216 protein-coding genes, 1 other RNA gene and 2 pseudogenes (2 of these 219 only partly in view) are annotated in these 222,709 nt (G+C 61.3%); 122 read left to right on the top strand and 97 right to left on the bottom strand.

Features of this window, described 5'->3' with window-relative positions; genetic code table 11:
• A protein-coding gene (gene exbD / locus BMZ46_RS16220) for a TonB system transport protein ExbD (protein WP_039765185.1) crosses the window boundary here: on the bottom strand, nt 1-218 show its 5' portion. The gene continues 211 nt to the left of window position 1, outside the view; the window shows 218 of its 429 coding nt (coding positions 1-218); the start codon lies at nt 216-218; the stop codon falls past the left edge of the window.
• 6 nt (nt 219-224) lie between these two features.
• Nucleotides 225-1,187 (bottom strand): tonB-system energizer ExbB, encoded by a 963-nt coding sequence (gene exbB, locus BMZ46_RS16215; RefSeq protein WP_074689976.1) that lies wholly within the window; start codon nt 1,185-1,187, stop codon nt 225-227.
• Between the two features lie 188 nt (nt 1,188-1,375).
• On the opposite strand from exbB, the gene BMZ46_RS16210 reads away from it, so the two are divergent.
• Nucleotides 1,376-2,233, top strand: coding sequence for an SDR family oxidoreductase (locus tag BMZ46_RS16210; RefSeq protein ID WP_039765190.1), 858 nt, complete (start codon nt 1,376-1,378; stop codon nt 2,231-2,233).
• Nucleotides 2,234-2,296: 63 nt separating this feature from the next.
• Here BMZ46_RS16210 and BMZ46_RS16205 read toward each other — a convergent pair whose 3' ends face one another.
• The 6 genes from BMZ46_RS16205 to BMZ46_RS16180 form a co-directional block, all read right to left on the bottom strand.
• Entirely contained in the window at nt 2,297-3,037 is a 741-nt protein-coding gene (locus BMZ46_RS16205; RefSeq protein ID WP_074689978.1) for a putative periplasmic lipoprotein, read from the bottom strand.
• 72 nt (nt 3,038-3,109) lie between these two features.
• The gene (locus BMZ46_RS16200) at nt 3,110-3,490 is read right to left on the bottom strand and encodes a RidA family protein (RefSeq protein ID WP_003229509.1); all 381 of its coding nucleotides are present in this window, start codon (nt 3,488-3,490) and stop codon (nt 3,110-3,112) included.
• A 24-nt stretch (nt 3,491-3,514) separates the two neighbouring features.
• Nucleotides 3,515-5,620, bottom strand: coding sequence for a bifunctional GTP diphosphokinase/guanosine-3',5'-bis pyrophosphate 3'-pyrophosphohydrolase (gene spoT, locus BMZ46_RS16195; protein ID WP_007954439.1), 2,106 nt, complete (start codon nt 5,618-5,620; stop codon nt 3,515-3,517).
• 57 nt (nt 5,621-5,677) lie between these two features.
• Entirely contained in the window at nt 5,678-5,941 is a 264-nt protein-coding gene (gene rpoZ, locus BMZ46_RS16190; protein ID WP_003229503.1) for a DNA-directed RNA polymerase subunit omega, read from the bottom strand.
• Between the two features lie 168 nt (nt 5,942-6,109).
• Nucleotides 6,110-6,730, bottom strand: coding sequence for a guanylate kinase (gmk, locus tag BMZ46_RS16185; RefSeq protein WP_003229498.1), 621 nt, complete (start codon nt 6,728-6,730; stop codon nt 6,110-6,112).
• Nucleotides 6,731-6,743: 13 nt separating this feature from the next.
• Entirely contained in the window at nt 6,744-7,607 is an 864-nt protein-coding gene (locus BMZ46_RS16180; protein WP_039765196.1) for a YicC/YloC family endoribonuclease, read from the bottom strand.
• Between the two features lie 267 nt (nt 7,608-7,874).
• Here BMZ46_RS16180 and rph point away from each other — a divergent pair, with 267 nt between their 5' ends.
• On the top strand, nt 7,875-8,597 hold the full coding sequence (gene rph, locus BMZ46_RS16175; protein WP_003229494.1) for a ribonuclease PH: 723 nt from the start codon (nt 7,875-7,877) through the stop codon (nt 8,595-8,597).
• A gap of 29 nt (nt 8,598-8,626) precedes the next feature.
• The gene (locus tag BMZ46_RS16170) at nt 8,627-8,995 is read left to right on the top strand and encodes a DUF4870 domain-containing protein (protein WP_039765199.1); all 369 of its coding nucleotides are present in this window, start codon (nt 8,627-8,629) and stop codon (nt 8,993-8,995) included.
• 63 nt (nt 8,996-9,058) lie between these two features.
• Here the strand turns inward: BMZ46_RS16170 and BMZ46_RS16165 are convergent, their stop codons facing one another.
• Nucleotides 9,059-9,838, bottom strand: coding sequence for an exodeoxyribonuclease III (locus BMZ46_RS16165; protein WP_007920349.1), 780 nt, complete (start codon nt 9,836-9,838; stop codon nt 9,059-9,061).
• An 82-nt stretch (nt 9,839-9,920) separates the two neighbouring features.
• Between BMZ46_RS16165 and pyrE the strand changes: the two genes are divergently transcribed.
• Complete coding sequence (pyrE, locus tag BMZ46_RS16160) at nt 9,921-10,565, top strand: orotate phosphoribosyltransferase (RefSeq protein WP_011336558.1); 645 nt, start codon at nt 9,921-9,923, stop codon at nt 10,563-10,565.
• 70 nt (nt 10,566-10,635) lie between these two features.
• Here the strand turns inward: pyrE and argB are convergent, their stop codons facing one another.
• From argB to coaBC, 4 genes and pseudogenes are all read right to left on the bottom strand, one after another.
• Nucleotides 10,636-11,541, bottom strand: coding sequence for an acetylglutamate kinase (gene argB / locus BMZ46_RS16155; RefSeq protein WP_007954443.1), 906 nt, complete (start codon nt 11,539-11,541; stop codon nt 10,636-10,638).
• 24 nt (nt 11,542-11,565) lie between these two features.
• Nucleotides 11,566-12,942, bottom strand: a pseudogene (locus BMZ46_RS16150) (phosphomannomutase/phosphoglucomutase); the annotation flags it as partial.
• Between the two features lie 256 nt (nt 12,943-13,198).
• On the bottom strand, nt 13,199-13,654 hold the full coding sequence (gene dut / locus BMZ46_RS16140; protein ID WP_007954445.1) for a dUTP diphosphatase: 456 nt from the start codon (nt 13,652-13,654) through the stop codon (nt 13,199-13,201).
• 5 nt (nt 13,655-13,659) lie between these two features.
• On the bottom strand, nt 13,660-14,868 hold the full coding sequence (gene coaBC / locus BMZ46_RS16135) for a bifunctional phosphopantothenoylcysteine decarboxylase/phosphopantothenate--cysteine ligase CoaBC (protein WP_039765205.1): 1,209 nt from the start codon (nt 14,866-14,868) through the stop codon (nt 13,660-13,662).
• Between the two features lie 134 nt (nt 14,869-15,002).
• Between coaBC and radC the strand changes: the two genes are divergently transcribed.
• A complete protein-coding gene (gene radC / locus BMZ46_RS16130) occupies nt 15,003-15,677 on the top strand; it encodes a RadC family protein (protein ID WP_039765208.1) in 675 nt (224 codons plus the stop codon).
• A 132-nt stretch (nt 15,678-15,809) separates the two neighbouring features.
• On the opposite strand, the gene BMZ46_RS16125 is transcribed toward radC, so the two are convergent.
• A complete protein-coding gene (locus BMZ46_RS16125) occupies nt 15,810-17,396 on the bottom strand; it encodes an ABC transporter substrate-binding protein (protein WP_074689980.1) in 1,587 nt (528 codons plus the stop codon).
• A gap of 446 nt (nt 17,397-17,842) precedes the next feature.
• Between BMZ46_RS16125 and rpmB the strand changes: the two genes are divergently transcribed.
• On the top strand, nt 17,843-18,076 hold the full coding sequence (gene rpmB / locus BMZ46_RS16120; protein ID WP_039765213.1) for a 50S ribosomal protein L28: 234 nt from the start codon (nt 17,843-17,845) through the stop codon (nt 18,074-18,076).
• Between the two features lie 11 nt (nt 18,077-18,087).
• On the top strand, nt 18,088-18,243 hold the full coding sequence (gene rpmG / locus BMZ46_RS16115) for a 50S ribosomal protein L33 (protein ID WP_003177274.1): 156 nt from the start codon (nt 18,088-18,090) through the stop codon (nt 18,241-18,243).
• Between the two features lie 84 nt (nt 18,244-18,327).
• Here rpmG and BMZ46_RS16110 read toward each other — a convergent pair whose 3' ends face one another.
• The 3 genes from BMZ46_RS16110 to BMZ46_RS16100 all read right to left on the bottom strand — a co-directional run bounded on the left by BMZ46_RS16110 (nt 18,328) and on the right by BMZ46_RS16100 (nt 19,331).
• Nucleotides 18,328-18,531, bottom strand: a complete 204-nt coding sequence (locus BMZ46_RS16110; RefSeq protein ID WP_039765218.1) for an I78 family peptidase inhibitor — start codon at nt 18,529-18,531, stop codon at nt 18,328-18,330.
• 152 nt (nt 18,532-18,683) lie between these two features.
• Nucleotides 18,684-18,884 (bottom strand): hypothetical protein, encoded by a 201-nt coding sequence (locus BMZ46_RS16105; protein WP_039765219.1) that lies wholly within the window; start codon nt 18,882-18,884, stop codon nt 18,684-18,686.
• Nucleotides 18,885-18,968: 84 nt separating this feature from the next.
• Nucleotides 18,969-19,331: a cupin domain-containing protein gene (locus tag BMZ46_RS16100; RefSeq protein ID WP_074689982.1), complete on the bottom strand. Its 363-nt coding sequence runs from the start codon at nt 19,329-19,331 to the stop codon at nt 18,969-18,971.
• 235 nt (nt 19,332-19,566) lie between these two features.
• Between BMZ46_RS16100 and BMZ46_RS16095 the strand changes: the two genes are divergently transcribed.
• Nucleotides 19,567-21,060 (top strand): aldehyde dehydrogenase, encoded by a 1,494-nt coding sequence (locus BMZ46_RS16095; protein WP_039765223.1) that lies wholly within the window; start codon nt 19,567-19,569, stop codon nt 21,058-21,060.
• Nucleotides 21,061-21,244: 184 nt separating this feature from the next.
• Complete coding sequence (locus BMZ46_RS16090) at nt 21,245-22,390, top strand: MFS transporter (protein ID WP_039765225.1); 1,146 nt, start codon at nt 21,245-21,247, stop codon at nt 22,388-22,390.
• 21 nt (nt 22,391-22,411) lie between these two features.
• Here the strand turns inward: BMZ46_RS16090 and BMZ46_RS16085 are convergent, their stop codons facing one another.
• Nucleotides 22,412-23,947: a phospholipase D family protein gene (locus BMZ46_RS16085; protein WP_092163873.1), complete on the bottom strand. Its 1,536-nt coding sequence runs from the start codon at nt 23,945-23,947 to the stop codon at nt 22,412-22,414.
• A 376-nt stretch (nt 23,948-24,323) separates the two neighbouring features.
• Here BMZ46_RS16085 and BMZ46_RS16080 point away from each other — a divergent pair, with 376 nt between their 5' ends.
• The 8 genes from BMZ46_RS16080 (at nt 24,324) to BMZ46_RS16045 (ending at nt 33,480) form a co-directional block, all read left to right on the top strand.
• Nucleotides 24,324-24,986, top strand: a complete 663-nt coding sequence (locus tag BMZ46_RS16080) for a DUF1120 domain-containing protein (protein ID WP_039765227.1) — start codon at nt 24,324-24,326, stop codon at nt 24,984-24,986.
• A gap of 160 nt (nt 24,987-25,146) precedes the next feature.
• Complete coding sequence (locus BMZ46_RS16075) at nt 25,147-25,854, top strand: fimbria/pilus chaperone family protein (protein WP_081353127.1); 708 nt, start codon at nt 25,147-25,149, stop codon at nt 25,852-25,854.
• Nucleotides 25,854-28,277: a fimbria/pilus outer membrane usher protein gene (locus BMZ46_RS16070; RefSeq protein WP_074689986.1), complete on the top strand. Its 2,424-nt coding sequence runs from the start codon at nt 25,854-25,856 to the stop codon at nt 28,275-28,277. Before BMZ46_RS16075 ends, BMZ46_RS16070 begins: the two co-directional genes overlap by 1 nt.
• Nucleotides 28,278-28,290: 13 nt before the next feature.
• The gene (locus BMZ46_RS16065) at nt 28,291-28,833 is read left to right on the top strand and encodes a DUF1120 domain-containing protein (RefSeq protein ID WP_039765231.1); all 543 of its coding nucleotides are present in this window, start codon (nt 28,291-28,293) and stop codon (nt 28,831-28,833) included.
• A 220-nt stretch (nt 28,834-29,053) separates the two neighbouring features.
• The gene (locus BMZ46_RS16060) at nt 29,054-29,704 is read left to right on the top strand and encodes a DUF1120 domain-containing protein (RefSeq protein ID WP_039765232.1); all 651 of its coding nucleotides are present in this window, start codon (nt 29,054-29,056) and stop codon (nt 29,702-29,704) included.
• A 101-nt stretch (nt 29,705-29,805) separates the two neighbouring features.
• The gene (locus BMZ46_RS16055; protein WP_074689988.1) at nt 29,806-30,516 is read left to right on the top strand and encodes a fimbria/pilus chaperone family protein; all 711 of its coding nucleotides are present in this window, start codon (nt 29,806-29,808) and stop codon (nt 30,514-30,516) included.
• Complete coding sequence (locus tag BMZ46_RS16050) at nt 30,516-32,939, top strand: fimbria/pilus outer membrane usher protein (protein ID WP_074689990.1); 2,424 nt, start codon at nt 30,516-30,518, stop codon at nt 32,937-32,939. Before BMZ46_RS16055 ends, BMZ46_RS16050 begins: the two co-directional genes overlap by 1 nt.
• A 13-nt stretch (nt 32,940-32,952) precedes the next feature.
• On the top strand, nt 32,953-33,480 hold the full coding sequence (locus BMZ46_RS16045; RefSeq protein WP_039765235.1) for a hypothetical protein: 528 nt from the start codon (nt 32,953-32,955) through the stop codon (nt 33,478-33,480).
• Here the strand turns inward: BMZ46_RS16045 and BMZ46_RS16040 are convergent.
• Nucleotides 33,477-34,898 carry an aminotransferase-like domain-containing protein gene (locus BMZ46_RS16040; protein ID WP_039765236.1) on the bottom strand — a complete coding sequence of 474 codons (1,422 nt, stop codon included), beginning with the start codon at nt 34,896-34,898 and terminating at the stop codon, nt 33,477-33,479. The genes BMZ46_RS16045 and BMZ46_RS16040 overlap by 4 nt on opposite strands.
• A gap of 179 nt (nt 34,899-35,077) precedes the next feature.
• Here BMZ46_RS16040 and BMZ46_RS16035 point away from each other — a divergent pair, with 179 nt between their 5' ends.
• Nucleotides 35,078-35,323, top strand: a complete 246-nt coding sequence (locus tag BMZ46_RS16035; protein WP_039765237.1) for a DUF1127 domain-containing protein — start codon at nt 35,078-35,080, stop codon at nt 35,321-35,323.
• A gap of 116 nt (nt 35,324-35,439) precedes the next feature.
• Here BMZ46_RS16035 and BMZ46_RS16030 read toward each other — a convergent pair whose 3' ends face one another.
• Nucleotides 35,440-36,750, bottom strand: coding sequence for an NAD(P)/FAD-dependent oxidoreductase (locus BMZ46_RS16030; RefSeq protein WP_074689992.1), 1,311 nt, complete (start codon nt 36,748-36,750; stop codon nt 35,440-35,442).
• Nucleotides 36,751-36,895: 145 nt separating this feature from the next.
• On the opposite strand from BMZ46_RS16030, the gene BMZ46_RS16025 reads away from it, so the two are divergent.
• Nucleotides 36,896-37,249 carry a YkgJ family cysteine cluster protein gene (locus tag BMZ46_RS16025; RefSeq protein WP_007954485.1) on the top strand — a complete coding sequence of 118 codons (354 nt, stop codon included), beginning with the start codon at nt 36,896-36,898 and terminating at the stop codon, nt 37,247-37,249.
• A gap of 114 nt (nt 37,250-37,363) precedes the next feature.
• On the opposite strand, the gene BMZ46_RS16020 is transcribed toward BMZ46_RS16025, so the two are convergent.
• The gene (locus BMZ46_RS16020; RefSeq protein ID WP_003177284.1) at nt 37,364-37,852 is read right to left on the bottom strand and encodes an Lrp/AsnC ligand binding domain-containing protein; all 489 of its coding nucleotides are present in this window, start codon (nt 37,850-37,852) and stop codon (nt 37,364-37,366) included.
• 154 nt (nt 37,853-38,006) lie between these two features.
• Here BMZ46_RS16020 and dadA point away from each other — a divergent pair, with 154 nt between their 5' ends.
• From dadA to BMZ46_RS15995, 5 genes are all read left to right on the top strand, one after another.
• Nucleotides 38,007-39,311 (top strand): D-amino acid dehydrogenase, encoded by a 1,305-nt coding sequence (gene dadA / locus BMZ46_RS16015; RefSeq protein ID WP_074689994.1) that lies wholly within the window; start codon nt 38,007-38,009, stop codon nt 39,309-39,311.
• Entirely contained in the window at nt 39,283-39,636 is a 354-nt protein-coding gene (locus BMZ46_RS16010; RefSeq protein WP_039765240.1) for a RidA family protein, read from the top strand. Before dadA ends, BMZ46_RS16010 begins: the two co-directional genes overlap by 29 nt.
• A 95-nt stretch (nt 39,637-39,731) precedes the next feature.
• Nucleotides 39,732-40,805: an alanine racemase gene (alr, locus tag BMZ46_RS16005; RefSeq protein ID WP_074689996.1), complete on the top strand. Its 1,074-nt coding sequence runs from the start codon at nt 39,732-39,734 to the stop codon at nt 40,803-40,805.
• Between the two features lie 88 nt (nt 40,806-40,893).
• A complete protein-coding gene (locus BMZ46_RS16000) occupies nt 40,894-41,442 on the top strand; it encodes a cupin domain-containing protein (RefSeq protein ID WP_003229444.1) in 549 nt (182 codons plus the stop codon).
• Nucleotides 41,443-41,623: 181 nt separating this feature from the next.
• Nucleotides 41,624-42,040 carry a c-type cytochrome gene (locus tag BMZ46_RS15995; protein ID WP_039765242.1) on the top strand — a complete coding sequence of 139 codons (417 nt, stop codon included), beginning with the start codon at nt 41,624-41,626 and terminating at the stop codon, nt 42,038-42,040.
• A 53-nt stretch (nt 42,041-42,093) separates the two neighbouring features.
• Here the strand turns inward: BMZ46_RS15995 and BMZ46_RS15990 are convergent, their stop codons facing one another.
• From BMZ46_RS15990 to BMZ46_RS29090, 4 genes are all read right to left on the bottom strand, one after another.
• Nucleotides 42,094-42,813, bottom strand: coding sequence for an AAA family ATPase (locus tag BMZ46_RS15990; RefSeq protein WP_074689999.1), 720 nt, complete (start codon nt 42,811-42,813; stop codon nt 42,094-42,096).
• On the bottom strand, nt 42,806-43,504 hold the full coding sequence (locus tag BMZ46_RS15985) for a hypothetical protein (RefSeq protein WP_074690001.1): 699 nt from the start codon (nt 43,502-43,504) through the stop codon (nt 42,806-42,808). The genes BMZ46_RS15990 and BMZ46_RS15985 overlap by 8 nt, the downstream gene beginning before the upstream one ends.
• A 189-nt stretch (nt 43,505-43,693) precedes the next feature.
• Nucleotides 43,694-44,572 (bottom strand): ABC transporter ATP-binding protein, encoded by an 879-nt coding sequence (locus BMZ46_RS29095; protein ID WP_134334174.1) that lies wholly within the window; start codon nt 44,570-44,572, stop codon nt 43,694-43,696.
• Entirely contained in the window at nt 44,569-44,808 is a 240-nt protein-coding gene (locus tag BMZ46_RS29090) for a hypothetical protein (RefSeq protein ID WP_134334173.1), read from the bottom strand. Before BMZ46_RS29090 ends, BMZ46_RS29095 begins: the two co-directional genes overlap by 4 nt.
• 573 nt (nt 44,809-45,381) lie before the next feature.
• Here BMZ46_RS29090 and BMZ46_RS15980 point away from each other — a divergent pair.
• The gene (locus BMZ46_RS15980) at nt 45,382-47,304 is read left to right on the top strand and encodes an acetyl-CoA hydrolase/transferase C-terminal domain-containing protein (RefSeq protein WP_074690003.1); all 1,923 of its coding nucleotides are present in this window, start codon (nt 45,382-45,384) and stop codon (nt 47,302-47,304) included.
• 126 nt (nt 47,305-47,430) lie between these two features.
• Here the strand turns inward: BMZ46_RS15980 and BMZ46_RS15975 are convergent, their stop codons facing one another.
• Nucleotides 47,431-48,003, bottom strand: coding sequence for a xanthine phosphoribosyltransferase (locus BMZ46_RS15975; protein WP_007920398.1), 573 nt, complete (start codon nt 48,001-48,003; stop codon nt 47,431-47,433).
• Between the two features lie 57 nt (nt 48,004-48,060).
• Nucleotides 48,061-50,070 carry a DNA helicase Rep gene (gene rep / locus BMZ46_RS15970; RefSeq protein WP_039765244.1) on the bottom strand — a complete coding sequence of 670 codons (2,010 nt, stop codon included), beginning with the start codon at nt 50,068-50,070 and terminating at the stop codon, nt 48,061-48,063.
• A gap of 264 nt (nt 50,071-50,334) precedes the next feature.
• On the opposite strand from rep, the gene BMZ46_RS15965 reads away from it, so the two are divergent.
• Nucleotides 50,335-52,005, top strand: a complete 1,671-nt coding sequence (locus tag BMZ46_RS15965; RefSeq protein WP_039765245.1) for a putative bifunctional diguanylate cyclase/phosphodiesterase — start codon at nt 50,335-50,337, stop codon at nt 52,003-52,005.
• 42 nt (nt 52,006-52,047) lie between these two features.
• Here the strand turns inward: BMZ46_RS15965 and BMZ46_RS15960 are convergent, their stop codons facing one another.
• Entirely contained in the window at nt 52,048-53,442 is a 1,395-nt protein-coding gene (locus BMZ46_RS15960) for a NorM family multidrug efflux MATE transporter (RefSeq protein WP_074690005.1), read from the bottom strand.
• A 158-nt stretch (nt 53,443-53,600) separates the two neighbouring features.
• On the opposite strand from BMZ46_RS15960, the gene BMZ46_RS15955 reads away from it, so the two are divergent.
• From BMZ46_RS15955 to BMZ46_RS29835, 3 genes and pseudogenes are all read left to right on the top strand, one after another.
• The gene (locus BMZ46_RS15955; protein ID WP_039765247.1) at nt 53,601-54,521 is read left to right on the top strand and encodes a LysR substrate-binding domain-containing protein; all 921 of its coding nucleotides are present in this window, start codon (nt 53,601-53,603) and stop codon (nt 54,519-54,521) included.
• A gap of 180 nt (nt 54,522-54,701) precedes the next feature.
• Nucleotides 54,702-55,823 (top strand): annotated as a pseudogene (locus tag BMZ46_RS29840) (Cache 3/Cache 2 fusion domain-containing protein); the annotation flags it as partial.
• Complete coding sequence (locus BMZ46_RS29835; protein WP_371855392.1) at nt 55,818-56,678, top strand: methyl-accepting chemotaxis protein; 861 nt, start codon at nt 55,818-55,820, stop codon at nt 56,676-56,678. The pseudogene BMZ46_RS29840 and the gene BMZ46_RS29835, both read left to right, overlap by 6 nt.
• 105 nt (nt 56,679-56,783) lie before the next feature.
• On the opposite strand, the gene BMZ46_RS15945 is transcribed toward BMZ46_RS29835, so the two are convergent.
• The 3 genes from BMZ46_RS15945 to BMZ46_RS15935 all read right to left on the bottom strand — a co-directional run bounded on the left by BMZ46_RS15945 (nt 56,784) and on the right by BMZ46_RS15935 (nt 60,258).
• Nucleotides 56,784-58,277: a YifB family Mg chelatase-like AAA ATPase gene (locus BMZ46_RS15945; protein ID WP_074690007.1), complete on the bottom strand. Its 1,494-nt coding sequence runs from the start codon at nt 58,275-58,277 to the stop codon at nt 56,784-56,786.
• An 806-nt stretch (nt 58,278-59,083) separates the two neighbouring features.
• Entirely contained in the window at nt 59,084-59,602 is a 519-nt protein-coding gene (locus tag BMZ46_RS15940; RefSeq protein ID WP_039765253.1) for a BRO-N domain-containing protein, read from the bottom strand.
• Nucleotides 59,603-59,997: 395 nt separating this feature from the next.
• On the bottom strand, nt 59,998-60,258 hold the full coding sequence (locus BMZ46_RS15935) for an accessory factor UbiK family protein (RefSeq protein ID WP_074690009.1): 261 nt from the start codon (nt 60,256-60,258) through the stop codon (nt 59,998-60,000).
• Nucleotides 60,259-60,656: 398 nt separating this feature from the next.
• Between BMZ46_RS15935 and glnK the strand changes: the two genes are divergently transcribed.
• The 4 genes from glnK to sutA all read left to right on the top strand — a co-directional run bounded on the left by glnK (nt 60,657) and on the right by sutA (nt 63,440).
• The gene (gene glnK, locus BMZ46_RS15930; RefSeq protein ID WP_002555808.1) at nt 60,657-60,995 is read left to right on the top strand and encodes a P-II family nitrogen regulator; all 339 of its coding nucleotides are present in this window, start codon (nt 60,657-60,659) and stop codon (nt 60,993-60,995) included.
• 37 nt (nt 60,996-61,032) lie between these two features.
• Complete coding sequence (locus tag BMZ46_RS15925) at nt 61,033-62,370, top strand: ammonium transporter (protein ID WP_007951904.1); 1,338 nt, start codon at nt 61,033-61,035, stop codon at nt 62,368-62,370.
• Between the two features lie 215 nt (nt 62,371-62,585).
• A complete protein-coding gene (locus BMZ46_RS15920; protein WP_039765261.1) occupies nt 62,586-63,011 on the top strand; it encodes a secondary thiamine-phosphate synthase enzyme YjbQ in 426 nt (141 codons plus the stop codon).
• A gap of 102 nt (nt 63,012-63,113) precedes the next feature.
• Nucleotides 63,114-63,440 carry a transcriptional regulator SutA gene (sutA, locus tag BMZ46_RS15915; RefSeq protein ID WP_039765264.1) on the top strand — a complete coding sequence of 109 codons (327 nt, stop codon included), beginning with the start codon at nt 63,114-63,116 and terminating at the stop codon, nt 63,438-63,440.
• Nucleotides 63,441-63,505: 65 nt separating this feature from the next.
• Here the strand turns inward: sutA and BMZ46_RS15910 are convergent, their stop codons facing one another.
• Genes BMZ46_RS15910 through BMZ46_RS15885 form a run of 6 tightly spaced genes read right to left on the bottom strand, consistent with a single transcriptional unit; the run spans nt 63,506 to nt 68,113 of the window.
• Nucleotides 63,506-64,210, bottom strand: a complete 705-nt coding sequence (locus BMZ46_RS15910) for an HAD family hydrolase (RefSeq protein WP_074690011.1) — start codon at nt 64,208-64,210, stop codon at nt 63,506-63,508.
• Entirely contained in the window at nt 64,207-65,106 is a 900-nt protein-coding gene (gene xerC / locus BMZ46_RS15905) for a tyrosine recombinase XerC (protein ID WP_074690013.1), read from the bottom strand. The genes BMZ46_RS15910 and xerC overlap by 4 nt, the downstream gene beginning before the upstream one ends.
• A gap of 2 nt (nt 65,107-65,108) precedes the next feature.
• The gene (locus tag BMZ46_RS15900) at nt 65,109-65,834 is read right to left on the bottom strand and encodes a DUF484 family protein (RefSeq protein WP_007951894.1); all 726 of its coding nucleotides are present in this window, start codon (nt 65,832-65,834) and stop codon (nt 65,109-65,111) included.
• Between the two features lie 13 nt (nt 65,835-65,847).
• The gene (dapF, locus tag BMZ46_RS15895; RefSeq protein ID WP_011336523.1) at nt 65,848-66,678 is read right to left on the bottom strand and encodes a diaminopimelate epimerase; all 831 of its coding nucleotides are present in this window, start codon (nt 66,676-66,678) and stop codon (nt 65,848-65,850) included.
• A gap of 4 nt (nt 66,679-66,682) precedes the next feature.
• Nucleotides 66,683-67,930 (bottom strand): diaminopimelate decarboxylase, encoded by a 1,248-nt coding sequence (gene lysA, locus BMZ46_RS15890; RefSeq protein ID WP_064600345.1) that lies wholly within the window; start codon nt 67,928-67,930, stop codon nt 66,683-66,685.
• A 9-nt stretch (nt 67,931-67,939) separates the two neighbouring features.
• Nucleotides 67,940-68,113 carry an LPS translocon maturation chaperone LptM gene (locus BMZ46_RS15885; protein ID WP_007951888.1) on the bottom strand — a complete coding sequence of 58 codons (174 nt, stop codon included), beginning with the start codon at nt 68,111-68,113 and terminating at the stop codon, nt 67,940-67,942.
• Between the two features lie 239 nt (nt 68,114-68,352).
• Between BMZ46_RS15885 and cyaY the strand changes: the two genes are divergently transcribed.
• The 3 genes from cyaY (at nt 68,353) to rnk (ending at nt 69,453) form a co-directional block, all read left to right on the top strand.
• Nucleotides 68,353-68,685: an iron donor protein CyaY gene (gene cyaY / locus BMZ46_RS15880; protein WP_007951887.1), complete on the top strand. Its 333-nt coding sequence runs from the start codon at nt 68,353-68,355 to the stop codon at nt 68,683-68,685.
• Nucleotides 68,686-68,689: 4 nt separating this feature from the next.
• Nucleotides 68,690-68,914 (top strand): DUF1289 domain-containing protein, encoded by a 225-nt coding sequence (locus BMZ46_RS15875; RefSeq protein WP_074690015.1) that lies wholly within the window; start codon nt 68,690-68,692, stop codon nt 68,912-68,914.
• A gap of 128 nt (nt 68,915-69,042) precedes the next feature.
• Complete coding sequence (gene rnk / locus BMZ46_RS15870) at nt 69,043-69,453, top strand: nucleoside diphosphate kinase regulator (RefSeq protein ID WP_007951886.1); 411 nt, start codon at nt 69,043-69,045, stop codon at nt 69,451-69,453.
• A gap of 6 nt (nt 69,454-69,459) precedes the next feature.
• Here the strand turns inward: rnk and BMZ46_RS15865 are convergent, their stop codons facing one another.
• The 3 genes from BMZ46_RS15865 to BMZ46_RS15855 form a co-directional block, all read right to left on the bottom strand.
• On the bottom strand, nt 69,460-72,303 hold the full coding sequence (locus tag BMZ46_RS15865; RefSeq protein ID WP_074690017.1) for a class I adenylate cyclase: 2,844 nt from the start codon (nt 72,301-72,303) through the stop codon (nt 69,460-69,462).
• A 194-nt stretch (nt 72,304-72,497) separates the two neighbouring features.
• Nucleotides 72,498-72,743: a TIGR02647 family protein gene (locus BMZ46_RS15860; protein ID WP_007951883.1), complete on the bottom strand. Its 246-nt coding sequence runs from the start codon at nt 72,741-72,743 to the stop codon at nt 72,498-72,500.
• A gap of 191 nt (nt 72,744-72,934) precedes the next feature.
• Entirely contained in the window at nt 72,935-73,219 is a 285-nt protein-coding gene (locus tag BMZ46_RS15855) for a hypothetical protein (RefSeq protein WP_007951881.1), read from the bottom strand.
• A 123-nt stretch (nt 73,220-73,342) separates the two neighbouring features.
• Here BMZ46_RS15855 and BMZ46_RS15850 point away from each other — a divergent pair, with 123 nt between their 5' ends.
• On the top strand, nt 73,343-74,002 hold the full coding sequence (locus BMZ46_RS15850; protein WP_074690019.1) for a glutathione S-transferase family protein: 660 nt from the start codon (nt 73,343-73,345) through the stop codon (nt 74,000-74,002).
• Between the two features lie 110 nt (nt 74,003-74,112).
• Here the strand turns inward: BMZ46_RS15850 and argH are convergent, their stop codons facing one another.
• A complete protein-coding gene (argH, locus tag BMZ46_RS15845; protein WP_011336517.1) occupies nt 74,113-75,507 on the bottom strand; it encodes an argininosuccinate lyase in 1,395 nt (464 codons plus the stop codon).
• A gap of 473 nt (nt 75,508-75,980) precedes the next feature.
• Between argH and BMZ46_RS15835 the strand changes: the two genes are divergently transcribed.
• From BMZ46_RS15835 to BMZ46_RS15805, 7 genes are all read left to right on the top strand, one after another.
• On the top strand, nt 75,981-76,727 hold the full coding sequence (locus BMZ46_RS15835) for a LytR/AlgR family response regulator transcription factor (protein ID WP_074690021.1): 747 nt from the start codon (nt 75,981-75,983) through the stop codon (nt 76,725-76,727).
• Nucleotides 76,728-76,865: 138 nt separating this feature from the next.
• Nucleotides 76,866-77,807 carry a hydroxymethylbilane synthase gene (gene hemC, locus BMZ46_RS15830; RefSeq protein ID WP_074690023.1) on the top strand — a complete coding sequence of 314 codons (942 nt, stop codon included), beginning with the start codon at nt 76,866-76,868 and terminating at the stop codon, nt 77,805-77,807.
• Nucleotides 77,804-78,571 carry a uroporphyrinogen-III synthase gene (locus tag BMZ46_RS15825; RefSeq protein ID WP_074690025.1) on the top strand — a complete coding sequence of 256 codons (768 nt, stop codon included), beginning with the start codon at nt 77,804-77,806 and terminating at the stop codon, nt 78,569-78,571. The genes hemC and BMZ46_RS15825 overlap by 4 nt, the downstream gene beginning before the upstream one ends.
• Nucleotides 78,572-78,587: 16 nt before the next feature.
• Complete coding sequence (locus tag BMZ46_RS15820; protein WP_074690027.1) at nt 78,588-79,730, top strand: uroporphyrinogen-III C-methyltransferase; 1,143 nt, start codon at nt 78,588-78,590, stop codon at nt 79,728-79,730.
• Entirely contained in the window at nt 79,727-80,965 is a 1,239-nt protein-coding gene (locus tag BMZ46_RS15815) for a heme biosynthesis protein HemY (RefSeq protein ID WP_074690029.1), read from the top strand. Before BMZ46_RS15820 ends, BMZ46_RS15815 begins: the two co-directional genes overlap by 4 nt.
• A gap of 221 nt (nt 80,966-81,186) precedes the next feature.
• Nucleotides 81,187-81,738, top strand: coding sequence for a disulfide bond formation protein B (locus tag BMZ46_RS15810; RefSeq protein ID WP_039765294.1), 552 nt, complete (start codon nt 81,187-81,189; stop codon nt 81,736-81,738).
• A 185-nt stretch (nt 81,739-81,923) separates the two neighbouring features.
• Nucleotides 81,924-82,382: an Rsd/AlgQ family anti-sigma factor gene (locus BMZ46_RS15805; protein ID WP_007951863.1), complete on the top strand. Its 459-nt coding sequence runs from the start codon at nt 81,924-81,926 to the stop codon at nt 82,380-82,382.
• Nucleotides 82,383-82,442: 60 nt separating this feature from the next.
• Here BMZ46_RS15805 and BMZ46_RS15800 read toward each other — a convergent pair whose 3' ends face one another.
• Complete coding sequence (locus BMZ46_RS15800) at nt 82,443-83,108, bottom strand: FKBP-type peptidyl-prolyl cis-trans isomerase (protein WP_039765295.1); 666 nt, start codon at nt 83,106-83,108, stop codon at nt 82,443-82,445.
• A gap of 192 nt (nt 83,109-83,300) precedes the next feature.
• On the opposite strand from BMZ46_RS15800, the gene BMZ46_RS15790 reads away from it, so the two are divergent.
• The gene (locus tag BMZ46_RS15790; RefSeq protein WP_074690033.1) at nt 83,301-84,497 is read left to right on the top strand and encodes an AlgP family protein; all 1,197 of its coding nucleotides are present in this window, start codon (nt 83,301-83,303) and stop codon (nt 84,495-84,497) included.
• Here BMZ46_RS15790 and BMZ46_RS15785 read toward each other — a convergent pair.
• Nucleotides 84,494-84,955, bottom strand: a complete 462-nt coding sequence (locus BMZ46_RS15785) for a TIGR02444 family protein (RefSeq protein WP_074690035.1) — start codon at nt 84,953-84,955, stop codon at nt 84,494-84,496. The two genes, BMZ46_RS15790 and BMZ46_RS15785, sit on opposite strands and share 4 nt — an antisense overlap.
• 50 nt (nt 84,956-85,005) lie before the next feature.
• On the opposite strand from BMZ46_RS15785, the gene BMZ46_RS15780 reads away from it, so the two are divergent.
• The 3 genes from BMZ46_RS15780 to BMZ46_RS15770 all read left to right on the top strand — a co-directional run bounded on the left by BMZ46_RS15780 (nt 85,006) and on the right by BMZ46_RS15770 (nt 88,245).
• The gene (locus BMZ46_RS15780; RefSeq protein WP_074690037.1) at nt 85,006-86,916 is read left to right on the top strand and encodes an ATP-binding cassette domain-containing protein; all 1,911 of its coding nucleotides are present in this window, start codon (nt 85,006-85,008) and stop codon (nt 86,914-86,916) included.
• Nucleotides 86,916-87,497, top strand: coding sequence for a mechanosensitive ion channel family protein (locus BMZ46_RS15775; RefSeq protein ID WP_011336505.1), 582 nt, complete (start codon nt 86,916-86,918; stop codon nt 87,495-87,497). The genes BMZ46_RS15780 and BMZ46_RS15775 overlap by 1 nt, the downstream gene beginning before the upstream one ends.
• Before the next feature lie 115 nt (nt 87,498-87,612).
• A complete protein-coding gene (locus BMZ46_RS15770) occupies nt 87,613-88,245 on the top strand; it encodes a LysE family transporter (RefSeq protein ID WP_064600316.1) in 633 nt (210 codons plus the stop codon).
• 60 nt (nt 88,246-88,305) lie between these two features.
• Here the strand turns inward: BMZ46_RS15770 and BMZ46_RS15765 are convergent, their stop codons facing one another.
• From BMZ46_RS15765 to BMZ46_RS15745, 5 genes are all read right to left on the bottom strand, one after another.
• Nucleotides 88,306-89,049: a penicillin-binding protein activator LpoB gene (locus tag BMZ46_RS15765; RefSeq protein ID WP_074690039.1), complete on the bottom strand. Its 744-nt coding sequence runs from the start codon at nt 89,047-89,049 to the stop codon at nt 88,306-88,308.
• A gap of 3 nt (nt 89,050-89,052) precedes the next feature.
• The gene (gene lpoB, locus BMZ46_RS15760) at nt 89,053-89,640 is read right to left on the bottom strand and encodes a penicillin-binding protein activator LpoB (protein WP_007951848.1); all 588 of its coding nucleotides are present in this window, start codon (nt 89,638-89,640) and stop codon (nt 89,053-89,055) included.
• Nucleotides 89,641-89,676: 36 nt separating this feature from the next.
• Entirely contained in the window at nt 89,677-90,051 is a 375-nt protein-coding gene (locus BMZ46_RS15755; RefSeq protein ID WP_011336502.1) for a YcfL family putative periplasmic lipoprotein, read from the bottom strand.
• 15 nt (nt 90,052-90,066) lie between these two features.
• A complete protein-coding gene (locus tag BMZ46_RS15750; protein ID WP_074690041.1) occupies nt 90,067-91,461 on the bottom strand; it encodes a COG3014 family protein in 1,395 nt (464 codons plus the stop codon).
• Between the two features lie 203 nt (nt 91,462-91,664).
• The gene (locus BMZ46_RS15745; protein WP_074690043.1) at nt 91,665-93,038 is read right to left on the bottom strand and encodes a COG3014 family protein; all 1,374 of its coding nucleotides are present in this window, start codon (nt 93,036-93,038) and stop codon (nt 91,665-91,667) included.
• 151 nt (nt 93,039-93,189) lie between these two features.
• Between BMZ46_RS15745 and BMZ46_RS15740 the strand changes: the two genes are divergently transcribed.
• Both BMZ46_RS15740 and BMZ46_RS15735 read left to right on the top strand, forming a co-directional pair.
• Nucleotides 93,190-95,085, top strand: coding sequence for an FTR1 family protein (locus tag BMZ46_RS15740; protein WP_074690045.1), 1,896 nt, complete (start codon nt 93,190-93,192; stop codon nt 95,083-95,085).
• Nucleotides 95,086-95,089: 4 nt separating this feature from the next.
• Nucleotides 95,090-95,545, top strand: a complete 456-nt coding sequence (locus BMZ46_RS15735; protein ID WP_039765442.1) for a YaiI/YqxD family protein — start codon at nt 95,090-95,092, stop codon at nt 95,543-95,545.
• Between the two features lie 154 nt (nt 95,546-95,699).
• On the opposite strand, the gene elbB is transcribed toward BMZ46_RS15735, so the two are convergent.
• Nucleotides 95,700-96,368, bottom strand: coding sequence for an isoprenoid biosynthesis glyoxalase ElbB (gene elbB / locus BMZ46_RS15730; protein ID WP_039765316.1), 669 nt, complete (start codon nt 96,366-96,368; stop codon nt 95,700-95,702).
• A 115-nt stretch (nt 96,369-96,483) separates the two neighbouring features.
• Between elbB and BMZ46_RS15725 the strand changes: the two genes are divergently transcribed.
• A complete protein-coding gene (locus tag BMZ46_RS15725) occupies nt 96,484-97,719 on the top strand; it encodes a sterol desaturase family protein (protein ID WP_074690047.1) in 1,236 nt (411 codons plus the stop codon).
• Here the strand turns inward: BMZ46_RS15725 and BMZ46_RS15720 are convergent.
• Nucleotides 97,700-98,356 carry a DedA family protein gene (locus BMZ46_RS15720; protein WP_039765319.1) on the bottom strand — a complete coding sequence of 219 codons (657 nt, stop codon included), beginning with the start codon at nt 98,354-98,356 and terminating at the stop codon, nt 97,700-97,702. The genes BMZ46_RS15725 and BMZ46_RS15720 overlap by 20 nt on opposite strands.
• A gap of 208 nt (nt 98,357-98,564) precedes the next feature.
• Between BMZ46_RS15720 and hemB the strand changes: the two genes are divergently transcribed.
• Both hemB and ppk1 read left to right on the top strand, forming a co-directional pair.
• Nucleotides 98,565-99,578 carry a porphobilinogen synthase gene (gene hemB / locus BMZ46_RS15715; RefSeq protein WP_007951836.1) on the top strand — a complete coding sequence of 338 codons (1,014 nt, stop codon included), beginning with the start codon at nt 98,565-98,567 and terminating at the stop codon, nt 99,576-99,578.
• 18 nt (nt 99,579-99,596) lie between these two features.
• Nucleotides 99,597-101,822 carry a polyphosphate kinase 1 gene (gene ppk1 / locus BMZ46_RS15710; protein WP_039765322.1) on the top strand — a complete coding sequence of 742 codons (2,226 nt, stop codon included), beginning with the start codon at nt 99,597-99,599 and terminating at the stop codon, nt 101,820-101,822.
• A gap of 66 nt (nt 101,823-101,888) precedes the next feature.
• Here ppk1 and ppx read toward each other — a convergent pair whose 3' ends face one another.
• From ppx to BMZ46_RS15685, 5 genes are all read right to left on the bottom strand, one after another.
• Complete coding sequence (gene ppx / locus BMZ46_RS15705) at nt 101,889-103,391, bottom strand: exopolyphosphatase (RefSeq protein WP_039765323.1); 1,503 nt, start codon at nt 103,389-103,391, stop codon at nt 101,889-101,891.
• A 262-nt stretch (nt 103,392-103,653) separates the two neighbouring features.
• Nucleotides 103,654-104,391, bottom strand: coding sequence for an amino acid ABC transporter ATP-binding protein (locus BMZ46_RS15700; protein ID WP_039765325.1), 738 nt, complete (start codon nt 104,389-104,391; stop codon nt 103,654-103,656).
• Nucleotides 104,378-105,028, bottom strand: coding sequence for an amino acid ABC transporter permease (locus BMZ46_RS15695; RefSeq protein ID WP_011336490.1), 651 nt, complete (start codon nt 105,026-105,028; stop codon nt 104,378-104,380). The genes BMZ46_RS15700 and BMZ46_RS15695 overlap by 14 nt, the downstream gene beginning before the upstream one ends.
• Complete coding sequence (locus tag BMZ46_RS15690) at nt 105,025-105,705, bottom strand: amino acid ABC transporter permease (protein ID WP_039765327.1); 681 nt, start codon at nt 105,703-105,705, stop codon at nt 105,025-105,027. Before BMZ46_RS15690 ends, BMZ46_RS15695 begins: the two co-directional genes overlap by 4 nt.
• 21 nt (nt 105,706-105,726) lie before the next feature.
• Nucleotides 105,727-106,512 carry a transporter substrate-binding domain-containing protein gene (locus BMZ46_RS15685; RefSeq protein WP_074690049.1) on the bottom strand — a complete coding sequence of 262 codons (786 nt, stop codon included), beginning with the start codon at nt 106,510-106,512 and terminating at the stop codon, nt 105,727-105,729.
• Nucleotides 106,513-106,768: 256 nt separating this feature from the next.
• Between BMZ46_RS15685 and BMZ46_RS15680 the strand changes: the two genes are divergently transcribed.
• The 7 genes from BMZ46_RS15680 to BMZ46_RS15650 all read left to right on the top strand — a co-directional run bounded on the left by BMZ46_RS15680 (nt 106,769) and on the right by BMZ46_RS15650 (nt 114,973).
• Nucleotides 106,769-107,476: a FadR/GntR family transcriptional regulator gene (locus BMZ46_RS15680; RefSeq protein WP_039765330.1), complete on the top strand. Its 708-nt coding sequence runs from the start codon at nt 106,769-106,771 to the stop codon at nt 107,474-107,476.
• A gap of 120 nt (nt 107,477-107,596) precedes the next feature.
• Complete coding sequence (gene trxA / locus BMZ46_RS15675) at nt 107,597-107,926, top strand: thioredoxin TrxA (protein WP_003206727.1); 330 nt, start codon at nt 107,597-107,599, stop codon at nt 107,924-107,926.
• Nucleotides 107,927-108,174: 248 nt separating this feature from the next.
• A complete protein-coding gene (gene rho, locus BMZ46_RS15670) occupies nt 108,175-109,434 on the top strand; it encodes a transcription termination factor Rho (protein WP_011336486.1) in 1,260 nt (419 codons plus the stop codon).
• A gap of 171 nt (nt 109,435-109,605) precedes the next feature.
• The gene (locus tag BMZ46_RS15665) at nt 109,606-111,603 is read left to right on the top strand and encodes an acyltransferase family protein (RefSeq protein WP_039765332.1); all 1,998 of its coding nucleotides are present in this window, start codon (nt 109,606-109,608) and stop codon (nt 111,601-111,603) included.
• A gap of 69 nt (nt 111,604-111,672) precedes the next feature.
• On the top strand, nt 111,673-113,139 hold the full coding sequence (gene ubiD / locus BMZ46_RS15660) for a 4-hydroxy-3-polyprenylbenzoate decarboxylase (RefSeq protein ID WP_074690051.1): 1,467 nt from the start codon (nt 111,673-111,675) through the stop codon (nt 113,137-113,139).
• A complete protein-coding gene (locus BMZ46_RS15655; protein ID WP_074690053.1) occupies nt 113,139-114,107 on the top strand; it encodes a CDP-6-deoxy-delta-3,4-glucoseen reductase in 969 nt (322 codons plus the stop codon). The genes ubiD and BMZ46_RS15655 overlap by 1 nt, the downstream gene beginning before the upstream one ends.
• A 197-nt stretch (nt 114,108-114,304) precedes the next feature.
• Nucleotides 114,305-114,973 carry a gamma-glutamylcyclotransferase gene (locus tag BMZ46_RS15650; RefSeq protein WP_074690055.1) on the top strand — a complete coding sequence of 223 codons (669 nt, stop codon included), beginning with the start codon at nt 114,305-114,307 and terminating at the stop codon, nt 114,971-114,973.
• Here BMZ46_RS15650 and glpT read toward each other — a convergent pair.
• Both glpT and BMZ46_RS15640 read right to left on the bottom strand, forming a co-directional pair.
• Nucleotides 114,949-116,298: a glycerol-3-phosphate transporter gene (glpT, locus tag BMZ46_RS15645; protein WP_007951819.1), complete on the bottom strand. Its 1,350-nt coding sequence runs from the start codon at nt 116,296-116,298 to the stop codon at nt 114,949-114,951. The genes BMZ46_RS15650 and glpT overlap by 25 nt on opposite strands.
• A gap of 338 nt (nt 116,299-116,636) precedes the next feature.
• Nucleotides 116,637-117,614: an NADPH:quinone oxidoreductase family protein gene (locus tag BMZ46_RS15640; protein WP_074690057.1), complete on the bottom strand. Its 978-nt coding sequence runs from the start codon at nt 117,612-117,614 to the stop codon at nt 116,637-116,639.
• Between the two features lie 150 nt (nt 117,615-117,764).
• Here BMZ46_RS15640 and BMZ46_RS15635 point away from each other — a divergent pair, with 150 nt between their 5' ends.
• A complete protein-coding gene (locus BMZ46_RS15635) occupies nt 117,765-118,172 on the top strand; it encodes a flagellar basal body-associated protein FliL (RefSeq protein ID WP_007951814.1) in 408 nt (135 codons plus the stop codon).
• Between the two features lie 156 nt (nt 118,173-118,328).
• Here BMZ46_RS15635 and BMZ46_RS15630 read toward each other — a convergent pair whose 3' ends face one another.
• A complete protein-coding gene (locus BMZ46_RS15630; RefSeq protein WP_039765343.1) occupies nt 118,329-118,781 on the bottom strand; it encodes an EVE domain-containing protein in 453 nt (150 codons plus the stop codon).
• Between the two features lie 197 nt (nt 118,782-118,978).
• Here BMZ46_RS15630 and BMZ46_RS29345 point away from each other — a divergent pair, with 197 nt between their 5' ends.
• Nucleotides 118,979-119,134, top strand: coding sequence for a hypothetical protein (locus BMZ46_RS29345; protein WP_007911192.1), 156 nt, complete (start codon nt 118,979-118,981; stop codon nt 119,132-119,134).
• Nucleotides 119,135-119,169: 35 nt separating this feature from the next.
• Here BMZ46_RS29345 and BMZ46_RS15620 read toward each other — a convergent pair whose 3' ends face one another.
• The 4 genes from BMZ46_RS15620 to BMZ46_RS15605 form a co-directional block, all read right to left on the bottom strand.
• The gene (locus BMZ46_RS15620) at nt 119,170-119,775 is read right to left on the bottom strand and encodes a 5-formyltetrahydrofolate cyclo-ligase (protein ID WP_074690059.1); all 606 of its coding nucleotides are present in this window, start codon (nt 119,773-119,775) and stop codon (nt 119,170-119,172) included.
• An 80-nt stretch (nt 119,776-119,855) separates the two neighbouring features.
• Nucleotides 119,856-120,034, bottom strand: a non-coding RNA gene (ssrS, locus tag BMZ46_RS15615) — 6S RNA.
• 30 nt (nt 120,035-120,064) lie between these two features.
• Nucleotides 120,065-120,382 (bottom strand): cell division protein ZapA, encoded by a 318-nt coding sequence (locus BMZ46_RS15610; RefSeq protein ID WP_039765346.1) that lies wholly within the window; start codon nt 120,380-120,382, stop codon nt 120,065-120,067.
• On the bottom strand, nt 120,379-120,588 hold the full coding sequence (locus BMZ46_RS15605) for a TIGR02449 family protein (RefSeq protein ID WP_007940359.1): 210 nt from the start codon (nt 120,586-120,588) through the stop codon (nt 120,379-120,381). Before BMZ46_RS15605 ends, BMZ46_RS15610 begins: the two co-directional genes overlap by 4 nt.
• A 125-nt stretch (nt 120,589-120,713) precedes the next feature.
• Here BMZ46_RS15605 and BMZ46_RS15600 point away from each other — a divergent pair, with 125 nt between their 5' ends.
• The 10 genes from BMZ46_RS15600 (at nt 120,714) to gcvP (ending at nt 133,097) form a co-directional block, all read left to right on the top strand.
• Nucleotides 120,714-121,274, top strand: coding sequence for a YecA/YgfB family protein (locus BMZ46_RS15600; protein WP_039765349.1), 561 nt, complete (start codon nt 120,714-120,716; stop codon nt 121,272-121,274).
• Nucleotides 121,275-121,301: 27 nt separating this feature from the next.
• Complete coding sequence (pepP, locus tag BMZ46_RS15595) at nt 121,302-122,636, top strand: Xaa-Pro aminopeptidase (protein ID WP_039765352.1); 1,335 nt, start codon at nt 121,302-121,304, stop codon at nt 122,634-122,636.
• Entirely contained in the window at nt 122,633-123,820 is a 1,188-nt protein-coding gene (gene ubiH, locus BMZ46_RS15590; RefSeq protein WP_011336470.1) for a 2-octaprenyl-6-methoxyphenyl hydroxylase, read from the top strand. Before pepP ends, ubiH begins: the two co-directional genes overlap by 4 nt.
• On the top strand, nt 123,813-124,298 hold the full coding sequence (locus BMZ46_RS15585; RefSeq protein ID WP_074690061.1) for a DUF4442 domain-containing protein: 486 nt from the start codon (nt 123,813-123,815) through the stop codon (nt 124,296-124,298). Before ubiH ends, BMZ46_RS15585 begins: the two co-directional genes overlap by 8 nt.
• Nucleotides 124,299-124,307: 9 nt before the next feature.
• The gene (locus BMZ46_RS15580; protein ID WP_166742337.1) at nt 124,308-125,525 is read left to right on the top strand and encodes a 2-octaprenyl-3-methyl-6-methoxy-1,4-benzoquinol hydroxylase; all 1,218 of its coding nucleotides are present in this window, start codon (nt 124,308-124,310) and stop codon (nt 125,523-125,525) included.
• A 107-nt stretch (nt 125,526-125,632) separates the two neighbouring features.
• Nucleotides 125,633-126,637, top strand: a complete 1,005-nt coding sequence (locus BMZ46_RS15575; RefSeq protein ID WP_074690065.1) for an extracellular solute-binding protein — start codon at nt 125,633-125,635, stop codon at nt 126,635-126,637.
• 163 nt (nt 126,638-126,800) lie between these two features.
• A complete protein-coding gene (locus BMZ46_RS15570; RefSeq protein WP_039765360.1) occupies nt 126,801-128,417 on the top strand; it encodes an ABC transporter permease in 1,617 nt (538 codons plus the stop codon).
• A gap of 157 nt (nt 128,418-128,574) precedes the next feature.
• Entirely contained in the window at nt 128,575-129,657 is a 1,083-nt protein-coding gene (gene gcvT, locus BMZ46_RS15565; protein ID WP_074690067.1) for a glycine cleavage system aminomethyltransferase GcvT, read from the top strand.
• 48 nt (nt 129,658-129,705) lie between these two features.
• A complete protein-coding gene (gene gcvH, locus BMZ46_RS15560; RefSeq protein WP_074690069.1) occupies nt 129,706-130,089 on the top strand; it encodes a glycine cleavage system protein GcvH in 384 nt (127 codons plus the stop codon).
• 134 nt (nt 130,090-130,223) lie between these two features.
• Nucleotides 130,224-133,097 (top strand): aminomethyl-transferring glycine dehydrogenase, encoded by a 2,874-nt coding sequence (gene gcvP, locus BMZ46_RS15555; protein WP_074690071.1) that lies wholly within the window; start codon nt 130,224-130,226, stop codon nt 133,095-133,097.
• A 52-nt stretch (nt 133,098-133,149) separates the two neighbouring features.
• Here gcvP and BMZ46_RS15550 read toward each other — a convergent pair whose 3' ends face one another.
• The 3 genes from BMZ46_RS15550 to BMZ46_RS15540 form a co-directional block, all read right to left on the bottom strand.
• Nucleotides 133,150-133,467 carry a DUF2388 domain-containing protein gene (locus BMZ46_RS15550; RefSeq protein ID WP_039765367.1) on the bottom strand — a complete coding sequence of 106 codons (318 nt, stop codon included), beginning with the start codon at nt 133,465-133,467 and terminating at the stop codon, nt 133,150-133,152.
• A 69-nt stretch (nt 133,468-133,536) separates the two neighbouring features.
• Nucleotides 133,537-135,321: a type IV pilus assembly ATPase TfpB gene (locus BMZ46_RS15545; protein WP_074690073.1), complete on the bottom strand. Its 1,785-nt coding sequence runs from the start codon at nt 135,319-135,321 to the stop codon at nt 133,537-133,539.
• 90 nt (nt 135,322-135,411) lie between these two features.
• Complete coding sequence (locus BMZ46_RS15540) at nt 135,412-135,750, bottom strand: hypothetical protein (protein WP_074690075.1); 339 nt, start codon at nt 135,748-135,750, stop codon at nt 135,412-135,414.
• Nucleotides 135,751-135,876: 126 nt separating this feature from the next.
• Between BMZ46_RS15540 and BMZ46_RS15535 the strand changes: the two genes are divergently transcribed.
• Complete coding sequence (locus BMZ46_RS15535; RefSeq protein WP_007951785.1) at nt 135,877-136,347, top strand: Lrp/AsnC family transcriptional regulator; 471 nt, start codon at nt 135,877-135,879, stop codon at nt 136,345-136,347.
• Nucleotides 136,348-136,492: 145 nt separating this feature from the next.
• Here BMZ46_RS15535 and BMZ46_RS15530 read toward each other — a convergent pair whose 3' ends face one another.
• A complete protein-coding gene (locus tag BMZ46_RS15530; RefSeq protein WP_007951783.1) occupies nt 136,493-137,863 on the bottom strand; it encodes a CYTH domain-containing protein in 1,371 nt (456 codons plus the stop codon).
• 156 nt (nt 137,864-138,019) lie between these two features.
• Between BMZ46_RS15530 and argE the strand changes: the two genes are divergently transcribed.
• Together argE and argA are read left to right on the top strand one after the other, a co-directional pair.
• Nucleotides 138,020-139,168 carry an acetylornithine deacetylase gene (gene argE / locus BMZ46_RS15525; RefSeq protein WP_039765375.1) on the top strand — a complete coding sequence of 383 codons (1,149 nt, stop codon included), beginning with the start codon at nt 138,020-138,022 and terminating at the stop codon, nt 139,166-139,168.
• Between the two features lie 135 nt (nt 139,169-139,303).
• Nucleotides 139,304-140,602 carry an amino-acid N-acetyltransferase gene (gene argA, locus BMZ46_RS15520; RefSeq protein ID WP_007951778.1) on the top strand — a complete coding sequence of 433 codons (1,299 nt, stop codon included), beginning with the start codon at nt 139,304-139,306 and terminating at the stop codon, nt 140,600-140,602.
• Nucleotides 140,603-140,684: 82 nt separating this feature from the next.
• On the opposite strand, the gene tauA is transcribed toward argA, so the two are convergent.
• Nucleotides 140,685-141,671 carry a taurine ABC transporter substrate-binding protein gene (tauA, locus tag BMZ46_RS15515; RefSeq protein WP_166742336.1) on the bottom strand — a complete coding sequence of 329 codons (987 nt, stop codon included), beginning with the start codon at nt 141,669-141,671 and terminating at the stop codon, nt 140,685-140,687.
• 368 nt (nt 141,672-142,039) lie between these two features.
• Between tauA and BMZ46_RS15510 the strand changes: the two genes are divergently transcribed.
• The 8 genes from BMZ46_RS15510 to BMZ46_RS15475 all read left to right on the top strand — a co-directional run bounded on the left by BMZ46_RS15510 (nt 142,040) and on the right by BMZ46_RS15475 (nt 149,423).
• Nucleotides 142,040-143,383: an OprD family porin gene (locus BMZ46_RS15510; RefSeq protein WP_039765378.1), complete on the top strand. Its 1,344-nt coding sequence runs from the start codon at nt 142,040-142,042 to the stop codon at nt 143,381-143,383.
• A 294-nt stretch (nt 143,384-143,677) separates the two neighbouring features.
• On the top strand, nt 143,678-144,316 hold the full coding sequence (locus tag BMZ46_RS15505) for a peroxiredoxin (protein ID WP_011336455.1): 639 nt from the start codon (nt 143,678-143,680) through the stop codon (nt 144,314-144,316).
• A gap of 352 nt (nt 144,317-144,668) precedes the next feature.
• Nucleotides 144,669-145,262, top strand: coding sequence for an NADPH-dependent FMN reductase (ssuE, locus tag BMZ46_RS15500; protein ID WP_011336454.1), 594 nt, complete (start codon nt 144,669-144,671; stop codon nt 145,260-145,262).
• Between the two features lie 89 nt (nt 145,263-145,351).
• Nucleotides 145,352-146,332 carry a sulfonate ABC transporter substrate-binding protein gene (locus BMZ46_RS15495; RefSeq protein ID WP_007953529.1) on the top strand — a complete coding sequence of 327 codons (981 nt, stop codon included), beginning with the start codon at nt 145,352-145,354 and terminating at the stop codon, nt 146,330-146,332.
• A gap of 25 nt (nt 146,333-146,357) precedes the next feature.
• The gene (ssuD, locus tag BMZ46_RS15490; RefSeq protein WP_011336452.1) at nt 146,358-147,506 is read left to right on the top strand and encodes an FMNH2-dependent alkanesulfonate monooxygenase; all 1,149 of its coding nucleotides are present in this window, start codon (nt 146,358-146,360) and stop codon (nt 147,504-147,506) included.
• Between the two features lie 9 nt (nt 147,507-147,515).
• Complete coding sequence (ssuC, locus tag BMZ46_RS15485; protein WP_011336451.1) at nt 147,516-148,298, top strand: aliphatic sulfonate ABC transporter permease SsuC; 783 nt, start codon at nt 147,516-147,518, stop codon at nt 148,296-148,298.
• Nucleotides 148,295-149,101 (top strand): aliphatic sulfonates ABC transporter ATP-binding protein, encoded by an 807-nt coding sequence (ssuB, locus tag BMZ46_RS15480; protein ID WP_039765381.1) that lies wholly within the window; start codon nt 148,295-148,297, stop codon nt 149,099-149,101. Before ssuC ends, ssuB begins: the two co-directional genes overlap by 4 nt.
• Before the next feature lie 106 nt (nt 149,102-149,207).
• A complete protein-coding gene (locus tag BMZ46_RS15475) occupies nt 149,208-149,423 on the top strand; it encodes a TOBE domain-containing protein (protein WP_007953520.1) in 216 nt (71 codons plus the stop codon).
• 180 nt (nt 149,424-149,603) lie between these two features.
• Here the strand turns inward: BMZ46_RS15475 and BMZ46_RS15470 are convergent, their stop codons facing one another.
• Nucleotides 149,604-150,236 (bottom strand): TetR/AcrR family transcriptional regulator, encoded by a 633-nt coding sequence (locus tag BMZ46_RS15470; protein WP_039765384.1) that lies wholly within the window; start codon nt 150,234-150,236, stop codon nt 149,604-149,606.
• 227 nt (nt 150,237-150,463) lie between these two features.
• Complete coding sequence (locus BMZ46_RS15465; protein ID WP_039765386.1) at nt 150,464-151,840, bottom strand: glutamine synthetase family protein; 1,377 nt, start codon at nt 151,838-151,840, stop codon at nt 150,464-150,466.
• Nucleotides 151,841-152,118: 278 nt separating this feature from the next.
• On the opposite strand from BMZ46_RS15465, the gene BMZ46_RS29085 reads away from it, so the two are divergent.
• The 8 genes from BMZ46_RS29085 to BMZ46_RS15430 all read left to right on the top strand — a co-directional run bounded on the left by BMZ46_RS29085 (nt 152,119) and on the right by BMZ46_RS15430 (nt 160,939).
• Nucleotides 152,119-152,475, top strand: a complete 357-nt coding sequence (locus tag BMZ46_RS29085; RefSeq protein ID WP_139184867.1) for a gamma-glutamyl-gamma-aminobutyrate hydrolase family protein — start codon at nt 152,119-152,121, stop codon at nt 152,473-152,475.
• A 94-nt stretch (nt 152,476-152,569) separates the two neighbouring features.
• Entirely contained in the window at nt 152,570-153,928 is a 1,359-nt protein-coding gene (locus tag BMZ46_RS15460; protein ID WP_007953514.1) for a glutamine synthetase family protein, read from the top strand.
• 56 nt (nt 153,929-153,984) lie between these two features.
• On the top strand, nt 153,985-155,349 hold the full coding sequence (locus BMZ46_RS15455) for an aspartate aminotransferase family protein (protein ID WP_074690079.1): 1,365 nt from the start codon (nt 153,985-153,987) through the stop codon (nt 155,347-155,349).
• A gap of 172 nt (nt 155,350-155,521) precedes the next feature.
• Nucleotides 155,522-156,634: a polyamine ABC transporter substrate-binding protein gene (locus tag BMZ46_RS15450; RefSeq protein WP_074690081.1), complete on the top strand. Its 1,113-nt coding sequence runs from the start codon at nt 155,522-155,524 to the stop codon at nt 156,632-156,634.
• 187 nt (nt 156,635-156,821) lie between these two features.
• Nucleotides 156,822-157,919: a polyamine ABC transporter substrate-binding protein gene (locus tag BMZ46_RS15445; protein ID WP_039765389.1), complete on the top strand. Its 1,098-nt coding sequence runs from the start codon at nt 156,822-156,824 to the stop codon at nt 157,917-157,919.
• A gap of 73 nt (nt 157,920-157,992) precedes the next feature.
• Entirely contained in the window at nt 157,993-159,135 is a 1,143-nt protein-coding gene (locus tag BMZ46_RS15440; RefSeq protein WP_007953506.1) for an ABC transporter ATP-binding protein, read from the top strand.
• Nucleotides 159,136-159,170: 35 nt separating this feature from the next.
• A complete protein-coding gene (locus BMZ46_RS15435) occupies nt 159,171-160,052 on the top strand; it encodes an ABC transporter permease subunit (RefSeq protein WP_170844921.1) in 882 nt (293 codons plus the stop codon).
• On the top strand, nt 160,049-160,939 hold the full coding sequence (locus BMZ46_RS15430) for an ABC transporter permease subunit (RefSeq protein ID WP_007953503.1): 891 nt from the start codon (nt 160,049-160,051) through the stop codon (nt 160,937-160,939). Before BMZ46_RS15435 ends, BMZ46_RS15430 begins: the two co-directional genes overlap by 4 nt.
• A gap of 58 nt (nt 160,940-160,997) precedes the next feature.
• Here the strand turns inward: BMZ46_RS15430 and BMZ46_RS15425 are convergent, their stop codons facing one another.
• On the bottom strand, nt 160,998-161,639 hold the full coding sequence (locus BMZ46_RS15425; RefSeq protein ID WP_074690083.1) for an HD domain-containing protein: 642 nt from the start codon (nt 161,637-161,639) through the stop codon (nt 160,998-161,000).
• Nucleotides 161,640-161,829: 190 nt separating this feature from the next.
• Here BMZ46_RS15425 and BMZ46_RS15420 point away from each other — a divergent pair, with 190 nt between their 5' ends.
• On the top strand, nt 161,830-162,795 hold the full coding sequence (locus BMZ46_RS15420) for a GlxA family transcriptional regulator (protein WP_074690220.1): 966 nt from the start codon (nt 161,830-161,832) through the stop codon (nt 162,793-162,795).
• Between the two features lie 14 nt (nt 162,796-162,809).
• Here the strand turns inward: BMZ46_RS15420 and BMZ46_RS15415 are convergent, their stop codons facing one another.
• Together BMZ46_RS15415 and BMZ46_RS15410 are read right to left on the bottom strand one after the other, a co-directional pair.
• A complete protein-coding gene (locus BMZ46_RS15415) occupies nt 162,810-165,221 on the bottom strand; it encodes a penicillin acylase family protein (RefSeq protein WP_074690085.1) in 2,412 nt (803 codons plus the stop codon).
• 103 nt (nt 165,222-165,324) lie between these two features.
• Nucleotides 165,325-165,903 (bottom strand): DUF6436 domain-containing protein, encoded by a 579-nt coding sequence (locus tag BMZ46_RS15410; RefSeq protein ID WP_074690087.1) that lies wholly within the window; start codon nt 165,901-165,903, stop codon nt 165,325-165,327.
• A gap of 97 nt (nt 165,904-166,000) precedes the next feature.
• Between BMZ46_RS15410 and BMZ46_RS15405 the strand changes: the two genes are divergently transcribed.
• Complete coding sequence (locus tag BMZ46_RS15405) at nt 166,001-166,951, top strand: phospholipase BipL (protein ID WP_074690089.1); 951 nt, start codon at nt 166,001-166,003, stop codon at nt 166,949-166,951.
• A 1-nt stretch (nt 166,952) separates the two neighbouring features.
• Here BMZ46_RS15405 and BMZ46_RS15400 read toward each other — a convergent pair whose 3' ends face one another.
• Complete coding sequence (locus BMZ46_RS15400) at nt 166,953-167,705, bottom strand: DUF2059 domain-containing protein (protein ID WP_039765403.1); 753 nt, start codon at nt 167,703-167,705, stop codon at nt 166,953-166,955.
• Nucleotides 167,706-167,813: 108 nt separating this feature from the next.
• Here BMZ46_RS15400 and BMZ46_RS15395 point away from each other — a divergent pair, with 108 nt between their 5' ends.
• Nucleotides 167,814-168,446, top strand: coding sequence for a 2OG-Fe(II) oxygenase (locus tag BMZ46_RS15395; protein WP_074690091.1), 633 nt, complete (start codon nt 167,814-167,816; stop codon nt 168,444-168,446).
• 1 nt (nt 168,447) lies between these two features.
• A complete protein-coding gene (locus BMZ46_RS15390; RefSeq protein ID WP_074690093.1) occupies nt 168,448-168,933 on the top strand; it encodes a 2-thiouracil desulfurase family protein in 486 nt (161 codons plus the stop codon).
• A gap of 11 nt (nt 168,934-168,944) precedes the next feature.
• Here the strand turns inward: BMZ46_RS15390 and BMZ46_RS15385 are convergent, their stop codons facing one another.
• On the bottom strand, nt 168,945-169,523 hold the full coding sequence (locus tag BMZ46_RS15385) for a transporter substrate-binding domain-containing protein (protein ID WP_074690095.1): 579 nt from the start codon (nt 169,521-169,523) through the stop codon (nt 168,945-168,947).
• 132 nt (nt 169,524-169,655) lie between these two features.
• Between BMZ46_RS15385 and BMZ46_RS15380 the strand changes: the two genes are divergently transcribed.
• Complete coding sequence (locus BMZ46_RS15380; RefSeq protein WP_007953489.1) at nt 169,656-170,081, top strand: DUF4399 domain-containing protein; 426 nt, start codon at nt 169,656-169,658, stop codon at nt 170,079-170,081.
• Between the two features lie 112 nt (nt 170,082-170,193).
• On the opposite strand, the gene serA is transcribed toward BMZ46_RS15380, so the two are convergent.
• Nucleotides 170,194-171,423 (bottom strand): phosphoglycerate dehydrogenase, encoded by a 1,230-nt coding sequence (gene serA, locus BMZ46_RS15375; protein ID WP_007953487.1) that lies wholly within the window; start codon nt 171,421-171,423, stop codon nt 170,194-170,196.
• 204 nt (nt 171,424-171,627) lie between these two features.
• Between serA and BMZ46_RS15370 the strand changes: the two genes are divergently transcribed.
• The 4 genes from BMZ46_RS15370 (at nt 171,628) to BMZ46_RS15355 (ending at nt 175,951) form a co-directional block, all read left to right on the top strand.
• Nucleotides 171,628-173,022, top strand: coding sequence for an FAD-binding oxidoreductase (locus tag BMZ46_RS15370; protein ID WP_039765411.1), 1,395 nt, complete (start codon nt 171,628-171,630; stop codon nt 173,020-173,022).
• 40 nt (nt 173,023-173,062) lie between these two features.
• A complete protein-coding gene (locus tag BMZ46_RS15365; protein WP_007953483.1) occupies nt 173,063-173,728 on the top strand; it encodes a fumarylacetoacetate hydrolase family protein in 666 nt (221 codons plus the stop codon).
• 264 nt (nt 173,729-173,992) lie between these two features.
• Nucleotides 173,993-174,916 (top strand): SdiA-regulated domain-containing protein, encoded by a 924-nt coding sequence (locus tag BMZ46_RS15360; RefSeq protein WP_074690097.1) that lies wholly within the window; start codon nt 173,993-173,995, stop codon nt 174,914-174,916.
• A gap of 117 nt (nt 174,917-175,033) precedes the next feature.
• Nucleotides 175,034-175,951: an SdiA-regulated domain-containing protein gene (locus BMZ46_RS15355; protein WP_074690099.1), complete on the top strand. Its 918-nt coding sequence runs from the start codon at nt 175,034-175,036 to the stop codon at nt 175,949-175,951.
• Nucleotides 175,952-176,096: 145 nt separating this feature from the next.
• Here BMZ46_RS15355 and rpiA read toward each other — a convergent pair whose 3' ends face one another.
• On the bottom strand, nt 176,097-176,771 hold the full coding sequence (gene rpiA, locus BMZ46_RS15350) for a ribose-5-phosphate isomerase RpiA (protein ID WP_007953476.1): 675 nt from the start codon (nt 176,769-176,771) through the stop codon (nt 176,097-176,099).
• Nucleotides 176,772-176,917: 146 nt separating this feature from the next.
• Here rpiA and ilvA point away from each other — a divergent pair, with 146 nt between their 5' ends.
• Together ilvA and BMZ46_RS15340 are read left to right on the top strand one after the other, a co-directional pair.
• Nucleotides 176,918-178,432, top strand: coding sequence for a threonine ammonia-lyase, biosynthetic (gene ilvA, locus BMZ46_RS15345; protein ID WP_011336426.1), 1,515 nt, complete (start codon nt 176,918-176,920; stop codon nt 178,430-178,432).
• Nucleotides 178,433-178,473: 41 nt separating this feature from the next.
• Nucleotides 178,474-178,887 (top strand): DUF2269 family protein, encoded by a 414-nt coding sequence (locus tag BMZ46_RS15340; RefSeq protein WP_039767881.1) that lies wholly within the window; start codon nt 178,474-178,476, stop codon nt 178,885-178,887.
• A 103-nt stretch (nt 178,888-178,990) separates the two neighbouring features.
• On the opposite strand, the gene BMZ46_RS15335 is transcribed toward BMZ46_RS15340, so the two are convergent.
• Entirely contained in the window at nt 178,991-179,647 is a 657-nt protein-coding gene (locus tag BMZ46_RS15335) for a histidinol-phosphatase (protein WP_039767882.1), read from the bottom strand.
• A gap of 143 nt (nt 179,648-179,790) precedes the next feature.
• Between BMZ46_RS15335 and BMZ46_RS15330 the strand changes: the two genes are divergently transcribed.
• Nucleotides 179,791-180,270 (top strand): RNA pyrophosphohydrolase, encoded by a 480-nt coding sequence (locus tag BMZ46_RS15330; RefSeq protein WP_003229203.1) that lies wholly within the window; start codon nt 179,791-179,793, stop codon nt 180,268-180,270.
• Nucleotides 180,271-180,292: 22 nt separating this feature from the next.
• Nucleotides 180,293-182,569, top strand: a complete 2,277-nt coding sequence (ptsP, locus tag BMZ46_RS15325; protein ID WP_074690101.1) for a phosphoenolpyruvate--protein phosphotransferase — start codon at nt 180,293-180,295, stop codon at nt 182,567-182,569.
• Between the two features lie 225 nt (nt 182,570-182,794).
• On the opposite strand, the gene BMZ46_RS15320 is transcribed toward ptsP, so the two are convergent.
• Nucleotides 182,795-183,541: an NRDE family protein gene (locus BMZ46_RS15320; RefSeq protein ID WP_074690105.1), complete on the bottom strand. Its 747-nt coding sequence runs from the start codon at nt 183,539-183,541 to the stop codon at nt 182,795-182,797.
• Between the two features lie 131 nt (nt 183,542-183,672).
• Between BMZ46_RS15320 and BMZ46_RS15315 the strand changes: the two genes are divergently transcribed.
• From BMZ46_RS15315 to BMZ46_RS15305, 3 genes are all read left to right on the top strand, one after another.
• Nucleotides 183,673-184,455 (top strand): sulfite exporter TauE/SafE family protein, encoded by a 783-nt coding sequence (locus tag BMZ46_RS15315; protein ID WP_074690107.1) that lies wholly within the window; start codon nt 183,673-183,675, stop codon nt 184,453-184,455.
• A 96-nt stretch (nt 184,456-184,551) separates the two neighbouring features.
• On the top strand, nt 184,552-185,367 hold the full coding sequence (gene lgt / locus BMZ46_RS15310; protein ID WP_039767887.1) for a prolipoprotein diacylglyceryl transferase: 816 nt from the start codon (nt 184,552-184,554) through the stop codon (nt 185,365-185,367).
• 50 nt (nt 185,368-185,417) lie between these two features.
• Nucleotides 185,418-186,389 carry a thymidylate synthase gene (locus tag BMZ46_RS15305; RefSeq protein WP_074690109.1) on the top strand — a complete coding sequence of 324 codons (972 nt, stop codon included), beginning with the start codon at nt 185,418-185,420 and terminating at the stop codon, nt 186,387-186,389.
• Nucleotides 186,390-186,508: 119 nt separating this feature from the next.
• Here BMZ46_RS15305 and cadR read toward each other — a convergent pair whose 3' ends face one another.
• Complete coding sequence (gene cadR, locus BMZ46_RS15300; RefSeq protein ID WP_007953454.1) at nt 186,509-186,958, bottom strand: Cd(II)/Pb(II)-responsive transcriptional regulator; 450 nt, start codon at nt 186,956-186,958, stop codon at nt 186,509-186,511.
• An 84-nt stretch (nt 186,959-187,042) separates the two neighbouring features.
• On the opposite strand from cadR, the gene BMZ46_RS15295 reads away from it, so the two are divergent.
• From BMZ46_RS15295 to BMZ46_RS15260, 8 genes are all read left to right on the top strand, one after another.
• Nucleotides 187,043-189,352, top strand: a complete 2,310-nt coding sequence (locus tag BMZ46_RS15295) for a heavy metal translocating P-type ATPase (protein ID WP_074690111.1) — start codon at nt 187,043-187,045, stop codon at nt 189,350-189,352.
• A 16-nt stretch (nt 189,353-189,368) separates the two neighbouring features.
• Nucleotides 189,369-190,232 (top strand): LysR family transcriptional regulator, encoded by an 864-nt coding sequence (locus BMZ46_RS15290; protein WP_039767890.1) that lies wholly within the window; start codon nt 189,369-189,371, stop codon nt 190,230-190,232.
• Between the two features lie 233 nt (nt 190,233-190,465).
• Nucleotides 190,466-191,542 (top strand): putative 2-aminoethylphosphonate ABC transporter ATP-binding protein, encoded by a 1,077-nt coding sequence (locus tag BMZ46_RS15285; RefSeq protein WP_074690113.1) that lies wholly within the window; start codon nt 190,466-190,468, stop codon nt 191,540-191,542.
• Nucleotides 191,542-193,266, top strand: a complete 1,725-nt coding sequence (locus tag BMZ46_RS15280; RefSeq protein WP_074690115.1) for a putative 2-aminoethylphosphonate ABC transporter permease subunit — start codon at nt 191,542-191,544, stop codon at nt 193,264-193,266. The genes BMZ46_RS15285 and BMZ46_RS15280 overlap by 1 nt, the downstream gene beginning before the upstream one ends.
• Nucleotides 193,267-193,313: 47 nt before the next feature.
• Nucleotides 193,314-194,339 carry a putative 2-aminoethylphosphonate ABC transporter substrate-binding protein gene (locus tag BMZ46_RS15275; RefSeq protein ID WP_074690117.1) on the top strand — a complete coding sequence of 342 codons (1,026 nt, stop codon included), beginning with the start codon at nt 193,314-193,316 and terminating at the stop codon, nt 194,337-194,339.
• 168 nt (nt 194,340-194,507) lie between these two features.
• Nucleotides 194,508-195,641 carry a TIGR03364 family FAD-dependent oxidoreductase gene (locus tag BMZ46_RS15270; protein ID WP_074690119.1) on the top strand — a complete coding sequence of 378 codons (1,134 nt, stop codon included), beginning with the start codon at nt 194,508-194,510 and terminating at the stop codon, nt 195,639-195,641.
• Entirely contained in the window at nt 195,641-196,207 is a 567-nt protein-coding gene (locus BMZ46_RS15265) for a phosphonate degradation HD-domain oxygenase (RefSeq protein WP_074690121.1), read from the top strand. The genes BMZ46_RS15270 and BMZ46_RS15265 overlap by 1 nt, the downstream gene beginning before the upstream one ends.
• Before the next feature lie 86 nt (nt 196,208-196,293).
• On the top strand, nt 196,294-196,719 hold the full coding sequence (locus BMZ46_RS15260) for a hypothetical protein (protein ID WP_039767899.1): 426 nt from the start codon (nt 196,294-196,296) through the stop codon (nt 196,717-196,719).
• On the opposite strand, the gene BMZ46_RS15255 is transcribed toward BMZ46_RS15260, so the two are convergent.
• Both BMZ46_RS15255 and BMZ46_RS15250 read right to left on the bottom strand, forming a co-directional pair.
• Nucleotides 196,716-198,101, bottom strand: coding sequence for a GTPase/DUF3482 domain-containing protein (locus tag BMZ46_RS15255; RefSeq protein WP_074690123.1), 1,386 nt, complete (start codon nt 198,099-198,101; stop codon nt 196,716-196,718). The genes BMZ46_RS15260 and BMZ46_RS15255 overlap by 4 nt on opposite strands.
• Entirely contained in the window at nt 198,094-199,467 is a 1,374-nt protein-coding gene (locus tag BMZ46_RS15250) for a DUF2868 domain-containing protein (protein ID WP_074690125.1), read from the bottom strand. Before BMZ46_RS15250 ends, BMZ46_RS15255 begins: the two co-directional genes overlap by 8 nt.
• Nucleotides 199,468-199,552: 85 nt before the next feature.
• Here BMZ46_RS15250 and BMZ46_RS15245 point away from each other — a divergent pair, with 85 nt between their 5' ends.
• Nucleotides 199,553-200,065 carry a dihydrofolate reductase gene (locus BMZ46_RS15245; RefSeq protein WP_081353123.1) on the top strand — a complete coding sequence of 171 codons (513 nt, stop codon included), beginning with the start codon at nt 199,553-199,555 and terminating at the stop codon, nt 200,063-200,065.
• 86 nt (nt 200,066-200,151) lie between these two features.
• On the opposite strand, the gene BMZ46_RS15240 is transcribed toward BMZ46_RS15245, so the two are convergent.
• Nucleotides 200,152-201,540 carry an L-cystine transporter gene (locus BMZ46_RS15240; RefSeq protein WP_039767903.1) on the bottom strand — a complete coding sequence of 463 codons (1,389 nt, stop codon included), beginning with the start codon at nt 201,538-201,540 and terminating at the stop codon, nt 200,152-200,154.
• A 241-nt stretch (nt 201,541-201,781) separates the two neighbouring features.
• Between BMZ46_RS15240 and BMZ46_RS15235 the strand changes: the two genes are divergently transcribed.
• The gene (locus BMZ46_RS15235; RefSeq protein ID WP_011336406.1) at nt 201,782-202,843 is read left to right on the top strand and encodes an HAD family hydrolase; all 1,062 of its coding nucleotides are present in this window, start codon (nt 201,782-201,784) and stop codon (nt 202,841-202,843) included.
• Nucleotides 202,844-203,050: 207 nt separating this feature from the next.
• Here the strand turns inward: BMZ46_RS15235 and ilvD are convergent, their stop codons facing one another.
• The 6 genes from ilvD to BMZ46_RS15205 form a co-directional block, all read right to left on the bottom strand.
• Nucleotides 203,051-204,892, bottom strand: coding sequence for a dihydroxy-acid dehydratase (gene ilvD, locus BMZ46_RS15230; RefSeq protein WP_011336405.1), 1,842 nt, complete (start codon nt 204,890-204,892; stop codon nt 203,051-203,053).
• A gap of 255 nt (nt 204,893-205,147) precedes the next feature.
• Nucleotides 205,148-206,365 (bottom strand): multidrug effflux MFS transporter, encoded by a 1,218-nt coding sequence (locus tag BMZ46_RS15225; protein ID WP_074690129.1) that lies wholly within the window; start codon nt 206,363-206,365, stop codon nt 205,148-205,150.
• On the bottom strand, nt 206,358-207,314 hold the full coding sequence (locus tag BMZ46_RS15220) for a diiron oxygenase (RefSeq protein WP_074690131.1): 957 nt from the start codon (nt 207,312-207,314) through the stop codon (nt 206,358-206,360). Before BMZ46_RS15220 ends, BMZ46_RS15225 begins: the two co-directional genes overlap by 8 nt.
• Nucleotides 207,311-208,384: a SagB family peptide dehydrogenase gene (locus BMZ46_RS15215; protein ID WP_039767906.1), complete on the bottom strand. Its 1,074-nt coding sequence runs from the start codon at nt 208,382-208,384 to the stop codon at nt 207,311-207,313. The genes BMZ46_RS15220 and BMZ46_RS15215 overlap by 4 nt, the downstream gene beginning before the upstream one ends.
• Before the next feature lie 445 nt (nt 208,385-208,829).
• On the bottom strand, nt 208,830-210,026 hold the full coding sequence (locus BMZ46_RS15210; RefSeq protein ID WP_074690133.1) for a class I SAM-dependent rRNA methyltransferase: 1,197 nt from the start codon (nt 210,024-210,026) through the stop codon (nt 208,830-208,832).
• Nucleotides 210,027-210,149: 123 nt separating this feature from the next.
• Nucleotides 210,150-210,689, bottom strand: coding sequence for a type 1 glutamine amidotransferase domain-containing protein (locus BMZ46_RS15205; RefSeq protein WP_074690135.1), 540 nt, complete (start codon nt 210,687-210,689; stop codon nt 210,150-210,152).
• 227 nt (nt 210,690-210,916) lie between these two features.
• On the opposite strand from BMZ46_RS15205, the gene BMZ46_RS15200 reads away from it, so the two are divergent.
• The 3 genes from BMZ46_RS15200 to BMZ46_RS15190 all read left to right on the top strand — a co-directional run bounded on the left by BMZ46_RS15200 (nt 210,917) and on the right by BMZ46_RS15190 (nt 212,964).
• Entirely contained in the window at nt 210,917-211,729 is an 813-nt protein-coding gene (locus BMZ46_RS15200; protein WP_163976907.1) for an HDOD domain-containing protein, read from the top strand.
• A 29-nt stretch (nt 211,730-211,758) separates the two neighbouring features.
• Entirely contained in the window at nt 211,759-212,571 is an 813-nt protein-coding gene (gene mutM, locus BMZ46_RS15195) for a bifunctional DNA-formamidopyrimidine glycosylase/DNA-(apurinic or apyrimidinic site) lyase (RefSeq protein ID WP_011336398.1), read from the top strand.
• A gap of 69 nt (nt 212,572-212,640) precedes the next feature.
• Nucleotides 212,641-212,964, top strand: coding sequence for a multidrug transporter (locus BMZ46_RS15190; RefSeq protein ID WP_074690137.1), 324 nt, complete (start codon nt 212,641-212,643; stop codon nt 212,962-212,964).
• Between the two features lie 38 nt (nt 212,965-213,002).
• On the opposite strand, the gene BMZ46_RS15185 is transcribed toward BMZ46_RS15190, so the two are convergent.
• The 5 genes from BMZ46_RS15185 to BMZ46_RS15165 form a co-directional block, all read right to left on the bottom strand.
• The gene (locus BMZ46_RS15185; protein ID WP_003195146.1) at nt 213,003-213,254 is read right to left on the bottom strand and encodes a YfhL family 4Fe-4S dicluster ferredoxin; all 252 of its coding nucleotides are present in this window, start codon (nt 213,252-213,254) and stop codon (nt 213,003-213,005) included.
• A 102-nt stretch (nt 213,255-213,356) separates the two neighbouring features.
• Nucleotides 213,357-213,836 (bottom strand): pantetheine-phosphate adenylyltransferase, encoded by a 480-nt coding sequence (gene coaD, locus BMZ46_RS15180; RefSeq protein WP_007953414.1) that lies wholly within the window; start codon nt 213,834-213,836, stop codon nt 213,357-213,359.
• 115 nt (nt 213,837-213,951) lie between these two features.
• Entirely contained in the window at nt 213,952-215,547 is a 1,596-nt protein-coding gene (locus BMZ46_RS15175) for a GMC family oxidoreductase (RefSeq protein ID WP_074690139.1), read from the bottom strand.
• Nucleotides 215,548-215,589: 42 nt separating this feature from the next.
• Nucleotides 215,590-216,135, bottom strand: coding sequence for a twin-arginine translocation pathway signal protein (locus BMZ46_RS15170; RefSeq protein WP_074690140.1), 546 nt, complete (start codon nt 216,133-216,135; stop codon nt 215,590-215,592).
• Between the two features lie 24 nt (nt 216,136-216,159).
• A complete protein-coding gene (locus BMZ46_RS15165) occupies nt 216,160-217,590 on the bottom strand; it encodes a coniferyl aldehyde dehydrogenase (protein WP_074690142.1) in 1,431 nt (476 codons plus the stop codon).
• A gap of 146 nt (nt 217,591-217,736) precedes the next feature.
• Here BMZ46_RS15165 and BMZ46_RS15160 point away from each other — a divergent pair, with 146 nt between their 5' ends.
• The gene (locus BMZ46_RS15160; protein ID WP_039767914.1) at nt 217,737-218,408 is read left to right on the top strand and encodes a TetR/AcrR family transcriptional regulator; all 672 of its coding nucleotides are present in this window, start codon (nt 217,737-217,739) and stop codon (nt 218,406-218,408) included.
• A 28-nt stretch (nt 218,409-218,436) separates the two neighbouring features.
• Nucleotides 218,437-219,291: a sulfurtransferase gene (locus BMZ46_RS15155; RefSeq protein WP_039767915.1), complete on the top strand. Its 855-nt coding sequence runs from the start codon at nt 218,437-218,439 to the stop codon at nt 219,289-219,291.
• A 4-nt stretch (nt 219,292-219,295) separates the two neighbouring features.
• On the opposite strand, the gene BMZ46_RS15150 is transcribed toward BMZ46_RS15155, so the two are convergent.
• From BMZ46_RS15150 to BMZ46_RS15135, 4 genes are all read right to left on the bottom strand, one after another.
• Nucleotides 219,296-220,126, bottom strand: a complete 831-nt coding sequence (locus BMZ46_RS15150) for an AraC family transcriptional regulator (protein ID WP_074690144.1) — start codon at nt 220,124-220,126, stop codon at nt 219,296-219,298.
• Between the two features lie 4 nt (nt 220,127-220,130).
• A complete protein-coding gene (locus BMZ46_RS15145; protein ID WP_039767917.1) occupies nt 220,131-221,147 on the bottom strand; it encodes a hydrolase in 1,017 nt (338 codons plus the stop codon).
• Between the two features lie 66 nt (nt 221,148-221,213).
• Nucleotides 221,214-222,707: a M16 family metallopeptidase gene (locus BMZ46_RS15140; protein WP_074690146.1), complete on the bottom strand. Its 1,494-nt coding sequence runs from the start codon at nt 222,705-222,707 to the stop codon at nt 221,214-221,216.
• Nucleotides 222,700-222,709, bottom strand: partial view of a M16 family metallopeptidase gene (locus BMZ46_RS15135; protein ID WP_039767918.1) — the final stretch only. 1,334 nt of this gene lie beyond the right edge of the window; the window shows 10 of its 1,344 coding nt (coding positions 1,335-1,344); its start codon lies off the right edge, out of view; it ends in the stop codon at nt 222,700-222,702. Before BMZ46_RS15135 ends, BMZ46_RS15140 begins: the two co-directional genes overlap by 8 nt.

Below are 222,709 nucleotides of genomic sequence, written 5' to 3'. Positions count from 1 at the left end.
TGGTCAGCCTTCACGCTGAGGAACACCGGTTTCTCAGGCCGCGGCGCCGGTTTGGCGGTCGAGGCAGGCAGGTCAACCTTGATGTCCACGGTGGCCAGCGGCGCGGCCACCATGAAGATGATCAACAGCACCAGCATCACGTCGATGAACGGCGTGACGTTGATTTCGTGGTTCTCGGCCAGATCGTCGTCTGCGCCTTCTTTCAAATGCAGGCCCATGGCCGATTACCCCACTTTCACCATGTGCGGTTGCGAGCTGTTGCGCTCAGGCTGGTGGTCGAGGTCGCGGCTGACCAGCAGCAGCACCTGAGCTGATGCATCGGACACCTGAGCCTTGTAACCGGCGATGGAGCGGGCAAAGACGTTGTAGATGACCACGGCAGGAATCGCGGCTACCAGACCCAGTGCGGTAGCCAGCAGCGCTTCAGCGATACCCGGTGCTACGACGGCAAGGTTGGTGGTCTGGGTTTTGGCGATGCCGATGAAGCTGTTCATGATGCCCCACACGGTACCGAACAGACCGACGAACGGTGCGGTGGAACCGATGGTGGCGAGGACGCCGGTGCCGCTGCTCATGTTGCGGCCACAGGCGGCAACCAGACGCTCGAGGCGGAAGCTGACGCGTTCCTTGATGCCTTCTTTCTCGCGGGCGTTGGTCGACAGGCGCATTTCTTCCAGTGCGTCGTGTACCAGCAGGTTGGCGAGGGTGCCTTCCTTCGCGGCGGTGGCGCTGGCCTCTTTGAGCGTGGCGGCTTTTTTCAGGGCGGCAATCTCGCCGCGCAGACGACGCTTGGCGCCCATCAGCTCGAAGCCCTTGGCGATCCAGATGGTCCAGGTGATGATCGAGGCGATGGCCAGACCGATCATCACGGCTTTAACGATCACGTCGGCGTTCTGGTACATGCCCCATGGCGACAGGTCGTGGGCCATGCCCAGGGTGTTGTCGGCTTCGAGGACTTCCGGCGCGTCGGCGGCGCTGGCGGCGCTGGCGTCTACGGCCTGCACCGGGTCGGTCGCGGCAGGTGCGGCGGCCGGAGCGCTCTGCTCGGTGGCGGCTGGCGCGGCCGGGGTTTGTGCGTCAGCGAAGGCGGCGGCTGGCGCCAGCATCAGGCTGAGCAGCAGGGCAGCCACGGCGCTCCAGGCGCGAGGTCGGTTGGTTGGCGAAGCGGAGTTTTGAATGCGTGTCATGCTGGCCGGACCTGAGATAGAAAAACGGTAATGCTCTTCCAGGCCTCGTGAGGCCGAGAACAAAAGTGGCGTGCATTATTGCAAGTAATTCTTGTTAACAGAAGTAATAGAGTTGCTTTTTTTCCTTCATTGCTAGCCGCTCGTCCTTTGCCGAGGCTAGTCTGTCGCTTTCCGATGGGAGATTTTTGATGTCCGCGCCTTCTGTTTTGATCGCCGGTTGTGGTGATGTCGGCAGTCGTCTGGCCACGCAATTGCTGGCTGCCGGCTTCCAGGTCTACGGCCTGCGCCGTGATATTTCACGTTTGCCGGACGGCGTTATCGGTGTCGCCGGTGACTTGTTCAATGAAGATTGCCCCGAGACCTGGCCGGTGGGCGCTATCGATTACCTGGTGTATAGCGCGGCGGCCACCGATCACGATGAGGTCGGTTATCGCGCGGCTTATGTGCAGGGTTTGCAGCATGTGCTGGGTTGGCTGAACGATTACGGTCAGGAGCCGGAGCGGCTGCTGTTCGTTTCCAGCAGCAGTGTTTATGGCCAGCAAAACGGCGAATGGGTTGATGAAAAATCCGAAACCGTCGCTGCGGGTTATTCCGGTCGGGTGATGCTGGAGGCCGAGCAGGTTGCGCTCAACAGCGGCATTCCTGCGAGCATCGTGCGCCTGACGGGTATTTATGGCCCTGGTCGTGAATGGCTGCTGACCCAGGTGCGTCGGGGTTATCGCGTGGCGGTCGATCCGCCGCTGTATGGCAATCGCATCCATGCCGATGACGCGGCGGGGTTGATGGCGTTTCTGCTGGAAGCGGCTCGCAGAGGCGGGGCGCTGGATGACATCTATATCGGCGTGGACGATGCGCCGGCGCCGCTGGCCGAGGTGGTAGCGTGGCTGCGTGAGTATCTGGGTGTCACCGAGTGGTCGGAAGACGAGAGCGTGCGTCGCACCGGCAGCAAGCGTTGCAGCAATGCCCGGGCGAAGGCGCTGGGATGGGTGCCGAAGTATCCGAGTTATCGCGAGGGGTATGCGGCGATTCTTGAGGGGCGCTGCTGATCTTCGGTCGTAAAAAAGGCGGAAGCAAATGCTTGCTCCCGCCTTTTTTGTCTCAAGCGCCGATCACTGCTTCTCGAGCAACCACTTGCGTTCACCCGGGGTGAACTGCGGTTGTTCGTCCGCCAGTGCCGTGTTCACGGCCTGCAGGATTTCCAGCTCTTTGCCCTTGCGAACAAAGATCCAGTTGTTGCCCTGGCCGTTCTGCTGCAACCACATGCTGTCGTTGCCGCTGCTCATCGATGCGCAATCGCCTGCGAGGCACAGCGCATAGCGGTCGGCACCCGGCAGGCCGGAGACTTGACCGTCCGCCTGGAACTGCACGGTGGCGCCTTCGCCCTGGCCGCTGGTGATCGTCCAGTTGCCGCCCAGATAAGCGGAATACAGCGCGCGTTCGAAGCTGGCGCCGATCGGTGCGCCGTCCGGCACCGGGATCTGTGCGCGGTCGAAGACTTGTTCCGGTTCATTTTCGTTGGCAGCTTGTTGCAGTTGGCCGCCGTCGCGTTTCAGCTCGCTGGCGGAGCTGCCATAGAAGTCGACTTTCCAGGCGCCGGACTGTTCGCCGAGCAAGCGACCTTCGACGTTTTCGAAACCGTTGGTGTAGCGGGCCTGACCGGCCTTGGTGTTGACGTCCCACTCCAGGTTCGGGCCGTAAGCCTGAAGCGCTTCGCGCAGGGGGCCGCCCTTGGCAGCGGCATCGATGGCGACCTGATTTATCCAGGTGCCGCTGATGTCACGGTCGGCAGGGTTGCTGGCGCAACCGCCGAGGAAAATGGCGAGCAGCGAGAGAGCAAGCGCTTTGCGCATGGTGGAATCCTTTCAAAACCTTTTCTTTACCGCAGAGCAGTCGGCGCGGCGTCTGAAGCCGCGCCGTGCGCATTACTCGATGACCAGAATGGCATCCATTTCAACCTGCGAACCCTTTGGCAGGGCTGCCACGCCGATGGCGGCACGCGCCGGGTACGGCTGGTCGAAGTACTTGCCCATGATCTCGTTGACCTTGGCGAAGTGGCTCAGGTCGGTGAGGAAGATGTTCAGCTTGACGATGTCCTTGAACGAACCGCCGGCGGCTTCGGCCACGGCTTTCAGGTTCTCGAACACCTGGACGGTCTGGGCTTCGAAGCCTTCGACCAGTTCCATGGTTTTTGGATCGAGGGGAATCTGACCCGACATGTAAACGGTGTTGCCAGCCTTGATCGCCTGGGAGTAAGTGCCGATGGCGGCCGGGGCCTTGTCGCTGGTGATAACAGTCTTGGTCATGTATGACTCCTTGTAATGATTGAGTTATGCACGCATGCGGGTGATGCGGATCACCCCGGTCAGGGCGCGCAGTTTCTTGATCACGCGGGCCAGGTGCACACGGTCGTGGACGCTGACCACCAACTGGACAACGCTGATGCGACCATCGCGTTCGTCCATGCTGATCTTCTCGATATTGCCGTCGGCTGCGTTGACGCTGCTGGCCAGCAGGGCGATCAGGCCGCGCTGGTGCTCCAGCTCGACGCGCAGTTCGACGTTGAATTCGCCGGTGACATCCTTGGCCCACGAGAGCTGGATGCATTTTTCCGGGTTGTGACGGATTTCGCTGATGTTGCGGCAGTTGTCCAGGTGCACGACCATGCCCTTGCCCGCCGACAGGTGACCGACAATCGGGTCGCCCGGGATCGGCGTACAGCATTTGGCATAGCTGAGAACCAGGCCTTCGGTGCCGCGAATCGCCAGCGGACCTTCCGGGCTTGGCAGTTGTTCGCCTTCGCCGAGCAGGCGGCGCGCCACGACGTAGGCCATGCGGTTGCCGAGGCCGATGTCTTCCAGCAAGTCTTCGATCAGTTCGAGGCGGTACTCGGTGAGCATCGCCTTCACACGCTCGGCCGGAATCTGTTCCAGCGCGCTGTCGAAGCCGTTGAGCACCTTGTTCAGCAGGCGTTCGCCGAGGCTGATGGATTCGGACCGGCGTTGCAGTTTCAGCGCGTGGCGGATATGGGTTCGCGCCTTGCCGGTGACCACGAAGTTGAGCCACGCCGGGTTCGGCCGTGCGCCGGGAGCGCTGACGATCTCGACCGTGGAGCCGCTTTGCAGCGGTTCGGACAGCGGCGCGAGACGACGGTTGATCCGGCAGGCGATGCAGCTGTTGCCGACGTCGGTGTGCACCGCGTAGGCGAAGTCCACAGCCGTGGAGCCTTTGGGCAGCTCCATGATCCGGCCTTTGGGCGTGAACACGTAGACCTCGTCCGGGAACAGGTCGATCTTCACACTCTCGATGAATTCCAGCGAGTTGCCGGCGCGTTGCTGCATTTCCAGCACGCCCTTGACCCACTGACGGGCGCGGGCGTGGGTGCCTTTCGGCTGCTCGTCACCGCTGGATTTGTACAGCCAATGGGCGGCGATGCCGTTGTTGGCCATCTCTTCCATTTCACGGGTGCGGATCTGGATTTCGATCGGGACGCCATGCATGCCGAACAGCGTAGTGTGCAGCGACTGATAGCCGTTGGCCTTGGGGATCGCGATGTAATCCTTGAAGCGCCCCGGCAACGGTTTGTACAAATTATGTACAGCACCCAGCACGCGGTAGCAGGTATCGACCTTGTCGACGATGATCCGGAACGCATAGACGTCCATGATCTCGTTGAAGGCCCGACGCTTGCCGCGCATTTTCTTGTAGATGCCGTAAAGGTGTTTCTGGCGACCGCTGACTTCACCCTGGATGCCGTCGATGGCGAGGCAGTGGCCGAGGGATTCTTCGATCTTGTTGACGATTTCCTTGCGGTTGCCCCGGGCGCGTTTGACGGCCTGGTAGATCCGCGCGGAACGCATCGGGTGCATCGCCTTGAAGCCGAGGTCTTCGAATTCGATGCGGATCGCGTGCATGCCCAATCGGTTGGCGATGGGTGCGTAGATCTCGAGGGTTTCCTTGGCGATACGCCGGCGTTTTTCGCCGGACAGCACTTCCAGCGTGCGCATGTTGTGCAGGCGGTCGGCGAGCTTGACCAGGATCACGCGAATATCGCGTGCCATGGCCATGGCCATTTTCTGGAAGTTTTCCGCCTGGGCTTCGGCCTTGGTCTCGAAGTTCATCTGGGTCAGTTTGCTGACCCCGTCGACCAGTTCGGCCACGGTTTCACCGAACTGCGCTTGCAGCGCTTCCTTGGCGATACCGGTGTCTTCGATCACGTCATGCAGCATCGCAGCCATCAGGCTCTGATGGTCCATGTGCATGTCGGCAAGAATATTTGCCACGGCAAGAGGATGCGTGACGTACGCCTCGCCGCTACGGCGGCGTTGGCCGTCGTGGGCTTGTTCGGCGTAGAAATACGCTCGGCGGACCAGGTTGACCTGGTCGTTGCCGAGGTAGGTCGATAAGCGATCGGCGAGGGCGTCTATGCTCGGCATGATGTCTCCTGCCGTAGGCTGTGATCCCGCGCCGTGCTACGTCGACCAGGCATAGGCTTAGACGGCCTCGTTGGACTCGTCCTCGAACGCAGCGAAGACAGGGTCTTCGTGGACGATTTCCTGCTCGGCGATGAACTCGTAGCTCATCAGGCCTTCAGCGATTTCACGCAGCGCAACTACGGTCGGTTTGTCGTTTTCCCACTGAACCAGGGGCTCTTTGCCGCCGGTGGCCAGTTGACGGGCACGCTTGGTAGAGAGCATGACCAGCTCAAAGCGGTTTTCCACGTGTTCTAGGCAGTCTTCAACGGTTACGCGGGCCATGGTATTCCTCGGAGCGAATGCAATATGCGCGCTGCCCGGTTGGGCGAGCGGACTCAACAGTTTAAAAAATCACCAGCGATTAGGGAAGCGCTGATTTTTTGACCAGACTCTTCAACGCGCTGCAAGTGCCAATGTAAAGCCCTTGCAGCGGTTTTGGGAAGTGCTGTTTCAGCCCAGCAATTCAGCCAGCAATTTGCCGAAACGCACTTGCTGGCGTTTCTGTTGCAACTGATTGGCGCGGAAAATCGCCTTCAGATCGTCCAGCGCATGGGCGAAATCGTCATTGATGATCAGGTAGTCGTACTCGACGTAATGGCTCATCTCGCTGACCGCTTCACGCATCCGGCCGTCGATGATCTCGTCGCTGTCCTGGCCACGGTTGGTCAGGCGCTGGTGCAGGGCCTGCAGCGATGGCGGCAGAATGAAGATCGAACGGGCCTGCGGCATCAGCTTGCGCACTTGCTCGGCGCCTTGCCAGTCGATTTCCAGAATCAGGTCGTGGCCTTCGTCCAGGGTCTGCTGCAGGCGGCTTTGCGAGGTGCCGTAGAAGTTGCCGAAAACTTCGGCGCGTTCCAGGAAGTCGCCGTGCTCACCCATCTTCACGAACTCTTCGCGGGTCACGAAGTGATAGTTCACGCCATCCACTTCGCCCGGGCGCATGGCGCGGGTGGTGTGGGAAATCGAAACGCGGATTTCCGGGTTGGCGTCGGTCAGGGCCTTGACCAGACTGCTCTTGCCCGCGCCCGAAGGGGCGGAAATGATGTACAGGGTGCCGGTGCTGTGGGTCATGTCGGGGGTAGCCTTACTCAATATTCTGCACTTGTTCGCGCATCTGCTCGATCAACACCTTGAGGTTGACCGCCGCCTGGGTGCTGCGCGGGTCGAAGGCCTTGGAGCCCAGTGTGTTGGCTTCGCGGTTGAGCTCCTGCATCAGGAAGTCCAGGCGCCGGCCGGCGGCACCGCCGGACTTGAGCACCCGGCGAACTTCGATGATGTGGGTGCTCAGGCGATCCAGTTCTTCGGCCACGTCGCTCTTTTGCGCGAGCATGACCATTTCCTGTTCCAGACGCTGCGGATCCATCTCGGCCTTCATGTCGGCGAAACGGTCGAGGACTTTCTGGCGCTGGGTGGCGAGCATCTGCGGAACCAGTTCGCGCAGGGTCACTACATCTTCTTCGATGGAGGTCAGGCGATCGTTGATCAGGCGTGCCAGCTCCGCGCCTTCGCGCTCGCGGCCGGCCTTGAGGTCTTTCAGGCCCTGATTGAACAGGGCCAGCGCCTCGGCGTTCAGCGCCTGCGGATCGGAGGCGTCGGCCACCAGTACGCCCGGCCAGGCCAACACTTCCAGCGGGTTCAGCGCCGCCGGGTTCTTGATCAGGTCAGCAACGGTTTCGGCAGCGGCGACCAGTTGCGCGGCGCGCTCGCGATCCACCTGCAGCGGCTTGCCGGTGCTTTCCTCGGTGAAACGCAGGGTGCATTCCAGTTTGCCGCGCGACAGGCCCTGGCGCAGGGCTTCGCGGACAGCGCCTTCGAGGTCGCGAAACGACTCCGGCAGGCGCAAGTGGGGTTCCAGGTAACGGCTGTTGACCGAGCGCAGTTCCCAGCTCAGGGTGCCCTGGACGCCGGCTTTTTCGACGCGGGCGAAGGCGGTCATGCTGTGCACCATGGGGTGACCTCGCGATACAGATCGGCGCGAATTGAAGCTCCGCAGCTCGATATCAATGAATTTAAGCCGACTGGCAGCAAAGGCGCAGGATTGTAGCGCAGTGCGGCAGATGCGCCCAAACACACGGTGTGACAAAGGGCTGCAGGCCGTCGGCAATGCGCGTTTCAGGGCCTTCGGTCGTCGGCCGGATTTTTTAACGAGTGCCCAGGCGCGGTGCGCGGCTCTATAATGCTCCGCAGTTTTCCGTCCCCAGTACAGGTATCTCCTATGAAACGTCCTAGTGGTCGCGCTGCCGATCAGCTCCGCTCGATCCGCATTACCCGCAACTACACCAAACACGCCGAGGGATCGGTACTGGTCGAATTCGGTGATACCAAAGTCATCTGCACCGTCAGCGTAGAAAACGGCGTGCCGCGTTTTCTCAAAGGCCAGGGCCAGGGTTGGCTGACCGCCGAATACGGCATGCTGCCGCGCGCCACCGGCGAGCGTAACCAGCGTGAAGCGAGCCGTGGCAAGCAGGGCGGTCGTACCCTGGAAATCCAGCGCCTGATCGGCCGTTCCCTGCGCGCCGCGCTGGACATGTCCAAGCTGGGCGACGTCACCCTGTACGTCGATTGCGACGTAATCCAGGCTGACGGCGGCACCCGTACCGCGTCGATCACCGGCGCCATGGTTGCGCTGGTCGATGCACTGAAAGTGATCAAGAAGCGTGGCGGCCTGAAAGGCGGCGACCCGCTCAAGCAAATGATCGGCGCCGTTTCCGTGGGCATGTACCAGGGCGAGCCGGTGCTGGATCTGGACTATCTTGAAGATTCCGCTGCCGAGACCGACCTCAACGTGGTGATGACCAGCACTGGTGGCTTCATCGAAGTGCAGGGCACCGCCGAAGGCGCGCCGTTCCAGCCTGAAGAGCTGAACGCGATGCTGGAGCTGGCCAAGAAAGGCATGAACGAGATCTTCGAACTGCAAAAGGCTGCACTGGCCGACTGAGCAGGTTCGTAACCCGCAAGGAGGACACGATGAGTGATGAGCAAGAGTTGCTGCCCAAGCCGAGCCAGGAGGTTCGCCAATGGGCCATGTTTTGTCACTTGTCCGCCTTGCTGGGGATCTGGATTCCGTTCGGCACGCTGATCGGGCCGCTGGTCCTGTGGCAGATGAAGCGCGAGACCGATCCGTTCATCGACGCCCAGGGCAAGGAAGCGTTGAATTTCCAGATCACCGTGGCGATTGCTTCGATGGTCTGCTTCGTTCTGATGCTGTTGCTTATCGGGTTCGTGCTGTTTGGCCTGCTGGCCATTGCGGCGCTGGTGCTGACGATTATCGGCGGAGTGAAAGCCAACGAAGGCTTCCCTTATCGTTATCCGTTCACCTGGCGGTTGATCAAATAACGAACGATCGCCCACAAAAAAACCGACGGTGAAGTCGGTTTTTTTGTGTCTGCGAAAGGCCGCTTAGATGGTCAGCGTCCAGTCGTAGTCGACGATCAGCGGCGCGTGCTGCGAGAACCGAGGCTGACGCGGCAGGCGTGCGCTGCGCACGAAGCGTCGCAGGCCCGGGGTCAGGATCTGGTAGTCGAAGCGCCAGCCCAGATTCAGCATCTCGGCCTGTTCGTTGTCCGGCCACCAGCTGTACTGGTCACCTTCGCGGCTGACTTCGCGCAGGGCATCTACGTAGCCCATGTTGCCGACAATCTCGTCCATCCAGGCGCGTTCCGGCGCCAGGAAGCCCGGTGATTGCTGGCTGTCGCGCCAGTTCTTGATGTCGAGCTTCTGCTGCGCGACGTACAGCGAGCCACAATAAATGTACTCGCGACGTTTGCGCCGCTGTTTGTCCAGGTACTTGCCGAAGTCGTCCATGAGCTTGAACTTCTGGTTCAAGTCCTCATCGCCGTTCATCCCCGAAGGAAGCAGCAAGGTGGCAATACTGACTTTGTCGAAATCTGCTTGCAGGTAGCGCCCGTAGCGGTCGGCCGTCTCGAATCCGAGACCGCTGATGACAGCCTTCGGTTGCAACCGCGAATACAAAGCCACGCCGCCTTGGGCAGGGACTTCAGCATCGCAGGCATAAAGGAAGTAGCCATCCAGTTGGAAGGCTGGGTCGTCCAGTTCAAAGGCGGAGGCACGGGTGTCCTGCAGGCAGATGACGTCGGCATTCTGTGCCTGCAGCCAACTGAGCAAACCGCGCTCGACTGCAGCCTGAATACCATTGACGTTCACACTGATGATCCGCATAAATGGCCCCAAAAATCGCGTGCGTGTATGATACACGGCGTCAAGCTAATTAGCTAAATCCGTGGTATTTGGGGTTTTTTTCATGCAAGCGTATCAGCGCGATTTCATTCGTTTTGCCATCGATCGCGGCGTTTTGCGCTTCGGTGAGTTCACCCTGAAGTCCGGGCGCACCAGTCCTTACTTCTTCAATGCCGGCCTGTTCAACTCGGGTTCCGCGCTCGCGCAGCTGGGACGTTTCTACGCCGCAGCCATCGCCGAGAGCGGCATTCCGTTCGACGTGCTGTTCGGCCCGGCCTACAAAGGCATCCCGCTGGCGGCAACTACTGCTGTGGCGCTGGCCGAGCACCACAACCGTGACCTGCCTTGGTGCTTCAACCGCAAGGAAGCCAAGGCCCACGGCGAAGGCGGCAGCCTGGTCGGCGCGCCGTTGACCGGCGACGTGCTGATCATCGACGACGTGATCACCGCCGGCACCGCGATCCGTGAAGTGATGCAGATCATCGCTTCCCAGGACGGCGCCAAGGCTGCCGGCGTGCTGATCGCCCTGAACCGTCAGGAGCGCGGCAACGGTGAGCTGTCGGCCATTCAGGAAGTCGAACGTGATTTCGGCATTCCGGTCATCAGCATCGTGTCGCTGAACCAAGTGCTGGAATTCCTGGCAGACGACCCGCAGCTCAAGCAGCACCTGCCGGCCGTTGAAGCCTATCGCGCCCAGTTCGGCGTCTGATCGCAGCTTCAGGCAAAATAAAGACCCCGCTCAGCCAGGCTGAGCGGGGTCTTTTTATTTGCGCGAGCGCTTATGGACGCTTGCGATTGCTGATCAGCGTACCCACACCGGTATCGGTGAAGATTTCCAGCAGGATCGCATTCGGAACGCGGCCGTCGATAATCAGCGAGCTGCCCACGCCGCCCTGAACCGCTTCCAGTGCACAGCGAATCTTCGGCAGCATGCCGCCGTAGATGGTGCCGTCGGCGATCAGGTCGTCGACCTGCTGGGTGCTCAGGCCGGTCAGTACGGTGCCCGACTTGTCCATCAGGCCGGCGATGTTGGTCAGCAGCATCAGCTTCTCGGCTTTCAGCGCTTCGGCAACCTTGCCAGCCACCAAGTCCGCGTTGATGTTGTACGACTCGCCGTTTTCACCCACACCGATCGGCGCGATCACCGGGATGAAGTTGCCTTTGACCAGCAGGTTCAGCAGTTCGGTGTTGATCCCGACCACTTCGCCCACATGGCCGATGTCGATGATTTCCGGTTGGGTCATCTCCGGGGTCTGGCGGGTGACGGTGAGCTTCTTCGCACGAATCAGCCCGGCGTCTTTACCGGTCAGGCCGATGGCGCTGCCGCCGTGACGGTTGATCAGGTTGACGATGCTTTTGTTGACCTGACCCCCGAGGACCATTTCCACCACATCCATGGTCGCGGCGTCGGTAACGCGCATGCCGTCGACGAAGTGGCTTTCGATCGACAGACGCTTGAGCAGATCACCGATCTGCGGGCCACCGCCGTGCACGACCACCGGGTTGATGCCCACGGCCTTCATCAGCACGATGTCGCGGGCGAAGCCGGTTTTCAGCTCCTCGCTTTCCATCGCGTTGCCGCCGTATTTGATCACCAGGGTCTTGCCGACGTATCGGCGGATGTAAGGCAGCGCTTCGGACAGGACCTTGGCAGTGTTGGCGGCGGCATCGCGTTCGAGGGTCATTCAGGGCTCCGGGTGAATCAGCAATCAGAACGGTAGTTGGAGATCAGGTGCAACGCGTTTCAGTTGGGCATGGAACACAGCCTTGATGCGCTGCAGTTCCGCCTCGTCATCGGCCTCGAAGCGCAGCACCAGCACCGGTGTGGTGTTGGACGCGCGCACCAGGCCCCAGCCTTTGGCGTAGTCGACCCGCACGCCGTCAATGGTGGTCAGGTCGGCGCCTGGGCCCCACTGGGCATCGTGCAGTGCATCAATGATGCTGAATTTGCTCTCTTCGGTCACATGGATATTGATTTCCGGCGTGGAAATATCGTTCGGGAAGGTCGCGAACAGCTCCTCGGCCGAAGATTTTTCCTTGCTGAGGATTTCCAGCAGCCGTGCGGCGCTGTAAATGCCGTCGTCGAAACCGAACCAGCGTTCCTTGAAGAAAATGTGCCCGCTCATCTCGCCGGCCAACAGTGCGCCGGACTGTTTCATTTTCTTTTTGATCAACGAGTGACCGGTCTTCCACATTAGCGGCCGACCGCCATATTCCTTGATCAGCGGGATCAGGCGACGGGTGCATTTGACGTCGAAGATGATTTCCGCGTCCGGGTTGCGCGCCACCACGTCACGGGCGAACAGCATCAGCAGGCGATCCGGGAACACGATGGTGCCGGTGTTGGTCACCACGCCGACGCGATCGCCGTCGCCGTCGAAGGCCAGGCCGATGTCGGCGTTGGTTTCCTTGACCTTGGCGATCAGGTCGACGAGGTTCTCAGGCTTGCCCGGGTCCGGGTGATGGTTCGGGAAGTTGCCGTCGACTTCGCAGAACAGCGGGATGACTTCGCAGTTCAGCGCTTCGATCAGTTGCGGGGCGATCACGCCGGCTGCGCCGTTGCCGCAGTCGACCACGACTTTCAGGCGGCGGGCCAGTTTGATGTCCTGGACGATTTCGGTGGTGTAGCGGTCGAGAATCTCGACCTGGGTCACGCTGCCCGTGCCGCTGCTCAGGTTGCCGGTCTTGATGCGCTCATGCAGGACCTGGATCTGTTCGTTGGCGAGGGTGTCGCCGGCGATCACGATCTTGAAGCCGTTGTAGTTCGACGGGTTGTGGCTGCCGGTGAGCATCACGCCGGATTTGCCGGCCAGCACGTTGGCGGCGTAGTACAGCGCAGGCGTCGGCACCAGGCCGACGTCGCTGACATGGCAGCCGCTTTCGGCGATGCCGCGGATCAGTTCGGCAACCAGTTCCGGGCCGGACAGACGGCCGTCACGACCGACGGACACGTTCGGTTCGCCCTGGGCCAGGCTTTGGGAGCCAATGGCGCGACCGATCCAGTAGGCGGTTTCGCCATTGAGGAATTCCGGCACGGTGCCGCGAATGTCATAGGCGCGGAAGATGCTGTCGGGAAGCTTCGGGGCGACTTGGGCGGGGGTGCTCATCTGCAAAAATGCTCCATCTCGAAAGTGGCTGGACACACCGACGACTATTCGACGGCAAGCTCAAACTGAAGGGTATGACGGCGGTTTTCACAGAGAGTTCGTGGTGTGAAAGGGCCATGACGCCACGTACGGCGTGGCTTTGACCTGTCAATGCCTTGATTTTCAGCGGTAAAGCTTTCAGATGAATCTGCCTATTTTTATGGCGAAGGAGCAGGCTCCCTCGCCATAAAACCAATCACTTGGTGCCGGAATGGCCGAAACCGCCAGCGCCGCGTTCGGTTTCGACGAACTCTTCAACCATTTCGAAGTGCGCCTGAACCACCGGCACCAGCACCAGCTGCGCCAGGCGCTCCCCAACCGGCATGGTGAATTCGGTCTGGCCACGGTTCCAGCAGGACACCATCAGCGGGCCCTGGTAGTCGGAGTCGATCAGGCCGACCAGATTGCCCAGCACGATGCCGTGCTTATGGCCCATGCCCGAGCGCGGCAGGATCAGCGCGGCGAGGTTCGGATCGCCGATGTAGACCGACAGACCGGTGGGGATCAGCACCGTTTCACCCGGCTTGATCACGATGTCCTCTTGCAGCATGGCGCGCAGGTCGAGGCCGGCGGAGCCCGGTGTGGCGTATTGCGGCAGCGGGAATTCGGTACCGATGCGTGGGTCGAGGATCTTGGCTTGCAAAGCGTGCATGTAAATTAAACCTGGTTCAGACGTTCGGCGATAAAAGTGACCAGTTGGCGAGCGATCTTGCTCTTGCTGGTCTGGGCGAAAAGCGTGGCGTGCAGCGCACGGTCGATGACGCTGCAGGCGTTTTCTTCGCTGTTGAAACCGATGCTCGGGTTGGCGACGTCGTTGGCGACGATCAGATCGAGATTCTTGTCCTTCAGCTTGCGCGCAGCGTAGTCGAGCAGGTGTTCGGTCTCGGCGGCGAAGCCGACACTGAACGGACGGTCGGGACGGGTCGCGATGGTGGCCAGGATGTCCGGGTTGCGCACCATTTGCAGGACGAAGCCGTCGCCGCTCGTAGGGTCTTTCTTCAATTTTTGCGGGGCGACGACTTCCGGACGGTAGTCCGCAACCGCCGCCGAGGCGATAAAGATGTCGCAAGGGATCGCGGCTTCACACGCGGCGAGCATGTCGCGGGCGCTGACCACGTCGATCCGGGTGACGCGATCCGGCGTCGGCAAATGCACCGGGCCGCTGATCAGGGTCACGCGGGCGCCGGCTTCCACCGCCGCTTCGGCCAGGGCGAAGCCCATTTTTCCGGAGCTGTGGTTGGTGATGTAGCGCACCGGGTCGATGTTTTCCTGGGTTGGGCCGGCGGTGATGACCACGTGCTTGCCGGTCAGCGCCTGACGCTGGAAGCAATCCGCCGCGAGTTGAGCCAGATCGGTGGCTTCCATCATGCGGCCCATGCCGACGTCGCCGCAGGCCTGGCTGCCGGAGGCCGGGCCGAAGGTCTTCAGGCCACGGCTTTCAAGGAGTTGCAGGTTGGCCTGGGTCGCCGGGTCGCGCCACATGGCCTGGTTCATGGCCGGGGCGACGGCCACGATGGCGTCGGTGGCCAGCACCAGGGTGGTCAGCAAATCGTTGGCAATGCCTTGGGCCAGACGGGCCAGCAAGTCGGCGGTGGCCGGGGCGATCAGCACCAGATCGGCCCATTTGGCCAGTTCGATGTGGCCCATCGCCGCTTCGGCGGCCGGGTCGAGCAAGTCCAGGTGAACCGGGTGGCCGGACAACGCCTGCATGGTCAGCGGGGTGATGAATTCGCTGCCGCCACGGGTCATGACCACGCGCACTTCGGCGCCCTGATCGATCAGGCGGCGCACAAGGTCGGCGCTCTTGTAGGCAGCAATGCCGCCGCCGACGCCCAGAACGATGCGTTTCCGATACAGCCGCTGCATAGGTCTGCCTTTCATTTCGTTGGTGACATACGTGGCGAACCCCCTCCCCAGGGTGAATTCGCCCGCAAAAAAGATGGGCTACGATATCACAGCGACCGCTACGGAACAGCGGCGCCCACAGACAAGGAAGGTGTATGAGTATTCGCGATTGGCCGGCGGCGGAAAGGCCGCGGGAGAAGCTGTTGGAGCAGGGCTCGGGAAGTCTTTCCGATGCCGAGTTGCTGGCGATTTTTCTGCGCACCGGGGTATCCGGCAAAAGTGCGGTGGATCTGGCGCGACACTTGTTGAATCAGTTCGGCAGCCTGCGAGCGTTACTGGAGGCTGATCTCGGGGCGTTCAGCGAGCAATTGGGACTGGGACCGGCGAAATTTGCTCAATTGCAGGCCGTGTTGGAGATGGGGCGGCGACACTTGGCCGAGCGCATGCGCCAGAAAACGGCGTTGGAAAACCCGCAGGTCGTGCGTGATTACCTCAAGGCCATGCTGCGCCACGAGCCGCACGAGGTGTTCGGTTGCCTGTTTCTGGATTCCAAACATCAGGTGCTGACCTTCGAGACGCTGTTTCGCGGCTCCATCGACAACACGGCCGTGCACCCCCGGGAAGTCGTGAAGCGTTCGCTGGCCAACAACGCGGCGGCGGTGATCCTGTGCCACAACCATCCGTCGGGGAACAGCGATCCGAGTCAGGCTGATCGATTATTGACCAAGCGTTTGCAGAAGGCTTTGGAGCTGATCGACGTGCGGGTGCTGGATCACTTCATCGTTGGCGATGGCGAGCCGTTGTCGATGGCTGAGTGCGGCTGGATGTAGCTCCGAAGGGAGAATGCAAAACCCTGTGGGAGCTGGCTTGCAAGCGATGACGGCGGCACATTCAGCACAATGTTGTCTGTCAGTCCGCTATCGCTGGCAAGCCAGCTCCCACAGGTTTTGTGTTGTGGCGGATTACTTCAGGGTGACCTTGGAGTAATCCTGCCGCCCAAACGGGCTCACCGAGTAACCCTGCACGTCCTTACGCGTCAGCGCATATGCCGTCGGATGAGCCAGCGGCAGCCACAGCGCCTGCTGCTGGATCTGCGCCTGCGCCTGCTCATACAGCTTGGTGCGTACGCCTTGTTCGCTGGTGGTCTTGCCGGCGCTGATCAGCTTGTCCAGGTCGGCATTGCAGTAGCGGGCGAAGTTGGTGCCGGATTTGACCGCCGCGCAGGAAAACTGCGGCGTGAGGAAGTTGTCCGGGTCACCGTTGTCACCGGCCCAGCCCATGAACAGCAAGTCATGTTCGCCAGCCTTGGCGCGACGGATCAGTTCGCCCCATTCGATCACGCGGATTTCCGCTTGAATGCCGATTTCTGCCAGATCCGATTGCAGGAGCTGCGCGCCGAGGCTCGGGTTCGGGTTGAGCAGGCTGCCGGACGGGCGCGTCCAGATGGTGGTCTGGAAACCGTCCTTCAATCCGGCCTTGGCCAGCAGGGCCTTGGCCTTGTTCACGTCGTGGGCGTAACCCGGCAGGTTCTTCGCGTAGCTCCAGGTGTTCGGCGGGTACGGGCCGTTGGCGGCTTCGGCGGTGTCCTCGAACACGGCTTTCAGGTAGTTGGCCTTGTCGAAGGCGAGGTTGATCGCCTGACGCACTTCCGCTTTGTCCAAGGGCGGATGCTGGCTGTTGATGCCTACGAAAGCAGTCATGAACGCGTCAGTCTTTTCGACTTTCAGCGTCGGCTCTTGCTTGGCAGCCTGTACGTCCAGTGGTTTTGGCGACAGGGCAATCTGGCACTCGTTGCGCCGCAGCTTTTGCAGCCGCACGTTGGCGTCCGGGGTGATGGCGAAGATCAGTGGGTCCACCGCAGGTTTGCCGCGGAAGTAATCCGGGTTGGCCTTGTAGCGGATCGAGGCGTCTTTCTGGAACCGGGTGAAGACGAACGGCCCGGTGCCGACCGGCTGGCTGTTGAGCTTGTCGGTGGCGCCGGCCTTCAACAGCTTGTCGGCGTATTCAGCAGAATAAATCGAGGCGAAGCCCATGCTCAGGGTCGCGAGGAACGTCGAGTCCGGATGATCGAGAGTGAAGCGCACGGTCAGCGGATCCAGTGCGTCGATCTTCTTGATCAGGCTCGGCAACTGCATCGACTGGGCGTGTGGGAAGCCGCTCTGGGCGACTTTGTGCCACGGGTTGGCCGGGTCGAGCATGCGGTCGAAACTGAATTTGACGTCTTCGGCAGTCAGCTCGCGGGTCGGCTTGAAGTAGTCGGTGGTGTGGAACTTCACCTGCGGGTGCAGCTTGAAGACGTAGGTCAGGCCGTCGGTGCTGACTTCCCAGCTGGCGGCCAGGCTCGGGACCACCTTGCCGCTGGCGGTGTCGAAGTCCACCAGGCGATTCATCAGCACGTCGGCCGATGCGTTGGTGGTGGTCAGCGAGTTGTACTGCACCACGTCGAAGCCCTCGGGGCTGGCCTCGGTGCAGACGCTCAGGGCGGCGGCCTGGGCCAGTGGACTCAGTAACAGCGGGGCGAAGAGCAGGGGGAGGGCAGCGAGGCGCATGGTCGGCTTCCTTTACAGATCGAAGGCCCATCTGCAAGTGCAGTCTGGAAAAGGCCTACCCTAGTGGTCGCGATTGCAAATGACTATCCCCTTTTTGCATTTTCGGAGCTGCGCGGCTGAGGATTTGTCGGAACAGACGGTAGGAAAAGTCTCGATTGCGGGCATGGCCGATTTTCTTCGACGAATGGTAAAAATTGCCGGCAGCCTTTGCCCAAGGCGCTTGCGGCCGGGAAAAGCGGCTTTTTAGCCATTCTTTGCGCACGGAAAGTTGTTGCTCCGTGGTCTTTCTGGTATAAAGCAGCGCTCTTTTCTAGGGGCCCGGTTCCTTCGCTTGTAGGTGTAGCCGGTAAGACCTCTAAAGAATCGCGGCGCCTGGCGCCACAATGACTAGAGATTAAGCGGCCAACCCATGCCGGGTTGGGCATGTGGTTTTAGAGGGCTGAGGCATGTCTAGAGTATGTCAAGTTACCGGTAAGGGTCCGGTGACTGGGAACAACATTTCCCACGCAAACAACAAAACCCGTCGTCGTTTCCTGCCGAACCTGCAGCATCACCGCTTCTGGGTTGAAGAAGAGAAACGTTTCGTGCGTCTGCGCGTATCTGCCAAAGGCATGCGTATCATCGACAAGCGTGGCATCACTGTCGTGCTGGCCGAACTCCGCAAAGCTGGCAAGATCTAAGGGAGCTAATCATGCGTGAATTGATTCGTTTGATTTCGAGCGCCGGTACTGGTCACTTCTACACTACCGACAAGAACAAGCGCACTACTCCGGACAAAATCGAGATCAAGAAATATGATCCGGTTGTTCGCAAGCACGTGATCTACAAGGAAGGCAAAATCAAGTAATTGATTTTTCCCGACTTACGAAAAAGGCCCGTATCTCACGATACGGGCCTTTTTTGTGCCTTCGAATATAGATTTGCCAGCCGTTTAGCCAAAGCTGAATGATTCGATATTGCCTGCCTTATTGACCCTGATGACTATACGCTCAGGATTCAACTCGCGACTCATCAGATCCCTGGGGCCAATCACTTGCATGCGGCCGGTCAACTCGGTGATGTAACGTTTGACGCTCACTACATAGCGGCTGCCTGCCAAATGTCGAATTTGTTGCAGGACCTGTTCATTGGTCATGTTCTTTAATCCTTTTGATTGAATGTCGAGTCCGTCCGGGCCATTCAGTACTCCGTCTGGGCAGGTGCCCGGTGCGGTATATATTTATGTGCAACAAGGCCCCCACATTGCTGTGCAGGCCTTGTTGCAGGGGGGGCTTCAACCTCTGATCATCATTTGAAGATTTCAAACCACACGATCTTGTCGTCACGAGTGACGATTTGCACGAGCTGATACTTCTTCATGGCATTGTCTACTAACCTTTGCTTTTCGACACGAAAGCCGGTCAGCTCGGCGATGTAGACTTCTACCGACTCCACGTACGGCGTGCCGATCAAGTGGTGAATTTTGTTGAAGATTTCAATGTGGATCACGCTGCATCTCCTTATGCATGATTGAGACGTCCTTATGGACGACCCGATTTTCAATCCCTCAACGCCTGGTCATGCACTACTTAGTTATTTTTTTGCTTCGAAGATCACATAGACCTTGCGACAAGCCTCCAGCACTTCCCAGGTGCCACGGAAACCGGCCGGAATCACGAAGCGGTCGCCGACACGCAGAGTCTTGGCGTTCCCATCGTTGTCACGCAATACCGAAACGCCCTGCAGGATTTCGCAGTATTCGTGCTCGGTGTAATTCACCGTCCACTGCCCGACCGCACCTTCCCACACGCCGACACCCATTTGCCCGCAAGGGCTGTCGTACTGATTGAACACCGCCTGCTCGGGATCGCCCTTGAGCACTTTGGCCGGGGCCGGGCGATAGCGTTCGGCTTCGGTTGTGGTCAGGCTGATGTCGACGACGTTCTGGATGTTCATTGTTGTTTTCTCCCGTGATGACGGCGCGGTGGCTTGAAAGGGCCAAAGTCTATGTTGATTAAATTGAACGCCGCAAGGCGCTATAACCGCCTTATGTCAAATATATTGAAACAACCCCGGCCGCTGGTTTAGGGTGGCGGATGCCTTGGGCCGAAAAGCAGGCTGGCCGGGCAGTATCCCCGAGAACGACCGCGACGATCGCGGCGCTCGTATTGAACAAGAGGAGGACACTCGAATGACCACCCTGACTCGTGCCGACTGGGAACAACGCGCCCGCGACCTGAAGATCGAAGGCCGCGCCTTCCTCAATGGCGAGTACACCGATGCCGTCTCCGGCGAGACCTTCGAGTGCATCAGCCCGGTCGATGGCCGTCTGCTGGGCAAGATTGCCAGCTGTGATGCCGAAGACGCCCACCGCGCCGTGGAAAACGCCCGCGCCACGTTCAACTCCGGCGTCTGGTCGCGCCTGGCGCCGACCAAACGCAAAGCCACCATGATCCGTTTCGCCGGCCTGCTCAAACAGCACGCCGAAGAACTGGCCCTGCTCGAAACCCTCGACATGGGCAAACCGATCAGCGATTCGCTGTACATCGACGTGCCGGGTGCCGCGCAAGCGCTGAGCTGGAGCGGTGAAGCGATCGACAAGATCTACGACGAAGTTGCCGCCACCCCGCACGATCAACTGGGTCTGGTAACCCGTGAGCCGGTTGGCGTGGTCGGGGCCATCGTGCCGTGGAACTTCCCGCTGATGATGGCCTGCTGGAAACTCGGGCCGGCGTTGTCGACCGGTAACTCAGTGATCCTCAAACCGTCGGAAAAATCCCCGCTGACCGCCATCCGCATCGCCGAACTGGCAGTCGAGGCCGGCATTCCGAAGGGCGTGCTGAACGTGCTGCCGGGTTACGGTCACACCGTCGGCAAGGCGCTCGCGCTGCATAACGACGTCGATACCCTGGTGTTCACCGGCTCCACCAAGATCGCCAAGCAGCTGATGATCTACTCCGGCGAATCGAACATGAAGCGCGTCTGGCTGGAAGCCGGCGGCAAGAGCCCGAACATCGTGTTTGCCGATGCGCCGGATCTGCAAGCCGCTGCCGAATCCGCCGCCAGCGCCATCGCCTTCAACCAGGGCGAAGTCTGCACCGCCGGTTCCCGTCTGCTGGTCGAGCGTTCGATCAAGGACAAATTCCTGCCGATGGTGATCGAGGCGCTGAAAACCTGGAAACCGGGTAATCCGCTGGATCCGGCCACCAACGTTGGTGCGCTGGTCGACACCCAGCAGATGAATACCGTGCTGTCCTACATCGAGTCGGGCCACACCGACGGCGCCAAACTGGTGGCCGGCGGCAAGCGCATTCTTCAGGAAACCGGTGGTACTTATGTCGAGCCGACGATTTTCGACGGCGTGAGCAACGCGATGAAGATTGCCCAGGAAGAGATCTTCGGCCCGGTGCTGTCGGTTATCGCCTTCGATACCGCCGAGGAAGCGATCAGCATCGCCAACGACACGCCTTACGGCCTGGCGGCGGCAGTCTGGACTCAGGACATTTCCAAGGCGCACCTGACCGCCAAGGCACTGCGGGCCGGCAGCGTGTGGGTCAATCAGTACGATGGCGGCGACATGACCGCACCGTTTGGCGGCTTCAAGCAGTCGGGCAACGGCCGCGACAAGTCGCTGCACGCGTTCGACAAATACACCGAGCTGAAGGCGACCTGGATCAAGCTGTAAATCGTTGACGGGAGCCTGAGTGAATCAGGCTCCCGAATCGAACGGAGATCCCTGTGGGAGCGAGCCTGCTCGCGATAGCGGTGTGACAGTCGACATCAATGTTGAATGTGACACCGCTATCGCGAGCAGGCTCGCTCCCACATTGGTTTTGTGTGAATAAAAATTATCCACAGGAGCGTGGACCATGCGTTGGGCGACGTATTTCGCCGTATTGGCGTCTGTCTTGAGTGTTGGCCTGGCCCTCGGTGTCAGCATGCCGCTGGTGTCGTTGCGCCTGGAGGGCTGGGGTTACGGCTCGTTCGCCATTGGCGTGATGGCGGCGATGCCGGCCATTGGCGTGTTGCTGGGGGCGAAGGTTTCCAGTCATCTGGCCGCGCGCTTCGGCACGGCTAACCTGATGCGCCTGTGCCTGTGGGCCGGGGCGCTGTCCATCGGCCTGCTGGCGCTGCTGCCGAGTTACCCGATCTGGCTGGTGTTGCGGCTGATGATCGGCGTGGCTCTGACCATCGTCTTCATCCTTGGCGAGAGCTGGATCAATCAGCTGGTGGTCGAGCAGTGGCGTGGACGACTGGTGGCGCTGTACGGCAGTAGTTACGCGTTGAGCCAACTGTCCGGTCCATTGCTGTTGGGCGCGCTGGGCACTGATCACGATTATGGTTTCTGGGTCGGTGTTGGCCTGTTGATCGTATCGCCATTTCTGCTGCTGGGCCGCAGCGGTGCGCCGAGCAGTGAAGCCAGCAGCGTGACCTTCGGCGATCTGTGGGGCTTCGCTCGCGAACTGCCGGCCATCGCCTGGGCGGTGTCTTTGTTCGCCGCATTCGAAGCGATGATCCTGACGCTGTTGCCGGTGTATTGCCTGCAACAGGGCTTCACCGCTGAAATCGCGCTGGCGATGGTCAGCACCGTGGTGGTGGGCGATGCGCTGTTGCAATTGCCGATCGGCGCATTGGCCGACTACCTGTCGCGACGGACCCTGTTCACCGCCTGCGCCGTGGTGCTGATGCTGTCGAGCCTGGCGATCCCGATGCTGCTCGACACCCTGCTGATCTGGCCGCTGTGGGTGCTGTTCGGCGCCAGTGCCGGTGGTCTGTTCACGCTTTCGCTGATTCTGATCGGCGAGCGTTACCGCGACGATGCGCTGGTGCGCGCCAATGCGCATGTCGCGCAGCTGTGGGGTGTCGGTTGTCTGATCGGGCCGTTGATGGCGGGCGCGGGCAGCCAGTGGATCAGTGGACATGCGTTGCCGTGGCTGATGGCGGCCGGCGCGTTCGGGCTGGTGATTCTGCTGTCGCGGCAAGGGGCGTTCGGCAAGGTGCCGGAGCCCGCTTGATGAGGCGGCTGGAGCGGGTTGCTACAGCATCCGCTCCAGTCCCACGGTGGTGCTGAACCACGCATTGAAGCGCCGCCACCAGTTGCCGGGCTCCTTGGTCAGCGTGTGCATCTGGCCATTGTCCTCGGTGACCCACACCACTTTTCCGTCCTGCAGTTTCGCTTCGTAGCTGAGCGCCGGCGCCATGCCCTGCAAGGCCAGTTCGCGCACGTGCGCCGCCAGTTCGGGGCTGTCTACCAGCACCCCGACTTCGGTGTTCCATAGCACCGAGCGCGGGTCGAAATTGAACGAGCCGATGAACGATTTTTTGCCGTCGAAGATCATCGCCTTGCTGTGCAGGCTCGAATCCGAGCCGCGATAGGACTTGCTGTAAAACAGGTGCGGGCCGCTGCCGTCGTTATCCCCAGGCTGGCGCCGCAGCTCAAACAGCTTCACGCCATGTTCCAGCAACGCCTTGCGATACGGCGCATAACCGCCGTGCACCGCCGGCACATCGGTGGCTTCCAGCGAGTTGGTCAGCAGGCTTACCGACACGCCCGCATCGGCGCGGCCGGTCAGGTAGACCAGCCCCGGTTGTCCCGGCACGAAATAGGCAGAAATCATCACCAGTTCTTTGCTGACACCGGTGAGCTCCGGCGCCAGTTGTGTGGTCAGCAGCAGCTGCGAATCGGGCTCGCCCTTGGCCAGCACCTTGCTCGGCGCATCCCACAACGCCTGATTCCAGGCCCAGATCAGCTCCCGGCGCCAGACGTCCATGCGCGGAGCGGTGCGGTAAGTCATCAACTGCTGATACAGCGCGTGATTCTGTTTGCGGGTCTCTTCCAGGGATTCTTCCAGGCGCGTGCGGGTGTTCTGCAGGTCTTTGGCCGTGGGTTTGCTGGAGAGGAATTCGTCGATCGGCTTGCTCAGGGCACTGTTCCAGTACTGGTCGAAACTGTGCCCGAGCTGTTCGGCGACCGGCCCGACACTGAGCATGTCGATGTCGGTGAAGTTCAGGTTGGGCTCGGCATCGAAGTATTCATCGCCCAGATTGCGCCCGCCGACGATGGCCACACTGTTGTCCGCCAGCCACAACTTGTTGTGCATGCGCCGATGTTGCAGCGACAGGTTGAACAGCCGCCCGGCCGCACGGGTCACGCCGGTGCTGCGCCCCAGGTGCAGCGGATTGAACAGACGGATCTGGATCTGTGGATGCGCCGCCAGTGTGGCGATGATGAGGTCGAGACCGTCGCTGGTGGTGTCGTCCAGCAGGATCCGCACCCGCACGCCACGGTCGGCAGCCTTCAACAATTCTTCCACCAGCATTCGGGTGCTGATGCCGTCATGGACGATGTAGTACTGCAAGTCGAGACTGCTTTGGGCGTTGCGGATCAGCTCGGCGCGGGCGGTAAAGGCTTCGGTACTGTTGGACAGCAGGCGAAAGCCGGACTGGCCCTTGTAGGGCGCCGCCTGGGCCTGGATCGAACGGCCGAATGCCGATCCGTTGGCTGGCAGGGTCTGGCTGGGTTCTCGTGGAACATCCAGTGAGGCGCACCCGGCGAGCAGCAGGACGAACATCAGTGCAAATGGCAGGGAATGTCTTGAGCTCAAGTCGGATCGTTCCGGGTGTGGGCGAGGTCAGGAGTATGGCACGGCGTACGCAGCGTGTTATCCGTTCGACGGTCAGTCAATCCGAGCCCTGGACCAGAGCGGCTTGTAGCTTATGACTGTCGGGCAAGCGAGAGTTCTTAAACGAATTGACGATTTTTCCGGCTCACATCAGCTACGCCTTGCAGCGATTTTTCCAGTGCTAATCGCGCCGTCGCCTTACATCACTGCCGGGAAACAATTGGAATAATGACAACGCTGATTTTGAGGCAGGAAGTTTCCTGTTTTACAGCAGAAGAAGCGCAGCTGGCTGTCATCTTTCGATTCTTATGGAGTGAGAATTTTCATGCGCAAGACCTTTCGTGCAATTGCTGTCGCAAGCGCCCTGTCACCGGCCTGGGTCATGGCCGACAGCGCGGATCTGACGATCACGGGCACCATTGTTCCGACCTCCTGTACACCGGCCTTCGCCGGCGGCAATACCGTTGATCTGGGAGACATTTCCGCCGGTTCGCTGAACCGGGATCGCCAGACCGAACTGCAGAACCGCAACATCACGCTGAGCGTCAGTTGCTCCGCAGCCGCCCCCATGGCGATCAAAGTGCATGACAATCAGTCTCATACGCAGCGGCCCGGGATTGTCATCGATGGCTACGACTGGGCCATGTACATTTACGGAATCGGTGAAGTGGCCGGGGCGAAGATCGGTGGCTACGGCCTGCGGTTCGGCACACCCACCGTCGACGGTCAGCCGTCGATGGTCATGTACAAGCAGGGCGACATGGCCAACTGGGACTCTCCCGAAACGGCAACGCTGGTCGGGAAAAACGCCGAAGGCGGCAACCTTCGGTACTCGTGGGGTGCTTCGCTGGCGGCAGGTCCGACGCCGGGCATTGTCCACACGTTCCCCATGACCCTGGTTCCCGTCATCGGCCCGTCGTCGAGCCTGCCGATCACCTCCGAGTTCGCACTCAACGGGTCGGCTACGTTCGAGTTGCTTTACCTCTGAGGGAATGCGGGTGGTTGTGCCGGGTTTGAGGCGCAACAGGGTTTTGCAGTGACTGCCGACAGGCTCGGCCTTTGTGTGGCCTGTCATTTCCTATCAACCTGATCGGCTGGCTCGTGGCCTGGCGGTGCTGCCGGCTGCGCGCTTGTCTGTGGACAACGACATGAACGGCTTCATGCGCAGCGCCATCATGAGTGTGCTGTTGGTGGTTTTATCGGAGCCCGGCCAGCTCCGGGCGGCGGGGATGGTTCCCGAAACGCCGGTATTGGTGCTCGACGAAGGACTGGGCGAGGCGGGGATCAATGTGTTCAACAGCGAGCCCCATCCGGCGCTGTTGCACACCTCTGTCGAGGACGTGCCGCAAGACACCGAACCCTTGCTTCTTCTGACGCCGCCGGTCGCCCGGGTCGAGCCCGGGGCCACACAGCGCGTGCGATTCATTTTGCGCAGCGCCGCACCGCTGAAGACCGAGCGTCTCAAGCGGGTGGTGTTCGAAGGCATCGCGCCGCAGGATGCGACGGGCAAGGCGCAGGTCAACCTGAGCGTGCGCCAGAACATCCCGGCGATCCTGCGTCCGGCGAAATTGCCGATCGACCGTGAGCCCTGGAAGCATTTGGTCTGGCTACGACAAGGCTCCGAGATAAAGGTCCGCAATCCCAGTCCGTATGTGGTGCGGCTGGGTCATTCGGTGATGTTGTTGCCTGGTGGCAAAGAGATGGATCTGGGGCGTACCTATGTGTTGCCTGGCGAGCAGCTGACCCTGAGCGGGACGGCTGAATCGAGCCGTTCACAGCTCCAGGTGCGACTGTTTCCAGTCACTACGTACGGTTTCGCCATTGCGCATTTCGACGCTCCGTTGGTGACGGATTGATGCAGCGATATTGTCTGGCCGGCGCGGCGCTGATGATCATTCTGAGTGCCGCTCCGATCGCCAGAAGCACCGAGCGTGTGTCCGTGCAGTTCAATCAGGATGTCCTGAAATCCCGCGGGCTGGACCCGCGTCTGGCCGAGTACTTCAGCCAGGCGCCGCGCTTTCGCGAGGGCGAGCAGGCGGTAGCCCTGTCGGTCAACGGCGTTCCCAAGGGGCGGTTGCAGGTCGTATTCGATGCCGAAGGCGAGTTGTGTTTCACGCCGTCACTGCTGGAAAGGGGCGGCATCAGAGCCACCACTCGAATCGAGTCGGCGGGTGGACCGGGATGTGTGCCGTTCGGTCAGTACGTTCCTGACGCGGTAGTGCAAACCGATCCCTCGCAGGGGCATGTCGCACTGCTGGTGCCCACCGATGCGCTGATGCCAGATCGCCCGGTTCGCCGCAGTTTCCTCAACGGGGGCGCGGCAGGCCTGTTCAACTACGACGCCTTGCTGCTTGGCAGTCGGTTCGCCGGCCAGTCCTCGCAGTTCCGCAATCTGAATACCGAGCTTGGGCTGAATGCTGCGGATTGGTCGTTTCGCAGTCGTCAGGTGTACAGCGATTTCGCCGGTCAGGATCGCCTCGAGCACCTGTATGCCTATGCCTCGCACACCTCGGAGCGCTATCGGGTCAACCTGCAATTGGGTCAGTTGAACATGGCTTCCCCGTTGTTTTCCGGCGAGGCCTTCAACGGCTTTCAGGTGCAGCCGGAACTGGCCCTGATGGCGCTGGACGATGACAGCTCCGGTGCGCGGGTAGAAGGGATTGCCTATTCCGCCGCCCGAATCGAAGTTACGCAGAACGGTGCGCTGATCTACACCACGGTGGTGCCCGGCGGCCCGTTCACCCTGGTCGGTTTGCCGTTGCTCAGTCAGAGCGTGGATCTGGAAGTGACGGTGCATGAAGAGGACGGGCAGCAGCGGCGCTTCATTGTGCCGGCGACGCAGTTGCGAGGCGCAATGACGGGGCGGGCGGCCGGTTATGGGCTGGCGGTCGGCCAAGTGCGACGCTATGCCGATGATGATCGTGATGCGCCGTCCTTCGCGGCTGCCAGCAAGGACTGGCGGCTGGGCCAGCGTGGGCAGGTCACGGCCGGTGCCATGCTCGGTACAGGTTATGAGTCGGTGGGCTGGGCGATGCAGGGCAGCGTCGGCAATCGACTGGTACTGGGGGGCCGGCAGTTGGTTTCCCGGGCGCAGGATCAGGCTGCATCCGGCACTCAGTTGCAATGGACGGCCAGCGGTCCTCTGAGTGAAAGGCTGTCGGCGAGTGTTGCGCTGACCCGGCAGACTCAGGGGTTTCGCACACTCTCGGATACCACCTGGGACTCGCACAATGATCAGCCGTTTCAGCGGATGCGCAATCAACTGACGGCGAATCTCAGCACCAGCAGCCCGCTGTTCGGTGGTTTTTCCGCCAGCTATTCGCGGTTCTCCCTGTTTGACGGGACGGCCACTTCAAGAGTCGCCCTGGCCTGGTCGCAGAGCATTCGGCGAGCCAGTGTGACATTGACGGTTGAGCGCGATGTCGCGGGGGATTCGAACGATGCTCGCGGTACGGCAGCCTATCTGAGTGTCAGTCTGCCGTTAGGTGTCCGGCAGACGTTGCGCAGCTATGTGCGCAACGACGACGCGGGCGGCACTCGCAGCGGCCTGCGATTCAATGAACAACTGAGCGACACCCTGGCTTACAGCATCGGCGCCGAGCGACCGGATGAAGGTGGCGCCGGATTCAACGGGCGGGTCAATCTGTTGCCCCGCTACAGTCAGATGGACATGGGCTATTCGCGCAGCGGAGCCGGTAACCAGAACTATGACATCGGTCTGCGCGGCGGTGCGTTACTGCATGGTGAAGGCGTGACCCTGTCGCCTTATCCGCTGCGCGAAACCTTCGCCTTGCTCAAGGCCGGCGACAGTGCGGGAGTCAAGCTCAACACCCCGCGCGGCCCGGTCTGGACCGATTATGCCGGGCACGCCGTGGCGGCGAGTCTGCCGGCGTACAGCAAGGGACGGGTCGAACTCGACACGGCCAGCCTGGGGCGCAATGTCGATGTGCACAACGCTTACCAGGAAGTCGAAGCCGGGCGTGGTGCGGTAGCGCACCTTGCATTCGAGATGGTCACTGCGCGGCGCCTGCTGTTACAGGCGCGCACCGCCGACAACGTGCTTCTGAGCAAGGGTGGAGCGGTTTTCGACGCGCAGGGACAGTACATCACTAACGTGCTGGAAGCCGGCACGATCTTTTTGCCCGATGTCCTGCCCGACACGATTTTGCATGTGGTGCTGCCCGATGGCAGTCGCTGCCGGTTGATCTACAGCATCGACGAACAACCCGACACGCAGTCGCTGTACGAAACGGCACAAGCCACCTGCCAAGCGGTTTAAGGAGTCAGTCACCATGCAGCATTTGAAAACCGGCATGATCGGTCTGGCATTGCTCAGTACCGCATTTATTGCCGATCAGGCACAGGCGCAGTCGGACTGTGCAGTCAGGCTGGGGCAGCCTTCCGTCGATTTTGGAGCGATGACGCGCGGTCAGTTGCTGCAACAGCCCATAGAGAATGACCAGTTGAGTTTCGGGCGCCGCCGGGTGCAGATCACCGTTCAGTGTGAGCGGACAGGACCGTTGCGACTCGACCTGGTCGCGCCAGCAGCGGACGCCGTCGACTATCGTTTTAGCGCCGGGGTGTTGAGGGTTCAAGTGGTGGCTGTCCGGGTGGATGGCAAGGCTGTGCAGTGGCTTGGTTTTGAACCGGGTGCGGCATCCGGTGCGGCTGTCTGGCCCGCCGGGCAAAGCCTGATTCCCGCGCGGGCGGGCGTTGCACTGGAAGGTCAGCGCATGGACGTCGAAGTGGAACTTGAAGGACGGGTAGGGTCAGCGCAGACCCGGGTTGCCGATCTGACCCGGTTCGGGATCGATCTGCGCTTTCAGGCGTACTGAATCTCGGACCCCGGAGACAGGGCGGTTCAAAGCATCCGACCACGGCAGCGTAGGATCCCGCCACCAAGCTCAAATTACCTATTAAACCAGTCGTGATTTCGCTGTTTAAGCGCTCCCGTTTCCTACAGATTTATCTCTCATAAGCCGCAATCATCAGCCCGCTTACTTACATACCAGGTTTGTAGGGAGTGGACAGTCATTTAATGGAAGATTACGGCTTATGAAAAAGACATCCCGTCTTGCGGTACTGGCTGCAGCGTTGCTGCCAGCATGGGCAATGGCAGAAAGCGTTGACCTGAATGTCATCGGTACCATTATTCCGACCTCCTGCATTCCGGCCTTTGCCGGTGGCGGCACGGTGGATCTGCGCAAGATTTCGGCGGCGACGTTGAATCCGACCACCCAGACCCTGTTGGCCGGTCGCGATGTGTCCCTGCACATCAATTGCGATGCACCGGCCCCCGTGGAAGTGTCGGTGCGTGACAACCGGGCCGGCACCAAGTTGCCCGGCATCAGTGATGGTGCCGGTCAGAGTGATCCGGCACTGTTTTTCGGGCTGGGCGAAATCAACGGTACGCCTATTGGTGGTTTCGCCTTGCGCCATGGCATTCCGGAGACCGACGGCAATGCCCAGACGCTGCTGACCCGAACACTGGCGGCCCCGGCATGGCGTGTGCCGACCAGCACACTGGTCAGCAATGCGCCGCAACTGTACTCGTGGGGCGACAATGCCGCGGCCGGTCCGGTTGCGGCTCGTCATCACGGTTTCCCGATGCACCTGCTGCCGATCATCGGCCCAAGCAACGCCCTGCCGATTGCCAACGAAATCCCGCTGGACGGCTCCGTGACGTTCGACATGTTCTACCTCTGATGACAGCGTCCCGGTGTCTCTCAGGCACCGGGACCGGCTGGCACACGCGAGCGCGGTCCGGCATTTGCCGGGCCGCATCCAGCATTCCACGGATTATCCCGATGCTCATTTCTTTCAAGTCTGCTCTCAAGACTGCAGCGCTGTGCCTGTTCGCATGGCTTTCAGTGCCGCTGGCCCACGCCGCCGGAATGGTTCCGCAGACGCCGGTGCTGTTGGTGGAGGAAGGTATGGGTGAAGCGGTAATGAATGTGCGCAATACCGATACGCGCCCCGCATTGCTGCACACCACCGTCGAGAATATCGAGGACAGCGACGATGTACTGCTGGTCTTTACCCCGCCCATCGCTCGTGTCGAACCGGACGGCATTCAGCAAGTGCGATTCATTCTGCAAAGTCAGCAACCGTTGAAGACTGAACGCCTGAAGCGGTTGATCTTCGAGGGGATCCAGCCGGCCAGTGACGCCGCCGGAGCGCGGGTCACTCTCGGTGTCCGTCAGAACCTGCCGGTGATTCTGCGCCCTGCCGGATTGCCGGTGGAGCGCGAGCCCTGGAAACGGCTGACCTGGTCAATAGATGCCGCTGGTGTGCAGGTCGTCAATCCGAGCCCCTATGTGGTTCGGCTGGCGAAAACCATTGTTCCTCTGCCGGGCACCCGCTCGGTTAACCTGCCGAAGACCTACATCTTGCCCGGCGAGCGACTGCACGTTGATTTCCCCTTGCACGCCTCGGCTCAGACGATGGCAGTGAGGATTTTTCCGGCCACCACCTACGGCTTTGCGGTCGACCATTACGACTCGCCGGTTACTCGCTGATGAAGGTCTGCGTTCGTTGGGGCGTGTTGCTGCTGGCGGTCAACGGCACGGTGCTGGCGGCCGAGTCACTGGAGTTCGACGCTCAAGTGTTGAGGGATCGCGGCATCGACCCTGCGCTGGCGGCGTACTTTCGGGAGGCGCCGCGCTTCGCCCAAGGCGAGCATGCCGTGGCGCTCGAGGTCAACGGACAGGCCAGAGGCCGTGTGCGGGTGTCGTTCAACGAGCGCGGAGAATTGTGCCTGCAACCCCAATGGCTGAACGCTGCCGGAGTACACCCGCCACCCTCGATGACCAAGTTGCGACCGCAGCAGTGCACGACGTTGGTGGAGGGATTTCCCGAAGCGGTCGCGCATCTGGATCCGGGACGCGAACGGATTGATCTGCTGGTACCGACCGACCGTCTGATGCTGCCGGAACGTACGCCCAACAACTTCGCTCATGGCGGAATGGCCGGCGTTTTCAACTACGACGCGTTGATGTTCGGCAGTCAGCATGAAGGCCAACACGACAGGTTTCAAAGCCTGGGCTCAGAGGTCGGCGTGAACGCCGGGGATTGGGTATTGCGCAGTCGGCAGTCTTACACGTCGACCTCCGGCAACTCGCGGTTCGAGCACCTGTATGCCTACGGTGCGCGAACCCTGGAAGACGCCGAAGTCAGCCTGCAGGTCGGGCAATTGAATCTCGCGTCGACCTTGTTTGCCGGTGAACCATTCAACGGTGTGCAGATCCTGCCGGAAGCGGCATTCACCCAGTTGCGAACGGCGCAGGACGGCGCGCGGGGGCAGGTGGAAGGTGTCGCGTATTCGCCGGCCCGCATCGAAGTCCGGCAGAACGGCGTGATGATCTACACCACCATGGTGCCGAGTGGACCGTTCACGCTGCGAGCGCTGCCGCTGCTGAGCAATCAGATTGATCTGGACGTGACTGTGCACGAGCAGGATGGGCAGGCGCGGCGCTTGCGGGTGCCGGCGGCCAGTCTCCACGAAGCACAATGGGCCGGGCCGAGCGGGTTCAACTTCGCGCTGGGCACGGTGCGACGGCTGGGCTCGGACGACCGACAGACGCCTTCTTTCACGGCGTTCAGCAAGGATTGGGATTGGGGGCAGGCCACCCGTCTCACCGCCGGTGTGCTCGCGGCAACCGACTACCTGTCGACAGGCTGGGGCCTGCAACGACAATGGGCCGGCGGCTACGCACTGGGCGTGAAGCAGGTGCTGTCCGATGACCGCTCCAGTGGCGCGGGAGGCAGCCAGACGCAGCTGACGCTTAGTGCGCCGCTGTCCGAGCACCTGTCGACGAGTCTGGTTGCGGTGCGCCAGAGTCGGAATTTTCGCACGCTGTCAGACACCGGCTGGAATCAGGCGCTTCACCGGGCAGAGTCTCCCGGTCGCGATCACCTGGTGTTTTCTGTCACCGGTTCGGTGGATCAATGGGGTGCATTCGGGGCGACCTGGTCGCGATATTCGACCCAGGGTGAACCGTCGCAGTCGCGTCTTGGCCTGTCCTGGTCGCGTACATTGCCTGAGCGCATCAGCCTTTCGTTGAACCTGGAGCGTGCTATCGGCGATACGGCGCCCGATCGCCTGGGCAATTCCGCTTACCTGACACTGGGAATGGCGCTGGGTGGCCAGCGAAGACTGCGCGGCTATTTGCGCCGTGATGATCGATCCGGCCTGCGTCGGGGCGTGGCCGTCAGCGATGTGCTGGGGGAAAACCTGGCCTACAGCGCCAACGCTGAATACCGCGATGAAGCGGCAGCGAGCTATGGTGTGCGCTTCAATGCCCTGCCGCGCTACACCAGCCTGGACGTTGGTGTCGGCCAGCGATCCGGCGCGACCGATTACGACGTGGGGCTGCGCGGTGGTGTGGTGCTGCATCGCGAGGGCGTAACCTTGTCGCCTTATCCCCTGCGCGACACTTTCGGCGTACTCAAGGCCGGTGATCGATCGGGCGTGAAACTGAACACGCCTCAAGGGCCGGTCTGGACCGATGGCTCGGGCCACGCAGTCGCGGCGAGCCTGCCGGCCTGGTCGACGGCACGGTTGGAAGTCGACCCGCTCAGCCTGTCGCGCAACGTTGAAGTGCTCGACGGGGTGAAGGAAGTGCAGCCCGCCCGTGGTTCGGTGCAGCATCTGGACTTTTCCCTCGTCACTGTCCGGCGATTGTTGCTGAATGCGATGACCGTCGACCGGCAATGGCTGACCAAGGGGTTGAGTGTTCACGATGAGCAGGGCCGCTACCTGACAACGGTCCAGGATGCCGGAACGATTTTTCTGCCCGACGCAAAAGCGGGTCAGCGCCTGCATGTGCAGCTCCCTGACAACACGCGGTGCGTGTTGCGTTTCCCGCTTCCCGAATCCCCTGAAGACAGCGCGCTCATCGAGCGGGTCGATGCCACCTGCGCGCCGGCCGAGCTGTCCTGAACGAGTGCATCTGATGAAATTTCTGCCGGTTTGGATCGTGTTGCCGTGTCTGGTATTTCAACAGGCGTTCAGCGCCGAGACGTGTCAGTCGAGTCTGTCGCCCGCGAGCGTGAACCTGGGTAGCGCAACGCGCGCCGACCTGCTGCAACGCACGGCGCTTGATGGCCGGGGCCCGGGCTTTGGTCTGCGCAGCGTGCACTTGCGGGTGCACTGTCCCGACGTGCGCTTGATGCGCTGGGCATTTGTCGCGCCCCCCGCCGATCCGCAACGTTTCCGTTGGGCGGCGGGCACGTTGCAACTGCGTATCGTGGCTGCTCGTGTCGACGGTGCGGCGGTGCACTGGCGCCTGGACAGCGGCCAACCGGTCGAAGGTGATTTCCTGCGACCGGGCATCCACGTTGTTCCATGGCGGGCGGACGCCGGTATCCAGGGCAGTCTGCTGGAAGTGGAGCTGGAGCTGGATGCGCGGGTCGATGACGCCTCAAGCCGCCCCGTCGATCCGGTGCGGTTTGAAGGTCAGGGCGCCTTTATGGTGGATTAATCGGCCTCGGCCAACAGCTTGATCGCCGCCGCGCCAACCTTGCGCACCGCTTCTTCGATCAGTGCTGTGGGTTTGGCCGCGTAGTTCATGCGCAGGCAATTGCGGTACTTGCCCGAGGCGGAAAAGATGCTGCCGACAGCAATCTGTACGCCCTGATCGTGCAGCGCACGATTCAGTTTCAGCGTATCGAAACCTTCCGGCAGTTCGACCCAGAGCATGAAGCTGCCCTGCGGGCGGCTGGCGCGGGTGCCGGCCGGGAAGTAGCGCGTCACCCAATCGATCATCACGTCGCGATTGCGCTGGTATTGCGTGCGCATCCGCCGCAAATGCGGTTCGAAGTGCCCGGCCTTGAGAAATTCGGCGATGGCGATCTGCGGTTGCGGTGCCGTGGAGCCAGTGCTGATGTATTTCATGTGCAGCACCCGCTCGAGATAGCGGCCGGGCGCGACCCAGCCAATGCGCAGCCCCGGCGCCAGGGTCTTGGAGAACGAACTGCACAGCAGCACGCGGCCGTCTTCGTCGAAGGATTTGATCGTGCGCGGACGCGGGTAGGTGTAGGCCAGTTCGCCATACACGTCGTCCTCGATGATCGCCACGTCGAAGCGCTGGGCCAGGTTGAGCAGGGCGCGTTTACGCGACTCCGGCATGATGTAGCCAAGCGGGTTGTTGCAGTTGGGCGTGAGCTGGATGACCTTGATCGGCCATTGTTCCAGCGCCAGTTCCAGCGCTTCGAGGCTGATGCCGGTGAGCGGATCGGTGGGGATTTCCAGGGCTTTCATGCCCAGCCCCTTGAGGGTCTGCATCGCGCCGTGAAAGCTTGGCGAGTCCACCGCAACGATGTCGCCGGGTTCGCAGATTGCGTGAATGCTGGTGGACAGCGCTTCGTGGCAACCGGTGGTGACCACCAGATCGCTGGCGCTCAACTGGCAGCCGGAATCGAGCATCAGCCGGGCAATCTGTTCACGCAATTCGAGAGTGCCGTGGATGTTGTCGTAATACAGACCGGGCATGTCCTGACGGCGGCTGATACGGGCCAGTCCGCGCAGCAGCGGTTTCATGGTCGGTGACGAGATGTCCGGCATGCCGCGACCGAGCTGCACAACGTCCTTGCGCGGTACCGCGCGAATCAGTTCCAGCACCTGATCCCACTGGGAAATTTCCACCGGTCGTTGCGCCGGGCGCCCGACCGCCGGCAGTTCCGGCAACTCGCGACCGACCGGCACGAAGTACCCGGACTTGGGTTTCGGCGTGGCCAGGCCGCTGTCTTCCAGCATCCGATAGGCCTGCTGCACCGTGCTCAGGCTGACCCCGTGTTCGACGCTCAAGGCGCGCACCGACGGCAGGCGATCACCAGGACGGTAGAAGCCTTGTTCGATGCGGGTGCCGAGCAGTTCGGCGAGATTCACATAGAGCGTCATGGCACTGCCTCGATGCAGATGATTCGTTAAACCAGTACAGATGCGGCGTAAATCGACAATTCAGTCGCAGAGACAGCAAATCTGTATGGAAATAATACAGATGTGTTGAATCTGTAATGATTTTGCTCGCCCGCGCATCATGGAATCTCTGGCTACCCAAGTAAACAGGAGCAACGAAAATGAACGGCTTGAGCGATGTGCGGCTGACGTTACACAGTCAGGAACTGGAGGCAGGGCAACAGGACAATGCGCGCAACGAGAGCATGTGCAACGCGCCGTCGGGCCTGAGTCGCTGGGACCTGTTCTGGCATCGTCTGCACACGCGCAAGGCGTTGTTGCGCTTGACACCGGAACAGCTCAAGGACATCGGGCTGACCCGCGAGCAGGCGCTGGAGGAAGGGTTGAAGCCGTTCTGGCGGATCTGAGATCTGTATCAGGATCGTTCCCACGCTCTGCGTGGGAACGCCGCCCCGGACGCTCCGCGTCCGCTGTGACGCAGAGCGTCACTGGATGCATTCCCACGCAGAGCGTGGGAACGATCTCAGACCAACTCTTTGAGCCGATGCCACAACATCCCCAACGCCAACAGCGGCGAACGCAGATGCTTGCCGCCGGGGAATGTGATGTGTGGCACTTTGGCGAACAGGTCGAAGCCACCGCTGTGCTGGCCGCTGATAGCCTCGGCCAGCAGCTTGCCCGCCAGGTGCGTGGCATTCACGCCGTGGCCGGAATAGGCCTGGGCGTAATACACGTTCGGCTGCTCCGCGAGCCGGCCAATCTGCGGCAGACGGTTGGCGCCGATACCGATCATCCCGCCCCACTGATAATCGATCTTCGCTGAGGCGAGCTGCGGAAACACTTCGAGCATCTTCGGCCGCATGTACGCGCCGATGTCCTTTGGATCACGCCCCGAATAATGGCAGGCGCCGCCGAACAGCAGACGACGATCTGCCGAGAGCCGGTAGTAATCCAGCGCCACCCGCTGGTCGCAGACCGCCATGTTCTGTGGCAGCAGGGCGTGGGCCTGTTCTTCGCTCAGCGGTTCGGTGGCGATGATGTAGCTGCCGGCCGGCAGTACCTTGCCGCTGAGTTGCGGATTCAGCCCATTGAGATAGGCGTTGCAGCCGAGCACCAGGGTTTTCGCCCGCACCGAACCTTGCGCTGTATGCACCCGGACTTCCGGGCCGTAGTCGATGCGAGTGACCGCCGATTGCTCGAACAGCTTCACCCCCAGTTGCTGCGCTGCTGCGGCTTCGCCGAGTGCCAGGTTCAGTGGGTGCAGATGCCCGGAACCCATGTCGATCAGGCCGCCGACGTAGCGTTTGGAGCCGACCACGGTGTGCATCTCGTTCGCTTGCAGCAGACGGGTTTCGTAGCGGTAACCGAGGCCGCGCAGTTCTTCGGCGTCTTCGGCAAAACCTTCAAGGTCGGAAGGTTTGTTGGCGAGGTCGCAGTAACCCCAGGTCAGGTCGCAGGGGATCTGAAATTTTTCGACGCGCTGGCGGACGATTTCCACCGCTTCCAGGCCCATGAGTTTCATCTGACGTACGCCGTCGGCGCCGATCACGTTGGCGAACTGATCGAGGCCGTGACCGACCCCGCGAATCAGTTGCCCACCGTTGCGACCGCTGGCGCCCCAACCGATCCGGTGCGCTTCCAGCAACACCACGCTCAAGCCCCGTTCAGCCAGTTCCAGCGCGGTGTTCAGCCCGGAAAAACCGCCGCCGACCACGCACACGTCCGCGATCAGTTCACCTTGCAGCACCGGATGATCGGGCTGCGGCAGGCTGCTGGCGGCGTAATAAGAGGCAACGTGGGGTTGGCTCGCGGTGGCGTGGGCGCGGGCATTCATGGGCGTCATCCTGAGCGGGTGTCGAGAAAATTTGACGGAGCATAAGCCGCAGGCCCGAGGCCGGGCAACATTGGTCGGCCCGTGGTGTCTGGATCACGGCTTTTGCGGCACAATTGCCGCCTATTTCGCTCCGGTTACCGCTGCAATGAGCTGCAACAGTCAGAAAATCCGCACCCTGCGTCAGCAGATTCCCACGTTCGAATGCGTGCCGGGCTGTCATGACTGTTGCGGGCCGGTGACCACCTCGCCCGAGGAAATGTCCCGCCTGCCGCGCAAGACCCGCGCCGAGCAGGACGCAGCGATGGAAGAGCTCAACTGTGTGCATTTGGGGCCGAATGGCTGCACGGTGTATGACGAGCGGCCGCTGATCTGCCGGTTGTTCGGCACCACCCAGACCTTGCCGTGCCCCAACGGCCGGCGACCGGTGGAACTGATTCACCCACGGGTCGAGAAGCAGGTGTTCGAGTACATGGCTGAAAACCGGCAAGTGCTGGTCTGACTCTGATCGTTCCCACGCTCTGCGTGGGAATGCAGCCCGGGACGCTCCGCGTCCCTTCCAAAGCCGAACGCGGAGCGTGGGAACGATCCAGTGGGCAGGTACTGGTCTGAGCGATCAGTCCGGAATCGGCAGGCTCAGGCTCTCTTTCACTTCTTCCATCACGATGTAGCTCTTGGATTCGCGCACATGCGGCAGCTTGAGCAGGATGTCGCCCAGCAGCTTGCGGTACGAGGCCATCTCGGAAATCCGCGCCTTCACCAGATAGTCGAAATCCCCTGATACCAGGTGGCACTCCAGCACGTGGGGCAATTTCAGCACCGCACGTCGGAACTCTTCGAAAGTATCGCCGGATTTGTAGTCGAGACTGATCTCGACGAAAACCAGCAGACTACCCTTCAAGTGCTGCGGATTCAGGCGGGCGTTGTAGCCCATGATGATCCCCTCGCGCTCCAGGCGACGCACCCGCTCGGTGCACGGCGTGGTGGAGAGCCCGACCTTCTCGCCTAGTTCGGTGAATGAAATCCGCCCGTCCGCCTGCAGGATCCGCAAGATGTTGCGGTCGATCTTGTCCAGCTCACGTTTGGTCTGAGTGTTGGTACGCATAGGGGATGCGCCTCCGTGAAAAGGGTTTTTGCCGAGAATTGTCGCCAAATATAGGCGCTTATACAGTGAAAAGCACTGGCAAATCTTTTTTACACTGCGCGCATCATTGCTCTAACAACAGACGTACGCGGCACGCCGCGATGAGGGATACAAAATGCGCGTTATGGTCTTGGGTAGCGGCGTCATCGGTACCGCCAGTGCTTACTATCTGGCCCGTGCCGGGTTTGAAGTGGTGGTGGTCGACCGGCAGCCCGCCGCGGCCATGGAGACCAGTTTCGCCAACGCCGGCCAGGTTTCGCCGGGCTACGCCTCGCCGTGGGCTGCGCCGGGCGTGCCGCTCAAGGCCATCAAATGGCTGCTGCAACGCCACGCGCCGCTGGCGATCAAGGCCACCGCCGACATCGACCAGTACCTGTGGATGGCGCAGATGCTGCGCAACTGCACCGCCAATCGTTACGCGGTGAACAAGGAGCGCATGGTGCGTCTGTCCGAGTACAGCCGCGACTGCCTCGACGAACTGCGCGCCGAAACCGGCATCGCCTATGAAGGCCGCAGCCTCGGTACGACCCAGTTGTTCCGCACCCAGGCACAACTGGATAACGCCGCCAAGGACATCGCCGTATTGAAAGAATCCGGCGTGCCGTTCGAAGTCCTCGACCGCGCCGGCATTGCCCGCGTCGAACCGGCGCTGGCGGGTGTCACCGACATCCTCGCCGGTGCCCTGCGCCTGCCGAACGACCAGACTGGCGACTGCCAGATCTTCACCACCCGCCTCGCCGAAATGGCCACCCAACTGGGTGTGGAATTCCGTTTCGGCCAGGATATCCAGCGCCTCGACTTCGCCGGTGACCGCATCAACGGCGTGTGGATCGACGGCAAGCTGGAAACCGCTGACCGCTACGTACTCGCCCTCGGCAGCTACTCGCCGCAACTGCTCAAGCCGCTGGGCATCAAGGCACCGGTTTATCCGTTGAAGGGCTACTCGCTGACTGTGCCGATCACCAACCCGGCGATGGCTCCGACTTCGACCATTCTCGACGAGACTTACAAGGTCGCGATCACCCGTTTCGACAACCGCATCCGCGTCGGCGGCATGGCGGAGATCGCCGGTTTTGACCTGTCGCTGAACCCGCGTCGGCGCGAGACCCTGGAGATGATCGTCAACGACCTTTATCCTCAGGGCGGCAATCTGGCCGAAGCGAGTTTCTGGACCGGCCTGCGCCCAACCACCCCGGATGGCACGCCGATCGTCGGCGCCACCCCGTTCAAGAACCTGTTCCTGAACACCGGTCACGGCACCCTCGGCTGGACCATGGCGTGCGGCTCCGGTCGCTTGCTGGCTGACCTGATGGCGAAGAAAAAGCCACAGATCAGCGCCGAAGGCCTCGATATTTCCCGTTATGGCAACACCACCCAGGAGTCCGCAAAGCATGGCAATCCAGCGCCAGCTCACCAATGAGCGCATGAGTCAGATCGTCAGCCACAACGGTACGGTGTATCTGTCCGGGCAGGTCGGCGATGACTTCAACGCCGGTGTCGAACAGCAGACCCGCGACGTCCTCGCCAACATCGAGCGCCTGCTCGATCTGGCCGGCACCGACAAACAGCATTTGCTGTCGGCGACGATCTACCTGAACGACATCGAGGCGCACTTTGCCGGCATGAATTCGGTGTGGGATCAGTGGCTGCCCAAGGGCGCCGCCCCGGCCCGTGCCACCGTTGAAGCGAAGATGGCCAAGCCGAGCATCCTGGTCGAGATCTCCATCGTCGCCGCGTTGCCGTAACCCGTTGTAAAGATCCCTCTCCCGGTGCTGTTGGCGGTTCACGCCGTCAGCCAGCGCCGGTTTTTATTCCCATGACCGCCAAGAAGTCTGCTGCCATGCGTCCTGCCCGTGCCCTGATCGACCTTCAAGCCCTGCGTCACAACTACCGTATCGCCCGTGAAGTCACCGGTGCCAAGGCACTGGCGGTGATCAAGGCCGATGCCTACGGCCATGGCGCGGTACGTTGCGCCCAGGCGCTGGAGGTTGAAGCGGACGGCTTCGCGGTGGCATGCATCGAAGAAGCCCTGGAACTGCGTGCCGCCGGGATTCGCGCGCCAGTGCTGCTGCTTGAAGGTTTTTTCGAGGCCGATGAGCTGGCGCTGATCGTCGAGCACGATTTCTGGTGCGTGGTGCATTCGCTGTGGCAGCTCGAAGCGATCGAGCAGGCGGCGTTGAGCAAGCCGATCACCGTGTGGCTGAAGCTCGATTCGGGCATGCATCGCGTGGGCCTGCATCCCAAGGATTACCCGGCGGCTTACCAGCGTCTGCTGGCCAGCGGCAAAGTAGCGAAAGTCGTGCTGATGAGCCATTTCGCCCGGGCCGATGAACTGCACGAGCAGAGCAGCGCCGATCAGGTCGCGGTGTTCGAAGCCGCGCGTCAGGGCCTGGCGGCCGAAGTCAGCCTGCGCAACTCGCCGGCGGTGCTGGGCTGGCCGCAGATTCACAGCGACTGGGTGCGCCCGGGCATCATGCTCTACGGCGCCACCCCGTTCGAAGAAGCCAACGCCGTGGCCGAGCGCCTGCAACCGGTGATGACGCTGGAGTCGAAAGTCATCAGCGTGCGTGAACTGCCGGCCGGCGAACCGGTGGGCTACGGTGCGAAATTCATCACCGACAAGCCGATGCGCATCGGCGTGGTCGCTATGGGTTATGCCGATGGTTATCCGCGTCAGGCGCCGACCGGCACCCCGGTGCTGGTGGCCGGCCAGCGCAGCCGCATTCTTGGGCGGGTGTCGATGGACATGCTGTGCATCGACCTGACTGACGTACCGCAGGCCGGCCTCGGTTCGACCGTCGAGCTGTGGGGCAAGAACATCCTCGCCAGCGATGTGGCGAAGTGGGCGGACACCATTCCGTACCAGATCTTCTGCAACCTGCGCCGGGTGCCAAGGCTCTATTCCGAGGGTTGAAGCGCTAGCGGGGCCCAAGTGTTGTAAATACTGAACGCTGTCGCCATGATAACGCTCAATATTTCTACAACATCAGGAGGCTCCAGCCTTGGACGTCGGTGAACGACTGCAATCGATCCGCAAGCTCAAAGGGCTTTCCCAGCGTGAACTCGCCAAGCGCGCGGGCGTCACCAACAGCACCATTTCGATGATCGAAAAGAACAGCGTCAGTCCTTCGATCAGTTCGCTGAGGAAGGTTCTGGGCGGGATTCCCATGTCCATGGTCGAGTTCTTTTCCGAAGAGATCCTGCAGGAAAAACCGACCCAGATCGTCTACAAGGCCAACGAGCTGATCGACATTTCCGACGGCGCCGTGACCATGAAGCTGGTCGGCCGCGCGCACCCTAGTCGGGCCATCGCGTTCCTCAATGAAATCTACCCGCCGGGCGCCGACACCGGCGAAGAAATGCTCACCCACGAAGGCGAGGAAACCGGGATTCTGGTGGAAGGGCGCCTGGAGCTGGTGGTAGGCCTTGAAACTTTTATCCTCGAAGCCGGCGACAGCTACTACTTTGAAAGTACCAAGCCGCATCGTTTCCGTAATCCGTTCGATGCACCGGCGCGACTAATCAGCGCAGCCACGCCGGCGAATTTTTAAACAAAGAGGCGCCAGGCCATACGGCGAAGGCACCCGAAACGTTTTTCCACAGCGCGATATAACCCCTTCGAATTTGGGGTTGTTTCAGTGAAGCGGGGTAACCGCTATACTTGCGCCCGCCTGCGAACCGTGGCCGCAGGCGTGAATAGCCACCATTGAGGGTGAACGCGTGAACCTAATTATGAAAATGCTGGCTGCACCAGCAACCGTATTGGCCCTCTGGGCTGTCAGCGCTCAAGCTGCGACGAATGACGACATTGCCAAACGCCTCGAGCCTGTCGGCCAGGTGTGTGTTCAGGGGCAAGAGTGCAAGGGGATGGAAGTCGCTGCTTCGGCAGGCGGCGGTGGCGGCGCCAAGACGCCGGACGAAGTGATTGCCAAACATTGCAACGCTTGCCACGGCTCCGGCCTGTTGGGCGCACCGAAAATCGGTGACACCGCGGCCTGGAAAGAGCGCGCCGACCACCAGGGCGGCCTCGACGGCATCCTGGCCAAGGCCATCACCGGCATCAACTCGATGCCGCCAAAAGGCACCTGCGCCGACTGCTCCGATGAAGAGCTCAAGGGCGCGATCCAGAAGATGTCCGGCCTGAAATAAGCCGCGCTTCTGACGAAAAAAACCGTCTTCGGACGGTTTTTTTGTCTGCAATATCACTGTGTGCTTTTCGCGATAAAGGCACCGGAAGAATTCAGCACGGCTTTGTACACCGCGTAAGCATCAGTATCTGCTGGGGCTATTGCTTCGGAGCGCCCTTCCGAAATCTGTCTCAGATCACATCCCGGGATCGACATAATGAGCGGTGAGTGAGTGGCAATGATGAACTGTGCACCCTTGCGCGATAGCTCCATTACTCGGTTGATGAACACCAATTGCCTCAATGGGGATAACGACGCTTCCGGTTCATCTAGAACGTACAGTCCCTGGGCTTTGAATCGGTTTCGAAACAGCGCCTCCATTGCTTCACCGTGCGACATGCAATGCATATCCTCGCCGCCGTAGTAGGCCTTTATTTCGGGATCAAAGCTCGCCTCTGCGTCAAGCTTGCGGATCGCAGTGTTCAAGTTATAGAAGGTTTCTGCTCTGTAGAAAAAAACGTCCTTCTCCTTTCGGTAGCCTTTTGAAAGCGTCAGGGCTTCGTGCATATTCGAGTGAGTGTTCTCGGTCGAGAAATTAAAGTTCTTCCCACCGCCTTCTGGATTGCATCCCAAACTGATGGCAAGTGCTTCAAGCAGGGTGGACTTTCCAGAACCATTTTCTCCGATAAATACGGTAATTCTGTTACTGAATGGAAGCGGAAAAAGGTCGCGTAAAAAATGAGCCGCCACTCTGTCTGGCTTTAGTCGTATCTGCTGGATGAATAAATCATTCATATTGGTGCTCCCCGAATATTCTACTGACGGATACCCTTACTCCAATCATCGTTATGCCAAGTCTTATTGAGCTCGTGCTAGCCATGGTAAAAATTCCGACGTAACCAAGGCAGGCAATAAGACGCTCGCCGAATAATTCAGGCGTAGCAGTGGCGCTGAAAATAACGACCGATACTGTCCCGGCCGAGATCGCCATTTCCGGCCAGAAGCATTGAATGGCGTTGGCTTTTTGATATTTGTAGCGTGCTCGTATTGTATTCTTCAGACGTTCATTACAGCTGGTGATAAGTGCTTGAGAATTTTGGTCATCAATTGTGGGGGAGCTGAAAGTGCTGATGAGTGATTCCTTATACAGGTCTTCATTGACCATTTCGGCTTTATACAGACTCTGGATTTTGGGTTTGGCATATATCAACTGCACGCAAGTCAACGCAGTGATGAGTATCAGAGGGATGAAAAAATAAGCGTTTTCACGAAGTAAGATATAGGCTGTGGCAAAAGTCAAAATACAAGATCCTGCCAGATGAGTTGAGTCATGAAGGACTGAAGCAATTTTCTCGGCATCTTCTTTGATCATCGTCACGCGAAAGCTTAACGGATAAGGCCTTTTATCATGCACAACGAAATTAATGAGTAAAAAGCGAGATTTTGCTTCCATAAGCGCTGCCATTGAGTTACCCAGAGTTTGCATTGCGAGCTTCGCTAAAAAAATAGTGGTGAGAACTAGGTACAGATTAGTGCTGAAAGCACCACTACTGAGAGCTGTAAGTCCCTTGGCAACGATCGATGGTATTAGCAATTGGCATACAGCTGCTAAAGTCAGGCACATTGTTGAAAATAAAAATAATATTAAATTTTTTTGCAAGCACATAAACATAATTTAATGCCCCTCATACTGCAATTTGTAGCTTAGAATCCGGTGGCGGCGATAAGCGGCCTCTCTGCTTGAATAGTATATGGATAGAAGCGAAGTTGTCGGGCTGAGCACACGTTCGAGGTAGATGGCTGAGGCAAAGATAGCGCCTGTTGTCAAAGTGCTTTCGCTTAATAAGTGAGCAGATATCAAGAATAAAAAAACTATCGCTACCAAATAGCATGTTCCTGAAATGGATTCGAAGGATGATGCTTTTAGGCTTGAACGAAAAGCGAGGCGTTCAATGTGTTTGATGCTCAGCTTGACTCTGTCGTTGTATGGTTCGGCATTGTATAAATGCGCACAGATTGCCCCTATTGTAACGGTGTTTTCTTTTACATATTCTTCAAAAAGGGTGGCGCTGTTTCTCCGGGTTATAAAATATGCAGATGAGGCATATATCAGGCCGCTAAGGGGGGCGAGCGCCAAAAGTGGATGATAGTGAGTCGTTATAATCAATGCGAAGATTATGATGCTGAAGTTGAGTGAGGTGTCAAAGAAAACCGAATGGTATAGATACAAAGAGCCGTCAACATCTCCGTCGATGAGTTCGATCTGCTCACCTGGGTTTCTTGTATGTATGGATGCTTTGCTTCCCAGGCGAGTTAAAATTGTTTTTTTCAGAATGTACCTTGTCTTGGCAGAAGTCTTTTGTAGATATATGTTGGCTGCTAGTTTCAAGGGTGGCGTCGCGATGATGAAAAGCGAAGCACCAGCGAGCACATATAAATATAAGCGATCGTGGGATAGATATAAATTAATTGAATTTCCGATTAAGTAAGGCGATGCGCTTGTTAGAGCTGAGACGCCCAGGCCGAAGCAGCAAAGTATTAGATTGCTTTTCATGGTTTGATAAATTCCATTTGGTGCGGACGAAATGGAAGCTCGTAGTTATGGTCAATCAAACCAATGGAACCGAGTAGTGAACCTGGCTGAGTTTCCAGGGCGCTTCCGGATGCTTTTGGAAGTTTATTTTCGATATGGTAAATATAGTAAGGCAGGTATGGCCATGCCGGGCAGTCTGTGGTCAGGCTTCGGTGGCGGTTCAAGGGCTCAGTTAAAAATTCAATCGGCGTTTTCAATATAAAAATCCTGAAGCAAGTGAAAGGGCGGCACGTATTGACCGCCCTTGGCTCATGACTACATGTAAGTCGGGTAGCAGCATCCTTGCCAACATTGTGAGCAGCAACTAGCGCATGGGCGCGAACCGCTGCTGGCTGCACTCAAGTTGCTGAATGCTTGAATTGCCAACGTTGATATAGGTTCGCTTGAATTTAGAATGCGTGTCCACGCACTACGGATTGCTAAAAAATCGATCTCCATAAATTGTTCGGATAAATTTATGTTGGTCTAAAGGCATTGATTGCTAACGAAGTGTTACGTTTTTAATGCTAGCTGGAACTCAGATAACTTCAATTCAGAAGTGTCCTGAAGTTCTGCGCGATTAAATTGGAATCAATGTGGGAAAGAGGCTGCAGGCTTGTGTGATGATTCTCTCGGTATCGTTAATGCATTGTTATTGTTGGATGTTTTTTGGATGTGCTTGCACCAACATCGCACTCTCCTATTTTTTTCGCACTAATTGCCTTCCCTCTGAAGTAAATCCCCGGCAAGCTCGGTCTACCCCTATTCACGGAACGGGCAGGAGGCTTCAGATGGTGCAGTTGTGTTCGATCGAACAGGCAGTGGACGACGTGCTGGCGCGGTTGCCGGCGCATATCCACATGGGCCTGCCGCTGGGGCTGGGCAAACCCAATCCTTTCGTCAACGCGCTGTACCGGCGGGTGGCCGGGTTGCCCGAACGGCAGCTGACGATCTACACCGCCTTGTGCCTCGGCCGTCCGGCCCTGGGCGACGGTTTGCAGAAGCGCTTCATCGAACCCTTCGTCGAGCGGGTGTTCGGCGATTATCCGGAACTGGAATTCCTCGCCGACCTGCACCGCGACAGCCTGCCGTCCAACATCCGCATCGAACAATTCTTCATGCAGCCCGGCAGCCTGCTCAACAGCGCGCCGGCCCAGCAGGATTACGTCAGCAGCAACTACAGTCACGCCGCCCGCGACATCAACGCCGCCGGGCTGAACCTGGTGGCGCAGTTGCTCGCCAGCAGTAGCGAACATCCCGATCGCCTGAGCCTGAGCTGCAACCCGGACATCACCCTCGACCTGTTCCCGATGATCGCCAAACGCCGGGCGGCGGGGGAGACCATTCTGCTGGTCGGCCAGGTGCACACCGAGCTGCCGTACATGCCGGGCGACGCCGAAGTCGACATCGATACCTTCGACCTGCTGATCGACGAGAAGGACAGCAGCACGCTGTTTTCCACACCGAACATGCCTGTCGGCTTTCAGGATCATTTCATCGGTTTGCACGCCAGTACCCTGGTACGCGATGGCGGCACCTTGCAGGTCGGTATCGGCTCGATGGGCGATGCGCTGACCGCCGCGTTGCTGGCGCGTCAGGCCGACAACGCCGGATACCAGGACTTGCTGGCCGATGTGAACCTCAGCCAATGGGCGCAGTTGATCGAACGCGAGGGCGGCATCGAACCCTTCGCCAAAGGCCTGTACGGTTGCAGCGAAATGTTCGTCAACGGCCTGCTGGTGCTGGCCGAAGCCGGGATCATCCGGCGCAAGGTCTACCCGGATGTGCAGACCCAGCAGCAGGCCAACGCCGGGACCCTCGACGAGGCGGCGCAAACCGATGGCATCTCGATCCACGGCGGTTTCTTCCTCGGGCCGCGCAGTTTCTATGAGCGCTTGCGTGAGTTACCGCTGAGCAAACGCCTTGAATTCAACATGACTCGCATCAGCTACATCAACGAACTGTACGGTCAGGAAGAACTCAAGCGTCTGCAACGCCTGGATGCGCGGTTCATCAACACTGTGTTCACCATGACCCTGTTGGGTGCCGGGGTGGCGGATCAACTGGAAGACGGGCGGGTGCTCAGCGGCGTCGGCGGCCAGTACAACTTCGTTGCCCAGGGCCATGCGCTGCACGATGCGCGTTCGATTCTGCTGCTGCGCAGTTGGCGCGAATCCGGCGGCGATGTCAGTTCGAACATTGTCTGGGAGTACGGCCACTGCACGATTCCGCGGCACCTGCGCGACATCGTGGTCACCGAGTACGGTATCGCCGATTTGCGCGGCAAGTCGGATGCGGTGGTGATCGAAGCGCTGTTGAACATCAGCGACTCGCGCTTCCAGCAGGGCCTGATCGAGCAGGCGCAGAAGGTCGGCAAGCTGCCGAAGGATTTCCGTCTCGATCCGCGCTTTACCGACAACACCCCGCAACGCTTGCAGGCGATTGCCGCACGGCATCCGAACCTGTTTCCGGAGTATCCGCTGGGCTGCGATTTCACGGAGGTCGAAAAGGATCTGTTGCGGGCGCTGAACTGGCTCAAGAGCAAATTCAAGCTGACGGAGATTCTGGAACTGGGCAAGGCCGCGCTGGATGCGCCAGAGGCTTCACTGTATCCGGAGCATCTGGCGCGCATGCAGCTCACTGATCCGGAAGGTCTGAAGGAAGACCTGTTTCAGCGGTTGCTCCTCACTGGCCTCAAAGCTACCGCGCAATAACTCCAACACCCGAAGCAACTGTGGGAGCCAGCCTGCTGGCGATTGCTATCCGCCAGTCCTGAAGATGTTGACTGACACGACGCCATCGCCAGCAGGCTGGCTCCCACAGAGGTAATGCAGTGTTGCTTACTCGATGAAGGTAACCACGCCATCCTTCAGCGATTTCACGCGAGCCAGCGACTCGACGCGATAACCCTGCGAATCCAGCTCCGCACGGCCACCCTGGAACGACTTCTCGATCACGATGCCCAGGCCCGCGACGGTGGCGCCGGCCTGTTTGATGATCGAGATCAGCGCCTGGGACGCCTTACCGTTGGCCAGGAAGTCGTCGATGATCAGCACACGGTCGCTGCTGGTCAGGTGACGCGGGGAGATGGCCACGGTGCTTTCGGTTTTCTTGGTGAACGAGTAAACGGTCGCCGACAGCAGGTTTTCAGTCAGGGTCAGGGACTGTTGCTTGCGGGCGAAGATCACCGGCACGCCGAGGTTCAGACCGGTCATGATCGCCGGGGCGATGCCCGAGGCTTCGATGGTGACGATCTTGGTGATGCCGGAATCCTTGAACAGCGAGGCGAATTCGTCGCCGATCAGCTTCATCAGGGCCGGGTCGATCTGGTGGTTCAGGAAGGCGTCGACCTTCAGGACCTGGTCGGAAAGCACAATGCCTTGTTCGCGGATTTTCTGGTGCAATGCTTCCATGAAGCTGTCCTCATTTGGCGCTTTGTGCGCCGAAGGTCTAGTAAAAAGTGGTCAATTCTAGCGCTTTAACATCGCGCGTATATCAGCCAGTGCGCTGTTGCCCCGCACGGCTTTGACTTCGGTCGGTGTGTCGTCGTTGCCTTCCCAGGCCAGGTCGTCCGGCGGCAGCTCATCAAGGAAGCGGCTTGGCGCGCAGTCGATGATCTCGCCGTACTGTTTGCGCTTGGCGGCGAAGGTAAACGCGAGGGTCTGGCGCGCGCGGGTAATGCCCACGTAGGCCAGGCGGCGTTCTTCTTCGATGGTGTCGGCTTCGATGCTGGAGCGGTGCGGGAGGATTTCCTCTTCCATGCCCATGATGAACACGTAGGGGAATTCCAGGCCCTTGGACGCATGCAGGGTCATCATCTGCACGCCTTCGGCGCCGTCTTCCTCTTCCTGCTGACGTTCCAGCATGTCACGCAGGACGAGTTTGCCGATGGCGTCCTCGACGGTCATTTCGCCGTCTTCGTCTTTTTCCAGGGTGTTCTTCAAGGCTTCGATCAGGAACCAGACGTTGCTCATCCGGTAGTCCGCAGCCTTGTCGCTGGAGCTGTTGGTGCGCAGCCAGTTCTCGTAGTCGATGTCCATGACCATGCTGCGCAGGGCGGAGATCGGGTCTTCGCCGGCGCACTGCTCGCGCACCTTGTCCATGAAACGCTTGAAGCGCGACAGACGGTCGGTGAAGCGGCTGTCCAGATGTTCGCCCAGACCGAGTTCGTCGGTGGCGGCGTACATCGAGATCTTGCGTTCGGTGGCGTAGTTGCCGAGCTTTTCCAAAGTCGTCGAGCCGATTTCCCGGCGCGGCACGTTGATCACCCGCAGGAAGGCGTTGTCGTCGTCCGGGTTCACGATCAGGCGGAAGTAGGCCATCAGGTCTTTCACTTCCTGACGACCGAAGAAACTGTTGCCGCCGCTCAGACGGTACGGCACCTGATGGTGCTGCAGTTTCAACTCGATCAGCTTGGCCTGGTAGTTGCCGCGATAGAGGATCGCGAAGTCGCTGTACGGGCGGTCGGTGCGCAAGTGCAGGCTGAGGATTTCCATGGCCACGCGCTCGGCTTCGGCGTCCTCGTTGCGGCAGCGGATCACGCGGATCTCGTCGCCGTGGCCCATCTCACTCCACAGCTGCTTTTCGAATTCGTGCGGGTTGTTCGAGATCAGCACGTTGGCGCAGCGCAGGATGCGGCTGGTGGAGCGGTAGTTCTGCTCCAGCATCACCACTTTCAGGGACGGATAGTCGTCCTTGAGCAGCATAAGGTTTTCCGGTCGCGCGCCGCGCCAGGCGTAGATCGACTGGTCGTCGTCGCCCACCACGGTGAACTGGTTGCGTTTGCCGATGAGCATTTTCACCAGCAGGTACTGGCTGGCGTTGGTGTCCTGGTATTCGTCGACCAGCAGGTAACGCACCTTGTTCTGCCATTTTTCGAGGATGTCGGCGTGCTCTTCGAAGAGTTTCACCGGCAGCAGGATCAGGTCGTCGAAGTCCACCGCGTTGAACGCCTTGAGCGTGCGCTGATAGTGGGTGTAGACGATGGCGGCGGTCTGTTCCTTGGGGTTGCGGGCGTTTTCCAGGGCCTGGGCCGGCAGGATCAGGTCGTTTTTCCAGGCGCCGATCATGTTCTTGATCTCGTCGACGCCGTCGTCGCCTGCATATTCCTTCTGCATGATGTCGGTCATCAGCGACTTGACGTCGGTTTCATCGAAGATCGAGAAACCGGGTTTGTAGCCCAGCCGTTCATGTTCCTTGCGGATGATGTTCAGGCCCAGGTTGTGGAAGGTGCAGACCGTCAGCCCGCGTCCTTCACCTGGACGCAGCAGGGTGCCGACACGTTCTTTCATCTCGCGCGCGGCCTTGTTGGTGAAGGTCATGGCGACGATGTACTGGGCGCGGATGCCGCAGTTCTGGATCAGGTGCGCAATCTTGCGCGTGATCACGCTGGTCTTGCCGGAGCCAGCACCGGCGAGCACCAATAGAGGGCCGCCGACGTAGTTCACGGCTTCTTGCTGCCGGGGATTGAGTCGGGACATACGAAAATTCGGGAGTCGTTGACGAAATGGGCCGGCATTTTAACAGGCTCAGCGATTTGTGCTGCTCTCTCCGACTTGTGACGCAGCACGCGATTCAAATTTGCCGGTTTTGTTACTTTCACGCAGGATGCGCGGTGATTTTGCGGCTAATGTTCTCATTCGTGACACAAAATAACGTTTTGATAACCGTTGTCGTTTGGTCATTGGTTGCCGCAACGGCATAATGCCCGCCGCCCACATCATTGCAGAGTCTAGGGAGTCAGCTTGACTACGCCTGTCGAACCCTTGCGTTTGCTGCTACTGGCCGAAGAGCCAGCGTGGACAGCGTTATTGCGCGAGTGTCTGGCGCCGTTGGGAAGTACGGCGGTGCTGATCAGCGCGCCGAGCTGGGAGTCGGTCAGCAGCCTGTTCGAAGACAACCGCCACGCGGTGTTGTTGACCGTTCCCGCGTTGCAGCCGGCGCCCGGCCGTTGCAGCCTGCCGACGGTGTTGCTGTTGGAACACGAGCCGGCGACCGCGCCCGACGGCGTCAGCGACTGGCTGGTGTTCGATGCCCTCGATCCCGGCATGCTCCGGCGTTGCCTGCGGCATGTGCGCGAACGCGGCGTGCTGGAAAACACCCTGCAACGCCTGGCCGAACAGGATCCGCTGACCGGCATCGCCAACCGCCAGGGCTTCCAGACCCTGCTGACGGCGCGCCTCGCCGAAAACGACGGTCGCGGCCTGGCCCTCGGGCACCTTGATCTCGACAACTTCCGTCACGCCAACGACGCCCTTGGCCACCAGGCCGGCGACCGCCTGATCCTGCAAGTCGTCGCACGGCTGAAAAGTCAGCTGGAAGTCGGCGATCAACTGGCGCGCCTCGGCAGCGATGAATTCGCCCTGCTGATCGACACCCGCCGCGCCCCGCAACGGGCGGAATGGATGGCCGAACGCATCACCGAAGCCCTGGCCGAACCTTACTGGGTCGACGGCGAAAGCCTGCTGATTGGCTCCAGCCTGGGCATCGCCCATGCCCGCGCCCAGGGTGGCGCCGATCCGCTGATGTGGCACGCGCATATCGCCATGCAGCAGGCCAAGAGCACTCAGGGCTGCACCTTTCACATCTTCAACGAGCGGATCAACCGCAACGCGCGGAGCATGGCCGACCTCGAAAGCGAACTGCGCCGGGCCTTGCGTCGTGACGAGCTGGAGCTGCATTACCAGCCGCGCCTGAACCTGCAGGACGGCCAGATCGTCGGCCTCGAAGCGCTGGTGCGCTGGCGCCACAGCGAACGCGGCCTGCTACCACCGAGCGAATTCGTGCCGCTGGCCGAGCAGAGCGGTCTGATCGTGCCGCTGGGTTACTGGGTGATTTCCCGGGCCCTGCGCGACATGCAGGCGTTGCGCGAGCGCGGACTGCCGGCGCTGCACATGGCGATCAACCTGTCGTTCCGCCAGTTTCAGGACAGCCAGTTGCTGCCGACGCTCAGCCGTCTGATCGCCGAGCGCGGCGTCGAGGCGCAGTGGCTGGAATTCGAACTCACCGAAACCGCCGTGATGCGCCGCAGCGATCTGGTCAAGCAGACCATGGACGCCCTCGGTCGCCTCGGCGTGCGATTTTCGCTGGATGATTTCGGCACCGGGTTCTCATCGTTCGTGCACCTCAACAGCCTGCCGATCACCTTGCTGAAGATCGACAAGAGCTTTGTCGGCGGCATGGAGCAGCGTGAAGAGAACCGCAAACTGGTGCACGCGATGATCAATCTCGCGCACAACCTGCACCTGGAAGTGGTGGCCGAAGGGGTGGAAACCCGGGAGCAACTGGATCTGTTGCGCGGGTTTGGCTGTGATCAGGTGCAGGGTTACCTGATCAGCAAGCCGTTACCGTTGGCGGAACTGGTTGAATATCTGGTGGTTGACGCCAGCCAGCCGCCGCTGGGTATCGTGGTTTAGCCTCAAATCCCTGTGGGAGCGAGCTTGCTTCCACAGGGAAACTCATTCCGGCTGAGCGATCTTGAAGCCTTGAGATTGCGGCTCGAGCCGAATCATCCGCTTCATCTTCCATTCGAACGCCAGCGTCAGGCTCACCGCCGCGCAGGCCAGCCCCAGCGCCAGACCCCACCAGACGCCGGTCGGCCCCCAGTGCAGATGGAACGCCATCAGCCACGCCGCCGGCGCACCGATCAGCCAGTAGCAAACGAGCCCGACCAGGAATGTGGTCTTGGCATCCTTGAGCCCGCGGATGCAGCCCATGGCAATCGTCTGCGTGCCGTCGAACAGCTCGAACCACGCCGCCACGGCCAGCAGGCTGACGGCCAGACGAATCACCTCGGCAAACGCCGGGTCGTTATGGTCGAGGAACAAACCGACCAACTGATTCGGCAGCAACCAGAACACCATCGCAAACCCCAGCATTACCACCGCACCAAAGACGATGCCGACCCGTCCCGACATCCGCGCATCGTTCAATTGCCCGGCGCCGTAATGCTGGCCGACGCGCATGGTGATCGCATACGACATCCCCGCCGGAACCATGAATGCCACCGAGACAATTTGCAGGGCGATCTGATGCGCCGCCAGTTGCGTGCTGCCCATGGTGCCCATGCACAGCGCCGCGAAGGCGAACAGCCCGACTTCCACCGCGTAGGTGCCGCCGATAGGCAGGCCCAGGCGCCAGAGTTCTTTCAAATACTGCCGATTTGGCCGCGACAGACCTTCGCGAAGCGGGTAGGCGTCATAGGCCGGATGCCGGCGAATGTGCCAGGCCAGCGCCAGTGCCATGCAGTTGGCAACGATCGCCGTGACCAGACCGATACCGGTCAGCCCGAGTTTCGGCAGGCCGAACAGGCCGGTGATCAGCGCGTAGTTGAGCAGGAAGTTGGCCACCGTACCGGCGAGGCTGATGACCATCACCGGCGTTGCCCGGCCGATGGCGCTGGTGAAGCCGCGCAAGGCCATGAAGCTCAGGTAGCCGGGCAGGGCGAACGGCAGGGCGATCAGAAATTGCCCGGCGGCGTTGACGTTGGTCTCGGTCTGGCCGAATAGCAAGAGCACCGGTTTCAGATTCCACAACAGCAGCCCGGCACCGAGCGCCATCAGCCACGCCAGCCACAATCCGGCCTGGGTCAGGCGGGCGGCGCCGATGATGTCGCCGGCGCCCTGACGAATCGCCACCAGAGTGCCGACCGCCGCGATCACGCCGATGCAGAAGATCGACACGAACGAATAGCTCGCCGCGCCCAGACCGCCACCGGCCAGCGCTTCGGGACTGAGGCGCGCCATCATCAGGGTGTCGGTCAGCACCATCAGCATGTGCGCCAACTGCGAGGCGATCAACGGCCCCGCCAGCCGCAGGATGGCCCAGAGTTCGGTACGCACAGGACGCTGCATGGCGTTCACATCCTTATAAAAGAGGGAGCAAGAGACTGTCGATTCTCAGGGTTTGGCGCAGGTTGCACAAAGGGATAAAAAGGATGGATGGCATGATTAAAACTCATCCTGCCGTGATTCTGCTAAGTTGGCGCAATCCCGCCATAGGAGCGCTGTGCATGTCCCGTCGTCTTCCACCCTTGTATGCCCTGCGCGCATTCGAAGCGGCGGCCCGCCACAGTTCGTTCACCCGGGCAGCCGAAGAGTTGTCGATCACTCAAAGTGCGGTGAGCCGGCACATCCGCACGCTCGAAGAGCATTTCGCCTGCCGCTTGTTTCACCGCAGCGGGCGCAACCTGCAACTGACCGAGTCTGCGCGCCTGCTGCTGCCGGGCATCCGTGATGGCTTTGCCGCGTTGGAGCGGGCCTGCAATACCTTGCGCGCCGAAGATGACATCCTGCGCATGAAAGCCCCGTCGACCCTGACCATGCGCTGGTTGCTGGCGCGGCTCAGTCGCTTCCGCCATTTGCAGCCGGGCAACGAGGTGCAACTGACCAGCGCGTGGATGGACGTAGACTCCGTGGACTTCAACAACGAGCCATTCGATTGCGCGGTGTTGCTCAGTGACGGGCATTTCCCGCCGGACTGGGAAGCCAGCCTGCTGTTTCCGGAGGAGCTGATTCCGGTTGGCGCGCCAAATCTGCTCAACGATCAGCCGTGGGACGTGGCGCGGCTGGCCAGCGCCGAGCTGCTGCACCCGACGCCGGATCGCCGGGACTGGCGCAGTTGGCTGGAACACATGGGACTGTCGGAACAGGTGTCGCTCAAGGGCGGGCAGGTGTTCGACACCCTGGAGCTGGGCATGATCGCGGCAGCCCGTGGCTATGGGGTGTCCATGGGCGATCTGCTGATGGTGGCCGAAGACGTTGCGCAAGGACGCTTGAGTCTGCCCTGGCCGACGGCGGTCGCCAGCGGACTGAATTATTACCTGGTGTGGCCAAAGACCCGTCCGGGAGGTGAACGTTTGCGCCGCCTCAGCGACTTCCTGCAAGGCGAAGTCCGCGCCATGACGCTGCCGGCGGTCACGCGCTTGAGCTGAATCGTTCGAGCCTGCACAATGCCGGCCTTTCGCCATAACCCTGCTGTTCGCTCAAGTATTCGGTTTTACCGCCGAATACGTGCATGTGGAACCGTCGTGCCGGTTACCACGATTCACCCCCATTAGAAAATTATCCGAGCTGCGATCAAGGAGGATCGGAAGTTCGGCCAGGAGCTGTCCATGTCTCAACCTCGCGCTCGGATCGCCTCGCAGCTGGGCCTCGCGCTCGCCGTGATACTGGCGATTGTCATCAGCGGCAGTACAGTCTTTGCTTTGCGTTCGCTGGATACCGCCAACCTCGCCACTCGTGAGGAGCACCTCGCCAGTGAAGCGCGTCTGCTCGCCGACCAATTGAGCACCTTCCACGGCACGCTGCGCGAAAGCACCCAGCGCCTGAGCGGGCTGTTCGAGAAGCGCTTCAGCGCCGGCCTGAGCATTCATCCGAGCGAACCGGTGACCGTGGCCGGCACCCAGACGCCGGGCCTGCACCTGGGCAGCGAAGTGTTGAACAACAACTTCAAGGAAGTCGACGAGTTCAAGCAGATGACGGCGGGCGTTGCCACGCTGTTCGTGCGCAGCGGCGAAGACTTCATTCGCGTCAGCACCTCCCTGAGCAAACAGGACGGCACCCGCGCCATCGGCACCGTGCTCGACCACGCGCACCCGGCCTATGCGAAGTTGATGGCAGGGCAGGGGTACGTTGGCCGCGCCTTGCTGTTCGATCGTTCCTACATGACTCAGTACACCCCGGTGCGTGACAGCAGCGGCAAGGTGATTGCCGTGTTGTTTGTCGGCTTCGATTACACCGACGCGCAGAACGCCCAGTTCGCCAATCTCAAGCGCTTCCGCATCGGCCAGACCGGTTCGCTGGCATTGCTGGACGAGAAAAACCAATGGCTGGTGGCCCCGGCGGGCGTGCAGGCGCTGGATCAAGCGATTCCGGTAATCAACGATCTGGCGAAAGCGCCGGGTAAAGGCCGGTTCTGGAGCGACAAGTCCGAAGACTTTTACAGCATCGCCGTGCCGTTCGAGGGTGGGCCGTGGTCGGTAGTGGCGAGCATGCCGAAGGCGGAGATTCGCGCGGTGACCTGGAGCGTCGGCACTCAGCTGGCCATCGGCAGTCTGCTGGCGATGCTGCTGGCGGTGGGCTCGGTGGTCTGGTTGCTGCGCAGCAAGCTGGCGCCTTTGGGGGATCTGGTGCGTCAGGCTGAAGCCCTGGGTGCCGGTGATCTGAGCGTGCGCCTGAGCGTGTCGAGCAACGACGAGATCGGTCAGCTGGCTCGCGCGTTCAACCAGATGAGTCAGGCACTGTCGACCATGGTCGAGCACATCCGCCGCGCTTCGGAAGAGGTCAACCGCCGGGCTCAAGCGCTGTCCGGTCTGTCTGGCGGCGCCTATGAAGGCATGGAGCAACAATCCGGCGAAATCACCAGCATGGCCGGCGCCGTTGAAGAGTTCTCCGCCACTTCGCTGAACATTGCCGACAACATGGGCAACACCCAGCGTCTTGCCCAGGAAAACGCCCAGCAGACCCAGATCGGTCGCACGTCGATGGAGGAAGCGTCTTCCTCGCTGGAGCAGATTGCCGGCGCACTGAACACCACCGCGACCGTGATCAACACGCTCGGTCAGCGTTCCCAGGAAATCGGCGGCATCGTCAGCGTGATCACCTCGATTGCCGAACAGACCAACCTGCTGGCACTCAACGCCGCCATCGAAGCGGCCCGTGCCGGCGAGCAGGGTCGCGGCTTTGCCGTGGTGGCCGACGAGGTGCGCAGTCTGGCTTCGCGTACCCGTCAGGCGACGGATGAAATTTCCAGCATGATTCACAGCATTCAGCAGGAAACCGGCAACGCCATCAGCAACATGGAGCAGGGCAATCTGCTGATGCAGGAAGGGCTGTCGCGCAACGCCAACGTCGCTTCGGCGCTGGCGCGCATTGACGAGCAAAGTCGCTCGGCGGGTGAGCAGTTTGCCGCGATCACCACCGCGACTCAGGAGCAGAGCAGCACCGCGACTTTGCTCAGCAGCAACTTGCAGAGCATCGCGATGGCCAACAGCGAGCAGCGCGAAGTGGTATCGAACCTGGCCATCACCGCCAAGGAACTGGAAGGCCTCGCAGCCGACCTGCGCCAGGAAGTCGACCGCTTCCGGTGAGGCGTCTCTGAAATAGCTATCGCGAGCAGGCTCGCTCCCACAGGTTTTTTGTTGGACCTGTGAGAGCGAGCCTGCTTGCGTTTGGGCCCGCCACGACCTCGACACTTACTGAGTCGCCGGCCGATACTGCAACGCTTCGGCCAGATGCTCGCGACTGATATCTGCGCACTTTTCGAGATCCGCCAGCGTCCGCGCGACCTTGAGCAGCCGGTGCGCCGAGCGCAGCGACAAGGTCAATCTTTCGCACGCGTTCTCCAGCCAGGTTTCATCGGCTGTGGATAACTTGCAGTGCTTCTTCAGCCCCGGCAAATCGAGAAACGCATTGGCGCAACCCTGGCGTTTTTGCTGACGCTCGCGGGCCTCAGCGACCCGCGTGGCCGCGCTGGCGCTGTCCTCTCCCGGTTTTACCGCAGGGTTCAGCGCTGTCGCCTCCCGCGCTACTGTCAGGTGCAAATCGATCCGGTCCAGCAACGGCCCCGACAGTTTGTTGCGATAGCGCTGCACCATGTCCGGCGTGCACGAGCATTTGCCGCTCGGTTCGCCGAGATATCCACAGGGGCAGGGATTCATCGCCGCCACCAATTGGAATCTCGCGGGAAACCGCACCCGTTCCTTGGCCCTTGCGATCACGATGCAGCCGGATTCCAGCGGTTCGCGCAGCACCTCCAGCACCTTGCGATCAAACTCGGGCAGCTCATCGAGAAACAGCACGCCGTGATGGGCGAGGGTGATTTCGCCGGGCTGAGGTTTTGAACTGCCACCGACCAATGCCGGCCCGGAAGCCGAGTGATGCGGTTGGCGGAACGGGCGTTGCGGCCAGTGAGTCAGCGGCGCGCCGCTGGCGACGGATTGAATCGCCGCCACTTCCAGCGCTTCACTCTCGGTCAGCGGTGGCAGCAGCCCTGGCAAACGACTGGCCAGCAATGTCTTGCCCGTCCCCGGTGGCCCGCTGAGCAGCAGGTTGTGGGCACCGGCGGCGGCAATCAGCAGCGCCCGTTTGGCCGCCAGTTGGCCCTGTACTTCATTCAGGTCGGGATAGGGTTTCGCTGCGTGGATCAGCCCATCCGAGACATAAGGCTCGACCGGTGTATGCCCGTTGAAATGCGCCACAGCCTCCAGCAGATGATCCACCGCAATCACCCTCAGCCCCGACGCCAGACACGCCTCTTCGGCATTCGCCCGCGGCACCACCAGCGTCCGCCCGGCCTTGCGCGCTGCCAGTGCCGCCGGCAACACCCCGCGCACCGCCCGCACGGCGCCGGACAACGCCAGTTCGCCAAGGCACTCCACATCATCCAGCGTCAACGTCGGCACCTGCACACTCGCCGACAGAATCCCCAGCGCAATCGCCAGATCGAACCGCCCGCCATCCTTGGGCAGATCCGCCGGTGCCAGATTCAGAGTGATCCGCCGCGCCGGAAACTGCAGCCCGGAATTGATGATCGCACTGCGCACCCGATCCTTGCTCTCTTTCACCGCCGCTTCGGGCAGGCCGACCATGGTCAGCGAGGGCAAACCGTTGGCCAGGTGAACTTCGACGGTGACGGCGGGAGCATCCACGCCTATCTGGGCGCGGCTGTGGACGATGGCGAGGGACATGGTCGTTCCTTGAGTTGAATCGGGGGGCCGCTTCCTGCGGGTTTTTGAAGGGTAGTTGAGCGGGGTTCTAGCGTTTGAGTAGAGGTTTACAAGACGTATCAGAAAGCGGTTGTGCGGGCCTATGCACTCACGCTGAAGCGTTGACTCTCGAGAAGTATTAAAGGATTCTCGCGCTCGAGGACTGCAATTGCGCATCTGTCGGGACTGGGCACCAGCAAGGCTCCCCCGCATTTTTGGCAGTAGAGAAGCTGGTTTCTCTGAAGTAGTGACGACGGGCCAGTCCGTTGGATTCTGAACCCAAGGCCATAAAGCCAGGAGCTAAGGAATCGCTGCGACTACTCCTCCAAATACAAAAAAGGCGTCCTGTCGGACGCCTTTTTCTTTTTCTGATTCAGTATCTTCTGCCTGCCAATAGACCACTTGGCTCAAGCTCAGGTCCGCACGTAACGGCGACTTCAATATACCTCCGTTGATTGGCTGACATATTTCCAGCCAGTCGGAGTGCTTCGAGGTGTAGTTCCACAACCTGAAGTAGCTTTGCCTTTCGCTTTTTTGGGCTCATACGCACCTCGTGCGATTGGATTTCTGATTTGGATGTTATTGACCGTCCAGAGAAATGACAACAGAAGATAGCCACCAGAGAGCGTGCAGCGAAATCAGACGCGGGGGACGTGTTTTGTAGGACGCTACTTCTGTGAGTGGAGGATTTTGGAGTAGCGGGTTGAAGATTTTTGAAACGAAAAGGTCACCTCAGTGACACACCTGAAATGACCATAAGTCGCGCTGCTGAATGGGTGATAAGGCATTCAGATCAACTGCCTGGCCTTTCTCCACCAAGAACTTATCAGTGAGTGTTTTAACTGTTCCCGTTCTACCACCATCAACGGCACATCCTGCAACCGAATCCACGGCTGGTTATTCCAGTGCAGCAAACTCAACGACATCTCGGGCCAATTCAGCAGGCTTAGCTGTGGGCGTTCGCTTGTTGTGGGGTGCTGGGCGTCGCGCAGGGTGGGGATGACCTGATGGGTGAGCCATTCGCGTAGCGCTCGGTATTCGGGGCAGTAGTGATAGACGAGGAGGGCGTAGATGCCGGATTCGCTAATCAGGAGGGTGTTTTCGATCTGGTTGTGGATCAGGGTTTTGCGGGTTTGGTATTGGTCGGGGTCGAGTTTTCGCAGCATGCGTTCGTTAAGGTAAATGTGCAGCAGGCGGCCCAGGTCGCGGGCAGAGAACCAGGGTTGGTTCTGGATGAGGAGGGCGTGAAGGTGGAGTTTGTGGCGGGTGAAAACCTGAGGAGTGAGATACGTATCTTCGTTATTCATTGAACAGCTCCTTTTGCTTTAGGGCTGCCCTCAATTGTCGCCAAACAATTGGGTGGCAGTCGTACGCGGGTTGGCGAACCGGAGCAAAAGGGACCCGGCAGACCCGAAGGTCTCCCACGCACAACCGCCATGACTCGATGTGGCGGTAAACATAACCGCCATCATGGTTGTCGTGCGCCTTAAGCTTTCCGGGTCGCCAAACCCAGTGCTGAACATTCAGCATTGGGTGAGCATAGGAATCAGGGCTTCACGACGCAATCGGACGGCGGGGTTGCAAGCTGTAGGATTCTGCCGAGATTCGGCAGCGAATCCTGAATGGCGGGAAGGTCGTTCCGACCTTCATTCGCGGGCAAGCCCGCTCCCACAAGGGGCCGCATTCACAAAGACACGAGGTGTTACTCAGCCGGCGGCGTCAGCTTCGCTTCCAGCTCAGCCACCTTCGCCTCAAGGCTCTCGAGCCGGGCGCGAGTACGCGCCAGCACCACCATCTGACTGTCAAACTCTTCGCGGCTCACCAGGTCCAGTTTGCTGAAGGCACTTTGCAGCAGCATCTTGAACTGGCTTTCGATTTCGGCTTTTGGCAACGGCGTGTCGCCGCTGAGCAGGCGGGAGGCGGTGCCGCTCAGGGCGTCGAGGAAGTCTTTGGGCGCGAGCATGGGATATGTCCTGGAAACAATGGCCGGCAGTGTATCACGCAGTGTCTATAGTCATTGGCGCAGGCACGGATGCACGCTTTTCGCGCAACGGGATGCACGGCCACGCACCGTTGTTGTGCGTATCCGGAGTGCCATTTGGGTGATGGCATCTGTGGCAGCGGCCAAGGGATTGAAATCAGTGGTTTTTGGCGAGATGGCAAGCTTTCTGCTTAGTCACCCTCGACCCATGCACTGATGCAGTCGCTGTGACGAATGCAGTGCGGCAGACGGAGCGGGGAGTTTCGTCTGGAGCGGTTAGCTGGCGTCGACAACGAAGCGTTACAAAGCCAGGCACTGCGCTTAGACTTGAGTCGGGTTTGTTTTCCTGGGGCAAGTCCACCAATTCGGGAGAGAGTTTCATGAAGCTAGTCACTGCCATCATCAAGCCGTTCAAGTTGGACGACGTGCGCGAGTCGCTGTCCGAAATCGGCGTGCAGGGCATTACCGTTACTGAAGTCAAAGGCTTCGGTCGGCAGAAGGGTCACACCGAGCTGTATCGCGGCGCGGAGTATGTGGTCGATTTTCTGCCCAAGGTGAAAATCGACGTTGCCATCGACGACAAGGATCTGGATCGGGTTATCGAGGCGATAACCAAGGCTGCCAACACCGGCAAGATCGGTGACGGCAAGATCTTCGTGGTCAATCTGGAACAGGCGATCCGCATCCGTACCGGCGAAACCGATACCGACGCGATCTAAACGCCGCCACAAACCCAACGCCCCAGGAGAAAACAATATGACTCTGCGTAAATTCGCAGGGCTAGGAGCCCTGTTGTCTATCGTAATGCCCGGCCTGGCCATGGCGGCAGACGAAGTGGCAGCCCCAGTCCTGAACTCCGGCGACACCGCCTGGATGCTGACCTCCACAGCCCTCGTGCTGTTCATGACCATTCCCGGCCTCGCGCTGTTCTACGGCGGCATGGTGCGGTCGAAAAACATTCTTTCCGTGATGATGCAGTGCTTCGCCATTACCGGTCTGATCAGCGTCCTGTGGGTCATTTATGGCTACAGCATCGCGTTCGACACCACCGGCATGGAGCAGGGCGTCGTCAACTTCAATTCGTTCGTGGGCGGTTTCGGCAAGGCGTTCCTGGCCGGCGTCACCCCAGCGAGCCTGACCGGCCCGGCGGCGCTGTTCCCCGAGGCGGTCTTCATCACCTTCCAGATGACCTTCGCGATCATCACTCCGGCGCTGATCGTCGGTGCGTTCGCCGAGCGGATGAAGTTCTCCGCGATGCTGATCTTCATGGGCATCTGGTTCACCCTTGTCTACGCACCGATCGCGCACATGGTCTGGTCCGGCAACGGCGGCCTGATGTGGGACTGGGGCGTGCTCGACTTCGCCGGCGGCACCGTGGTGCACATCAACGCCGGTGTGGCCGGTCTGATTGCCTGCCTGGTACTGGGTAAACGCAAAGGTTTCCCGACCACCCCGATGGCGCCACACAATCTGGGTTACACCCTGATGGGCGCGGCGATGCTGTGGGTCGGCTGGTTCGGCTTCAACGCCGGCTCCGCTGCGGCCGCCAACGGCACTGCCGGCATGGCGATGCTGGTGACCCAGATCGCGACCGCCGCTGCTGCATTGGGCTGGATGTTCGCCGAGTGGATCACTCACGGCAAACCAAGCGCACTGGGTATCGCATCCGGCGTCGTTGCAGGTCTGGTCGCGATCACTCCGGCCGCTGGCACCGTGGGCCCGATGGGCGCACTGGTGATCGGTCTGGCAGCAGGCGTGGTGTGCTTCTTCTGCGCCACCACCCTGAAACGCAAACTCGGTTATGACGACTCCCTGGACGCCTTCGGCGTGCACGGTATTGGCGGTATCCTCGGCGCGATCCTGACCGGTGTGTTCGCTGCACCGTCGCTGGGTGGCTTCGGCACCGTTACCGACATCGCCGCACAAGTCTGGATTCAGTGCAAAGGCGTCGGCTTCACCGTGATCTACACCGCGATCGTCACCTTCATCATCCTCAAGGTGCTGGATGCCGTGATGGGTCTGCGCGTAACCGAGGAAGAAGAATCGGTCGGCCTGGATCTGGCACAACACAACGAGCGCGGCTACAACCTGTAAGCACGCGCCGCAAAAAACTTGCCCGGCTTGCCGGGCATTTTTTTATCTGGAATTTGTCTTCCCTGATACAGCTGAAAGGATTTTTCGTACTGCTTTGGTCGTGTTTACGACGAGTGTTTTTCTGCGGCCAAAGTCTTACATCATTGAAGGAATATTAGGGCCTTTGTTTTTTTCCAGAGCGCGCTAGAATGCGCCCCGAACGTGCGGAGAACTGTATGTGGCAACAGACTCTGATAACCCTGCGGGCACGGCCCCGGGGCTTTCATCTGGTGACGGACGAGTTGCTCGCCGGTCTGCCTGAACTCAAGGCATGCCGGGTCGGTCTGTTGCATTTGTGGCTGCAGCATACCTCGGCGTCGTTGACCATCAACGAGAACGCCGATCCGGCGGTACGTCGCGACTTCGAACGATTTTTCAATCGTCTGATCCCACAAGGAACAGACGGCTATGAGCATAACGACGAAGGCCTGGACGACCTCCCGGCGCACTTCAAGGCCAGCGTGCTGGGCTGTCAGATCAGTTTGCCGGTAACGGCGGGTCGACTGGCACTGGGCACCTGGCAAGGCGTTTACCTGGGCGAGCACCGTGATCATGGCGGTGCCCGTAAAGTCCTCGCCACCTTGCACGGTGAAGGGGCATAAACCGTTGGTCACCAATGGTTACTGATTTTTTTCCGGCGACTTTCGACAGTCGCCAAAGCTGGTCTATAACTAATCTGCTTTTCGCAAGTCATGAGGTAGAACATGAGCGACGATGATCTGGAAAACGACGACCTCGAAGTAGGCGACGAAGACGAGGCCGAAGACGGTCTGGAAGCAGCAGCGGAAGACGCTGCTGAAGACGATGGCGGTGACGATACGCCGGTCCCGGCTGCCAAAGGCAAGGCCAAGGCGGCGGTGTCGGTCGACGAGTTGCCGAGCATCGAAGCCAAGAACAAGGAGCGCGATGCCCTGGCCAAGGCCATGGAAGAGTTCCTTGCGCGCGGCGGCAAGGTGCAGGAAGTGGAGGCCAACGTGGTCGCCGATCCGCCCAAGAAGCCGGACAACAAGTACGGCAGCCGCCCTATCTGAGGCGTGGCGCTTGCTTGCTGAAAAAGCCCGCCGTCGCTGCGGGCTTTTTCATGGGCGAAAGAAAATCAGCCGCGGCTGTTCCAGCGGGCGAGCACCGCGGGCAGATCGTTCAGGCTGCGAATCTCGGCATCCGGCTGGCGCTCCGCTTCCCAGACCTTGCCGGCGGGGTTGAACCAGATCGCTCGCAGACCGGCCTGCTGCGCCCCGGCGATGTCGTCCCCCGGGTGATCGCCGATATGCACGGCGGCTTCGGCGCTCACGCCACCGCGCTGCAACGCTTCATGGAACAGTCGCACATCCGGCTTGGCGATGCCGATGTCTTCGGCGCACAGCGCAAACTTGAAGTAGTCCGCCAGTCCGAGACGACGGACATCGGCGTTGCCATTGGTGACCACCCCGAGGGCGTAGTGTTTGGCGAGAGTTTCCAGAATCGGCTCGACTTCCGGGAACACCTCGATCTGATGCCGCGCATGCAGAAACACTTCAAAACTCTTGTCCGCCAGATCCGACGCTTCGCTGTGGGCGTATCCGGCTTCCTCCAGCGCATGGAACAGCACTCGCCGGCGCAGCGCGCTGATGCGGTGTTTCAGTCCCGGTTCATTGGCCAGTACCCGCTCACGGATCGACCACAGATGCTCCACCGGTACCGCGCCCAGATTCGGCGCATGCTCGCTCAGCCATTCGCGCAAAACCGCTTCGGCGCTGAAGATCACCGGGGCGGTGTCCCACAGGGTGTCGTCGAGGTCGAAGGTGATCAACTGGATGCTCATGAATCGTCGCCTTTCATGCGTTTGGCCCGTGGATGGGCGCTGTCGTAGACCGCCGCCAGGTGCTGGAAGTCCAGGTGGGTATAGATCTGGGTGGTCTTGATGTCCGAGTGGCCGAGCAATTCCTGCACCGCGCGCAGGTCTTGGGAGGACTCGAGCAAATGGCTGGCGAAGGAGTGCCGCAGCATGTGCGGGTGCAGGTTCTGCCCCAGTTCGCGCTCGCCGGCCAGTTTGACCCGCACCTGAATCGCGCGCGGGCCGAGGCGTCGGCCCTGCTGGCTGACGAATACCGCGTCGTCCGCCGGATTGGTCAGCGCCCGCAACGGCAGCCATTGCTCCAGTGCTTCCCGGGCTTTTTTGCCGACCGGCAACAGGCGCGTCTTGCTGCCCTTGCCGAGTACCTGAACCAGGCCGTCGGCCAGATCGAGCTGATCGAGATTGAGCCCGGTCAGCTCCGACAGGCGCAGGCCGGAAGAATAGAACAGCTCCAGAATCGCCTGATCGCGCCGCGCGAGAAAATCGTCCTCGACCGCACCTTCAAGCAGTTGCAGGGCGCGGTCCGTGTCGAGGGTTTTCGGCAGGCGGCGTTCGCCTTTGGGCGGTGCCAGGCCGGTGGCCGGATCGTGGTCGCAGAGGCCTTCGCGATTCAGATAGTGATAGAGCCCGCGCACCGCCGAGAGCAGGCGCGCCAGACTGCGCGAGGACTGGCCCTGGGCATGCAGGCGGGCGATCAGGCTGCGCAGACGCTGAATGTCCAGCGCCTGCCAACTGCCGATGTTCTGTTTGATGCACCAGCCGAGGACTTTGTCGAGGTCGCGGCGGTAGGCCGACAGCGTGTGTGGCGACACCTGCCGCTCACTGCGCAGGTGTTCGCAGTAAGCGTCCAGTTGTCGTTCCATGCTCAGCGTACCGAGCGCAGGGAGCTGTTGACCCGTGGCAGCACGCGACCCATGACTTCGGCGATGTAGCTGAGGAACAGCGTGCCGACCGAGCTCTTGTAGTGCTGCGGATCACGGCTGGCGATGGCCAGGATTCCGTGGATGCCCTGGTGGCTGACGGCGACCACGGCGGTGGAGCCGATCTGCTTGCGCTGTTCTTCGCCGAACAGGAAGTCCAGCTCGTGCTCACGCAGGCTGCCGCTGACGCTCTTGCCTTCGGTGAGCAACCCGCCGATGGCCGTCTGCGCGTCGGCGTGGGTCACCCAGCGGCCGACCGGGGCCGGGTTGTCGCCGAGCAGAATCAGGCTGACAAAGGGCACCTGAAAATCCTGGCGCAGGCTGTCTTCGACGCTGATCACCACATCTTCCAGAGTGGCAGCGTCCATCAGGGCGAGGATCAGGCGACGGGTCTTGTCGAACAGGCGATCGTTGTCCCGAGCGACGTCCATCAAATGCGAGAGGCGATGGCGCATCTCGATGTTGCGGTCGCGCAGGATGGCCATCTGGCGCTCGACCAGCGAAACGGTATCGCCGCGCTGATGGGGGATACGCAGGGACGGCAGCAGTTCTTCATGCTCGACGAAGAAGTCCGGATGAGCCTCCAGGTACGCGGCAACTGCTGCCGCCTCCAGGCTCTCGGACGCTGATTCACCGGACTGTCGGGCGGGTACCTGAGGCTTATCGGTCATGGCTTCTGCTCACTCAAAGACGCACTTGTCCTTCGTATACGCGCACTGCCGGGCCGGTCATCAACACCGGTTGGCCGGGGCCTGCCCACTCAATGGACAGGCGCCCGCCCGGCAGGTCGATCAACAGTGGCGAATCCATCCACCCCTGACTGATCGCCGCTACAGCAGCAGCGCAGGCACCGGTGCCGCAGGCCTGGGTTTCCCCGGCGCCGCGTTCCCAGACGCGCAGTTGTGCGCGATGGCGGTCGATGACCTGGAGAAAACCGACGTTGACCCGCGCCGGGAAGCGCGGGTGATGTTCGATTTTCGGCCCCAGTTCATGCACCGGTGCAGTGTTGATATCGCTGACTCGCAGCACCGCATGGGGGTTGCCCATGGACACCGCTGCCAGATCGACCGGCGTACCGTCGACATCCACCTGATAACTCAGGGCCTGCTCCGGCGCCTGGAACGGAATGTCCGCTGGCACCAGGCGCGGGGCGCCCATGTTCACGCCGATCTGGCCGTCGTTACGCACGTCCAGTTCGATGATGCCGCCCTTGGTCTCGACGCGGATCTGCCGTTTGGCGGTCAGACGCTTGTCGAGCACGAAGCGGGCGAAGCAGCGCGCACCATTACCGCACTGCTCCACTTCGGAACCGTCGGAGTTGAAGATCCGGTAACGGAAGTCCACATCCGGATTGCTCGGCGCTTCGACGATCAGCAACTGGTCGAAACCGATGCCGGTGTGCCGGTCGCCCCACATTTTTGCGTGCTTGGGCTGAATATGCGCGTGCTGGCTGACCAGGTCGAGGACCATGAAGTCGTTGCCCAGGCCGTGCATCTTGGTAAAACGCAGCAGCATGGGGTTACTCCGGCAGCAGGCTTTCGCCGGCAAACAGCTCGGCCACGGTTTCGCGGCGACGCACTTCAAAGGCCTGATCGCCATCCACCAGCACTTCGGCGGCACGGCCGCGGGTGTTGTAGTTGGAGCTCATCACGAAACCGTAGGCACCGGCCGAATGCACGGCCAGCAGATCGCCTTCTTCCAGCGCCAGTTCGCGTTCCTTGGCGAGGAAGTCGCCGGTTTCGCAGATCGGGCCGACCACGTCGTACTTGCGTGCGGCGGTGTCGCGCGGTTTGACCGCGGTCACGTCCATCCAGGCCTGGTACAGCGCCGGGCGGATCAGGTCGTTCATGGCCGCGTCGACGATGGCGAAGTCTTTGTGCTCGGTGTGCTTGAGGTACTCGACCTGAGTCAGCAGCACGCCGGCGTTGGCGACGATGAAGCGGCCCGGTTCGAACACCAGCGCCAGATCACGGCCAACCAGACGCTCGCGCACAGCCTTGATGTAATCGGCAGCCAATGGCGGCTCTTCGTCGCGATAACGCACACCCAGGCCGCCACCGAGATCGATGTGGCGCAGGTGGATGCCGCAATCGCCGAGGCGATCAACCAGATCCAGCAGGCGATCGAGGGCATCGAGGAACGGCGGCAGGGTGGTCAGTTGCGAACCGATGTGGCAGTCGACGCCGACCACTTCCAGGTTCGGCAGGTGCGCGGCACGCACGTACACGTCTTCGGCGTCGGCGATGGCGATGCCGAACTTGTTCTCTTTGAGACCGGTGGAGATGTACGGGTGGGTGCCGGCATCGACGTCCGGGTTCACGCGCAGCGAGATCGGCGCGCGAACGCCCAACTCGGCAGCGACCACTTGCAGGCGCTCGAGCTCGTCGGTGGATTCGACGTTGAAGCAATGCACGCCGACTTCCAGCGCACGGCGCATGTCGTCACGGGTCTTGCCGACGCCGGAGAACACGATCTTGTCCGGGCTGCCGCCGGCGGCCAGCACGCGTTCCAGCTCGCCACGGGAGACGATGTCGAAACCGGCGCCGATACGGGCCAGGACATTCAGGACGCCGAGGTTGGAGTTGGCCTTGACCGCGAAGCATACCAGGTGCGGCATGCCGGCCAGCGCATCGGCGTAGGCCAGGTACTGGGCCTCGATGTGGGCGCGGGAGTAGACGTAGGTCGGTGTGCCGAAGCGATCGGCGATGGCGGACAGCGCCACACCTTCCGCGAACAGCTCCCCGCCACGGTAGTTAAAAGCGTCCATGGCGATCCCTTAGTAAACGTCGTGCTTGTGTGCCTTGGAGACAGGCTGCTTTTGCGAAGACTGGGCTTGCTCGGCCGGGTCCTGATCTTCATCGGGCAGGTACAGCGGGCCTTTCTGACCGCAGGCCGAAACGAGACAGGCAACCGCGACGAGCGCAGCAAGGGAAGAGATCAGGCGCTTCATGGCGAAATCCTTGAAAATGCGTTAATTGCGCCGGAGTATACCGGCCACCCGGCAGCTTGCCTATGCGACGGAACTCCCGTCCGGCGGGGCTCGGGCTGCGGCGCGGAAACTTTTCCCGCGTGGCGGGTGGATATTTCGTCGCCGGGCAGGGCGCTTGGTCGTTATCCTTTGCAATCGGCTGGCAGCGTCCGTATCTTGCGGCGCTTGAGCCTGATCAGACATTTTTTGAGGTTGCCGCAATGAGTTTGTCCGAAGCCCGTTTCCACGATCTGGTCGATGAAACCCAGGAAAAACTGGAAGACATCTTCGACGACAGCGACCTGGACATCGACATGGAGAACTCGGCCGGTGTGCTGACCGTCAAGTTCGAGAACGGCACCCAGCTGATCTTCAGTCGTCAGGAACCGTTGCGGCAGCTGTGGCTGGCCGCGGTGTCCGGCGGTTTCCACTTCGACTACGACGAAGAAAGCGAACGCTGGATGTGCGACAAGAGCGAAGAACAGCTGGGCGAAATGCTCGAGCGCATCGTCAAGCAGCAGGCCGGCACCGAATTCGATTTCGAAGGCCTGTGATTTCGTGACTGACACCGCGCCCGCCCGTCCGCCGAAGCCGCTCTACAGCAACGTCAGCCCGGCCGTGCCTTCGCCGTGCACCGGCGTGTGCCGGCTGGATGAGCAGAAGGTCTGCCTCGGTTGCATGCGCCATGTCGAAGACATCCGCGAGTGGCGTTCGGCCGATGACGAGCGCCGTCGGGTGATTTGTGCGCAGGCCGCTCAGCGCCGGCAGCTCGCCGGCGCGTAGCTTGTATATTTTTTGAGCTGTGATAGTGTCCGGAAACGCCTCAACCCATCGAGGCCTGGTGAAAACCCCGTCTTTTTTGGCGGGGTTTTGCTTTTTTTGTGTGCAGAAGAAAGGAGTCTGCCCGGATCATGACCGCACCTTCCATCACCCTTACCCGTCTGGACGTGCAACGTCTGGAGCGCCTGATCGACAGCCTGGATGACACGCTGCCGGGCGTGATCGCGCTGCAAACCGAACTGGACCGCGCCGATACCCTGGTCGGTCACGATGAAGTGCCTGCCGATGTCGTGACGATGAATTCCCGTGTGCACTGCCGCGAAGAAAGCAGTGGCAAGGACTACCACCTGACCCTGGTCTATCCGAAGCACGCCAACGCCGACGAAGGCAAAGTCTCGATCCTGGCCCCGGTCGGCAGTGCGCTGCTGGGCCTGAAGGTTGGTCAGCACATCGACTGGCCAGCCCCGGGCGGCAAGACCCTGAAACTGACCTTGCTCGAAGTCGAATCGCAGCCGGCCAACGGCGGTGATTTCCCGGAGTAACCCGCCTCAGACCTGCTCGAGCGCCTCGTTCAGAGAGCGTTCCAGGTCGGCCTTGTAACGCAGATACAGATTGCTCGAACTCTGCCCGTCACCGATCACGCCCGACAGGTCCAGGTCGGTGATGTAGCAGCGGTAGCGCTCGGTTTCCCGGCGCTGCCCGACGATCTCCCGGGCGACCACGCTGAACAGCTGGTCGCCATGTTCCAGCTCGCTGAATTCCCGTTGATTGCAATACAGCGTGACCTGCACCTCGCCGGGCGCGGCTTTGCCGACGATCGCCTGCACGTCGTAGAACGGTTTGTTGACCGGCGTCTGCGGCGCCGGGCGCATTTCGACCCGTCGCGCGCGTCCCGGCCCTGATGGCAATAACTGGTAATACAAGATTTCAAGGCTGGCGGCATGGCCCGCATCCATCGGCAGCAGCGCTTCGCGGCGGAACTGGATCGACTGCAGGAACCGCTGCAATGGCACCAACAGGCTTTGCTCGTCGTGAAAGGGCAAGTGCTGTTGCCACAGCGCATTGAATTCGTCGAGTACGTACAGCTCGGCGGTTTGTTCGGTGATCCGGTAGAACACCTGAATGCATTCAGGCTGGCCCATCGGCAGGATCAGCGCCAGGTCGTGGTCTTCCAGCGCCATCGGGTCCAGGTGCAGCGGACTGTAGCGCGGCTGTTCCTCGCCCAGGTAATCGAGCAGCGCCGGCAGGGTGGCGAGGGCGACATGGCTGACCTGGCCCGGCACCAGTTCCAGCACGTGGTAATGCTGCTGCACCTGGATCAGGTAGCGGTGATTCAGGTCGCTGAGCAACAGGGTCTGCGCGGTGTCGACAATTTCTTCCACCCGGCGGGCGATGAATTGCGCGCGGTTATGACAGAAACAGCGCACTCGCAGCGAGGGTTGTTGCGCTCCGCGCGGCAGATTGTTGAGGTAATCGCGCAGGCAGTCCATCAGGGCATGCGGGCCGTCGAAGCGGTTGACCAGCACTTCGTTCCAGCTGTTAAGCGTGACCTGATCCAGGGTCAGCACCAGATTCTCGCGCACACCGGCATAGCTCAGGGAGTCCGTGCGCTCGGTGGTCATCAGGATGTTCAGGTCGCGGTGATGCTTGAGCGGATCGACCCCGACATTCACCAGCATCAACACTTCGGTCGGCACGGCGGCGCGCAGCAGCGGTTCTTCGGCAACGGTCGGCAAGGGCAGGGGGATGCTCTGTTGCAGGCTGCCGAGCAGGTTGAACAGCTCGAACTCGCTCATGTCGCTGGTGCCGGGGTGCAGGGCCAGTCGGGTGCTGCTGTCGATCACGCCGTTGCGGTGGCACCAGGTCAACAATTCCAGCAACTCGCGGCTGCGCTTGATCGGTGCGAAGTGTTCCCACTCCAGCGCTGTCAGGCTGCCGTTGTAAAGGCCCCACTGGGTCTGGCCCGGTTCCTTTTTGTTCGGCGATTGCACCAGGGTCAGGGTGTCTTCGGCCAGGTCCGGGGCGATGCCGGGATTGATGAACTCGACCTTGTCCGCCTTGCGCTCGAACGCCGCATACAGGCGCCGTCCGAGAACGTTGAGGTCGCGCTTGTTGATCAGGCTGACGGTCTGCTCTGCGCGGGCGAACTGGGTCAGGAATCGATAGCTGTAATTGAGTTCGTTGACCAGCGCCCGGCGTTCGGCGCTGACTTGGCGGACTTTCCACTGGCTGCGGCTGTCGAGCAGCGCCAGTTGCCGCTGATCCCAATGCCATTCGCTGGCCAGTCTTTCCAGCAGTGAGCGCTGCCAACTCTGGGTTCGGCTGTTGCCGGTGAGCTTGCGGTTGACCTTGAGGTACAGCGCACGGCGTACCAGCTCAAGCCGCTCCGGTTCGTTGCGCGCTGTGAGGTATTCCTCGATCCGGCGGTAGACCACCATGTACGGATCCAGCTCGTCGAGGTCCAGCCGATTGGCGAACACCGCTTGCTTGAAGCGCAGGCTCAGGCACTGCACATGCGGATGCTCGCTGGCGTAGACCTCGGTCAGCAGCAGCTTGAGCACCGATTTGTAAGGTGACTCGATGCCCTTGAACAGTTGCCACAGCCCGGCGCCGACGAATTCGCCCGGCGGAATGTGCGCCATCGGCCCCAGGTCGAGTGTTTCATCGTTGCGGATGAAACGCTTGGAAATCAGGGTGTGGGTGTACGCGTCGTAGGCTCGTTCTTCGTAGACCGGCACCAGCCACCAGATCGGCGTGCGCCCGGCGAGCCAGATCGCGGTGCGGTAGAACTCGTCCAGCAGCAGATAGTGCTGGGTGGTGCCGCAATCTTCGGAGCTGAGCTGAGTATCGCGTTCGCCTTTGACGAAACGCACCGGGTCGATCAGGAAAAAGTGCGCCTCGGCTCCCTGGCTGGCGGCCCAGGTTTCGAGCAACTGGCATTTCTTGCGCAGTTCGGCCAGCTCACTATCGCTCAGGTCGGGGGCGTGGCAGACCCACACGTCCATGTCGCTCTGGTCTGCCTGGGCCAGCGTGCCGAGGCTGCCCATCAGGAACAGACCGTGAATCGGCCGTGGCGGGTTGCTTCCGTGACGCGGCTTGTAGGAAAACGAGCGGGTCAGGCGCTGGGCTTCGGCGAGCGCCTCGGCGTCAGGCTCGTAATTTGACAGCCCGGTTGGCGTGCTGCCCGAGACATAACCCGGCAGCAGCGGATGATTAACGTGAAAAAACAGCGGCAGCAGCGTCAGCACACTTTGCTGGCGCGTCGACAGGCCTTCCCGCGCCCGGTTCAGGCGGCCTTCATTGAGTTTCAGAAAGCGTGCACGTAGCTGGCTGAGTACCTTGCGGTCGATGCCTTCGTCGAGGTCGGGGCGGATTTCATGGGTGCGGGTCATGTCGGCTCAAACCGGCGCGCAGGGCTCGGAGGCAAGGGGTCTCGGGTGTCCGGGAGTTTAGCGCCTGAGCGGCAGGAGTTTTAAGCTGAATTTGTTTTTTGACGTCAGATTTCTATCGCGCGGTGATGGACGACGTTCATGGCTGGCCCGCGGAAATCCCGTGACAGGGGTTTCCGTGGGCAAAGTCGGAAGGATCAGGCGGTTTGCTGCTCTTTGAGAATCGTCAGTACGGTTTGCACGTTTTGTGCGGCATCGCGACCGAGGCTGGTCAGGTAACCGCCATCAGGCTGGTCTGTCAGTTCTTTTTCGAACAGGCGTTGTGCGGCGGCAATGTGCTTCGGGGCAGCGGTCTGATGAATTTTCAGACCTTCCTGGGAACTGTCCAGGTTGAAGAGTGCAAGGACTTCCAGTTCGGCAACCAACTCAGGGGTAAGCGACATAAGGACTCCAGACTTTCTAGGAATTGGACGACAGCGCCCCTAAGGTGAACCTGCCGGCGCGGCCTGTCCAGTGCGCGTGTCAGGGTTTTTGTCCCGGGGTGGATTCCAGTGTAGTCAGGGGGCGGCAGAAGGCCGCGCAGATGGGTGACAAATTGTGTGGGAGCAGGCGGGCTCCCACAGGGCGGGGCCGTTTACTGCTTTTCCGGTGGCAGTTCCGGCAGTGCGCGCAGCGCGGTTTCGTACCACTCGGTATCGAACGCGCGGTCTTCGTCGAGCATCGCGTCGATTTCACAGGCCAGCACGTGGGCCATCAGATTCAGGATGTCATCACGCTCGTAACCGACCAGCGTCAGCTTGTTGAAGGTTGCCTTGGCCGCTGGCGGGTTGTCGCTTTCGATCTGGTTCTCGATCGCTTCGATCAGCGTCGATTCGGTGAACTCTTCTTCATCATTGTCGATGTCAGTCGGCTCGCTCATGGCAGGCTCCTCAAGGAAAGGCGCCAGTTTACCCGCATTCAGCGGCGTGATGCTGCTGGCGCGAATCCCTGGTGCGATCTATAAACAGGCACTGCCCACCCCGCACGGCCTGGAGGCTATGTGATGTTCAAGCTCTATGGATTCTCCGTCAGCAACTACTACAACATGGTCAAGCTGGCGCTGCTGGAAAAAGACCTGCCGTTCGAAGAGGTCACGTTCTACCCGACGCCAACGCCGGAGTCCCTGGCCATCAGCCCGCGCGGCAAGGTGCCGGTGCTGGGGACCGAAGGTGGCTACATCAATGAAACGATGGTGATGCTCGAATACCTTGAAAGCAGCCAGAAGGGTGTCCCGCTGTTGCCGACCGAGCCGTTTGCCCGCGCTCAGGTGCTGGCGGTGGCCAAGGAAATCGAGCTGTACATCGAGCTGCCGGCCCGTGCCTGCTATGGCGAGGCGTTTTTCGGTACGACGCTGCCGGAAGCGATCAAGGAGAAAACCAAGGCTGAATTGCTGCTGGGCTTTGCGGCGCTGGGCCGTCACGGCAAGTTCGCCCCGTATGTGGCGGGCGACAGCCTGAGCATTGCGGATTTGTACTTTCTCTACAGCGTCCCGCTCGCGGCAGCGGTGGGGCACAAACTGTTCGGTCTGGATTTGCTGGCGCAGATGCCGAAGGCCAAGGCGCTGCTGGAGCGGCTTGAGCAGAATCCGCACGTGCAGAAGATTGCGGCGGATAAAGATGCGGCGATGCCGGCGTTTTTGGCGATGATCGCTGCGAAGAAGTAGCAGTTTTAGCGTTTTTGAAAGAGCAATCGCCAGCAGGCTGGCTCCCACACTGAATTTGTATTCACAGATCCAGAATGTGGGAGCCAGCCTGCTGGCGATGCTTCTGGCTTTTAGCGGCTGGCGATCAGCGCCTGACCGCGAACCACGGCAGCCTTGACCTGCGCCGGCGCAGTGCCGCCGATGTGGTCACGGGCATTTACCGAGCCTTCGAGGGTCAGCACGGCAAACACGTCCTGCTCGATCTGGTCGCTGAACTGGCGCAGTTCTTCCAGGCTCATTTCCGCCAGATCCTTGCCGGTGTCGACGCCATACTTCACGGCGTGGCCGACGATTTCGTGGCAGTCACGGAACGGCAGGCCACGGCGAACCAGGTAGTCGGCCAGATCGGTAGCGGTGGAGAAACCGCGCAGCGCCGCTTCGCGCATGATCGCGTGCTTTGGCTTGATCGCCGGGATCATGTCGGCAAAGGCACGCAGCGAGTCGCGCAGGGTGTCGGCGGCGTCGAACAGCGGTTCCTTGTCTTCCTGGTTGTCCTTGTTGTAGGCCAGCGGCTGGCCTTTCATCAGGGTCAGCAGGCCCATCAGGGCGCCGAACACGCGGCCGGTCTTGCCACGTACCAGCTCCGGAACATCCGGGTTTTTCTTCTGCGGCATGATCGAGCTGCCGGTGCAGAAACGGTCCGGCAGATCGATGAACTGGAACTGCGCGCTGGTCCACAGCACCAGCTCTTCGGAGAAGCGCGACAGGTGCATCATCGCGATGCTCGCGGCCGAGCAGAATTCGATGGCGAAGTCACGGTCGGACACGTTGTCCAGCGAGTTGCCGCCGACGGCGTCGAAGCCCAGCAGTTGCGCGGTGTATTCGCGGTCGATCGGGTAAGTGGTGCCGGCCAGTGCGGCGCTGCCCAGCGGCATGCGGTTGGTGCGCTTGCGGCAGTCGACCAGACGCTCGTAGTCGCGGCTGAGCATTTCGAACCAGGCCAGCATGTGGTGCCCGAAGGTCACCGGCTGAGCGGTCTGCAGGTGGGTGAAGCCCGGCATGATGCTCGCGGCTTCACGCTCGGCCTGCTCCAGCAGGCCTTTTTGCAGGCGGGTGATTTCGCTCAGGATCAGGTCGATCTCGTCACGCAGCCACAGGCGTATGTCGGTGGCGACCTGGTCGTTACGGCTGCGGCCGGTGTGCAGCTTCTTGCCGGTGACGCCGATGCGGTCGGTCAGGCGTGCCTCGATGTTCATGTGCACGTCTTCGAGGTCGACGCGCCAGTCGAACTGGCCGGCCTCGATTTCGCCCTGGATGGTCTTCAGGCCATCGATGATGCTGTCGCGCTCGGCATCCGTCAGCACGCCGACCTTGGCCAGCATGGTGGCGTGGGCGATCGAGCCCATGATGTCGTGGCGATACAGGCGCTGGTCGAAAGTGACGGAGGCGGTGAAGCGGGCGACGAAGGCGTCGACGGGTTCACTGAAGCGGCCGCCCCAGGACTGATTGGTCTTGTCAGTGCTCATGAATTCGCTCGTATCGGCTTGAAGAAAGAAGGCGTGAAACGCTGGCGCGGATAATAACAGGGTTGCCAATCCTGTCGCTGACACTGGTCGATACGTTTTTTTCTCATTCGCTCCGCCATAGTTGTCGGCGTCCCCGGGGGATTTGCGCAAGGATATTTTCCGATTGAGCAATATCGGCCCGACGAGCGTCTACAGTAGGACATAGGGGTCGGGTGACCACGGATCGGGCAAAGATCCGGCCACCGACTATAAGAAGAGAGAGGGGTGGGTGTATTGGCCATTGGCATACCCTGCGTAAAACGCAGTCGGCGACGGGCGTCGGGCGGTACGTTGCGGGTGTCGGCAAATATTGCCGGCCGACGTACGGCACTTTTTGGCGCTCGCGCTAGTCTTAGCGTGGATCGCGGTGACGGACGTCACTCCACTTGTCTACGCTATCCTTGTGCGAGACTCACGCAGGAATCCAGCGCAATATGAATGTCCTGATCGTTGATGACGAACCACTGGCCCGCGAGCGACTCAGCCGAATGGTGAGCGAGCTCGAGGGCTACACAATCCTGGAGCCCAGCGCCACCAATGGCGAAGAGGCGTTGGCACTGATCGACAGCCACAAGCCGGATATCGTACTGCTCGATATCCGCATGCCGGGCCTCGATGGCCTGCAGGTGGCTGCCCGTCTGTGCGAACGCGAAACCTCGCCGGCCGTGGTGTTTTGCGCAGGTCCCGATGAATTTGCCGTGGAGGCCCTGCAGGCCAGCGCCGTGGGCTATGTGGTGAAACCCGTGCGAACCGAACATCTGCATGACGCCCTGAAACGGGCTGAACGTCCCAATCGGGCCCAACTCTCGGCCCTGACCCGTCCTGCCGCCGAAAGCGGTAACGGCCCGCGCAGCCACATCAGCGCCCGGACCCGCAAAGGCATCGAACTGATCCCGCTGGATCAGGTGGTGTACTTCATTGCCGACCACAAATACGTGACCTTGCGCCACGAAGCTGGCGAAGTCCTTCTGGATGAGCCGCTCAAGGCGCTGGAAGACGAATTTGGCGAGCGCTTCGTGCGGATCCACCGCAACGCACTGGTCGCCCGCGACCGTATCGAGCGACTGCAACGCACACCGCTGGGCCACTTCCAGTTGTTCCTCAAGGGCCTCAACGGTGACGCGCTGATTGTCAGCCGTCGACATGTGGCGGGCGTGCGCAAAATGATGCAGGGGCTTTAGTCCGCAGGCTTCGGGCGGTTCTTCGTTCATTTCACCAGGCATTGCAGGCCAGGGAGGCCACGCCGTATCTGATTCAGGTCAAAGTGGATTTGGCTGAGCTGTTATTATCCGCCGTATCTATTCAGTACGGATTGATCCATGTCCTCTCGCGAAATCCGCATCGCCACCCGCAAAAGTGCTCTGGCCCTCTGGCAGGCCGAATACGTCAAAGCCCGTCTTGAAGCATCCCACCCGGGCCTGCTGGTGACGCTGGTGCCCATGGTCAGTCGCGGCGACAAGCTGCTCGATTCGCCCCTGTCGAAAATCGGTGGCAAGGGCCTGTTCGTCAAGGAACTGGAAACCGCGCTGCTGGAAAACGAAGCCGACATCGCCGTGCATTCGATGAAAGACGTGCCGATGGATTTCCCCGAAGGCCTCGGTCTGTTCTGCATCTGCGAGCGCGAAGATCCCCGTGACGCGTTTGTCTCCAACACTTATTCCAGCCTCGATGCATTACCCGCCGGCAGCATCGTCGGCACTTCCAGCCTGCGGCGTCAGGCGCAGTTGCTGACACGCCGTCCGGATCTCGAGATCCGTTTCCTGCGTGGCAACGTCAACACCCGTCTGGCCAAGCTCGACGCCGGCGAGTATGACGCGATCATCCTCGCGGCAGCGGGCCTGATCCGCCTCGGTTTCGAAGATCGCATCACCTCGGCCATCAGCGTCGATGACAGCCTGCCGGCCGGTGGCCAGGGCGCCGTCGGTATCGAATGTCGCAGCGCCGACACCGAAATCCATGCCTTGCTCGCGCCCCTGCATCACGCCGACACCGCCGACCGTGTCACCGCCGAGCGTGCTCTCAACAAACATCTGAATGGCGGCTGCCAGGTGCCGATCGCTTGCTACGCCGTGCTCGAAGGCGATCAGTTGTGGCTGCGCGGTCTGGTGGGCGAACCGAGCGGCGGCAAGCTGCTCAGCGCACAGGCTCGTGCACCGCGTGCCGCAGCCGAGACGCTGGGTGTGCAGGTGGCCGAAGACCTGCTCAGCCAAGGCGCCGACGATATTCTCAAGGCGGTCTACGGCGAGGCAGGTCACGAGTGACCGCCTGGCGCCTGCTGCTGACGCGCCCGGTGGAGGACTGTTCGGCGCTCGCCGCCGTGCTGGCCGAACAAGGGTTTTTCAGCAGCTGTCTGCCGCTTTTGGAAATCGCGCCACTGCCGGTCTCTGACACAATGCGCCGCACGATCACGCAACTGCCGCGTTACAGCGCGGTGATCGTGGTCAGCAAACCGGCGGCGCGGATCGCGGTGGATCTGCTCGACGCTCTGGGTCTGGCGACGCCGACGATGCCGTGGTTCAGCGTAGGCGCGGCGACCGCAGCCATCCTTCGGGATCGGGGGCTGGATGTGAGCTTCCCGGACGCGGGTGACGACAGCGAGGCCTTGCTGCAATTGCCGCGTCTGCTTGAGGCGGTGGCCGTGCCCGGTTCGCAGGTATTGATCCTGCGCGGGGAGGGCGGACGCGAGCTGCTGGCCGAGCGCCTGCGCGCGCTTGGTGCTAGTGTCGAATACTTGGAGTTGTACCGTCGCGACCTGCCGGACTATCCGCCGCAGGAGCTGCCCCGCAGGATTGCAGCGGAACGCCTGAACGGGCTGGTGGTCAGCAGTGGACAGGGTTTCGAACACCTGCGCCAACTGGCGGGCGACAGCTGGCCTGCACTTGCGCGGCTGCCGTTGTTTGTTCCAAGCCCAAGGGTTGCCGAGCAGGCCAGTGCCGCCGGGGCCCGAACAGTTGTGGATTGTCGCGGCGCCAGTGCCGCGGCCTTGCTGACGGCGTTACGGGAGCATCCCGTGCCCGTTCTCTAATGCAAAGGATGGATACGTGAGCGAAACAGCCTTGCCTAAAGATGACGTTCAACCTGTGATCGATGCACCGGTTGATGCACCGCCACCGGCCGCGGAACCGCGCCGAGGCAACGGATTGGCCATTCTCGCGCTGCTGCTCGGCGCTGCCGGTGTTGCGGTGGGTGGCTGGGGTGTCTGGCAGGTGCGACACCTGCAGACCAGCACTCAGAATCAGTTGAGTCAGGTTCAGGCGTTGAACGATCAGGCCCAGACCCTGAAGCTCAACGAGCAACGACTGACCGAACGCCTCGGGCAATTGCCCGGCGCCGATGAACTTGCCGATCGCCAGCGTCTGGTGTCGCAACTTCAGGGCGATCAGCAACGCCTCAACCAGCGTCTGGAAACAGTCCTCGGCGCCAGCCGCAAGGACTGGCGTCTGGCCGAGGCCGAGCACTTGCTGCGTCTGGCCAGCCTGCGTCTTTCCGCCCTCCAGGACATCAGCAGCGCCCAGGCGCTGGTGCAGGGTGCCGACGAAATCCTGCGCGAACAGAATGATCCCGGCTCGTTCGCCGCCCGTGAGCAAGTGGCGAAAACCCTGGTGGCGCTGCGCAGCACCGAGCAGCCGGATCGTACCGGGTTGTTCCTGCGCCTGGGCGCTTTGCGTGATCAGGTCGTCGGCCTCACCGAGCTGGCGCCGGAATACAAGGATCGCGGTGATTCGCTGCTGGGCCTGACCTCCGATGGCGACGGCGCCAGTCGCTGGGCGCAGTGGTGGGATCAGATCTCGCGCTACATCCGCATCGATTTCAACGCTGACAAAAACGTCCGGCCGCTGCTCGCCGGCCAGAGCCTGAGTCAGGTGCGTCTGGCCCTGAGCCTTTCGCTCGAACAGGCGCAATGGGCCGCGCTCAACGGTCAGGCACCGGTGTACACCCAGGCCCTGGCCGAAGCGCGTGACGTGCTCACGGGCAACTTCAACCCGGACAACCCGCAGAGCAAAATCATGCTCGAGCAGGTCGCGGAATTGAGCAAGCAACCGGTTACCGTCAACACGCCGGATCTCGCTGGAACCTTAAGTGCGGTGCAGGCCTATCTGGAGCGCCGCCACGTCAACGCCGAAGACTCGGTGAAACCCTTCGCCAAACCGGCCGCCAGTACTGCGCAGGAGGCGACACCATGAAGCGCCTGTATGTGATCGTGTTTCTTGTGATCGCGGCAACGGCGGCGCTGGGCCTGGCGATTGCCGAGCATTCCGGTTACGTGCTGGTCGCCTACAAAAGCTTTCGTTATGAATCGAGCCTGTGGGCGACCCTGGCGGTGGTGGCGGTGCTGTGGCTGCTGGTCTGGGGCATCAAGGTGCTGGTCGAGCTGGTGCTGACCTCTGGCGGTGTGGTCAATCCATGGTCGCGACGTAACCGCAGCCGCCGCGTGCAGGTAGCAATCGAGCATGGTCAGCTCGACCTGGCCGAAGGCCGCTGGGCCAGCGCCCAGCGTCACCTGTACCGGGCCGCTGAAGCCGAGCGTCAACCGTTGCTGTATTACCTGGGGGCTGCTCGAGCCGCCAACGAACAAGGCAACTACGAGGAAAGCGATCGCCTGCTGGAGCGCGCCCTCGAGCGTCAGCCGCAGGCCGAGCTGGCGATCGCCCTCAGCCATGCGCAGTTGCAGACCGATCGTGGCGATACCGATGGGGCGCTAGTCACCTTGCAGGCGATGCACGAACGCCATCCGCACAATGTCCAGACCTTGCGCCAGTTGCAGCGCCTGCATCAGCAGCGCGGTGACTGGTCGTCCGTGATTCGGCTGTTGCCGGAGCTGCGCAAGGACAAAGTCCTGCCACCGTCCGAACTGACCGAACTCGAACGTCGCGCCTGGGGGGAAAACCTGTCCCTCGCGGCCCAGCGTGAAGAGGACGGCGCAGTCGGTTTACAGTCGCTCAACCGCGCATGGCAGCAACTGACTTCTGCCCAGCGCCAGGAGCCGGCGCTGGTGCTGGCCTACGCCGAGCAGCTGCGTCAGCTGGGCGCTCAGGTCGAAGCGGAAGAAGTGTTGCGTACGGCGCTCAAGCGCAAGTACGACAGTCATCTGGCGCGTCTCTACGGTCTGGTGCGCGGTAATGATCCGACACGTCAGTTGCAGACGGCTGAAGGCTGGCTCAAGGATCATCCGGGCGATGCCAGCCTGCTGCTGACGCTGGGACGCCTGTGCCTGCAAGCCAGTCTGTGGGGCAAGGCGCGGGACTACCTGGAAAGCAGTCTGCGAGTGCAGCGCAATCCGGAAGCGTGCGCCGAGTTGGCGCGGCTGCTGGCCCGGCTCGGTGACACCGAGCGCAGCAATCTGCTGTTCCAGGAAGGGCTCGGTATGCTGGATGAACGCCTGCTGGCTGCACCATTGCCGGTAGCCGTTCGAGCATGATCAGAAAGGGGGAGCGTTGCTCCTCCATTTCTTTCCCGGCGACTGAATTGTTACCGGTAAATCCCCTCCCGAGCAAAATCCTACAGTGGGCTACACCGAATCCTTCGGTGCCTGTCGGGATTTCCCTACACTTCTGATGAAGTGTCGCCAGTGACCTGCCTTGAAAGCCCGAGGCGCTTTCCTCTACCGTAACTGCCTGTCTTTATTGTTACGGATAAGCCATGTCGTTGGCCTGCTCACGCTCCCTGTTTTTTATGGCTTTCACTGCGGGGATTCTGGCCCTGGGAGCTTCTTATTACCTCGAATACGCGGTCGGTCTGGTGCCCTGCAGCCTATGTCTGGTCCAGCGTCTGTTCATGTGTGTGCTCACCATGTTTTGTGGTGTGGCGGCGGTCCATGGGCCGCAGCGTGTCGGTCTGTCGCTGTACTGGATGATGGCGTTGCTGACCAGTCTTGGCGGGATGACGGCGGCCTGGCGACAAGTGCTGTTGCAAAGTGATTCCCTGCAAAGGCTGGCGCATTGCGGGCCAGGGCCGGAGGAAATGTTCAGCAGCCTGCCGTGGTTATGCGCACTGATGCGTATGTTCAACGACACTGCCGATTGCACGGAGTTGTCCTGGACACTATTCGATTTGAGCATTCCGGAGTGGAGCCTGCTGTTCTTCGTGGGGATGTCGATCCTTGCCGCTTACCAGTTGCTGCGACAGGTCTGGATGGCTTTACAGCGACCACTTAGCGGCCAACCGTCGCACCCGGCGCTGGTCAGGGATTAAACACTTGTATGAACTTTCTCTCCTGCGTACCTTGAAGCCATAGGCGTGCGGGCATAATCTGGCCCGCACGTGTCATTGGAATTGTGTTGCTCGATGACGCTCTGCCTGGCCGCCTCTCAAAGCAATATTCACAAGAAGAGGCGCGGGTGTAGGGCAGCATGACCCACAAGGGAAGAGAGATCACCATGCTCGAAAGTTGTCAGAATGCTCAGGAACGTTGGGGTGGAGTTCATCTGCTGATCGACCGCTGGCTGCAGGAGCGTGAGGAATTGATCGCTGCCTATGACAAGCTGGGCGCCAAACCTCAGGCGCTGTCCGAGGATCGAAAGCCTTTGCAGGAATTCTGCGGTGTGCTGGTCGATTACGTCTCGGCCGGGCACTTCGAGATCTACGAACAGCTGACGGGCGAGGCCAAGGCCTTCAACGACAAACGCGGCCTGGAACTGGCCGAGACGATCTATCCGCGGATCGATGTCATCACCGAAAAACTGCTCGCGTTCAACGACCTTTGCGATGAAGGCAAATGCGTTGCGGAGAAATTCAAGGAGCTGGGCGGCCTGCTTCACGAGCGCTTCGAACTGGAAGACTGCCTGATCGAAGTGCTGCATACCGCACACAAGGAAGAGGATTCGGTTCAGGCCTGAACCGAACCTCGCAAGACACAGAAACGGTGCGCCCCAAACGCACCGTTTTTTATTGGGCGATCAACTGGTCGCGCCGCGCAATTCCACTTCGAACACCAGCGGTGTGAACGGCGCGATCAAGTCGCCTGCACCGTCGGCGCCATAAGCCTGATCCGATGGGATCACCAAACGCCACTTCGCGCCGACCGGCATGTTCTGCAGCGCGGTGCGCCAGCCGGCGATCACGCTGTCGAGATTGAACCACTGCGGCTGGCTGTTCTGATCGAACACGGTGCCGTCCGGCAGTCGGCCGATGTACAGCACCTGCACTTTTCCATCCGGGCCGGCCTTCGTGCCATTCCCCGGCGCAAGCTCGGTCAGCAGGATGCCGTCGGCCAGCTCCTTCACACCCGGTTTGGCTTTTTCGGCGGTGAGAAAACGTCGCTCGTTTTCCATCGCGGCTTCAGTCGAAGGCATCGCCGCCTGCTCGGCTGTCTGCGATTCGTGATCGGCGAGGATCTGCTCGATGCGTGCCTCGCTCAGTGCCAACGGCTTGCCTTGATAGGCCTGCTGCAGACCTTCGATCAACGCCTGGATCTGCAGCTGCGGCACTTCCTGACGCAGTCGTTCGCCGAGGCTGGCGCCGAGGCTGTAAGCCAGATCATGAGCATCATTCGCGGTGGTTTTTTCGTCGGCCTGAGCCACGGAAAAAATCATGCAGAGGGATAAAAAAAAGTAGCGCGACATGGGCACTCTCCATCCTGAATTGCGGTGGATTATGCCAGCGCGAACGTCTGCAACGGTGAACTGCTTTTGCCAATGCGCAGAAGTTTTTTGCAAGCCTGCAACCGAGTGCTTTCGATACTGTCAACATGCCCTAGCGGCGGTAGCAGCAGAGGTCTAGTATGAGCCGCACTCACGTCAGCCAGGAGGTAAACCATGTCGGCCACCAAGAAGCCTGTAAACACTCCGTTGCATTTACTCCAACAACTCTCGGGCAGCTTGCTCGAGCATCTGGAAAACGCTTGCTCCCAAGCCTTGGCTGATGCTGAAAAACTGCTCGCCAAACTGGAAAAGCAACGCGGCAAGGCGCAAGAAAAACTGCACAAGTCCCGCACCAAACTGCAGGACGCAGCAGCGGCCGGTAAAGCCAAGGCGCAGACCAAGGCCAAGGCTGCCGTGAAGGAGCTCGAAGACCTGCTCGATGCGCTGAAGGAACGTCAGTCCGACACCCGCAGCTACATTCTGCAACTCAAGCGCGATGCCCAGGAAAGCCTGAAACTGGCCCAGGGTGTCGGTCGTGTTCAAGAAGCCGTAGGCAAGGCGCTGTCCCTGCGTTCGGCCAAACCTGCAGCGGTACCTGCGAAAAAAGCAGCCGCCAAGCCTGCTGCAAAAGCACCGGCCAAAGCGCCTGCGAAAGCCCCTGCAAAAGCGCCAGTGAAAGCCGCTGCAAAACCAGCGGCGAAGAAACCCGCAGCCGCCAGCGCTGCCAAACCTGCGGCCAAAACCACAGCGGCCAAACCGGCTGCCGCCAAGTCAGCTGCTGCAAAACCAGCCGCCAAACCTGCGGCGAAAACCGCTGCTGCGAAAGCGGCTCCAGCGAGAACTGCCGCTGCGAAACCTGCTGCCAAAGCAGCCGCCAAGCCGGCAGCAAAACCAGCCGTTAAAGCCGCCGCTAAACCAGCTGCCAAAACAGCTGCTGCCAAGCCTGCGGCGAAAACCGCTGCCAAACCGGTTGCTGCCAAACCTGCTGCCAAAGCGGCGGCAAAACCAGCGGCCAAGCCTGCGGTAAAGGCTGCGGCCAAACCCGCTGCAAAACCAGCGGCCAAACCGGCTGCTGCAGCGAAGCCTGCAACGACCGCCGCCAAGCCAGCGACCGCTGCTAAACCGGCCGCCAAGCCAGCCGCGAAACCCGCTGCAAAACCAGCAGTGAAAAAACCTGCCGCTGCCAAGCCGGCTGCCGCGAAACCCGCTGCAGCAAAACCGACCGCTGCTCCTGCTGCCAAACCTGCCGCACCGGCAACTCCGGCTGCGACCGCTGCACCTGCCCCCGCCGCCACTACCTCGACCACCGCAACCACGCCATCGTCGGCGCCGGTGTCGAGCGTCGCCAGCAACCCGTCCAGCGCTTCCTAAGCGCCGGTCGCCGCGACGCGCAGCACTTGCAGCGCGTCGCGGTTCAGGTTGGCCGCAGGGCCGGCCAGCACTTCCAGCCAGTCACTCGATTCCTTTGAATGACGCTTCCAGCCTTGCGCGGCGCCTTCCAGTCGTGACAGCAGCGCACGCTCCGCCTCCAGCTCCAATCCCTTGATCTGCTCACGCATCCCCTTGAGCACCGGATCGGTGTCGGCCAGGGTTTTCCACTGTATGCGCAATGCGCGTAACGGCTGGACCACTTCCCGATCCCAGGGCTCTGTCATTTCCAGAAGCTGCCGGGCGCGTGCCTCGTCACAGGTCGCATCGCGTTGTTCCAGCCATAAACCGCACAGCATCAGGCACACGTTGGCCCCCGCCGATTGCAGGCGCAGGCAGGCATCCTCCACGCCGGGACGGGCGTAGACGGCAAGGGCAAAGCTCCACAGGTCAGAGGACATCGTGCTACTCGCGCCAGTTGCGGGGGAAGCTGGTAGACTCCGCCGCCATTATGATCCGACTTCAGAACCTGACTTTACAGCGTGGCCCGCAACGTCTGCTAGAAGACGCCGAGCTGACCCTGCACGCCGGCCACAAAGCCGGCCTCATCGGTGCCAACGGCGCCGGCAAATCCAGTCTGTTCGCCTTGCTCCGCGGTGAGTTGCACCCGGACTCGGGCGACTGCCTGCTGCCGGCCGACTGGCGTATCGCCCACATGCGCCAGGAGGTCGACACGCTCGAGCGTCTGGCGGTCGACTATGTACTCGACGGTGACCTGCGCCTGCGCGAAGTGCAGCGTGAGCTCGCAGCGGCCGAAGAGGCCCACGACGGCACTGCGCTGGCCCGCCTACATGCCGAGCTCGACAGCGCCGACGGCTACACCGCCGATGCGCGGGCGCGCAAGTTGCTCGCCGGTCTTGGTTTCACCAACGAGCAGATGGATCGTCAGGTAGGAGATTTCTCCGGTGGCTGGCGGATGCGTCTGAACCTTGCGCAGGCTTTGATGTGCCCATCGGACCTGTTGCTGCTCGACGAGCCGACCAACCACTTGGACCTCGACGCCATCATCTGGCTCGAAGAGTGGCTGAAAAGTTACCCCGGCACCTTGCTGCTGATTTCCCACGACCGGGATTTCCTCGATGAAGTGGTCGATCACGTGGCCCACGTCGATCAGCGCAAGCTGACGCTCTACCGTGGCGGCTACACCGCGTTCGAACGCGCCCGTGCCGAGCGTCTGGCCCAGCAGCAACAGGCCTACGAGAAGCAGCAGGCGCAGCGTGCGCACATGGAAAGCTACATCGCCCGGTTCAAGGCCCAGGCCACCAAGGCCCGTCAGGCCCAGAGCCGGATAAAGGCGCTGGAGCGCATGGAAGAGTTGTCGGCGGCCCACGTCGATTCGCCGTTCGATTTCGTTTTCCGCGAGTCGACCAAGATCTCCAGCCCGCTGATCGACCTGTCCGATGCGCGCCTGGGTTACGGCGAGAAAACCGTGCTGGAGAAGGTCAAGCTGCAACTGACCCCCGGCGCGCGGATCGGCTTGCTCGGCCCCAACGGCGCGGGCAAGTCGACCCTGATCAAGAACCTTGCCGGCGAACTCGAACCACTGGCCGGGCGCCTGACTCGCGGTGAGAACACTGTGGTTGGTTACTTCGCCCAGCATCAGCTCGACTCGCTGGATTCCAAGGCCAGCCCGTTGCTGCACTTGCAGCGTCTGGCGCCAACCGAACGCGAGCAGACCCTGCGCGATTTCCTTGGTGGTTTCGACTTCCGTGGCGCACGCATCGATGAGCCGGTGCTGAATTTCTCCGGTGGCGAAAAGGCCCGTCTGGCCCTGGCGTTGATCGCCTGGGAACGGCCGAACCTGTTGCTGCTCGACGAACCGACCAACCACCTCGATCTGGAAATGCGCCTGGCGCTGACCATGGCGTTGCAGGAATTCAGCGGCGCGGTGCTGGTGGTTTCCCACGATCGGCATTTGCTCAAGAGCACCACCGACAACTTCTTCCTGGTCGCGGACGGCAAGGTCGAGGAGTTCGATGGCGACCTCGAGGACTACGCCCGTTGGCTGGTGGAATACCGTCAGCGCAACGCCCCGGTCAGCAACACACCGGTCAACCCGGACAAGACCGACAAGAAGGCCCAGCGTCAGGCCGCCGCTGCGTTGCGTCAGCAACTGGCGCCGCACAAGCGCGAAGCCGACAAGCTCGAAGCCGAGCTCGGCAAGCTGCACGAGAAACTGGCGAAGGTCGATGCCAGCCTCGGCGACAGCGACCTCTACGAGCCGGCGCGCAAGAACGAACTGCGTGACCTGCTGGCCGAACAGGCCAAGCTGAAAGTCCGCGAAGGCGAGCTTGAAGAAGCGTGGATGGAAGCTCTGGAGACGCTGGAAAGCATGCAGGCGGAGCTGGAGGCGTTGTCTTGATGGAAGCTTTCAAACTTCCATTGCCGGCAATGTGGGTCGAGCCGATCTGGCTCGGCGTGCAGATTCTGCTGATCCTGCTGGCCGGCTACTTCGCCCAGCGCGTCGTCGCCCGATTCCTGACTCGCCTGGGCGAGAAGTATCCGTTCCCGCCGCAGTTGCTGATGCCGCTGCGCGGCGGTCTGCGCTGGCTGATCATGGGCAGTGCGCTGATCTTTGTGCTGGAGCGTCTCGGGGTGTCGGCCACGGTGCTCTGGACCGCGTTGTCGGGCTTCGTCGCGGTGGCGGCGGTGGCGTTCTTTGCCATGTGGAGCGTGCTGTCGAACCTGCTCTGCGCGATTCTGATCTTCACCGTCGGCCCGTTCCGTCTCGGCGACGTGGTCGAACTGGTGGACACCACCGACAAGCCCGGCGTCAAAGGCCGGGTGGTGGCGATCAATCTGCTCTACACCACGCTGATCGAAGCCGAAGAACTCGGCACCGGCAGCGCCATGGTGCAGGTGCCCAACAGCCTGTTCTTCCAGCGTTCGGTGCGCCGCTGGCGGGGCACTGATGTGTTCCCTTCCAGCGGTTTCGAAAAGTGATCGGACGCCGGCCACATTGGTCGGCGGTCGCAACATCCTGCAAAAAATCGGTAGTCATCCAGCCAAATCCGCATTAGCTTTGAGGATTGTCACGAGTCCGAAGTCGAGGTGTGCGATGGAGCTTCAAACATGGCTGGCGTTTTTTGCCGCCTGCTGGGTGATCAGTCTTTCTCCGGGTGCCGGCGCCATTGCGTCGATGTCCAGCGGTCTGCAATACGGTTTCTGGCGCGGTTACTGGAATGCCCTGGGCCTGCAGATCGGCCTGGCTGTGCAGATTGCCATCGTCGGCGCCGGTGTCGGCGCGATCCTCACCGCTTCCGCCACTGCGTTCCACGCGATCAAATGGTTCGGTGTCGCGTATCTGGTTTATCTCGCGATCAAGCAGTGGCGCGCACTGCCGATGGACATGAGTGACGACGCGGCGGTCCGGCCGATCGGCAAGCCGCTGGCGCTGGTGTTCCGTGGTTTTCTGGTGAACATCAGCAACCCCAAGGCCCTGGTGTTCATGCTCGCGGTGCTGCCGCAGTTCATCAATCCGCATGCGCCGCTGCTGATCCAGTACGTGGTGATCGGCGTGACCATGATCGCGGTCGACCTGATCGTCATGGCCGGCTACACCGGTCTGGCGTCGAAGGTGTTGCGCCTGTTGCGTACACCGACCCAGCAGCGACGCATGAACCGCACGTTTGCCGGGCTGTTCATTGGCGCTGCGGCGTTCATGGCGACGTTGCGCAAAGCGGCCGCATAAAGCGTGCAGCCACAAAAAAGGCGACCTGAGAAGGTCGCCTTTTTCGTTTCCGGCAGTCGGTCAGTGAAGAATCACTGGCGCCGTATCGCGCGGCAGATTGTTACGCGGCTGCGGTTCGCGCGGCTGCTCGTAACCGCCACCGCCGAGCTGCATGCTCAGTTGTCCGGCCACGTCTTCGCCCAGTGCCTTCGAGACGTCACGCACCACCCGTGGGCGGTTGAGCGAGATCTTGATGTCGCGGTGATTCACCAGTTTGGTGTCCTGTGCCTCACCCATCGCCGTGAAGGCTGAGGTGATTTCGTAGGTCTTGGTGTTGATCAGGCTGAAATCGGCCACCAGCGTCAGACCTAGCACGGCGGAATAGCTGTCGGTGTTCGCCAGCTCGTTTACGTCCTGAGTGAAGTCGATGTCCGACACGGTGCCGAACAGCACGTAGTCGGCACCCTTGAAGTTGCCGGCCTTGATCCGCTTGATCACGTCGTAGACGTCACCCTTGGACGACGCCGTGTACGGCGTGCCCTGCACCAGCTGGAACATGCCGGTACGCAGGATTTCACCCTTGATGTCGCCGGTGAACTTGCGCAGCTCGGTCTGTTCGATGTAGCTGGTGGTGGCTTCGAGTTCGTTGTAGCTCGAAGAACCGCTGGAACTGTAGTAGCCCTCGCGGTAATTGTTCTGGGCCGAAACGATGTGGATGTATTGCTCCACACGCTCCTGATACGCCAGATCCGTCACCGCGACTTTCGGGGCCGCCTGCACGTTGAACGCGCAAGCCAGGGCCATCATGCCAATCCATGTGCGCATCGATTAACGCTCCGTGGTTTTGCGGATCTCTTTTTCGTCCATCCACTCGGCCAGACCGCTTTCAACGTCGATCAGTTGCAGGCTGAATTTGTAGAAGACGTCCTTGTAGTCGCTGCTGCGCTTGACGATCGAGCTGATCGAACCTTCAAGACGGTATTTGGCGGCGATCATGTTGCCGGTCTTGGCCACGGTGCTTTTCTTGTACAGGCCGCTCTGGTTTTGCAGCTTGAGCTGGTCGACCTGGCTCTGCATCGCGGTGTTGTCGCTGGCGAAACGGGCGGTGCCGGACTTCATCAGCTGGGTCTTGATGCTGGTGGTGATTTCGCGGGTGTCGATGTATTCGCTGGTCTTGTTCTTCACGTCGTAGACCTGCACCACAGGGCGACCCTGCAGAATGCCGGACTGGGCCAGGGAACGGGTCATCGACTCGGCGATCATCTGCAGGTCGGTCGAACCGAACTCGTTGGTCACGGTTTCAACGGCCTTGGTGTCGCCGTAGCTGATGTTCTTGCTGCCCAGGGTCGGCGAAGTGTTGGCGCAACCGCTGGCCAGCAGGGCGAGGACGGCGATGAAGGAAAAGCGTGCAAACATGGGAGTGCTCTCTGAATCGGGAATAGGGTGTCGGGCTTAAGGCGTCTTGAGTTCCAGACGGAAGTCCACGGCTTTTGGCGTCGGGGCGATGCCCTGGATGAAGCTGGTCTGGGCGCCGTACATCATCTGGCTCTTCCAGACTTCTTCTTCGGCGATCGGGAAACCTTCCGGCCCGAGCCAGGCGAAGCGGTAGTAGAACGTCTTGTTGCTGTTGAGGGTGTTGCTCAACTGCACGTTGACGGTCATGAAGCCGTTTTCGCGGGCCACGCGCATCGCGCCGACCACGATGTGTTTCTGCGGGCCCATGGCCACGACCTTGCTCGCGGCACTGCCCGGCTCCGGTGGTGGCGGGGTGGCGCAGCCGCTCGCCAAAAGGGCGAGGGCGGCGACGGCGATGAGTTTGAAGCGCATGCAAAGACTCCGTTCTTAAGGTTGTTTGAGGCTGGCCACGGCGGTGGCGCCAGCGCTCGGGGTGACGTGGGCGGCGAGGCCGGCAGCGAACACCTGATTGCCGACGGCGCGCAGGGTGATCACCTGATAACGCTGATCGACGGTGACCTTGACCTGAGAGCCACCGACGGCGCTCGGCAGAGTGACCAGGTGCTCACCTTTCTTCAAGCGCAGACGTACAACCTGAGTCATGTCCGGCAGGGTACGCCACGTACGGGTATCGGCACCTTCGAGCACAGCTGAAGAAATACCTACGGCCAGACCCGCCAGCGGGTTGGTTTCGTTGATTTTCTTCTGCGCCACACCTTTGGTGATCGCGCGCACGGTGGTGCGCAGGATGATCCCCGGCATGTCATCGCGCAGGGCGCGGCGGGACATGGCGGTGGTACTGTTCAGCGCGGTCAGGTCGACCTGTTGGCCATCGACACCGATCTGCGCGAACGTCGCGGTGGAGGTGTCGGGCTTGATGATCGGGAACGACAGCGGAGTAATCACTACGTTGTTGTAGATTGGCAGCGGCAACGGCACGCGGATCGAATCGCGGGCCGGCGCCAGACCGCTTTGCACCACGATCAGGATGTCGCTGTCATCGCTTTTGACCGGTTTGTCGAGGTTGACCAACGCCTGCTCCAGCAGTGGCGTGTTCGGGCGCAGTTCGGCAGCCTTGCGATAGCCCGGCGCAGCGAGGTCTTTTTCGCCCAGAGCTTCATAGACGAAACCGGCCAGGTAATGGCTGAACGCACTCTGGTAGCTGTTTTTCAGGCCGACCACTTCCGGCGCGTCAAGGCTGGCGACCGGGTAACCCTGCAAGTCCTTGTACTCGGTCTTGATGCCTTCTTTCTCGGCTTCCTCTTCGCTCTTGAGGTATTCCTTGTCGCGCAGGTCGGCGATCACCGCTTCACGCTCGTGCGTCTTCTTGATCGCGGTGCGGGCGCCGTCGAAATCGTTGACCGCCAGCAGGTTCAGGGCCATCTGCGTAGTCAGCATGACTTTTTCGTAGTCGTAGCCTTCGTAGCGGCGCACCTTGTCGTTGACCAGGAAACTGCCGAACTGGGCCAGGTACTTGTCGGTGTCGAGCTTGACCGAATCTTCCCACTTGCCCACCACCTGGTCGGCGCTGGTCCAGGCATTCTGGCTGCCGGAAAGATCGCCCTTGGCACGCAGCAATTCACCCTTCTCGAAGTAATAGAGCAGGTCCTTGTCCGGGCCGGTGTTGTTTTTTTCCAGCAGGGTCAGGGCGGCCTCGACGTTGCCGGTGGCCAGTTGCTGGTTGGTCTGGGCCAGTTCGGAATCGTAGTTGCGAAACGCCGAACAGCCGGACAGCAGGGTGACAGCGCTGAGCGCGATCAGAGTGGGAGCGCGGAATGCCATGGGGTTACTTCTTCCATGAGTAGCGACAGCCTCGGGTGCGGGTCGGGCTGCTGGGACCGATCGACAGTGGCACTGGCCTCCTGCCAATTCCTCATAAAAAGAGGAGCTTTAATGCCTCAACGCGATAGCGCGGGCGCGGCATTATAAGCGGGCGATGCTGGCTATGTAATAGCTTTTTAATTGCACTGGTTAGCTGGGTGCCATTACTTATCCGGCAGTCTGGCATTGCCGATTACGTTGGCGATATCTCTCAAAACTCGCAGGTTGACCAACTGGTGATCGCGGTCGATGCGCAGGGTGACCGATGACGCTCCGGGTGCATTGGGCGCATTGAATTGATGATCGCCTTTCTTCAGCCGGATGCGTGCCACCAATGTCTTGTCGGGGAGCGTGCGCCAGGTTCGGGTATCGGCCTCCTCAAAGGGGTCGTGCTCGGTGACGACCAGCGAGGCCTTGGCCGGATTGCGTTCGTTTTCCTGGGCCTGGGAAATGGCGGCCATATTGGCGCGGAACATTGCCCGGGAAATGATCGCCGGCATGTCATCGCGCAGCGTACGAAACGCCATGTCGGTGACGCTGTTGATCACGGTCAGCGGGCGTTTGCGGCCATCCACCAGGATGTGGTCGAACGCTGGTGTGACGGTGTCCGGCACCAGGATGGGAAACGAGATCGGTGCGGTAATGACCAGACTTTCATTGAGCCGCACCGGGATCGGCACCGTTACCGAGCTGCGGGCCGGCGCCAGACCGCTCTGGACGACGATCAGAACATCGCTTTCATCATCCTTGGCCGGCGGCTGGTCGAGATTGCGCAACGCCTGTTCGAGGAAGGGGATATTCGGGCGCAACTCGATTGCCTGGCGATAACCCGGTGCGGCCAGATCCCGTTCACCCAGCGCTTCATAGGTGAACCCGGCCAGGTAATGGCTGAAAGCACTCTGGTAGCCGTTCTTCAGTTCGATAACCGCTGGCGCGTCCAGGGTGGTGACGGGATAGCCCTGCAGATCCTTGTATTGCACGACGATGCCCTGAGCTTTGGCCTGTTCCTCGAGTTCTTCATACTGGCGCTCCCGCCGGCGGGCGATCAGTGCTTCACGTTCGTGGGTCTTCTTGATGTCTGCCCGGGCGCCGTCGAAATCGCTTTCGCCCAATTGGTTGAGGGCCATCTGTGTGGTCAGCATGACTTTTTCGTAGTCATAGCCTTCGTAGCGGCTGAGCTTGTCGTTGACCAGCAGGGTGCCCATTTCATAGGCAAACCGGTTGAGCAGCTTCATGGGCGCGGAAGGTACGGCCTCTTCGCGTTGAAACACCATCCGGTCGGCGCTGCGCCAGGCTTTCTGGCTCTGGGGGCGTGCGTTGGCGAAGCTGAGGATCGAGCCCTTTTCGAAGTAATACAGCAGATCCTTTTCTTCCCAGGGGTTGTTCCATTCCAGCAGGTCCAGGGCACCCTGATAGTCGCCGAGCATCAGCCGGTCGTTGGTTTGCTGCATTTCCAGGTCGTAATTGCGGTAAGCCGCGCAGCCGCTCAGTTGCAGGATCGTGCTGATTAATACCGGGAGTAGCAGGCATTGGCGCATGGAGTGCAGCTCTTCCTGGAGCAGAGAGGCGAAAGGTGAAGGATTATAGGGGTGGGCAGTGGCCATGTGCCGGGTATTGGAGAGAAAGCTTGAGGGAATCGCGCTCGAAGTGAACAATATGTAACTTCGCATTTCCATTTGAGACTCATTCATGACTGCCGCGTCCCGATTTCTGGCCTGGCTGGTGTTCCCGCTGTGCGCCCTGAGCAGCTTCAATCTGCTGGCCGACACCGTGGAAGGCGCGCCGCAAGCGTTGCACCTGCTTGATTACATCAGCGCCGATTACCCGCCGACGGTAGCGGCAGGCAAGGTCATCGACGATGGCGAATACCGCGAGCAACTGGAATTCACCCAGGTGCTGCAAGGGCTGATCGCCGACCTGCCGGCCAAACCGGAGAAAGCGGCGCTGGAACAGGGCGTCAGCGCCTTGCACGCCGCGATCACGGCGAAACAGGACGGTGCGGACGTCGCCCGTCAGGCTCGGCAACTGGGGGCGAAACTGGCGGTGGCTTATGAAGTCAGCCAGGCCCCGATCATCACCCCCGACCCGACCCGCGGTGCGCCGCTCTACGCGCAGAACTGCTCGGTGTGCCATGGCGACACCGGTGCCGGCGACGGCCCGGCGGGTCTCGGCATGACGCCGGCGCCGGCCAATCTGCGCGACGCCGCGCGGATGGATCGCCTGAGCCTGTACGCGATCTACAGCACTCTCGGCCAGGGCGTCGAAGGCACTGACATGCCAGCCTTTGCCGATCAACTGGACGACCGTCAGCGCTGGGATCTGGCGACCTATATCGCGCAGTTCAGCGCCGATCCGGCCACGGCCAAATCCGACAAGACCTACAACATTGCTGATCTGGCCCGCCAGACCCCGGCCGAGGTGCAGGCTGCCGAGGGCGCTGAAGCCGCCGCGATCTTCCGTGCGCAACGGGCGCAGCCGCCGCAGGTCAAGCGCGGCCCGGCGCAGTTGCTCGACTACACCGCCGCGACCCTGGACAAGAGCCTGGCGGCGTACCGTGCCGGTGAACACGATCAGGCTTACGACCTGTCGGTGGCGGCGTATCTGGAAGGCTTCGAACTGGTCGAAAGCTCGCTGGACAACGTCGACGCCAACGTGCGCAAGGACACCGAAAAGTCCCTGATGGCCTATCGGCAATCGCTGCAGGACGGCTTGCCGGTGGAGCAGGCCGAACAGCGTCTCGATGCGGCCAAGGCCAAACTCAAGGAGTCTGCCGGCCTGTTGGGCAGCGATGGATTGAGCTGGTCGCTGAGCTACATCTCCGGTCTGCTGATTCTGCTGCGCGAAGGTCTGGAAGCGATTCTGGTGCTGGCGGCGATCCTCGCGTTCTTGCGCAACACCGGCCAGCAATCGGCGGTGCGCAGCGTCAACGTCGGCTGGGGTCTGGCATTGCTGGCCGGTCTCGGGACCTGGGCGCTGGCGGCGTACGTGATCGATGTCAGCGGCTCCCAGCGTGAACTGCTGGAAGGCGCCACGGCGCTGTTTGCCAGCGTCATGGTGTTGTGGCTCGGGGTGTGGATGCACGACCGTCGGCACGCGGCAGCCTGGCAGGACTACATCAAGCAGAGTCTGGTTGGCGGAGGCGGGCGTTTCGGTTTCGCGATCCTGGCGTTCTTCTCGGTATACCGCGAACTGTTCGAAGTGATCCTGTTCTACGAAACCCTGTGGCTGCAGGCCGGTCCCGCCGGGCATAACGCGGTACTTGCTGGTGGTGCGACGGCGCTGGTGCTGCTGTTCGGTCTGGCGTGGGTGATCCTGCGCGGTTCGGCGAAACTGCCGCTGGCGCTGTTCTTCAGCATCAACGCAGCGCTGCTCTGCGCGTTGTCGGTGGTGTTCGCCGGCCACGGCGTGAAGGCGTTGCAGGAAGCCGGGATCTTTGGCACCCGGCCGGTGGCGTTCTTCGATTTCGACTGGCTGGGCATTCATGCCGATGCCTATTCGCTGACGGCGCAGGCCGTGGCGATTGCGGCGATCATCGTGCTGTATGGCCGCAGTTGGTTGGCTGAAAAGCGCCGAGTGGCGGCTTGAGATGATGCGCGTATGGATCGATGCCGACGCCTGCCCGAAGATGGCCAAGGAGCTGGTGGTGAAGTTCGCCCTCAAGCGTCGCTTCGAAGTGGTGCTGGTGGCGGGGCAGCCGCAGAGCAAACCGGCGCTGGCGATCGTCAAGCTGATCGTGGTGCCGAGCGGCCCGGATGCGGCGGATGATTATCTGGTGGAGCATGCGGTGCCGGGTGAACTGGTGATCTGCAGCGACATTCCACTGGCCGACCGGCTGGTGAAGAAGGGCGTTGCAGCGCTGGACCCGCGCGGCAAGGAGTTCGACGCGCAGAACATGGGTGAGCGGCTGGCGACACGCAACCTGTTCACCGACCTGCGTGAGCAAGGCCAGGTCACTGGCGGCCCGGCGCCGTTCGGTGACCGCGAGAAGCAGGCGTTCGCCAATGCGCTGGACCGGATCCTCACCAGGCTCGCCCGCAAAACCTGAACATTGATCGTTCCCACGTCGAGGCGTCGAACCGTCTGCGTGGGAATGCCTCTCGGGACGCTCCGCGTCCCAGCCTCACCACCGATGCAAAGCAGACGCGGAGCGTCCAAGGCTGCATTCCCACGCGGAGCGTGGGAACGATCACGGTCTCCGGTCAGGCGTCGTTTTCGTGAGTCAGCTCTAGCACCCGATCCACCAGTTTGTTGATCCCTGAAGCCGCCTCGCTGATCGTCTGCGCCAGCATGTACGCCGGAGTGGTCACCAGTTTGCGCGCCTTGTCTTCAATGATGTCGGTCACCGCGCAGTCTTCGTGGTTGGCGCCCATCTTGTTCATGGCGGCGGCGGTGTTGGCGTCGTTGCCGATGGTGCAGGTCACGCCGGGGCCGTAGATTTTCGCGGCCAGCGCCGGCGAAATGCAGATCAGGCCCACCGGTTTGCCCGCTTCGGCAAAGGCTTCGGCCAGCGCCAGCACTTGCGGCTGCACGGTGCAGCCGGCGCCTTCGATGGCGAAGTTCGACAGGTTCTTCGCCGCACCGAAACCGCCTGGCACGATCAGCGCATCGAAGTCCTCGACATCGGCCTCACGCAGATCCTTGACGTTGCCCCGGGCGATGCGAGCCGATTCCACCAGTACGTTGCGCGACTCGGGCATTTCTTCACCGGTCAGGTGATTGATCACATGCAATTGCGCGATGTTCGGGGCGAAGCACTGCACCTGGGCGCCGCGCTGGTCGAGGCGCAACAGGGTAATGACGCTTTCGTAGATCTCGGCGCCGTCGTAAACGCCGCAACCGGACAGGATCACTGCAACTTTTTTGCTCATGGGTTTCTCTCCAGATTCATGGCGCTAAATGTCCTCTAATTTGTCGTTCGTTGCCATAGGATCAAGCCGCGGCTACACCTAGGATCTGAGCTACAGATTCCGACCAGGGCGCGTCATGAACTTCATCCTGTATGCGGTACCGTTTTTCTTCGTGTTGATTGCGGCGGAGCTCATCGCCGACCGCTGGCGCGGGGTGAGCAACTATCGCCTGGCCGATGCGGTGAACAGCATCAGCACCGGGGTGTTGTCGACCACCACCGGCCTGTTGACCAAGGGCGTGGGCCTGGTGACCTATGCGTTTGCCCTGGAGCATCTGGCGCTGGTCAGGTTGCCTGCGGACAGCGTCTGGGTCTGGGTGTTTGCCTTTGTCTTCTATGACTTCTGCTATTACTGGCTGCATCGCATGGGCCATGAACGGAACATTCTCTGGGCGGCGCATTCGGTGCATCACCAGAGCGAGGACTACAACCTTTCCACGGCCTTGCGCCAGACCAGCACCGGGTTCCTGCTGAGCTGGATCTTCTACCTGCCGATGGCCGTGCTCGGGGTGCCGCTGCTGGTGTTCGTCAGCGTTGCGGCGCTGAATCTGCTGTATCAGTTCTGGGTCCATACCCGGCACATTCCCAAGCTCGGCTGGTTCGAGTGGTGCTTCGTCACGCCGTCCAATCATCGGGCCCACCATGCACAGAACGCTCTCTACATGGATCGCAACTACGGCGGGGTGTTCATTATTTGGGACCGACTGTTCGGCTCGTTCCAGGAGGAGGACGACAACGAGCCGGTGATTTTCGGCGTGACCACACCGCTGGGGAGCTGGAATCCGTTGTGGGCCAACCTGCAGTTCTACGCCCAACTGTGGGACGACGCGCGCCGGGCCGAGCGTACGTGGGACAAGATCCGGATCTGGTTCATGCGCACCGGCTGGCGTCCGGCGGACGTTGCGGCGAAGTACCCGATGAACAAGCCGGACCTGAGTCAGTTCCGCAAATTCGAAGTGCCGCTGGACAGCCGTCAGCAGTGGTACGTGGGGTTGCAGTTCGGCGTGTATGTGGCGCTGGGCAGTTATCTGATGAATCTGGAACACAGTCTGCCCACCGGAGCATTGCTGCTCGGCTGGGGCGCGGTGGCGTTCGGTTTGTTCGTGTTGGGCGCGGCCCTGGAGAATCGCCCGTGGGCGGCGAAGCTTGAAGTGTTGCGGCTGGCATTGAACCTGCCGCTGGTGTGGCTGGCGCCGCTGGTCGGACTCTGGCCGGCCAGCCCGGGGATATGGGTCGGCCTACTCAGTTACAGCCTGCTCAGCGGCATCGGGCTGTATGGCTGTCGCCAGCGACTTACTCGGCTGGCGTCTTAGGATCGGCGGTGTTGGTCATTTCGGCTTTGTGCCGTTCGGCCTTGGCCAGCAGCTCGGCCTGTTCTTCCTCGTAAACCTTTTTCGCCAGCCGGGCATTCTTGAACCGGCGGCGCAGCCATAGGCCCAGGCCGAGCACCAGCAGCGCGCCCAGCACCCACAACTCATACTTCTTGATGCTGCCGAGCATGCCTTCGAGCACGGCGCCGAAATGGTAAGCAGCGGCGGCCAGGGCGGTGGCCCAGATCGCGGCGCCGATACCGTTGAGTAGCAGATAACGTCCCGGCGGATAGCCCGAGAGGCCGATTGCCACCGGCATCACCGTGCGCAGGCCGTACACGAAGCGAAAGCTCAAGACCCAGATGTCCGGGTGCTTGCGGATGTGTTCCAGCGCGCGGTCGCCCATCATCTGCCAGCGCGGCTTGCGCGCCAGCAGCTTGCGCCCGTGCTTGCGGCCCAGGAAGTACCACAGCTGATCGCCGGCATAGCTGCCGAAGAACGCCACGACCACCACCAGTTTGATGTCCATGTATTCACGGAACGCGAGGAAGCCCGCGAGCACCAGGATGGTTTCGCCTTCGAAAAACGTCCCGAGAAACAGGGCAAAGTAGCCGAAGTCATGCAGAAATTGTTGGAGCATTGTCTGGGTGCTGGCGAAATGAACGCGCAGCCTAACCCTTCGGACACATTCAGGAAAGTGTCGAAATGTGTCTCGACGTGAACATTTCCTACACGGACAATGGAAAGCGACTACCTGTCGCAGGGGTGCACATAACTGTCATACGACCGTCATAATGGCCATCTATAACTGTCACGCTCGCCCGTTTGCGCGGGCTCAGGAGTCTGCCGTGAGCTTTACCCCAGCCAACCGTCTGTTCCCTGCCACCCGCCTGCGTCGCAATCGCCGTGATGATTTTTCCCGGCGGCTGGTACGTGAGAATGTGCTGACGGTCGATGACCTGATCCTGCCGGTGTTCGTCCTCGACGGTGAAAACCGCCGCGAAGCCGTGGCCTCGATGCCGGGTGTCGAGCGCCTGACCATCGACCTGCTGCTTGAAGAAGCCGCCAAATGGGTCGAGCTGGGGATTCCGGCGCTGGCACTGTTTCCGGTTACCCCGCCCGAACTCAAATCCCTCGATGCCGCCGAAGCGTGGAATCCCGAAGGTATCGCCCAGCGCGCCACTCGCGCCCTGCGTGACCGATTCCCCGAGCTGGGCGTGATCACCGACGTCGCCCTCGACCCGTTCACCACTCACGGTCAGGACGGCATTCTCGATGAAGAAGGCTATGTGCAGAACGACATCACCGTCGATGCACTGGTCAAGCAAGCCTTGTCCCATGCTGCTGCGGGCGCCCAGGTGGTTGCCCCGTCGGACATGATGGACGGCCGCATCCAGGCCATCCGCGAAGCGCTGGAGCTGGCCGGTCACGTCAACGTGCGGATCATGGCCTACTCGGCCAAGTACGCCAGTGCCTATTACGGCCCGTTCCGCGATGCGGTGGGTTCGGCCGCGAACCTGGGCAAGGCGAACAAGGCCTCCTATCAGATGGACCCGGCCAACAGCGATGAAGCCCTGCACGAAGTGGGCGCGGACTTGTCTGAAGGCGCGGACATGGTCATGGTCAAACCCGGCATGCCGTACCTGGACATTTTGTTCCGGGTAAAAGATGCCTTCAAAGTGCCGACCTTCGTCTATCAGGTCAGCGGCGAATACGCCATGCACATGGCGGCGATCCAGAATGGCTGGTTGAGCGAAGGCGTGATCCTCGAATCCCTGACCGCCTTTAAACGTGCCGGCGCTGATGGCATCCTGACTTACTTTGCTGTCCGTGCCGCTCAATTGTTACGAGAGCAGAAATAGCCCTCCCAGGAACATTCGATGAATACCGAAGGACTCACTGAAGTTGCCGTAAAAGAAGCTCAACCCGTGGTCGAGCAGATTACCGAAACCCCGCCGGAACTGGAGCCTGCGCCACCCGCGCCGGCAACCGAGCCTGCCGCGGCGGTTCCGGCGATCGCGATTCCCGGCCTGGATGACAGCAGCCTGTACATCCACCGTGAATTGTCGCAACTGCAGTTCAACATCCGCGTGCTGGAACAGGCGCTGGACGAGTCCTACCCGTTGCTGGAGCGGCTGAAGTTCCTGCTGATCTTCTCCAGCAACCTCGACGAATTCTTCGAAATCCGCGTCGCCGGCCTCAAGAAGCAGATCACCTTCGCCCGTGAACAGGCCGGCGCCGACGGCCTGCAACCGCACCAGGCCCTGGCCCGGATCAGCGAGCTGGTGCACGGTCACGTAGATCGCCAGTACGCGATCCTCAACGACATCCTGCTCCCGGAGCTGGAAAAGCATCAGGTGCGTTTCATCCGTCGTCGCCACTGGACGACCAAGATCAAAACCTGGGTCCGCCGCTATTTCCGCGACGAGATCGCGCCGATCATCACTCCGATCGGCCTCGACCCGACGCACCCGTTCCCGTTGCTGGTGAACAAGAGCCTGAACTTCATCGTCGAGCTCGAAGGTATCGACGCCTTCGGTCGCGACTCCGGTCTGGCGATCATCCCGGCGCCGCGTCTGCTGCCGCGGATCATCAAGGTGCCGGAAGAAGTCGGCGGCCCTGGCGACAACTATGTGTTCCTGTCGTCGATGATCCACGCCCACGCCGATGACCTGTTCCAGGGCATGAAGGTTAAAGGCTGCTACCAGTTCCGTCTGACCCGGAACGCCGACCTTGCGCTCGACTCCGAAGACGTCGAAGACCTGGCCCGCGCTCTGCGTGGCGAGCTGTTCTCCCGTCGTTACGGTGACGCCGTGCGCCTGGAAGTCGCCGACACCTGCCCGAAACACCTGTCGGACTACCTGCTCAAGCAGTTCAACCTGAGCGAGACCGAGCTGTATCAGGTCAACGGCCCGGTGAACCTGACGCGTCTGTTCAGCATCACCGGTCTGGACAGCCATCCTGAGCTGCAATACACGCCGTTCACGCCGCAGATCCCGAAACTGCTGCAAAACAGCGAGAACATTTTCAGCGTGATCAGCAAGCAGGACATCCTGCTGCTGCACCCGTTCGAGTCGTTCACCCCGGTGGTCGACCTGTTGCGCCAGGCCGCCAAGGACCCGCACGTTCTGGCCGTGCGCCAGACCCTGTACCGCTCCGGCGCCAACTCGGAAATCGTCGATGCGCTGGTGGACGCCGCGCGTAACGGCAAGGAAGTGACGGCGGTCATCGAGCTGCGTGCGCGCTTCGACGAAGAATCCAACCTGCAACTGGCCAGCCGCCTGCAAGCGGCGGGCGCGGTGGTGATCTACGGCGTGGTCGGCTTCAAGACCCACGCCAAGATGATGCTGATCCTGCGCCGCGAGCAGGGAGAGATCGTGCGTTACGCGCACCTCGGCACCGGTAACTACCACGCCGGCAACGCCCGCCTGTACACCGACTACAGCCTGCTGACCTCCGACGATGCCTTGTGCGAAGACGTCGGCAAACTGTTCAGCCAGTTGATCGGCATGGGCAAGACGCTGCGCATGAAGAAGCTGCTGCATGCGCCGTTCACCCTGAAGAAGGGCATGCTCGACATGATCACCCGCGAGACGCAATTTGCGCTCGACGGCAAACCGGCGCACATCATCGCCAAGTTCAACTCGCTGACCGATCCGAAGATCATCCGCGCGTTGTACAAGGCCAGCCAGTCCGGCGTGCGCATCGATCTGGTGGTGCGCGGCATGTGCTGCCTGCGTCCGGGCATCGCCGGGGTTTCGCACAACATCCACGTGCGCTCGATCATCGGCCGCTTCCTTGAGCACACCCGGGTGTTCTACTTCCTCAACGGTGGCGAGGAGCAGATGTTCCTCTCCAGCGCCGACTGGATGGAGCGCAACCTCGACAAGCGCGTCGAGACCTGCTTCCCGGTGGAAGGCAAGAAGTTGCTGACCCGGGTCAAGAAAGAGCTGGAGCTGTACCTGACCGACAACACCCACAGCTGGAGCCTGCAATCGGACGGTCGCTACATCCGCAACACGCCGACCGGCAACCAGAACCCGCGCAGTGCGCAGGCGACTTTGCTGGAGCGGTTGGGCAGCCCGATTCTGCCGGTGAGCAGCTGACCGCAGGTTTCATAGCTATAAAAAAGGCGATCCATCCGGATCGCCTTTTTTGTGCCTGCCCGTTACTCAATGAACGGTCAGGACAATCCCGACCCGCGTCAGCCACTCGGCCTCAAGCCCGAAATCCGCCTGGGTCAGCTGGTTTTCATCCAGCCAGTTCTCCGGGAATTCCACGTCGAGGTGGTTGCCATTTGCATGCAGCGTCACTTGCGGCATCGCCTGGGTGCCACGGATGTGGTGGAACAGGATGGCGAAACGCAGCAGCACGCACAGGCGGATCAGCTTGTCGCCGTCGTCGCCGAACTCGGCGAACTTGTCCTTGGGGATGTTGCGGCGGTGGCCACGCACCAGCAGGGCGAGCATTTGCTGGTCTTCGCGGGAGAACCCGGCGAGGTCCGAGTGTTCGATCAGGTAGGCGCCGTGCTTGTGGTAGTGATAGTGCGCGATGTCGAGACCGACTTCGTGCACTTTCGCCGCCCAGCCCAACAGTTCGCGCCAGATGCCGTCGTCCAGCTCCCAATCCACGGCCACTTGATCGAAGGCGTGCAAGGCTTTGCGCTCGACCCGTGCGGCCTGTTCCTGATCGACGTGGTAGCGCTCCATCAGCGAGGTCAGGGTGCGTTCGCGCACGTCTTCGTGGTGATGGCGGCCGAGCAGGTCGTAGAGCACGCCTTCACGCAGCGCGCCTTCGCAGTGGTCCATGCGTTGCAGTTCGAGGGCGTCGAAGATCGCTTCGAGAATCGCCAGACCGGCCGGGAAGATCGCCCGACGATCCGGCTTGATGCCTTCGAAATCGATCTTGTCGACATCGCCGAGCTTGAACAGGCGGCGCTTGAGCCACGCCAGACCTTCGGCATTCACTTCGCCGGTGCCATGACCGCCGGCCTTCAGCGCCAGACCGATGGCGCGGATGGTGCCCGAGGAGCCAATGGCTTCATCCCAGGTCAGGCGATGCAGGGCGTGTTCGATGCTCATGATTTCCAGGCGCGCCGCCGTGTACGCCTGGGCGTAGCGGGCCGGGGTGATCTTGCCGTCCTTGAAGTAGCGTTGGGTGAAGCTCACGCAGCCCATTTGCAGGCTTTCGCGCAGCAGCGGTTCGAAACGCTGGCCGATGATGAATTCGGTACTGCCGCCGCCGATGTCGGCGACCAGACGTTTGCCCGGAGTGTCGGCGAGGGTGTGGGACACGCCGAGGTAGATCAGGCGGGCCTCTTCACGGCCGGAGATGACTTCCACCGGATGGCCGAGGATTTCTTCGGCGCGACGGATGAATTCGCCACGGTTGCGCGCCTCGCGCAGGGCGTTGGTGCCGACGATCCGCACGGCGCCCAGCGGCATGCCGTTGATCAGTTGGGCAAAGCGCTTGAGGCAGTCGAGCCCGCGCTGCATGGATTCTTCGTTGAGCTGACGCTCATCGTCGATGCCGGCGGCCAGCTGAACTTTTTCTCCGAGCCGTTCGAGAATACGGATTTCGCCGTTCTGGGCCTTGGCCACGACCATATGGAAGCTGTTGGAGCCCAGGTCGATCGCGGCGATCAGGGACAGATTCTTGGCTTGGGATTGCGGCATGGTCTGGGGGTCTCGGTCGATAACCCCGACATCGTGCCACGATCAAACGCTGCCGCCAACGCGCATGGTTCAAACCCTTGATCCTGCGCATAAAAGCCAGGGACCGTTGCGCACTCAACGATGCTGATCGTTCCCACGCTCTGCGTGGGAATGCCTCAACGGACGCTCTGCGTCCGCTTTTGGGACGCGGAGCGTCCCGGGCTGCATTCCCACGCGGACGGTTCGACGCCTCGACGTGGGAACGATCGGGTAGCAGGCTGTTTCAGGCAGTCGCTTCCACGGTGCCAATAAAGTTCGCCAGCTCCGGCGTCTGCGGATCGGCAAACAGCACTTTCGGATCCCCCATCTCGTGCACCTTGCCCTGATGCATGAACACCAGTTTGTCCCCGACCTCCCGGGCGAAGCGCATTTCGTGGGTGACCATGATCAGCGTCATGCCTTCCTTCGCGAGCTGGCGGACCACGCTGAGCACTTCGTTGACCAGCTCGGGGTCCAGCGCCGAGGTGATCTCGTCGCACAGCAGCACCTTCGGCGACATCGCCAGCGCCCGGGCAATCGCCACGCGTTGTTGCTGGCCGCCCGAGAGGCGTTCCGGGAACGCGTCGAACTTCTCGCCCAGGCCGACGCGCTCCAGCATCTGCCGCGCCAGTTCTTGTGCCTTGGCCTTGGGCACTTTCTGCACCACCTGCGGCGCGAGCATCACGTTCTCGCCGACGGTCAGGTGCGGAAACAGATTGAACTGCTGGAACACCATCCCGACTTTCTGCCGCAGGCTGCGCAGGTCGGCGCGGGCGGCGTCGAGGTATTCGCCGTCGACTTCGATCACGCCGTCGTTGATCGATTCCAGACCGTTGAGGGTGCGCAGCAGGGTGGACTTGCCCGAGCCGCTGCGGCCGATGATTGCCACCACCTGGCCTTCCTCGACGCTCAGGTCGATGCCTTTGAGCACGTGGTGATCGCCGTAATATTTATGCAGGGCAGAAATTCTAAGCAGAGGCATGCAGTCTCCTTTCCAGGTAGCGCGCACTGAGGGACAGGGGGTAGCAGAGCAGGAAGTAGCCCAGGGCGACGAGGCCGTAGACCATGAACGGTTCGAAGGTGGCGTTGGCGAGCATGCCGCCGGTCTTGGTCAGCTCGGTGAAGCCGATGATCGAGGTCACGGCGGTGCCCTTGACCACTTGCACCGAGAAACCCACGGTCGGCGCCACGGCAATTCGCAGCGCCTGCGGCAGGATCACGTAGCGCAATTGCTCCAGCGGATTCAGCGCCAGGCTCGACGAAGCTTCCCACTGACCGTGGGGAATCGCCTCGACGCAGCCGCGCCAGATCTCCGCCAGATAAGCACTGGTGAACAGCGTCAGGGCAATCGCCGCCGCCATCCACGGCGAAATTTCCACCCCGGCCAGGGCCACGCCGAAGAACACCAGAAACAGCTGCATCAACAGCGGTGTGCCTTGGAACAGTTCGATCCAGGTGCGGGCGATGCTGCTGGGCAGCGGGTTTTTCGAGATGCGCATGATCAGGATCAGCAACCCGACGATCCCGCCGCCGATGAATGCCACCAGCGACAGCGCCAGTGTCCACTGCAGGCCGGTCAGCAGATTGCGCAGGATGTCCCAGAACGTGAAGTCGCTCATTGGCTGCTCCTTGCGCTGCTTTTAGACAGATAACGCCGACCGAGCCAGTTCAACAGCTGACGGATCAGCAGCGCCATGCACAGATAGATGAGGGTGGTCAGGGCGTAGGTTTCAAAGGCGCGGAAGTTGCGCGACTGAATGAAGTTGGCGGCGAAGCTCAATTCTTCGGTGGCAATCTGCGAACACACCGCCGAACCGAGCATGACGATGATGATCTGGCTGCTCAGCGCCGGCCAGACCTTGCCCAGCGCCGGCAACAGCACCACGTGGCGGAACGCTTCGAAACGGCTCATCGCCAATGCCGCTGCGGCTTCCAGCTGCCCGCGCGGAATCGCCTGGATACCGGCGCGGATGATTTCGGTCGAGTACGCACCGAGGTTGATCACCATCGCCAGCACCGCCGCCTGCCACTCGGAAATCTGCACGCCGAGGGACGGCAGGCCGAAGAAGATGAAGAACAGCTGCACCAGAAACGGCGTGTTGCGGATCAACTCCACATATACGCCGAAGATCGCCGAGAACGGGCGGATGTTCCACGCCCGCACCAGCGCCCCGACGATGCCCACGCCAACCCCGAAGAGTGCGCCGATGGCCGTCAGCTCAAGGGTGAACAGCGCCCCGCGCAAGAGCAGGTCGGTGTTTTCCACCACCGGCAAAAAATCGAACTGATAGGCCATGAAAGTCTCCCGCGTCGCCGGTCAGAGGTCGGCCGGCAGCGGCTCTTTGAGCCAGGTCTGCGCGTTCTTTTCCAGCGCGCCGTCAGCCTTGGCGGTGGTCAGGATCTCGTTGACCTTGCCCAGCAGCGCCGGCTCGTTCTTGTTCACGCCGACGTAGACCGGCGAATCCTTGAGCTTCACTTTCAGCGCGGGGACGCGTTTGGGGTTCTTTTCACTGATCGCGACCATTACCACGTTGCCGCTGGCGATCAGGTCGACCTGACCTGCGAGGTAGGCGGCGATGGTCGAGTTGTTGTCTTCGAAGCGTTTGATGGTCACGCCTTCCGGGGCGACCTTGGTCAGCTCGATGTCTTCGATGGCACCACGGGTGACGCTGATGGTTTTGCCCTTGAGATCGTCGAGGGTGCTGACCGCTGCGTCCGGCGGGCCGAACACGGCGAGGTAGAACGGCGCATAGGCGCGGGAGAAATCGATGACCTTCTCGCGCTCGGGGTTCTTGCCGAGGCTGGAAATCACCAGGTCGACCTTGCCGGTGGTCAGGAACGGGATGCGGTTGGTGCTGTTGACCGGGGTCAGTTCGAGTTTGACCTTGAGCTGCTCGGCCAGCAGTTTCGCGGTGTCGATATCGAGGCCGCGCGGCTTCATGTCCGGGCCGACCGAACCGAACGGCGGGAAGTCCTGGGGCACGGCAACTTTCAAGGTGCCGCGTTTGACCACGTCATCCAGACCGTCGGCATGGGCGGGGGTCTGGCTCAGCATCAGACCGGCAAACAGGGCGGCGAGGAGGGCGCTGTAACGCTTCGTCATGGACAATCTCCGGATCGGCGGGAAGTGAATTCTGCGTTCGGACAGAGCACGGGCCGTGCCAAGACAGGGGTTCGGCGTCGCGAAGCCACGGGTTTGGCGGGTTTGTTCGGTCTTACTGGTCTGAACAGTCAGGTCGGATTTCGCACTGCGATAGCGCATCGACGCGCACCGTCGAACCCCGCTGGGGCACGACTTGCCTGATGCCTCGAATAGCTTTACAACTGGCCGCACCTTGGCTTGGTCCGTCTGGAAAACCATGAACTCGATCTCCCGCGCCGTACCCGAAGTGGCGCTGCAAGCGATCCGCAAACTGATTACCGAGCAGGGCTTCGGCCCCGGCGATGCGCTGCCCTCGCAACGGGATCTGGCGGTTCAGCTGGGCGTCAGCCGCGCCTCGTTGCGTGAGGCGTTGTCGTCCTTGAGTGCGCTGGGTGTGGTCAGCATTCAGCCGGGCAAAGGCGTGTTCGTGCAGGCGCCGGTCGAGTTGCCTCGTGGCGAGGGCGCACCGGCCTGGCCGTTCGCCGCCCAGGCTTCGCCGCTGGAAATCTTTCAGTTGCGCTATGCGCTGGAAGGGTTTGCGGCCGGTCTGGCGGCGGTGACGTTGAGCACGTTTGATCTGGACGAATTGGAAGACAACGTCGCCGCCATGCGCGAGCAACTGCGCGCCGGCGACTTCGAGGCCGCGGCGAAACTGGATTTCGAATTCCACCGGCGAATCCTGCTGGCCAGCGGCAATCAGGCGATGCTGAGCATCCTCACCGCCAGCGCCGACATCTTTCTGGAGAGCCAGAAACTACCGTTCATCCGCGCCGAACGGGCCATGGAAACCTGGCAGGAACACCGCAAGATCCTCCGCGCCCTGGCCCGCCGGGCCTCCGCTGCCGCGCAGAAGGCCATGCAGGAGCACGTGCGCAATGCGGCGCTGCGTACCGGAATCGCCTTCATCGCCCCCGCCGGCGCGTGACTTGAGCTATACCCAAACTCATCGAGTGCCATAGCAAGACTCAATCATCTGCGGCTTCCTGAACAAGGGAAGGGCGGCTATGATGGGCCACGTTTTTTTGCTTACAACCTGGAGAATTCCATGAGCAGCGATCTGATCAAACACGTTAGCGACGCTAGCTTCGAAGCCGACGTACTCAAGGCCGAAGGCGCTGTCCTGGTCGACTACTGGGCTGAATGGTGCGGCCCTTGCAAAATGATCGCTCCGGTTCTGGACGAGATTGCAGAGACTTACAAAGGCAAGCTGACCGTTGCCAAACTGAACATCGACGAAAACCAGGAAACCCCTGCCAAGCACGGCGTACGTGGTATTCCGACCCTGATGCTGTTCAAGAACGGCAACGTGGAAGCGACCAAGGTCGGCGCTCTGTCGAAGTCGCAACTGGCTGCTTTCCTCGACGCCAACATCTAAGCGTCGCGGTAAAGTTGTCCTCAAAAAGCCCCGCAAATTGCGGGGCTTTTTGCGTATTCAGGGCTAGACGCTCCGAAACTCAGGTGGTACATTCGGCCCCGCACTGGTTTCTCCACTGCCCCCTGCTAGCCGTCGCCGACGCACTTCCTTTCGAATAAGTACGCGATCCTGTCGCCTTCTCCGCGGCGCGGCCTCATTAAGCCAAAAGCTTAATTTCCCCCCTCCATAAATGATTACGTCATTCCTATATGAATCTGACTGAACTCAAGCAAAAGCCGATTACCGAACTGCTCGAATTGGCCGAACAGATGGGCATAGAAAATATGGCCCGTTCGCGCAAGCAGGACGTGATTTTCTCCCTGCTGAAAAAGCACGCTAAAAGCGGTGAGGAAATCTCCGGTGATGGCGTGCTGGAGATTCTCCAGGACGGCTTCGGCTTCCTGCGCTCCGCTGACGCTTCCTACCTCGCCGGCCCTGACGACATCTACGTCTCGCCGAGCCAGATCCGCCGTTTCAACTTGCGCACCGGTGACACCATCGTTGGCAAGATCCGCCCTCCGAAGGAAGGCGAGCGTTATTTCGCCCTGCTCAAGGTCGACACGATCAACTTCGATCGTCCTGAGAACGCGAAAAACAAGATTCTCTTCGAGAACCTGACCCCGCTGTTCCCGACCGTGCGCATGAAGATGGAAGCCGGCAACGGTTCCACCGAAGACCTGACCGGTCGTGTGATCGACCTGTGCGCCCCGATCGGCAAAGGCCAGCGTGGTCTGATCGTTGCACCGCCGAAAGCCGGTAAAACGATCATGCTGCAGAACATCGCAGCGAACATCGCCCGTAACAACCCTGAAGTTCACCTGATCGTGCTGTTGATCGACGAGCGTCCGGAAGAAGTGACCGAAATGCAGCGCACCGTGCGCGGCGAAGTGGTTGCCTCGACCTTCGACGAGCCGCCGACCCGTCACGTGCAAGTGGCTGAAATGGTGATCGAGAAGGCCAAGCGCCTGGTCGAACACAAGAAGGACGTGGTGATCCTGCTCGACTCCATCACCCGTCTGGCCCGTGCCTACAACACCGTGATCCCGAGCTCCGGCAAGGTGCTGACCGGTGGTGTCGATGCCCACGCCCTGGAGAAACCGAAGCGTTTCTTCGGCGCCGCGCGAAACATCGAAGAAGGCGGCTCGCTGACCATCATCGCCACCGCGCTGGTTGAAACCGGCTCGAAGATGGATGAAGTGATCTACGAAGAGTTCAAGGGCACCGGCAACATGGAACTGCCACTGGACCGTCGTATCGCCGAGAAGCGTGTGTTCCCGGCCATCAACATCAACAAGTCCGGTACCCGTCGTGAAGAGCTGCTGACTGCCGACGACGAACTGCAGCGTATGTGGATCCTGCGCAAACTGCTGCACCCGATGGACGAAGTCGCGGCCATCGAGTTCCTGGTCGACAAGCTGAAAACGACCAAGACCAACGACGAATTCTTCCTGTCGATGAAGCGCAAGTAACATCGTCGGTTGATTCAGAAAATGGCGTCCTTTCGAGGGCGCCATTTTTTTGCCTGTTTTTTGTCCGGCCGATAGGAGGTTTGCGATCTGGTAAGGTCAGTGACTGGGCAAAACAAGAAGCAGCGTTCGATGCTGTACAAAAAATAACCATCTGATTGGCATTAAAGATTTATGAGCACACTCGCTTATCGAAGGGATATCGACGGCTTGCGGGCAGTCGCGGTGATAGCCGTGGTGCTGTTCCATTTTGGAGTCCCTGGGTTTACCGGCGGTTTTGTCGGTGTGGACGTGTTTTTCGTGATCTCCGGTTACCTCATCACCTCGATCATCTGGAACCAGCGCCAGGCCGGCCGGTTCAGTTTCGTCGAGTTCTGGTCGCGGCGTGCGCGGCGGATCCTGCCGGCGCTGTTTGCGATGATCATCGCGGTGCTGGCGGTGGGCTGGTTCCTGATGGCGCCCAAGGACTACGAAGAACTCGGGCGCTCGGTGCGCTATCAGGTGCTGTTCGTCTCGAACATCCTGTTCATGCGCCAGGACGGCTACTTCGATGTCGCCTCGGATCTCAAACCGCTGCTGCACACTTGGTCACTGGCGGTAGAGGAGCAGTTCTACATTGTCTTTCCGCTATTGCTGACCCTGATGTCGAGCCGCTTGAAGCACTGGCGGCTGGCGCTGTTCGGCGTGCTGCTTGTTTCATTCGGGTTGAGCGTCTGGGCGGTCCACCACCATCCGGAAAAAGCCTTCTTCCTGCTGCCGATGCGCGCATGGGAGCTGCTGGCGGGGGCGATGCTGGCGATCGCACCGAAGCATGCCTGGCGCCTCAAGCCGATGGCCGCGCAACTGTTGAGCCTGCTCGGCATGGGCCTGATTCTGTTGGCGGTGTTCGGTTTCGACAAACGTACGCCGTTCCCCGGTGCGGCCGCATTGCTGCCGGTGCTTGGCGTGGTGCTGTTGATCCTGGCCAACGGTCATCGCCAGACCTGGGTAGGTCAATTCTTGAGCAGTCGGGTCATGGTAGGTCTGGGTCTGATTTCCTATTCCTGGTACTTGTGGCACTGGCCGGTGTTCGTGTTTTCCAGCTACGCCAGCGTCGACGAGCCGAGCGCCTTCGACAGCGCCGGGTTTATTCTGCTGACCCTGGTGCTGGGTTATCTGTCGTGGAAATTCGTCGAGACGCCGTTCCGCGAGCGGCGCTTGCTGGCCGGACGTCGGCAGATTCTGATCGCCGGTGCGTTCGGCGTGCTGATAATCGGACTGGCCGGGCAAACCCTGCGCTGGACCGACGGCCTGCCGTGGCGCCTGTCCGATCAGGCATTGCAATACGCCAAGGGGCGCGAGTGGCGGCCGGAGTTGATGGCATGTCTGGCGGACGACAAGACCCCGGATGACAAGTTGTTCTGTCATTACGGTCTGCAGAACCAGGCTTCGCGAGCGCTGGTCTGGGGCGACAGTCATGCCACGGCGTTGATTCCGGTCTTCGATGATGGTGCGCAAGCCCATGGCGTCAGTGTGATCCTCGCCAGTTCGCCGGGGTGCATACCGGTGGAAGGTCTGGAGCATGACGCCCGCTGCGCACGGTTCAACCAACGTGTGGTGCAGGCAATCAAACCGCAAACCGTCAGTGATGTGGTGCTGGTTGCGCGCTGGAGTCTGTATCTCTATGGCGATGCCAGAGGTGATCTGGGCCATGTCTTGAGAACGCCTGACGGGCACTACGACCGTGCCGTCGCCGAGCAGCGTCTGGCTGACGGTCTGCGCGCGCGAGTGGCGCAATTGCGTGCGGGCGGGCATCGGGTCTGGCTGGTGAAAGAGGCGCCGTTGCAGGCTTTCAGTCCGCCGTACCGTCTGACGCGACTGGCGATGCTGGATCGTCCGGTGGATGACGTCGGGCTGAATGTCGCCGAACACCAAAAGCGCCAGGCCTTCATCAGTCAGCTGTTCGCCGAGCTGGCGAAAGACCCGGCGGTACGCGTGGTCGATCCGGCGCCGAAGCTGTGCGATGAAAGCGGTCTGTGCCGTGCCGAGCTCGGTGGGTACTCACTGTACACCGATGACAATCACCTGTCGGAGGTCGGCGCGCGTTTCGTTGCGCCGATCCTTGAACCGCTGTTTGTCGACCTGCAGGCCAGGGCAAATCTGGGAAAAGGTCAGGCGAATGCAGCCAAGTAAGCAGTGACGGGCTGCCAGCGACCGGCATAGCAGGTAGGATGTACGCCTATTTTGAGGGTGCCATCGTCAATGAAATTCAAGGATCTTCGGGATTTCGTGCAGCAGCTTGAGCAGCGCGGAGAGTTGAAACGCATCCAGATTCCCGTTTCGCCGGTGCTGGAAATGACCGAGGTGTGCGACCGCACGCTGCGGGCCAAGGGCCCGGCGCTGCTGTTCGAGAACCCGACCGGCTACGACATCCCGGTGCTCGGCAACCTGTTCGGCACGCCCGAGCGGGTGGCAATGGGCATGGGCGCCGAGTCGGTCAGCGAGCTGCGCGAAATCGGCAAGCTGCTGGCGTTCCTCAAGGAACCGGAGCCGCCGAAGGGCTTGAAGGACGCGTGGTCGAAGCTGCCGATCTTCCGCAAGATCATCGCGATGGCACCGAAAGTCGTCAAAGACGCGCCGTGCCAGGAAGTGGTCATCGAAGGCGATGACGTCGATCTGGCGATGCTGCCGGTACAGACCTGCTGGCCGGGCGACGTGGCGCCGCTGATCACTTGGGGCCTGACGGTCACCAAAGGTCCGAACAAGGATCGCCAGAACCTTGGCATCTACCGTCAGCAAGTGATCGGCCGCAACAAGGTCATCATGCGCTGGCTCAGCCACCGTGGCGGTGCGCTGGATTTCCGTGAGTGGTGCGAGAAACATCCAGGCCAGCCGTTCCCGGTGTCCGTGGCCCTTGGCGCGGATCCTGCGACCATCCTTGGCGCGGTGACGCCGGTGCCGGACAGCCTCTCCGAATACGCCTTCGCCGGTCTGCTGCGCGACAGTCGCACGGAGCTGGTGAAGTGCCGTGGCAACGACCTGCAAGTGCCGGCCACTGCCGAAATCATCCTTGAAGGCGTGATCCATCCGGGCGAGATGGCCGACGAAGGCCCGTACGGCGACCACACCGGTTACTACAACGAAGTCGACAGCTTCCCGGTGTTCACCGTCGAGCGCATCACTCACCGTATCAAGCCGATTTACCACAGCACCTATACCGGCCGTCCGCCGGATGAGCCGGCGATTCTCGGCGTGGCGCTGAACGAAGTGTTCGTGCCGATCCTGCAGAAGCAGTTTCCGGAGATCACCGACTTCTACCTGCCGCCGGAAGGCTGCTCGTACCGCATGGCCGTGGTGACGATGAAGAAGTCGTATCCGGGCCACGCCAAGCGCGTGATGCTGGGTGTCTGGTCGTTTTTGCGACAGTTCATGTACACCAAGTTCGTTATCGTCACCGACGACGACATCAACGCGCGGGACTGGAACGACGTGATCTGGGCCATCACCACGCGCATGGACCCCAAGCGCGACACGGTGATGATCGACAACACGCCGATCGACTACCTCGACTTTGCCTCGCCGGTGTCGGGACTCGGCTCGAAGATGGGCCTGGACGCCACCCACAAGTGGCCGGGCGAAACCACTCGCGAGTGGGGCCGCGTCATCGTCAAGGATGATGCCGTCACTCAACGGATCGATGCCATCTGGAATCAGTTAGGAATAGATTGATGCGTGTAACCCTGCAGCCCTCCGGAGCGGTGCTCGAGATACAGCCCGGAGAGCGGATTCTCGATGGTGCGCGGCGCCTGGGCTACGACTGCCCGCAAAGCTGTCGCAACGGCAATTGTCACGTGTGCGCGGCGCTGCTGGTGGAAGGCCGGGTCGAACAGGCCGGCAAGGTGCACGACCACGGCGAGTTCTACACTTGCATAGCGGAGCCGCTGGAAGACTGCATCGTGCTGTGGGATGGCGTGCTCGCGCTGGGAGAACTGCCGGTGCGCAGCGTGTCGTGTCAGGTCATCGAATGCCGGGACGTCGGTGGCGATACCTTTCGTGTGCGTCTGCGGGCGCCGGCCGGCAAACCGCCGCGCTACCACGCTGGCCAGTATTTGATGATCGAGCGCGAGAACGGCGAGAAGTCGGCGTTCTCCATGGCCTCGGCGCCCCACGGCGGTCGCGATCTGGAAATCCATGTGCTGGCGCGCGAATCCAGTGCGCTGAGCCTGATCGATCAGCTCAGGCGCAACCCGATGGTGCGGGTCGAACTGCCGTTCGGCGACACCCATCTGGCGGAACTGCCGGACGGGCCGCTGGTGCTGATCGCCGCCGGCACCGGCATGGGTCAGATCCACAGCCTGATCGAACATTGCCGGGCTTCGGGCTTCAAACATCCGGTGCACTTGTATTGGGGCGTGCGTCGTCCGGAAGATTTCTACGAAATCGAACATTGGGACGAATGGCTGAAATTGCCCAATCTGTTCCTGCACAAAGTCGTCAGTGACCAGTGCGGCTGGGAGGGGCGCTGCGGGATGTTGCACGAAGCGGTGTCAGAGGATTTCCCTGATCTGAAACCGTTGCACGTCTATGCCAGCGGTTCGCCGGCCATGGTCTACGGCACGCTGGATGCGCTGGTGGAAGCGGGGATGGATGCCCATCAGATGCGTGCGGATGTGTTTGCTTACGCACCCCGCGCCTGAGTCCGTTATAACTCTTCATATAGCCGATCGGTATTTATGTAATTGCATAAATGCCGGTAGGTTATATATCGAACAGGCAATCAATTAAGAACTGTGCCATGGCACTCAAATTGCCTTAAAACATATGTGCCTTATTGTTACAGCGGTGCGTTCTATTAAGTAATTCTTCACCCGCGGGGAGCTGAACGCTATTCGCCATGAGCGCCATTGAAAACGCTTTTCTGAACCTGGCTTACCCTCCGCGGCTCGATCTTGGGCCGCAGCTGACGCACGAACAACTTCTCGCATCCATGCAATCGACCATGGCACGCCACAAGGGCGGGCCGGTTTGGCTGTTCGCCTACGGTTCGCTGATCTGGCGGCCGGAATGCACAGCCGTGGAGCGGGTGCGTGGGCGCGTGCATGGCTATCACCGTGGCTTGTACTTGTGGTCCCACGAGCATCGCGGCACGCCGGAAATGCCGGGTCTGGTCTTTGGTCTGGATCGTGGCGGCCCGTGCAGCGGCTTCGCCTACCGGTTGCCGGAAGACAATCTGGACAGCGCGCTGTATGCGTTGTGGAAACGCGAAATGCCGTTCCCGTCCTATCGGCCACACTGGCTCAACTGCCGACTCGAAGATGGCAGCCAGGTTCAGGCGTTGGGATTCGTATTGGAGCGACACCTGCCCAGCTATGCCGGCAACTTGCCGGATCATGTGCTGAGCCAGGTGTTCGAAAGCGCTTGCGGGCGGTACGGCACGACTCGCGATTATGTCGAGCAGACCGCTCACGCCCTGCGCAGCCACGCCATGCCAGACCGGAATCTGGAGGCGCGGCTCAAGCGCTGTAAGTCAAAGGCCGATCAGGCGACTGCTTCGCGGCTCTGACTGGCGACTTGCTTGTGCCACAGGGTCGGGGCCAGGAAGGCCATCGACAGCAGGCAAGCGCCCACCAGCAGCACGAAACCGCCATCCCAGCCGAAGTGGTCCACGGTGTAGCCCATCGCTGCACTGGCCGCGACCGAACCACCCAGATACCCGAACAGACCGGTGAAGCCCGCAGCGGTGCCGGCGGCTTTCTTCGGCGCCAGTTCCAGCGCCTGCAGACCGATCAGCATCACCGGGCCATAGATCAGGAAGCCGATGGAGAACAGCGCGATCATGTCGACGGTCGGGTTACCGGCCGGGTTCAGCCAGTACACCAGGGTCGCGACGGTCACCAATGCCATGAACACCATACCGGTCAGGCCACGGTTGCCACGGAAGATCTTGTCCGACATCCAGCCGCACAGCAGCGTGCCCGGAATCCCCGCCCACTCGTAGAAGAAATAGGCCCACGAGGTTTTATCCACGGTGAAACCCTTGGCTTCTTTCAGGTAGGTCGGCGCCCAGTCCAGCACGCCGTAGCGCAGCAGGTAGACGAAGACGTTGGCCATGGCGATGTACCAGAGCATTTTGTTGCGCAGCACGTATTTGACGAAGATTTCCTTGGCGCTGAATTCGTCTTCGTGGCTGGCGTCGTAGCCTTCCGGGTAGTCGTTCTTGTACTTCTCGATCGGCGGCAGGCCGACCGATTGCGGGGTGTCACGCATGGTCACGAAAGCGAACACCGCTACTGCCAGCGCCACGGCGGCCGGGACGTAGAACGCTGCGTGCCAGTCGTTGAACAGGCCCATGCCGATCAGGAACAGCGGGCCGATCAGACCGCCACCGACGTTATGCGCCACGTTCCACACCGACACCACGCCGCCACGTTCCTTCTGCGACCACCAGTGCACCATCGTGCGTCCGCTCGGCGGCCAGCCCATGCCCTGGGCCCAACCGTTGATGAACAGCAGGATGAACATCATGGTCACGCTGGAGGTTGCCCAAGGCGCGAAACCGAAAATGAACATGACCCCGGCCGATACCAGCAGGCCGAACGGCAGGAAGTAACGCGGGTTGGAGCGGTCGGACACCAGGCCCATGAGGAACTTGGACAGACCGTACGCGATGGCGATTGCCGACATCGCCAGACCCAGATCGCCACGGCTGTAGCCTTCGTCGATCAGGTACGGCATGGCCAGCGAGAAGTTCTTGCGCAGCAGGTAGTAACCCGCATAGCCAAAGAAGATGCCGGCGAAGATCTGCCAACGCAGGCGTCGGTAGGTGCTGTCGATTTTTTCTTCAGGCAATGGAGCCTGATGTGCGGCAGGACGAAAGAAAGCAAACATTCAAGAGCTCCAGATTTCTTGTTTTGACTGCGGATGCGAATGTTACAGTTTCGTTACCGAAAATAGCACCGCTTCCCATCGGCAAAACAGTGGAAATGTTGGATGTCGCACGTTCCTTTATGAACATGTCGCTCAGATATAAGTGCAGGGCGTTGTGGGAATGGTTACCTCCGCAGCTTCCTGCCGGGTTTCAGGATTTTGCAGGACGCAGGTTTGAGAAATGTCCTGCGAGCAATGCAGAAGGTGCTTTCTGTTTGAGGCTGCCGGCACATTTGCAGCCTGGAATGTTCTGAGGGGCGATCCGGAAGTGGGCATCAATTCCGGGTCGCCCGAGCAGGTCAGCGCACTTGCACCACAACCTTGCCTACAGCCTTGCGCTGCCCGAGATCATTGATCGCCTGCGCGGCATTGCACAGCGGATAGACCTGCGACACCAGCGGCTTCAGCTTGCCCTCGGCAAACCAGCCGAACAATTGCTGGAAATTCGCCGCGTTGTCCTGCGGCTGGCGCTGGGCGAAGGAGCCCCAGAACACGCCGAGTACCGCAGCGCCTTTGAGCAGGGCGAGGTTGACCGGCAGTTCGGGAATGCGGCCGCTGGCGAAACCGACCACCAGCAGGCGGCCGTTCCAGGCGATGGCGCGGACAGCCTGATCGAAAAGGTCGCCGCCGACCGGGTCGTAGATCACGTCGGCGCCCTGGCCGTCGGTCAGGCGCTTGATCTCGTCCTTGAGGCTGGTTTCGCTGTAGTTGATCAGTTCGTCTGCCCCGGCAGCCTTGGCCACCGCGAGTTTTTCCGCGCTGCTGGCGGCGGCGATCACCCGCGCGCCCATGGCTTTGCCGATTTCCACGGCGGCCAGGCCAACGCCGCCGGAGGCGCCGAGTACCAGCAGGGTTTCGCCTGGTTGCAGATTGCCGCGCTGCTTGAGGGCGTGCATCGACGTGCCGTAGGTCATGCTGAAGGCGGCGGCGGTGTTGAAATCCATCGATGGCGGGATCGGCAGCACGTTGTAGCCCGGCACTGCGACCTGCTCGGCGAAGCTGCCCCAGCCGGTCAGTGCCATGACCCGGTCACCGACTTTCAGGTGACTGACCTTTTCCCCCACCGCGCTGACCACGCCGGAGGCTTCGCCACCCGGCGAGAACGGGAAGGGCGGCTTGAACTGGTACTTGCCCTCGATGATCAGCGTGTCCGGGAAGTTGACCCCGGCGGCGTGCACGTCCAGCAGGATTTCGTTCTTCTTGGCGACAGGACTGGCGACGTCTTCCAGCACCAGCGATTCGGCAGGGCCGAAGGCTTTGCACAGCACGGCTTTCATCAGGGCTATTCCTTTGGGAGTGATGGCCGATAAGTGTAGGTGTGGCAGTCAACGGGTCAACGAGCATGCCCGGCCCTGATAGTCCGCCATAAGCTTGTGCTTGCGCGGCGGGTCGTTATGCTAGGCCGCAAACCGGATAAGGAGCGAATTGTGAAAGCGTGGATCATGTTGTTGCTGGCCCTGTCTCTGCCTGTGGCAGCGCTGGCCGAAGAAGCCAAAGAGGGCGAGGCGCCGAAGGTCAACTACATCACCCTGAGCCCGCCGTTCGTGGGCAACTACGGGCTGGATGGCACCCCGAAACTCAAGGTCTACAAGGCCGACGTGGCACTGCGGGTGACCGGCGAAGAGGCGACCAAACTGGTCAAGGCCAATGAACCGCTGATCCGCAATCAGCTGGTGGCGCTGTTCACTCAGCAGACCACCGATGCGATGGGCAGCATCGAGGGCAAGGAAAAACTGCGTCAGGAAGCCTTGAAACAGACCCAGCAAGTGATGAACGACGAGACCGGCAAGCCGGTGGTTGAAGACCTGTTGTTCAACAACCTGATCATTCAGTAACAACTTTGCTGTCCGGCCCGGCCCCTTCGCGAGCAAGTCGAATCGTCGCACCGCAGCTCCCATAGGTATTTCTGGTGGTCACAAATTATGTGTTCACTAAAAATCCCTGTGGGAGCTGGCTTGCCAGCGAAGGCATCTTGTCAGGCGAAGGATGATTCAGGGTTTGAGCGCCATCACCGCCGCCCACTGCTCGGCAGTCACCGGCATCACCGACAGCCGCGAACCCTTTTGCACCAGCGGCATCTCGGCCAGCGCGGTCTGCTGCTTCAGATAATCCAGCTTCAAGACCCGGTTGAATGTCTCTACGTGGGCGACATCGATCGCGCTCCAGGCGTTTTTCTCCGGCGTGGCTTTCGGATCGAAGTAATGGCTTTCCGGTTCCAGTGCGGTGGGATCCGGGTACGCGGCTTCGATTATTTTGCCGATTCCGGCAATCCCCGGCTCCGGGCAGCTGGAATGGTAGAAAAAGAATTCATCCCCGACCGCCATGGCCCGCAGGAAATTGCGCGCTTGATAGTTGCGAACCCCGTCCCAGCGCGCTTTGCCGAGCTTTTCCAGGCCCTTGATCGAGAGCTCGTCGGGCTCGGATTTCATCAGCCAGTAGGCCATGGTGTGTGCTCCTCAAGCGGTCATTGGGCAGGTTGTCCGGCAATTTTATGACAAACCGACGGTCGGTTGACGTCAGCATTTGCGCGACGGTTCACGTTGTCGCAAAATGCCGGCCTTTAAAGCTTGACGCTGCTGCACGGCCTACGAATGGAAACCGCTGCTGTCATCGTGATGATGTGCCTTGAGGGGGGCAATCGATGAAACGCAAACCGGATTTGCTGTGGACTTTGGTAATTTTGTTCGGTCTGGGCGTCGTGACCACCGGTTATGCGCAAAGTCTGTGGGCCAACAAGGCCGATGCACCGATTGAAGTGGCGCAACAAGTACAACAGTCGACAGCCTTCAAGCGCTGAAACTGCCTTTTCGACGCCGTTGATCCGCGCGGCGTCTATCCTGCGAAATACCACGCCTTGTCCGTCACCGTTCCCTGCAACGGTACATCCCAGCTCGCCTGCGCCAGCCGTTCGACTTTCTGACATTCATGGGCCAGTCCCAATAGCGTCGGCTTGCGCCAGTTCTGGCGTCGGGCCAGATAGGCCAGGCTGCGATCGTAGAATCCGCCGCCCATGCCCAGGCGCCCGCCGACATCGTCGAATCCCACCAGTGGCAACAACACCAGGTCCAGTGCCCAGACCTTGCGCTGACGGGCCAGATTGGCGCGCGGCTCAAGAATGCGGAAACGGTTGGGTTTGAGCTTTTCGCCGGGGCGGATCTGCTGAAAGACCATTTTGGTCCGTGGCCAGGCACTGAGCACCGGCAGGTAGGTTTTCTTGCCGCGACGCTGGGCAGCGCTGAGCACCAGGCGCGGGTCGATTTCACCGTCGGTGGGCAGGTACAGGGAAATGTGTTTCGCCCGGCGAAAGTGCGGGTTTTGTGCCAGTTGTTTATACAGGCCTTCGGCGGCCTGGCGTTGTTCGCTTCGCGTCAGCGAGCGGCGGGCCTTGCGCAACAGGCGGCGCAGTTGGGGGCGGGGCAGCAACGCGGGTTCGGTCATGGTTCGGCTTCGGCAGGGTGGGACGAAAACGTACGCATAAAAAATCCGATGCCGGCATGCACCGGCATCGGATTCGAATCAGGCTCCCCGGATGAGCCGCTGTCGACTTAGCCCTTGAACCCGAGAGTTCAAGGTGGAGGATGCAGTAGGCTTTAAGGCTTTCCGTCTGGCGGACATGCACACCAGCCCAACGTGCAACCCCCAGGGTAGTGCAAATCGGCTCAGGGACATCGTCAACTGGCAAGCACCCCAGGGAGTGCGGCGAGTATAACTCAAGCGGCCTGGCGAATCAGCCCTTGGTGACGTCCGGATCGGTCGCCAGCACCAGATCGACACGATCGAGCAAGTCACGCACCTGTTCACGGGTCGAACCGCTGGCCTGGATGTCCGGACGCTCTTCTTTGTGCAAGAGGTCGTGGGTGATGTTCAGCGCGGCCATCACGGCGATGCGGTCGGCGCCGATGACTTTGCCGCTGCTGCGGATCTCGCGCATCTTGCCGTCCAGGTAGCGGGCGGCGCTGATCAGATTGCTGCGCTCTTCCTGGGGGCAGATGATCGAATACTCTTTGTCGAGGATCTGCACGGTAACGCTATTGCTTGAACTCATGAGTCTTGCTCCAGGGCCTTGAGGCGCGAAATCATCGATTCGACCTTACGCCGGGCGATTTCGTTTTTTTCAATGAGGTGCGCGCGTTCCTCGCGCCAGGTCTTTTCCTGAGCAAGTAAGAGTGCATTTTGACTCTTTAGTTGCTCGACTCGGGTAATCAGCAGTTCGAGTCTGGCCATCAGCGCTTGCAGGTCGGTGTCTTCCATTGTGTCCACTGATTCGGTCTGATGGGTTTGGCTGGCGGACAGCCTTTAATGGTCTTGGCGAGTCTGTCGATGTAGGATACAAGGCCTTCATTCTAGACATAGCGCCGTCTGGCGCCTAGCTGCCCATGCCCATTCAGAATTCCCCGTACCAAGGCTTTGCCACCCTGCTGAACTCCAGCGGTCACTCCGTTTCGCCTGCCGAACTGCACGGCCTGTTGCTGGGCCGCAGTTGCGCTGGCGCCGGCTTCAATGCCGAAGAGTGGCTGATCGATGCCGCCGAACTGCTCGAAAGCGAGCCGCAGGACAACGTCCGCAACGCGCTGATCGGTCTGCAGGAAATGGTCAAGAGCGAACTCACCGGCGATGACGTCACCGTGGTTCTGCTGTTGCCGAACGATGACACGCCTCTGGCCGAGCGTGCCGCCGCGCTGGGCGAATGGTGCCAGGGCTTCCTCACCGGGTTCGGCCTGAACTGCCGCGACAGCAGCATGCTGAGCACCGAGGCCACGGAAGTGTTGCAGGATCTTGCAGCGATCTCCCAGGTGCAAGACGCACTGGAAGAATCCGAAGACGGCGAAAGCGACTATATGGAAGTCATGGAGTACCTGCGTGTCGCTCCGCTGCTGCTGTTCTCCGAAACCAAAAAGGCCGACGTGCCGCCAGCGGCCAAGCCGTCGCTGCACTGATCGCGTGCCAGGGAAAGCCATCTGCCCATGATCCATATCCCGAAAGCGGAATACGCCCGGCGCCGCAAGGCGCTGATGGCGCAGATGGAACCCAACAGCATCGCGATCCTGCCTGCCGCCGCGGTCGCCATTCGCAACCGCGACGTCGAGCACGTCTATCGTCAGGACAGCGACTTCCAGTACCTCAGCGGTTTCCCCGAGCCACAGGCGGTCATCGTCCTGATGCCCGGTCGCGAACACGGCGAGTACGTGCTGTTCTGCCGTGAACGCAACGCCGAACGCGAACTCTGGGACGGCCTGCGCGCCGGCCAGGAAGGCGCGATCCGCGATTTCGGCGCCGATGACGCTTTCCCCATCACCGACATCGACGACATCCTGCCGGGCCTGATCGAAGGCCGCGACCGGGTGTATTCGGCCATGGGCAGCAACCCGGAATTCGACCGCCACCTGATGGACTGGATCAACGTGATCCGCTCCAAGGCGCACCTCGGCGCCCAGCCGCCGAACGAATTCGTTGCCCTGGATCACCTGCTGCACGACATGCGCCTGTATAAATCGGCGGCAGAAGTGAAGGTGATGCGCGAGGCCGCGCGGATTTCCGCCCAGGCTCACATCCGGGCGATGCAGGCCAGCCGGGCCGGGCTGTACGAGTACAGCCTCGAAGCCGAACTGGATTACGAGTTCCGCAAGGGCGGGGCGAAGATGCCGGCCTACGGTTCGATCGTCGCTGCCGGGCGCAACAGCTGCATCCTGCATTACCAGCAGAATGACGCGCTGCTCAAGGACGGCGATCTGGTGCTGATCGACGCCGGTTGCGAGATCGACTGCTACGCCAGCGACATCACCCGCACCTGGCCGGTCAACGGTAAGTTTTCCGCCGAGCAGAAAGCGATCTACGAACTGGTGCTGGCTTCGCAGGAAGCGGCATTCGCCGAAATCGCTCCGAACAAACACTGGAACCAGGCGCACGAAGCCACGGTTCGGGTCATCACCACCGGGCTGGTGAAGCTGGGGCTGTTGCAGGGCGAAGTCGACGAGTTGATCGCCTCCGAGGCCTACAAGGCGTTTTACATGCACCGCGCCGGTCACTGGCTCGGGATGGATGTGCATGACGTTGGCGAATACAAGGTCGGCGGCGAATGGCGGGTGCTGGAAGTCGGCATGGCGCTGACGGTGGAGCCGGGCATCTACATCGCCCCGGACAATCAGAACGTAGCGAAGAAATGGCGCGGCATTGGCGTGCGCATCGAGGATGACGTGGTAGTGACCAAGAGCGGTTGTGAAATCCTGACCGGCGGCGTGCCGAAAACCGTCGCCGAGATCGAAGCCCTGATGGCGCAAGCACGGACCTGCGCGGCATGAGTCGGGTCAATCTGGCAATCATCGGTGGCGGTCTGGTCGGCGCCAGTCTGGCGTTGGCCTTGCAGGCCGGGGCCAAGGCCCGTGGCTGGAAGATCGTGCTGATCGAACCGTTCGCCCCCGGTGACACCTGGCAGCCAAGCTACGACGCGCGCTCCTCGGCGCTGTCTTTCGGTTCGCGGCAGATTTATCAGCGGCTGGGCGTGTGGCAGGAAATCTCCCGCCGCGCCGAGCCGATCAAACAGATTCACGTGTCCGACCGTGGTCGGTTCTCCACTGCTCGCCTGTCGGCGATGGAAGAGGGCGTTCCGGCGCTCGGCTATGTCGTTGAAAACGCCTGGCTCGGCCAGTGCCTGTGGCAGCACCTCGACAAAGACGTGATCAGTTGGCGCTGCCCGGCGGAAGTTTCCCGCATGGAGCCGCTGCCCGACGGCTATCGGCTGACCCTCAACGATGAAACCACGGTCGAATGCGATCTGGCGGTGCTCGCCGATGGCGGCCGTTCCGGTCTGCGCGAGCAACTGGGCATCAACGTGCGCAAGCGCCCGTACAACCAGAGCGCGCTGATCGCCAACATCACCCCGAGCGAAGCGCACAACGGCATGGCGTTCGAGCGCTTCACCGACGAAGGCCCGATGGCGCTGCTGCCGCTGCCGGAAAACCGCTGCGCGCTGGTCTGGACCCGTCTGGGCATGGACGCGCAACGTCTGGCCGACCTGAGCGAGCGTGATTTCCTCAGCGAGCTGCAAGGTGTGTTCGGCTACCGTCTCGGCACTCTGAAACAGGTTGGCGCGCGGCATCTGTATCCGCTGTCGCTGGTGGAGGCGGAAGAGCAGGTGCGTTCGCATCTGGCCGTTCTCGGCAACGCCGCCCACAGCCTGCACCCAATTGCCGGGCAGGGTTTCAACCTGTCCCTGCGCGATGCCGATGCGTTGGCCGCCGCGCTGCTGGCCAGCGACAAACCGCTGGGGGATTTCGCCACGTTGCAGGCCTATCGCGAGCGTCAGCGCCTCGATCAGGACCTCACCGTCGGTTTCTCCGATCAGGTCACGCGCCTGTTCGGCAGTACCCAGCCGCTGGTATCGCTGGGGCGCAACATCGGTCTGCTCGGCCTTGATCTGCTGCCGCCGGCCAAACGCTGGTTCGCCCGTCAGGCCATGGGACTGGGGACGCGGCCGGATGCGTGAGTGGCTGATCAAACAGTTTGGCAAGGCGCGGCTGATGCGCTGGATCATGACGTTTTACCCGCCGTACTTCGGCGCCGGTGTCCGGGTGCAGCACATCAGCGATGACTTTCGTGACATCCGGGTCTCGATGGGCCTGGGCTGGTACAACCGCAATTACGTTGGCACCCAGTTCGGCGGCAGTCTGTATTCGATGGTCGACCCGTTCTTCATGTTGATGCTCATGGAGAATCTCGGCTCGAAGTACATTGTCTGGGACAAGGCTGCCGACATTGATTTCATATCGCCGGGCAAAGGCCCGGTGTTCGCCCGGTTCAACATCGACGACACCCTGCTCGACGAGATCCGTCGGCAGACCGCCAGTGGCGAGAAATACCTGCCGCAGTTGCAGGTCGACATTCATGACGGCGCCGGCAACCTGGTGGCGCGGGTCGGTAAAACCCTTTACGTGCGGCTCAAGCCGCCAGCGAGACAGGCTTAAAGCATGGAAATGCGCGCGGATGTGCTGATTGTCGGAGCCGGAATGGTCGGCAGTGCCCTGGCGCTGGCGTTGCAGGGCAGCGGGCTGGAAGTCCTGTTGCTCGACGGCAGCCCGCTGAGCGTCAAACCCTTCGACGGCGATGCGCCGTTCGAGCCGCGGGTGAGCGCGCTGTCGGCGGCCAGCCAGCGGATCCTCGATCGCCTCGGCGTGTGGGACGGCATCGTCAACCGACGCAGCAGCCCTTACACCGACATGCACGTCTGGGACGGCAGCGGCACCGGCCAGATTCACTTCTCGGCCAGCAGCGTGCACGCCGATGTGCTCGGCCACATTGTCGAAAACCGCGTGGTCCAGGATGCCTTGCTCGACCGTCTGCACGATTGCGACCTGGGTCTGCTGGCCAACGCGCGGCTGGAGCAGATGCGCCGTTCCGGTGACGACTGGCTGCTGACCCTGGCCGACGGCCGCACTTTGCGCGCGCCGCTGGTGATCGCGGCGGACGGCGCCAATTCTGCCGTGCGCCGTCTGACCGGTGTCGCCACCCGCGAATGGGACTACTTGCACCACGCCATCGTCACCAGCGTGCGCAGCAGCAAGCCGCACCGTATGACCGCGTGGCAGCGTTTCACCGATCACGGGCCGCTGGCGTTTCTGCCGCTGGAGCGTGACGGTCAGCAGGACTGGTGCTCGATCGTCTGGTCGACCACGCCGAGCGAAGCCGAACGGCTGATGGCGCTGGATGAGGCGGATTTCTGCCGCGAGCTGGAGCGCGCGTTCGAAGGTTGCCTCGGCGAGGTCATCAGCGCCGACCCGCGCCTGTGTGTGCCGTTACGTCAACGCCACGCCAAACGCTACGTGGCCGAAGGCCTGGCGCTGATCGGCGATGCCGCGCACACCATTCACCCGTTGGCGGGGCAGGGCGTGAATCTCGGCTTCCTTGACGCCGCGGTGCTGGCTGAAGTGCTGCTGCAAGCGCACGAACGCGGCGAACGCCTGGCGGACGTGAAAGTCCTGAGCCGCTACGAACGCCGGCGCATGCCGCACAATCTGGCGCTGATGGCGGCGATGGAAGGCTTCGAGCGGTTGTTCCAGGCCGATCCGCTGCCTCTGCGCTGGTTGCGCAACACCGGACTGAAAATCGTTGAGCAGATGCCTGAGGCCAAGGCGTTGTTCGTGCGTGAAGCATTGGGTCTGACCGGCGACTTGCCGGCCTTGGCCAAGGCCTGACAAATGTTGTGCAACATCTGGTAACTCCTTGGGAAAGTGTTCGATTGAGCTGGTAAATGTGAGTCCTTATCATTTGGGCCACTTTTCCCGACCGAGAGACCGCTCCCATGTTGGCATCCAAGCGTGTTCTGACCGCACTGGCCCTGACCCTGATCGGCAGCACCGCCGCCCAGGCCGCCGACGAGGTGGTGGTCTACTCCTCGCGTATCGATGAGCTGATCAAGCCGGTGTTCGATGCCTACACCGCCAAGACCGGGGTGAAGATCAAGTTCATCACCGACAAGGAAGCGCCGCTGATGCAGCGGATCAAGGCCGAAGGCGAGAACGCCACCGCCGACCTGCTGCTGACCGTCGATGCCGGCAACCTCTGGCAGGCCGAGCAGATGGGCATTCTCCAGCCGTTCACCTCGAAAACCATCGACACCAACATTCCCCTGCAATTTCGCTCGTCCAGCCACGCCTGGACCGGCCTGAGCCTGCGCGCACGGACCATCGCCTACTCCACCGAACGGGTGAAACCGGGCGAACTGACCACCTACGAAGCACTGGCCGACAAGAACTGGGAAGGTCGCCTGTGCCTGCGCACGGCGAAGAAGGTCTACAACCAGTCGCTGACCGCCACCATGATCGAAGTCCACGGTGCCGAAAAGACCGAGAAGATCCTCAAGGGCTGGGTCAACAACCTGTCCACCGACGTGTTCTCCGACGACGTCGCGGTGCTGGAAGCGATCAACGCCGGCCAGTGCGACGTCGGCATCGTCAACACCTACTACTACGGTCGCCTGCACAAGCAGAAGCCGGAACTGCCGGTGAAACTGTTCTGGCCGAATCAGGCGGATCGTGGCGTGCACGTCAACCTGTCGGGCATCGGCCTGACCAAACATGCGCCGCACCCGGAAGCGGCCAAGGCTTTGGTCGAGTGGATGACCACGCCTGAGGCGCAGAAGATCTTTGCCGACGTGAACCAGGAGTTCCCGGCGAATCCGGCGGTGAAGCCTTCGGAAGAGGTCGCGGCATGGGGGGAGTTCGTGGCAGATACGCTGCCGGTTGAAGTGGCGGGCAAGCGTCAGGCTGAAGCGATCCGGATGATGGATCGGGCGGGTTGGAACTGAGTCATTCCTGACAGCACTGTTTGATCGTTCCCACGTCGAACCGTCTGCGTGGGAATGCAGCCCTCGGCGCTCTGCGTCGCATCATCGACAGCGTGACGCGGAGCGTCACAGAATGTGTGCCCACGCAGAGCGTGGGCACAATCATTTGAACGAGACTGTTTCCTTGGCCCACCCCGCCCAACGCCGCTGGTACCCCATCGTCTTCGCCATCGCCGCGTTGGTGCTGCTCCCCCTCAGCGTGCTCCTGCTCTCATGGCAAACCATCGATCACCAGATCTGGTCGCACCTCTGGGAAACCCAGATGCCACGCCTGCTGGGCAACACCCTGACACTGGTCTTCGGCGTAGGCATCGGCGTAACCCTGCTGGGCGTAAGCCTCGCCTGGCTCACCAGCCTTTGCGAATTCCCCGGCCGCCGCTGGCTCGACTGGGCGCTGATGCTGCCGTTCGCCATCCCGGCCTACGTGCTGGCATTCGTCTTCGTCGGACTGCTGGACTTCGCAGGCCCCGTGCAAACCCTGCTGCGCGAATGGTTCGGCAGCGGCCTGCGCCTGCCGCGAGTGCGCTCCACCGGTGGCGTGATTCTGGTGCTGGTGCTGGTGTTTTATCCCTACGTTTATCTATTGGCGCGCACCGCGTTCCTGGCGCAGGGCAAGGGCCTGATGGAAGCGGCGCGAGTGCTCGGTCAGTCACCGTGGCAAGCGTTCTGGCGCGTGGCATTGCCGATGGCGCGGCCGGCCATCGGTGCTGGTGTGGCGCTGGCGCTGATGGAAACGCTGGCGGATTTCGGCGCGGTGTCGGTGTTCAACTTCGACACCTTCACCACCGCGATCTACAAGACCTGGTACGGCTTTTTCAGTCTGCCCAGCGCTGCGCAACTGGCCAGCCTGTTGCTGCTGGTGGTGATGTTGGTGCTGTACGGTGAACGTCGCGCGCGCGGCGCCAATCGGGCGAGTAACGAGCGGCCACGGGTCAAGGCGCTGTATCACCTGCGCGGGCCCAAGGCCTGGGCGGCGACCGGCTGGTGCGGTCTGGTGTTCGCCTGTGCATTTGTCATTCCGGTGCTGCAACTGGTGGTGTGGTTCTGGCAGCGCGGGCGATTCGATCTGGATGAGCGCTACGCGGGGTTGATTCTCCACACGTTATATCTGGGCGGCATGGCGGCGCTGATCACGGTCAGCGTGGCGATGTTGCTGGCATTTGCCCGGCGTCTGGCGCCGACCCGGACGATCAATTCGGCGGTCGGTCTGGCCAATCTCGGTTATGCCTTGCCAGGCTCGGTGCTGGCGGTGTCGATCATGCTCGCGTTCAGTTATCTGGACCGGGAGCTGGTGATTCCGCTGTCCGGCTGGCTTGGCGGGGCGGGCAAACCGTTGCTGCTGGGCAGTCTGGCGGCGCTGCTGCTGGCGTATCTGGTGCGTTTCGTGGCGGTGGCCTATGGGCCGCTGGAAAGCAGTCTGGCGCGTATACGGCCCTCTTTGCCTGAAGCGGCACGTAGCCTGGGTGTCAGTGGGCCGCGACTGTTTTTCAAAGTGTATCTGCCGTTGCTGCTGCCCGGCACGCTCAGCGCCGCGCTGCTGGTGTTCGTCGACGTGCTCAAGGAAATGCCCGCCACCCTGCTGATGCGCCCGTTTGGCTGGGACACACTGGCGGTGCGGATCTTCGAAATGACCAGCGAAGGCGAATGGGCAAGGGCGTCGTTGCCGGCGCTGACCCTGGTATTGGTCGGTCTGTTGCCGGTCATCGGTTTGATCCGACGCTCGGCGCACAGAAACACTTAGTCGTCAGTCCTGAATCATGCGGCTACAATGCGCGGCATTCGGTGCGGTCCGTCTGACAGACCCTGTCGCTGAAATCGGCTGAAGGCCCTTTTTTACAGGGTTTTCCGAACCGTGCAGCAGCGCTCCGCACCTTCGCCACGCCCGGAAGGAGAAACCCATGGGACAGCGTACGCCTCTGTATGACCTGCATCTCGCCCTCGGCGCGAAGATGGTCGATTTTGGCGGTTGGGACATGCCCCTGCATTACGGCTCGCAGGTCGAGGAGCACCACGAGGTGCGTCGCGATTGCGGGGTGTTCGATGTTTCCCACATGACCGTGATCGATGTCACCGGCCCCCAGGCCAAGGCCTGGCTTCAGCATTTGCTGGCCAATGACGTCGAACGCCTGCACAGCCCCGGCCGTGCGTTGTACAGCACCATGCTCAACGAGCGCGGCGGCATCGTCGACGACATGATCGTTTACCGCCTCGAAGACGGTTATCGTCTGGTGGTCAACGCCTCCACTCGCGATCAGGATCTGGCCTGGATGCAGGCACAGTTGGGCAGCTTCGATGTGCAAATGCACGAACGCTACGAGCTGGCGATGCTTGCCATTCAAGGCCCCCATGCCCGGCACAAGATTGCCGAACTGGTGACCCAGTCCCGCGCCAACCTGATCCAGATGCTCAAGCCTTTCGAGGGCCACGTCGACGGCGACTGGTTCATTGCGCGCACCGGCTACACCGGTGAGGACGGTTTGGAAATTGCCCTGCCGGCCGATCAGGCCCCCGGATTTTTTAACGATCTGGTGGGCGCCGGTATTTCCCCCATTGGCCTCGGCGCTCGCGACACGCTGCGGGTCGAAGCCGGCATGAACCTTTACGGTCAGGACATCCACCAGGACGTTTCGCCACTGGCCTCGAACATGGCCTGGAGCATCGCCTGGGAGCCGGCCACGCGTCGGTTCATCGGTCGCGATGCGCTGGAAGCGGAAAAAACCGCCGGCGTGGAGCACAAACTGGTCGGTCTGGTGCTTGAGGAACGCGGGGTTTTGCGGGCTCATCAGGTGGTTCGTATCGCTGATGTTGGCGAAGGGGAGATCACCAGTGGTAGTTTCTCTCCTACGCTTAGCAAGTCGATTGCCCTGGCGCGTGTACCGATGGCGACTGCCGACCGCGCCGAAGTGGAAATCCGTGGCAAGTGGTATCCGGTACGCGTGGTCAAACCGACCTTCGTACGCCATGGCAAAACCTTGATCTAACCTTTTCCGGCGGGCACGACCGCTGACAATTTCTTGAGGACACCGAGCATGAGCAACATCCCAGCTGAACTGCGTTTTGCCGAAAGTCATGAATGGGCGCGCCTTGAAGCCGACGGCACTGTCACTGTGGGCATCAGCGATCACGCCCAGGAAGCGTTGGGTGATGTGGTGTTCGTTGAACTGACCGAAGTGGGTAAGGTTTTCGCCGCCGAAGACCAGGCCGGTGTCGTTGAGTCGGTGAAAGCCGCTTCCGATATCTACGCTCCGATCAGCGGTGAAGTGATTGCCGTCAACGAAGAGCTGAGCGGCTCGCCGGAGCTGTTGAACTCTGATCCTTACGGTGCCTGGATCTTCAAGCTCAAGCCAAGCGACAAGGCCGAGCTGGACAAGCTGCTCGACGCTGCCGCCTACAAGGCTGCCATCGGCGAATAAGCTGCAGGCGAGACTCCAAAGCCCCGACCCGTCGGGGCTTTTTTCTGCCCGGGACTTTTGCCGTCGGGGTGGCTGCTATGCTGGTTTGACCGTGTTGCATTGACGCCGAGCCGCCAGCCAAGAGAGAGCCCGTCATGTCCCAGTTGCCATCCCTGAGCCAGTTACGCGATCCCCATGCCTTTCTGCGCCGCCACCTCGGCCCCGATGCCGCCGAGCAACAGGCGATGCTCGACAGCCTCGGCCTCGGCAGCCGGGTCGAACTGATCGAACAGACCGTGCCGCCGGGCATTCGCCTCAACCGCGAGCTGGACCTGCCGCCGGCGCTGGACGAGCAGGCAGCGCTGGCCAAACTGCGTGGTTATGCCGAACAGAACCAGGTCTGGACCAGCCTGATCGGCATGGGCTACCACGGCACCCTGACGCCGACCGTCATCCTGCGCAACGTGCTGGAAAATCCCGGTTGGTACACGGCTTACACGCCTTACCAACCGGAAATCGCTCAGGGCCGGCTCGAAGCGTTGCTCAACTTTCAGCAACTGACCATTGACCTCACCGGCCTTGAACTGGCCAACGCTTCGCTGCTCGATGAAGCCACCGCCGCCGCGGAAGCCATGGCCCTGGCCAAGCGCGTGGCGAAGTCGAAGAGCAATCTGTTCTTCGTCGACGAAAACTGTCATCCACAAACCATTTCCGTGGTGCAGACCCGCGCCGAAGGCTTCGGCTTCGAGCTGATCGTCGACGCTGTGGATAACTTGAAGCAGCACCAGGTATTCGGCGCACTGCTGCAGTATCCCGACACCCACGGCGAGATCCGTGACCTGCGACCCTTGATCGATCACCTGCACGCGCAGCAGGCGCTGGCCTGCGTGGCGGCCGATCTGCTCAGTCTGTTGCTGCTGACCCCGCCGGGCGAACTGGGTGCCGACGTGGTGTTCGGCTCATCCCAGCGCTTCGGCGTGCCGATGGGTTACGGCGGCCCGCACGCGGCGTTTTTCGCCAGCCGCGAGGAATACAAACGGGCGATTCCCGGGCGGATCATCGGCGTGTCGAAAGATGCTCGCGGCAACGTCGCGCTGCGCATGGCCCTGCAAACCCGCGAGCAGCATATTCGTCGGGAGAAGGCCAATTCGAACATCTGCACTGCCCAGGTCCTGTTGGCCAACATCGCCAGTTTCTATGCGGTCTATCACGGCCCGGAAGGACTGAAACGAATCGCCCAGCGCGTGCACCGGCTGACCTGCATTCTCGCCGCCGGGCTCGAACGCCATGGCATCCAGCGCCTCAACCAACACTTCTTCGACACGCTGACGCTGGACGTGGGCGGGGCGCAAACCGCGATCATCGAAAGCGCTCGGGCCGCGCAGATCAACCTGCGCATCCTCGGTCGTGGTCGACTGGGTCTGAGCCTTGACGAGACCTGTGATGAAAGCACCGTGGCCAGACTGTTCGATGTGCTGCTGGGCGCCGATCACGGGTTGAACGTCGCTGATCTCGACGCTGAAACGCTGACCTCCGGCATTCCCGACGCGCTGCAACGCAGCACGCCGTACCTGCGTCATCCGGTGTTCAACGCCCACCACAGCGAAACCGAGATGCTGCGCTACCTCAAGCAACTGGAGAACAAGGATCTGGCGCTTAACCAGTCGATGATTCCGCTGGGCTCCTGCACCATGAAACTCAACGCCACCAGCGAAATGATCCCGATCACCTGGCCGCAATTCGCCAACCTGCACCCGTTCGTGCCCCGGGAGCAGGCAGTCGGGTACACGCTGATGATCGAGGAACTGGAGCGCTGGCTGTGTGCGATCACCGGGTTCGATGCAATCTGCATGCAGCCCAACTCCGGCGCTCAGGGCGAGTACGCCGGGTTGCTGGCGATCCGCAAATACCACGAGAGCCGCCAGCAGGGCGGGCGCGACATCTGCCTGATTCCTTCTTCGGCCCACGGCACCAACCCGGCCTCGGCGCAGATGGCCGGGATGCGCGTGGTGATCGTCGAGTGCGATGAGGCGGGCAACGTCGATCTGGAGGATTTGAAAGCCAAGGCGTCCGAAGCCGGAGCCAAGCTGTCGTGCCTGATGGCGACCTATCCGTCGACCCACGGCGTGTACGAGGAAGGCATCAGCGAAATCTGCGAAGTTATCCACCAGCACGGCGGCCAGGTGTACATGGACGGCGCCAACCTCAATGCCCAGGTCGGGTTGGCGCGGCCGGCGGACATCGGCGCCGACGTGTCACACATGAACCTGCACAAGACCTTCTGCATACCCCACGGCGGAGGCGGGCCGGGCATGGGGCCGATTGGTGTGCGTGCGCATTTGGCGCCGTTCGTTGCCAACCATCCGGTGATCCCGATCGACGGGCCGCAACCGCAGAACGGAGCGGTCAGTGCCGCGCCGTGGGGCAGTGCGAGCATTCTGCCGATCAGCTGGATGTACATCGCGATGATGGGGCCGCAACTGGCGGATGCCAGTGAGGTGGCGATACTCGCGGCGAATTACCTGGCGCAGCATCTGTCCGGTGCTTTCCCCGTTCTGTATACCGGTCGCAACGAGCGAGTCGCCCACGAATGCATTCTGGATCTGCGGCCGCTGAAAGCGCAGACCGGCATCAGCGAAGAAGACGTCGCCAAACGCCTGATGGATTACGGCTTTCATGCACCGACCATGTCGTTCCCGGTGCCGGGCACCTTGATGGTCGAGCCGACCGAAAGCGAGTCCAAGGCCGAACTGGATCGCTTCATCGGTGCGATGCTGAGCATCCGTGCAGAAATCACCGAGGTGCAGAACGGCAACTGGCCGGCCGAGGACAACCCGCTCAAACGGGCGCCGCATACCCTGGCCGATATCACCGGCGTGTGGGAGCGGCCGTACAGCATCGAGCAGGGCATCACGCCGGATGCACACACCAAGGCGCACAAATATTGGCCGGCGGTGAACCGGATGGATAACGTCTACGGCGACCGCAACCTGTTCTGCGCTTGCGTGCCGGTGGACGATTACCGCTGATCAGCGGGCAAAAAAATGCCGCTCATGTCGAGCGGCATTTTTTTTGAGCCTCTTATTCCGACGCCACGGCATTCTTTGCCAGGATCGCGTTCGCCAGTTCCATATCGGTGGCCTGCAGGCCCGGGTTGTCGGCGCGGACTTTCTGCATCGCCGCTTCCAGGTACGGGCCACGGATACCGCCGTCGCTGGCGACGAAGCTGCCCGCGTCGTCCTGGGCGGCAACGATCAGTTTGTGATCCTTGAAGGTCAGGTAGGTCGAGCCGGTGGTGGCACCGGACGAAATGACGTTACGCCAAAAGCTGTCGGCCATCGCTGAACCAACAGGGAGGGACAGCAAGGCGAGGGTGGCGACAGCAAGTTTGAAACGCATGTTGGGTGACTCCACTGGTGTTGAATAACGGGTTGGATCGCGACTTCCACGATCCGGTTCCGTGAGAGGCTATTTCTGCTCGCTCTGTGGTGTCACCCGCAATACTTCTTCAAGAGTTGTCAGCCCCGCCGCGACTTTCTGCGCGCCGGACAATCGCAGGCTGCGCATGCCTTCCTTGAACGCCTGCCGACGGATCGCGGTGAGATCGGTGTCGGGGCTGATCAAGGCCTTGAGGCTGTCGCTCAGTTGCATGATTTCGTAGACCCCGGCGCGCCCGTGATAACCGGTGTCGCGACACTCCAGGCAACCGATGGCCCGTTGCGCATTGCCCGGCAGCGGCGCCTGCCACGGCCGGGTCAGGGTTTGCCAGTCTTCTTCATCAAGAGTCAGCGGCGCCTTGCAGTGCGGGCACAGGGTTCGCACCAGTCGTTGCGCCATCACACCGAGCACGGTGGCCTTGATCAGGTAATGCGGCACGCCGAGTTCCAGCAGACGGCTGATGGCGCTCGGCGCGTCGTTGGTGTGCAGGGTCGAGAGCACCAGGTGCCCGGTCAGCGCCGCCTGGATCGCCATTTCAGCGGTTTCCAGGTCGCGGATCTCGCCGATCATGATGATGTCCGGGTCTTGTCGCATCAGCGCGCGCACACCGGCGGCGAAGGTCAGGTCGATGTTGTGCTGGACCTGCATCTGGTTGAAGGCCGGCTCGACCATCTCGATCGGGTCTTCGATGGTGCAGAGGTTGACCTCCGGGGTCGCCAGTTTTTTCAGCGTGGTGTACAGCGTGGTGGTCTTTCCGGAACCGGTCGGGCCGGTGACCAGGATGATGCCGTTGGGCTGGCGGGTCATGTCCTGCCAGCGCCGCAGGTCGTCGGCGGAAAAGCCAAGTTGATCGAAATCCTTGAGCAGCACCTCCGGGTCGAAGATTCGCATGACCATTTTTTCGCCGAACGCGGTGGGCAGGGTCGACAGCCGCAACTCGACTTCACCGCCGTCCGGAGTCTTGGTCTTGACCCGGCCGTCCTGGGGTTTGCGTTTCTCGGCGACGTTCATCCGGCCAAGGCTTTTCAGGCGGCTGACGATGGCCATCGTCACCTGCGGCGGGAATTGATAGACGTTGTGCAGCACGCCGTCGATGCGAAAACGCACCGTGCCTTGTTCGCGCCGGGGTTCGATGTGGATATCGCTGGCCCGTTGCTGGAAGGCGTACTGGAACAGCCAGTCGACGATGTTGACGATGTGCGCGTCGTTGGCGTCCGGCTCCTGATCGCTGGCGCCGAGGTTGAGCAGTTGCTCGAAGTTGCCGAGGTTGCCGCTCTGCGCATCGGCATTGCTGGCGCCGCTGACCGATTTGGCGAGGCGGAAGAACTCGACGCTGAAACGCTGGATGTCCGCCGGGTTGGCCACCACCCGTTTGATCGGCAGTTTCAGGACGTGAGTCAGATCCGCCTCCCAGCCGCTGACATAGGGCTGGGCGCTGGCCACAGTGACCGCATCGCGGTCGACCGACACCGCGAGGATCTTGTGGCGCTGCGCAAAAGCATAGGACATCAGCGGCGTGATGGCGGCGACGTTGATCTTCAGCGGATCGATTCGCAGGTACGGCTGGCCGGCCTGCTGCGCCAGCCACAGGGTCAGGCTTTCCAGGTCGAGGTGTTTGCCCGGACGGCTGAGATCGTCCAGTTGCTGGCTGGCGATGAATTCCAGCGGGTGCTTCTGGCCGTGGGCGGCATGCCGGCGCCGGGCATTCAGCGCCTGCTCGGCCGAGTCCTGGCTGATGAAACCCTGGGCGACCAGTTCACGCAGTACCTCATTGAGATCCAGCCAGCGGTCCTGAGTGGCGAGTTGAACGGACATGCGGGCTCCTTTTGAACGACAGTGCGCAAAGGATAGTCGTGGCCCCGCCGACCGTTGGGCCACTACCCGACGAAGACGTTTCGGTTCTTGTCAGCCGGCCGCCTGCGCCGGTGCATCCCACGCCGCGTCGGGATTTTGCAGGTTCACCGAGCAGACGCTGATCAGGTTACGAAGTTTTTCCGCGATCACCTGGGCGCGGTGCCAGCTCAGGCCACCCATGACGATGTCGATCGACAGCAAGTCGTCCAGCCGCTGGACATTGAGCTGTTCCGGGGTGAGGCACTGCAAGGCGAACAGGTTCAGCACCCGCACCAGCAAATCCGGCTCGGCCTCGGCCAGGATCTGGTACTGCGCAAGGCAATGGGCGTTGCTGGCGTTCCACACATCGGCACGGGGCGCAGGGGTGTTGACGGCTTCGAGGTGTGGCATGACAGGTCTCCGGAATCAGTGGAGGAATTTTTACATTCGATGCCGGGCATTTCTTATCTAAGATGAGCCGATTACGTTATTGATCGGGTAGATCAATTCGGGTTTGGCTGAATTTGAGGATTATTTATGCACAGCGAGCTGGACAGCTACGACCGGCGCATTCTCGCCCTGCTGCAAGAGGACGCTTCCTTGTCCAGCGCACAGATCGCCGAACAGGTGGGCCTGTCGCAATCGCCGTGCTGGCGGCGGATTCAGCGGATGAAGGAGGAGGGGATCATTCGCGGCCAGGTGACCTTGCTCGATCGCAAGAAAATCGGCCTGAACACGCAGATTTTCGCCGAGATCAAACTCAACGCCCACGGCCGTTCGAACTTCACTGAGTTCACCGAGGCGATTCGCGGCTTTCCCGAAGTGCTGGAGTGTTACGTGCTGATGGGGGCGGTGGATTTTCTGTTGCGGATTGTCGCGGCGGACATCGAGGCGTATGAGCGGTTCTTTTTCGAGAAGCTGTCACTGGTGCCGGGGATTCAGGAAGTGAACTCGATCGTGGCGTTGTCGGAGATCAAGTCGACGACGAGTTTGCCGGTACTGCGTTGATTGCGCGGTGATGATCGTTCCCACGCTCCCGCGTGGGAATGCCTCAATGGACGCTCTGCGTCCGCTTTGGGACGCGGAGCGTCCCGAGCTGCATTCCCACGCAGACGGTTCGACGCCTCGACGTGGGAACGATCTTTCGCCGGAATTACATGCGCAGCAGCATTTTCCAGGCACGGTTCTGGTAAACCGCAATCGCCTGATGCTTGCGTGCATCGAGCAGTTCGTCGGTGATGGTCGGTTCGTTGGCCAGTTGCGCCAGTTTGTTCAGCTCGCCGTACAGACGATCCATTTCCGGGATTTCCAGCACGTTGCGCGCGTGGTGCAGCCAGACCTGGATGCGTTCGATGCGCGGCAATTGCTCGGCCAGATCTTCCGGCTGTTGCTGGTAACGCTGCAATTGCAGCGAAGTGGCTTCTTCGCCCAGCAGGCGCGGCAGCCAGCTTTGCAACTGCGCGGCACCCTGACGATTGCCACGGGTGTTGCGGTCAGCAGTCCAGGTACGGGCCAGCAACCAGCGCGAAGCGTTCAGCGAGAACAGGCCCCAGCGCGGGTCTTCCAGTTCTTCGAGGAACTGCTCCGGCGCGGCCTTGCGCACGTCTTCGTCTTCGATGCCGACCTGCACCAGCGGACGCCAGTCTTCCAGCAGGGCATCGAGGGCAACGCGCAAGTCGTGGGTCGACGGACGCGGTGCGGCCTGGCCGAGGCTGCTGAGCAGGGCGCGCATTTCCGCGAGGTTCTCGACCCAGTCCTGCAGCAGGCGCCAGTGGCCGTTGAAGCGATACTGTTCGGCCAGACGCTGGCTGCTGCCGAGCAAGTGCCAGGCCAGGGCGGCGAAGGCGTCGTCCAGCGGGGTTTCAGCGGTAATGGCCGGCGCCGGCAGGCTCAGCGAATAGCTGTTGGCGTCGTACAGGCGATAGCCGCGCTCGGCCTTGCTGATGTCGCACGGCATCAGGGCCAGGGTTTCGGCCAGTTCGGCGGCCAGTTCCAGCAGCGCGGCAGGCTCGCCTTCGCGCAGCTCCAGTTCCAGCTCGCAGATTTCTTCTTTCTGTTTGCCGACTACCACGTGGCCCAGGTCCAGCGCGGCTTCGATGACCACTTTGGTCTTGCCACGGCCCCAGGCGATTTCGGCACGCTCGCGGACGAAATCGGTGGTGAAGATCGGCTTCAGGGTTTTCTTGTCCAGCTCGGCGAGGGACTCGGGCCAGCATTCACCGTCGAGTTTTTTCACGTCGAGCTTGGCTTTGGGCAGGTTCCAGTCGTACTCGTTACGCTCGGACAGGCCGGCGACGCTCTGGCCACGGGTCTTGAGGGTCTGAATCACCTCTTCACCGTCCTTGCGCAGGCGCAGGGCAACCTTGGCCCGGGCCAGGTCACGCTCAGGCGTGTCGAAGTACTGATTCATCAACTCACGGCGTTCCCAGCCACTTTTGTTGCGTTTTTTCAGGAGAGGGTGCTCGCGCAGGGCGGCGAGGGTTTCGCGGCTGACGCGGAGTTTGATTTCGGTTTCTTTCTGCATGGCCGGAAAATCCAGGATCGGGAGCGCAGCCGGGGGAATGTGTGGCTGCCAAGGCCGTGCAGTGTACAGGACTGAACCTTCCTACGCTTTGCGGCGGTTTATTCTCGGCGCCGGATGGTTCTATGATGAACCTCAATTCGGGAGTTGGAGTCAGCGATGCTTTTGCCGTCCATGCAAGACCAGTTCGCTGCACTGATCGCCGCGCCGTCGGTCAGTTGCACCCAGCCGGGCCTCGACCAGTCCAACCGGGCGGTGATCGATCTGCTCGCGGGCTGGCTCGGCGACCTGGGTTTCAGCTGCGACATCCAGCAGGTCAACCCCGGCAAATTCAATCTGCTCGCCAGTTTCGGCAGCGGCCCCGGCGGGCTGGTGCTGGCCGGACACAGCGACACGGTGCCGTACGACGATGCGCTGTGGAAAACCGACCCGCTGAAACTCACCGAAGTCGACGGCCGCTGGGTCGGCCTCGGCAGTTGCGACATGAAGGGCTTCTTCGCCCTGATCATCGAAGCCGTGCAACCGCTGCTCGATCAATCGTTCAAGCAGCCGCTGCTGATCCTCGCCACCTGCGATGAAGAAAGTTCGATGTCCGGTGCCCGGGCGCTGGCCGAAGCGGGGCGACCGCTGGGCCGGGCGGCAGTGATCGGCGAGCCGACCGGGCTCAAGCCGATCCGCATGCACAAGGGCATCATGATGGAGCGCATCGATATCCTCGGGCAGAGCGGCCATTCGTCGGATCCGCGCCTGGGGCACAGTGCACTCGAAGCGATGCACGATGCCATCGGCGAACTGCGCGGCCTGCGCCTGTTGTGGCAGCGCGAATTCAACAACCCGCAGTTCAGTGTGCCGCAGCCGACCATGAATTTCGGCTGCATACACGGCGGCGACAACCCGAACCGCATCTGCGGCCAGTGTTCGCTGGAATTCGATCTGCGGCCGTTGCCGGGGATGGACCCGAACGTCTTGCGCAGCGAGATCCTGCGCAAACTCAACCCGGTCGCCGAGCGGCATAAAGTGAAGATCGATTACGCGCCGCTGTTTCCCGAAGTGCCGCCGTTCGAGCAGGCCGAAGACGCGGAACTGGTGCGAATTGCCGAAAAACTCACCGGCCACAAGGCCGAAGCGGTAGCGTTCGGCACCGAAGCGCCTTATCTTCAGCGCCTTGGCTGCGAAACCATCGTGCTCGGCCCCGGCGACATCGGCTGTGCGCACCAACCGGGCGAGTACCTCGAAATGTCACGTTTGCAGCCTACCGTGCATCTATTGCGGCAGTTGATCGAACATTACTGTCTCAAAGCTGTATAAATTGCCCAAACACCCACCCGTATTCATGAGGAGAGCGCGCGTGTCGCCAAGCCTGTTCCGACGATAACCATCAGCCCGCTGTGCGTTTTCCGTTCTGCCCTTTTTCCGGCTGCTATTTATTACAGGCCCAGGTTCATGCCCGAATACGTCAATTGGCTTCGCCACGCGTCTCCTTATATCAATGCTCACCGCGATTGCACCTTCGTTGTCATGCTTCCGGGCGACGGCGTGGAGCATCCGAATTTCGGCAACATCGTCCATGACATCGTATTGCTGCACAGCCTCGGCGTGCGGCTGGTGCTGGTTCACGGTTCCCGCCCGCAGATCGAAACCCGCCTTGCCGCACGCGGCCTGACCCCGCATTACCACCACGGCATGCGCATCACCGATGCCGCGACGCTGGAGTGCGTGATCGACGCGGTCGGCCAGTTGCGTATCGCCATCGAAGCGCGGCTGTCGATGGACATGGCCTCATCGCCGATGCAGGGCTCGCGCCTGCGGGTGGCCAGCGGCAACCTCGTGACGGCGCGGCCGATCGGCGTGCTGGAAGGTGTCGACTATCACCACACCGGCGAAGTGCGTCGGGTCGACCGCAAAGGCATCAACCGTCTGCTCGACGAGCGCTCCATCGTGTTGCTGTCGCCGCTGGGTTATTCGCCGACCGGTGAAATCTTCAACCTGGCCTGCGAAGACGTGGCGACCCGCGCTGCCATCGATCTGGGCGCAGACAAGCTGCTGCTGTTCGGTGCCGACCTCGGTCTGATCGACGAAAACGGCAAACTGGTGCGCGAGCTACGTCCGCAGCAAGTGCCGGCGCATTTGCAGCGTCTGGGCAGCAACTATCAGGCGGAACTGCTGGATGCCGCCGCCGAAGCCTGTCGTGGCGGCGTGGCGCGCAGCCATATCGTCAGTTATGCCGAGGACGGCGCGCTGCTGACCGAACTGTTCACCCGTGACGGTGGCGGTACGCTGGTGGCCCAGGAGCAATTCGAACTGGTACGCGAGGCGGCGATTGAAGACGTCGGCGGCTTGCTCGATCTGATCAGCCCGCTGGAAGAGCAGGGGATTCTGGTGCGTCGCTCGCGCGAAGTGCTGGAGCGCGAGATCGAGCAGTTCAGCGTGGTCGAGCGTGAAGGGATGATCATCGCCTGTGCGGCGCTGTATCAGATTGCCGATTCGGATGCCGGCGAGCTGGCGTGCCTGGCGGTGAATCCTGAGTATCGCCATGGCGGTCGCGGCGACGAACTGCTCGAGCGCATCGAGACCCGTGCCCGGGCGCAAGGCCTGAAAACCCTGTTCGTTCTCACCACCCGCACCGCCCACTGGTTCCGCGAGCGTGGCTTCGAACCAAGCAGCGTCGAACGTCTGCCGGCGGCTCGGGCTTCTCTTTATAACTATCAGCGCAATTCGAAGATCTTCGAGAAGTCTCTGTGATGTGACGCCCTCATCGCGAGCAGGCTCGCTCCCACAAAGGTTCACCGAGCCTGTGGGGGAGCGAGCCTGCTCGCGATAGCGTTTATTCGGCTACAAACTTCGCACTGACATACGGCGAGTAGTCAGGCAAAACGCTTTCGACCTTGCCCTGTTCCTTCAAAAACTTCGCCGTCTCAGCAATCGCTTTCGCCGTACCGCCGTCCAGCAGCGCCGTGGTCTGTTGCGCCTTGGCGTCCGGGAACGCCGAGCCCGCGAGCAATTCCGGAACGTCGGCAGGATTGGCACCGGTCAGTTTGGCGATTTTCTGTACAGGCACCGAGTCGGCCGTCCAGCTGTCTTTATGGGCCGCGTAATCAGCGAACGAGTCCAGGGTCACCTTGGCGAACCTGGCCACGACTTCAGGATGCTTCTCGGCAAAGTCCTTGCGCGCTACCCAGACTTCGAAGGTCGGCGCGCCCCATTGGCCGACCTGCGCGGCATCGGTCAGGGTCTTGCCGGTTTTGCGGATTTCACCCAGCGCCGGCGACCAGACAAAGGCGCCGTCGATGTCGCCACGTTTCCAGGCGGCCGCGATTTCTGCGGGTTGCAGGTTCACCACTTTGACTTTCGAAGTGTCCAGGCCCCAGTGCTTGAGCGCGCCGAGCAGGCTGTAGTGGGAGGTGGAAACGAACGGGGTGGCGATGGTCTTGCCGATCAGGTCTTCGGGCTTGTTGATACCGCTGCCGTTGCGCACCACCAGCGCTTCGGCGGCATTGATCTGCGCCGAGACGATAAAGGCCACGATCGGCAGATTGCGCGAAGCGGCGGCCGCCAGCGGGCTCGAGCCGAGGTTGCCGATCTGCACATCGCCGGAGGCGATTGCTGTCACAACTTCCGGGCCGCTGTTGAACCGGCGCCAGTCGATTTTCTCGCCGATGGCCTTCTCGTACACGCCGTCGGCCTGGGGGACTTTGCTTGGGTCGATACCGGTCTGGTAGCCCACGGTGAGGTTGGCGGCCTGGGCTGAAAAAGAAATCAGCGCCGACACACAAACTGTAACAAATTGACTAGATAGTGCGCGTTTGGCCATCATGGCGTCGCCTTTTTGATAGGGATTGACGAATCGGGGTTGCGTCAAAGCTAATCGATCTAAAAAAAGGCTAACAAATACCATTTAGTAATGAGTTTAGTCGCCGATACGCTGTATCCCGGTGCAGATGGCAATTGGCTGGCCATATAGCCGAATGGTATGAAAAAGAATGAATAAATTCTTTTTGGGTTTATCAGGAAGTCTTTACCCTGCAGGGACCAAATCACTGCGATTAGACCTTGGTCGTAGACATACAAGGTTACGATTGACTTGTCAGTCACGGTCTGGCGCTAATCGCGCATCTTAGGATCCAGGGGCATCAGACCCCGGACCAGGAACACAAGAATTAGAAACGAGAGGAGCGAAACATGAACAAGTCCACCTTGGCCCTGGCCGTGGCCGTAGGGGTTTTGGCGCAGCAGGCAGGCGCCGCCGGTTTCATCGAAGACAGCAAGGCCACTCTGGGTCTGCGTAACTTCTACATCAACACTGACAACCGCGATGGCGCTGGTGCCAACAAGAACGAAGAGTGGGGCCAAGGCTTCGATCTGCGTTTCATCTCCGGCTACACCCAAGGCACCGTAGGCTTCGGTATTGATGCCATCGGCCTGCTGGGCGTGCGTCTGGATTCGGGCGGCGGCACCAACGGCAACAGCGGCACCGCTTACGGCGGCACTGTGTTCCCGAGCGAGTCCAACGGCAAAGCAGTGGACAACTTCTCCAGCCTGGGTCTGACTGCCAAAGCCAAGATCTCCCAGACCGAACTGAAGCTGGGCACCCTGCAGCCGAAAAACCCGGTGATCGTGACCAACGACGGTCGTCTGCTGCCACAAACCTGGCAGGGCGGTCAGATCACTTCCGGCGAAATCAAGGACCTGACCCTTGTCGGTGGTCAGATCGAAGCCGTGAAAGGCCGTAACTCCAGCAACAACGAAAACTTGTCCATCGGCGGTGCAAACACCCGTGGCACTGGCTTCCGTGACAGCAACAAATTCATCTATGCCGGTGGCGACTACAAGATCACCAAAGACCTGACTGCCCAGTACTACTACGGCAACCTGGAAGACTTCTATAAGCAGCACTTCCTGGGTCTGGTACACAACTGGGCCATCGGCCCGGGTGTCTTGAAGTCTGACTTCCGTTACTTCAACAGCTCCGACGACGGCAAGAACGGCACTGATCCGGCCTACTACAGCAGCGGCAACTACACCGGTTTCCGTTCCGGTCGTGGCGAAGTCGACAACAACCTGTACAGCGGCCTGTTCCTGTACACCGTTGAAGGTCACACCTTCGGTGGCGGTTACCAGGTTTCCAACGGCAGCTCCGACTTCCCTTGGCTGAACCAGGGCGACGGTTCGTCGAACTACACCATCACCGACATGCAGATCCAGAAGTTCGGTCGTGCCGGCGAGAAAACCTGGCAGGCTCGCTACTCGTATGACTTCGCTAAAGTCGGCGTACCTGGCCTGACCGCTGGTGTGGTTTACCTGAAAGGCGATTCGATCGACACCGTTGGCACCAACGGCCGCGAAAACGCTTCGAACCGTTCCGAGTGGGAACGCGACTTCACCATCGGTTACGTCGTACCGGAAGGTCCGTTCAAGAACGTCGGCCTGATGTGGAAAAACGCTGTATGGCGCACCGACCTGCCGAACACCCGTTCGCAGGACGAAAACCGCCTGATCGTCAGCTACTCGATCCCGCTGCTGTAATAGCGCGGTCCTGCACTGATGTAAAAAAGCCCCGTCCGGCATCGCGCCGGACGGGGCTTTTGCGTTTTCGGGTCCGGCTCACCCCCGTAAGCCTTTCCCGATGTTCCCCTCTTTACAGCAACTCAAGGCCTTCTCGAACCTTGAGCGCGATGTTCGTCGCGATGCTGCGGGGCGTCCAGTGAACAGATGTTTAATATTCAATAAAGATATAGATATCTAGTTATTTATTCTTTTTCAGAAGAACGAATCACGAGCTACAGTTGAGGTCTCCAACCACTCATCAGGAGCCGCACCATGAGCCTCAGACTTGGCGATATCGCCCCCGATTTCGAACAGGATTCCAGCGCCGGCAAGATTCGTTTCCACGAATGGCTGGGCGATAGCTGGGGCGTGCTGTTTTCCCACCCGGCAGACTTCACCCCGGTGTGCACCACCGAGCTGGGCTTCACCGCCAAACTCAAGGACGAGTTCACCAAACGCGGCGTGAAGGCCATTGCACTGTCGGTCGACCCGGTGGATTCGCACCACAAGTGGATCGAGGACATCAACGAAACCCAGAATACCATCGTCAACTTCCCGATCCTGGCCGATGCCGATCGCAAGGTGTCCGATCTGTACGATCTGATCCACCCGAACGCCAACGACACCCTGACCGTGCGTTCGCTGTTCGTGATCGATCCGAACAAGAAGATCCGCCTGACCATCACTTATCCGGCCAGCACCGGGCGCAACTTCCACGAGATCCTGCGGGTGATCGACTCGCTGCAGCTCACCGACAACTACAAGGTGGCCACCCCGGCCAACTGGCAGGACGGTGAAGAAGTGGTGATCGTGCCGTCGCTCAAGGACGAAGACGAAATCAAGCAACGCTTTCCGAAAGGCTACCGCGCGGTGAAACCGTACCTGCGCCTCACCCCACAGCCGAACAAATAACCTACCTCGGATCGTTCCCACGCTCTGCGTGGGAATGAATATATGGACGCTCCGCGTCCACTGTGACGCAGAGCGTCACGGGCGGCATTCCCACGCGGACGGTTCGACGCCTCGACGTGGGAACGATCATCATCAGTGCCGGAGAACGATCAATACGAACCACGATGCAGGGTTTCAGGCCGCTTTGACGGCCTGTTTTTTTTGCCGCAAGAAAGGGAAATGTATATCTCCATAAAGAATAACCAAATGAATAAATATGATTTATGGATATATGAATCAGCTGGTAAGGTCACTCACATCGAAGCGAGATCGCAACCCGCGAATCGCCTGTAACGCGCAAGGAATTTTCTGAATGCTGGTCGTCTCACTCGGTGGCAGTCCCAGTCAACGTTCCCGCTCCGGGGTGTTGCTGGAACGCTCGCAACGCTGGTTGCAGCAGCAAGGGGTGGAAGTGGTGAGTTATCAGGTGCGGGACTTCCCGGCCGAAGATCTGCTCCACGCCCGCTTCGACAGCCCGAAGGTGCTCGACTTGCTGCAACAGATTGAAAACGCCGATGGCCTGCTGATCGCTACGCCGGTGTATAAGGCGTCGTTTTCCGGTGCCCTGAAGACCGTGCTGGATCTGCTGCCCGAGCGTGCGCTGAACCACAAGATTGTTCTGCCGATGGCTACCGGCGGCAGCATCGCTCACATGCTGGTGGTCGATTACGCCCTCAAGCCTGTGCTGTCGGCCTTGAAGGCCCAGGAAATGCTGCAAGGGATTTTTGCCGAGGACAGCCAGATCGCTTACGGCGAAGGCAGTGCCCAGGCGCAGTTGGCTCCGGCGCTGGAGCAGCGGTTGCATGAAGCGCTGGACCAGTTTGTCAGCGCCATGGCCCGCCGGCCGAAGCCGCTGGAGCCGGGGCTGCTGAACGAACGTTTGTTGAGTGCTCGCTGGAGCATTTGAGCCACACCGAAACTTGAAGTACTCACCTTACTCAGCCGCCAACGGCCAAGCAGGTGCAGCCACAACCCAACAGCAAAAAGGAGAGCGCTATGCGCACTGTATTTTTGCGTCGTGGTCTGGTCGCTCTGTTTGCTGCGGCTGTGTCCTTCGGCGCCATCACTCAAGCTCAAGCCGAGACGCTACGAATCGGTTATCAGAAATACGGCACGCTGGTGCTGCTCAAAGCCAAGGGCACCCTGGAAAAACGTCTCGCCGCCCAAGGCGTCGACGTGCAATGGACTGAATTTCCCGGCGGCCCGCAACTGCTGGAAGGCCTGAACGTCGGCTCGATCGACTTCGGCGTCACCGGCGAAACCCCGCCGGTCTTTGCCCAGGCGGCCGGTGCCGATCTGCTCTACGTCGCCTACGAGCCACCAGCGCCGAACAGCGAAGCGATCCTCGTGCCGAAAGATTCGCCGATCAAATCGGTGGCGGATCTCAAGGGCAAGAAAGTCGCCCTGAACAAAGGCTCCAACGTCCACTACCTGCTGGTGCGTGCGCTGGAAGATGCCGGCCTCAAGTACACCGACATTCAAACCGTATTCCTGCCGCCGGCGGATGCCCGCGCCGCGTTCGAACGTGGCAGCGTCGACGCCTGGGTCATCTGGGACCCGTACCAGGCCGCCGCCGAGAAGCAACTGCAAGCGCACACCCTGCGTGACGGTAAAGGCATCGTCGACAACCACCAGTTCTACCTGGCGACCAAACCCTACGCACAGAAAAATCCCGAGGTGATCAAGACCCTCGTGGAAGAAGTGCGCGCCGTCGGTGAGTGGTCCAAGGCCAACCCGGAAGACGTGACCCAACAGGTGTCGCCGCTGCTCGGCCTGCCGGCAGACATCACCCTGACCTCGGTGAAGCGCCAGGGCTACGGCGCGCTGTTCCTGACCCCGGAAGTGGTCGCCGCGCAACAGAAAATCGCCGACACCTTCTACCAGCTCAAGCTGATTCCCAAGCCGTTGAGCATCAAGGACGTGATCTGGACCCCACCGGCCGCTGTGGCCCAAAGCTCGGTCACCCAAGCCCAGTAAATCGAATCCCCAAGGAGACCACTCCATGAGCCTCAACATCTTCTGGTTCCTGCCAACCCACGGCGACGGCCATTACCTTGGCACCGCCGAAGGCGCCCGCGCCGTCGATCACGGCTATCTGCAACAGGTCGCGCAAGCGGCGGATCGCCTGGGCTTCGGCGGCGTGCTGATTCCCACCGGCCGCTCCTGCGAGGACTCGTGGCTGGTGGCGGCATCGCTGATCCCGGTGACCCAGCGTCTGAAATTCCTTGTCGCCCTGCGCCCCGGGATCATTTCCCCGACGGTGGCGGCGCGTCAGGCGGCAACGCTGGATCGGTTGTCCGGCGGTCGTGCGCTGTTCAACCTGGTGACCGGTGGCGATCCGGAAGAGTTGGCCGGCGACGGTCTGTTCCTCGATCACGAAGCGCGCTATCAGGCCTCGGTGGAATTCACCCGGATCTGGCGTCGGGTGCTGGAAGGCGAAACCGTGGATTACGACGGCGAGCACATCAGCGTGAAGGGCGCCAAATTGCTCTATCCGCCGATCCAGCAACCGCGTCCGCCGCTGTATTTCGGTGGCTCGTCGGAAGCCGCGCAGGATCTGGCCGCCGAACAAGTGGAAATGGTCCTGACCTGGGGCGAGCCGCCCGCAGCCGTGGCCGAGAAGATTGAACAGGTGCGCGCCAAGGCCGCCAAGCTCGGCCGCACCGTGCGCTTCGGCATTCGTCTGCATGTGATCGTGCGGGAAACCAATGCCGAGGCCTGGCAAGCGGCAGATCGCCTGATCTCGCACCTGGACGACGACACCATCAAACGTGCCCAGGCTTCGCTGGCGCGGTTCGATTCGGTCGGCCAGCAACGCATGGCTGCGCTGCACGGTGGCAGTCGCGACAACCTCGAAGTCAGCCCGAACCTGTGGGCCGGCGTCGGTCTGGTGCGCGGCGGTGCCGGGACGGCGTTGGTCGGCGACGGCCCGACCGTGGCGGCGCGCGTTAAGGAATACGCGGATCTGGGCATCGATACTTTCATCTTCTCCGGTTATCCACACCTCGAAGAATCGTATCGGGTGGCCGAACTGCTGTTCCCGCACCTCGACGTCGAGCGCCCGGAATTGCCGAAAAGCGCCGGTTACGTCAGCCCGTTCGGGGAGATGGTGGCCAACGACATTCTTCCCAAAGCCGCGTCCCAGAGCTGAGGCGCCGCCATGAAGAAATTTATCCACAGCCTCGCGCCCTGGGCGTTGCCGGTGTTGTTGCTGGCGGTGTGGCAGTTGTCGGTGTCGGCCGGTTGGCTGTCGACGCGGATTCTGCCGGCGCCGGTGGCGGTGATCGAAGCCGGCGTGAGCCTGGTACGCAGCGGCGAAATCTGGACGCACCTGGCAATCAGCGGCTGGCGCGCCGCGCTGGGCTTCACTATCGGTGGCAGCATCGGCCTGGTGCTGGGGTTCATCACCGGCCTGTCGAAGTGGGGTGAACGCCTGCTCGACAGCTCGGTGCAGATGATCCGCAACGTGCCGCACCTGGCGCTGATTCCGCTGGTGATCCTGTGGTTCGGCATCGACGAGTCGGCGAAGATTTTCCTGGTGGCATTGGGCACCTTGTTCCCGATCTACCTCAACACCTATCACGGCATCCGCAACGTCGATCCGGCGCTGGTGGAAATGGCGCGCAGTTATGGCCTGTCCGGTTTCAGCCTGTTCTGGCAGGTGATTCTGCCGGGCGCGCTGCCTTCGATTCTGGTCGGCGTGCGCTTCGCCCTGGGCTTCATGTGGCTGACGCTGATCGTGGCGGAAACCATCTCCGCGAGCTCCGGCATCGGTTACCTGGCGATGAACGCCCGCGAGTTCCTGCAGACCGACGTGGTGGTGCTGGCGATTCTGCTGTACGCGGTGCTCGGCAAACTGGCCGACCTCGCGGCCCGTGGACTTGAACGTGTGTGGCTGCGCTGGCATCCGGCGTATCAAGTGGCGAAAGGAGGTGCGGCATGACCGCTCAACAACCTCCACGCCTGCTGCGCGGGATTCCGCTGGCGGTGCGCAACCTGCAAAAGACTTTCGGCTCGCGGCAGGTACTGCGTGACATCGATCTGCACATTCCGGCAGGGCAGTTTGTCGCCGTGGTCGGGCGCAGCGGATGCGGCAAGAGCACATTTCTGCGCTTGCTCGCCGGCCTCGATCAACCCACTGGCGGCGATCTGCTCGCCGGTGCCGCACCGCTCAGCGATGCGCGGGATGACACCCGGTTGATGTTCCAGGAAGCGCGGCTGCTGCCGTGGAAAAAGATCATCGACAACGTCGGTCTCGGTCTCAAGGGCGACTGGCGTCCGCAAGCCTTGCAGGCGCTGGATGCAGTAGGCCTCGCCGATCGCGCCAATGAATGGCCGGCGGCATTGTCCGGTGGGCAGAAGCAGCGCGTGGCGCTGGCCCGGGCGCTGATCCATCAACCGCGTCTGTTGCTGCTCGACGAGCCGCTGGGCGCACTGGATGCGCTGACCCGGATCGAGATGCAGCAACTGATCGAGCGTCTCTGGCAACAGCACGGGTTCACCGTGTTGCTGGTGACCCACGACGTCAGCGAAGCGGTGGCGATTGCCGACCGGGTGATTCTGATCGAGGACGGCGAAGTCGGCCTCGACCTGCAAGTGGAGCTGCCGCGTCCTCGGGTGCGTGGCTCCCATCGCCTGGCCGCGCTGGAAACCGAAGTGCTCAACCGAGTGTTGTCCCTGCCCGGCGAGCCGCCGGCGCCGGAACCCGTTTCACCCTTGCCTACGCAACTGCGTTGGGCGCAATGAAGCAGCTGCGAGCAGCAAGCTACAAGCTGCAAGTAGAAGCTCAGTGCTTTTGCTTGCAGCTTGAAGCTCGCAACTTGCGGCTTATTTCGACCTCAGGAGAAATATCATGACTATCAAAGCCATCAACGTACGCAACCAGTTCAAAGGCGCGATCAAGGAGATCGTTCTCGGCGACGTGCTGTCGGAAATCGACGTGCAGACCGCTTCCGGCATCGTCACGTCGGTGATCACCACCCGTTCGGTCAAGGAGCTGGAACTGGAGGTCGGCAGCGAAGTGATCGCCTTCGTGAAATCCACCGAGGTGTCCATCGCCAAGTTGTAAGGGCGTGGGACAAAAACAACCCCGAAGGGTGTGAGCCCTTCGGGGTTTTTTATTGGCTTGAGATTGACCGTGCTGATCGTTCCCATGCTCTGCGTGGGAATGCCTCTGGGGACGCTCCGCGTCCAGTGACGCGGAGCGTCACGGGCTGCATTCCCACGCAGAGCGTGGCAACGATCATCGCTAGAGAATCCGTTTGGGCAGATAGGGCGGAAGATACAGCCCGATGTAGGCATCAAACACCCGCATGCCTTCCTCGGCCATGCGCGGGGTGATCTGCCCGTGCTGCTGCACCGAGCGGGCGTAGACGCGGTCGCCCAGTTCCATGGCCAGTGCGAACACATCGACGTCATCCGGCAGTCGCGGCAGTTCGAAGTGATGATCGAACAGCTTGTGCATCAGGTCGCCGAGTTCGAGGTCGTGCTGGCGGTCGGCCTGGGTGACTTCGGTGAGGCCGTGCTGCGCGAGGATCAGTTGGCGGGCGGCGGCATCCTCGCCATAGATCTCCAGCATCCGCTCTTCGACCAGCCGCGACAGGTCGCGCCAGTCGCGCAGGGCATCGTGATCGATCGGTGCTTGCAGGCAGGCACGGAAGGCCGCGTGCACATCCGCCGTCAGCGCTTCGAGCAGCGCCGGAACACTGGCGAAGAAGTGGTAGACCGAGGAGGGCGGAATCTGCGCGCGCTCGGCCACGCTGTAGATCGACAGGCTCGCCACGCCCTCGGCGGCCAGCAGCGTGCGCGCGGCGTCGAGTATCGAATCGATCCGCGCCTGACTGCGGGCACGAGGTTTGCGAACGGGGGCGGGACGCGTCATGAAAGTCTCCTGCGGGGCAGCGGGCATTGTACGAGCCGGCTCTTGCGTTGTCTTGTCGGCCGCCATCGCTGGCAAGCCAGCTCCCACAGGTATCTGTGTCGAACACAAGATTTGAGTACACAACAGAACCCTGTGGGAGCTGGCTTGCCAGCGATCCGCCGCAGGCGGCCATAAAAAAACGCTGCGGGCTGATGAAGCCGGCAGCGCTTTTTATTCCTGCAATCCGCTTAAACGGTATGCAGGTACCAGTTGTACTCGAGGTCGGAGATGGAGTGTTCGAACTCCTCCAGCTCGCTCTCTTTACAGGCGACGAAGATATCGATGTATTTCGGATCGATGTACTTGGCCATCACCTCGCTGTCGTCCAGCTCGCGCAGGGCATCGCGCAAGTTGTTCGGCAGGCTCTGCTCGTTCTGCTCGTAGCTGTTGCCTTCGGTGGGAGGCGGCGGCTCGATCTTGTTGGTCAGGCCGTGATGCACGCCCGCCAGCACCGAAGCCATCAGCAGGTACGGGTTGGCGTCGGCGCCGGCCACGCGGTGTTCCAGACGGACCGCATCGGCGGAGCCGGTCGGTACGCGCAGGGCCACGGTGCGGTTGTCCAGGCCCCAGCTCGGCGAGTTCGGCACGTAGAACTGTGCGCCGAAACGACGGTAGGAGTTGACGTTCGGGCAGAGGAAAGCCATCTGCGCGGGCAGGGTCTCGAGCACACCGCCGATCGCGTGACGCAGCGCGGCGTTCTGCTCGGGATCCTCGCTGGCAAAAATGTTTTTGCCTTCTTTGTCGAGAACCGAAATGTGGACGTGCAGACCGTTGCCTGCCTGGCCCGGGTACGGCTTGGCCATGAAAGTGGTGTCCATTTCATGGTCGTAGGCGATGTTCTTGATCAGACGCTTGAGCAGGACCGCGTAGTCGCATGCCTTGATCGGGTCGGCGACGTGGTGCAGGTTCACTTCGAACTGCGCCGGGGCACTTTCCTTGACGATGGCGTCGGCCGGAATGCCTTGCTCTTTGGCGCCTTCCAGAATGTCCTGGAGGCAGTCGACGTATTCGTCGAGGTCGTCGATCAGGTAGACCTGGGTCGAATGCGGGCGTTTGCCTGAGATCGGCGAGCGTGGTGGCTGAGGGCGGCCGTTCACGTTTTCCTGGTCGATCAGGTAGAACTCGAGTTCGAAGGCGGCGCAGATGGTCAGGCCGAGCTCGTCAAACTTTGCAACAACTTGACGGAGCACTTCGCGCGGGTCGGCGAAGAAAGGGTCACCTTCGAGTTCGTGCATGGTCATCAGCAGTTGCGCGGTCGGGCGCTTCTGCCATGGCTCGTTGCACAGGGTATCGGGGATTGGATAGCAGATACGGTCGGCGTCGCCGATGTCCAGGCCCAGGCCGGTGCTTTCCACCGTCGAACCATTGATATCCAGAGCAAATAGAGAGGCCGGCAGGTTGATGCCTTTCTCGTAAACCTTGTGGAGGCTGGTGCGTTCGATGCGCTTGCCGCGCACCACACCATTCATATCCGCAATCAGAAGGTCAACGTACAGAACCTCAGGATGTTCCTTAAGGAACGCGTTCGCTTCGTTAAGCTGAACGGCACGCGGGGGTACCGACATGATGCAACACCTTTGTTGTTAAAAATATCAATCATTGATCTTTTATGGTTTCAGTCAACCCGAACGGCCTGCCGAAGTCAAGCGAGGCCTTTTGTGCCCTGAAAAAGCGCCGCGATGGCGTTTATGGGGCACTTTGGGGCATTTTTTTATCCGTGTAGGACGCGCCACCCGCAGGCTTGAGCAGGCCGTGTTGTATTTTTTACGGGGGTGTTGTGTAAAAAAATGAACAAGGCTAAGCTCCGATCAAACCCATAACAGCAATAATACCGGGGTGCTTCATGTCTCGCCTGCCGTTAATCGGCGTCACCGACTGCTCTTTGCAGTCCGGTCTGCATGCTTATCACATCAGTGGCGACACGTCCGTCCGCAGCGCGGCCAGCAAGGCCTGCAACGTGCCAGCGATCTCCCAGCCCGTGGCAGATCGAGCGGCAGCGTCCGATATTCTGGACGTGTGCGAAGGCATCCTCTTTAGCGGTTCTCCTTTCAATATAGATCTCTTTCCCTCTCCCGGCCCGCACCGCGCCCGTCGTCGTGCCCGTGATTCTGCACGCCCGGGATGTGCACAGGAAATGCAACGCCAGCGTAAAGGGCAGGTAAGCTCCTCCTTCATTGTCTATGCGCGGTGCCGGGCGTAAGCCGGCACTGCGCGCAAGCAAGGCCCTTTAACGCGACGCCTGGTGCGTCAAACATTGCCTGACATCTGTCAGGAGACTCAGCCCAGAGGCATTTATGAGTAACAACCTCGACCAGCTCACCGATTGGTTGAAAGACCACAAGATCACAGAAGTCGAATGCATGATCGGCGACTTGACCGGTATCACCCGGGGCAAGATCTCGCCGACCAACAAGTTCATCGCCGAAAAAGGCATGCGCCTGCCAGAGAGCGTTCTGTTGCAGACCGTGACCGGCGACTACGTCGAAGACGACATCTATTACGAACTGCTCGACCCGGCCGACATCGACATGATCTGCCGTCCCGACCAGAACGCCGTGTACCTGGTGCCATGGGCCATCGAGCCGACCGCCCAGGTGATCCACGACACCTACGACAAGCAAGGCAACCCGATCGAGCTGTCGCCGCGCAACGTCCTCAAGAAAGTCCTGAAACTCTATGCCGACAAGGGCTGGCAGCCGATCGTGGCGCCGGAAATGGAGTTCTACCTGACCAAGCGCAGCGACGACCCCGACTATCCGTTGCAGCCGCCGGTCGGCCGCTCCGGGCGCCCGGAGATCGGGCGTCAGTCGTTCTCCATCGAAGCGGCGAACGAATTCGATCCGCTGTTCGAAGACGTCTACGACTGGTGCGAATTGCAGGAGCTGGACCTCGACACGCTGATCCACGAGGACGGCACGGCGCAGATGGAAATCAACTTCCGTCACGGCGATGCCCTGTCGCTGGCCGACCAGATCCTGGTGTTCAAACGCACCATGCGTGAGGCCGCGCTCAAGCACAACGTGGCCGCGACCTTCATGGCCAAGCCGATGACCGGTGAGCCGGGCAGTGCGATGCACCTGCACCAGAGCATCATCGACATCGAGACCGGCAAGAACGTGTTCTCGAATGAAGACGGGACCATGAGCCAGCTGTTCCTGCACCACATCGGTGGCCTGCAGAAACTGATCCCGGAATTGCTGCCGCTGTTCGCCCCGAACGTCAACTCGTTCCGCCGCTTCCTGCCGGACACCTCGGCGCCGGTGAACGTGGAGTGGGGCGAAGAAAACCGCACCGTGGGCCTGCGCGTCCCGGATGCCGGCCCGCAGAACCGCCGGGTGGAAAACCGCCTGCCGGGCGCCGACGCCAACCCGTACCTGGCGATTGCCGCGAGCCTGCTCTGCGGCTACATCGGCATGGTCGAAGGCATCAACCCGAGCGCGCCGGTCGTGGGCCGTGGTTACGAGCGCCGCAACCTGCGCCTGCCGCTGACCATCGAAGACGCCCTGGAACGCATGGAAAACAGCGCGACCATCGAGAAGTACCTGGGCAAGACCTTTATCACCGGCTACGTCGCGGTCAAGCGGGCCGAGCATGAAAACTTCAAGCGCGTGATCAGTTCCTGGGAGCGTGAGTACCTGCTCTTCGCCGTCTGATACGCCGGGCGCGGTGGCCAGCCGCCGCGCCTTCACCGATAACAAGGAGAATTGGCATGACCAGCAACAACCCGCAAACCCGTGAGTGGCAAACCCTCAGCAGCGATCACCACCTGGCCCCGTTCAGCGACTTCAAGCAGCTGAAAGAAAAGGGTCCACGGATCATCACCAACGCCAAGGGCGTGTACCTGTGGGACAGCGAGGGCAACAAGATCCTCGATGGCATGGCGGGTCTGTGGTGTGTGGCGATCGGTTATGGACGCGATGAGCTGGCCGATGCGGCCGCCAAGCAAATGCGCGAGCTGCCTTATTACAACCTGTTCTTCCAGACCGCCCACCCGCCGGCGCTGGAACTGGCCAAGGCCATCGCCGACGTGGCGCCGGAAGGCATGAATCACGTGTTCTTCACCGGCTCCGGCTCCGAAGGCAACGACACCATGCTGCGCATGGTTCGCCACTACTGGGCGATCAAGGGCCAGCCGAACAAGAAAGTCATCATCAGCCGCAAGAACGGCTACCACGGTTCCACCGTGGCCGGCGCAAGCCTGGGCGGCATGACTTACATGCACGAACAGGGCGACCTGCCGATTCCGGGCATCGTCCACATCGCCCAGCCGTACTGGTTCGCCGAAGGCGGCGACATGACCCCGGAAGAGTTCGGGATCTGGGCGGCCAATCAGTTGGAAGAAAAGATTCTGGAAGTCGGCGTGGACAACGTCGGTGCCTTTATTGCCGAGCCGATCCAGGGCGCCGGCGGTGTGATCATTCCGCCAGACACCTACTGGCCGCGCATCAAGGAAATCCTCGCCAAGTACGACATCCTGTTCGTGGCCGATGAAGTGATCTGCGGTTTCGGCCGTACCGGCCAATGGTTCGGCAGCGATTTCTACGACCTCAAGCCACACATGATGACCATCGCCAAAGGCCTGACGTCCGGCTACATCCCGATGGGTGGCCTGATCGTGCGTGACGAAGTGGTGGCGGTGCTCAACGAGGGTGGCGATTTCAACCACGGCTTCACCTACTCCGGGCACCCGGTGGCGGCGGCGGTGGGTCTGGAAAACATCCGGATTCTGCGCGAAGAGAAAATCATCGAACGCGCCCATGAAGAAACGGCACCGTATTTGCAGAAACGTCTGCGCGAACTGAACGATCACCCGTTGGTGGGTGAAGTGCGCGGAGTCGGTCTGCTGGGGGCCATCGAGCTGGTGCAGGACAAGGCCACTCGCAAGCGTTACGAAGGCAAGGGTGTGGGCATGATCTGCCGCCAGTTCTGCTTCGACAACGGGCTGATCATGCGTGCCGTGGGCGACACCATGATCATCGCGCCGCCGCTGGTGATCAGCAAGGCGGAGATCGACGAGCTGGTGACAAAGGCACGCAAGTGCCTGGACCTGACCCTGAGTGCGTTGCAGGGCTAAGTGCTAGGCTCTGAGCGATGGAGCTGTTGCGCTGTCGCTCGGAGCTGTCAGAAGGGCTGGTCTTTTCTTGAAAGACTGCCTCGGATCTTGCCAGACTAGCCGCGGTTCCAGTTGTCCGGGTTCGGCCGCTGAACAAAGTGGTTCAAAAAAGAAAAATTTGGAGCATTAACGCATGAAGGCATTAGGCAAAAAGCTCGCTGGCAAGACTCTGCTCGCCATGTCCCTGATGGGCGTGATGGCGGGTGCGGTCCAGGCGGACGACAAGGTGTTGCACGTTTACAACTGGTCCGACTACATCGCGCCGGACACGGTTGCCAATTTCGAAAAAGAGACGGGCATCAAGGTCGTCTATGACGTTTTCGACAGCAACGAAACCCTGGAAGCCAAGCTGCTGGCCGGCAAGTCCGGTTACGACATCGTGGTGCCTTCCAACAACTTCCTGGCCAAGCAGATCAAGGCCGGCGTTTATCAGGAACTGGACAAGTCCAAGCTGACGAACTGGAAGAACCTCGACGAAGACTTGCTCAAGGCCGTTGGCGACGCCAGCGACCCGGGCAACAAGCATGCGTTCCCGTACATGTGGGGTTCGATCGGCATCGGCTACAACCCGGCCAAGGTCAAGGCCGCGCTGGGCATCGACAAGATCGATTCCTGGGACGTGGTGTTCAAGCCTGAAAACATCGAGAAGCTGAAAAGCTGCGGCGTGAGCTTCCTCGACGCGCCGACCGAAATGATTCCGGCGGCTCTGCACTATCTGGGCAAACCGACCAACAGCAAGGACAAGGCTGACCTGAAAGCCGCCGAAGACCTGTTCCTCAAGATTCGTCCTTCGGTGGCTTACTTCCACTCCTCGAAGTACATCTCGGACCTGGCCAACGGCAACATCTGTGTAGCGGTCGGCTACTCGGGTGACCTGGAGCAATCCAAGACCCGCGCCAAGGAAGCCGGTGACAAGGTCAAACTGGCCTACACCATTCCAAAAGAAGGTGCCGGTACTTTCTACGACATGGTCGCCATTCCAAAGGATGCCGAAAACGTCGAAGCCGCCTACAAGTTCATGAACTACCTGCTCGAGCCGAAAGTGATGGCCGAAATCACCAACGCCGTGCGTTTCCCGAACGGCAACAAGGCGGCCACCGCCCTGGTGGACAAGGAAATCACCAGCGATCCGAGCATCTACCCTTCGGCTGAAGTGAAGAAGCAGCTCTATGCGATCAGCGATCTGGACGCGGCCACCCTGCGCCTGATCACTCGCAGCTGGACCAAGATCAAATCCGGTAAATAAGCCGGTTTGAAGCGGCCACCGTTGGCCGTCGCCTTCAACCGGGCGGTCAGCGGTGCAATTAAATGACGGAAAGTTTTGCTGGAACGGTTTTTCGAAGGTAAGTTGCGCGCCGGTTTTGTTGCCGGGCAACCGTGACTGTCATGCAGCACGGGGCAACTTGGGCCCAACTAAATCAGAGGACCTCCACTTGCCTGTTTTTTCTTCTTTGCGCAATGCCCTGCTGGCCGCTGCCGGCCTGACGTTCGCTGTCGGTGCCCACGCCGCCGGTACTGTGCATATTTATAACTGGTCGGATTACATCGGCGAGACCACCCTGGCCGATTTCCAGAAAGAAACCGGGATCAAACCGGTCTACGACGTGTTCGACTCCAACGAAACCCTGGAAGGCAAACTGCTCGCCGGGCGTACCGGTTACGACGTGGTCGTGCCGTCGAACCACTTCCTCGGCAAGCAGATCAAGGCGGGCGCTTTCCAGAAGCTCGACAAGGCGCAGCTGCCGAACTATTCCAACCTTGATCCGGTGCTGCTCAAGCGTCTGGAGCAGAACGATCCGGGCAACCTGTACGCCGTGCCGTACCTGTGGGGCACCAACGGCATCGGCTACAACGTCGACAAAGTGAAAGCCGTGCTCGGCGTCGACAAGATCGACTCCTGGAGCGTGCTGTTCGAGCCGGAGAACATCAAGAAGCTGCAGAGCTGCGGCGTGGCGTTCCTCGATTCGGCCGATGAAATGATGCCGACCGTGCTCAACTACATGGGCCTGAACGCCAACAGCACCAATCCCAAGGATTACGAGAAGGCCACGGCCAAGTTGCTGGCGGTGCGTCCTTACGTGACCTACTTCCATTCTTCGAAATACATCGGTGATCTGGCCAACGGCGACATCTGCGTGGCCATCGGTTTCTCCGGCGACATCTTCCAGGCCAAGAATCGCGCCGAAGAAGCCAAGAAGGGCGTGAACATCGCCTACTCGATCCCGAAAGAGGGCGGCGCGCTGTGGTTCGACATGCTGGCGATTCCGAAGGATTCGGCCAACGTCAAGGAAGCCCACGCCTTCATCAACTATTTGCTGAAACCTGAGGTGATCGCTCAGGTCAGTGATTACGTCGGTTACGCCAACCCCAACCCGGGTTCGGACAAGCTGATGGAGCAGTCCATCCGCACCGATGAGTCGGTTTATCCACCGCAGGCGGTGCTCGACAAGACCTACGTGTCGATCGAGCTGCCACCGAACATTCAGCGTTTGATGACCCGCAGCTGGACCAAGGTCAAGTCGGGTAAATAGCGTCAACGTACCAACTATCCTGGGTTCGTCTTGCGTGGGCGGACTGCACTCTTTTTTTCTGGGAGTTTCGTAAATGGCAGTTGCCTCCGGCGCCTATAAGAAAGCCCTCGAGGGCGACCAGACACCGAAACAGGTGCTGGTCAAAATCGACCGGGTCACGAAGAAGTTCGACGAGACGGTTGCCGTGGACGATGTGTCCCTGGAAATCAAGAAGGGCGAAATCTTTGCCCTGCTCGGCGGTTCGGGATCGGGCAAATCCACTCTGCTGCGGATGCTGGCAGGGTTCGAACGGCCCACGGAGGGGCGCATTTTCCTCGACGGCGTCGACATCACCGACATGCCGCCGTACGAGCGACCGATCAACATGATGTTCCAGTCCTACGCCCTGTTCCCGCACATGACCGTGGCGCAGAACATCGCCTTCGGCCTGCAACAGGACAAGATTCCCAAGGCCGAGATCGACGCCCGCGTGGCCGAGATGCTCAAGCTGGTGCAGATGAGCCAGTACGCCAAGCGCAAGCCGCACCAGTTGTCCGGCGGCCAGCGTCAGCGTGTGGCACTCGCGCGTTCGCTGGCCAAGCGGCCGAAACTGCTGCTGCTCGACGAGCCGATGGGCGCACTGGACAAAAAATTGCGTTCGCAGATGCAGCTGGAGCTGGTGGAGATCATCGAGCGCGTCGGCGTGACCTGCGTGATGGTGACCCACGACCAGGAAGAGGCCATGACCATGGCCGAGCGTATCGCGATCATGCACCTGGGCTGGATCGCCCAGATCGGCAGCCCGATCGACATCTACGAAACCCCGACCAGCCGTCTGGTCTGCGAATTCATCGGTAACGTGAACATCTTCGAAGGCGAAGTGATCGACGACGCCGAAGGCCACGCGACCATCACCTGCAAGGACCTCGACCGGCAGATCTACGTCGGCCACGGCATCAGCACCTCGGTGCAGGACAAGTCCGTCACCTACGCGATCCGTCCGGAGAAACTGCTGGTCACCGCCGACCAGCCGACCTGCGAATACAACTGGTCGAGCGGCAAGGTGCATGACATCGCCTACCTCGGCGGCCACTCGGTGTTCTACGTCGAATTGCCGAGCGGCAAGCTGGTGCAGTCGTTCGTGGCCAACGCCGAGCGCCGTGGCGCACGTCCGACCTGGGGCGATCAGGTCTACGTGTGGTGGGAAGACGACAGCGGCGTGGTACTTCGCTCATGAACATGCGCAAATTCAAACGCCGGCTCAATCGAATAATTCCCGGTGGCCGCCAACTGGTCATCGGGGTCCCGTTCATCTGGCTGTTCCTGTTCTTCATGCTGCCGTTCTTCATCGTCCTGAAGATCAGCTTCGCCGAAGCGGATGTGGCCATCCCGCCGTACACCGAGATCTACACCTACGCCGAGCAGAAGCTGCAACTGCTGCTGAATCTGGGCAACTACGCGATGCTCGGCGACGACGAGCTGTACATCGCCGCCTACCTCGGCTCGCTGAAGATGGCGTTTTTCAGCACGCTGCTGTGCCTGTTGATCGGTTACCCGATGGCCTACGCCATCGCCAGCGCCCGCAAAGAGCTACAAACGGTGCTGGTGCTGCTGATCATGATGCCGACCTGGACCGCGATCCTGATCCGCGTCTATGCGTGGATGGGCATCCTCAGCAACAACGGCCTGCTCAACGGTTTCCTGATGAGCATGGGCCTGATCGATGAGCCGCTGCAGATCCTCAACACCAACCTCGCGGTGTACATCGGCGTCGTCTACTCGTACCTGCCGTTCATGATCCTGCCGCTGTACGCCAACCTGGTGAAGCACGACACCAGCCTGCTGGAGGCCGCTTCCGACCTCGGTTCGAGCACCTTCAACAGCTTCTGGAAAATCACCGTGCCGCTGTCCAAGAACGGCATCATCGCCGGCTGCATGCTGGTGTTCATCCCGGTGGTGGGCGAGTTCGTGATCCCGGAACTGCTCGGCGGTCCGGAAACCCTGATGATCGGTAAAGTGCTCTGGCAAGAGTTCTTCAACAACCGTGACTGGCCGGTGGCGTCCGCCCTGGCGGTGGTGATGCTGGCGATCCTGATCGTGCCGATCATCCTGTTCAACCGCAGTCAGGCCAAGGAAATGGAGGGTAAAGAATGAAGCGCTTCCGTTTCTCCAGCCTGATGCTGGTGCTCGGCCTGTTGTTCATCTACCTGCCGATGCTGATCCTGGTGATCTACTCGTTCAACGCCTCGAAACTGGTGACGGTGTGGGGCGGCTGGTCGGTGAAGTGGTACGTCGGCCTGCTCGACAACTCGCAGCTGATGGGCTCGGTGGTGCGCTCGCTGGAAATCGCCTGCTACACCGCGATTGCCGCCGTGGCGCTGGGTACGCTGGCAGCCTTCGTGCTGACCCGCATCACCCGCTTCAAGGGCCGCACGCTGTTCGGCGGCCTGGTCACCGCGCCGCTGGTCATGCCTGAGGTGATTACCGGTCTGTCGCTGTTGCTGCTGTTCGTGGCGATGGCGCAGATGATCGGCTGGCCGCAGGAGCGTGGCATCGTCACCATCTGGATCGCCCACACCACGTTCTGTGCGGCGTATGTGGCGGTGGTGGTGTCGGCGCGTCTGCGTGAGCTGGACCTGTCGATCGAAGAAGCGGCGATGGACCTCGGTGCGCGTCCGTGGAAGGTGTTCTTCCTGATCACCATCCCGATGATCGCGCCGTCGCTGGCGGCGGGCGGCATGATGTCGTTCGCCCTGTCGCTGGATGACCTGGTATTGGCGAGCTTCGTCTCCGGCCCGGGTTCAACGACCCTGCCGATGGAAGTGTTCTCGGCGGTGCGTCTGGGCGTGAAGCCTGAGATCAACGCCGTGGCCAGCCTGATTCTGCTGGCGGTGTCGCTGGTGACCTTCCTGGTCTGGTTCTTCAGCCGCCGTGCCGAAGAAGCCCGCAAGAAAGCGATTCAGCAGGCCATCGAAGAGGGCGCTGCGGATTCGTGGAAGCAACCGGACGTGCGCCGGGCGCCGACGCCGGAAGCGGCTTAAGTCTGCGGATACAAAAAACCTCGCGACCGGAAATGGTCGCGAGGTTTTTTTATGCCGGTCAGGAAACCCAGGGCGACTGGCGAATCACCTCGACGAAGTTCATCGGCTTGAACCCCGGCACCTGATCCTTCAGCACATCGGTCTTCACATTGCCGAACGTGGTCTGCGGACGATGACGCAAGCCGTCGGCGAACGCGCAGATGATGCATTCCTTGAAGCCCTCGCCCCGTGGGTGCGCATGCACCACCGCCTCACGCTGCACCGTGGTGAACGCCGCGTAGTCCATGCCCAGCACGTCCATCTCGACGCCTGCGGTCACCAGCGCCACGGTCGGGCGCAGATGCTTCGGCACCCCCGGCGTGGTGTGCAGGGCGATCGACAGCCACACCTGCTCGATGTCGTCGTCGCTCAGCCCATACGGTTTTAGAAACGCTGCGGCTGCGTTGGCACCATCGACCTCGAAGCGCTCGTCGTCGCTGCGGTGGCCTTCGACCAGACCCAGGTCGTGGAACATCGCGCCGACGTACAGCAGCTCCGGATCGTAGGCCAGTTGCTGGCGTTCTCCACTCAAGGCACCGAACAGAAACACCCGGCGCGAGTGGTGGTAAAGCAGGTCGGATTCGATGTCGCGGATGTATTCGGTGGTGGCCCGGGCGAGGGCGCTGTCGGGGATCCGGATACCGGCAATGGTCGTGGTCATGTTGAGCTTCCTCGTCGAAAACGCCGTCACGGCGCTGATGGAGAAAGTCTGTTCCCGGGGGCCAGACCGGACAATCGATCCATGGCTGCGATCCTTGCCATTGCACCTGCAAATCGTGCCAGCTCGCTTCTGCGGCGAGGATTGGCTAGGGTTGGCGCTGATCCGCCATTCCCCGGGAGCTGACATCGTCATGAACAGAACCGTCGCCATCGTGGTATTTCCCGGCGTGCAGGCGCTGGATGTAAGCGGGCCGATGGACGTGTTTGCCGAGGCCAACCGCTTCCTGGCGCCGGAGGATCATTACCGGCTCGACGTGATCGGCGTCGAGCGCGGGCCGATGGCGTGTTCCAACGGGCTGACCCTGAGTGCGCATCGGCATTTCAGCGAAGCGTCGCAGGTCTACGATTTGCTGCTGGTGGCGGGCGGACCGCAGTTGCCGTTTCTGGATTTCGGCGAGGCATTCGATGCCTGGTTGCGTGAGGCCTGTGGTCGGGCGCGGCGTTTTGGCTCGATCTGCAACGGCGCGTTCATGCTCGCCCGTGCCGGGTTGCTGGATGGGCGCACGGTCACCACCCACTGGAACGACGCCGAGGCACTGGCGCAGTTGTGCCCGTCGAGCCGGGTTGAGGCCGATCGGTTGTACGTCGAGGACGGCCAGCTCTACACCTCGGCGGGGGTGACGGCGGGGATCGATCTGTCGCTGTACCTGCTGGCGCGTGATCACGGGGCCGAGGTGGCGCTGAGTGTGGCCAAGCGGCTGGTGGTGTTCACCCAGCGCTCGGGCGGGCAGTCGCAGTTCAGTCCGTTCCTTACGCCCCACGCCGAACCGACGTCGGCGGTGGCGATGGTGCAGCTGTATGTGCTGGCCAATCTCACCGGCGACCTGACCATCGCTGATCTGGCGAATGCCGCGAACATGAGTGCGCGGAATTTCTCTCGGGTGTTTGCCAGGGAGGCGAAAGTCACCCCGGCGGAATTCGTCGAACGGGCGCGGGTGGATGCGGCGCGGGTGATGCTCGAAAGCACCAGGGCGCCGCTGAAGACGGTGGCGTATCAGTGCGGGTTTCGTGATGCGCAACATATGCGCAGCGTGTTCAGCCGGCGGTTGGGGGTGACGGCGCAGCAGTTTCGGCTGAATTTTGCGGCGATGGTTTGAGCCGAGGGCGGCTTTTATGGCTCAGCCCGCTTTGGCAGCAGCTTCAGCGTACTCCGCGTATTCGCCGTCACCTCTTCCTCACTGAAATGCGCCTGCACATACATCCCGTCCACATACGCCTCTGCCTGATCGTCATAGTGACTGTCGAACGGCACGCCGCTCTGGCCCACCGGGTTGATGGTCAGGCTGTGAGCCGGGTCGGCGAAGTCCACCAGCCGGCGGGTCGACGGGCCGTAGGTCACCGGCCACGGTGCCGGACCGATTTTCGCCGAGAGGTTGTTCGGTACTTCATGGGAGCCCGGTGCGGCGAACGGGCCGACGTTGAAAATGCGATCCAGCGGCTTCTGCTGACCCAGCGGATGACCATGGGTCAGCGTATGCGCCTTGCCCCATTGCCAGCCGGAAGCATCGTCGCCGAGGGTCGATTTCAGGTGCGCCATGCTCGCCTGCCACGCGGCGCGTACGGTGTCGACGCGGGTCTCCTTGTTCGGCGTGCTGCGGTTGTCCCACCACGGTGAATCGGCATTCGCCGCGAGCCGGGGCAGGGCTGCATCGATCACTCGGGTCGACAGCAGGGTTTCGAAGAAATCATTGCCCAGCTCATCGCGCATCGCCGCGTCGGCGAGGTCGTAGAGGAACTGGTTGAACACCGTCGCACTGACCGAATCCAGCGGGTAGTCGCCTTGCCATTGGGCCAATTGTTCGATCAGCTTCTGCTCGGCGGGATTGCCCGCCACTTCACGCAGCACCGGCAGCAACGGTGCCAGCAGACGCGGGCCGTAACCGGTGGTGGTGCTCAGTTGCAGCTTCTGGTTGGCCTCGTTGTCCCACTTCACGTTCTTGTCGGCGAGCTGGCGGTTGAGCTGCTGGCCACGGTCGGCGAGATTGTAGTAACCGGGAATCTCCATGCCGGTCGGTGACACCGGCTGGAAGTTGGCCGAGACGATATAGCCCCGCGCCGGGTTCTCTTCCTGCGGGTTGGCGCTGAACGGGAAGTAGCCGTCCTTGTCCGCCTGATTGCCGCTGCCGTCGAGAATGAAGCCAGGCTTCACCCCGGTCGGACGCTTGGGCAGCAGCGCCGAGGCCCACCAGGCGATATCGCCCTTGGCGTTGGCGTAGACGATGTTCAGCCCCGGCGCCTGCACCTTGGTCGCTGCGGCGCGAGCCTTGGCCAGGGTGTCGGCGCGGTTGAGCTGGTAGAAACCTTCAAGGATCGGATTCGGTGTTTCGAGGAACGCCCACCACATCGCAATCGGGGTTTTCCCGGCGGCGCTGCCGAGGGCATCGTTGACGATCGGCCCGTGGGGCGACTGGCGCAGGGTGATGGTCACCGGCGTCTGGCCTTTCACCGCGATCTGCTGCTCGGTCTTGACCATGTCGGTCCATTGGCCGCGATACCAGACCTGATCCGGGTTGTCCGGATTGACCTTCTCGGCGATCAGATCCAGGTCATCGTTCTGGAACATGGTCAGGCTCCAGCCGAAATCCAGGTTGTGGCCGAGAAAGGCAAACGGCACCAGCGCCTGATGATGACCGTAGAGTTCGAAGCCCGGCGCCGACAGCTGCGCCTCGTACCACACCGACGGCACCGAAAAGCGAATGTGCGGATCGCCGGCCAGCAAGGGCTTGGCGCTCTTGCTGCGACTGCCGGCGATCACCCAGGCGTTGCTGCCTTCGAACTGCGGCAGGCCGTTGTCGATCAGTGCCTGTTCGCTGACGCGGGCGAGGGTGTTCAGGTCTTTCCAGTCTTCGGCGGCGAGGGCCGGTGCGGTGCCGGCGTGGCCCTTGGCGAGCACGCCCTTGGGCTGCCAGTCGAGATCGAAGACGTTGAGATAATCGGCGCCCAGTTGATCGCGCACGTAGGTCAGCAGCGGTTCGGTGCGAAACGCGGCGGCAAAGCTGTAGGCCATGTAGCCGGCGACGCTGATGCTGTCTTCGGCGGTGAATGGCCGCTTGGGGATGCCCAGCACGTCGAACTCGATCGGCGCGGCGTGCGAGTCCTGATATTGATTGATGCCGTCCAGATAGGCTTGCAGGGCCTTCCACGCCGGTGACTGCTTGTCGAGGCCGGCCACGTAACTGGCGGCGCGTTCGCGGATGCGCAGGCTGCGGAACAGCTTGTCGGTGTCGAGCAGTTTCGGCCCGAGCACTTCGGCCAGCTCGCCTCGGGCGAGACGGCGCATGGCTTCCATCTGAAACAGGCGATCCTGGGCGTGCACATAACCGAGGGCGCGGTAGAGGTCGGTTTCGTTTTCGGCACGGATGTGCGGCACACCGCGCTCGTCGTAACGCACGGTCACCGAGCCTTGCAGGTTGCGCAGCTCCACCTGGCCCTGACGCGTTGGTTGCTTGCTGTAGACATACCAGCCGCCGGCGGCGAGCAGGACAACGATGAGCAAGGCAAGAACGGTGAAGACGCGTTTCATGGTGACTCCTTGTGCATTCGGGGTTGCCGCCCGTGCGGGCTGCAAACAATTAGCACACGCCTCGTGTGCTGCGCATCGCCGTCCTTGAAATGTCCGGAATGCCTTACTTCGTCTCCGCCGGCCACGGACAGTAGCAACCGACCGCCAACGTATGAGTCGCATTGACCGGGCGATCATCACTCAACGCTTGCAGGATCGGTTCGATAAAACTGTTGCTGGAGTTGCACGTCAGGCCTTCGCTGTACGGGCCGAAGTACGCCAGTCTGCCGCTGCGGTCCCAGATCGCCACGGCCGGGCTCGCGGGAATCTGTTCGGAGCCGGGCAGCACCGCGATGGTTTTGAGATTGCTGAGGGTGGCGGGCAACTGGCCGTGGCTGCCGGCCTTCTGCACTGCGAAGAATTCCACGCCCTTGGGGCTGAACTGTTCGACCATCTCGGTCAGGTGTTGTTGATTGCCGACGTTGCACGGGCAGGCCGGGTCCCAGAAGTGCACCAGACGGATGTTGCCGGGGCCGGCGAGGTCGGCGGGCAGGCGCAGCGGATCGCCGGAAAACACCGCCGTGTGTTCGCTGAAGGCCCGCAGGTAGCGGCCCTGAAACCAGTCGTACGCGGCCCACAGCACGCCGGCACACACGATGGCGAGCAGGCTGGCAAACAGTGCGGTGCGGTAGGGCGAGCGCATGGATTTGAGTCCTCAGAGGCGCGCTAGCTTGCCATGCTTGCCGCGACAGATGAATATCGCAGGCCGATAAAGTCCGTTTACCGTTCTGGAATTGCCCATGTCTGTTGCTTTCGATCCCGATCATCTGCGTGCGAGCCTCAAGCCTCTGGCCGAGTGGCAGCCGTTGTCCGAGGAGGCGAAGGCGTATCAGCGGTTCTACAAGACCGACTTTCCGGAACGTGATGTCTGGCGCGGCATGGGCCGGTTCGACATCGATGGCTATCAACTGGTCAGTCATTGCTGGTGGCCGGCGGAAACGGCCAAGGCCACGCTGTTTCTGGTGCACGGTTTTTATGACCACACCGGCCTGTACCGGCATGTGATCGAGTGGGCGCTGGATCAGGGGTTTGCGGTGATTGCCTGCGATCTGCCGGGGCATGGTCTGTCCAGCGGCGAGCGGGCGAGCATCCGCGACTTCTCCGAGTATCAGGATGCGTTGCAAGGTCTGTTCGCCGAGGCGCATTCGATTGCGCTGCCGCAGCCGTGGCACTTGTGCGGGCAAAGCACCGGAGGGGCGATCATTGTCGATCACGTGCTCAATCATGGTGAAAACAGCCCGGCGCAGGGGCAGTTGATTCTGCTGGCGCCGTTGGTGCGCCCGCGTGCCTGGGGCTGGTCGCAGTTCAGTTATTACCTGCTCAGGCCTTTTGTCAGGGGTATCGCCCGGCGTTTCAGCGAGAACTCCAATGACCCGGATTTCCTGCCGTTTCTGCAGGCCGATCCATTGCAGCCAAAACGCTTGCCGACCGCATGGGTCGGGGCGTTGTCACGCTGGATCAACCGCGTTGAATACGCGAAGAAAAGTCCGCGCCGGCCGCTGATTGTTCAAGGCCAGGCGGACATGACCGTGGACTGGCAGCACAACCTGCAGGTGTTGAAGTGGAAGTTCGACCGGCCACAGATTCTGTTGCTGGCCGAGGCGCGGCATCACCTGGCCAACGAGACGGCAGAAATGCGCGAGGAGTATTTCGAGTTTCTGAGCAAGCGGATCAAGGGCCGCAACCCCTAGATCACTGACTGAGGTTCGAGGTGCTCTGGCCTACGGCCAGCCCGGCGCGGATCGCGGCCAGCGCGGCCTGGTAGTAGGCCTTGCCTTCGGTGGATTCGGCAAAGGTCGCGAACTCTTCCAGTTCTTCATCCGACAGGTCGCGATAGACGTACAGCAGGGTGTTGTTCAGGTCGGCACCGATCTGATCCATCAGGCGCTGGCGTTGACCGTTCAACATGCCCTGGGCCTGACCGCCGCCGAGCAGGCCGGGGATCATCGAACTCAGGCTGTCCGCCGCCACGCCGGCAATCGCCAGGCTGACTTCGGCGCCGGCTTCACGGGCGGGAAGGGCCTGGGCGAGGTGGCCGATGATCAGCAGGCGGCTGTCGCTGGCCGGCATCTTCGGCAGGCCCTTGGCGTTTTTTGCCAGTTGATCGCGGCGGGTCGCCAGCAGTTCGGCGGCGACGATCTTCTTGCCCAACGGAGACTGAAAGAACGACAGGGCCGGTTTCGGATCAGCGAGGTTCTTGCGCAGTTGCGCTTCGGCGCGTTGATCCACGGCCTGGGGGGCGAAGCGCTGGTTGCTGTTGTTCACCAGCGCCTGAAACACCGCCGGCGGCAGGCTGTTCTGGTAACGCTGCTGCGCGGCACTCAGGGCGTCGTTGAAATGCGCGCGTTGTTCTGGCCAGCCGGCGACCTTGTACAACTGGTCGTGGCCGTCCGCCCAGGCGGGCAAAACGCAGAACATCAACAGTGAAAAAAGCAAACGGCGCATAAGGACTCCTGTCGGCAGCCGACTATTCTCCGTGCGGTGCCAGTACTTGTCGAGAATTCGTATCCAGCCGCCGCGTGGCTCTGTCGGATTTCTTGCCGCAGGCATACTATGCGCGCCATGCAAATATCCTCTGATCACCCGCTGCTGTTACGTATCGTCGACGACCTGGCCGAGCACGGCTGGTCGCAGCAGAACATTTTCCTGCCTGCGGATTTGACCCGCGCACTGGCGGCCGAGTGCCGCAAACGTGACGCCGAAGGTGAACTGGCGCCGGCGGGGGTCGGACGTGGCCCGTTTTCGGAGATCCGCGAGGGGATTCGTGGCGACCATATCCAATGGATCGATCCTGGTCAGGCCGAAGCCAGCGACCGTTACCTGAACCTGATGGACAGCTTGCGCGAGGCGCTCAACCGGGGGCTGTTCCTGGGGCTGGAAGACTTCGAGTGCCACTTCGCCCTGTACCCGCCGGGTGCTTTCTATCGCAAGCATGTCGACCGTTTCCGCGACGATGACCGGCGCATGGTCTCGGCGGTGATCTACCTCAATGACGGCTGGTTGCCGGAGGATGGCGGGCAACTGCGCATGTACCTGGAGCATGATCGCGTTCATGACGTGCAGCCTACGGGCGGTTGTCTGGTGGTGTTCCTCTCCGGCGAAGTCCCTCATGAAGTGTTGCCGGCCAATCGCGAGCGGCTGTCGCTGACAGGCTGGTTCCGCCGCCGTGGCAACGAGCCGTTCTGAGATGCACAGGATTCTGGTCAGTCGCTGCCTGCTGGGCCATCGCGTGCGTTACGACGGTGGAGCCAGCGGGCCGTTCGATCTGCTGGAGCAGTGGATCAGCGAAGGCCGGGTAGTGCCGTTGTGTCCGGAAGTCGCCGGTGGTTTGCCGACGCCACGGGCGGCAGCGGAGATTCCGGGCGGGCAGGGCCGCGAAGTGCTGGACGGGCTTGCCTCGGTGATCACCACCGACGGCGAAGACGTCAGTGCGCAGTTTCTCGACGGTGCGCGGCAGGCGCTGGCGCTGGTGCAACAGCACGGGATTCGGGTGGCGGTGCTCAAGGCCAACAGTCCTTCGTGCGGGAATCTGTTGACCTATGACGGCACGTTCAGTGGGGTGAAGGTGAGTGGCGAGGGGGTTACCGCCGCGTTGCTGAAGCGCCATGGGGTGCAGGTCTTCAGCGAACTCGAACTGCCGCAAGCCGCACAGGCCCTCAGCTTGCTCGACTAGTCACGTTCACTTCAGTTTTCCGTAGCCTGCACACTCAACCACTTCTGCCTCAATGCCTCCAACCGCCCATCCGCCCTGATCCGCTGCAAGGCATTCTCCAGACTCGCGTGAAACGCCGGGTTACCCTTCTGAAACGGAATCGCCAGATCTACCGGCGGCCCAACCTTCGGCTTTTCCTCAGTCAACGTCTGCACCAGCACCATCGGCCGAGGTTGCTCGTCCTTTTTCGCCAGCAACTGCGCATTGACCTGCGTGTAAGGTTCGCTGACGTCGAAACGATCCTTGAGTTCCGGGGTCAGTGCTATGTGGTTGAGCGCGATGTCGTACTTGCCGCTTTCAACACCCTGGAGCAGGTCGGCCTCGTCGGTGACGATGAAGTCGGCCCGCACATCCAGTTCGTTGGCCAGCAATTGCCCAAGCTCGACCTCGAACCCCGTGAGCGTGTCGCCGTCCTTGAAATTGAAGGGCGGTGTATTAGCCTCAAGGGCTATGCGCAACTCGCCACGGTCGTAGACGTCATCAATCAGTTCGGCGTGAGCCAGAGGGCTCAGAAGGGGAAGCAGGCAGATCAGGCCAGGCAGAAAACGCATGGTCACTCCTTTGAAATCGATATCGGCCTGTTTTCCAGGCTCGCTTTGCTATGGTTGTCGAGTGCCTTCGACAACGAATGGTCATGAAGTTGTCATGACCGTGCGGATTTTACGGAAAAACTGGAGAAGAAAATGAAAAGCTTTATGTCACGTGCAGCGTTGGCCGGTGTGCTGATGGGTGTTTCGGTACTGGCCAGTGCGGCCACACCGGCACCGAAGGGCGCCGAAGTGTTCATCGTTTCTCCCGAGGACGGAGCCACGGTTCCGCAGACCTTCACGGTCAAGTTCGGTGTAAAGGACATCGCGCTGGCACCGGCCGGTGACGTCACCAAGAACACCGGTCATCACCACCTGCTGATCGATGCCAAGGAAATCGTTCCGGCCGGCTCCGTCGTGCCGACCGACGCCAACCACATGCACTTCGGCAAGGCGCAGACCCAGGCCGACATCAAACTCGCGCCGGGCAAGCACACCCTGCAGCTGGAGCTGGGTGACAGCGGCCACATGGCGTTCGATCCGCCGATCGTGTCGAAGAAGATCACCGTCAACGTCGAATAAAAAAGGGAGCCCTTCGGGGCTCCCTTTTTTATCAGTGGCGAGTTGCGAGCTTCAAGCTTCAAGCAAAAGCGCTGTTCACTTGCCGCTTGAAGCTTGCTGCTCGCAGCTGCTCTTAAAACAGCACGCGGCTACGGATGGTGCCGTTGACGTGTTGCAGCTTCTCTTGCGCCAGCTCCGAGTACTCGGCGTCGACGTCGATCACCACGTAGCCGACCTTCTCGTTGGTCTGCAGGAACTGACCGGAGATGTTGATGCCGTTTTCGGCGAAGACCTTGTTGATCTCGCTCATCACACCCGGAATGTTCTCGTGGATGTGCAGCAGGCGGTGCTTGCCAGGGTGAGCCGGCAGGGCCACTTCCGGGAAGTTCACCGACGATACCGAAGTACCGTTGTCGCTGTACTTGACCAGTTTCTCTGCCACTTCCAGACCGATGTTGGCCTGCGCTTCAGCGGTGGAACCGCCGATGTGCGGGGTCAGGATCACGTTGTCCAGGCCACGCAGCGGGCTTTCGAACTCTTCGTCGTTGGAACGCGGCTCGACCGGGAACACGTCGATGGCGGCGCCGATCAGGTGCTTGTCCTTGATCGCGGCGGCCAGGTGATCCAGCTCGACCACGGTGCCGCGTGCAGCGTTGATCAGGATGCCGCCCTTCTTGATGGCGCGGATTTCCTTCTCGCCGATCATCCACTGGGTCGCAGCGGTTTCCGGAACGTGCAGGGTGACGATGTCGGACATGCCCAGCAGCTCGTGCAGGTTGCCGACCTGGGTCGCGTTGCCCAGTGGCAGCTTGGTCACGGTGTCGTAGAAGAACACCTGCATGCCCAGACCTTCAGCCAGGACCGACAGCTGAGTACCGATCGAGCCGTAGCCGACGATGCCCAGTTTCTTGCCACGGATCTCGAAGGAGTTGGCTGCGGACTTGATCCAGCCGCCACGGTGGCAGGACGCGTTTTTCTCAGGGATGCCGCGCAGCAGCAGGATCGCTTCGGCCAGCACCAGCTCGGCCACGGAGCGGGTGTTTGAGTACGGCGCGTTGAACACGGCGATGCCGCGCTCGCGGGCCGCTTCCAGGTCAACCTGGTTGGTGCCGATGCAGAAACAGCCGACCGCGACCAGTTTCTTCGCGTGATCGAAGATCTCTTCGGTCAGCTGGGTGCGCGAACGAATGCCGATGAAGTGAGCGTCAGCGATCTTTTCCTTGAGCTGGGCTTCCGGCAGGGAGCCTGTCAGGTATTCGATGCTGGTGTAGCCCGCCGCCTTGAGGACGTCGACAGCCGATTGGTGGACGCCTTCGAGAAGAAGGAACTTGATCTTGCTCTTATCGAGAGAAGTCTTGCTCATCTGCGTAAACCTGTATCCCGGAGAAAAATGGCAGGAAATGGTCAACAGACATTGACCTGGACGACAAGAAAGCCGTCACCGCAGAACCGGCCTTGGGCACTGGCCTGCGGGGTCGGTATGCTAGCATAGCCACCCCGCTAAACACTCATTCCTGCGACGTGAAGCGTTCTCAGGATGACCATGAATTGTTCGAGAGTTCCGTCGATGACCAATCCTGCCCTGATTGATGAACTGAAGACCCTGGTCGAGCCTGGCAAAGTCCTGACCGATGCCGACTCCTTGAACGCTTACGGCAAGGACTGGACCAAACACTTCGCCCCGGCGCCCAGCGCCATCGTGTTTCCCAAGACCATCGAGCAGGTGCAGGCCGTCGTCCGCTGGGCCAACGAACACAAAGTGGCGCTGGTGCCGTCGGGCGGGCGCACCGGGCTTTCCGCCGCAGCCGTGGCCGCCAATGGCGAAGTGGTCGTGTCGTTCGACTACATGAATCAGATTCTCGACATCAACCTGACCGACCGCACCGCCGTCTGTCAGCCGGGCGTGGTCACCGAGCAATTGCAGAACGCCGCCGAAGAACATGACTTGTACTACCCGGTGGACTTCGCATCGGCAGGTTCCAGCCAGATTGGCGGCAACATCGGCACCAATGCCGGCGGAATCAAGGTCATTCGCTACGGCATGACCCGCAATTGGGTGGCGGGCATGAAGGTCGTGACCGGCAAGGGCGACGTGCTGGAACTGAACAAGGATCTGATCAAGAACGCCACCGGTTATGACCTGCGGCAGCTGTTCATCGGCGCTGAAGGCACTCTGGGTTTTGTGGTCGAGGCCACCATGCGCCTGGATCGCGCGCCGAAAAACCTGACCGCGATGGTCCTCGGCACCGCTGATTTCGATTCGATCATGCCGGTGCTGCACGCCTTCCAGGGCCGGCTCGACCTGACCGCGTTCGAATTCTTCTCTGACAAGGCGCTGGCCAAGGTCATGGGCCGTGGCGATGTCCCGGCGCCATTCGAAACCGACTGCCCGTTCTATGCTTTGCTGGAATTCGAGGCGACCACCGAAGAAGTGGCCAACACCGCCCTGGAAACCTTCGAGCATTGCGTGGAGCAGGGCTGGGTGCTGGACGGCGTGATGAGCCAGAGCGAAACCCAGTTGCAGAACCTGTGGAAGCTGCGCGAGTACATCTCCGAAACCATCTCCCACTGGACTCCGTACAAGAACGACATCTCGGTCACCGTCTCGAAAGTCCCGGCATTCCTGCAGGAAATCGACGCGATCGTCGGTGAACACTATCCGGACTTCGAAATCGTCTGGTTCGGCCACATCGGCGATGGCAACCTGCACCTGAACATCCTCAAGCCGGACAACCTGAGCAAGGACGAGTTTTTCGCCAAGTGCGCCACCGTCAACAAATGGGTGTTCGAAACCGTCGAGAAGTACAACGGTTCGATTTCCGCCGAACACGGGGTGGGCATGACCAAGCGCGACTACTTGACCTACAGCCGCTCACCGGTGGAAATCGAATACATGAAAGCGGTCAAGGCGGTGTTCGACCCGAACGGCATCATGAATCCGGGCAAGATTTTCGCGGTTTGATTGGCAATCCCTGATGAATCAATAAAGGCAGGAGTCGGTAATGAGCTATCAGCACCAGTATGTCGACGGTACGCGGATTCATTTTCCGCTGGGGAAAGTGGTGTGCATCGGCCGTAACTACGCCGAACACGCCAAGGAACTGGACAACCCGGTGCCTACCGAGCCGTTGCTGTTCATCAAACCGGGCAGTTGCGTGGTGCCGCTGGAAGGCGGTTTCAGCATTCCGACCGAGCGTGGCTCGGTGCATTACGAGGCGGAAATCGCCGTGTTGATCGGCAAACCGCTGTCGACCAAACCGAGCCGTGAAGAAGTGCTGGACGCGATCTCCGGTTTCGCCCCGGCGCTGGACCTGACCCTGCGCGACAAGCAGGCCGAGCTCAAATCCAAGGGGCTGCCGTGGGAAATCGCCAAGTCGTTCGACGGCGCGGCGGTGATTGCGCCGTTCGTGGTGGGCAGCACCTTTGCCGACCTGACCGACATCGGCATTCGCCTGACCATCAACGGCGAAGTGCGCCAGGACGGCAACAGCAGCGCGATGCTCAACCCGATCGTGCCGATGATCCAGCACATGGCCGGCTGCTTCTCGCTGCAGGCCGGTGACGTGATCCTGACCGGCACGCCGGTGGGCGTCGGCCCGCTGAATGTCGGTGATGAGATCGTGCTGGAGCTGCCGGGCGCCAGTCGTTTCACCAGCAGCGTTCGCTGACTGCAACTCTGAAATACCTTTGTGGGAGCCAGCCTGCTGGCGATGACGGACTGTCAGTTGATGTTTCATTCGACTGATACACCGCCATCGCCAGCAGGCTGGCTCCCACGTTTGTTTTTGTGTTGTAGCCCGCAAACACATAAGGCATTCCGGCCATTTACCGTTTTTTTCACATTCTGTCCGGATAATTCCGGCCATTCTGGCGTCTGAGCCGGCCTCTTTGTGCTATTACCCGTAGCCTGAATTTTCGGAACGCGTCCTTTGATGTCATCTCAAACTCAGCTCAAACCCGCCCGCCGTTCACGCTTCGCCCTGCGCTGGTATTCCTGGCTGTTGCTGGCAGCCGCCGCTGCGTACGGGCTGGCGTTTGCCATGCATTGGGATGATCGGGGTGTGCTGTGGCTGCTGGAGCGCTTCGAAAGTACGGCCGAGAAGCAGGAAAGCGTCTGGCTCCCGGACTACCGGGTGGTCATCGACGCCAAGCTGTTGCCGGGCATGGAAAAGGACGAAGCTTCGGACCTTTCCTATAACCCGCAGACCAAAACCCTGTTTTCGGTGATGGGCAAGAATCCGTTCCTGGTCGAGCTGACCCTGCAGGGCGACGTGTTGCGCAAGATGCCCCTGGTGGGCTGGAGCAATCCGGAAGGCCTTACGGTGATGGAAAACGGCTTGATGGCGATTGTCGATGAGCGCGAGCACTTGCTCTCCATCGTCAAGGTCGATGCCGAGACTCGTGAACTGAAGCGTGACGATTTCCCTAAATACGACCTCGGCCCGTCAAAGGACCAGAACAAGGCCTTCGAAGCCATCACCTGGGACGCCCGTAACCAGCAACTGCTACTGGGCGAAGAGCGTCCACCCGCGCTGTTCACCTGGAAAAGCGACGGCAGCCAGACGCTCAAGGGCGACAAGCAGAAACTCGACAGCGACGAACTCGATATTCGTAACCTGTCGGCCCTGGCGATCGATCCGCGCACCGGTCACACCCTCGTTCTGTCCGCTGATTCGCACCTGTTGCTGGAGCTGGACGAGAAGGGCGAACAGGTCAGCTTCATGACCCTGCTCGGCGGTTTCAACGGTTTGAAGAAAACCATTCCCCGCGCCGAAGGCGTAACCATGGACGACTCGGGCACGCTGTACATGGTCAGCGAGCCGAACCTGTTCTACCGCTTCGAAAAGCAGAAGTAATCTCTCCTACAGCAATTGCAGATCTGTGCAGTTGTGGCCTGAGGCAAGTGGCCATTAAGCTTCAGTTCAGACAGGCGTGATATTTCATCCGCCTGTTTTGACTCCGAGCCTGCCTGAATGCGTCGACTTGCCCGTCCCAAGCCTCTGTTCATAATCCTGTCGATGATTGCCCTGGTCGCATTGATTGCGATCGGCCAATACATGCGCCTGTTCGAGCGTGCCTGGTTCAACCTGCATACGCTCTGGCAGCCGATGAGCAGCCAGTCCATCGGGCTGGATCAATATCGGGCAGAGATTGAAGCGAAAGTCATTGATGGGCTGAACGACGACGTCTCGGCGCTGACCTACGACCCGGTGCGCAAAAGCCTGTTCACCGTGACCAACAAGAATGCCGAACTGATCGAGCTGTCGCTGGATGGCACGATCCTGCGCCGTGTCGCCTTGATCGGCTTCGGCGATCCGGAGGCGGTGGAGTTCATCAGCGCCGACACCTATGTGATTACCGACGAGCGCCAGCAGCGCCTGATCAAGATCCATCTGGAGCATGACACCACGTTCCTTGATGCGGCGGACGCCGAGCAAATGACCCTCGGTGTGCACATGAGCGGCAACAAGGGCTTTGAAGGCCTGGCGTACGATTCGGTGGGCAAGCGCCTGTTCGTGGCCAAGGAGCGGGACCCGATGCTGATCTATGAAGTGCACGGTTTCCCGCACTTCAATCCGGAAAAATCCTACGCAGTACACGTGATCAACAATCCCAAGCGCGATGCCGGGATGTTCGTGCGCGATCTGTCGAGCCTGCAATACGACGAGCGCAGCGGTCATTTACTGGCGCTGTCCGACGAGTCGCGGCTGATTCTGGAGCTGGATGTGGACGGGCGCCCGTTGAGCACCATGTCGTTGAGCGGTGGCCGGCAGGGTCTGAAGAAAACCGTGCCGCAGGCGGAAGGTATCGCGATGGATGACGATGGGGCGTTGTATCTGGTGAGCGAGCCGAATCTGTTTTATGTCTTCAGGAAGCCTGTGCAGAATTAACCAACACCACAAAACACTGTGGGAGCGAGCTTGCTCGGGATGAGGGAGGGTCAGTCGCCAAACATGTCGACTGACACACCGCTATCGCTAGCAAGCTAGCTCCCACAGGTTTTTCATCTGCCCACAAATATGTGGGCAGCCTGGTTTATTCAGCTTTGAGGGTCTTCACGCCTTCGCTGGTACCCAGCAACAACAGATCCGCCGGACGCGCCGCGAACAGGCCGTTGGTGACCACGCCGACGATCGCATTGATCTGCGCTTCCAGCTCCACCGGATTGGTGATCTGCAGATTGTGCACGTCGAGGATGATGTTGCCGTTGTCGGTCAGCACGCCTTCGCGATAGACCGGGTCGCCGCCCAGTTTCACCAGTTGGCGGGCGACGTGGCTGCGGGCCATCGGGATCACTTCCACCGGCAGCGGGAACGCGCCGAGCACCGGCACCAGTTTGCTGGCGTCGGCGATACAGATGAAGGTCTGGGCCACGGCCGCGACGATCTTCTCGCGGGTCAGGGCTGCGCCGCCGCCCTTGATCAGGTTCAGGTGTTCGTCGCTTTCATCGGCGCCGTCGACGTAGAACTCCAGGTTGCTCACGGTGTTCAGCTCGTACACCGGAATCCCGTGGCCCTTGAGGCGCGCGGCAGTGGCTTCGGAGCTTGCGACCGCGCCATCGAACGCGCCCTTGTGCTGGGCCAGGGCGTCGATGAAGCAGTTGGCGGTGGAGCCGGTGCCGACGCCGACGATGCTCTTGTCGTCGAGTTTCGGAAGGATGAAGTCGACGGCAGCCTGGGCCACGGCCTGTTTGAGTTGATCCTGGGTCATGCGGGCTCCGGAAGCGGGCAAGGTAAGAACGGAAAGGCCGGCATTATAGCCTCAAGCCGGGCTAAAACCTCTGGATTCGTGTGGTCGTGCGCCCAAAAGCCGGGTTAGACTCGCTGGTCCCGCCCAATCGCCAGTGATGCTTTCCGATGCTCGAACAGTACGTCAAAAAGATCCTCACCTCGCGCGTTTATGACGTTGCCGTAGAAACCCCGCTGCAGAACGCCCGCCAGCTCTCCGAGCGGCTGGGCAACGACATCTGGCTCAAGCGTGAAGACTTGCAGCCAGTGTTTTCGTTCAAGATTCGCGGCGCCTACAACAAGCTGACCCAGTTGAGCGACGAAGAGCGCGCTCGCGGCGTGGTCACCGCGTCGGCGGGCAACCATGCACAGGGCCTGGCCCTGGCGGCGAAAGTGTTGGGCGTGAAAGCGACCATCGTGATGCCCAAGACCACCCCGGAGATCAAGGTCGAAGGCGTGCGCTCGCGCGGTGGCAAAGTGGTGCTGCACGGCGATTCCTTTCCGGAAGCGCTGGCTTACTCGCTGAAACTGGTCGATGAAAAAGGCTACGTCTACATCCACCCGTACGATGATCCGCACACCATTGCCGGGCAGGGCACCGTGGCGATGGAGATTCTGCGCCAGCACCCGCAGCCGCTGGATGCGATCTTCGTTCCGGTGGGCGGCGGCGGTCTGATCGCCGGCATCGCGGCCTACGTGAAATACCTGCGCCCGGACATCAAGGTCATCGGCGTCGAGCCCGACGACTCCAACTGTTTGCAAGCGGCGATGGCGGCAGGCGAACGCGTGGTGCTGCCGACCGTAGGCATCTTCGCCGACGGCGTGGCGGTGGCGCAGATCGGCCAGCACACCTTCGACATCTGCAAGGATTACGTCGACGAAGTGATCACCGTCAGCACCGACGAAATCTGCGCGGCGATCAAGGACATCTACGACGACACCCGTTCGATCACCGAACCGGCCGGCGCCCTGGGCGTGGCCGGGATCAAGAAGTATGTCGAGCAGCGCGGCGTCAGCGGCCAGACCTTCGTGGCCATCGACTCCGGGGCCAACGTCAACTTCGACCGCTTGCGCCACGTCGCCGAGCGCGCCGAACTGGGTGAAGGCCGCGAAGCGATTATCGCCGTGACCATCCCGGAGAAGGCCGGCAGCTTCAAGGCGTTCTGCGAGGCCATCGGCAAGCGCCAGATCACCGAATTCAACTACCGCTATAACAATGGCAGCGAAGCGCACATCTTCGTCGGCGTACAGACTCACCCGGACAACGACCCGCGCAGTGCACTGCTGGCGAGCCTGACCGAGCAGGGTTTCCCGGTGCTCGACCTGACCGACAACGAACTGGCCAAACTGCACATCCGTCACATGGTCGGCGGGCGCGCCGCGCACGTGGTCGATGAAGTGGTGCTGCGCTTCGAGTTCCCGGAGCGTCCGGGCGCGCTGTTTAACTTCCTCAACAAGCTCGGCGGTCGCTGGAACATCTCGATGTTCCACTACCGCAACCACGGAGCAGCAGACGGACGAGTAGTGGCGGGCCTGCAAGTGCCCCACGACGAACGTCATCTGGTTCCCGCAGCCCTTGAGGAAATCGGCTACCCGTACTGGGACGAAAGCGACAACCCGGCCTATCAGCTGTTTCTTGGCTGAACGGCTACGCTGATGGGTATGGCCTAAGGAAAGAGAAATACATGGAAACCCTGACCACCCTGAAAGTCCTTCACGTCGCGGCGACCGTGGTAATCCTGGCGAGCGGGCTGGGGCTCGCCGCTGCTTCCTGGCGTAATCGCAGCGAAGGGCCGGCCAGCACGATGCAGCGACCCTGGCTGTTCGTCTGGTGTCTGATGCTGATCGGCGTGCTCAGCATGCCTTTCACCGGCTGGTGGCTGGTGCACCTGGTTGGCTGGCCACTGGGGCAGTTCTGGATTCTGGGGTCCAGCGTGATCTATGCCGTGGCCACCTTTAGTGCGGTCTGGCTGCTTGTTCGGCTTAATCGGCTGTGGACAAGCGGGGTCGGCAACCGGAAATTCAATCTGGCGCTGGCGATTGTCAGCGGCGTCGGATTTCTGGCCATTGCGGCGTTGATGGGGGCCAAGCCGGTTTAAGGCTTGGGACCGTGTCGATCCGTTCGCGAGCAGGCTCGCTCCCACATTGATCTGAGGCGTTCACACATCCCCTGTGGGAGCTGCGGTTGCCTGCGACGCGATATCAGCCGCGCAGGCTGATGACGGGCCAACCGCGCTTCTCGGCTTCGGCCAGCAGGTTCGGGTCAGGGTCGACCGCCACCGGATTCGTCACCTGCTCCAGCAGCGGCAGGTCATTCATCGAGTCGCTGTAGAAGTAGCTGCCTTCCAGCGAATATCCGGTTTCCTCCAGCCAGCGGTTCAGGCGCGTCACCTTGCCTTCGCGGAAGCACGGCACGTCGGTGCTGCGTCCGGTGTAGCGACCGTCCTGCATCTCGCACTCGGTGGCGATCAGGGTTTCGACGCCCAGGCGCACCGCAATCGGCGCGGTGACGAAGCGGTTGGTGGCGGTGATGATCACCAGTTTGTCGCCGGCATCGCGGTGCTTTTTCAGCAGATCGAGCGCCTTGGGCAGGACGATCGGCTCGATGCAGTCGCGCATGTAATCGCTGTGCCACTGCTCAAGCACGGCCATCTCGGTGCGGCCGAGGATTTCCAGGCAGAAGTTCAGGTATGCGGCGTTATCCAGTTTGCCGGCCAGGTAATCCTGATAGAACTCGTCGTTGCGCGCCTTGTAGGCGATCGGGTCGAGGAAGCCGCGTTCGCACAGATAATCGCCCCAAGCGTGATCGCTGTCGCCGCCCAGAAGGGTGTTGTCCAAATCGAATAAAGCCAGGCGCATTGCAGTTACCCGCTGAAAAGTCAGTAAAAAGGCCACAAGAATACGGTCTTTTCACAAGAGTGCACATAAGCTCGGAACCTTCGTTGCCGCCTTCACAACCTTTGTGGAACAATGCGGCGACATGCGTTTGCGAGGTTGTTGCCGTGATCGACCCCGATGGTTTCCGCCCTAATGTCGGGATCATTCTGACGAATGACGCCGGCCAGGTGCTATGGGCTCGCCGTATCAATCAGGATGCCTGGCAGTTTCCGCAAGGGGGAATCAACCCCGAGGAGACGCCCGAAGACGCCTTGTACCGCGAGCTGAACGAAGAAGTTGGCCTGGAACGCGAAGATGTTGAAATACTGGCCTGCACTCGGGGCTGGTTGCGCTATCGTTTGCCGCAACGTCTGGTGCGAACCCACAGCCAACCGCTGTGCATCGGCCAGAAACAGAAATGGTTTCTCCTGCGCCTGATCTCCAACGAGCAGCGGGTGCGGATGGATTTGACCGGTAAACCGGAGTTCGATGGCTGGCGCTGGGTCAGTTATTGGTATCCGTTGGGCCAGGTGGTGACATTCAAGCGCGAAGTGTATCGCCGCGCTCTCAAAGAGCTTGCCCCGCGCCTTTTAGCGCGCGACTGACGACGGAGTTCGACCCCGAGCCATGCTCAATACGCTGCGCAAGATCGTCCAGGAAGTTAACTCCGCCAAGGATCTCAAGGCGGCGTTGGGGATTATTGTGTTGCGCGTCAAAGAGGCCATGGGCAGCCAGGTCTGCTCGGTCTACCTGCTTGATCCAGAGACCAACCGCTTCGTGCTGATGGCCACCGAGGGCTTGAACAAGCGCTCGATCGGCAAGGTCAGCATGGCACCCAACGAAGGTCTGGTCGGCCTGGTCGGCACGCGTGAAGAACCCCTGAACCTCGAAAACGCCGCGGATCACCCGCGCTACCGCTACTTCGCCGAGACCGGCGAGGAGCGCTACGCCTCGTTTCTCGGGGCGCCGATCATTCACCACCGCCGCGTCGTCGGCGTGTTGGTCATCCAGCAGAAAGAACGCCGCCAGTTCGATGAGGGTGAAGAAGCCTTCCTCGTGACCATGAGCGCGCAGCTCGCGGGCGTAATCGCCCACGCCGAGGCCACCGGCTCGATCCGTGGTCTGGGCCGTCAGGGCAAGGGCATCCAGGAAGCCAAGTTCGTCGGCGTCCCGGGTTCGCCGGGCGCAGCGGTCGGTACCGCGGTGGTCATGCTGCCACCGGCGGATCTGGACGTGGTGCCGGACAAGACCATCACCGACATCGACGCGGAACTGGCGCTGTTCAAGACCGCCATCGAAGGCGTGCGCGCCGACATGCGTGCGTTGTCGGCCAAACTGGCGACCCAGCTGCGCCCGGAAGAGCGTGCGCTGTTCGACGTCTACCTGATGATGCTCGACGATGCCTCGCTGGGCAGCGAAATCACCAACGTGATCAAGACCGGCCAGTGGGCCCAGGGCGCGTTGCGTCAGGTCGTGACCGATCACGTCAACCGTTTCGATCTGATGGACGACGAGTACCTGCGTGAGCGGGCATCGGACGTCAAGGACCTCGGCCGCCGGCTGCTCGCCTATTTGCAGGAGGAGCGTCAGCAGAATCTGGTCTACCCGGAAAAAACCATTCTGGTCAGCGAAGAACTGACGCCGGCGATGCTCGGCGAGGTGCCGGAAGGCACGCTGGTCGGTCTGGTGTCGGTACTCGGTTCGGGCAACTCCCACGTCGCGATCCTGGCCCGGGCCATGGGCATCCCGACAGTAATGGGTCTGGTCGATCTGCCGTACGCCAAGGTCGACGGCATCGAAATGATCGTCGACGGCACACGGGGCGAGGTTTACACCAACCCCAGCGAAGTGCTGCGCAAACAGTTCACCGAGGTGGTGGAGGAAGAGAAGCAACTGGCGCTGGGGCTCGATACCCTGCGCGACCTGCCGTGTGTGACCCTGGACGGCCACCGCATGCCACTGTGGGTCAACACCGGCCTGCTGGCGGACGTGGCGCGAGCGCAGAAGCGCGGCGCCGAAGGTGTCGGTCTTTACCGCACCGAAGTGCCGTTCATGATCAACCAGCGCTTCCCGAGCGAGAAGGAACAACTGGCGATTTACCGCGAGCAGCTCGCTGCATTCCACCCGCAACCGGTGACCATGCGCAGCCTGGACATCGGCGGTGACAAGTCGCTGTCGTACTTCCCGATCAAGGAAGACAACCCGTTCCTCGGCTGGCGCGGGATCCGCGTCACCCTCGACCACCCGGAAATCTTCCTGGTGCAGACCCGCGCGATGCTCAAGGCCAGCGAAGGCCTGAACAACCTGCGGATCCTGCTGCCGATGATCTCCGGCATCCACGAGCTCGAAGAGGCACTGCACCTGATCCACCGGGCCTGGGGCGAAGTGCGCGACGAAGGCACCGACGTGCCGATGCCGCCGGTGGGCGTGATGATCGAAATTCCTGCGGCGGTTTACCAGACCAAAGAGCTGGCGCGGATGGTGGACTTCCTGTCGGTCGGCTCCAACGACCTGACCCAGTACCTGCTGGCGGTGGACCGCAACAACCCGCGGGTGGCCGATCTCTACGACTACCTGCACCCGGCGGTGCTGCAAGCCCTGCAAACCGTGGTGCGCGACGCCCATGCCGAAGGCAAGCCGGTGAGCATCTGCGGCGAGATGGCCGGTGACCCGGCGGCCGCGGTGCTGTTGATGGCGATGGGTTTCGACAGCCTGTCGATGAACGCCACCAACCTGCCGAAGGTGAAGTGGATGCTGCGTCAGATCAACCTGAGCAAGGCCAAGGACCTGCTGGCGGAACTGATGACCATCGACAACCCGCAGGTCATCCACAGCTCGCTGCAACTGGCGCTGAAGAATCTTGGGTTGGCGAAGATGGTCAATCCGGCGGCGGTCAAGGTCTGAAGTCAAAAGCCTGAGATCAAAAGCTTACCCTCACCCTAACCCTCTCCCGGAGGGAGAGGGGACTGATTGGGGGTTGCTGCAGAGATCCGTCGACCTGGAGTTGCTGTAGTGAATCCATAATCGACACAGGTTTTTCAGGTCGATGTCTAGCTCAAGACACCTCGGTCGGCCCCCTCTCCCTCCGGGAGAGGGCTGGGTGGGCGGCGTTCCGATGAGGGCTTGCTTTTAAAGGTAAATCTCAACTTCCCCCAAGTGCCCGCCATACGGCCCGAAACTCCGCTCCACCATCCGCCGCGTCCCATCCGCCTGCACAATCAACGCCGTACTCGCCCGAGTCCCGTAACTCTGGCTGGCAATAAACACACTCGACAACAACGACTCGGTCGCCAGGCCCACGCCGGTGTCCGGCAGATCAGCAAACGGCGCCGTTTGCGTATCCCCCAACAACGCCAACAATCGCTCGGGCTGCGGATCATCCAGCACCGCACTCAATGCCGCCTTGGCCTTGAGCAGTTTCGGCCACGGCGTATCCAGCCCGGCGTTGGACAGGCCATAGACGCCGGGCTGCAACATCACCGGTTCCGAAGACCGCGCATTGAAGTGCCACAGCTCGTTGGCATTGCCCAGCAGCAGGTTGAAGCCGGCATAGTCCGGCGAACGGGCGACAACGTCGGACAAATAGTCATCGATCGACAGGTTTCCGGTCAGAAACCCTGCCACCAGCTCGCCCCGAGAGCGTCGGGCCGGCGGCTGATGCGGATCACGAATATTGGTCAGCGCCGCAAAACGACCGTTGGCGCCCAGACCGAGCCAGGTTCCCCCAGCCTCAAGATCGCGACCGGCGTGAACGTGCGGCGACTCGGGCCACTGCGCCAGCGGCAGGCTGGGCCGCGCGTAGAACTCGTCACGGTTGGCCGCGACGATCAGCGGCTGGGCATGCCCCGGCCGCCAGGCGAAAACGATCAGGCACATAAGGTGGTCCTTGTGTGTTTTTGGCCCACTCTACGCAGACATCGTCCGTGCATCCATCGCCAGTGGAGCCGAAGGGTATCCATCCGTTACCATGCCGCTCCGGTTTTGGGGACGCGCCTTGGGAGGCAGTCATGGAATTTCTGCTCTATCTGGCGCTGGGCGCCTGTGCGGGCGTACTGGCCGGGCTGTTCGGGGTGGGCGGCGGGATCATCATCGTCCCGGTGCTGGTGTTCAGTTTCACCTTGCAGGGCTTCGATCCGTCGATCCTGACCCATCTGGCGGTCGGCACGTCCCTGGCGACGATCATCTTCACTTCGGTCAACGCCGTGCGCGAACACCATCGACGCGGCGCCGTGCGCTGGCCGATTTTCCGCTGGATGACCGTGGGCATTCTGCTCGGCGCCGGTTTCGGTGCATTGACCGCCGAAGCGATCTCCGGCCCGAACCTGCAAAAGATCATCGGTGTGTTCGCCCTGGTGATTGCGGCGCAGTTGGCGCTGGACGTCAAACCCAAGGCCAGCCGAACGGTGCCGGGTAAACTCGGTCTGACCGTGGCCGGCAGTGTGATCGGCTGGGCGTCGGCGATTTTCGGGATTGGCGGCGGTTCGCTGACCGTGCCGTTCCTGACATGGCGCAGCGTGCCGATGCAGCAGGCGGTGGCGACCTCGTCGGCCTGTGGCCTGCCGATTGCTGTGGCCAGTGCAATAAGTTTCATGATTCTGGGCTGGCATGATCCGTTGCTGCCGGCCCATAGTCTCGGTTTTGTGTATTTGCCGGCGCTGTTTGGCATTGCCCTGACCAGCATGGTGTTCGCCCGTCTCGGCGCGCGGCTGGCGCACAGGTTGTCGCCGAAGTTGCTGAAACGGCTGTTCGCGGCTTTGCTGTTTTGCGTGGGCCTGAGCTTTCTGTTCTGAGCCGTGTGTTTTGGCAGGTCGCAATCCTGGCTTAATCCTGAGGTGACAGCGTCGCCCGGGAATTTTTGAAGATTTGAACGCTAACGAGGAGTCGCAATGCTGCCTTACCCGCAGATCGATCCGGTGGCTTTGGCCATCGGTCCGCTGAAAATCCACTGGTACGGCCTGATGTACCTGGTCGGCATCGGCGGCGCGTGGCTGCTGGCATCGCGCCGGCTCAACCGTTTCGACCCGACCTGGACCAAGGAAAAGCTGTCCGACCTGGTGTTCTGGCTGTCGATGGGGGTGATTGTCGGCGGGCGTCTTGGTTATGTGCTGTTCTATGACTTGAGCGCTTACCTGGCCAACCCGACACTGATTTTCGAAGTGTGGAAGGGCGGCATGTCGTTCCACGGCGGTTTCATCGGCGTGATGCTGGCCGCGTTGTGGTTCGGCAAGCGTAACGGCAAGTCGTTCTTCCAGCTGATGGACTTCGTCGCGCCGATGGTGCCGATCGGCCTGGGCGCCGGGCGTATCGGCAACTTCATCAACGCCGAGCTGTGGGGCAAGGCCACCGACGTGCCGTGGGCCATGGTGTTCCCGCCGTTCAGCGACCCGGCGCAACTGCCGCGTCACCCGTCGCAGTTGTATCAGTTCGCACTGGAAGGCGTGGCGCTGTTCCTGATCCTCTGGCTGTTCTCGCGCAAGCCACGGCCGACCATGGCGGTCTCGGGCATGTTCGCGCTGTTTTATGGCATCTTCCGTTTCATCGTCGAATTCGTCCGCGTGCCGGACGCGCAACTGGGCTATCTGGCCTGGAACTGGCTGACCATGGGTCAGGTACTCTGCGTACCGATGATCATCGGCGGGCTGTTCCTGATCTGGCTGGCCTACCACCGCGCCCCGGCGGCGCCGGTTGCACCGACAGCTTAAATATTCGAACCCCGGCGATGTCTGCCGGGGCTCAAGGACACAGGTAACTCATGAAGCAATATCTCGATCTGGTGTCGCACGTCATCAACAACGGCACCAAACAGGCCAACCGTACCGGCGTGAACACCATCAGCTTTCCGGGCGCCATGCTGCGCTTCGATCTGCAGGAAGGTTTCCCGGCGATCACCACCCGCAAGATGGCCTTCAAATCGGCCATCGGCGAGATGTGCGGCTTTCTGCGTGGCGTGAACAACGCCGCCGAATTCCGTGCGCTGGGCTGCAAGGTCTGGGATCAGAACGCCAACGAAAACGCTCAGTGGCTGGCCAATCCGTTCCGTCAGGGCGAAGACGACCTCGGCGAAATCTACGGCGTGCAATGGCGCAAATGGCCGGCGTACAAGCAGATCCCGCTGAGCAACACCGCCGCCATCGAACAAACCCTGAGCAACGGCTACAAGCAGATTGCCCAGGGCGAAGAAGACGGCCAGGCCTACGTGGTGCTGTACAAGGCCATCGATCAGGTGCGCCAGTGCGTCGACACGATCATCAAGGATCCGGGCAGCCGGCGCATCCTGTTCCACGGCTGGAACTGCGCCCAGCTCGATGAAATGGCCCTGCCGCCGTGCCATCTGCTGTACCAGTTCCACCCGAATGTCGAGACCAAGGAAATCTCCCTGACCCTCTACATCCGCTCCAACGACCTGGGCCTGGGCACGCCGTTCAACCTCACCGAAGGCGCCGCGCTGCTGAGCCTGATCGGTCGCCTGACCGGCTACACGCCGCGCTGGTTCACCTATTTCATCGGTGACGCCCACGTCTACGAAAACCACCTCGACATGCTCAACGAACAGCTCAAGCGCGAGCCGTTCGCCATGCCGAAACTGAAGATTTCGGACCGCGTGCCGGAGTTTGCCAAGACGGGTTTGTATCAGCCGGAGTGGCTGGAGCTGGTTGAGCCGAGTGATTTTTCGCTGGAAGGCTACGAGCACCATGCGCCGATGACCGCGCCGATGGCGGTCTAGTCGGCAGGATCGTTCCCACGCTCTGCGTGGGAATGAATCCCGTGACGCTCCGCGTCACTTTGGACGCGGAGCGTCCATGGCGGCATTCCCACGCGGAGCATGGGAACGAGCGTCAATCGTTAGTGGCCGTGACTGCGGCCCACATGCGAATGCTCAACCTCCGCCGCCACAACCCCGCCACTCACTTCCAGCCGCTGCAGGATCCCGCACTGATCCGCCTCCGGCCCTTCGCCACAACGCTGGCGCAGGTCGAGCAGTTGCGTCTGCAACGCCAGTAGCCCGTCGATCCGCGCCTTGACGTGCTGGATGTGTTCGTCGATCAGCGCATTCACGCTTTCGCACTGATCCTGCGGGCTGTCGCGCAGGGCGAGCAGGCTGCGGATTTCTTCGAGGGTCATGTCGAGTGTGCGGCAGTTGCGGATGAAGGTCAGGCGCTCGGCATGCGCCTGGGTGTAGACGCGGTAGTTGCCGTCGCTGCGGGCCGGTTCCGGCAGCAGGTTTTCACGCTCGTAGTAGCGGATGGTTTCCACGGCGCAATCGGTCTGTTTCGCCAGTTCTCCGATCTTCATGACGGCAATCTCCAAAAGGGTGCTTGACCCTATAGTGGCTACAGGGTCTTTACTTGGCAACAGGCACCTTCATGGACGCGACCAATGAGCGATTCCCTGCACACCCACAAGCCCGGCGACGGGCACGATCACAGTCACAAACTGCAGCCTGTGCATAAACATGCCCACGGCGGCGATTCCTGCTGTGGGTCGAAAACCGTTACGCCTGCGCCGGTTCATTCGAGTGAAGACTCGTGCTGTTCGTCGAAAGTCGCCGCACCTTCGCTTGTTCAACTGAGCGAGGCAAAAAGCGCCGACGCCCGGCTGAGCAACTTCCGCATCGAGGCGATGGACTGCCCGACGGAGCAGACGCTGATCCAGAACAAGCTTGGCAAACTGGCCGGGATCCAGCAGCTGGAATTCAACCTGATCAACCGCGTGCTCGGCGTGACTCACAATCTGGCGGACACCGCGCCGATCATCGACGCGATCAAATCCCTCGGCATGCAGGCCGAGCCGCTGGAGGCGGGCGTCGAAGCGCCAACGCCGGCGCCGGTGAAAAAACACTGGTGGCCGCTGGCGCTTTCCGGCGTCGGTGCGCTGGCTGCTGAAGTTATCCACTTCACCAGCGCCGCGCCGACCTGGGTGGTGGCGATCATCGCGTTGATCTCGATCCTCAGCGGCGGCCTGACCACCTACAAGAAGGGCTGGATCGCCCTGAAGAACCGCAACCTCAACATCAATGCGCTGATGAGCATCGCCGTGACCGGCGCCGTGTTGATTGGCCAGTGGCCGGAAGCGGCGATGGTGATGTTCCTGTTCACCGTGGCCGAGCTGATCGAAGCGCGCTCGCTGGATCGCGCGCGCAACGCCATCAGCGGCCTGATGCAGATGACTCCGGAGCAGGCGACGGTGTTGCGGGCTGACGGCAACTGGGTCGAACTGGACGTCAAAAGTATCGATCTCGGCGCCCGCGTGCGGGTCAAGCCCGGTGAGCGTATCGCGCTGGACGGTGAAGTCGTCAGCGGCAGTTCGACCATTGATCAGGCGCCGATCACCGGTGAAAGCCTGCCGGTGGAAAAAACCGTTGGCGACAAGGTGTTCGCCGGCACCATCAACCAGGCCGGTTCGCTGGAATATGCGGTGACCGCTGCGGCGAACAATTCCACCCTGGCGCGAATCATCCACGCCGTGGAACAGGCGCAAGGTGCACGGGCGCCGACTCAGCGCTTCGTCGATCAGTTCTCGAAAATCTACACCCCGGTGGTCTTCGTCCTGGCCCTGGCCGTGGCGATCATCCCGCCGCTGTTCATGGGCGCCGCGTGGTTCGACTGGATCTACCGCGCGCTGGTGCTGCTGGTCGTCGCGTGCCCGTGCGCATTGGTGATTTCCACCCCGGTGACCATCGTCAGTGGCCTCGCCGCAGCGGCGCGCAAAGGTATTCTGGTCAAGGGCGGCGTGTACCTGGAGGGCGGTTTCAAGCTCGACTATCTGGCCCTCGACAAGACCGGCACCCTCACCCACGGCAAACCGGTGCAGACCGATTACCTGTCCCTCGACCCGACCGCCGACGCCACGGCCCCGGCGATTGCCGCCGCGCTGGCCGGGCGTTCCGATCATCCGGTGTCGCTGGCCATCGCCAACGCGGCTGTGGATAAAGGTTTCGCGGCTCTGGTTGTGGACAACTTCGAAGCGCTGGCCGGCCGTGGGGTAAAAGGCGAGGTCAACGGTCAGGTCTACCATTTGGGCAACCACCGTCTGGTCGAAGAGCTGGGCCTGTGCTCGCCGCAACTGGAAGAAAAACTGTTCGCGCTGGAGAAACAGGGCAAGTCCGTGGTGCTGCTGCTCGACCGCTCCGGCCCGCTGGCGCTGTTCGCCGTGGCCGATACCGTCAAGGAAACCAGCCGCGAGGCGATCCGCCAATTGCACGAACTGGGCGTGAAAACCCTGATGCTCACCGGCGACAACGTCCACACCGCCCAGGCGATTGCGGCGCAGGTCGGGATCGATCAGGCCAAGGGCGACTTGCTGCCCACCGATAAACTGCAAGCCATCGAAGACCTGTATGCGCAGGGCCGTCGGGTCGGCATGGTCGGCGACGGCATCAACGATGCGCCGGCACTGGCTCGCGCCGAAATCGGTTTTGCGATGGCGGCGGCAGGCACCGACACGGCGATCGAAACCGCCGATGTCGCCCTGATGGACGACGATCTGCGCAAGATACCGGCGTTCATCAGCCTGTCGCGCCATACCGCCGCTATCCTCAAACAGAACATCGCGCTGGCGCTGGTGATCAAGGCGATCTTTCTTGGGGTAACCTTCGCCGGGCTCGCCACCATGTGGATGGCGGTGTTTGCCGACATGGGCGTGAGCCTGCTGGTGGTGTTCAACGGTTTGCGCCTGCTGCGCAAATAGAGGAAGAGGGACGGTTGTGCTGAGTGCCGAGCTGAAGGCTTTTTACATGGTGGCCCGCTTGGGCAGCATCACGCTGGCGGCGAAAAAGCTCGGCCTCAGCCAACCGACCGTGACCACCCAGATCCGCAATCTGGAAAGCCAGTATTCGGTTGAGCTGTTCTACCGTGGCGGCCGGCGTCTGAGCGTCAGCGACGAAGGCGCGCGGCTGTTGCCGATGGTCAAGGCGCTGTTGCAGCAAGAAGCCGATATCGAATTCTTCCTGCGCAACAGCGGCCAGGTCCAGGGCACGCTGCGCATCGCCGCCACCGCGCCGTATTACATCCTCGATCTGGTGAAGACCTTCCGCGAGCGCCTGCCGCAGGTGGAAGTCTCGGTGGAAATCGGCAACTCGCAGCAGGTGCTCGAAGCGCTGGAGGATTACCGGGTGGATGTCGCGGCGTCGTCGCAACTGCTCGACGATGCGCGGCTGATCCGCCGGGTGCTCGGCAGCGATCCGCTGGTGCTGGCGGTGCATCGCAATCATCCGCTGGCGGCGCACGACCATGTGGCGCTGAGCGCGCTGGCCGGGCATACCTTGCTGATGCGTGAATCCGGCTCGACCACTCGGCGGCTCACCGAAGAATTGCTCGCCAGTGCAGGCGTCAGTTTCGGCCCGTTGCTGGAGATCGGCAGCCGCGAGTCGATCCGCGAAGCGGTGCTGCGCAACATCGGCATCAGCATCATCGCCCGCCAGGAAGTGCCGCACGATCCGCAGTTGCGGGTGCTGACCCTCGAAAATGCGCCGCAGATTCCCGAATACCTCTACTGCCTCAAGGAACGCAAGAACGCTCGCTTGCCGGCCGCGTTTCTCGGCCTGGCGCAGGAAATGTCCCCGGCTTGATCGTAATGATCGTTTCCACGCTCTGCGTGGGAATGCCTCATTGGACGCTCTGCGTCCGCTCTTGGGACGCGGAGCGTCCCGGGCTGCATTCCCACGCAGAGCGTGGGAACGATCCGCGATCCGCGGTGAACCAAAATCCCTGAATACCACTATCGGTCGATTTTGCCTTGTTGCCATATGACCGACGCATTACAACTCTAGGATTCGTCTCATCTGCTTGATGAGGCCTGTCCATGAACCCTGCAATCGCAACTGCCCTGACCAACCCCGGCGCACCGATGAAAGTGCGCGGCGTGCAGAAGCGCTTCGGCGCTTTCACGGCGCTGGATAACGTCTCCCTCGATGTCGCGGCCGGTGAGCTGGTGTGCCTGCTCGGCCCGTCGGGCTGTGGCAAAACCACTTTGTTGCGTTGCATCGCCGGTCTGGAGAAACAAGACAGCGGCGAGTTGTACCTCGGCGAGCGCGACGTTTCCCACCTCGCGCCCCAGGCTCGGGATTACGGCATCCTGTTCCAGTCCTACGCGTTGTTCCCCAATCTGACCGTCGAAGCGAACATTGCCTACGGCCTCGCCGGCAGCGGTCGCGATGAAGTGCGCCGTCGCGTCGGTCAGATGCTGGAACTGGTCGGCCTCAGCGGCAGTGAGAAAAAGTACCCGGGCCAGTTGTCCGGTGGCCAGCAGCAACGGGTGGCACTGGCCCGCGCCCTGGCTCCCGCGCCGTCGTTGCTGTTGCTCGACGAACCGATGTCGGCCCTCGACGCCCGGGTCCGCGAGCATCTGTGCACCGAGCTGCGCCAACTGCAACGCAACCTCGGCATCACCACCCTGATGGTCACCCACAATCAGGACGAAGCCATGCTGATGGCCGATCGCATCGCCGTGATGAACAACGGCAAGGTCGAGCAGTACGCCACCCCGCAGGAAATCTACAACCGCCCGGCCACACCGTTCGTGGCCGAGTTCGTCGGCCAGGGCAACTGGCTGCCGTTCCAGCGCAGCAGCGACAGCCACGCCAAGGTCGGCGGGATGAACCTGCGCCTGGCCGACGGCAGCGTCCATAGTCCGTCGGGCCGGTTGTTCTGCCGTCCGGAAGCGATCAACGTCAATCCGTTGGTGCACGAAGAAAACCTGTTCCCGGCCAAGGTTCGCGAGATCACCTTCCTCGGCAACCGCTGCCGCATGAGCTTCGAACTCGATCAATTGCCCGGTCATGCCTTGCTCGCCGAACTGGCACCGGAAGCCATGCCACGCCTCGGCGCCCAGCAGATCATGGTCGCCTTGCCGCCACGCAGCCTGCAGGTGTTTGCCTGATGAACAGCAACCTCGCACTGCCGCTACCGCAAAAGCAGGCGCGGCAGGTGTCCGGGGCCGAGGTCGGCGACCGGATCTTCGTCCTCGGCGGCAAACTCCTGCTGTTGGTGCTGCTCGGTGTGGCGGTGCTGTTGCCATTGCTGGCGATCTTCTGGCGCGGCTTCAGCAGCGAAGCCGGGCAGGGCGGTGGCTGGCTCGCTGCGAAGGAACTGGTGACCAGCGACAATTTCCACTGGCTGCTCGGCAACAGCCTGAAAGTTTCCCTCAGCGTCGCGGCGATCGTCGTACCGCTGGCCTACCTGTTTGCCTACGCCTTGCAGCGCACGATGATTCCGGCAAAAGGCATCTGGCGCGGGGTTTCGCTGCTGCCGCTGATGGCACCTTCGATGTTGCCGGGGATCGCGCTGGTCTATCTGTTCGGCAATCAGGGCATGTTGCGCGGGCTGCTGTCGGACAACATCTACGGTTTCTGGGGGATTGTTCTGGGCGAGGTGATCTACACCTTCCCACACGCCTTGATGATTTTGCTGTCAGCCCTGTCGCTGGCGGATGCGCGATTGTTCGACGCTGCGTCGAGCATGGGCGCCAGTCCGGCGAAAGCCTTCCGCAGCATCACCTGGCCCGCGACCCGCCAGGCTGTGTTCGCCGCGTTCTGTCTGGTGTTCACCCTGACCATCACCGATTTCGGTGTGCCGGTGGTGGTCGGTGGCGACTATCAAGTGCTGGCGCTGGAAGCCTACAAAGCGGTGGTCGGCCAGCAGCAATTCGGGCGCGGTGCGCTGATCGGCATGGTTCTGTTGCTGCCGGCACTGTTCAGCTTCGGCGTCGATGCCTGGCTGCGTCGGCGTCACGGTGATTCCATGAGCGGCCGCGCCCAGGTGTTCAAACCGGCACCGTCGAAGAAGCGCGATGCCTTTTATCTCAGCGTGGTCCTGCTGATCAGCGCCGCGTTGCTGCTGGTATCCGGCATGGCGGTGTTCTCGTCGCTGGTGAAGTTCTGGCCGTACAACCTGTCGCTGTCGCTCAACCACTATCAGTTCAACGAGACCGCTGGCGGTGGCTGGCTGGCCTACGGCAACAGTTTGAAGATGGCGCTGGGCACGGCGTTGATCGGCAGCATGCTGATCTTCACCGGCGCCTATCTGATGGAAAAGACCCGCAGCCAGCGCGGGCTGAATCTGACACTGCGCATGCTCAGTTTCGTACCGATGGCGGTGCCGGGGCTGGTGCTCGGTCTGGGTTACGTCTTCTTCTTCAACCTGACCGGCAACCCGCTGCACGTGTTGTACGGAACCATGACCCTGCTGATCGTCTGCACCATTGCTCACTATTTGACCACTGCGCAGATGACCGCCACCACCGCGCTGCGTCAGCTCGACGCCGAATTCGAAGCCGCCGCGCTGTCGCTCAAGGCGCCGCTGTACCGGCATTACCTGCGGGTCACCGTGCCGATCTGCCTGCCGGCGCTGCTGGACATCGTGCGCTACCTGTTCGTCTCGGCCATGACCACCGTGTCCGCCGCGATCTTCCTCTACAGCCCCGACACCATCCTCGCGGCGGTAGCGGTATTGAACATGGATGACGCCGGCAACGTCGGCGGCGCGGCGGCGATGTCGACCCTGATTCTGTTCACCTCGGCGGGCGTGTCCTTGCTGCTGGCGTGGGCTTCGCGCGGCTTGCTGCGCCGTTCCCAGGCCTGGCGGCAAACGGCGCCCGGTCACTGATCTACGACTTATCCCTATCGCCTCAACTCACCTACAGGAAAACGATCATGTTCAAGCCTATGGCCCTGGCCGCTGCTGTGCTCGCTGCTTTCAGCCTGAATGCCTTCGCGGCAAAAACCGAGTTGACGGTGTACACCGCCCTCGAAGCCGAGCAGTTGAAGTCCTACAAAGAGGCCTTCGAAAAGGCCAACCCGGACGTCGAGATCAAGTGGGTGCGCGATTCCACCGGGATCATCACCGCCAAACTGCTGGCCGAAAAGGATCGCCCGCAGGCTGACGCAGTGTGGGGCCTGGCGGCGTCGAGTCTGGCGATCCTCGATCAGCAAGGCATGCTGCAAAGCTATGCACCGAAGGATCTGGGCAAGATCGGCGCGAACTACCGCGACGCCGCCAACCCGCCAGCCTGGGTCGGCATGGACGTCTGGGCCGCAACCATTTGCTTCAACACCGTCGAGGCCGAGAAACAGGGCCTGACCAAACCGGTGAGCTGGCAGGACCTGACCAAGCCTGAGTACAAGGGCAAGATCGTGATGCCGAACCCGGCTTCGTCCGGCACCGGTTTCCTCGACGTCAGCGCCTGGCTGCAAACCTTCGGCGAGAAACAGGGCTGGGCCTACATGGACGGTCTGCACCAGAACATCGGCCAGTACGTTCACTCCGGTTCCAAGCCTTGCAAACTGGCGGCGGCGGGCGAATTTCCGATCGGCATTTCCTTCGAATACCCGGCCGTTCAGCTCAAGCGCCAGGGCGCGCCGTTGGACATCATCCTGCCAAAGGAAGGCCTGGGCTGGGAGATCGAAGCAACTGCAGTGATCAAAGGCACGCCGCACGAAGAGGCCGCGAAGAAATTGGCCGACTTTTCCGCCAGCGCCCCGGCGATGGACCTGTACAAGGAAAACTTCGCCGTCCTCGCCCAGCCGGGCATCGCCAAGCCACAGACGGAGCTGCCGGCCGACTACGAGCAGCGCCTGATCAAGAACGACTTCGCCTGGGCCTCGAAGAACCGCGACGAGATCCTGACCGAATGGCGCAAGCGCTATGACGGCAAGTCCGAGAAAGTCGCTGCCAAGTAAATCTTCTTACCCGATCGTTCCCTGACGGAGCATTGATCGTTCCCCACGCTCCGCGTGGGAATGCAGCCAAGGACGCTCCGCGTCCTCTGTGACGCAGAGCGTCACGGTATTCATTCCCACGCGGAGCGTGGGAACGATCAGCGTGGGAACGATCATTGAGGTAGCTGCATGACACAACACAAAGACTTGCTGATCGTCGGCGCCGGCATCCTGGGCCTGTCCCACGCCTATGCCGCCGCCCGGCGCGGTCTCAAGGTCACGGTTTTCGAGCGTACCGCCACGCCACTCGGCGCTTCGGTGCGCAACTTCGGCCAGGCGCTGGTCACCGGTCAGCCACCGGGTCCGATGCTCGAACTGGCCAAAGCCAGCCGCGACATCTGGGGCCAGTGGGCGCAGCTCGCCGGCCTGCAACTCAAGCGCAACGGCTCGTACCTTTTCGCCCGCACCGAAGCCGAAGAGCTTCTGCTCGAAGCCTTCTGCGCCGGGCGCGCCGTCGAGCACGACTACCGCGTCGAGCTGCTGCGCGGTGCCGCGTTGCGCGATTTGTACGGCGGTCAGTTCAGCCATCACCGCGCCGCGCTGCACGGGATGGACGATCAGCAGCTGTATTCCCGGGAAGCGATTCCGGCGCTGATCGAATACCTGCGTCGCGAACTCAACGTCGAATTTCACTTCTCCACGCTGGTGCGCGACGTCGAGCCTGGGCGCCTGCAAAGTACTTCCGGCACATTCACCGCCAAGCAGGTCATCGTCTGTTCCGGTCACGATTATCAGACCCTGCTGGCCGAGCCGATTGCTGCCCTCGACCCGCAAATCTGCCGCCTGCAAATGCTCCGCGCCCGACCGCAGATCGACCTGAACTTGCAACACGCCTTGCTCACCGGCCTCAGCTGCGTGCATTACGGCGCTTTCGCTGACCTGCCGGAAGCATCGGCAGTTCAGGCGCAAATCCTGCGCGAACAACCGCACTTGCAGGCAAACGGCATTCATCTGCTGATCAGCCCGACGCCGTATGGCGAACTGATCATTGGCGATTCTCACCATTACGGCAGCGATCCATCGCCGTTCAACGCCGAGCAGGTCGATGACTGGATGCTCGAACTGGCCGAGCACACCCTCGGTTGCAAGGTGCAAGTGGTCGAGCGCTGGCAGGGTGTCTATGGTGCCCGGGGGCCGGGGCCGTTTTCATTCCTGCGTCCGGCGCCGGGGCTGAGTGTTGCGCTGATGCACAGCGGCGTCGGCATGAGCGTCGGCCCGGCCATGGCCGAGCGCAATGTGGCACAGCTTTTTGGAGAGAACTGATGTTGAGTCAGGAGCAAGTCATCGCCCGGGTATTCGGCCTCTATGAGCGCTTCGGCGCCAGCGACTATATCGGCGAACCAGTGTCGCAGATCGAGCACATGTCCCAGGCGGCGCAACTGGCCATCGCTGAAGGCTTCGACGACGAAGTGGTGCTCGCTGCGTTCTTCCACGACATCGGTCATTTGTGTGCCGTAGGCGCAGAGAACATGGGCGGTTACGGCGTGGTCAGCCACGAACACCTCGGCGCGGATTACTTGCGTGAGGCCGGCTTCAGCGAACGCATGGCGCGGCTGGTGGAATATCACGTCCAGGCCAAGCGCTATCTGACGCTCAGGGAGTCGGGTTATTACGAGCGCTTGAGCGAAGCCAGCCGCCGCACCCTGGACTATCAGGGCGGTGTGATGACCGAGGCTGAAGCCGATGCGTTCGAGCAGGATCCGTTGTGCGCCGTCAGTCTGCGGATGCGCCAGTGGGATGAGTTGGCGAAGGAAATGGCCGTGCCGGTGATGGATCTTGCGGAGCTGAAGCACAAGGCCTTCACCGTGCTGTCCGGCGAGACGCGCTGAACCTTCTTACGCCAAACCGGGAAACGGTGCATGGCAGGTATTGCCCCTTCGGCCCAGACTGGTCTTTTTGCCGAAGGAGCGCACGGATGCGTTTTTTGAAAGTGATTGCCCGGGATCGATCCGGCAGCGGCGCAGGGGACACTGTCCAGTTGCGCTTTCATGACAGCGAACAGGATTGGCGCGAAGCCTCTGCCCGTGAAGTCGCGCAACTGCGCAGCTTCACCCGAACCTATCTGAAATGTGCCTGGTTCAACGCGGCCGATGAGGACACGCGGCATCTGCGGATCTTCGCTCTGAACCCCGGCCGCGATGGAACGCCGGAATCAGTGAGGCTGCACTTTCATAAGGGCGAAACCATCGCTTACAAGGCCGCCGTCCACGACCTGGATAACGATGGCGGTTTCGAGGTTGTCCTGTGTTCGGACGTCGACAACGACGGGCGCGCCAATCGCACCGATCGCAGCCGGGTGACGGCGCTGGTCAAACCGTTCCTCAAGCTCGGCTGGTTCTAGAGTTCGAGGACTTTGCTCACCAGTTCATCGATCTGTTCCTGACGCTGGGCCTGATTCAGTTTCGGATGCGGGTTGAGCGACGACCATTGCGGGTGGGCCCGGGCGATGTTCAGCGCCTCCGGCAACTTGCCCTCGCGCCAGGTCTTGTCTTGCGGCGTTGCTACCTGAATGCTGTCCAGCGCCGCATGGCCTCGGGCGTTCAGCGCTTGCAGCAGTTGCCGTTGACGCAGGGCCAGCAGGCGCAACACGTTGTCGTCGACCGTCAGCTCCCGCTGCCCTTTGATCTTGCCCAGCAGGCGGTTGCCATAGCTGCGGGCGGTTTGCAGGGCGCCGCCGGCAATGGCCCCGGCCAGAGCGGCGGCGCCGAGGGTGATGCCGCCGACCAGCAAGTCCACACCCGCACCGGCGGCTGCACCCGCGGCAATCCCGCCGCCGACTCGCACGCCAAGCTGCTTAAGGGTTTCCGGGTTGAACAGGTCATCGCCCCAACGCCCGTCGAGCAGCGGCAGATCACTGGCGGCGGCGTCCTGCGGGCGGAAAGCGTAGAGCTTGAGCAGCGCTTCGACGCAGCGTTGTTCGCGTTGGCGCACGGCTTTGCGCAGTTCGCTGATGGCCTGTTGTTCCTGTTCAGCGTTGCTCGCCACACTGCGTCGGCACGCGGCGCAGTCGATCAACAGTTCGGCGATCAAGCGCGCGGCGCTTTGCTCGCGGGCGAGGCGCTGGGCCTGTTGATCGGCGATCAGCCGTTCCAGTTGTGGGCGGGCGTTTTCCAGCAACAGTGCGAGGCTTTCATAAAGCCGCCGCTCGCCATCTTCCGGCGGGGCGACGCTGTCGAAACGCACCAGCGCGTGCAGTCCCAGACGCGCCAGTGCTTCGCGCCAGTCCGGCTCGCGGTGGTTGGCGCTGCTGACGAAATTCAGCACCGGCAGCAACGGTTTGCCGCAACTGGCCAGCACTTCCAGTTCGTCGCGGTACTTGGCCAGCACCGGTTCGCGGGCGTCGATCACGTACAGGCCGGCATCGGAATCGAGCAGTTGCCGCAGCACCTTGGCTTCCTGCTCAAAACGCTGGCGCGCTTCGCTCCCATCGAGAAACCGCGCCAGCCGTGCCGGGCCGTCGAGGCGTTCGCCGGGACGTTCCAGACGCTCGAGAAAATCCAGCAGGGCGATGGCATCTTCCAGACCGGGTGTGTCGTAGAGGTCGAGCAACGGCTCGCCATCCACCGACAACCGCGCGCCTTCGACATGCCGCGTGGTGCTCGGGCGATGGGAGACTTCGCCGAAGCCGACGTCGCGGGTCAGTGTGCGCAACAGCGAAGTCTTGCCGACGTTGGTGTGGCCGACCACCGCCAGTTTCAGCGGCGCTTTCCAGGCATCAGTCATGTCCGTGCTCCAGCCAGTTCAACGGGGCGCAATCGGCGAACGGCAGTTCCAGCTGATGCAATGCCACGTGCCAGTCACCGAGGCGTTCGGCGTCCAGCGCTTGTCCTTGCGGCGCTTGCAACAGCCAGACACGGGTTGCGGCGGCGTTGCGCGCCAGCTCGGCAATCAGCGCCAGGCTGCCGCGATCCGGCGAACGCCGTGGGTCGCAGGCAATCGCGAGGCGCGCCGGCGGGAAGCGGCTGAGCTGTTCGAGCAGTTTGTTGCGCGATTCACGGCTGTCGAGGATGCCGGCGTTGCTGACGTTTTTCGGCAGCGTCGGCGGCCATGAGTGTTGGTCATCGAGTTCGATTGCCACCAGCAGCGCGCCGTCGCTGGCGTGTTCGCCCACGGTGCTTTCGACGCGGTGCAATTGCGCAGGCTCCGGGTCGGTGATGCCGAGGCGTTCGCTGGTCGGCATCAGGCGTTCGCGCAGTTGGGCGTAGCCGGGCAGGTTCAGGTCCAGGCGCAACGCAGCCTTGCCGCTGTTCCAGCGCCAGAAGCAAAAAAGCGCCAACAGCAGGCGCGGCAGCACGCCGTACACCACCAGCACGCCGACCAGCCAGGTCGCCCAGGCCTGACGGGCGCTTTCGATGTTCAGCGCGGTGTCGCCGCTGGCGCGGATCATTTCGACTGTGGGCACGTTAAAGCCCAGCAGCGCCGGCAATGCGCCGAGGGCCTGGGTCATGTTGATGAACGTGTCGGCACTGAGAATCGTGGTTTCCCAGACGAAGCCGTAGCGCCGGGTCGCCATCAGCGTCAGCAGCAAAAACAGCGCGCTGACCATCGCCAGCAACCACAGGCCATTGACCAGCGTACCGAGTGCCCAGCGATTGAGCTTCTTGCGTTGCAGCATCAGCAGCAGAGCCGGCGCCAGTTGCGCCGCCTTGGCGTCGCGGGCGAGTTTTTCACTGAGCCACAGCCACAAGCGGCCGAGGGTGGCGCCATGTTCGCCAGCGAAGATCAGCCCCAGCGCCCAGCTCAACAGCAGAATCAGGTTCAGCCCGAGCAGACTGCCCAGGGCCCAGAACACATTGACCGGCGTCTGGCCCAGTGCGGCGAAGGCCAGCCCTGCGCCGCTCAGTACCGCGAAGATCGCCAGCAGCACCAGCGCCAGACGCGCGCCTTGCAGCCAGTGCTTGAGCGCGGCGGTCAGGCCGTCGCGCTCGGCCAGCCACAGGGCGCGGCGCTGAATGCGTCCCGGCAGATCGCCGCCGGCCGCGCGGGCCAGGCGATTGGCTTCCAGATCGTCCAGCGGGCCTGCGTGTTCTTCGCGCAGGCGCACGGTTTCGGTGAGCCAGAGGTTTTGCAGTGAAGTCAGTTCAGTCACGCGGCATCCCGTTGCTTGATTGAGCCGTGAGCATAACCGCTGTGGCGCTTATCGGGGTAAGGGCGGCTCTGGTATCCTCGCCGGCATGACTAAATCACTCCCCCTCAGCCTGATCGCAGCCCTCGGTGAAAACCGTGTGATCGGCGTCGACAACAGCATGCCCTGGCACCTGCCGGGGGACTTCAAATACTTCAAGGCCACGACGCTCGGCAAGCCGATCATCATGGGCCGCAAGACCTGGGACTCGCTGGGTCGTCCGTTGCCGGGGCGTTTGAATATCGTGGTCAGCCGCCAGACCGGTCTGGTGCTGGAAGGCGCGGAAGTCTATCCGTCGCTGGAAGCGGCCGTGGTTCGCGCCGAAGCGTGGGCGAAAGAGCAGGGCGTCGACGAATTGATGCTGATTGGCGGGGCGCAATTGTATGCGCAGGGGCTGGCGCAGGCGGATCGTCTGTATCTGACTCGCGTGGCACTGAGCCCGGAAGGGGATGCGTGGTTTCCGGAGTTCGATCTGAACCAGTGGACGCTGGTGTCGAACGTGCCGAATCCGGCTGAAGGCGATAAACCGGCTTACAATTTCGAAGTCTGGGAAAGAAGATAGCTACAAGCTTCGAGCTGCAAGCCGCAAGTAAAAGCTGGAATGCTCTTCTTGCAGCTTGCAGCTTGCAGCTTGCAGCTTGCAGCTTGCTAGCTCGCTAGCTCCGCATGCTCATCGGCATCCAGCAGTGCCTTGTCGGTCTGCTGCATCACCTGGCTGGTAATCGCGCCAGCGGTGATCGAACCGCTCACGTTCAGGGCCGTACGACCCATGTCGATCAGCGGCTCGACCGAAATCAGCAACGCCACCAGCGAAACCGGCAAGCCCATGGCCGGCAGCACGATCAGCGCGGCGAAGGTCGCACCGCCACCCACGCCCGCCACACCGGCCGAACTCAAGGTCACGATCGCCACCAGCGTCGCGATCCACAGCGGATCCAGGGGGTTGATGCCGACGGTTGGCGCAACCATCACCGCCAACATTGCCGGGTACAGACCGGCGCAGCCGTTCTGGCCGATGGTCGCACCGAACGATGCGGCGAAGCTTGCCACCGATTGCGGAATGCCCAGACGACGGGTCTGCGCTTCGATGCTCAGCGGGATGCTCGCCGCACTGGAGCGGCTGGTGAACGCGAAGGTCAGCACCGGCCAGATCTTGCGGAAGAAACGCAGCGGATTGATCCCGGCGGCCGATACCAGCAAGCCATGCACCACGAACATCAGGCCCAGGCCGAGGTACGACACCACCACGAAACTGCCGAGCTTGATGATGTCCTGCAGGTTGGAACCGGCCACCACTTTGGTCATCAACGCCAGCACGCCGTAAGGGGTCAGCTTCATCACCAGACGCACCAGACGCATCACCCAGGCTTGCAGGGTGTCGATGGCGTTGATCACTTTCTGACCTTTCTCGACGTCATCCTTGAGCAGTTGCAGCGCGGCAACCCCCAGGAACGCGGCGAAGATCACCACGCTGATGATCGAGGTCGGTTTGGCCCGCGCCAGGTCGGCGAACGGGTTCTGCGGGATGAACGACAACAGCAGTTGCGGCACATTCAGGTCGGCGACCTTGCCGGCGTAGTCGGTCTGAATGGTTTGCAGACGGGCCATTTCCTGAGTGCCGGCGACCAGGCCTTCGGCGGTCAGGCCGAACAGGTTGGTCAGGCCGATGCCGATCACCGCCGCAATCGCGGTGGTGAACAGCAGCGTGCCGATGGTCAGGAAGCTGATCTTGCCCAGCGAAGAAGCGTTGTGCAGACGGGCCACGGCGCTGAGGATCGAGGCGAATACCAGCGGGATCACGATCATTTGCAGCAGTTGCACGTAACCGTTGCCGACCAGATCGAACCAGCCGATCGAGGCTTTCAGTACCGGGTTGCCGGCACCGTAAATCGTGTGCAGCGCGACACCGAATGCCACGCCCAGCACCAGCGCGAGCAGGACTTTTTTCGCCAGGCTCCACGAAGTGTGGCGGGTTTGCGCCAGGCCGAAGAGCAGGGCGAGGAACACCAGCAGGTTGAGAATCAGGGGCAGATTCATGAGGACTCCAGAAAAGACTGTGCCAACAGCCTTCCGGGGCTGCTGCGAACCGGCAAGCCTAACAGTTTGATTTGCAATGATTTAATACCGAAATCAGAGGTCGTCCGTCGTTTTTGGAATAAGCGGGTGTCGCTCTCGGGGATGCAGCTGGCGCGAAACGGACGTGGACGGTCGCTGACAGACGAGGACTGTCACACATATTTGTTAGCGTCGATTTCTTTGACCCAGGGAGAAAGCGCCAATGAAGTTCACACCGAAATTTCTGGCTGTCGCACTGACTGTGGGGATGGGCCTGGCCACTCAGGCATTCGCCACCGACCTGAAACACTGGCCGGCGGATCAGGCCAAGGCATTGGACGCGATGATCGCTGCCAACGCCAACAAGGGTAACTACGCGGTGTTCGACATGGACAACACCAGTTACCGCTACGACCTCGAAGAGTCGTTGCTGCCGTTCATGGAAAACAAGGGCCTGATCACCCGCGACAAGCTCGACCCTTCCCTGAAACTGATGCCGTTCAAGGACACCGCCGACCACAAGGAAAGCCTGTTCAGCTATTACTACCGCCTCTGCGAAGTCGACGACATGGTCTGCTATCCATGGGTGGCTCAGGTGTTTTCCGGCTTCACCCTCAAGGAACTCAAGGGCTACGTCGATGAGCTGATGGCCTCGGGCAAACCGGTGCCGGCGACCTATTACGAAGGTGACGTGGTCAAGAATCTGGATGTGAATCCGCCGAAGATCTTCACTGGCCAGAAAGAGCTGTACAACAAGCTGATGGAGAACGGCATCGAGGTCTACGTGATGACCGCCGCCTCCGAAGAACTGGTGCGGATGGTCGCGGCCGATCCGAAGTATGGCTACAACGTCAAACCGCAGAATGTGATCGGCGTGACCACGTTGCTGAAGAACCGCGAGACCGGCGAGCTGACCACCGCGCGCAAGCAGATCACCGCCGGCAAATATGACGAGAAAGCCAACCTCGGCCTCGAACTGACCCCTTATCTGTGGACCCCGGCGACCTGGATGGCCGGCAAGCACGCGGCGATCCTGACCTACATCGACGAGTGGAAAAAACCGGTACTGGTGGGTGGCGACACGCCGACCAGCGACGGCTACATGCTGTTCCACGATGTGGACGTGGCCAAGGGCGGCATTCACCTGTGGGTCAACCGCAAGGACAAATACATGACCCAGATCCAGGGCATGATGGCCAAGCACGCGGCGGCCCAGGCGAAAGAAGGTTTGCCGGTGACGGCGGACAAGAACTGGGTGATCGTCAAACCTGAAGAAATCCAGTAATTGCTACGGTGATCGCTCTCGAGCAGAGCGCGATGATCGTTCCCACGCTCCGCGTGGGAATGCAGCCCGTGACGCTCCGCGTCACTGGACGCAGAGCGTCCCTTGAGGCATTCCCACGCGGGAGCGTGGGAACGATCAAACGATCAAACTGAAGGCAAAAAAATGCCCCGCACTTGGCGGGGCATTTTTGTTTCTGCGATTTGACGCTTACAGCCCGTCGAGCATCGCCTTGTTGCGCACCGCACCCTTGTCGGCGCTGGTCGCCAGCAGGGCGTAGGCCTTGAGGGCGGTGGTCACTTTGCGTGGACGCTGTTCGACCGGTTTCCAGCCCTTCTTGTCCTGCTCGACCCGGCGGGCAGCCAGTTCTTCGTCGCTGATCAACAGGTTGATCGAGCGGTTCGGAATGTCGATCAGCACCTTGTCGCCGTCCTGTACCAGACCGATCGCGCCGCCGGCCGCAGCTTCTGGCGAAGCGTGGCCGATGGACAGACCGGAAGTGCCGCCGGAGAAACGGCCGTCGGTCAGCAGGGCGCAGGCTTTGCCCAGGCCTTTGGATTTCAGGTACGAGGTCGGGTAGAGCATTTCCTGCATGCCCGGGCCGCCTTTCGGGCCTTCGTAGCGAATGATGACGATGTCGCCTTCCTTCACTTCGTCGGCGAGGATGCCACGTACCGCGCTGTCCTGGCTTTCGAAGATCTTCGCGTTGCCTTCAAAGACGTGAATCGACTCGTCGACGCCGGCGGTTTTCACCACGCAGCCGTCCAGGGCGATATTGCCGTACAGCACGGCCAGGCCACCTTCTTTCGAATAGGCGTGTTCGAAGCTGCGGATGCAGCCGTTTTCACGGTCGTCGTCCAGGGTTTCCCAGCGGGTTGACTGGCTGAACGCGGTTTGCGTCGGAATGCCCGCCGGGCCTGCCTTGAAGAAATGGTGCACGGCTTCATCGTCGGTCTGGGTGATGTCCCACTTGGCGATGGCTTCTTCCATGCTGCGGCTGTGCACGGTCGGCAGGTCGGTGTGCAGCAGGCCGCCACGGGCCAGCGAACCGAGGATGCTGAAGATGCCGCCGGCGCGGTGAACGTCTTCCATGTGGTACTTCTGGATGTTCGGCGCAACTTTGCACAGTTGCGGCACCTTGCGCGACAGACGATCGATGTCACGCAGGTCGAAGTCGATCTCGGCTTCCTGGGCAGCGGCCAGCAAATGCAGGATGGTGTTGGTCGAACCGCCCATGGCGATGTCGAGCATCATCGCGTTCTCGAACGCCTTGAAGTTGGCGATGTTGCGCGGCAGTACCGACTCGTCGTTCTCGCCGTAGTAGCGTTTGCACAGCTCGACGATGGTGCGGCCGGCCTGCAGGAACAGCTGTTCGCGGTCGCTGTGGGTGGCCAGGGTCGAACCGTTGCCCGGCAGTGCGAGGCCCAGGGCTTCGGTCAGGCAGTTCATCGAGTTGGCGGTGAACATGCCGGAGCACGAACCGCAGGTCGGGCAGGCGCTGCGCTCGTACTCGGCAACCTTCTCGTCAGAAGCGCTGGAGTCGGCGGCAATGACCATGGCGTCGACGAGGTCGAGACCGTGGCTGGCCAGTTTGGTCTTGCCGGCTTCCATCGGGCCGCCGGAGACGAAGATCACAGGGATGTTCAGGCGCAGAGCGGCCATCAGCATGCCCGGGGTGATCTTGTCGCAGTTCGAGATGCAGACGATGGCGTCGGCGCAGTGGGCGTTGACCATGTACTCGACGGAGTCGGCGATGATCTCGCGGCTCGGCAGCGAATAGAGCATGCCGTCGTGGCCCATGGCGATGCCGTCGTCCACGGCGATGGTGTTGAATTCTTTGGCAACGCCGCCAGCGCGTTCGATCTCGCGGGCAACCAGTTGGCCCAGGTCCTTCAGGTGCACATGGCCCGGTACGAACTGGGTGAAGGAGTTGGCAATGGCGATGATCGGCTTCTTGAAGTCGTCATCTTTCATCCCGGTGGCGCGCCACAGTGCGCGGGCGCCGGCCATGTTGCGGCCGTGGGTGGATGTTTTCGAGCGGTAATCTGGCATGGAGCACTCCGGGCGGCTAATCAGGTATCAAAGGGGAGTGAGCTTCTATTGACGTCTGGAACACTCAGAAATGGCCGTGTGTCCTGATGTTGCCGATGACGTTGCGGGATCGCCGCTGGTCTCAGCCTGAGCTCATAAACCCGCCGGGGATGAATGGCGATGAATCTCGCGATTCTACACCGCTGGCGTCAGGAGGGAATGGCGCAAAGCGTTGTTCCAGTGCTGACGAAGCGTGCGGGATGACGACCGGCAGGATTAATCGCTGTCCGGTTGCCCCACCAGATCGTTGCGCCGACTGATCCGCGCGTTCAACGCCAGTGCCACCCCGCTGAGTATCACGAAGCTGTAGCCCAGCGTGGATTGCAGATTGGTGGGGCTCAGGCTGATCAAGGCACTGATCAAGCCTCCGCAGATGAAAATGATCGTGCTGCCGGCCGAGGCCGAGGTGCCGGCGTTTTCCGGAAACAGACTCATGGCTCGGGACGTGGCCGCCGGCCGGGCAATGGTGGTGCCGGCGGTACAGATCAGCATCGGGATCAGCACGGTCGCCGGAGCCAGTGCAAAGCTTGACGACAGGTACACCAGGGTCACGCCGGCGAACAGGATCAGACTCAAGCCGACGACCATCTGCTGGCCGCTGTTGATGCGCCTGCTCAGCACGCTGGCGAGGATACCCCCGGTGACGTAAGCCGCACCGTAGATCAGCAGGATCAACGAAAATTCGTAAGCGGACAGTTGCAGCCGATCCATGAAGATCAGCGGCGAGATCACGATGAATGAAAAGTGGCAGGCGAACGCAAATGCCGAAATCAGCCAGTAGCCGACGAAGTCGAAATCTCCCAGAACCTGTCGATAGGCCGTGAGGAAGTTCGTCCGGGTGCCACTGGCGATCGGTCGGGTGTTCTCCAGAAACAGCCAGGCCTTGAGCAGTACTGCGGCTGATAATGCGATGAACACCCAGAAACTGCCGCGCCAGCCCAATGTCGCCTGAAGAAAGGTGCCAGCCAGCGGCGATATCGAGATGAAGATTCCGCCGGCGGTCACCATCAGGATCCGCAGGCGATCACGTTGCTCGCCTTCAAACAGGTCCTGCACCAGCGCCTGTGACAGCACGAAGCAACCGCACCCCAGCGCCTGCACCACCCGAAAAATCAGAAACAGCGAATAGTCCGAGGTCATCACGCACCCGAGGGCGCCGAATATGGAAACGCTCATGCCGGCGAGCAGCAGCCCCTTGCGGCCGATCACATCCGACAGCGGCCCGATCAGCAACTGGGCGAAGGCAATCCCGACCGCAAACAGGCTGATCGACAGGGCGATGTCCGCCGGGGTGCGGCGAAAGTGTTCGGCCAGGGCCGGAAACGAGGGCAGCAGGACATCCAGTGGAAAGACGCCGAGCAACACCATTGCCAGCAAAAGACTGACAGCCCCGCGCCGCTGTCGTCGGGTCACCACAGATTGTCCGTCATCCATCGATCAGTCCTGCCCTGGCAAATAGTGTCTGGTTTTGAGGTTCGGCGAAAAATCCGGCTTTTTTCAATGCATTCAATGTAGCGAGGCTGCCGGCGCGAGCCCGCTGCCGACTGGCCTGGGTCGTTGTCATCGTGCCGAGAATGTCCATCACCGTCGTGTTTGCAATGCCCGCGCCACCGAGGCTTTCCTGCAGCCAGTGCTCATCCACTTCGAAGAAGATTTGCAGAATGTCGAGCAAGGTCGTCGCGGCAAACGTTCGCTGTCGCGGATTCAAGTGCAGCCAGAGGTAGTGGAACACTTCGGTGAAATAGCGGCTGTGGCGCGCTTCATCGGTGAGGTGATCGCGCAACATGTCGTTGACGCCGGACACCAGACTGTCGCGGCAGACATCCAGCAGTTCACGGGCAATGATGGTTTCCGAGACGAAACCCAGAAGAAAGCACGCCAGTGGCCGTTGCTCCTGACTGGTGCGAGCTATCAGCAGGTTCATCCGGGTGATCCGTCTGGGCATCACCGGGCGCCCGGTGATGGCGTAGAGGCTGGCGATCTGCTCGGCCACCTGACTGGAAAACAGGGCGTGGTAGCCCTCGTCGGTGTAGAGCTGGAGCGCGGCGGTTTTCATCGGCGCCGGCACCGCGACGGGCAGCTCGCCGTGGACGATGGTTTCGACGGCGCGATTGACGATCCGGTGTTCGAGCAGCGTGGTGTAGTCGAGAAAATGCACCAGATGTCGAGCCGTAAGTCGATGCAGCATCGAACGGCCCGCCGCTTCGATGGCTGGATGGGCCAGATACGGCAGGAACGCCGGCGGAAACCAGTGCCGGGTCTCCAGTTGTTCCTGCACGTTGTCCGGCAAGCGGTAATCGTGAGGACTGGTGCGAACCGAGGCGCGGCTGTTCCAGTCGCTCAGGGTGAACTGAAAGACCGGCTCCGGGGCGAGGGCGTTCATGGCTGTGCCTCACGCAACAGGTCGCGCATTTCCTCACACATCGCCTGGCCGTCGCTTTCCCCGCAACCGACAAAGAACAAGGGTTGTTCCGCACTGTTCTCGAGCTTCAGCAACGCTTCGACCTGCTCATCGGAAAACGCGCCTGTGAGCCAGGTGTTCATGCCGAGCGCTGTCGCCACCAGTTGAAACGTCTGCGAAAGGTGCCCGGCTTCGACGAACGCCATTCGATAGGCGCGCGAATGCGGGTATTTCCACCAGAGCCGGTCGAAGCGGGCGGTGATGAACAGGCCCAATGGCAGGTTGTTGATGAAGTGCTGGCCCCCCAGCAGATTGCCAAATTCGCTGTCGGGCAAGGGACTGATAAAGCTCAAGGCGTGTTCGGCAGGGTGGTAGGCATACGCGCCAGGCGCCAAAGCGTCGACGTTCTGCACCAGCACGAACCCGGCGCAGGCATTGAGGCCGCCTCCGGAAGGGCTGCTGCGTCGTGCGCTCAGTCCATCGGCAATGCTGTCGTCGCGGTCGGCTTCGCGTTCTCGCAGGTAACCGAGTGACAGGTAAAGCAATGTGCCGACATCGTCCAGCGAAACGGCGGCACCGGTGAAGGAGCGGCAGGTTTTTCGCCGGGTCAGTGAGTTCAACAGGCTGTCGTCATTCAGTGCCAGCGGTTCGGGCAGTGCGATAAGTGCGTTCGGACCGGTATCCACAGGGGCATCGGCCGGCGGTGGAATGGTAAGCACTGTGTTGCAGTGTTCCAGGTACTGCCGAGACCATTCCTGAATATTTCGGGGAGTGTGTTCGCAGGGGATATCCCGGGTCCCGATATGGTAGATCCTGGACAGTTCATCCCAGCCCCAGACAGGCGCTGAGATTTTTGAAGAAGTCAGTATTCCGGCATTTAATAGCTGTGTGTCTATTATGTTGCTGTTGTCATATAGGTCAGGGTTGTGGACAAGTTGTGCCAGTCGAGAAGCGTACTCAAGATCAAGTTCGTGTTGAGTATGGTCTTTGTAATTCCAGACTATCTGGCCGGGCGTTTGTGGCAGTATGAATAAATAAGGATTTATATGCATGTTGGATCGCGCTGCTCTGGACAGGTAAATTCTCAGAGGCGCTGGGTAGCCGGCTATACCCAGCGCCAACCTTACTTAACGAGCTTTAGGTGCGACCAGAAAAGCCAGGTTTGCGAGGGTGCGGGATTCCAGAGTAATTGCTTTCATGATTGAACTCCTTGTTCATTTTGCTTCGTGGTTAGTTGGTGCCACCTTCGTGGTGACGACTTAATAATAGTTTGTAATGGATTAATCGCAAGCAAATATTAAGTAGGAATAATCCAGTAATTCTGTCGGAGTGATCTTTGGCTGGGAGTGAGTGTGTAAGTTAAATTTCAGTAAATAAAGTATTGGCAGAAATATCCTGCACGTCGGCAGGACGATAAATGTAGGAACGGAAAGTTAAAGACAAAAAGAAGGGGAGCCTCTGGGCTCCCCTTTCGATAGCGTCAACGCCTTGCGTCTGTCAGCTGTTCGGCAGCAGGCGGCAGGTGATGCTCTTGATGTAGCGGGTTTCCGGGATGGCCGGGTGTACCGGGTGATCCGGGCCCTGACCGCCACGCTCCAGCAGCTGAATGTTGCGGTCCAGGTGACGGGCGCTGGTCAGCAGGATGTTCTGCAGGTCGTCTTCCGGCAGGTGCATCGAGCACGAAGCGCTGAACAGGATGCCGTCCTTGTTGAGCAGGCGCATGGCTTGCTCGTTCAGGCGGCGGTAGGCGCCTTCACCGTTTTTCAGGTCTTTCTTGCGCTTGATGAACGCAGGCGGGTCGGCAACGATCACATCGAAGCGCTCTTCGCTGGCCTTGAGTTCTTTCAGGGCTTCGAAGACGTCGCCTTCGATGCAGGTCATTTTGTCTGCAAAACCGTTCAGCGCAGCATTGCGCTCAACACCATCGAGGGCGAAGCCCGAGGCGTCGACGCAGAACACTTCGCTGGCGCCGAACGCGGCCGCCTGCACACCCCAGCCACCGATGTAGCTGTACAGGTCCAGCACGCGTTTGCCTTTGGCGTAAGGGGCCAGGCGCGCGCGGTTCATGCGGTGATCGTAGAACCAGCCGGTTTTCTGACCTTGAACCACTGGCGCTTCGAATTTCACGCCGTTCTCTTCCAGAGCCACCCACTCCGGCACCACGCCGAACACGGTTTCGGTGTAACGCTCGAGGCCTTCGGCATCGCGGGCGGCGGAGTCGTTCTTGAACAGGATGCCGCTTGGCTTGAGCACTTGGGTCAGCGCCGCAATCACGTCATCTTTATGGGCTTCCATGGTCGCGGAGGCGAGTTGCACCACGAGGATGTCGCCGAAACGGTCGACCACCAGACCCGGCAGCAGATCGGAATCGCCGTAGACCAGACGATAGAACGGCTTGTCGAACAGGCGCTCGCGCAGCGACAGGGCCACGTTCAGGCGATGCACCAGCAGCGACTTGTCCAGCGCCAGCTTGATGTCGCGCGACAGCAGGCGCGCGCAGATCAGGTTGTTCGGGCTCATGGCAACGATGCCCAGCGGCTTGCCGCCGGCGGCTTCGAGAATCGCCTGGTCGCCGGCCTTGAAGCCGTGCAACGGGGTCGCGGCCACGTCGATTTCGTTGCTGTAGATCCACAGGTGACCGGCGCGCAGGCGACGGTCGGCGTTGGCTTTGAGGCGCAAGCTAGGCAGGGACATGACGTCGCTCCGGAAAAAAGAGCGGGAGTATACCGTGTTGCGCCTTATGCCGGGTCTGGCGTGCGATGAAACGCGGCAGACCTCGCCACGAGCAGGCCCGCCCCGCGTCTGTGGGCCTGAGCCCTATGCCGACAGCGCGTCGATCAGTGCGCCGCTGAACGCCGGAATATCGTCCGGTTGGCGGCTGCTGATCAGGTTGCCGTCCTTGACCACCTCCTGATCGACCCAGTTTGCCCCCGCGTTGACCAGATCGTCCTTGACCGTCTTGTAGCTGGTCATGGTCTTGCCATTGACCAGTCCTGCCGAAATCAACAGCCAGCTGCCATGGCAGATCACCGCGATCGGCTTGCCGGCGGAGGTGCCGGTCTTGACCAGGTGCTGGGCGTCCTGGTCGATGCGGATGGTGTCAGAATTCTGCACACCGCCAGGGAGTACCACGGCGTCGTATTGATCGATGCTAGCGCCCTGGAAGGTCTGGTCGACCTTGAAGTCGTCCGCCGGTTTGTCATGGTTCCAGCCTTTGACCTTGCCGGCTTCGGCAGAAAGGATGTCGACCTGCGCGCCAGCCTGCTCCAGTGCCTGTTTCGGGCCGGTCAGCTCGACCTGCTCGAATCCATCGGTTACCAGAAAAGCGACGCGCTTGCCGCTGAGAGAAGTGGCCATCGATAAGCTCCTGAGTCTGTTGAAATGACTGCCCGAGGCAGACAGTGATCTGTTCCGGGCGCTACAGATTCCGAAGGCTTGTGAAGAATGAAAGTTCCAGGGAATTGCCCACTGGTGTGTTGTCGGTAGGTTTTTAGGGGTTAGAATCGCCGCCTGTCCCAGAGTGTGTACTTATGTCCCAAGAGCTGACCACCGAACAGATTCAACAGTCCCTGCAGGGCATCAGTGTGCCCGCGCAGCCGCAGATCATGGTGGATCTGCAAATGGAGCAGTACATGCCCGACCCGGACCTTGAGACGATCGCCAAGCTGATCTCCCAGGATCCCGGCCTGTCCGGCTCGCTGCTGAAAATCGTCAATTCGCCGTATTACGGCCTGAGCAACAAGATCACTTCGATCAAGCGCGCGGTGAACCTGCTGGGCAGCCGTTCGATCATCAATTTGATCAACGCGATGTCGATCAAGGGCGAGATGAACGACGACACCATCGTCACCCTCAACCGTTTCTGGGACACCGCCCAGGACGTGGCCATGACCTGCCTGACCCTGGCCAAACGCGTCGGCACCGAGGCGAGCGACGAGGCTTATGCCTTGGGCCTGTTCCATGACTGCGGCGTGCCGCTGATGCTTCAGCGTTTCCCGGACTACATGACGACGCTCGAAACGGCTTACGCCAACGCGGGTGCCGAGCGCCGGGTCGTGGACACCGAGAACGACGTCTACAACACCAATCACTCGGTGGTCGGTTATTACACCGCCAAGTCCTGGCGCTTGCCGGAGCATGTCAGCGCGGCCATCGCCAACCACCACAATGCCCTGGCGATCTTCAGCGACGAGACTTCGCGTAACAGTCAGATGAAAAACCTGCTGGCGATCCTGAAAATGGCCGAGCACATCTGCGCGTCGTACCGGGTGCTGGGCAACCAGACCGAAGACTTCGAATGGCAGGCTGTCGGCCCGCTGGTGCTCGAATACATCGGCCTCTCGGATTACGACTTCGAAACGTTGAAGCAGACCATCCGCGAACTTGGCGCGCACTGATTTAAAAAGACCCTTGATTCGAGACACTCATGCCTGAATTGCCGGAAGTCGAAACCACCCGCCGCGGTATTGCCCCGCACCTGGAAGGCCAGCGTGTCAGCCGGGTGATCGTGCGTGACCGGCGTTTGCGCTGGCCGATTCCCGAAGACCTTGATGTGCGGCTGTCCGGGCAGCGCATCGTGCTGGTCGAGCGGCGCGCCAAGTATCTGTTGATCAACGCCGAAGTCGGCACGCTGATCAGCCACTTGGGCATGTCGGGAAACCTGCGGCTGGTTGAGGTCGGGATGCCGGCGGCCAAGCATGAGCATGTCGATATCGAACTGGAGTCGGGCCTGGCCCTGCGCTACACCGATCCGCGGCGCTTCGGGGCGATGCTCTGGAGCAACGATCCGCTCAATCACGAATTGCTGATCCGTCTGGGTCCGGAGCCGTTGACCGATCTGTTCGATGGCGAGCGGCTGTATCAGTTGTCGCGCGGGCGATCGATGGCGGTCAAGCCGTTCATCATGGACAACGCGGTGGTGGTGGGGGTCGGCAATATCTACGCGACCGAAGCGCTGTTCGCCGCCGGCATCGATCCGCGCCGCGAAGCCAAGGGCATTTCCCGGGCGCGTTACCTGAAGCTGGCGATCGAGATCAAACGCATCCTCGCTGCCGCCATCGAGCGCGGCGGCACCACGTTGCGCGATTTCATTGGTGGCGATGGGCAGCCGGGGTATTTCCAGCAGGAACTGTTTGTCTACGGTCGCGGTGGCGAGCACTGCAAGGTCTGTGGCACGGGCCTGCGGGAAATGAAGCTCGGCCAGCGCGCCAGCGTCTGGTGTCCGCGCTGCCAGAGCTGAGCAAGGCATCCGAAAAAGTCCTACGGTCTATAGTGAGATGTCTCACTGTTCAGCCCGAAGGATCGTGCCATGAAGTCCTTGCAAACCCTCATCGCCGCACTGCTGCTGTGCTTCAGTCTGACCGTTCAGGCCACCGAAGGCGGCAGCGGTGATCCGCGTTACGCCATCCAGAATCCACCGGCCTACGCCATGCTCGGCGATCTGCTGATTGCCCGACCATTGCTGGTGGTGGCGACGGTGATCGGCGCCGGGGCATTTGTCGTGTCGTTGCCGTTCACCGCGCTGGGTGGCGGGATTGGCGATGCGGGAGAGGCGCTGGTGGTGGCGCCGGCGAAAGCGGCGTTCGTGCGATGCCTGGGTTGCACAGGGGAGGGGTTCGAGCAGCGTGAATGACGCGATCGCAGCCGGGAGCTGCGATCGGATTCAGTGGCTCAAGCCTTGCCGGTGATCTTGCGGTACTTCTCCATCAACTGTTCTTCAGTCTCCGGATGGGCTTCGTCCAGTGGAATGCAATCCACCGGGCAGACCTGCTGGCACTGCGGCTCGTCGTAGTGGCCGACGCACTGGGTGCACAGGTTCGGGTCGATCACGTAGATCTCTTCGCCTTGGGAAATGGCGGCGTTCGGGCACTCGGGTTCGCAGACGTCGCAGTTGATGCAATCGTCGGTGATGATCAGGGACATGCTAACTCCAGCCGGGGCGGGGAGCCCGGGCGCTATGAATCAATGCGCGCAATTGTGCCGCATTGGCGCCCGTAGTGCACGCGGGCGCCGTTTGAACGGTCGTTACTTCTTGAAGCGCAGGGTCAGGGCTTCGGCCACCGCCGGGTGGACGAACTTGCTGATATCGCCGCCCAGGGCGGCGATTTCCCGCACCAGAGTCGAGGAAATGAACGAATAACGTTCGGACGGGGTGAGAAACAGGCTCTCCACATCCGGCGCCAACTGGCGGTTCATGTTGGCCAGCTGGAATTCGTATTCGAAGTCCGATACCGCGCGCAGGCCACGCAGGAACACGTTGGCGTTCTGCTCTTTGGCGAAATGTGCCAGCAGCGTCGAGAAGCCGACCACTTCCACGTTCGGCAGGTGTTTGGTGACCTCGCGGGCCAGCTCGACCCGTTGTTCCAGCGGGAACAGCGGATTCTTCTTGGGGCTGGCGGCGACGGCAATGATCACGTGGTCGAACAGGCGCGAGGCGCGTTCGACCAGATCGCCATGGCCCTTGGTAATAGGGTCGAAGGTACCTGGGTACAACACTCGGTTCATCGCGTCGTCCTGGCGGGAATCCGTTGGGGAGTCGGATGGTATCGCAGCCGTCCCGGTCGGGAAAGTCGCCTGTTGGGTAAGAAAGCACTATAGACGATCGGAATTTTCGTCTTTTTCACGGGTTTCTCAACCGTTCGCCGAGGGATGTCGCCAGTTGCGCTGTCAGACCGTACACCGACAACTGCGGGTTGGCGCCGATGCTGGTGGGGAACAGCGAGCCGTCATGGATCGACAGATTGCTCAGTTGATGATGGCGGCCGAGGCTGTCGGTGACCGCGGTTTTCGGGTCCTCGCCCATCGCGCAACCGCCCATGACGTGGGCGCTGCCCAGACGGGTGCGATACAGCTCCAGACTCAGGCTGTCGATCAACGAGCGGGCCTCGGCCAGGCTGTTCACGTAGCGCGCATCGGCGTGCATCGGCATCACCGCTTTGGCGCCACCGGCGAACTGGATCTCGGCCATGCTGTGGAAGGATCGGCGCAAGCCTTCCCAGGTGTAAGGCGACACCTGATAGTCGAGCACCGGCGAGCCGTCACCGCGCAGCTCGACGCTGCCGCCCGGGCTGTCCGGGTGAAAACCGTCACGCAGCAGGGCCAGCATCGCGTGGGTGTGCGGCAGGTCCGCCATGTGTTGCGCGCTTTCCTGACCGAAACCACCGAGCAACGTGGCGGCCAGCGCCGGGTGCAGCGGTGGCACTTCGAGTTTGTAGGCCATCGGGCCAGTGGTGCCGTCCTTCCACTGGAAATGATCTGAATAGATCGACTGCGGCGCGCCGTAGAACGGGTTGATGACTTCGTCGAAACGCCCGGCGGACATGTTCACCAGATGCAGGAAGGTGCGCTTGCCCAGCCGTTGGTGCGGATCCGGTGCATCCGAGCGCATCAGCAGCGCCGGGCTGTTGATCCCGCCGCCGGCCAGCACGTAATGCCGCGCCTTGACGGTAATGTTGCGTCCAGTCGGCTCGACGCAACGTTCGTCCATCGCCATGCATTGCAGGCCGGTGATCTTGTCGCCGCTGATCAAAAGCTTTTCGGCCCGGGCCAGATACAGCAGCTCGCCGCCCTTTTCCAAAGTCGCCGGAATGGTCGTGACCATCATCGATTGCTTGGCGTTGGTCGGGCAGCCCATGCCGCAGTAGCCGAGGTTCCAGCAGCCACGCACGTTGCGCGGGATCACGTGCCAGCTGTAGCCGAGCTGTTCGCAGCCTTTGCGGATCACGTCGTTGTTGGCGTTGGGCGGCACCATCCACGGGGCGACGCCGAGTCGCTGCTCCATTTTTTCGAACCACGGCGCCATGTCGGCGGGGCTGTGGCCTTTGACGTTGTGTTCCCTGGCCCAGTGTTCGAGGGTCGGTTCGGGGGTGCGAAAACTCGATGTCCAGTTGATCAGGGTCGTGCCGCCGACCGCGCGGCCCTGAAGGATGGTGATCGCGCCGTCCTTGCTCATGCGGCCGATGCCTTCCTGATAGAGGCTGCTGTAGGCCTGGTCCTCCAGCAGTTTGAAATCGCTGCTGGTCTTGAGCGGGCCTTCTTCGATCAGCAGAACTTTATAGCCGGCGGCGCTGAGGATTTCCGCCGTGGTCCCGCCGCCGGCGCCGCTGCCGATGATGGCGACATCGGCTTCCAGAGTCAGGTCATCGGTGAGTTGCGCGCCGTTGTAGGTTTTCCAGCCACGGGCAAGGCCTTCGCGAAACGGGTCGGGTACGGGCATCGATCAGGTTCTCTTATTATTGTTATGCGTGGGTCGCCAGGCTCAAACGGCGGGCGGACCGGGGTAACCACAATGGGCCCAGGATTCGGCGCGGGTGTACCAGGCCATCATCACCATTTGCAGCAATGAGCTGTGGCCCATGCGCAGCAGGCTCAGGGAGCTGTTTTCCCAGCGCTCGAGGAAGTGGCGGATCGCCTCGGGGCTGGCGTTTTCCCAACTGCCCCAGATTCCGGTCAATGGCCCGCGCGTCACCGCCATGCCCAGCACGTCGAACAGTTGTCGCGTGAGCTTGAGCATTTCCGGCGACAGGTGATCGAGGCTGTAGTCCAGCGACTTGAGCGTTCCGTCGACAGCAGCGGGCATCTTTTCCACAGCAACGGCGCCCTCCAGCATCACTGGAATCAGCGCGCGCAGAAACAGCAGATCGCCGCTGCGCAACGTGGCGAATCCATTGGCCGATACGCTCGACGAACAGCCGCTGAGGCTGGCACCAAGGCCAGCGGTGGCGAGGAAAGCCGTGGCGCCGAGGCTGAATTTCAGCAGGCCACGGCGCGACAGGGCAGGTGTTTCGGTCAGGCTTGGGTGCATTATTGTTATTACCCGGCGGTGACGTTAGCGAATGAACAGTTTCTGGATCAGTTTCTGAATGGGTTTACCGTAAGGCGGGTAGATCAGCTTCGCCGCGTTGAAGCGTTGTTTGACCAGCACACCCTTGGCCTTGCTGAACGTCAGGAAACCTTCGTGTCCGTGGTAATGGCCCATGCCCGACGGGCCGATGCCGCCGAACGGCATGTCGTCCTGCGCCACATGCAGCAGCGTGTCGTTGAGGCAGACGCCACCGGAATGGGTTTCGCTGAGCACGCGCTTCTGTTCGTGCTTGTCGTAGCCGAAGTAGTAAAGAGCCAGAGGACGTGGCCGCTGATTGATGTAAGCAAATGCCTGATCCAGATCCTGATACGGCACGATCGGCAACAGCGGGCCGAAGATCTCGTCCTGCATCACCGTCATCTCGTCGCTGACATTCAGCAGCAGGCTGTGCGGCATGCGCCGGCCCTGGCCCTGGTCGAACAGCGGAATCAGCAGCGCGCCTTTGCTGGTGGCGTCGCTGAGGTAGCTGTTGAGCCGCGCCAGTTGGCGCTCGTTGATGATGGCGGTGTAGTCCGGGTTGTCGGCGAGTGTCGGATAAAACCCGCGCACGGCTTGGCGATAGGCTTCGACGAAGCCGCCGATGCGCTCTTCCGGGACCAGCACGTAGTCCGGGGCCACGCAGGTCTGGCCGGCGTTGAGGGTCTTGCCGAAAGCGATGCGCTCGGCGGCGTCCTTGAGCGGCACGTCGCGGGAGACGATGGCCGGGGACTTGCCGCCCAGTTCCAGGGTCACCGGCGTCAGGTTTTCTGCCGCTGCGCGCATCACATGCTTGCCGACGCTGGTGGAGCCGGTGAACAGCAGGTGGTCGAAGCGCATTTTCGAAAACGCCACGCCGACATCGGCCTCGCCGAGCACCACGCACACCAGATCCTCGGGGAAAATCCGCGCCAGCAGTTCCTTGAGCAGCAGGCCGGTGGCAGGGGTCGATTCGCTGAGCTTGAGCATCACCCGATTGCCGGCCGCAAGGGCGCCGGTCAGCGGGCCGATGGCCAGGAACAGCGGGTAGTTCCACGGCACGATGACGCCCACCACGCCCAGCGGCTGGTACACGACTTTCGCCGACGCGGGCTGGAAAGCAACGCCGACTTTGCGTTTTGAAGGTTTCATCCACTGACTGATGTGCTGGCTGGCGTAGTGAATGCCGTGCAGGCTCGGCATCAGTTCGGCGAGCAGGGTTTCATCGGCGCTGCGGTGGCTGAAGTCGGAGCTGATGGCGTCGATCAGGGCCTGCCGCTCGCTGCTCAGCAAATCGCGCAGGGCTTTGAGCCATTGCTGGCGCTGGGCCGCAGGCGGCATCGGGTTGGCGGCGTAGGCGGCACGCTGCGCGTCAAACAGCCGGTTAAGCTCTTCCAGCGGCTGTTGCAGCGTTTGCAGGTAGGCAATATCGGCAGTCATCGGCGGCTCCGGAGTTGTTGTTGTGAGGAGCTTTTTAGAGTCTATGCTCTAGAAAGTCAAATGGCTTCCTTGCGCATCCTGGTTTTATCCCGTTCCGGTTAGGCCGTAAGATGCCCCCCAACGCACTCTGAATTAAAGCTCAAGCCATGGCCCCACGGATCAAAACCAGCGAGCGCATCGTGCAGAACAGCCTCGAGCTGTTCAATCAGCAGGGCGAGCGCAGCATCAGCACCAATCACATCGCCGCCCACATGGAGATATCTCCGGGCAATCTGTACTACCACTTCCCCAACAAGCAGGCGATCATCGCCGTGCTGTTCAGTGAGTACGAAAGCCTGGTGGACAGCTTCCTGCGTCCGCCTCAGGGCCGTGCTGCGACGGTCGAAGACAAGCGCTTCTATCTCAAGGAGCTGCTGTCGGCAATGTGGCGCTACCGTTTCCTGCACCGCGATCTCGAGCATCTGCTCGACAGCGATCCTGAGCTGGCCGGGCGCTACCGGCGCTTCTCCCAGCGCTGCGTGATCCAGGGCGCGGCGATCTATGAAGGGTTCGTTGCCGCCGGCATCCTGAAAATGGATCGGGTGCAGATCGAATCCCTGACCCTCAACGCGTGGATCATTCTCACCTCGTGGGTGCGCTTCCTGTGCACGACCCGGGAAAATTCCAACTACCTCAGCGAACAGGCCATCAAACGTGGCGTGTATCAGGTGCTGGTGCTGGAAGCAGGGTTCGTCACCGAGCAGGCCCGCGATGAGGTCAATGCCTTGTTCGAAGAGTTTTACGTGCCGCTGGCCCAGGCCCTCGAAGAAAGACCCTAATCCCATTTCCACACTGGAGTCGTTCGCTATGCCGATTGCGCAACTGATCAGCCCGACCGCACTGGATGCCCGCAAGGCGCAACCGGGGCTGGTGATTCTCGATTGCCGTTTTGCCCTCGAAGACCCGGATTACGGCCAGCGCAGCTATGCCGAGGGGCACATCGCCGGGGCACATTTCGCTGATCTTGAGCGCGACCTCAGCGGCCCAGTGACCAAGGGTGTCACCGGACGCCATCCGCTGCCGGAGCCGGTGGCGCTGATCGAACGCCTGCAAGCGTTCGGCATCAACAATGACAGTGACGTGGTTCTGTATGACGACGGTCCCGGTGCCTATGCGGCACGGGCCTGGTGGTTGCTGGCGTGGCTGGGCAAACGCGACGGCGTGTTCATTCTCGATGGCGGGCTCAAGGCCTGGCATGCGGCTGGGCTGCCGTTGAGTCTCGATCCACCGTCAGCGGCCCGGGGCAACTTCAGCGGCCAGCCGGACATGAGCCTGCTGCTCAGCGCCGAGCAATTGCAACAGCGCCTCGGCCAGCCGGCCCTGACCCTGCTCGATGCCCGTGCCTTGCCGCGTTTCAAGGGTGAAGTGGAACCGATCGACCCGATCGCCGGGCACATCCCCGGCGCACAATGCGCGGCGTTTACCGACAACCTGGGCAGCGACGGGCGTTTCCTGCCGGCCGATCAGCTCAAGCAGCGTTTCGCCGCGAAACTCGGCGGGCGTTCGCCGAATGATCTGGTGGCTTACTGCGGCTCCGGGGTGACGGCGTGTCACAACCTGTTTGCCCTGTGTCTGGCGGGTTACCCGTTGGGTTCGCTGTATGCCGGATCGTGGAGCGAGTGGATCAACGATCCTGCGCGCGGTATCGCCACCGGCGAGTAAACGCTCAGCGATCCAGCCGCGCGCTGCGATAGGCTGCGGGGCCTACGCCGTAAACCTGTTTGAACTGCCGGCTCAGATGGCTCTGGTCGGCAAATCCCAGCTGCGTGGCGACTTCCACCGGCAGGCAGCCGCTCTGCAACAAGCCGCGCGCGCAGGCGATTCGCTGCTGCATCAGCCAGCTGTGCGGCGGCATGCCGGTGGCGCGGCGGAACACCCGGGCGAAGTGGAAGGGCGAGAGGTTCACCGCCGCCGCCAGTTCTTCCAGCGAGGGCGGCGCCGCCAATTGCGCGTGCAGCAACTCCTTGGCCATTGCCACCGCGCGATGCTCCTTGCCGGGATTGCCGTTGATCTGCACCGCCGCGTGACGCTGCAACAGCAACATCATCATCTCGCGCCACACCGTTTGCTGTTGCAGTGCGGTGGCGGGGCTTTCGAGCAAGCGGTGCAACTGACAGAACCCGCTGACCAGGTCCGGATCGCGATACAACGTCGCACCGAAGGCCGGCATCGGTGCGGTCGGCAGTTCCAGTTCATTCAACAGCGCGACGATCTGCCCGGTGTCGGGATAAAACGCCCGGTACAGCCAGCCGTCCTCGGTGCCCTTGTGGCCGTTATGCACTTCGTCCGGATTGATCAGCACCAGCGTGCCGCTGCCCGCCAGGTGTTCGGCGCCGCGATAACGGTAGCGCTGGGCGCCGGCCATGATCATGCCGATCACATAACCGTCGTGGACGTGCGGGGCGAAACGATGCTCGATGTAGCGCGCGGTCAACAGCTCGACCCCGGCCAGGGGCGCGGCTTGCCAGAAGCGGATCGACTCGCCCTGATCGCTCATGACCTCACCCGCGCCCCGCGTCGGCCAGCCACTGCGGAATCCGTCGTTCCAGGTAATAACCCGGCTGACGGAGCGTGCCGTCGACGAAACCTACATGCCCGCCCTTGTTCTGCAATTCGAACTGGGTCGTGGCCGACAATTCACTGGCCGAAGGCAGGCTGTGGGGAAACACGAACGGATCGTCCGCTGCCTGAATGATCAGGGTCGGTGTGCGGATCTCGCCGAGAAAATAGCGGCTCGACGCGCGGCGATAGTAATCCTCGGCATCGACGAAACCGTGCAGCGGCGCGGTCACCCGGCCATCGAAATCCCAGAAGGTGCGCATGTTTTCCAGTGAGCCGAGGGCGGCCAGTGCGGCGAGACCGTCCTCGCGTCCGTCGTGCTGGAACTGGCGCTGCTTGTTCTTGATGTAGGCGACCATCTCGCGCATGAAGTGCGCCTGATAGACCTTCGAGAAGCCCTGGCCGATACGGTCGGCACATTGATCGAGGCGAAACGGCACCGACACCGCCACCGCGCCGAGCACGCCGCTGGCGCTGCCGGTTTCCCCCAGATGCTTGAGCAACACATTGCCGCCGAGGGAATAGCCGACCGCATACAGCGGCGCCAATGGCCGCTTGGCTTTCAGATGGCGGATGGTTTCGGCGAGGTCTTCGCTGGCCCCGGAATGGTAGCTGCGGGGCAACAGATTCGGCTCGCCGGAGCAGCCGCGCCAGTTCAGCGCAACACTGGCCCAGCCTTGCGCGGCGAGGGCTGCCTGGATTCCGGCGACGTAAGGCGAATTGGAAGAACCGGTCAGCCCGTGCAGCACCAGCACTAGAGGCGCGTCGGCGCTGTGCGGGCCGTGCCAGTCGAGGTCGAGGAAGTCGCCGTCGTCCAGCCACAGCCGTTCGCGCTGGCGATCAAGGTGCACGGTTTTACGCCATAGCGGCCCCCACAAGGTTTGCAGGTGTGGATTGCCGAGGCCGAAGGCGGGTGTGAAGCGAAATCCGGGTTCTGAAGGAGAAAGAGGTGCGCGCACAGTAAATCTCGACGGTGTCATGCATGAAGTGGTCGCCACACAAAGGGCTGCCACTTCAAGGGAGATCTAACTTGCCACAAAGCCTGCATCAGCGCGACACGAATGCCCGGACGGCTCGACGGTCGGGACAGTGGCCGGTTGCGGCAGCGGCAGTTGGGGTACCGTCGGGCCCACGGTCACTACCCGCCACTGATCGTCAGGCAGATGTTTGTCCACTGCCATTCTGATCTGCTCCAGCGTCAGGCTCTGCACCTGTTGCGCGAAGAAATCCAGGTCGAGCGGCAAGTGATGACGGTTGATCTCGGTCAGGCGCGCGAGAATCTGCTCGTTGCTGGCACTGTCTGTGATGTTGGCGTTGGCCAGTCGGCGTTTGAAGTGATCGAGTTCCTCCTGCGAGGGGCCGTCACGCCGGAAATTGCTGAGCATCGATTTCACCAGTGCCACTGTTTCATTCGCGAATTGGGGGCTGGTCTGCAGAGCGATTGATGTCAGTCCGCCGCCTGCCCAGTCTTTGGTGCGAATGCTGACGCCGTATACCAGGCCTCGTTTGTTGCGCAGTTCTGTCATCAGGCGGGAGTTCGCACCACTGCCGAAAATCAGCGTCCCGGCATACAGCGCAATGAAATCCTCGTGTTGGCGCGACAGGCTGGGTTGCCCAAGCAATACGTGAGTCTGTTCTTGTGTGCGCTCGACATGGTGATGCATTTGAGTGCCGAACGCTTTGGGCGGTTCGACTGCGGGCAGTGCAACGATGGGCGCGGGTAGCGCGTTGGCGATTTGCAGGCTGATGGCCTGTGCCTGTTCGACGGAAAGGTCTCCCACCAACGTAATTTGTGTCTGTCTTGCCGAGTGGGTTTGTCGGTGGAACGTTTGAACGGCCTGACGGGTGATCGAGGTCATGTCGGCATCGGCTCCGTAGATCGAGCGGGCGTAGGGCGTGTCCGGAGCCAGCAGCTCCTGAAGGCGTTGCCTGGCAATGTCCGCAGGTTGTTGCTGTTGTGCCAGCTGCAAGCCACGAAGCTCGCTCTTGACCCTCAGCAGCGCTTCATCGGAAAGGGAGGGCTGCCCCAGCATTTGCGTAAACAGTTGCAGCGCCGGGGCGCTTTTGTCTGGATCGCTGAGGCTGCGCAACGTGAACGTGGCACGCTCCTGATCCAGAACCATACCGACTTTTGCACCCAGCCCGTCAAAGACTTCGGCGATCGCTGCATGGTCATTCTTGCCGCTCACCCCCTCGTTGAACAGGCTGAATGTCAACGCTGCCAGGCCGGGGTTGTCGCCATCGTGTGCACTGCCGGCGGCGAAACTGACGTGAACATCGAACATCGGCAACTCCGTCGTACGGATGAATAACGTTTTGATGTCCGTCGTGGTTTTCCAGCCCTTGATGGTCAATGGGCGTGGCGTCTGTCGGGACGTGTCTGTTTCCGACAGCGATTGCAATCGTGATTTGGGAAAACCGGCTGGCGCAGTATCGGCAGCAACCGGACTGGCAGACAGCCAGAGGATGAATGCAAAACCGGCCATGGCAGACCGAAAGAGGTGCGCAGATTTATCCATGT

Source organism: Pseudomonas sp. NFIX49, assembly GCF_900115915.1.
GTDB classification, from domain to species: Bacteria; Pseudomonadota; Gammaproteobacteria; order Pseudomonadales; family Pseudomonadaceae; genus Aquipseudomonas; species Aquipseudomonas pharyngis.
Note: the sequence above shows the minus strand (reverse complement) of the source record. Positions and strands in the feature narration are given on the sequence as shown.

Bases quoted from the DNA above. Each gene is read 5' to 3' on its own strand.
- BMZ46_RS16210 (WP_039765190.1), top strand. From the start codon at position 1,376: ATGTCCGCGCCTTCTGTTTTGATCGCCGGTTGTGGTGATGTCGGCAGT.
- BMZ46_RS15935 (WP_074690009.1), bottom strand. From the start codon at position 60,258: ATGCTCGCGCCCAAAGACTTCCTCGACGCCCTGAGCGGCACCGCCTCC.
- BMZ46_RS16060 (WP_039765232.1), top strand. From the start codon at position 29,054: ATGAAAAAGACATCCCGTCTTGCGGTACTGGCTGCAGCGTTGCTGCCA.
- BMZ46_RS15860 (WP_007951883.1), bottom strand. From the start codon at position 72,743: ATGTCGCTTACCCCTGAGTTGGTTGCCGAACTGGAAGTCCTTGCACTC.
- ilvA (WP_011336426.1), top strand. From the start codon at position 176,918: ATGCTCGAACAGTACGTCAAAAAGATCCTCACCTCGCGCGTTTATGAC.
- ppk1 (WP_039765322.1), top strand. From the start codon at position 99,597: ATGAATACCGAAGGACTCACTGAAGTTGCCGTAAAAGAAGCTCAACCC.
- BMZ46_RS15920 (WP_039765261.1), top strand. From the start codon at position 62,586: ATGTGGCAACAGACTCTGATAACCCTGCGGGCACGGCCCCGGGGCTTT.
- lpoB (WP_007951848.1), bottom strand. From the start codon at position 89,640: ATGTTTGCACGCTTTTCCTTCATCGCCGTCCTCGCCCTGCTGGCCAGC.
- BMZ46_RS15650 (WP_074690055.1), top strand. From the start codon at position 114,305: ATGAGCGCCATTGAAAACGCTTTTCTGAACCTGGCTTACCCTCCGCGG.
- gcvH (WP_074690069.1), top strand. From the start codon at position 129,706: ATGAGCAACATCCCAGCTGAACTGCGTTTTGCCGAAAGTCATGAATGG.
- BMZ46_RS15355 (WP_074690099.1), top strand. From the start codon at position 175,034: ATGCGTCGACTTGCCCGTCCCAAGCCTCTGTTCATAATCCTGTCGATG.
- BMZ46_RS15280 (WP_074690115.1), top strand. From the start codon at position 191,542: ATGAACAGCAACCTCGCACTGCCGCTACCGCAAAAGCAGGCGCGGCAG.
- BMZ46_RS15690 (WP_039765327.1), bottom strand. From the start codon at position 105,705: ATGGCCTATCAGTTCGATTTTTTGCCGGTGGTGGAAAACACCGACCTG.
- gcvP (WP_074690071.1), top strand. From the start codon at position 130,224: ATGTCCCAGTTGCCATCCCTGAGCCAGTTACGCGATCCCCATGCCTTT.
- rpoZ (WP_003229503.1), bottom strand. From the start codon at position 5,941: ATGGCCCGCGTAACCGTTGAAGACTGCCTAGAACACGTGGAAAACCGC.
- dadA (WP_074689994.1), top strand. From the start codon at position 38,007: ATGCGCGTTATGGTCTTGGGTAGCGGCGTCATCGGTACCGCCAGTGCT.
- BMZ46_RS15850 (WP_074690019.1), top strand. From the start codon at position 73,343: ATGTTCAAGCTCTATGGATTCTCCGTCAGCAACTACTACAACATGGTC.
- BMZ46_RS15275 (WP_074690117.1), top strand. From the start codon at position 193,314: ATGTTCAAGCCTATGGCCCTGGCCGCTGCTGTGCTCGCTGCTTTCAGC.
- argE (WP_039765375.1), top strand. From the start codon at position 138,020: ATGCTTTTGCCGTCCATGCAAGACCAGTTCGCTGCACTGATCGCCGCG.
- BMZ46_RS15810 (WP_039765294.1), top strand. From the start codon at position 81,187: ATGTCGTTGGCCTGCTCACGCTCCCTGTTTTTTATGGCTTTCACTGCG.
- ppx (WP_039765323.1), bottom strand. From the start codon at position 103,391: ATGCCGCAATCCCAAGCCAAGAATCTGTCCCTGATCGCCGCGATCGAC.
- BMZ46_RS15910 (WP_074690011.1), bottom strand. From the start codon at position 64,210: ATGAGCATCCAGTTGATCACCTTCGACCTCGACGACACCCTGTGGGAC.
- BMZ46_RS16050 (WP_074689990.1), top strand. From the start codon at position 30,516: ATGAAGGTCTGCGTTCGTTGGGGCGTGTTGCTGCTGGCGGTCAACGGC.
- BMZ46_RS15405 (WP_074690089.1), top strand. From the start codon at position 166,001: ATGTCTGTTGCTTTCGATCCCGATCATCTGCGTGCGAGCCTCAAGCCT.
- BMZ46_RS15510 (WP_039765378.1), top strand. From the start codon at position 142,040: ATGAACAAGTCCACCTTGGCCCTGGCCGTGGCCGTAGGGGTTTTGGCG.
- BMZ46_RS15380 (WP_007953489.1), top strand. From the start codon at position 169,656: ATGAAAAGCTTTATGTCACGTGCAGCGTTGGCCGGTGTGCTGATGGGT.
- BMZ46_RS15270 (WP_074690119.1), top strand. From the start codon at position 194,508: ATGACACAACACAAAGACTTGCTGATCGTCGGCGCCGGCATCCTGGGC.
- BMZ46_RS15770 (WP_064600316.1), top strand. From the start codon at position 87,613: ATGGAGCTTCAAACATGGCTGGCGTTTTTTGCCGCCTGCTGGGTGATC.
- mutM (WP_011336398.1), top strand. From the start codon at position 211,759: ATGCCTGAATTGCCGGAAGTCGAAACCACCCGCCGCGGTATTGCCCCG.
- coaBC (WP_039765205.1), bottom strand. From the start codon at position 14,868: ATGCAGCGGCTGTATCGGAAACGCATCGTTCTGGGCGTCGGCGGCGGC.
- BMZ46_RS16030 (WP_074689992.1), bottom strand. From the start codon at position 36,750: ATGAATGCCCGCGCCCACGCCACCGCGAGCCAACCCCACGTTGCCTCT.
- BMZ46_RS15285 (WP_074690113.1), top strand. From the start codon at position 190,466: ATGAACCCTGCAATCGCAACTGCCCTGACCAACCCCGGCGCACCGATG.
- BMZ46_RS15385 (WP_074690095.1), bottom strand. From the start codon at position 169,523: ATGCGTTTTCTGCCTGGCCTGATCTGCCTGCTTCCCCTTCTGAGCCCT.
- BMZ46_RS16025 (WP_007954485.1), top strand. From the start codon at position 36,896: ATGAGCTGCAACAGTCAGAAAATCCGCACCCTGCGTCAGCAGATTCCC.
- spoT (WP_007954439.1), bottom strand. From the start codon at position 5,620: ATGCCGAGCATAGACGCCCTCGCCGATCGCTTATCGACCTACCTCGGC.
- cyaY (WP_007951887.1), top strand. From the start codon at position 68,353: ATGAGTTTGTCCGAAGCCCGTTTCCACGATCTGGTCGATGAAACCCAG.
- BMZ46_RS15295 (WP_074690111.1), top strand. From the start codon at position 187,043: ATGAGCGATTCCCTGCACACCCACAAGCCCGGCGACGGGCACGATCAC.
- rep (WP_039765244.1), bottom strand. From the start codon at position 50,070: ATGTCCCGACTCAATCCCCGGCAGCAAGAAGCCGTGAACTACGTCGGC.
- BMZ46_RS15580 (WP_166742337.1), top strand. From the start codon at position 124,308: ATGCGCGCGGATGTGCTGATTGTCGGAGCCGGAATGGTCGGCAGTGCC.
- BMZ46_RS15210 (WP_074690133.1), bottom strand. From the start codon at position 210,026: ATGTCCCTGCCTAGCTTGCGCCTCAAAGCCAACGCCGACCGTCGCCTG.
- BMZ46_RS15505 (WP_011336455.1), top strand. From the start codon at position 143,678: ATGAGCCTCAGACTTGGCGATATCGCCCCCGATTTCGAACAGGATTCC.
- BMZ46_RS16085 (WP_092163873.1), bottom strand. From the start codon at position 23,947: ATGTTCGTCCTGCTGCTCGCCGGGTGCGCCTCACTGGATGTTCCACGA.
- rho (WP_011336486.1), top strand. From the start codon at position 108,175: ATGAATCTGACTGAACTCAAGCAAAAGCCGATTACCGAACTGCTCGAA.
- ssuC (WP_011336451.1), top strand. From the start codon at position 147,516: ATGAAGAAATTTATCCACAGCCTCGCGCCCTGGGCGTTGCCGGTGTTG.
- BMZ46_RS16200 (WP_003229509.1), bottom strand. From the start codon at position 3,490: ATGACCAAGACTGTTATCACCAGCGACAAGGCCCCGGCCGCCATCGGC.
- BMZ46_RS15775 (WP_011336505.1), top strand. From the start codon at position 86,916: ATGGAAGCTTTCAAACTTCCATTGCCGGCAATGTGGGTCGAGCCGATC.
- ssuE (WP_011336454.1), top strand. From the start codon at position 144,669: ATGCTGGTCGTCTCACTCGGTGGCAGTCCCAGTCAACGTTCCCGCTCC.
- BMZ46_RS15945 (WP_074690007.1), bottom strand. From the start codon at position 58,277: ATGTCCCTCGCCATCGTCCACAGCCGCGCCCAGATAGGCGTGGATGCT.
- alr (WP_074689996.1), top strand. From the start codon at position 39,732: ATGCGTCCTGCCCGTGCCCTGATCGACCTTCAAGCCCTGCGTCACAAC.
- argH (WP_011336517.1), bottom strand. From the start codon at position 75,507: ATGAGCACTGACAAGACCAATCAGTCCTGGGGCGGCCGCTTCAGTGAA.
- BMZ46_RS15610 (WP_039765346.1), bottom strand. From the start codon at position 120,382: ATGAGTTCAAGCAATAGCGTTACCGTGCAGATCCTCGACAAAGAGTAT.
- BMZ46_RS16010 (WP_039765240.1), top strand. From the start codon at position 39,283: ATGGCAATCCAGCGCCAGCTCACCAATGAGCGCATGAGTCAGATCGTC.
- BMZ46_RS15240 (WP_039767903.1), bottom strand. From the start codon at position 201,540: ATGAATCTGCCCCTGATTCTCAACCTGCTGGTGTTCCTCGCCCTGCTC.
- BMZ46_RS15165 (WP_074690142.1), bottom strand. From the start codon at position 217,590: ATGACTGCCGATATTGCCTACCTGCAAACGCTGCAACAGCCGCTGGAA.
- BMZ46_RS15335 (WP_039767882.1), bottom strand. From the start codon at position 179,647: ATGCGCCTGGCTTTATTCGATTTGGACAACACCCTTCTGGGCGGCGAC.
- BMZ46_RS15685 (WP_074690049.1), bottom strand. From the start codon at position 106,512: ATGACGAAGCGTTACAGCGCCCTCCTCGCCGCCCTGTTTGCCGGTCTG.
- gcvT (WP_074690067.1), top strand. From the start codon at position 128,575: ATGGGACAGCGTACGCCTCTGTATGACCTGCATCTCGCCCTCGGCGCG.
- BMZ46_RS29095 (WP_134334174.1), bottom strand. From the start codon at position 44,572: ATGAAAAGCAATCTAATACTTTGCTGCTTCGGCCTGGGCGTCTCAGCT.
- ilvD (WP_011336405.1), bottom strand. From the start codon at position 204,892: ATGCCAGATTACCGCTCGAAAACATCCACCCACGGCCGCAACATGGCC.
- BMZ46_RS15425 (WP_074690083.1), bottom strand. From the start codon at position 161,639: ATGACCACGACCATTGCCGGTATCCGGATCCCCGACAGCGCCCTCGCC.
- BMZ46_RS15740 (WP_074690045.1), top strand. From the start codon at position 93,190: ATGACTGCCGCGTCCCGATTTCTGGCCTGGCTGGTGTTCCCGCTGTGC.
- BMZ46_RS15925 (WP_007951904.1), top strand. From the start codon at position 61,033: ATGACTCTGCGTAAATTCGCAGGGCTAGGAGCCCTGTTGTCTATCGTA.
- BMZ46_RS15440 (WP_007953506.1), top strand. From the start codon at position 157,993: ATGGCAGTTGCCTCCGGCGCCTATAAGAAAGCCCTCGAGGGCGACCAG.
- rpmG (WP_003177274.1), top strand. From the start codon at position 18,088: ATGCGTGAATTGATTCGTTTGATTTCGAGCGCCGGTACTGGTCACTTC.
- BMZ46_RS16090 (WP_039765225.1), top strand. From the start codon at position 21,245: ATGCGTTGGGCGACGTATTTCGCCGTATTGGCGTCTGTCTTGAGTGTT.
- coaD (WP_007953414.1), bottom strand. From the start codon at position 213,836: ATGAACCGAGTGTTGTACCCAGGTACCTTCGACCCTATTACCAAGGGC.
- dapF (WP_011336523.1), bottom strand. From the start codon at position 66,678: ATGCTGCTGCGTTTTACCAAGATGCACGGCCTGGGCAACGACTTCATG.
- rpiA (WP_007953476.1), bottom strand. From the start codon at position 176,771: ATGACCCAGGATCAACTCAAACAGGCCGTGGCCCAGGCTGCCGTCGAC.
- BMZ46_RS15305 (WP_074690109.1), top strand. From the start codon at position 185,418: ATGAAGCAATATCTCGATCTGGTGTCGCACGTCATCAACAACGGCACC.
- BMZ46_RS16100 (WP_074689982.1), bottom strand. From the start codon at position 19,331: ATGAACATCCAGAACGTCGTCGACATCAGCCTGACCACAACCGAAGCC.
- BMZ46_RS29345 (WP_007911192.1), top strand. From the start codon at position 118,979: ATGAAACGCAAACCGGATTTGCTGTGGACTTTGGTAATTTTGTTCGGT.
- lgt (WP_039767887.1), top strand. From the start codon at position 184,552: ATGCTGCCTTACCCGCAGATCGATCCGGTGGCTTTGGCCATCGGTCCG.
- tauA (WP_166742336.1), bottom strand. From the start codon at position 141,671: ATGGCCAAACGCGCACTATCTAGTCAATTTGTTACAGTTTGTGTGTCG.
- glnK (WP_002555808.1), top strand. From the start codon at position 60,657: ATGAAGCTAGTCACTGCCATCATCAAGCCGTTCAAGTTGGACGACGTG.
- BMZ46_RS15960 (WP_074690005.1), bottom strand. From the start codon at position 53,442: ATGCAGCGTCCTGTGCGTACCGAACTCTGGGCCATCCTGCGGCTGGCG.
- BMZ46_RS15985 (WP_074690001.1), bottom strand. From the start codon at position 43,504: ATGCAAACTCTGGGTAACTCAATGGCAGCGCTTATGGAAGCAAAATCT.
- BMZ46_RS15695 (WP_011336490.1), bottom strand. From the start codon at position 105,028: ATGAGCGACTTCACGTTCTGGGACATCCTGCGCAATCTGCTGACCGGC.
- BMZ46_RS15605 (WP_007940359.1), bottom strand. From the start codon at position 120,588: ATGGAAGACACCGACCTGCAAGCGCTGATGGCCAGACTCGAACTGCTG.
- BMZ46_RS16045 (WP_039765235.1), top strand. From the start codon at position 32,953: ATGAAATTTCTGCCGGTTTGGATCGTGTTGCCGTGTCTGGTATTTCAA.
- BMZ46_RS16035 (WP_039765237.1), top strand. From the start codon at position 35,078: ATGAACGGCTTGAGCGATGTGCGGCTGACGTTACACAGTCAGGAACTG.
- ptsP (WP_074690101.1), top strand. From the start codon at position 180,293: ATGCTCAATACGCTGCGCAAGATCGTCCAGGAAGTTAACTCCGCCAAG.
- BMZ46_RS15900 (WP_007951894.1), bottom strand. From the start codon at position 65,834: ATGACCGATAAGCCTCAGGTACCCGCCCGACAGTCCGGTGAATCAGCG.
- BMZ46_RS15800 (WP_039765295.1), bottom strand. From the start codon at position 83,108: ATGTCGCGCTACTTTTTTTTATCCCTCTGCATGATTTTTTCCGTGGCT.
- BMZ46_RS15150 (WP_074690144.1), bottom strand. From the start codon at position 220,126: ATGAGCGATCAGGGCGAGTCGATCCGCTTCTGGCAAGCCGCGCCCCTG.
- BMZ46_RS16170 (WP_039765199.1), top strand. From the start codon at position 8,627: ATGAGTGATGAGCAAGAGTTGCTGCCCAAGCCGAGCCAGGAGGTTCGC.
- BMZ46_RS15390 (WP_074690093.1), top strand. From the start codon at position 168,448: ATGCACAGGATTCTGGTCAGTCGCTGCCTGCTGGGCCATCGCGTGCGT.
- BMZ46_RS15155 (WP_039767915.1), top strand. From the start codon at position 218,437: ATGCCGATTGCGCAACTGATCAGCCCGACCGCACTGGATGCCCGCAAG.
- BMZ46_RS15400 (WP_039765403.1), bottom strand. From the start codon at position 167,705: ATGCGCCGTTTGCTTTTTTCACTGTTGATGTTCTGCGTTTTGCCCGCC.
- pepP (WP_039765352.1), top strand. From the start codon at position 121,302: ATGATCCATATCCCGAAAGCGGAATACGCCCGGCGCCGCAAGGCGCTG.
- BMZ46_RS15995 (WP_039765242.1), top strand. From the start codon at position 41,624: ATGAAAATGCTGGCTGCACCAGCAACCGTATTGGCCCTCTGGGCTGTC.
- xerC (WP_074690013.1), bottom strand. From the start codon at position 65,106: ATGGAACGACAACTGGACGCTTACTGCGAACACCTGCGCAGTGAGCGG.
- lysA (WP_064600345.1), bottom strand. From the start codon at position 67,930: ATGGACGCTTTTAACTACCGTGGCGGGGAGCTGTTCGCGGAAGGTGTG.
- BMZ46_RS15855 (WP_007951881.1), bottom strand. From the start codon at position 73,219: ATGAGCGAGCCGACTGACATCGACAATGATGAAGAAGAGTTCACCGAA.
- BMZ46_RS15320 (WP_074690105.1), bottom strand. From the start codon at position 183,541: ATGTGCCTGATCGTTTTCGCCTGGCGGCCGGGGCATGCCCAGCCGCTG.
- BMZ46_RS15450 (WP_074690081.1), top strand. From the start codon at position 155,522: ATGAAGGCATTAGGCAAAAAGCTCGCTGGCAAGACTCTGCTCGCCATG.
- BMZ46_RS16110 (WP_039765218.1), bottom strand. From the start codon at position 18,531: ATGACCAATGAACAGGTCCTGCAACAAATTCGACATTTGGCAGGCAGC.
- BMZ46_RS15550 (WP_039765367.1), bottom strand. From the start codon at position 133,467: ATGCGTTTCAAACTTGCTGTCGCCACCCTCGCCTTGCTGTCCCTCCCT.
- BMZ46_RS15430 (WP_007953503.1), top strand. From the start codon at position 160,049: ATGAAGCGCTTCCGTTTCTCCAGCCTGATGCTGGTGCTCGGCCTGTTG.
- BMZ46_RS15940 (WP_039765253.1), bottom strand. From the start codon at position 59,602: ATGAATAACGAAGATACGTATCTCACTCCTCAGGTTTTCACCCGCCAC.
- BMZ46_RS15205 (WP_074690135.1), bottom strand. From the start codon at position 210,689: ATGGCCACTTCTCTCAGCGGCAAGCGCGTCGCTTTTCTGGTAACCGAT.
- BMZ46_RS15755 (WP_011336502.1), bottom strand. From the start codon at position 90,051: ATGCGCTTCAAACTCATCGCCGTCGCCGCCCTCGCCCTTTTGGCGAGC.
- argB (WP_007954443.1), bottom strand. From the start codon at position 11,541: ATGACCCTCGAACGCGATGCCGCCGCCAACACTGCCAAGGTCCTGTCC.
- BMZ46_RS15835 (WP_074690021.1), top strand. From the start codon at position 75,981: ATGAATGTCCTGATCGTTGATGACGAACCACTGGCCCGCGAGCGACTC.
- BMZ46_RS15255 (WP_074690123.1), bottom strand. From the start codon at position 198,101: ATGACTGATGCCTGGAAAGCGCCGCTGAAACTGGCGGTGGTCGGCCAC.
- BMZ46_RS15790 (WP_074690033.1), top strand. From the start codon at position 83,301: ATGTCGGCCACCAAGAAGCCTGTAAACACTCCGTTGCATTTACTCCAA.
- BMZ46_RS15585 (WP_074690061.1), top strand. From the start codon at position 123,813: ATGCGTGAGTGGCTGATCAAACAGTTTGGCAAGGCGCGGCTGATGCGC.
- BMZ46_RS15655 (WP_074690053.1), top strand. From the start codon at position 113,139: ATGCGTGTAACCCTGCAGCCCTCCGGAGCGGTGCTCGAGATACAGCCC.
- rph (WP_003229494.1), top strand. From the start codon at position 7,875: ATGAAACGTCCTAGTGGTCGCGCTGCCGATCAGCTCCGCTCGATCCGC.
- BMZ46_RS15545 (WP_074690073.1), bottom strand. From the start codon at position 135,321: ATGTCCGTTCAACTCGCCACTCAGGACCGCTGGCTGGATCTCAATGAG.
- BMZ46_RS15140 (WP_074690146.1), bottom strand. From the start codon at position 222,707: ATGGATAAATCTGCGCACCTCTTTCGGTCTGCCATGGCCGGTTTTGCA.
- BMZ46_RS15175 (WP_074690139.1), bottom strand. From the start codon at position 215,547: ATGCCCGTACCCGACCCGTTTCGCGAAGGCCTTGCCCGTGGCTGGAAA.
- BMZ46_RS16095 (WP_039765223.1), top strand. From the start codon at position 19,567: ATGACCACCCTGACTCGTGCCGACTGGGAACAACGCGCCCGCGACCTG.
- dut (WP_007954445.1), bottom strand. From the start codon at position 13,654: ATGCACGCTTTGCAAGCCAAGATCCTCGACCCACGCATCGGTACCGAA.
- BMZ46_RS15630 (WP_039765343.1), bottom strand. From the start codon at position 118,781: ATGGCCTACTGGCTGATGAAATCCGAGCCCGACGAGCTCTCGATCAAG.
- BMZ46_RS15465 (WP_039765386.1), bottom strand. From the start codon at position 151,840: ATGTCGGTACCCCCGCGTGCCGTTCAGCTTAACGAAGCGAACGCGTTC.
- cadR (WP_007953454.1), bottom strand. From the start codon at position 186,958: ATGAAGATCGGAGAACTGGCGAAACAGACCGATTGCGCCGTGGAAACC.
- BMZ46_RS16020 (WP_003177284.1), bottom strand. From the start codon at position 37,852: ATGCGTACCAACACTCAGACCAAACGTGAGCTGGACAAGATCGACCGC.
- gmk (WP_003229498.1), bottom strand. From the start codon at position 6,730: ATGACCCACAGCACCGGCACCCTGTACATCATTTCCGCCCCTTCGGGC.
- glpT (WP_007951819.1), bottom strand. From the start codon at position 116,298: ATGTTTGCTTTCTTTCGTCCTGCCGCACATCAGGCTCCATTGCCTGAA.
- serA (WP_007953487.1), bottom strand. From the start codon at position 171,423: ATGAGCAAGACTTCTCTCGATAAGAGCAAGATCAAGTTCCTTCTTCTC.
- elbB (WP_039765316.1), bottom strand. From the start codon at position 96,368: ATGAGCAAAAAAGTTGCAGTGATCCTGTCCGGTTGCGGCGTTTACGAC.
- ssuD (WP_011336452.1), top strand. From the start codon at position 146,358: ATGAGCCTCAACATCTTCTGGTTCCTGCCAACCCACGGCGACGGCCAT.
- BMZ46_RS15220 (WP_074690131.1), bottom strand. From the start codon at position 207,314: ATGAACGCCCTCGCCCCGGAGCCGGTCTTTCAGTTCACCCTGAGCGAC.
- BMZ46_RS15865 (WP_074690017.1), bottom strand. From the start codon at position 72,303: ATGACCCGCACCCATGAAATCCGCCCCGACCTCGACGAAGGCATCGAC.
- BMZ46_RS15260 (WP_039767899.1), top strand. From the start codon at position 196,294: ATGCGTTTTTTGAAAGTGATTGCCCGGGATCGATCCGGCAGCGGCGCA.
- ubiH (WP_011336470.1), top strand. From the start codon at position 122,633: ATGAGTCGGGTCAATCTGGCAATCATCGGTGGCGGTCTGGTCGGCGCC.
- ssuB (WP_039765381.1), top strand. From the start codon at position 148,295: ATGACCGCTCAACAACCTCCACGCCTGCTGCGCGGGATTCCGCTGGCG.
- BMZ46_RS15640 (WP_074690057.1), bottom strand. From the start codon at position 117,614: ATGAAAGCCGTGCTGTGCAAAGCCTTCGGCCCTGCCGAATCGCTGGTG.
- BMZ46_RS15725 (WP_074690047.1), top strand. From the start codon at position 96,484: ATGAACTTCATCCTGTATGCGGTACCGTTTTTCTTCGTGTTGATTGCG.
- BMZ46_RS15980 (WP_074690003.1), top strand. From the start codon at position 45,382: ATGGTGCAGTTGTGTTCGATCGAACAGGCAGTGGACGACGTGCTGGCG.
- BMZ46_RS15410 (WP_074690087.1), bottom strand. From the start codon at position 165,903: ATGCGCTCGCCCTACCGCACCGCACTGTTTGCCAGCCTGCTCGCCATC.
- BMZ46_RS15815 (WP_074690029.1), top strand. From the start codon at position 79,727: ATGAAGCGCCTGTATGTGATCGTGTTTCTTGTGATCGCGGCAACGGCG.
- BMZ46_RS16070 (WP_074689986.1), top strand. From the start codon at position 25,854: ATGCAGCGATATTGTCTGGCCGGCGCGGCGCTGATGATCATTCTGAGT.
- argA (WP_007951778.1), top strand. From the start codon at position 139,304: ATGCCCGAATACGTCAATTGGCTTCGCCACGCGTCTCCTTATATCAAT.
- BMZ46_RS15495 (WP_007953529.1), top strand. From the start codon at position 145,352: ATGCGCACTGTATTTTTGCGTCGTGGTCTGGTCGCTCTGTTTGCTGCG.
- BMZ46_RS15955 (WP_039765247.1), top strand. From the start codon at position 53,601: ATGTCCCGTCGTCTTCCACCCTTGTATGCCCTGCGCGCATTCGAAGCG.
- BMZ46_RS15665 (WP_039765332.1), top strand. From the start codon at position 109,606: ATGAGCACACTCGCTTATCGAAGGGATATCGACGGCTTGCGGGCAGTC.
- BMZ46_RS15720 (WP_039765319.1), bottom strand. From the start codon at position 98,356: ATGCTCCAACAATTTCTGCATGACTTCGGCTACTTTGCCCTGTTTCTC.
- BMZ46_RS15365 (WP_007953483.1), top strand. From the start codon at position 173,063: ATGAGCTATCAGCACCAGTATGTCGACGGTACGCGGATTCATTTTCCG.
- trxA (WP_003206727.1), top strand. From the start codon at position 107,597: ATGAGCAGCGATCTGATCAAACACGTTAGCGACGCTAGCTTCGAAGCC.
- BMZ46_RS15745 (WP_074690043.1), bottom strand. From the start codon at position 93,038: ATGCGCCAATGCCTGCTACTCCCGGTATTAATCAGCACGATCCTGCAA.
- BMZ46_RS15360 (WP_074690097.1), top strand. From the start codon at position 173,993: ATGTCATCTCAAACTCAGCTCAAACCCGCCCGCCGTTCACGCTTCGCC.
- BMZ46_RS29085 (WP_139184867.1), top strand. From the start codon at position 152,119: ATGTCTCGCCTGCCGTTAATCGGCGTCACCGACTGCTCTTTGCAGTCC.
- BMZ46_RS15780 (WP_074690037.1), top strand. From the start codon at position 85,006: ATGATCCGACTTCAGAACCTGACTTTACAGCGTGGCCCGCAACGTCTG.
- BMZ46_RS15750 (WP_074690041.1), bottom strand. From the start codon at position 91,461: ATGGCATTCCGCGCTCCCACTCTGATCGCGCTCAGCGCTGTCACCCTG.
- BMZ46_RS15460 (WP_007953514.1), top strand. From the start codon at position 152,570: ATGAGTAACAACCTCGACCAGCTCACCGATTGGTTGAAAGACCACAAG.
- hemC (WP_074690023.1), top strand. From the start codon at position 76,866: ATGTCCTCTCGCGAAATCCGCATCGCCACCCGCAAAAGTGCTCTGGCC.
- BMZ46_RS15315 (WP_074690107.1), top strand. From the start codon at position 183,673: ATGGAATTTCTGCTCTATCTGGCGCTGGGCGCCTGTGCGGGCGTACTG.
- BMZ46_RS16055 (WP_074689988.1), top strand. From the start codon at position 29,806: ATGCTCATTTCTTTCAAGTCTGCTCTCAAGACTGCAGCGCTGTGCCTG.
- BMZ46_RS15170 (WP_074690140.1), bottom strand. From the start codon at position 216,135: ATGCACCCAAGCCTGACCGAAACACCTGCCCTGTCGCGCCGTGGCCTG.
- BMZ46_RS15340 (WP_039767881.1), top strand. From the start codon at position 178,474: ATGGAAACCCTGACCACCCTGAAAGTCCTTCACGTCGCGGCGACCGTG.
- BMZ46_RS15265 (WP_074690121.1), top strand. From the start codon at position 195,641: ATGTTGAGTCAGGAGCAAGTCATCGCCCGGGTATTCGGCCTCTATGAG.
- BMZ46_RS16180 (WP_039765196.1), bottom strand. From the start codon at position 7,607: ATGGTGCACAGCATGACCGCCTTCGCCCGCGTCGAAAAAGCCGGCGTC.
- BMZ46_RS15190 (WP_074690137.1), top strand. From the start codon at position 212,641: ATGAAGTCCTTGCAAACCCTCATCGCCGCACTGCTGCTGTGCTTCAGT.
- BMZ46_RS15540 (WP_074690075.1), bottom strand. From the start codon at position 135,750: ATGCCACACCTCGAAGCCGTCAACACCCCTGCGCCCCGTGCCGATGTG.
- BMZ46_RS15765 (WP_074690039.1), bottom strand. From the start codon at position 89,049: ATGCGCACATGGATTGGCATGATGGCCCTGGCTTGCGCGTTCAACGTG.
- BMZ46_RS15535 (WP_007951785.1), top strand. From the start codon at position 135,877: ATGCACAGCGAGCTGGACAGCTACGACCGGCGCATTCTCGCCCTGCTG.
- BMZ46_RS15700 (WP_039765325.1), bottom strand. From the start codon at position 104,391: ATGCCTCTGCTTAGAATTTCTGCCCTGCATAAATATTACGGCGATCAC.
- BMZ46_RS15215 (WP_039767906.1), bottom strand. From the start codon at position 208,384: ATGCATATAAATCCTTATTTATTCATACTGCCACAAACGCCCGGCCAG.
- sutA (WP_039765264.1), top strand. From the start codon at position 63,114: ATGAGCGACGATGATCTGGAAAACGACGACCTCGAAGTAGGCGACGAA.
- BMZ46_RS15235 (WP_011336406.1), top strand. From the start codon at position 201,782: ATGAAGTTCACACCGAAATTTCTGGCTGTCGCACTGACTGTGGGGATG.
- BMZ46_RS15160 (WP_039767914.1), top strand. From the start codon at position 217,737: ATGGCCCCACGGATCAAAACCAGCGAGCGCATCGTGCAGAACAGCCTC.
- BMZ46_RS15475 (WP_007953520.1), top strand. From the start codon at position 149,208: ATGACTATCAAAGCCATCAACGTACGCAACCAGTTCAAAGGCGCGATC.
- BMZ46_RS15620 (WP_074690059.1), bottom strand. From the start codon at position 119,775: ATGACCGAACCCGCGTTGCTGCCCCGCCCCCAACTGCGCCGCCTGTTG.
- BMZ46_RS15785 (WP_074690035.1), bottom strand. From the start codon at position 84,955: ATGTCCTCTGACCTGTGGAGCTTTGCCCTTGCCGTCTACGCCCGTCCC.
- BMZ46_RS15225 (WP_074690129.1), bottom strand. From the start codon at position 206,365: ATGGATGACGGACAATCTGTGGTGACCCGACGACAGCGGCGCGGGGCT.
- BMZ46_RS16125 (WP_074689980.1), bottom strand. From the start codon at position 17,396: ATGCGCCTCGCTGCCCTCCCCCTGCTCTTCGCCCCGCTGTTACTGAGT.
- ubiD (WP_074690051.1), top strand. From the start codon at position 111,673: ATGAAATTCAAGGATCTTCGGGATTTCGTGCAGCAGCTTGAGCAGCGC.
- BMZ46_RS15470 (WP_039765384.1), bottom strand. From the start codon at position 150,236: ATGACGCGTCCCGCCCCCGTTCGCAAACCTCGTGCCCGCAGTCAGGCG.
- BMZ46_RS15395 (WP_074690091.1), top strand. From the start codon at position 167,814: ATGCGCGCCATGCAAATATCCTCTGATCACCCGCTGCTGTTACGTATC.
- BMZ46_RS15455 (WP_074690079.1), top strand. From the start codon at position 153,985: ATGACCAGCAACAACCCGCAAACCCGTGAGTGGCAAACCCTCAGCAGC.
- BMZ46_RS16080 (WP_039765227.1), top strand. From the start codon at position 24,324: ATGCGCAAGACCTTTCGTGCAATTGCTGTCGCAAGCGCCCTGTCACCG.
- BMZ46_RS15805 (WP_007951863.1), top strand. From the start codon at position 81,924: ATGCTCGAAAGTTGTCAGAATGCTCAGGAACGTTGGGGTGGAGTTCAT.
- BMZ46_RS15990 (WP_074689999.1), bottom strand. From the start codon at position 42,813: ATGAATGATTTATTCATCCAGCAGATACGACTAAAGCCAGACAGAGTG.
- BMZ46_RS15885 (WP_007951888.1), bottom strand. From the start codon at position 68,113: ATGAAGCGCCTGATCTCTTCCCTTGCTGCGCTCGTCGCGGTTGCCTGT.
- BMZ46_RS15975 (WP_007920398.1), bottom strand. From the start codon at position 48,003: ATGGAAGCATTGCACCAGAAAATCCGCGAACAAGGCATTGTGCTTTCC.
- BMZ46_RS15245 (WP_081353123.1), top strand. From the start codon at position 199,553: ATGACTAAATCACTCCCCCTCAGCCTGATCGCAGCCCTCGGTGAAAAC.
- BMZ46_RS15600 (WP_039765349.1), top strand. From the start codon at position 120,714: ATGCCCATTCAGAATTCCCCGTACCAAGGCTTTGCCACCCTGCTGAAC.
- BMZ46_RS15185 (WP_003195146.1), bottom strand. From the start codon at position 213,254: ATGTCCCTGATCATCACCGACGATTGCATCAACTGCGACGTCTGCGAA.
- BMZ46_RS15575 (WP_074690065.1), top strand. From the start codon at position 125,633: ATGTTGGCATCCAAGCGTGTTCTGACCGCACTGGCCCTGACCCTGATC.
- BMZ46_RS16205 (WP_074689978.1), bottom strand. From the start codon at position 3,037: ATGCGCAAAGCGCTTGCTCTCTCGCTGCTCGCCATTTTCCTCGGCGGT.
- BMZ46_RS16040 (WP_039765236.1), bottom strand. From the start codon at position 34,898: ATGACGCTCTATGTGAATCTCGCCGAACTGCTCGGCACCCGCATCGAA.
- BMZ46_RS15680 (WP_039765330.1), top strand. From the start codon at position 106,769: ATGAACTCGATCTCCCGCGCCGTACCCGAAGTGGCGCTGCAAGCGATC.
- rnk (WP_007951886.1), top strand. From the start codon at position 69,043: ATGACCGCACCTTCCATCACCCTTACCCGTCTGGACGTGCAACGTCTG.
- BMZ46_RS16165 (WP_007920349.1), bottom strand. From the start codon at position 9,838: ATGCGGATCATCAGTGTGAACGTCAATGGTATTCAGGCTGCAGTCGAG.
- radC (WP_039765208.1), top strand. From the start codon at position 15,003: ATGAGTATTCGCGATTGGCCGGCGGCGGAAAGGCCGCGGGAGAAGCTG.
- pyrE (WP_011336558.1), top strand. From the start codon at position 9,921: ATGCAAGCGTATCAGCGCGATTTCATTCGTTTTGCCATCGATCGCGGC.
- rpmB (WP_039765213.1), top strand. From the start codon at position 17,843: ATGTCTAGAGTATGTCAAGTTACCGGTAAGGGTCCGGTGACTGGGAAC.
- BMZ46_RS15370 (WP_039765411.1), top strand. From the start codon at position 171,628: ATGACCAATCCTGCCCTGATTGATGAACTGAAGACCCTGGTCGAGCCT.
- BMZ46_RS15420 (WP_074690220.1), top strand. From the start codon at position 161,830: ATGAACAGAACCGTCGCCATCGTGGTATTTCCCGGCGTGCAGGCGCTG.
- BMZ46_RS15415 (WP_074690085.1), bottom strand. From the start codon at position 165,221: ATGAAACGCGTCTTCACCGTTCTTGCCTTGCTCATCGTTGTCCTGCTC.
- exbB (WP_074689976.1), bottom strand. From the start codon at position 1,187: ATGACACGCATTCAAAACTCCGCTTCGCCAACCAACCGACCTCGCGCC.
- BMZ46_RS15735 (WP_039765442.1), top strand. From the start codon at position 95,090: ATGCGCGTATGGATCGATGCCGACGCCTGCCCGAAGATGGCCAAGGAG.
- BMZ46_RS16075 (WP_081353127.1), top strand. From the start codon at position 25,147: ATGAACGGCTTCATGCGCAGCGCCATCATGAGTGTGCTGTTGGTGGTT.
- BMZ46_RS29835 (WP_371855392.1), top strand. From the start codon at position 55,818: ATGAGTCAGGCACTGTCGACCATGGTCGAGCACATCCGCCGCGCTTCG.
- BMZ46_RS16065 (WP_039765231.1), top strand. From the start codon at position 28,291: ATGCAGCATTTGAAAACCGGCATGATCGGTCTGGCATTGCTCAGTACC.
- BMZ46_RS15530 (WP_007951783.1), bottom strand. From the start codon at position 137,863: ATGCAGAAAGAAACCGAAATCAAACTCCGCGTCAGCCGCGAAACCCTC.